We start from the raw sequence: 230,686 nt of genomic DNA, 5'->3' as shown, positions 1-230,686 counted from the left end.
TCATGGAAAAAACAATGCTCGATATAGCCACAATAAGAAAGGACTTCCCCATCCTCAACAGGAAGGTGAATGGAAATCCACTGGTCTATTTTGACAATGCAGCCACCTCCCAGACGCCCAAACAGGTGATCGACACCATCGTGGATTACTACAGCCGGTATAACGCGAACATCCACCGGGGGGTTCACGCCCTGGCCCAGGAGGCCACGGAAGCCTACGAAGGAGGCAGAAAGAAGATACAGCAGTTCTTCAACGCTGCCCACGCCCACGAGATCATCTTTACCTCCGGGACCACCCACAGCATCAATTTGGTAGCCAATGGTTTTACCGCCTTTGTCGGAAAAGGGGATGAGATCCTGGTTTCGGCCATGGAGCACCACTCCAACATCGTGCCCTGGCAGATGCTCTGTGAGCGCACCGGGGCCGTATTGAAGGTGATCCCCATGGATCAGGATGGCGTATTAGTCATGGAGGAGTATGAAAACCTGTTGTCTGACAAGACCAAACTGGTGGTCTGCAACCACGTCTCCAATGCCCTGGGCACCATCAACCCTATAGAAGAGATCATCCCCATGGCCCATGAGGTCGGAGCAGCGGTTCTGGTAGACGGGGCCCAGTCATCCCCCCACCTGAAGGTGGATGTACAAAGGCTGGATGTGGATTTCTACACGGCATCGGCTCACAAACTGTACGGTCCAACCGGGATAGGGATGTTGTACGGGAAACAAGAATGGCTGAAGAAATTGCCACCCTACCAGGGTGGGGGCGAGATGATCGCCGAGGTGACCTTTGCGAAGACCACCTATGCAGACCTGCCCTATAAATTTGAAGCGGGTACCCCCAACATTTGTGGAGGGATCGCTTTTGGGGCGGCCATAGACTACCTCAATTCCATAGGGCTGGAGGCCATTGACCGGTACGAGCATGAACTCCTGGCCTATGCTACCGAAAAACTGTCCCGAATAGAAGGGATGCAGTTCTATGGGAAAGCAAAACAGAAGACGGCCGTCATTTCCTTTAACATCCGGGGGGTACACCCCTATGACATGGGTACCCTGCTGGATAAAATGGGGATCGCCGTGCGTACCGGCCACCATTGTGCTCAGCCCGTGATGGATTTCTTCCAGATCCCGGGTACCATCAGGGCGAGCTTCAGTTTTTACAATACCAAAGAAGAAATAGACCGCTTTGCGGAAGCCCTGGAACGGGCCAGGCAAATGCTCGTCTGAGCACAGGTCTGATATTGGTCAACCAGATGCAGGACCGTGGATCGGGAACAGGCACTATTGACCGGAACGGTTGAAAGACAGGATTACTTATCGTATTTTTGCGACAAAAGAGAAAGCATGAGCATACCAGAGATACAAAAGGAGATCGTAGAAGAGTTTTCCATGTTCGACGACTGGATGCAGCGGTATGAGTATATGATCGAACTGGGGAAATCCCTGCCTCTGATCAAAGAAGAATACAAGACTGAGGACCATATTATCAAAGGCTGCCAGAGCAAGGTCTGGGTGCATGCCGAACTGGAAGGGGATGAGCTGGTATTTACCGCAGACAGCGATGCCATCATCACCAAGGGGATCATAGCCATATTGATACGGGCGTTCAGCCACCAGAAACCCAGGGATATCATTGAGGCCGACACGAAATTCATCGATGAGATCGGGTTAAAGGAACACCTTTCGCCCACCCGTGCCAACGGACTCGTAAGCATGATCAAGCAGTTAAAACTGTATGCCGTGGCCTACCAAACCCAATTAAATTGAACCAAAGATGAGCGATACCGCAATAGATACACAGGAACTGGGAGAGAAGATCGTAAGGGTGCTGAAGACCATTTACGATCCCGAGATCCCTGTGGATATTTACGAACTGGGTCTGATCTATGACGTCTTCGTGAACGAGGACCAGGAGGTCAAGATCCTGATGACCCTTACCTCCCCGAACTGCCCAGTGGCAGAGACCCTCCCCGTGGAGGTGGAAGAAAAGGTGAGGTCCCTGGACGTGGTCAGGGACGCGGAGGTGGAGATCACCTTTGATCCGCCCTGGAGTCAGGACCTGATGAGCGAAGAAGCCAAGCTGGAACTGGGCCTGCTGTAAGCATGGCCCCGGAATTTTCACCCTATGTCTGAAGAGATCGTAAACCGTGTGAGTTCGAGTGCCCTGGTCACTTTTAACCTGGAGGACTTCTATCCAAAAGGGAAACGCATGGGCCTCGATATCAGCCCCTGGCTGATGGAAGGGATCATCCTCAGGGAAAAGGAATTCAGGACCTATGTCGCGGAGCACGACTGGCAGCAGTACCAGGACGCTTTTGTGGCCCTTCACTGTTCTACAGAGGCCATTGTGCCCGGTTGGGCATTTATGCTGGTAACTACGTATCTGCAACCCTATGCGGCCCAGGTGGTGCAAGGCGATCTGGAACTTTTAGAGACCATTTTGTACCAGCAGGTGCTGGACAGGCTGGACGTGTCTGGCCTGAAGGACAAACCGGTGATCATCAAAGGCTGCTCAGACAAGCCGGTACCTCCCAACGCCTATATCTGGGCTACTCAGAAACTACAGGGGGTAGCCAAAAGCGTGATGTACGGGGAAGCCTGTTCCTCCGTCCCCCTTTATAAGAAGAAGAAATAAAAAATCCCGGCCAATTGGCCGGGATTTTTGCAGGTCTACATTCGAAATTTTCAAATGTTCACTCTCTGGTTCCTGGTGTCGATTTGGGGAAATGAACACTAAGAAATAGTTCAGGGTAGGATTTGGGGATAAACACTTACACTTAACTACACTGTAAAAGTAAATACAGAGATCCTTTATGCCAAATTCATGTTGTAAACTGCGGGGAATTTGTGGTGTGTCTTATGAAGGGTCAATATCTCCGATGAACAACACCCTGAAATCCGGAAATACCTAATAGGCATCCAGGTTTTCCGGGTACAAAAAGTTGTTGTAAGGGAAACGGGTGACATGGATCTCCCTGACGGCCCTGTAGACCCGTTGTTTGAATTCGTCCAGGTTCTCCTTGTTCAGGGCAGAGATAAAGAGGGCATTGCCTCCCATCCGTCTCATCCAGGTATTCTCCCATTCCTCCAGGGTCATGTGTTTCTCTGTCCGCTCGGTGGTAAGGTCATCCTCGGCGATCACTTCCGGCCGGTAGAGGTCGATCTTGTTAAAGACCATCATGGTCTCTTTATTGGCACAGCCGATCTCGCTCAGCACCTGGTTGACCGAATCGATATGGTCCTCAAAATTGGGGTGGGAGATATCCACCACGTGGAGTAGGAGGTCTGCTTCCCGCACCTCGTCCAGGGTGCCCTTAAAGCTTTCCACCAGCTGGGTGGGCAGCTTGCGGATAAACCCCACGGTATCGCTCAGCAAAAAGGGGAGGTTGCCAATCACCACCTTGCGTACGGTCGTGTCCAAGGTGGCAAAGAGCTTGTTCTCGGCAAAGACGTTGCTCTTGCTGATCACGTTCATGAGGGTCGACTTCCCCACGTTGGTATACCCCACTAAGGCCACCCGTACCAGGGAACCCCGGTTCCCCCGCTGGGTCTCCATTTGCCGGTCTATCTTGGTGAGTTTCTTTTTAAGAAGGGCGATACGGTCCCTCACGATCCGCCTGTCCGTTTCTATTTCCGTCTCCCCGGGGCCTCTCATCCCGATCCCCCCGCGCTGGCGTTCGAGGTGGGTCCACAGCCCGGTAAGGCGGGGCAGGAGGTATTCGTACTGGGCGAGTTCCACCTGGGTGCGGGCGTAGCTGGTCTGGGCCCGCTGGGCAAAGATGTCGAGGATAAGTCCGGTGCGGTCCAGGATCTTGCAGCGGAGCTGCTTTTCTATATTGCGCTGCTGTACGGGGGTAAGCTCGTCGTCAAAGATGACGGAGCCCACCTCGTGTTCCTTGACAAAAGCCTCCACCTCGTCCATCTTTCCGCTGCCGATAAAGGTCTTGGGGTTGGGGATATCCACCTTTTGAACAAAGCGTTTGATCACCTCTCCCCCGGCCGTGTAGGTGAGGAACTCCAGCTCGTCCAGGTATTCGGTAACGGTCTCCTCGTCCTGTTCTTTGTTGATGATCCCGATCAGGACCGCCTTTTCATGGTCTATGGTCTTCTTTTCCAGCATGGGGCAAAATTACGAAAACTAGAGATGGTAATTGCGAAGCATTTTTCACGGGACAAAGTAGTATTTTGGAATTATATTAGTAGGCCTATTTGAAATAACCAACCATCGATGATACCATTTTTCAGACAGATTCGTCAACAGTTACTCCAGGTAGCTATCGGGACTGAAAATAAAGTCACTAAATATCTGTTGTATGCATTGGGAGAAATATTCCTGGTGGTCATTGGGATCCTGATCGCCTTGGGGATCAATAACTGGAATGAAGAAAGAAAAAACAGTACATCAGAGAACCAATATTATTGTCTGGTATTGGATGATCTAAATCTGGACTATACCAAGATTAAGGAACTCATGGCAGCCTCAGACCAAAGGATCAAGGTATCAAAAGAAATATTGCTAGAACTGGATGCTGGAGAACAGGACAAGAGATATCTTCTGAATAAGTTTCTGGAGGCTTTCCGGGGGGAAGCATTCGTGCCGCGAAACGTTACCTATAAAGATCTGGTCTCTTCAGGTAACGTAAGGCTTTTAAAGGATGCCGAAATCAAAAATAGTCTGGTTCAGTTTTATAGTGAATTGGAAAACAAAGTTACCCACCTTCAGCAAAATGGACAGGAAGCCTCTAAGCAGGCTTTTGAACTGGTTAATTCGTCCATTGAATTTGGTTTGGCGGATTTTAATTATGTGAACACCTTACTAGGAGAAGAGATTGTTAAGACCTTGCCGGATACAGATTGGACGAATGATTCGAATAGTCCGTATTACAAAGACTTTCAACTCATGCTGGTTTTTAACGCCACTATGGTCGACAGAAACAAGCAAGTATTAGGGGAAATACTCAAATTAATGGAAGTACCCCATAATTTATTGTCTAAAAAATGCCAGGAAGAAATGAGATAACGAAGGCCTGGCCGTCACAAACAGACATAAGGAAGACTGTGAATTTGTTGTTAACTGCGGTATCCGCCTCTCGCGTTCAAGATTCTTCTTATTTTCTAACTTAGGAAAAACAGTATAGCACATGAAACATGTCATTTTTTTCCTCCTTTGCTCTGTTTGTATTCAACAAGCCGTCCTGGCCCAGGACACCCTGAAAATTGACCCCGGCTGGAGCATGTCTATAGCCGGAAAGGGCCCGTTCCGGTTGTGTTTCTGTTGCCTATGAAATTTAAAGTCCTTTTTTTTATCCTGCTTCTGCTCTCCTGCACCCCCGAGTTCGATCTGCTTATCCGGGATGTAAACGTCATTGACATGGAGTCGGGTGTGATTTTAAGAAGAGACGTGCTGATCAGGGATTCCCTTATTGTGGAGATCGCAGCCCCCCATTCGGCTTCCAGATCCGCTGCTAAAATCCTGGAGGGATCCGGCCATTATCTGATGCCTGGTTTGTGGGACATGCATGTGCATATACAGGATTCCACCTACCTGTCCATGTTCCTGGATTACGGTATCACCGGCGTCCGGGATATGGGCGGCTGCGTGCAACGACCGACCGATGGGTGCGAATCCCTTTGCCCCACACACCTCAATTGCTGGAAGAAAGCCATACAGGAAGGCACCCTGGAAGGACCTCAGCTAGTGATTGCCGGCAGGCAACTATCAAGAACTGGCTGGCCCACAGCCCATTCCGTGTCCACTGAGGAGGACGTCGGGAAAGCCTTTGCGCAAAACCTCAGGGATGAGGTCGATTTCATCAAGGTATATGAAGATATCCCCTGGGAATCCTATCAGGAAATAGCCCGCCTGGCCAAACAACACCACCTGGATTTTGCGGGTCATGTGTCCGAACCCTTTCTGCTGTCGGACATTCTTGACCTGGGGCAAAAGAGCATTGAGCATATGCGCGAACCGCTATTGTATAGTTTCACCGGGGATTCCCTGGAATTGGAGCAATTTATGGAGGCCGATGGATATACAGAGGAAGATCGGGAATTTGTACAGCCCTGGATAGCGGATGCGGAGGAGGTGGTACGGGCTTTTCAACTAAATAAGGCCTGGTTTACGCCCACCATGGCCGTGCAATATGCCCGTTTGAGGTACGAGGATAAACAATGGATCCATCACCCCCTGCGCAAGCGAATGCCCCCTTCCGTCAATGCAGGAATGCAGGCACATCTGAGGGCCAGGATGGCCTCCCCGGACCAAAAGGGAGATTCCCTGTGGTGGATGGCCCTGTCCAGGCTGGTAAAACGCTTCAGTACTGTGAACATAGGGATGTTGGCCGGTTCTGATGCCGCATGTGAAGGGGGCCTCCCCGGATACTCCCTGCATGAGGAACTCTTTCTGATGGTAGAAGGAGCCGGACTTACCCCCCTGGAAGCGCTTCGGACGGCCACAGTGAACCCCGCAGCTTATTTTGCGTTGGGAAGACAGGGACAGGTACGTGAGACGTATTATGCCAACCTGCTCCTTCTCTCACACAATCCCCTGGAAAATATCAGAAATACGCAAACCATCAAGGCGGTCATTAAAAACGGTCGGCTGGTACGTGAAAATTAATTCGTCAATAAAAACAATTATGTAACTTTCTGATCTATGAAAACGCAACTACTCGGCACCCTTTTCCTCCTGGCAACCCTTTCGATACATCAAACCACTTCAGCCCAGGACACCCTGGAAATCGACCCCGGCAGGAGCATGTCTATCGCCGGGAAGGGCCCGGGGCAGGACGGGGCTATCAACCCCTTTTTGGGCCAGGACTCTTTTGCCCTTGTTGAGAATATCGGGAACACTGCATTTTCTATCCGGATTCAAAAAGCAGGAGAAATCATAGAGTCTATCCCCATGGCAGCTGGAGAGATCAAAAAGGTGACCCTTCTGGCAGGATCAGAAATGTATTTTGATGCGGAGCCCGGGGGCAAAGCCATGGCCAGGGTGGAATTTGAGAAAAAACAGGAGTAAGGGATATTGAAAAAAGTCAACGCGATGAGAACCTTTTTTTTCCTACTTGTCTTGTCCTTTTTGTGCGCCTGTGAGCAGGAGCAACCCCAACCTTTTGATCTGGTCATCACCAACGTCAACCTCATTGACGGTACGGGCAGGCCCATGCAGCAAGATATATCTGTAGGTATCCGGGATGGCAGGATTGTCCAAATCGACTCCGTTCTGGAAGCAGAGGGGAAAGAGACCCTCAATGGTTCGGGTAAATATTTGATCCCGGGCCTGTTCGACTGCCATGTGCATACGAATGATTTCGATACAGATTTCCCGAGGTATATCCACTACGGGGTTACCTCCATCCTGATCACAGGTGGGAGTCTGTGCACGAATGAGTATTACGCCTCCATGCGGGAGCGCGGGCAGCAGGACAGTATTCCGGCCCCTGTGGTCTTTCATACGAGTCAGCATTTTACCATGGAGGGCAGGCATCCGGTGAAGACCTATGGAGGAAACTGGATCGATGGGCAATCCGTATTCTTGCTGAAGGACACCCTGCAGATCGAAAAACTGGTAAAACGAGTAAGCCAAAATCCCATTGTGGGAATAAAGGTCACCATTGAAGACGGTCCCCATCCCCCCTGGGTAGAGCGCATCCCGCAAGCCTTCCTGAATAAAATTCAGAAAGAGGCGACACGGCACGGAACCCGGGTCTTTGCCCACGTGGGAGACAACATAGAATTAGAGATGGCCCTGGATGCAGGGATACAGAATATGGTGCACTGGACGGGCATTGATCTCGATTTTGAGCGGGACTCCCTTCTTGTACAGAAAATACGGGAGGTAAGGCCTTCCTTTATTACTACCCTTATGATCGACAAGGGGTTTTTATACCCCCTGTTTCCAGAATGGGTGGAGGCTATTCGGCAGGAGGATGTATTCGGGGAAGAAGTCCTTGAGAAAGCGAATGATCCCGGCTATATCGCCCGATCTCAGGACAACATCGGTTTTTGGAAAGACTATTTCCAAAAAGAGGATGTAGCGTTACGGGATATTGCCTCCTTCCAGGTGGAAGACATTCAGCGACTGCAGGCGGAGGGGATCCGTTTTGCCCTGGGCACGGATACGGGCACCTTTGTGCTTCCGGGCTACAGTCTGCACGAAGAAATGCAGCTGTTTGAACTGGGAGGGATGGACCGGATGGAGATCCTCATAATGGGTACCCTGAATGCCGCCGTAATGATGCAGGCCCAGGATAGTCTGGGGTCTGTAGAGGTCGGGAAAATCGCAAATCTGGTGTTGCTTAACAGAAACCCCCTGGACGAAATTCGCAATACCATGGCCATTCATTCCGTAATAAAAAATGGTCGTATTCAAAAGAGAATCGCAAAAGACTAAAAAGGGCAGGACACCGTTTTGTTTCCTGATGTGTATGCGATTACCTATGATTCTATAAAGTCTGTACTATATTCCTGCAATGGAAGAACCATGATCGGCAATGTTTCACCAAACCGGTTAACCGGATCTGGCCTGATTTGATAAGCACCCCCACCAACTTCTATACCCTTTGAAACTCAAATACCGCATTTTCAGCTTATTTATTGACCGTAAAAAGAAAAGGGAGTGTCATCATGTGCTGATGCAGTTCAACTCCTATTATCAGGGTTTACATCTGAATAAGAAAGGAATTTTTGTCCTTAGGACCCTTTACTTTCAGAGGTTCACCCGCTTTAGCACGGAGGTTGGATATTCGGTTTCCCCGGAGATGAAGCACCTCATCTCCAGTGCCTTTGTACAGATCACCTTTGGGATCGGGCAGGACGACCTGGAGTATTTCAATAAGATACATATTACCCCCAAGGCGTATTCCTACAGAAATTCCACCCAATTGTTCCACGGAGATGTCAACCCTATGACGAAAACCGTGAACCTGACCTGGCCTGTGGTCAAAAAGGGCTTTGAGATCAACGATGACGGGATGAACCTGGCTATCCATGAATTTGCACATTGCATCATTCTGGAAAACGCCCGGAGGAATTATCTGGTGAGAAATTTGAATGAGGAAGAACTCAAGGGCTGGAAGTCTTATTCCCTAAAACTGCTCGAGAAGATCCGAAAGGGGGATAATGGATTATACCGGGACTACGCAGGCAGTAATCTGATGGAACTCTTTGCGACCTCCCTGGAGTACTTCTTTGAAAAACCTTCCGAGTTGTTCTCTTATGACCCTGAGCATTACAAAAGGCTTTGCCGCCTTCTCAAACAGGATCCCAGGAATTCCAAGGACCCAACCAACCTGACGATAAGAGAGTAAAGGCTGCGATTTTCCTGGTCAAAGCCTTATGTAGGCATCGGCTAATCGTTCATTATTTTTCCTACATTGGGGGTTATGAACTCTTCCGGGTCTGACATAAATATAAAACCGCTCTTAGATTATTTCGAAAAGTACCTTCCTTTAGAAGAGGAAGAAAAAGGGGTTTTGGAAGAGCTTTTCCATGAAAAACGCGTCCGCAGGAGGCAATACCTCTTGCAGGAAGGGGATGTGTGTACGCACAACACCTTTGTGGTGGAAGGCTGTTTCCGGATGTTTCTGGTGGATGAGAAAGGGAAGGAGCACAACCTGCAATTTGCGGTGGAGAATTGGTGGATAGGGGATATCGGCAGCTTCCATTCAGAAGAACCGAGCAGACTCTACATAGAGGCCTTGGAGCATTCGGTCGTAATTCAGATCAAAAAAGAGGACCAGCTCAGACTTTTTGTCGATTTCCCGAAATTCAACCGGATCTTCCGTGTTTTCACAGAAAACGCCCTGGTCAGTGCCCAGCGCAGGATCCTCCAGAACATCAGTTCCACGGCTGAAGAGCGCTACCTCGACTTCCTAAAGCGGCACCCCGACTTCTTTAACCGTATCTCCAATGTTCAGATCGCCTCCTACCTGGGGGTAACCCCGGAATTCCTGAGCACTATCCGGAAGCGGCTCGCAAAACCTTAATCTACCTTATCCCTTTTTCTTAATCTACCTTATAGGTACGCATGATCGGGTTTCAGGACCTTTGTATATATCAAAAGAGAAAAGTGATGAAACAACTAATCGCACCTGTGCTGATTCTGGGAATGATGGTTTTAAACGGTCAGGACCCGAGTCGGCAAACAGATCAAATCCACACAAAAAAAACAGAGATCATGCAAAAACAAGAAAAACTAAAGATCGAAGAACTATTAATGAATTACGAGAAGGCACTCAACACCTCAGATGCCAAACTGGCCCAATCCCTGTACACGAAGGATGGCATTTTTATGCCTACGGAAGCACCCTCGGGAATCGGCTCAGAAGGGATTTTGAGGTCTTATGAGTATGTGTTCTCCCAAATTCAATTGAGCATTGCATTTACGATTGAAGAAATCGTTGTGGAAGGCAACATGGCCTTCGCGGTGACCAGTTCAAAGGGGATGGTCAAAATTCACGCGAATGGGATGGAAGTCCCCGAAGCCAACCGGGAGCTTTTTGTCTTTGAAAAAGTGGAGGGCGACTGGAAAATTGCCCGCTATATGTTCAACAAGACGGAACCGGCAAAATAAAGGCGACAGAAATAAAATTTGCAGGAAGCGGGTTAAAAGGGAAGGACTTTTGATCCGCTTCTCTTTTTCTCAGGGAAGGGGGATGCTCTTTTTCTTTCTATATTTAGGTATTCAGCCTGTTGATCTTTTCCATGACAGAAAAACAAAAAATGCTGGCCGGGCAAATCTACGATTCCCGGGATCCTGAATTACTCCGGGCCTACCACCGGGCGCGCAAGCTGCTGCAGGCTTATAACACCCTGGATTCTGAGGCCCTGGATGAGCGGGACCGTATTCTGGGTAAACTCTTTGCTCACAAAGGTCAGGGGGTCTGGATAGAAGCCCCCTTTTTCTGCGATTACGGGGAGCATATTTCTATTGGAGACAACACCTTTGTAAATACCAATTGTATCTTCCTGGACAATAACAAGATAAGCATCGGAAAGAACGGACTGATCGCCCCCTATGTGCAGATCTACACGGCCACCCACCCCCTTAAAGCCTCCGAACGCATTATTGGCCAGGGAACCGACACCGGTTACCTGACCTCCTCCCGCCCGGTGACCCTAGGGGACAATGTCTGGATAGGGGGGAATTCGGTGATATTCCCCGGGGTGAGCATAGGGAATAACGTCACCATAGGAGCCGGGAGTGTGGTGACCAAAGATATCCCAAATAACGTCCTGGCCTATGGAAATCCGTGTAAGGTGGTCCGGGAACTTTAAAATTTTCCTTGCCCAAAGAACCCGACGGCACAATTCTTGAACGTGATTCACTATCCTGGAGAGAGGGGAAGGCATGACTTCAAACTTCATCGCTATACGGGATATTCGATTACTTTAGGGAAGATCTTATGGGACGATGTTTCTATATATTCATTCTAACGCTCCTCATAAGTAGTTGTGAGAAGGATTGGGAATTGGAGATTCCGGATTCATCGGATCCTGGAATTCACTTGTATACTCGTGACTTTGAAGAGCAGCGCTGGCGGGCAGATTTCGAGGTCGTGGATCTGGACCCTAAAAAGGATTATCCGGATTTCCTTGGGGAAATGTTTCGGCTTTCCTGTGAAAATAAAAGGGCGGGGATCCAGTTCAGTTTACGGGATACGATTTACAATCTCACTGGTTTTGCTGAATGTCCTAATGACGGAATCATCTCCTGTCGCTTCAACCGTAATATTTTCATCATCCGAAATGATTCTCTCAAGAATCTCGGTTTTAACGAGAATGGAAAAGTGCATTTCAGAGAATTAAATAAAGAAATTCAAAAGATCGCCTCCTCTCCTTACCGCTTTCTATATGATAGGGAAATTTTGGGACCTGCATTGATCCATTTTTACATCGAAGACCAATATCCCATCGAGCTTACCAAAGAAATACTCAGGGAGATCATCGTCCAATTTGAAGAAGTGAATTCAGAAATGGGGAGTGATTTTTTTAAGTACCATATTTTATTTGAGGGGTATAGCATGATGGACATTCCCCCACCCCCTCCCCCCATCGGAGGAGGACTGTAAGAGAAATTTAAAGCGACAAAATAATGCGCCTGCCAAGGCTGTACAATTAAATTTATGGAAAGAGTTGGGATCCTTTTTATCGTATTCCTTGTAAGCTTATTTCCCCTGAAATATGATCCGCCTTCCCTCTACGATTTGGCGTTTAAATCGGAGATCATCCTTCTGGGAGAAATCATTAGTGTGGATGAAGGGACCATTGAGGTCAGGGTCGTGAAAAGCATCAACTACAGCGCATCCGCCATAACCATACAAAAATTTGAAGATTGGATCTGTGGGAAACGATGGGGTCCTTATAAGAAAGGCCAGCAAGGGGTATTCTTTTTAAGACGGATGAATGATCGCATCTATCCCATGGGTGGGGGCAATGAAGGGGAAATGCCTGTTCACGAAGACAAAGTGTATATGCACGCTACTACCCTCTCAAAAACAGACCGGGTCAAACATTTTGAATCGTCCCGTCTGGAAGTCGATGACCAGGGGTACAATAACCCCTACAGGGGGTATGCAATGGATCTGGAAGAATTTTGGGAGGCCGCAGTATCTTTAAAAAAATGCTTTACCTGTAATTTTTCAATCATGGGAAAAATGACCGATATTCATTTGCTCTGTTCAGCTCAACAAGTGGAAGATCTGAAACAAAAGAATCCAGTCTTCAGATGGGCCGTAAAGGAATTACAGCCCTGAAAATTACTTCTAACACGGTTTAAAAAATGGTCACAACAGAAGAACTCTCTTCCGCCAACTACAAAGAGATCGCCGGATTGGCCATTATTCTATGGCCGGACAGCAGCCTGGAAGAGGAGGAAAAATTCTTCAGGAAATCTATACCAGACCACGCACAAAACGCTTTTCTTTTAAAGGTGGAGAACATACTAGCCGGCTTCGTTTCCCTCTCCCTCAGGACCGAATACGTGGAAGGGTCGTCTACCAAACCGGTATGTTATATCGAAGGGATCTTTGTGGCTTCGGCCTTCCGCAAAAAGGGATATGCCCAAATGCTGGTGAAAAGAGCTGAGGAATGGGGAAAACAGATGGGGTGTACCGAGATCGCCTCTGATACGGAGGTCGGAAATCTTGATAGTCTTGCCTTTCACAAACGGATGGGATTCCGGGAAGTGAACCGGGTGGTGTGTTTTGTCAGGGAAATTTCGTGAGTCCTGGAAGCATGCACCAGGTACAGGAGTATTCTTTGGTTACCAGATTCGCGGATTTTCCTAAATTAGGGTTGGTCACCGCTTCCCTGGAAATCTTTTTCCGTTTTTAGAAGCCTAAAAAACCGACTCATGATGCGATCACTGTTCAGTGTACTCTTACTATCCTTCATGCTGGGATGTGCGTCCGTTAAATTACCGACTGAAAGGTATGTACAGTACCAGTACAACAAATCCTATACCTATCAGGATGATGAGTTGAGGATCGAACTTGAAAACCCTTTACACTGTCCCCTCAGAATATGGGTTTCATCGGAAGACCAGGTCCTGCAGGCTCGCTTCAATGAGATAAATCCGGTTTTGTTAGATAGCAAGACCGATACAGTTCTTACTCTTTTCAACACAAATCCTCCTCAAGGCCAGATCAGCTTCAGTTCCCGATTGGGCAGTACATCCAAAGAGATCAAAAAGATCGCTCTGGACCTGCCTTTCAAGGAAGGGAAAAAGTACAGGGTCATACAGGGCAATAACACAAATTTCACCCACAAAGGCAGCTGGTCTGGATACGCCCTGGATTTAGGCCTGAAAGTAGGGGACACGGTTTGTGCGGCCACAGGGGGTTTTGTGGTTGGGGTCATCGATCAGTACAAATTCGGCGGGGAGGGAAAGGAGTGGGAACCCTTTGCCAACTTTGTGACCCTGTATGAGCCGGATTCCGGTTTGTTCACCCAATATGTACATTTAAAACAGGACGGAAGCCTGGTGAAAGTGGGCGATCAGGTAGAACGGGGACAGCCCATAGCTTTGTCCGGTATGACAGGACAGACCAACGTTGAGCACCTTCATTTTAACTGTCTGGTACCTGTAAATACTAATGAGGGTCTGAAATCCATTCCTTACGAGTTTGTGGGTGGTATTCAAAGCCCAGGTTTAAAGGCGGGAGATTTCGTGACGAAATAGCTGCCGGATACGTGGCTGTAAAACTCACCGGCATAACAACACCGATCCCTTCGTCTGCGGAAAACCACCGTTTCCTGCCAGTATAATTCTGTGAATTCCTTATCTTAATCCTCCACTAAAACCAACTCTATGAGACTCGTAATCACCTGCCTTTTCCTTATTTCCGGATTCCTTTCTTTCGGCCAGATCAACGCCAAACTGATGCGCTATGTGGATGTGTCTTCGACCCAGATCTGTTTTGTCTATGGGGGCGATATCTGGGTGGTCGATAAAAATGGGGGCATGGCTACCCAGCTCACCAATTCTCCGGGGGAAGAGTCCTATCCAAAATTCTCCCCGGACGGGAAGGAGATTGCCTTTACGGCCAGCTACAGGGGGAACCCGGACGTGTATGTGATGCCCACCACCGGGGGCGTGCCCCTCAGGCTCACCTACGGGTCTCATGACGATCGCATGGTGGAATGGCATCCTTCCGGGGAAAAGATCCTCTTCGCTTCCAGGCGGGAAACGGGGATCCCCTCAGGGCGGGTCAACCAGCTTTTCCTCATCCCGAAAACCGGAGGGATGCCCGAAAAACTACCTATTCCCTATGGGGAAATTGCTACCTATTCTCCGGATGGGAAGCAACTGGCATACATCACCAAGATCACGGAGACCTATCCTTTTAAAAGATACAGAGGCGGACTCACCTCGGATGTGATCCTGTTTGACCTCGAAACCAATACAGCAAAAAACATCACGGATAACGAAGCAAATGACGGAAAACCTGCCTGGGGAAAGGACAAGATCTATTTCCTCTCTGACCGGGCCGAGGATATGCGCCTGAACATATGGAACTATGATGTGCGATCAGGATCCCTGAACCGGGTAACCCAATTCAAGGACTTCGATATCACCTACCTTTCTGCGGGACCCAATGACCTGGTTTTTGAAGTTGGGGGGACCCTGTACCGGATGGACCTGGCTACCGAAACCCCTCAGGAAGTCGCAGTTTCCGTGGTAAGCGATCTCACCCTGGAAATGCCAAAGAGGGTGGAAGTAGACAAACAGATCCGGAATATGACCGCCTCCCCCGGGGCCAGCAGGATCGTCTTTGAAGCCCGGGGCGAATTGTTCAATGTGCCCGTAAAAGAAGGGTTTGTACAGAATATGACAGCTTCCTCCGGGGCCTTTGACCACAGCCCTGCCTGGTCTCCAAACGGGGATCATGTGGCGTACTGGAGCGATGCCTCCGGGGAGTATGAGATCTATGTGCAATCCATGCGTACAGAAGAGTCGGCCAGAAAACTCACCTCCAGGAATAAAGGATATGGGTATACCCTGCACTGGTCTCCAGACAGCAAGAAACTAGCCTTTATAGATGAGAAGAACGACATCAGCATCCTGGACGTGGCTTCCGGGACCGTTGAAGTGGCCGACAATTACGAATGGAATTACGGCCACGGATCGAGGTACGGATACCCCATGAGCTGGTCACCCGATTCAAAGATGCTCACCTATACCGTAGGAATGGGGAATGCCAATGAGGCGATCTTTATCTACGACCTTTCCAGCAAGCGGGCAAGGCAGGTCACCAGCGGGTTTTACGATGACAGCGACCCTGTTTTCAGCGCGGATGGGAAGTACCTTTTCTTTCTGACGGACAGGAACTTTGACGCCGTATACAGCGGACTGGGGGATGGCACCTGGATCTATCCCAATACCACCCAACTCGCTGCCATCAGCCTGAGTAAAGGGTCTCCTTTCCTGCTCAACGCCAAGAATGATGAGATGAAAGCCGAGGAAAAGGAAGAACCGGAACAGGACAAGAAAAAGGGAAAAAAGGAGGATGAGAAGAAAGCCTCCCCGGAGCCTGTTAAGGTGGATTGGAACGAAATGGAAAGCAGGCTGGTGATCCTCCCGCCCAAACCTGGCAACCTGGGAGACCTTATGGCGTTCGAAGGCAAGGTGGTCTACAGGAGGTTCCCCAATTCCGGTTCTGCCGGAGGGGATCCCGAACTTTTCTATTACGACCTGAAGGAACGGGAGGAAAAGTCCATTATGGCGAAGGTCAACGGGGTGGTCATGTCTGCGGATGGAAAATCCCTCCTGGTGAGGAGTGGCTCCCAATTCGGCGTTATCAAACCGGAGGCAGAACAGAAGATAAAGGATGCGATTCCCACCAAGGGCCTGGTCATGGAACTCAACCCCAGGGAGGAGTGGCGGCAGATCTTCCAGGACACCTGGAGGCGGCACAGGGATTTCTTTTACGATGAGGCCATGCAGCAGGTCGACTGGCAGGCGCTCAGGACGCGGTATGGCGACCTGATCGAGGATGCGAGGAGCCGATGGGACGTGACCTATCTCCAGTCTAACCTGGCCGCCGAGCTGAGTGCCGGACATACCTATACTTTCGGGGGGGACAACCAGGACGTGGAGAACGTCAGTACGGGCTACCTGGGGATCGACTGGGAGAAGGACGAAAAAGGGTACAGGATCAAAAGGATCGTGAAACCGGCGCCCTGGGACGCAGAGAACCGCTCTCCCTTTGACCGCCCCGGGGTGGATGTGTCTGAAGGGGATTATATACATTCCGTCAATGGGATGCCCCTGCCGATGAACAAGGAACCCTATGCGGCTTTTGAAGGCCTGGACGGGCAGACGGTTGCGCTGAAAGTGAGCAAGACAGGAAACCCCCAGGATGCGAAAACCGTGGTGGTAACCTGTCTGACCGGAGGGGAGGAAGGAAATATCCGTTACCTCGACTGGATCGAGCAAAACCGCCTGAGGGTGGAATCACTTTCCGATGGCAAACTGGGATATGTATACATGACCAATACAGGCGGAAGGGGTCAGTTAGACCTCGTCAAGATGTATTACGGGCAACTCGATAAGGAAGGGTTTATTATAGACGAGCGCTTCAACGGAGGTGGACAGCTTGCAGACCGTTTCCTGGAACTGATGACGCGGCCAACGATCTACAACCTCTACTGGCGCCATGGCAAAGCCCATCCCTTCCCTGTAAAGGCCAATACCGGGCCCATGGGGATGCTGATCAACGGCTGGGCAGGATCAGGCGGTGACGGGCTCCCCTGGGCGTTCAGGGAACTCAACGCAGGCCCCATTGTGGGAGAACGGACCATAGGCATCCTGGTGGGGCCGGCTACGGGCCACCAGTTAATAGATGGGGGCGGGATCACCGTTCCTGGTGCCCGTTTGTACTACAATGACGGAAGATGGTTTGATGAGGGGGTAGGGGTAAGGCCCGATATTAAGGTATGGGATGACCCCAACCTTCTGATGCAGGATCGTGATCCTCAAATGGAAAGGGTAGTGGGAGAGGTCATGAAATTGGTGCAGGTAAAACCGAAGAAAACCACTCCGGTCCCGGCCAAGGAGGATCGCACCGCCTCTGGGTTAAAAAATGATTAACCTGTTTCCAGGGGACGGGTATGCGGTGATTAATGTTGAATGCGGGCAGGATATTGTCTGATGCGTACTTTTCTCCCTATTAAACCGATGCTTAACCTATGATCAAATTCTTTCGGAAAATCAGGCAGCAATTGCTCGAGGAAAACAAATTCAGCAAGTACCTGATGTATGCCATCGGGGAGATTGTGCTGGTGGTGATCGGCATCCTGATTGCCCTCTCCATCAATACCTGGAATGAGGATCGAAAAACCGACATCAGGATCAGGGATTCCCTTGTGGCCTTGAGGAATGACCTGGTACAGGATACCCTCCAAATCTCGGAAAGGCTTCCCTATATCAGGGAACAATTCCTTTATAACGAATCATTGAGGTCGCGAGTAGCGGGGCCAGGGGCGACCGTGGATACCCTTTTACAAATTATGCGCTTTGAGTATAACCCCAACTGGATCGTCCAGCTCCGCTACAATACCAACGCCTATAACAGCCTGAACCAAACGGGATTGATAGAGAACTTACCGGATTCGCTCGGGCGGTCTATCAAGGAATTTTACAATGAAAAGGCAACACGGATGGACCGGGTGGAAAAGACCACTGGTGACTATCAGGGGAAGGTAACCACCTACGTGAATACCTACACCTTCGGTGCAACCGAGATCCACGACCAGGGCCCCCTTATCGATTCCCTGGTCTGGAATAAGGTCGATTACGCCCATCTGGCGGCCACCTTCCAGGGGATCAGTAATTTTAAGCGGATACTGTTTATGGAAACCAGGAAAGAACTCGAGCTCTCCCTGGAGGGATCCCGGGAAATCATTGTACAGCTCGACCGTTATTTGCGGTGACCCAACTTCGTTTTCGGGCCAGAGCCTCGTTCCTTTTAGTCCAATGTCAGGGGTACCCGGGGTTACCTGTACCAGACGGATTACACTTTTAATCCTTCTTTCTCCTTGAATATAGGTTTATTCCTGTTCATCAGCTGCACCCGGGTCACAGTGATTCATCGAGAGGACAGGTGAATGTCAGATTTTGAAAAATCAAAGAAGCCCGCAAATGTATCCAATTGATCAATGTTACCATTGGCAGTACCATTCCCATTGTTAATAGCATCTTTCACACGTCCTTTACCCAGGACGAAATCGTAAACCACCTTACTCGGAATATTAACTACGAGGTTGGCATCATCAGGAATATACTCATAAAAGGCCGCTATGCCATTTCGTACATGAAAGCCATATTTTTCGTTCCGGTCTGTAATATTAAATCCAATTTTGAAATCGGCGTCTATTGCTTTGGAGGCATCAATTTTAACTCGAAGGTTTTCCAGGATTGTTCCGATCCCGAATTGTTGAATGATAACAGGGTTTGCAAAATCAAAGGCGCCAGACTTGTCCAGCGTTCCATCGAGTTCTTTGGCTCCCGAAAGGGCGAAATTCCTGTAATAGATGTTAGCCTGATCATAACCCCAGGCCTGCATTGCTTTCGCTTTTAGATCTCGTGCCTCTTTATCGTCAGGGTTAGCCCTTACCAGGTGCGTAGTTACTTCCATAGCCCAACCATAGTCTGCTGCATCAATGGCCTGGTTGGCAATTTTAAGGACATTATCACGTCCTCCCATCGCCGAAACGTAGAGTTCTGCCTTTCGCTTAAAGGATGGGGTTGCCAGTTCGGTAGCATCACCGGAATACCATCCCAAATAACCATTGTAAACATTTCTGACTACGTGTTCCACAGTGCCATAGAATTCCTGTAACCATGGATCGTTTTTAAGATGCTCTGGAAGAGAAACTAATCCCACCAATTCTTCACGTGTAGCTCCTTGATTCATATGGTAGATAGATTGGTCGTGAGTGAATTGAATGGCATCTCTGTAGTTTTGAATGCGTTCCACGATAAACTCATTTCCAACCCATGATCGCATATGAGAATGACTGTAGCTGTCACTCTTTTTGGCGTATTCCAAGAGATTGTCGACTCCCTTATACCACTTCACTAAGTCTCTGTATTTAGTTCCTCTTAGGGTGTAAAGATTTGGATAGGATTCCCCCTGAATAGTTTCAGATCCGTGTACGTGCTTTAAGTCTGGAAAATAGACATCTATTTCATCCTCTGCATCTCCATAAGCCTCAAATAATATCATTTTAATTCCAGCAACTTCGGTTTCTAATTCACCTTTAACAATATCAGTAGGACGATAAAAAGAAATCTTTCCTCCAGCAAATGTTGGTCCTAATCCAGCGTGTACAAGTCCTTTTTCATTTTGACCCAAATAAGTTGCGCCTCCATAGGCTGTGCGTTGCGTTAGTATTGAACCTACGACACTGGCATCATTGGCCAGATATTCCATGAATTGATGGTGCGCAAATATTTTTACCTCGCCATTATCTACTTGTTCTTGCGAAATACCCATTCCCGCAGAACCAAAGGAGTGATCAGGGTGTCTATGCGTGTAAACGACAGCCCTAACAGGTAGTTGGATATTTGTTTCTTTCCTAAAATCACTTAGTATTCGCTCTGAAGCCTCGTCACTTTCTCCTGGGTCTACCACAATCAATCCATCATCTCCCACTACAATCAAGGTGGATGTCAATTGCCACCCGGCCATTAAAAAGGCCTTATCCTTTACTGGTTCGTAGATGGTTTTGGGCATTTGTTTCCCAAAAGAAGTCATTCTGTCGTTTATGAAATCACTGTCTTCAGTAATGGCATAGTTGTCAAACCGAGCACGAATGGGCGCCAGGTTTTTCAAAATTGCTTCATCTGCATACGGTTCCGTTTCTAAAGGGACATTGTGATCGATCACTTCCGGTTTGAGTAAAGCTTTATCAAAAGTGTTATTTTGAGCACAGCCAAGCATAGTTGCTATGGCGAATAGTAAGAGAAAATTTTTCATTTAGAACATTTTTAATCTTTAACATGCTCTTAAAAATAAGCATTACTGATGAATGAGTTTTCCTAGAGCATAAGAATTATAAAGAATACCATAACCACCACATTGATCAGATAACCATGTGTATTCAACCAATTATTGACATTTTCTAAGTACTTCGCCCTTTTTGACCTTCCTAAAGAGAAATATATCGTCAAAGGGAACAGTGATACTAATAGGACGGCCCCAAAAAAAGGCAAGGCATCCCAGAAGTTCCCTGATTCACCATTCAAAATATTTCCAACGGAGAATGCAACAATAACATCTGTGGGCATAAAGGCTATTAAAAAGAAGCCAATAAAAAAGATCTCGCTCAAAGAAGCTGATGATATTCCTTTCATCCATTTAGGTGGTTTTGTAATCTTATTGCGATTGATTACTGATCGAATAATCAGGATAATGAAAAATAGGATCAAAACATACTTCAAAAAGGGTCTTCCTCCCATTGAAACATTATGTAAATCAGTATTTTCTATTAGTTTATAATACAAAAAAGTGGTCAACATCAAGGTCGATACAATTGATAGAATATAAATTAAAGAAGATTTGATTGCGTCTTTTCTCATTATTAACAACATCCCTACTAGAATCTGAGGGCCTAACATCACCGTTAAGGCTAAAGGTAAAATGGCTGTTTCCGACATTTTGAACTTTCAGTTTTTAGCAACAATTATGCGTGGATTTTAACCTTATTTATTGTTTTAAAAGTAAATGAATGACTGACGGGATTCATTGTTCTAAACATAAACAATCTCTCCCTCTGATAACTGCTCCTCATTCCGTAGCCTTAGAAAGACCTGCGCCACAGTGATCACATCCCTTACGCAGTATTCGATGATTCGGTCGAGGTCCCCTTCTTCGTAATACACGGCCCGCACCATGCTGCCGTCAATATCTTCCTTGGGAGAGGGGATACCCAGCACATGGGCCAGGAGTTTTAATGAGGTGTAATTTTTGAAATCTCCAAATTTCCAGAGTTCCATGGTATCCAGGTGGGGCACTTCCCAGGGTTTTTTGCCGAAGAGGTTCAGTTTTTCCGGCAGGGGAATACCGTGGACGATCATCCTGCGGGCGATGTAAGGAAAATCAAATTCCTTTCCGTTATGGGCGCATAACAGGTATTTAGAATGGCCGTAATGGGTGTCGAGCAATTGGCGGAATTCCTTCAGGATCTTTTCCTCTTCCCCGTGGAATGTGGTTACGCGAAATTGTCTCTGACTGCCTTTTTGGTGGAAATAACCCACCGAAATGCAGATGATCTTCCCGAATTCGGCCCAGATCCCTGCATTTTCATAGTATTCTTCGGCTGTGACCCCTTCGGTTCTCCTGTATTGCGTTTTCTGTTCCCACAGATCTTGGCGGACCTCGTCTAACTCTCCGTAGGTCGGGGTTTCGGGAACGGTTTCTATGTCGAGGAAAAGGACGTTTTCCAGGTTTATTTTATTCAACATGGCTTTGATACTAAAGAGGGACCTTCTAAGGTCGCCCCGGGCTTCTCAAGATACTAAGAATTGGGCTTTCGGGAATACGGTATTCCCATACAAAGAGACGGTATTTCACCGAAAGTACCCTTCAGGAAGCCCCTAGTTTTTTAGAATGTGTATTTTTAGTAAAAAATTGCATGAGACCTTCTCATTTTCTCGGATTTTGCCTGATCCTGTTAGCCTTCAACTCTTGTTCTAAGGACAGTGCTCCGGGGATAGAGCAGGAAGAAGTGATCCTTCCCGATTTCAGGTTGATAGGCGAGGATGCTTCCAGCGTGTACCAGTATTCCTATGACGGCTCCTCTCAAACAGGGGTGGAGGCAAACCTTACCCAAAACCTGGGGGTAGATCCCTTGTATCTCACCCTGAGACAGGTGGGGGAAGTAGTTTCCTTTTACAGTTTTGCATCGAATCGTTTTTCCCTCATCCAGTTAAACAGCCTCACCGGACAATCTGCGGCCTTTCCGGATTTCTATACGGTGTCTGATGAAAGGGCTATCACCTGGGGTGCCAATTCTGAAGACCTTATCTTCCTGGGATATTACAGTCCAAAGGGCAGCCGGGATTTTGGCCTGCGAACCCTCGATCCTACGGATGGGAGTTTCACGGATCTGCCCATTGCCCTGAATATTCAGCAGGCCTATGCCCCCCTGTATCATCGCCAGAGACTTATGTTCACCTACAGGGATGGATCGGGAGCCTATAAGATTGGAATATTCAATACGGAAAGCAGGACCTTGATGGTGACCCTCGACTTCAACTCCGGGATCCCGAATATCCTGATCGATGACCTTGGGAATATCGGGATTATGATAGGTTTGGGAAATTCCCAGTTCGTCTACCAGGTACTGGATATAGAAACACTCGACCTCCTCTCAGAAACCCCATTTACCCTGGAAGTATTCCTGCCCCCGGGACCTTTACAGGGATCTGTTTTTGGGTCAACCTTATTTTACACCAATTTCCTGGCTCAACCCTCTGAAGTGCCATTCGGCCCGGCCTACTTTAATTTCGAAACAAACACCAATTTTATGATCGACATAATCGAGATCATAAGGCAGGTAGAAGATGAAACCGGAACGGAGGTGGAACCCACAGCGATCCGCTACTATGAGGAAACAGAAACATTCCTGGTAGGTTATGCCCATGCTGACCTGCGGGAAGAAGTAGAAGGAGGCGTCCTGGTGATCTCGAAAACGGGTCTGTTGCAGGAACGTATAGCCCTTCCATTTGTACCCACTTTCTTTATCAGGCCCTGAATAGCCCGAACCGACCCGGTAGTCGGTTTGCAGTATCCTCCGGGTGGAAGACTTTAGAAAAATATGGTCCAACGTCAGAAATACCTTGATGAACTATCATTTGCGCGAGATTTTGAACACTTATTATTTGATGTACAAACTGAGTAGTTTCTTTTTAGGAGAACAGGGATTGCTGCCTGGAAGGGCTTTCATGGTTCAAAAGCCATTTCTTTCGATGAATACCCCCGGCATAGCCCACCATTTCACCCTGACTTCCCACCACCCTGTGGCATGGAATAATGATCCATATCGGGTTCTTTCCGTTTGCTGCAGCCACCGCCCGAATGGCCTTAACGTCCCCTAGTTTTTTGGAAAGATCCAGATAGGAGATCCTCTTTCCGTAAGGAATATTCCTAAGCTCTTCCCAGACCTTCTTCTGAAATTCAGTTCCGGAGGGATTCAGTTTCAGGTCGAACCGTTTTCGGGTCCCTTCAAAATATTCCCTCAGTTGTATAACCGCCTCCTTTAGTTCGATGGGAATTTCCATTTCAGAATTATCTTCAGCGTCAAGAACCGAGATGGAAGATATGCCGTCCTTATCACCCTGGATTTGAGCGGTACCGAGGGGGGTTTTCATATAGGCTGTATACATAGGGCCAGATTATGGTTTTAAGTGATCATAGAAGAGTTGATGAAGGGATACCCGGATGTTTAATTTGTAAAGGTTCCTGTGAGTTCTGTCGGGATAGACCCTATTGGAAAGAAAAATAAATACCAGTTGGTATTTAGGATCGGCCCACACGAAAGTGCCCGTAAAACCACTATGTCCGAAGCTTTCAGGGCTAGAGGAAGGAGCGGGATAAGCTTCGGAGACGTCCCTGCTGGCATTGTCCAGGAGGGGTTTGTCAAAGCCCAGGCCCCGTCTGTTGTCATTCTCCGGATACTGAACACGGGTGAACTCTTTCAGGGTTTCTTCCTTCAGATACCTCCGGCCTTCCAGTACCCCATAGTTCTGGTACATTTGCATGAACCGGAAAAGGTCCCTGGTAGTTCCGAAAAGGCCTGCGTTCCCGGAAATCCCTCCAAAAAGTGATGCGTTTTCATCGTGTACCCATCCCTGTACCAGATCTTTTCTGAAAAGGGAGTCGTATTCGGTCGGGATGACGGCATTGGGGAAACCTTTCCGGGATGGGAGGTACCCCAGGGATGGGGTCTCCAACGGCAGGGTAAATTCCTTTGCCAGCAGATAGGGATAGGAATGCCCTGTAATATTTTCGATCAGGGCCGGAAATAGGAGAAAGGCCAGCCCTGAGTAATTATATTTCTTGTCCGCATCCACTTTGGAACGGGTGATCCGCCGGAACACCTTCTTTTCAAAGTTGTTTTTGACCCAAAGACCTTCATAGGCCTGTCTTCCGAACCTTCCATTGGGGCTCGTGCGCACAAACCTCCTTTTGGGTTTACCCTGCTTAACGACCTCCTTGAGAAATACGATATAAGGGATCAAACCCGCCTGGTGACTCAGTATTTCCCGTAGGGTCAGGTCTTTTTTTTCTTTATTACTGCGCCAGGGTTTCCAAAATTTGCTGAACGGCTCATCCAGGTCGAGTTGACCCTCTTCCACCAACTTCATCAATAGGGGTAAGGGCCCCAGGATCTTGGTCACCGAAGCCAGGTCGTACAGATCGGTTTTGCTAACGGGCTGCAGGCTGTCATAGGTGTGGAAACCATAGGTCTTGTGAAAGACTACCTCGCCTTTTGAGGCGACCAATAACTGGGCTCCCGGAAAAGCTTCATTTGAAATACCATTCGTTATAATTGAATCGATTTTGAATGAAAGCTTATCAAAATCTTGAATATCAGAAGGTTGACAATACAAAAAAGTAAATGTACCGAAAAGTATAAAAAAACAAATCGAAATGTGCCTGAAGCTCATGATGTCTTGATTACAATTCTGAAGACCGGGATAAGATCAGGATTTCACTCCTACGTCAAAAGTCTGACCGCCTCTTTGGCAAAGTAGGAGGCAATGATATTGGCTCCTGCTCTCTTTATGGAGATAAGCTGTTCCATCATCACCGTATCGTGGTCCAGCCAGCCTTTTTCTGCAGCGGCCTTCAGCATGGCGTATTCTCCTGAAACCTGGTAAACCGCAAGGGGGACCTCAACCACTTCTCTCAGGTCGCGGACGATGTCCAGATAACACAATCCCGGTTTAACCATGATGATATCTGCCCCTTCTTCGATGTCCATCTCCGCCTCCTTGATCGCTTCCAGCCGGTTTCCGGGGTCCATTTGGTAAGTCTGCTTGTCTGGCGGAGCCTCTTTGGAGGCTACAGGGGCCGATTCGAGGGCATCCCTGAACGGACCGTAAAATCCACTTGCATATTTTGCGGCATAACTCATGATCCCGGTGCTGGTAAGTTCTTCGTCTTCCAGGGCTTCCCTGATGATACGGATTCTTCCGTCCATCATGTCGCTGGGTGCCACAAAATCAGCCCCGGCCTGGGCATGGGTGATACTCATCTGGGCCAGTACCTCATTGGTGGCGTCGTTGAGGATCTGCCCCTTGGCCACAATACCGTCGTGTCCGAAGGTGGAATAAGGATCCAGGGCCACATCAGTCATGACCAGCATATCCGGGCAGGCTTCCTTTACGCTCTTGATAGCCCTTTGCATCAGGCCATGGGGGTTCAGAGCTTCAGCCCCCGTATTATCCTTGAGGTTATCCGGTATTTTAACAAACAACAACACGGCACAGAGTCCCATCTCCCATAATTCCTTTACCTCTTTCTGAAGCAGGTCCAGACTAAGCCTGTAGTAATTGGGCATGGATTTGATCTCTTCTTTTACATTGTGGCCTTCCACGACAAATAGAGGGACCAGAAAGTCGGCCGGTTGCAATACGGTCTCCCTGACCATCTTGCGGATGGAGGGATTTGTGCGTAAGATCCTGTTTCTTCTCAATGGATACATGGCGGTACTATTTCTTCTTAAAGGTAAGGGAATTGTACAAGATTTACAGGGTTATTTCCCCCTTCAGGTAGGGAACTGCACTCCCGGAGATCCACACTCGTTCCCCCCGAAGCCTGCATCGTAGGCTCCCGCCTCTTTTGGAGAGTTGTCTGGCTTTCAGATCTGCCTTGCCAAGGACCTTCGCCCAATAAGGTGTCAGACTCGTATGGGCAGAGCCAGTAACAGGGTCCTCCGGGACCCCGCATTTGGGTGCAAAGAAGCGGGAGACGAAATCCACCTCCTTCCCGGGAGCGGTCACGATGACCCCCCGCGCATCCACACGGTCGAGCAGGAAAAAGTTGGGTACTATTTCAATGATCTCCTGTTCGTTTTCGTAGATCAGCAAATAATCCGTTTTTCCCCTGAACACTTTGAGAGGTTCCTTTCCCAGGGCTTCCGAAATAGCACTGACCGGGCCTACTTCTTCCAGAGTATCCACGGGGAAATCGAGCGTCAGTTCTCCGGAATCTTCTTTTTTTACGCTGAGCGGACCACTCCTGTCCGAATGCAAGTGGATGATTTCCGCCTCGTGCCCGTATCGGTGGAAAAGGACCCAGGCGGCGGCCAGGGTGGCATGGCCACAGAGGTCGACCTCCACTTCCGGAGTGAACCACCTGATGTGGTAGTCCTCCTCTCTTTTTACGACAAAGGCGGTTTCTGCGAGGTTATTCTCCATGGCGATATCCTGCATGGTCTGCTCATTCAACCAGGAGTCGAGTACACAAACAGCTGCCGGATTCCCTTTAAAAAGGGAAGAAGCAAAAGCGTTGATCTGGAATAGTTGTAAAGTTTTCATAGACGTGATTTACGGGTTTTCCATCCAGTTCCTGGGGGACCTGAGCACCTGCAAAAGTCGGGCCTCCTCACTCCCCTCTTCCGGATGGTGGTCATACTTCCATTGTACCTTGGGGGGCAGGCTCATCAGGATACTCTCTATACGGCCGTTGGTCCTCAGGCCAAAAAGGGTGCCTTTATCATGGACCAGATTAAACTCCACATATCGGCCCCGCCTTATTTCCTGCCATTCGCGCTGCGCTTCAGAATAAGGCAGGTCTTTTCTTCTCTCTACCACCGGAATATAGGAGGGGAGAAAAGAATTTCCGATCCCTGTAACGAATTCATACCACTCTTCCAGGGATAGCTCTTCCCCGGGACGGCAGTAATCGAAAAAGAGACCTCCCACGCCTCTTGCCTCACCCCTGTGGGTGTTCCAGAAATAGGAATCACACTTTTCTTTGAAACGGGGATAGAAATCAGGGTTATGAGTATCACAAGCCTTTTTACAAACTGTATGAAAGTGGACGGCATCCTCATCGAACAGGTAGTAGGGGGTGAGGTCCTGACCACCCCCGAACCACTGGTCTACCGTGTTTCCATCCTTGTCATAGAGCTCAAAATACCTCCAGTTGGCATGCACTGTGGGGACCATGGGGTTCACGGGATGCAGGACCAGACTCAGGCCACAGGCAAAAAAATCGGATTCCCCCACCCCGAAATACGCTTGCATGCTTTTAGGGAGTGGGCCGTATACTTTGGAGATGTTGACACCGCCTTTCTCGAAGACGGCTCCGTCCTGTATGACCCGTGTCCTGCCTCCACCCCCTTCCGGGCGGTCCCAGAGATCTTCCTGAAAAACGGCCTTGCCGTCCAGGGTTTCCAGAGTAGAGCAGATCGTATTTTGAAGTGATTGGATATAGGAGTAGAATGTATCTTTCATGATGCCTTGTCTATGAGGTGAACGAATTGGGTGTGAGGTACCTTTTGTAATTCATCCTGGTTTTGAATGAGTTGAGAGTGTTTCGAAAGGTCCAGAAACAGGGAAATACCGAATTCCATTTCCCGCTGCTTCTCGTTCCGGAAATACTGTCTCCCCACTTCGTTGTTGTGCAGGTCCATCGCATTAGATAGCGCATTACCGGGTAGGATCTTTTCATGCATGTCTGTGATCTTTTGGGTCCATCGCAGAACCTTTTCCTCATTTTTGACCTTCTTGGAACTTTCGCAGGCAATAAGCCAATTCCACAAGGCGTGCCTGAAGGCATTGGCCGGGGTATTCCTGCGATGCGACAGGCCGAAATGCCTGTTGGCCTGTTCGACTGTGATCCGGGTTGCCTTGTAGGTGGGCCAGATAAGGCGGATATTTTGAAGGCAGAGGAACAGGAGTTCCAAAAGTTGACCCGGTCTGGCCCGTCTTATGACTCCCCAGATCTCTTTCACCCCTCCGAATAGGATTTCACCGCCTCTATGAATGCCTGAGCATTTTCCAGGGGGACCGTCGGTAAGATGCCATGGCCCAAATTCACAATGTACCTGTCCTTTCCAAAATCTCGGATCATCTGTGTGACCATCTTCCTGATCTCATCCGGTGGGGAGAACAGGCGGGAAGGATCAAAATTACCCTGAAGGGTGATCTTGCCCCCGCTGAGATAACGGGCATTCTGGGCGGAACACGTCCAGTCTACCCCCAGGGCGGCGGCCCCTGATCGGGACATGGTCTTCAGGGCGAACCAGCAACCTTTCCCAAAGACGATCACGTAGGTCTCATCCTTTAGGGCATCCACGATCTGCTGGATATACGGCCACGAAAATATTTCATAATCTTCGGGGGATAGCATCCCGCCCCAGGAATCGAAGACCTGAACGGCGTCTACCCCTGCTCTTACTTTTGCCTTCAGGTAGGCAATAGTGGTATCCGTTATTTTTTGCAGGAGGGCATGGGCCGTTTCCGGTTGTGTAAAGCAAAATTCCTTGGCCTTGTCAAAACTTTTGCTGCCTTGTCCCTGAACACAATAGCAAAGGATGGTCCAGGGCGAACCCGCAAAACCCAGGAGGGGTACTTCATCCGCCAGCTTTTCCTTCGTCATCCTGATCGCCTTCATCACGTAGCCCAGGCTATCCTCCACATCGGGAACCACCACCCGGTCCAGATCCTTCCGGGAACGTATGGGGTCTGGCAGGTAAGGCCCGAAATCGGGTTTCATCTGCACTTCGATCTCCATGGCCTGTGGGATGACAAGGATGTCACTGAACAGGATGGCCGCATCCATCCCATAGCGACGGATGGGTTGTACTGTTATCTCGGATGCCAGCTCTGGCGTCTGACAACGCGTAAAGAAATCGTACTTTTTTTTGAGCTCCATGAATTCCGGGAGGTACCTTCCGGCCTGCCGCATCATCCAGACGGGGGGCCTTTCCACGGTTTCACCCCTGAGGGCTTTTAAAAGGAGGTCGTTTTTAAGTGCCATAACTATGTGTTTGCAAGGGTTGGGTTAATCTCAATGAGCTTGTCAATAACGTGATCTGTAGTGGGCGTATCCGCCACAGCTACCCGCTGAAAATGCTTGCGGGCCTCTTCTGCGGTCGTTTCCCCTATGCAGATAGCGGTGGCATTCTGAGGGCCATTGGCCGCTATAAAACTCTGTACGCCACTCGGGCTAAAAAAGAGGATTCCATCGAATTTCTTCCCTAACTTTTTAGGGACACTGTGGGTCTGGTAGACCATTAGTTCCTTAAAAGGGATCCCGTTTTCCTCGAACTTCTCTTTCAATTCAGGCCTGTTCCGGTTCCCGGTAAAAATCAAAAAAGGTCCTTTTTCACCAGTATTTACCAGAAAATCACCTAAATCTGCTGAATTCTGACTCATTTTAGCAACAAAAAAGCCATTTTCAATCAAATAGGCTCTGGTTTTTTCACCCACGCAATAACAGGCAAGTTTCTTTTTCAGTCCGGTTTCTGTCTTCAGATTGTTGAGGAATCCCTTAACCCCGTTCTTGGAGGTAAAGATCAAATGGTCAAAGCCTTGAGGGAGGGTGACCTCAGTGAATTCAAAACGGATAGCATCGTAACATTCAACTTCAATACCTGCTTTGGCCAGACGGGTTTGCTGTGCTTTTTCAAGGCTACGTGTTGAAAGGACGGCATTCATTTTCCCAGTTGCTGCTTTATTTCTTTCATCAGTTCGTCCCCTCCCTGCTTCAGGATCTCTTCTGCCCAGCGTTTACCCAGGCCGGCAGTATCCTTAGCCTTTGCAACTTTTCTCAGGCGGAATACCCGTTGCCCATCAAGCGAAAGGAGGATCCCCTGGAAGTGGAGGGCCTCTCCTTCGATTTCTGCCAGGGCACCAATGGGGGCGGTACATCCCCCTTCGAGGGTCTTTAGAAATTCCCTTTCTATCCCTGTGCAGATCGCTGTTTCCAGATCATGTAACGCCTTAAGGGCATTGCGGCAATACGCGTTTTCTTCGAGGGAGACGACCATCATGGCTCCCTGGGCCGGGGCCGGGATCATCCAGTCGAGCGTGCTGTATTGCTCCGGGAGAAGGTCTATGCGCTCCAGGCCTGCAGCTGCGAAAATAGCCGCATCCCAGGGGTGGGTCCGGAATTTATGGAGGCGTGTATTGACATTACCCCTCAGATCTGTGATCTCATGCAGGGGGTAGCGGTGCAGCCACTGGGCCTGCCTTCTCAGGCTCCCCGTGGCCACAATGCCTTCATCATTGAGAAAATCCAGCCCTTTGTGCAAGAGAATGTCCCGGGAGTTCCCTCTTTTGAGCACGGCCGCCTGAACCACTCCTTTTGGCAGGCTGGTGGGTACATCTTTCATGGAGTGCACAGCAATATCTATCTCCTTTTTCAGGAGGGCCACATCCAGGGTCTTCGTAAAGATCCCGGTGATCCCCAGTTCGTATAAAGGCTGGTCCAGAAGGAGATCTCCAGATGCCTTCACAGGAAAAAGTTCGCAGGAAAATCCTTCAGACTCGAGTTGGTCTTTTACGGTATTTGCCTGCCAGAGGGCCAGTTCGCTGTCACGGGTTCCTATCCGGATGACCCTTTTCATGGTTTTTCCACTTCGAGTTGGAAGACCCTCTGAATCAGTTCCAGGCTGTCATCGGCGTCCACTTCCGAATCCTTGAGGTGGTTGGCGAACTGTTTAGTGATCTTTTGTATGATCCTTTCTGAGATGATATCCGCCTGCTCTGAGTTGAAGCCGGGTAGTTTTTTGGACTGAAAATCGATCTCCTGTTCTTTCATGGTCTTCAGTTTCTTCTTCAGGGCTTTTATTACCGGGGCAAATTTCCGGGTCTCCAGCCATTTGATAAAATCCACCTTCACTTCTTCTATGATCCCTTCTGCCTGGGGGATGTATTTTCTCCGCTTTTCCAGCGTCTTGTCCGTTCGTCTGGAAAGGTGGTCGAGGTGTATCAGGTTGACTTCCGGCAGTTCACTCACATCCTCATCCACGTTCTTGGGAATGGAGAGATCCAGGATCAGGAGGGGTTTGGTGAGATGAAGGAGGGAACGTGAGACCGTCGGTTTGTGAGCCCCGGTAGCCACAACGAGGATATCGGCCTGCCGTATCTCGGCTTGAAGGTCTGAGTAATCCCTGACCAGGAGATCAAATTTCCCCGCGACCTGTTCTGCCTTGTTCCTCGTACGGTTTATCAGGGTGATATGGGTGTTCCCGGTATGTTTGATGAGGTTCTCGCAGGTGTTCCTCCCGATCTTACCGGTCCCGAAAAGCAGGATGTTCTTTTCGGAGATGTCGGGGACGGTCTCCAGGATATATTGTACGGAGGCAAAGGCCACTGAGGTGGCTCCTGAGGAGATCTCAGTCTCGTTCTTGATCCTTTTACTGGCCTGCAGGATGGAATTGACAAGTCGCTCCAGAAAAGGATTTGACAAACCCTTTTCTTTGGACCTTGCGAATCCTTTTTTGATCTGGCTGATGATCTCGAAATCTCCCAGGATCTGGCTGTCCAGGCCGGTGCCGACCCGGAACAAATGGTCGATGGCCTCGTAATTCTTGTAGACATAACCTACTTCCTGGAACTCTTCCACACTGCCCAGGGAATGGTCACATAAAAGTTTGATCAGTTGAAAGGGATGTTGGGCAAACCCGTGGAGTTCGGTCCGGTTGCAGGTAGCGGTGATCAATAGCCCGTCTATCCCCAGTTCAGCGGCAGCCTTGAGGATTTTTTCCTCCCCGGTCTCGTCCAGACTGAATTTCCCTCTGAGATCCGCATCGGCCTTGAGGTAACTCAAGCCCACGGTGTAGAATGAACTGTGCCTGGAAATATGGTAATTCTTCATCATAACAATTCCGGCACAAAAATACACCCTGACACATATAGAAAATAACGCTACAGGTACTTTAAGTGTCGTTTCGGGTTTTTTTCTTATTTATGCCCCTCTAAATCCTATATTACCTTTATTTTTGCCCTGAAATCCGACTATCTTATTCTTTTTATTTAGAAAGAATCTAAATAAATACCTCAAACTACCGAACGCTATGGATCAGAAAAACATCGCTGAAGGTTCCATCCTGGAAACCTTCGTGGAACCCGGGATACGGATGCTGAAATTTCAGAATGAATCCTCTCAGAAACAAGTATTTACAAAGAAGATTGACCGCTCTTTCCTGCAACTCCATTTCTGTATTAAAGGGGGAGTAAAGTTCATTTTCAATCAGGGAAACTACGCCCTGGATGTGCCCGCGGAGCAATCCCTCCTGCTCTTCAACACCCAGATAGACCTGCCCCTGAACTGTGAACTGCACCCGGGCTCATGGATGCTTTCCCTGGTGATGAGCATACAGAAATTCCATTCCTTGTTCTCCCGTCAGGCCGAGCACATCCCTTTTTTAAGTGAAGAATTCGCTGACAAGAAATACTACACCCAGGAAGCCATCACCCCTGCCATTGCCGTCGTGTTGAGTCAACTTATGAACCAGAACCTCCATCCAAACATCACCGACCTGTACGTAAAAGGAAAGGTCTATGAACTGATTGCGCTCAGTTTCAACCGCGTCGACCCCGGGGTAGAGGAACAGTGTCCGTTTCTGGTGGATGAGGAAAATGTAAAGCGTATCCGCAAAGCCAAGGATATCATCCTGGAACGCATGGCAGAACCTCCTACCTTACAGGCCCTTTCAGAGGAGATCGGGTTGAGTCTGAAGAAACTCAAGGAAGGTTTTAAACAGATCTATGGCGACTCGGTCTACAGCTTCCTATTCGATTACAAGATGGAAACGGCGAGAAAAATGCTGGAATCCAATCAGTACAATGTCAACGAAGTAGGGCTGCGCGTGGGGTATAGCACCTCCAGTCATTTTATTGCCGCTTTTAAGAAAAAATACGGTACCACCCCGAAGAAATACCTGATGGCCCAGACTCAGTAACTGTCCCTGGTAAAAGATCCCGGAACGCGGCGCGCGATTTTTTAAATTGGGTTAAATGTTCGATCTTTAGGCACGACCTTTAATAAACAAACAAGTAATGAACCTCAACCAGGTAACGGTGCCTTCGCTGGACTTGGGCAAGTCCGTTGCATTTTACGAGAAACTCGGACTTAAACTCATCGTCAAGGCACTGCCTAATTACGCCCGCTTTGAATGCCCGGAAGGGGATGCCACATTTTCCATTCACCAGGTAGATGAACTGCCCGAAGGCAATGGTATCATGGTGTATTTCGAATGCCGGAATCTGGATGAATACGTAAAGGAACTCGTGGAGAAAGGGGTTCGTTTTGAGGAGATGCCCAATGACAAGAGGTGGATCTGGAGGGAGGCTCGTTTGAAAGATCCCGATCTGAACCAGCTCATCCTGTATTACGCGGGAAAGAACCGTAAAAATCCACCGTGGCGGATCGTTTAGGTCCGACCTTCTCAAAAAGTCAAAATACCGGGCGTGCCACAATGATCCCGGTGTTATTTCTGATCTTCTTGAGGTAATCCACCAAAGGCAGTTCCGAGATCTCCACCTTTCCTGTTGCGGAGGCGTGCAGGAGGTGGATCCTGTTGTCGGGCATTCTGATGGCAAAGCCGGTATGGGTAACGTCCAGACCTTCTATGGAAGTCGCCAAAGCAATGATATCTCCCGACTCCAGCATGTTCTCATTTTCTGCAAGCGTATCGAGCGGGAGCACACAAATAGGATTCTTGCTGATCTTTTTTTCTATTTGGATCATGTCCTCATAGGTATTTTCCTTGGAAAGAGCCGGATAGAGATCGCGATGGCGGGACATGAAATGCAGTTCTTTGGGAACCTCGATGCCCCCAAGCCGACTTGTGATATTCATTACAAGTTCCTTCTCCTCGTTGTCATCGAGCCATTCGGTAAAGTAATGCAACCGGGAGCTGTAACCCTGTAATATTCCCTCCCGGTATCTCACTTTTTCGAGGGCCCTGAGGAAGGCATCGAAGGTCAGGTCACCTTCTCTTCGGATCAGTCCGAAAGCCAGCACATTCTCGACAAAAGTGGTACAGTCGAGCCCCTGAAGATCAATCACCAGGGTTTCAGAAGGGTTCCCTTCCAGGGTCTTTGCCACATAGGGCGTTCCCAAAAAAGCCTTGCCGATAGTGATGAGTTGCTCACCTGCCGAAGATTCCCGTATCCCCCGGATCTCTTCAATCTTGGAGGCGACTGCCTCCCTGTTCTCAGGGGAGCAGCTATAATCCTGGGCTGAGCAGCACCAGGAAAAGATCAACGCAAAGCTCGAGAGAATAATAGACTTCATATTCACAGACAAATGTAATTTAAAAAGAACGGATTCAGAGAGGATGGATTTCAAAGATAGAAAGTCTTTGATCCTCGGACCCCAAAACCCGGAGTTCATTGTTTCCGGTTAAAGGTGCCGGGAGGCTTATTTCTCTTGTTTGGAAAATTCATCATTTATGAATACCCTGGTGTGGGGCAGGCAATTGGGGTAGTTCTCCTGTAAGAAGGCGATCAGTTTTTCACGTACGTGTACTCTCAGGTCCCAGGCGGTGGGGGAATCCTTTGCACTCATCAGCGCCCTGATCTCAACATGTGTTCCGGTGGCATTGGTCACCTGTATGTTCTGAGTCTGCCCATCCCACAGGTCGGTATTTTTCAGAATTCGCCCGAGTTCTTCCCTCAAGGGTTCAATTGGGAGGCGATAATCCGTATACAGGAAGACGGTCCCCAGGATGTCCGCCGTAGTTTTGGTCCAGTTCTGAAAGGGCTTTTCGATAAAATAGGTCGTCGGTAAGACCAGTCGCCTTTTGTCCCAGATCGCAACCACCACATACGTCAGGGTGATCTGTTCGATCCGGCCCCATTCCCCTTCCACGACCACAACGTCGTCAATTTTGATCGGCTGGGCAAGGGCGATCTGTATCCCCGCTAAAATAGCCCCTATCATCTTCTGGGCTGAAAAACCGATAATGATCCCGGCAACCCCCGCCGAGGCAAAAATGCTGATCCCTATTTCCCGGATCTCCTCGAAGCTCATCAACGCGATACCCAGGGCCATGATGGTAATAATGAAGATGAAGATTCGCTCCAGGATGGTGAACTGGGTGTACACTTTGCGGGCCTTGAGATTGTCAGTGGAACTCACGTCGTAATTCTGTATCACCAGTTGCTTGACGAGTTTGATCACCTTGATCAGAAGCCAGGTAAATGAAAAGATAAAGAGGAGGGTGCTCGATTTGCGGAAGATATAACCGTAGTCATCCAATCCCAGTAACTCCCGAAGAGAACCCATCCTCAGAAGAAAGGAAAAAAGGATAAAGATCAGGGGAAGGGAAACCTTCTTCATCGTGTCCGGGGGCAATAGGTTCTGAGGGTCTTTGCCCAGCCGCCTGAGCAGGATGACCGCGGCAAAATAGGTCAGCACCAGTAATAGTAACCCTCCAAAGACATAGAAAAGAGAAGTGTTCGAAGGGATTTTCATGATTTCATCTCTCATTGGGAAAATGGTTTTCGGTTGACAGGTTTGGAAATTACGGAACAATCACCTTAATACCATGGGGAATCAGCATTCTCTATTTTAAAATAAAGAAAGTAATGAAGGACTCTGCTGGCCAGTTGAGGTACAAGTAGTATTTTTGAGCGTGTAAAAAAAATTATGCTTTGAAAGGAGTTTTATTAGTGAATCTGGGTTCCCCGGACAGCCCTACCGCCAAGGACGTCAAACCCTATCTGGACGAGTTCCTCATGGATGAGCGCGTCATCGATGTGCCAAAGATCCTCCGCAATATTTTGGTTCGGGGGATTATCCTGCAAACCCGGCCCAAGAGATCGGCCAAGGCCTACAAGAAAATTTGGTGGGAGGAAGGTTCTCCCCTGATCGTGATCTCAGAACACTTTGCTGTAAAGGTGAGGGCTCAGACAGACCTCCCAATAGCCCTGGGGATGCGATATGGAAGCATGAGCATCAGAAAGGCATTTCAGGAACTGGCAGACCAAGGCGTGGATGAGGTATTACTTGTGCCTTTGTATCCGCATTACGCCATGTCTTCCTACGAGACCGTGGTCGTAAAGGCCCTGGAAGAGCAACAGAAGCACTTCCCTTCCATAAAGGTCACCACGCTCCCTGCATTCTACCACAACCCCGATTACATCCGGGTGCTGTCCAGGAGTATAGCAGAAGGTCTGGAGGATTTTGATTACGACCATGTGCTGTTTTCCTACCACGGCATCCCGGAACGCCATATCCGCAAATCAGACCCAACCCGCTTTCACTGCAAGATAGACGGGAGCTGCTGCAAGGTGAATTCTGTGGCCCATCATACCTGTTACAGGCACCAGTGCTACAAGACCACCGACCTCGTCGTGGAAGCCCTCGGTCTTCCCCAAGATAAGGTGAGCACTTCCTTCCAATCCCGTCTGGCCGGTGACCCATGGCTAAAGCCCTACACAGACTACGAGTTTGAAAGGCTGGCAAAAGAAGGGAAAAAAAGGCTGATTGTGGTCACTCCGGCCTTTGTAAGTGATTGTCTGGAAACACTGGAGGAGATCGCGATGGAAGGAAAAGAACAGTTCGAGGAAGCAGGCGGAGAGCATTACAAACATATCCCCTGTCTCAATGAAAGGGACGACTGGGTCGCCCTTATGGCTTCCTGGATACGCGACTGGCAAACTGAACACATCCTTCCCGTCTGATGGCCAGGGTCACCGCGGATGATCTGGGTACAGAACCCATCGGAAGGCTCCTGATAAGGCAGGCAGTGCCGGCTTCTATCGGGATCCTGGTCATGTCCCTGAACATCCTGGTCGACACCATTTTTGTAGGAAACTGGATCGGCTCCATCGCCATAGCCGCCATCAATGTGGTCTTACCGGTCTCTTTCTTTATCGCCGCCCTGGGTATGGCCATAGGGATAGGCGGGAGCAGCATCATTTCACGTGCGCTGGGGGCCAATCACACGGAGAAGGCCCTGAAAACCTTTGGAAACCAGATCACGCTTACCCTCCTGGTGACGATCACCATGGTGGGCTTTGGCCTGTATTTTGCCAATGATCTGATCCCGGCATTCGGGGGAAAAGGCGCTATTTTCGAACCAGCCAAGATCTACTACACCATCGTCCTCTACGGGGTTCCCTTTCTGGCCTTGTGTATGATGGGGAATACGGTTATTCGAGCCGAAGGCAAGCCGAAATTCGCGATGATCGCCATGATCATCCCTTCCGTGGGAAACCTCGTGATGGACTACGTGTTCATCTATATATTCGATTGGGGGATGGAAGGGGCAGCCTGGGCTACTACGGGGGGCTATCTTCTTTGTTTTGGATATATCCTGTATTTCTTTCTCTCCAAAAATTCCGAGCTGAAGATCGACGTGACTCATTTCGGACTCGACCTCCCAATCCTCAGCGAGATCGGTTCACTCGGCTTCGTTACCCTGTCAAGACAGGCCGTAACCAGTGTCACCTACCTGCTGATGAACAATATCCTTTTTGACCTCGGGGGTGAATCCATGGTGGCTGTCTACGCCATTATCGGCCGAATGCTCATGTTTGCCCTCTTCCCGGTCTTCGGGGTGACACAGGGATTCCTGCCCATTGCGGGGTATAACTACGGGGCGAGGAAGTATCCGCGGGTCAGGGAATCCATCAATACTGCCATTACCTACGCTTCAGTTGTGGCCACATTGGTTTTTATCGGCCTGATGGTCTTCCCGGCTGAGATCACAGGGATGTTCCTCAGCCACCGAGCGGATATGGGCGCTGAAGAGATTGCCGGTAATCTGTTTGTTTTGGAAAATACACCCCCGGCCATGCGATGGGTATTTGCGGCAACGCCTATCATTGCAATACAGCTCATAGGAGCTGCATATTTCCAGGCCGTCGGAAAGGCCATACCGGCCTTATTGCTCACCCTCACGAGGCAGGGATTCTTTTTTATTCCCCTTATCTTGATCCTTCCCAAATATTTTGGCGAATTGGGGGTATGGCTTTCCTTTCCCATCGCAGATGTCCTTTCTACCCTGGTGACGGGCTACTTTCTCAGGAGGGAAGTACAGACCTCCCTGCAAAGGAGTGTGGACTGACTGGCCTTTCCTGGTATAGGCAAAAATTCTGTATAGGGATCAAATAAAGTCCTACTTTTATACTACTAAAACTCAACAAACCATGAAAAAAGTTTTGATTCTTTTACTTTCCCTTAGCGTGTACGCAATGAACGTGAACGCCCAGGATATCACCTTTGGAATAAAGGCCGGGGCCAACTTCTCCAACCTGAAAACAACCTTCTTTGGTCAAGGGCTATCCCCTGACGGGGCTACCAGCCTGTATATCGGGGGTCTGGTCGATATCGGTATTTCGGAAAACGTACACATCCAACCCGAATTGCTCTACTCTATCGAAGGGGCTAAGAACTCGGAAATCAGCTTTGTAAACGTCCCCTTGATGTTCAAATATTACCTGATTGAAGGATTTAACATCCAGGCAGGTCCGCAGCTGGGTATCCTGGTAGATGCAGAAGGAGGTACAGTTGCGACAGATAGGCTTAAAGGCATCAACTTCGGCCTGAATTTCGGAGCGGCATTCGAGATCGTCGGAGGATTTTTTGCAGATGCCAGATACAACCTGGGAATCGCAAATATAGCCGACTATGACCCGGAATTTACTGATTCCAAACTGAGGACCAAAGGCTTCCAACTCGGTGTGGGTTACCGCTTCTGATCTCAGGCTAAAAATAAGAATCAAACGGGGGTTTAGGCTCCCGTTTTTTATTTCCGGACAGGGGGAAATAGAAGAGCTTAAAAACTGACAGGTTCCTGTTACTTTCCTACGAGAAGAAAGCGTTTTGGGTTTCCTTCTTTTTTGGTACATTTAGCGCTTACGAACCTGAACACTAATCAAAATGAAGTTGAATTTCCGTCTGCTTTTTCTTTTCCTTCCCCTATTCCTGATCTCAACCACGATTGAAGCCCAAAGGCGTTCAAAGGCACAGACCTCTGACCCTTATCCAGAGGCGTTGTATTCCAGCATGGAATACAGGCTCGTAGGCCCGTTCCGTGGCGGAAGATCTGCCGCTGTGACCGGTGTACCGGACCAACCCAACCTTTTTTACTTCGGCGCAACCGGAGGGGGTGTCTGGAAGACCATGGACGGAGGCAGAACCTGGGAGAACATCTCGGACGGGTACTTCGGAGGGAGTATAGGCGCAGTAGAAGTAGCCCAGAGCGACCCCAATGTTATCTATGTAGGAGGAGGTGAAAAGACCCTGAGGGGGAATGTCTCCTCAGGCTATGGTCTCTGGAAATCCGTGGATGCCGGGAAGACTTGGACAACCGCGGGACTCGAGAAGAGTCGGCATGTCCCAAGGATCCGTATCCATCCCGATAATCCGGATATCGTTTACGCTGCCGTTCTGGGGGATATCTATAAGCCCTCTCAGGACCGCGGGGTCTACAAAAGTACGGATGGAGGTACTACTTGGAGAAAGGTTCTCTTCGCCAACGATCAGGCGGGAGCCGTAGACCTTATTCTCGATCCCACCAACCCGCGTATCCTTTATGCTTCCACCTGGCGAGCTCAACGCACACCCTACAGTTTGAGCAGCGGGGGAGCCGGTTCTGCCCTGTGGAAGAGCACAGACAGCGGGGAGAATTGGACAGAGATCTCAAAGAATGATGGTTTCCCCACGGATACCCTGGGGATCATAGGCGTAGCGGTCTCCCCTGCAAATCCTGACAGGGTATGGGCTATCGTAGAGAACAAGGATAAAGGGGGTCTGTATCGCTCGGAAGACGGGGGAAAGAAATGGAGCCAGGTGAATTCCGAACGCAGTCTGAGGCAGAGAGCCTGGTACTACACCAGGGTATATGCCGATACGGAAGATGAGGATATGGTTTATGTGTTGAATGTTCGTTACCACCGCTCAACGGACGGGGGTAAGACGTTTGAAACGTTTAATGCCCCTCACGGGGATCACCACGATCTGTGGATCGCCCCGGAAAATCCTAAAAGGATGATCATTGGGGATGATGGGGGTGCGCAGATCTCCTATGATGGGGGATTAACATGGAGTACCTATTACAATCAACCCACGGCACAATTCTACAGGGTGACTACGGATAATGCTTTCCCTTACAGGATCTACGTCGCACAGCAGGACAATTCCACCATTCGCATCAGGCACCGAAGCGATGAAAGGACCATAGGAGAGGGGGATTGGGAATCTACCGCAGGGGGGGAGTCTGCCCATCTGGCGGTGGATCCTACGGACAATGACATCGTTTACGGAGGCAGTTACGGAGGATTCCTGACCCGGGTTAATCACAAGACAAATACGGTCAGAGGGATCAATGTTTGGCCGGACAACCCAATGGGATATGGGGCGGAAGGCATGAAATATAGATTTCAATGGAATTTCCCCATCATCTTTAGCAAGCACGATCCCAAAAAATTGTATACGTTTTCCAATCATGTGCACCTGAGTACGGATGAGGGTCAAAGCTGGAAACTGCTAAGCGGGGACCTCACGCGGAACGATCCGGACAAACTGGTCTCCAGCGGGGGGCCTATCACCCAGGACAACACCGGAGTGGAATACTATTGTACCATCTTCGCGGCGAATGAAAGTCCGCTTAAAGAAGGCCTCTTATGGGTGGGCAGCGATGACGGGCTGATCCATATTTCCAGAAATGGAGGTGCTACCTGGGAAAATGTGACTCCCTCTAATATGCCGGAATGGTCTATGGTGAACAGCATAGAACCTTCTGCCTTTGACGAGGGAACCTGCTATGTGGCGGCAACGCGTTACAAACTGGGAGATTTTCAGCCATATTTGTACAAGACCACGGATTACGGAAAAACCTGGCAGAAGATCACCTCCGGAATAGCACCTGAGCATTTCACCAGGGTGGTCAGGGAGGATCCAAAAAGAAAAGGGCTTCTTTATGCCGGGACGGAAACAGGGATGTACATATCCTTTAATGATGGCAGCAGCTGGAAACCTTTCCAGCAGAACCTGCCCATTGTCCCAATTACCGACCTGGCCGTAAAGGATAACAACCTGATCGTAGCCACCCAGGGCAGGAGTTTATGGATCCTGGATGATCTTACCGTTTTGCATCAATTAAGTGAGGGAGCTCCGGGTAAGGAGGCCATCCTCTTTAAACCCAAGGACGCCTATCGCACCAAAGGGGGAACTTCCCGAACGCCTTCCAAAACAGAAGGGCAGAACCATCCCAATGGGGTGATCACGCATTTCTATCTAAAGGAAGTGAATGAAAAAGATAGCATCGCCCTGACGTACACTACTCCAGCCGGAGATACCCTGGCCACTTATAGTACCTACGCCAAAGAAAACGACCAGAAACTCAAGGTAAAGTCGGGCGGGAACACACACGTCTGGGATACCCGTGGGAAGGGAGCACAGGAATTCAAAGGGATGATCCTCTGGTGGGCGAGCCTCGATGGCCCCAAGGCAGTACCAGGAGACTATCGCGTGCATATGACCGTCAACGGGAAAACACAATCACAGCCATTCACCATCTTACCGGATCCGCGGGCAGAAGCCACGGTTGCCCAAATGCAGCAGCAATACGACTTCATTTCGGACATCAATAAAACGGTAGACAAGGCTCATGGATCTATCAAGAAGATCCGGAACATCAAGGATCAACTCGATGCGTTTATGACCCAGTACAAAGGGGATACATCTACGAAAGAACTAGTAGAAAAGGCGAAAAAATTGAAGGCAGATCTGGAGTCTGTGGAGAAAGCTTTGTACCAGACACAGAACAGGAGCGGGCAGGATCCTTTGAATTTTCCCATCAAGTTGACCAATAAGCTCGCTCATCTGAACAGCCTGGTATCCATAGACGACTTCCATCCTACCACCCAGGATGTGATGGTCAAGAACGAACTTACCGCTGAGATTGAGAAACAACTGACCCAGTTCGATACACTGGTCAGTGAGGAGATCAAGGCATTTAACGAATCTTTCAATACCCTTAAACTGAATTACCTTTTTGTAGAAGAATAGAATGGTATCCTGACAGGCCTGTGGGAAAAGCATGGGCCTGTCGGGATATTTTAACCACTCACTCGAAAACACCCCATACCCTTATGAGATCTATACATCTATTTCTCTTCCTGTTTGCGGTCAGCACAGCCCTGGTAGGTCAAACAGCAGAATCCTATTTTCAGCCCTTGAAATACAGAAATATCGGCCCCTATCGAGGTGGGCGTTCCGTGACTGCAACCGGAGTTGTCGGAGACCCGCTTACCTATTACATGGGCACCACGGGAGGGGGCCTTTGGAAGACCACGGACGCTGGTGTAAGCTGGGAGAACATCTCTGACGGCTATTTTGAAATGGGATCGGTTGGTGCCGTGGCCGTGTCCCCTTCCAACCCGAATGTCGTGTATTGTGGCATGGGGGAACACGCCGTAAGGGGGGTAATGACCTCCTATGGAGATGGGGTATATAAGTCGACTGATGCAGGCCGCACCTGGAAGAAGATCGGGCTGGAGAAGACACAGCATATCGCACGTATTCTTATCCATCCAACAAACCCGGATATTGTATATGTGGCGGCACAGGGGGCCTTATACGGGCCCACAAAAGACAGAGGGATCTACAAGAGTACCGATGGGGGGATTACCTGGAAACAGGTCCTCTATGTCAATGACCTTACGGGGTGCAATGAACTCTCCATGGTCTGGTCTACCCCGGAGGTGATCTACGCCAGTATGTGGCACCACCAAAGGACGCCGGATAAGGTGATCAGTGGGGGTGAGGGCAGCGGCCTGTACAAATCTACGGACGGGGGTGAAACCTGGAAGAAGATCCATAACGGACTTCCCGAGGAAAAAGGAAAAATGGCGATCGCGGTGAGCCAGGCCAACCCACAGAAAGTGTATGCCCTGGTTGAAAGTGATTCGAATAAGGACCTGGGCGGACTTTTTGTCTCGGAAGATGCCGGGGCATCCTGGAAGATGGTAAGCGGGGACAACAGGCTGGTACAGCGGGCCTGGTATTATATCGAGGTGTTCCCGGACCCCAATAACGAGCATGTGGTCTATGTCATGAGCGCTCAGGCCTTGCGATCCATTGACGGGGGTAAGACCTGGGAAGAGATCGAAGGCAAACACGGGGATTACCACGATCTTTGGATCAATCCCTCGGACTCCAGGAATATGATCATCGCAGATGACGGGGGAGCAGCCATAAGCTTTGATTACGGGAAAAACTGGTCATCCCTTGACATCATGCCTACGGCACAATTCTACCGGGTGAACGCGGATCGTTTGTTCCCATACAACCTCTATGGAGGGCAGCAGGACAACACCTCTGTCAGGATCGCGCATCTATCCCTTTCCGGAGGGGGAATAGGGGAACGCGACTGGTCCTATTCGGCCGGAGGTGAAAGCGCTTTTCTCGCCTTCGACCCGGATGATCCGCGCTATGTGATGGGGGGAAGCTACCTGGGATATATAGACCTGCTGGATGTCAAGACCAAGGCTACGACAAAGATCGTAGCCGCGCCCATTCAGTACCTGGGCAGGGCTGCCCGCGACATGAAATACCTGTTTAACTGGAATGCACCCATCATACGTTCCCAGCACGAACCAAATACCTTCTTTCACTGTGCACAGCTCGTACTCCGCACCAGGGATATGGGGGTTACCTGGGAGGAAATTTCCCCTGACCTTACCCGGAACATGGACGAAAAACAAGGAAAAGGGGGTGGCCCTTACACCGTTGAGGCCGTTGGAGCGGAGAATTACGGGACCATTGCTTACATGACCGAATCACCCCATGAGTCGGGAGTGTACTGGACCGGGAGTGACGACGGACTCGTCTATCTCACCCGGGATGGTGGTGAGAACTGGCAAAACGTTACCCCTAAAGGTCTGAAGGAATGCCTTATCAATGCGATCGAAGTTTCCCCCCATGATGCGGGAACCGCCTATATCGCCACAACCCGCTACAAGTTCAATGACCATACCCCAGCTTTGTACAAAACCGAGGATTACGGAAAGACATGGACCAATATCAGTTCCGGGATACCCTATGGATCCTTTACCAGGGTCGTCAGGGAGGACACCTCCAGAAAGGGACTGCTGTACGCAGGAACCGAGAAGGGCATCTATATTTCCTGGAATGACGGTCAGGCCTGGCAGCCTTTCCAACTCAATCTGCCGAATGCGCCCATAACAGACCTTCTGGTCCATCAGGGGGATCTGCTGGTAGCCACTTCAGGCCGGTCTTTCTGGATACTGGACGACCTGGCTGCCCTGGCCCAGTACGAGCCGGGCAAACAGGGACTGAAGATCTATCGCCCCGAGGACACCTTGAACGCTTCCTGGGGTAGTCCCCTCAGTGGAGATGCAAAGGATTTCAAAGGAACCCATCCCACCCAGGGAGTGAATCCGGCGAACGGAATGGTGCTGTATTACGAATTGCCAGAAATGAATGAGAACACCCCGCTGACCATGGAGATCAGGAACGAAGCGGGCAAACTTATCCGGACTTTCACTTCCGTAAAAGACTCTACCTACCAGGAGCACAATGGAGGCGGGCCACCCCCGAAACCAGTCCTGTCAACAGACAAGGGGCTGAACAGATTTGTATGGGACCTGAATCATCCAATCATGGAAGGTATCCCCGGGGCGTACATGGAAGCAGGGTTTACCGGTCACAAGGCCTCTCCGGGCACTTATGAGATCCGCCTGAGCACGGGAGATCAAACCGCGATCACCAAAGGGAATATCCTCCCAACCCCCGGTTTCGGGGTGACTGAAGCGGAGTACGGCGAGTACGACGATTTTATGACGGCCATGGAGACGGAACTCAATGCCATGCACAAGACGGTAAACCGGCTTTTCAAGGTGCAAGCTCAATTAAGGTCACTCCTGGAAGGTCTTGAGGAAGGACCTCTGAAAGCTTCGGGTAGAAAATTGCTGGCGGAACTGGTGGCATGGGATGAGGACATGATCCAGAGAAAATCTCAGGCCTATGACGATGTGGAGAACTTTCCCAATAAATTCACGGCAGAGTACATCTACCTTATCAATTTAACTAACAGTGAGATCCCCAGGATCAACCAGGGATCCCGGGACCGGAAAAGAGAACTGGATGCCCAATGGGCGGGGTTGAGATCGCGTGCACAACGCATTATCGAGACTTCCATTCCGGCCTATAACAAGGAATTGTGGCAATCTGGTATTGGCGCCATCCAAGTGTATTGAGGAAGATGGAGTATTACAACTATATCAAATCCCTGCACCTGATCTTTGTGGTCACCTGGTTTGCCGGTTTGTTCTATATCCCCAGGTTGTTCGTCTATCACATAGAGGCCTCAGAAAAACCGGAACCAGACAGGACCATTCTCACGTATCAGCTGAAGCTGATGACCAAAAGGCTTTGGTACATTATCACCTGGCCTTCGGCCGTTCTGTGTACCCTTTTTGCCCTCTGGTTGCTGCTCCTTATGCCGTCCTGGCTCAGTCAGCCCTGGATGCACGTCAAATTGCTCTTTGTCGTCTTGCTGATCGCCTATCATCTCAAGACCCACCAGATGTACCTGCAATTACAAAGGGATGAGATCAGGTATTCCTCCCATTTTATGCGGATCTGGAATGAAGGAGCCACCATCGTCCTGTTCGCTGTGACCTTCCTCGTGGTCCTCAAGAGCGCGTTCGACTGGATCTTTGGCGTGGTCGGGATCCTCTTGCTCGCGGTTCTTTTGATGCTGGGCATCCGGCTCTACAAGAGGATCAGGGATAAAAACCCGGAAGCCTGAAGGATTACTGCCCAGCTTATCAATTGGGCGGGGGAACCCGCGGGAACAGCGTACTTTGGACCGATTATTGCTATCTTTAAGCTCAAATTAAGGCATCTTGTTCAAGAAGTTCTCCCTCAGGTCCAGGATTTTTGTTACCATGATATTGCTGGTGCTGATCGCCTCGGTACTCATCGCAGGAGTGACCATTTATCAGTATAGGGAACAGTCCAGGGACTACCATCAGGACAGGCTGGAACGAAAGGAGGAACAGGTCAAGCAAAGTATTGCATACGCCTTGCAGGAAACGACCTACCCGGTGGTCGCGGAGAATCTCGGGCTCATCTTCAAGGATGAGATCTACCGGATCGCAGATGTTCAGAACGTGAATTTCAACATCTACGACCTGGAAGGGCAGCTCGTCAAAAGTTCAAGGCCCAAATTCTACAATGACTCTATTTCGGAATGCCTGAGCGCCGAGGTCCTGAACGCCCTTAAGGAAAGCCCGAACAAACGACTGGTGGAAGACAACCTCGCAGCGGGAAACAAATTCCAGGCCTCGTACACCTACATCACGGACCCAAAGTTCAAACCCATTGGGATTCTGAACCTCCCCTACTATGAAGATAATTCATTCAACAGTATGGAGTTGAGGGAGTTCCTGTTCCGCCTGGGTGGGGTGTACTTCATTATGTTTATCGTGGCTATTTTCCTCGCTTATTTCATTTCCAAATACATCACCCGGTCCCTGGAGACCATATCCGAAAAGTTGCACCACACCAACATCGCAAAGCGCAATGAGAAGATCTTCGTCAAGAACCCAAGTGAGGAGATCGTCAAGTTGATCGACTCTTACAACAGCATGATCGATCAACTCGAACAAAGTGCGGTAAAGCTTGCCCGGAGCGAACGGGAGCAGGCTTGGAGGGAGATGGCGAAACAGGTAGCACACGAGATCAAGAACCCCCTTACCCCAATGCGACTTACGGTTCAGAGCTTTCAAAGAAAATTCGATCCTAAAGCTCCGGATGCCAGGACGAAGATCGAGGAGTTCTCCAATACCCTTATCCAGCAAATAGACACGATGAGCAGTATTGCCGCGGCCTTTTCGAATTTCGCCGAAATGCCCGCCCAGCAGAACGAAACCCTGAATGTGGTAAAGACCGTCAAACTGGCCCTGGATATCTTCAATGAGAATTACATTCATTTTATCTCCGAAGAAGAAGAAATAATTGCGAAATTAGACCGTACCCAGTTGATCCGGGTCGTCACCAATTTGGTGAAGAATGCGATCCAGGCTGTACCCGATGTGCCATCCCCACGGATCCTCGTATCGGTGGTCTCTGACGGGGATTATGTGAAGCTCTCCGTTGCAGACAACGGCGTAGGGATATCGGATGATGTGAAGGAAAAGGTCTTCGAGCCCAAGTTTACCACCAAGACCAGTGGGATGGGCCTGGGGCTCGGGATGGTCAAAAATATTGTGGAGACCTATAAAGGGACCATCACCCTCACCTCCCAGCCCGGTAAGGGGACGGTATTTACCGTACGTTTCCCAAAAGCAAATCAAAACTCATAAATATGGATTACAACAATATCCTCGTTGAACTTGAAGAGCACCTGGCCATTGTGACGATCAACAGGCCCAAAAAACTGAATGCGCTCAACACGGCCACTATCAAGGAATTGCACCTGGCCTTCAAAGCATTGCAGAAGAACAACAAGGTCAGGGTGATCATTCTTACGGGTGCGGGAGACAAGGCATTCGTTGCAGGAGCGGATATTTCCGAGTTTGCTCATTTTAACACCAAACAGGGAGGGCAATTGGCGGCCCAGGGACAGGAATTGCTTTTCGATTACATTGAAAATCTGGAAAAACCGGTTATCGCCGCCATCAACGGGTTTGCGTTGGGAGGTGGACTCGAACTTGCTATGTCCTGCCATTTCAGGATCGCCAGTCACAATGCAAGGATGGGTCTTCCCGAAGTATCCCTGGGGGTGATCCCAGGCTATGGAGGTACGCAAAGACTCCCCCAGTTGATAGGGAAAGGGCGAGCTATGGAAATGATCATGACCGGTGGGATGATCGATGTGGAAAGGGCGATTGAATACGGCCTGGTCAATCATATCGCCTCATCGGAAGAACTGCTCGATTTCTGTACGGACATTGCTAAAAAGATCGCAAAAAACTCTCCAATGGCGATCAGTCAGGCAATAAAAGCGATAAATGCGGGTTTTAAACATGATGTTCACGGATTTGAAGTAGAGATCAATGCCTTTGGGCAATGCTTTGGCACAGACGATTTCAAAGAAGGTACCACGGCATTCCTGGAGAAGAGAAAAGCTTCGTTTCAAGGGTCCTGACAACATCGGATGTAATTCTCTTATATGCGAAAAAAGATCCTGCTATTCGGGCTGATTTGTGTGGGATTTCTTGCTGGGGCACAGGAATATCCTATCGACTACACTTTTGGTGAGAAATATAATGACCGGTACAAATACTCCAACCTCCTGACCATCGAGGATGACGGCAAAGGAGGGAGCCTTATGGTAAGGGCCTATTACACCGGACTGATCCTGACGCCAAAGGGCTATCTCATCGAACATTACGACGAAAACCTGCAGCTGATCTCGGAGTATAACTACAAGCTCAAGGATGGGGAATTCGTGCACGGGTATTTTAGGAATGGACAACTTTACCTCCTTTTCCTGGATTACAATATGGAGGCAGAGGCCTATGAGTACTGGGTCCACAGGAGCCCGATAGAACCCTTTTCCTTTACAGCTGAAAAGCTTCTCTCTTTTTCCTCGGCCCCCGTTAACAACCCTCTCGACAAAAACTATTACAACAGAAATTTCAATTCAGGGTTCAGCACTACCGTGCTCTTTCCTGAGGACAGGAATTCATTCCTGATCAGTACTCATTTCAAGAAAGGAAAGGACAACAGGCATGAGATCTATCTCTATTCCTCCAGCCTGAAGCAGGTGATGTACCAGGATTTCTCGGCGGAGGTGGAGGAAAAGAACTACGCTTTTGAACGCGTGGAGGTCTCCAATGACCTTAGTCAGGTCTTTATCGTTGGAAAAGCCTATTTCAAAAAACGGCGATTCACCGCCCTGGAACGCAAATTCCAGTATGAACTCATTCGCCTAACTCCTTCCGGGATCAAGACCCTAACCTTCGATTCGGAAGGGAAGTACTCCGAATCGCTGACACCGCTGTATAATCGAGGGGATCTGATCTGTGTGGGGTTCTACGCAGATCGCAAGGACAACCGGTACAACGGTCTGTCGTATTTCAGGGTAGACCCATCGACGATGGAGATAAAGGTCAAGAAATACAATCCGTTTACTGAACAATTCATGTTCGACAAGTTCGGACAGGAATACGATAAGGAGGTTCAGAACCTCGTATTTAAAAATGCGACGGTCACCCCGGACAACCATATCCTGTTCAACGCTGAAGAATACTTTGTCACCCAAAGTATTCAGGCGAATTCGAGTGGGGGCAGGATCAGGGTGGAAAGGTTCCACCATAACGATATCGTCAGTGCTAAACTCGACCCAAACGGAAATACGGTCTGGGCACGGAACATCAATAAATCAGAGGTAACGCAGGGAGACGGGGATTACGCCTCCTACAGCGCCCTCACCCGAGATGGAAAGACCTATTTCTTCATCAGTACGGCCGCAGAGAATCCGCAGGTGCTGAACAATGAGCGCATCATTTTTAAACAGGGCCTGAGCCGGAACCGCAATGTTTTTGTCATCCAGTTGGACGGGCAGGGCCAGATGAGTTACGAGAAGATCATCGACTCAAAGGATGCCAGACTTCCTCTGATGGTCTCCAACCCCTTGATAGATAGCTCCGAGGGAAAGATCCTCTTCTACGCTAAACGCGGCACCAAAAAACAGCTGGTGAATGTCGCTATTAACTAGGTCATAAAGAAAATCATAAATTGGAAAATATCCATATATTTGGATATAATCCAATTTCATGAAAAAAGAATTTATCAGGGGACGAGGTGCTCAGCACAATTCATTCAACAAGTTCGAAAAATTCCACTCTGAATGGAGGGATGATTTCCTGGAATACTGCCTGGAACATGGTGAATTGGCAGATTCCAACAAAACTTCCTACATCCCGGTTCATCCGAAGACCATAGTAAATAAGGTGACGAGCCCCGATGTGGGCATGTCCTTTTCCATGAATCCCTACCAGGGGTGCGAACACGGGTGTATTTACTGCTACGCCCGGAATACTCATGAATTCTGGGGATACAGTGCGGGCCTCGATTTTGAAAGGAAAGTACTGATCAAGGAAAACGCCCCGGAACTCCTGGAGGAAAAGATCAGAAGCAGAACGTGGAAAGCCGAGACCATCGTGCTATCCGGGAATACAGACTGTTATCAGCCTGCGGAAAAACACTACAGGATTACCAGGGCTTGTCTGGAGGTCTTTCTGAAATACAGGCATCCGGTGGGGATCATCACCAAAAATGCGATGGTATTGAGAGATCTTGACCTGCTAAAAGAGTTGAATTCCTTTGGGTTGGTCGGAGTTCATATTTCGGTCACTTCTTTGAGGGAGGAGACCAGGCGTCTACTTGAGCCGAGGACGGCAACTATTGCAAGGAGGCTTCAGACTATCAAAGTGCTATCCGAGAACCGTATCCCGGTAAATGCCATGCTGGCTCCTCTTATTCCGGGGATCAACAGCCATGAGCTCATGTCATTGGCCAAAGCCGTTTCCGATCACGGGGCCCTTTCCTTTGCCTTTACCGTGGTTCGCCTGAACGGGGCCATCGGGCTATTGTTTACGGATTGGATCAGAAGGGCCATGCCAGACAGGGCCGATAAGGTATTAAGCCAGATTGAGAGTTGTCACGGTGGGCAGCTTTCAGACAGCAGATTCGGAATCAGGAATAAGGGAGAAGGCCCCTTGGCCAAAAACCTCCATATGGTGGCCCGAATAGCCAAACAGAAGTATTTTAAGGGAAGGAAATTCCCCGAGCTCAACAAAGAACTTCACAGAAGTTATAAGGACGGGCAGCTCAGACTATTTTAATTCCCAGCCTTTTCGGTAGGAACCTTTTACCCATTCGTTAGCCTTTTCGAAATTGGTGACCTTCATCGCTTCTCCATCCCACATGATCTTTCTCCTGCCGGGGTAGAAATACGGATCCCAGTCGCCCAGTTGTTTACCTTCTTTCAATTCCTTGTACTGATTTGCCTTAATGGCCAGGTTCCCCATGAGCACCGCTTCGGTAAGCGGGCCGGAGCGCGCAAAATCGGAAGAGGTGGCTTTCCCTTCCAGGCAACCTTCCACCCAGTTCCTCTGATGGCCTCCGGTACTGCCTTCTATCCTTGGCAATGTAGGAGTAGGGGGTGAAAAAAGACCCATCATTTCAGAGGGGAGCAATCGGGCATTCCTGGAATAGACATCACACACCAGGATGCCTTTAGAACCGTAGAAGACCGTACCTCCACCGGTGTCGCCTATGGTCTCCCCGTCCTTCAGTTCATCTGGGAGATCCGGCATGATGCCGCCATCGTACCAGTTCAATGCTATATCCCCGTGTTTCTCAGTATTGAATTTGAGGCGGACGATGGAGGATGCGGGGCAGGATGCGCTGTAATCTGCTTCCACAAAGTCACCGACCCAGTTCGTGGTGCAGCTGGCTTCTGCTTCCGTAGGATATCCCAGGTCCAGCACCCCGAAAGGCGTTTCCATGATATGGCAACCCATGTCTCCCAGGGCTCCGGTCCCAAAATCCCACCATCCCCTCCATTTAAAGGGCAGGTAGGCGTTGTTGTAGTCCCTCATTGCCGCCGGTCCCAGCCATAGGTCCCAGTCGAGCCCCTCGGGGATCTCATCCTTTCCCTTGGGAAGGGGAACACCCTGTGGCCACACCGGGCGATTGGTCCAGCAATCGACCCGTTCTACGGTACCGATCACGCCTGAATTAATCCATTCCTTGGCCAGTCGGCTGCCATCACTGGACGCCCCCTGGTTCCCCATCTGGGTAACGATCCCGTTCTCCTTGGCCACCTGGGTCATGAGTCGGGCCTCCGCAATATTGTGCGTAAGGGGTTTTTCCACATAGGCGTGTTTTTTGGCACGCATAAATGGCAGGGCGATAGTGGCGTGGGTATGATCAGGCGTGGCGACCATTACGGCATCCATGTCCTTTAACTGCTTGTCATATACCTTGCGATAATCCTTATATCGTTTAACGTCCGGGAAGAGCTCATAGGTCTGAGCGGCTCGCCTCTCGTCCACATCACAAAAGGATACGAACTTTACCTTTCCGGTCTCCTGCAGGGATTGGATCACCCCCAATCCTCTTCCCCCCACCCCGAAGGCGCCTATGTAGAGGGTGTCACTGGGAGGCACGTGCCCTTTTCCCAGTACGTAACTCGGAACGATTGAGAATACGGCCGTGGAGGCCGTTACATTTTTGATGAATTTTCGCCTTTGCATGGATGTGTTTTTTGAGTTTTTGAAGATAGAAAAACAACACCAATAATGGAAATTCCCTTAAAGCGATTTACGGGGGTTGAAATAGAAATTCAGGTGGGATTTATCTTTCCCCGTTCCATTCCGAATAGAACTGCTCCAGGTAATGTAGCAGGAATTCGTGTCGCTCTTCGGCTATCTTTTTTCCTGCAGGGGTGTTCATCCTGTCTTTCAGCAGAAGGAGTTTCTCGTAGAAGTGGTTGATGGTGGGTCCGTCTGACTTCTTATAGGTCTCCTTGTCCATTTTCAGGTTCGGGGAGATATCCGGATCGTATAGCTTCCGGTTCTTATGACCGCCGTAATGAAAGGCACGTGCTATCCCAATAGCGCCTATAGCATCCAGGCGATCTGCGTCCTGCACCACCTGCAGTTCGAGCGGGAGCTCCCCCTTTCTTTTTCTTCCTATGGAATTCTTAAAAGAGATCTCCTCAATGATAAAACACACCTCCGAGACGGTCTTTTTATCCACCCCTATGGAGGTCAGAAATTCCCTGGCCATCCTCGGTCCAATGTTTTCATCTCCTCCGTGGAATTTGGCATCGGCTATGTCGTGGAGAAGGGCCCCCAGGCTTACCACCAGGACATCCACTTCCTCGTCCCTGGCCAGGAGGAGCGCATTGTTAAATACGCGTTGGGTATGGAACCAGTCATGCCCCGCTTCTGCGTCGCCAAGCGTTTCCTTGACAAATTCAATGGTAGACTCTACGATTTCGGTCGTGTTCATAGGTGAGTGAGGATGTCTTGTTTGATCAGTTCTTCCGCCCTGGCGATGATCGCTTCCGGATCGCCCGTATTTGGTATGGGGGGGTGGACCTTGAAAATTAAATGAGAACCGATTCCGTAAGGGAATTTGCCATAACGCAGCATTTTCCATGAATTGTTTATACTGATGGGAACGATCAGGGCGGATGGGGCCTTTTTTATCAGGACCTTGAGACCGGTGGTCTGGAATTTCTTGGGTTGCCCCGTCCTGCTTCGGGTTCCTTCGGGGAAGATAACCGCACTCCTGTTGAATTCCTCTATGTATTCCCCCAGTTTTGCGATGGCTGCAAGGGCCTGTTTGCTGTCCTTCCTGTCTATGAGTACGGAACCCCCATGCCTCAGGTTAAAAGACACGCTGGGGATACCTTTTCCCAATTCGATCTTGCTGACAAATTTAGGGTGATGCTGTCTCATGTGCCAGATGATAGGGGGGATGTCATTCATACTCTGGTGGTTGGAGACGATGATCAGGGGCTTGTTTTCGGGGATCTTGTTTTTGTTGATAAAGGTATACCGCGTTCCCAAAATATAGGTGCACCATATGAGGACCAAATTGAGGATGCTCACACTTTTTTTGTGTGCGTTGTATCCAAACCCTTTCAGGCAGATCCATTGGATGGGATGGAAGACGAGCAGGATGATCCCGAAAATCAGGAAATAGAGTATGGTCAGGGGGTAGGCCAGGATCTTCCGCATACTGCAAAAATAAAAAACCGCACCTTTAAAAGTGCGGTTCAGATTATTTTACTGCCTTCTAATTAGCAAAATTCGTCATAGGCCTCGGTGAGGTTTTCTGCGATCATTTCTGCCGGTCTGCCTTCTATATGGTGTCTTTCGATCATGTGGACCAGTTCCCCATTCCTGAACAGCGCCATGCTGGGGGAGGAAGGAGGGAAGGGAACCATCAGGTTCCTCGCTGCATCCACCGCTTCCGTATCCACTCCGGCAAATACGGTGATGAGGTGGTCGGGCCTTTTCTGATTCCTGAGACTCATTTTAGCAGCCGGCCTGGCATTGGCGGCGGCACATCCGCAAACGGAGTTGACCACCACCAGGGTGGTGCCCTCCTGATTGATGGCCTGTTCAACGGCCTCTGCGGTGAATAATTCCTGGAAACCTGCGGATGCCAGGTCATCTCTCATGGGTTTTATCAATTCTGCGGGATACATAGTCTTGTTTTTTGTGGGGACAAAGATAATGAAACTGTATGATTTCAAAGCCAAAGCTTTCTTAAGACTGCCCCGGCTTTTGTCTTCTAAATCCTATCTTTGCCAAAATTTTTTTATGATTCGCTGGATTGCAGCCATCCTCGGGTACTTCTTGTTCCGCTTGCCGGGAGCCATCCTGGGCTTCTTTTTGGGAAGCCTGATGGACAGCATGGGTTCAGGTTTCGGTGCGCGGAGTGTTTTTCAGGACCTTTCCCGTCAGAAGGTGACCCCTGCCGATTTCGAACTCAACCTTCTTTCTCTGTGTTCCATTGTGATCAAGGCCGATGGACAGGTGAGTCAGCGCGAACTCGACTACGTGAGGCAGTATTTCCTCCAGACCTATGGGAAGGAAAAGGCGAATGCGATCTTCAGGACCTTTAACGAGGTTATCAAGAAGCGGGAAATCTCTGCCCAGCGGATCTGCGAATATCTCAACCAACGCACCCGATACGAGGTGAGACTGCAACTCCTGCACTTCCTGTTCGCCATCGCCCAGTCCGACGGGTCAATCAGTTCCAAGGAGATAGAGAAGATCAGGGAGATAGCGACGTATTTGCGCATAGGGAAGATAGACTACGAGAGTATTCAGGCTATGTTCGTGAAAGCGGCAGACAATGCCTACAAGATCCTAGAGATCGACAAGGGCGCTTCCGATGAGGAGGTGAAAAAAGCTTACAGGACCATGGCGAAAAAATATCATCCGGACAGGGTGAATACGGAGAATGAGGCCATCAAGAAAGGGGCGGAGGAGAAATTCAAGGAGGTGCAGAAGGCCTATGAACAAATACAGAGGGAAAGGGGAATATAAACCTGGAATTTATGTGGAGTTTTGGATTCTATATTGAATTGGGCCTGGGCCATGTGCTCGACCTCAGTGCGTATGACCATATCTTATTCCTGATGGCCCTGACCATCCCCTACACCTTCAGGCTGTGGAAACAGGTCCTCACCCTGGTGACCATCTTTACAGTAGCCCACTGCCTTTCCCTTGCCCTCTCTGTCTATGAGGTCGTGGAGGTAGACGTGGCCCTGATCGAATTCCTGATCCCTGTAACGATCTTATTGACCGCTCTTTTCAACCTCAGGGAAGGACTGAAGCAACACAGCGATCTCAGTTTTAAACTGCAGGCAGCTGCCACTGGTTTTTTCGGGCTGATCCACGGCTTTGGCTTTTCGAATTATTTCAAGATGTTAATGGCCGGGGAGGTCGAGAAGCTGAACCCACTTCTGGGATTCGCAACAGGGATTGAACTCTCCCAGGTCGTCGTCATAGTGGGAGTACTCCTCCTGGCGGCCCTCCTTGAAGGAGTGCTGAGGCTGCCCCGCAAGTATTTCATCATCGGGACCACGGCTGTAGTGATCCTCATCACCCTGCCCATGATCATAGGCACCTGGCCGGCCTGAGAATTAGCGCCTCAACGGTTTTAAATAAATATTAACCCTATTTGGTTGCCGGACTCTGGCAAAGCCGGTATCTTAGTGATAGTTTGCCATCTGAGAATAAAAGCATCCCAGTATATACGTGAGCAAAAAGAAGCAGCTAAAATACGACAAGGCCTATTTGAGGATGGCACACGAATGGGGAAAGCTTTCCTATTGCGTGAGGAAAAGGGTGGGTGCGATCATCGTCAAGGACCGCATGATCATCTCTGACGGATACAACGGAACGCCCACAGGGTTTGAGAATTTTTGTGAAGACGAGGAAGGGTATACCAAATGGTATGTGCTGCACGCAGAGGCTAATGCTATTTCCAAAGTTGCCTCCTCCACTCAGTCCTGCAAAGGGGCCACCCTGTACATCACCCTTTCTCCCTGCAGGGAATGCAGCAAGCTTATCCACCAGTCTGGCATAAAACGTGTGGTCTATCAGTTGGCGTACAAAGATAACTCCGGACTTGAATTTCTGGAGAGAGCGGGGGTAGAACTGGAACACCTGCCCCATATTACGGAAGACAATGCATAAGGATTCATGAAGAAGTATCATTATATATGGCCTGCAGTAATAGCCCTGGCTCTTGCCATTGGTATACTGATCGGAGGGAAGTTGAATTTCAACGATTCGCCCGAAAGGCTCTTTTCGACTAATTCCAAAAAAGATAAACTCAACCGGCTGATCGATTATATCGACTACGAATACGTGGACGAAATAAACACGGACAGCATCGTAGATGTGACCGTCAACAACATCCTGGATAAACTCGACCCTCATTCGGTCTATATCCCCAGAGAAGAACTGACGCAGGTATCAGAGAATATGAAAGGGGATTTCGTGGGAATTGGGATCAATTTCTACATGTACAGGGATACGATCACCGTGATAAGGACCGTAGAAAACGGCCCCAGTTTCCTGAAAGGCATTGAGCCCGGGGACCGGATCATGGAGGCAAACGGGGATACCCTTTTCGGGAAGAACCTGCCGAGCAGGAAGATCGTCAGTGCGCTCAAAGGGGAGAGCGGATCAACCGTGGATCTGAAAGTGTATCGCAAGAAGGAGAACCGTTTTTTCAACGTCACCCTAAAGAGGGACCGGGTGCCCATAAAAAGTGTGGATGCGTACTATATGCTCTCACCTGACATGGGCTATATAAAGATCAACAGATTTGCAGAGACCACCTTTAAGGAATTCAGGAATGCCCTGAGATCCCTTCAGCGTTCCGGAGCGAAAAAGTTAACGCTCGATCTCCGGGACAATCCAGGAGGATACCTCGGGATAGCAGAACAAATGGCGGATGAATTCCTGGAACAGGGGAAGCTTATACTCTTTACCAAGAACAAGAAAGGAAAGGTAGAAAAGATGTACGCTACGGATGCCGGCAGCTTTGAGGACAAGCCGGTCTATGTTCTTATCAATGAGAGATCGGCCTCTGCCAGTGAGATCATTGCCGGAGCACTGCAGGATAACGATGTGGGTACCATTGTAGGCAGGCGATCCTTTGGCAAAGGCCTGGTGCAGAGGGAGATGGCCCTGGGAGACGGATCTGCCGTGCGGCTTACGGTCTCCAGGTATTACACCCCAACGGGCAGGTCCATACAGAGGGATTATCACAACGGGAGTGAGGATTATTACGAGCGATTCGAGGACCGCTATGAGAACGGGGAACTCGTTTCTGCAGACAGCATCAAGGTGGCTGATTCCCTCAAGTTTACTACTCCGAAGGGGAAGGTGGTCTACGGTGGAGGGGGAATCATTCCGGACGTATTCGTACCCATTGGGAATATGGAGGAGGAGACCATTAAAAGTATGGAAAGCCTGGGCTTTATCTCCCGATTTATCTTCGAGCATCTGGAAGAGGACAGAGGTCGCTATACGTCCTACTCAGAGGATGATTTTGTCAGGAAATTCAGGGTGGATGACATCCTGTTCGAAAAGTTTGTGGACTTTGCCCTGGCCAGCAATATCACCATGGACTTCTACCAGTACGATGAGCGGATCAAATTGTATCTGAAGGCGGCCCTGGCAGAACAGCTTTTTTCGGAAAACCTCAGTGCCAAGATCAAAGGCGAGGTCGACCTCATGTTGCAAAAAGTGATGGAACTGGATGCTCCCACTTGGCAGCCCGAGAAACCTGCGGTAAAAGAGTAATTGAGATCTCAGTATTTCCCGAGAAGAACCCTGAAGGCTTCTGTTTCCTTTAACGCTTCAAACTCTGAAGTTCTTTTAAATAACGTCTTGTCGTTCCATCCAAGTTCCAGGACTTTCTCCAAGTGCTGAAGAGCTTTGTCCCTACTGTTCAATATAGCATATTTCCGGGCTAGCTGATAGTGTGTATAAGGGTTTTGAGGGGCCACATGCAGCAGAAGCTGTTCCAGATAGTCCAGTTCACCTGATTTCTTTTGCCGAAGATAGCTATCCATAGTTTCTACTGCGGATGCAAAAATTTGTCTTTGTAAGCGATAGGCCATCTGCTGGTATTCTTCCCTCTCGTGTTCCCCGTAGGTTTCTTTGAGGTCGGTCAGGGTTTTATCCCACCAGCGGAAATCGTCAGGGCTTTTGGCCATGGATACTTCAAGATTGAATCTATCCCTGATTCTCCTTTCTAGTGTATCTTCCAGAGAGGCGATCTTTTGTAAAAAGGTCTTTTCTTTTTTGAACCTGCGATCCCTTTGCAGCTTTCTAAGGCTCTTTTGCAGGCTGTCAGTGGAGATCATATCCGGATAATACCGAATCAGGCGATCGATCTCTTTGACTGCTTTTACCAGTTGTTCCTGCGACTCGAAATCCCGGGCCCTGCTGTACAGGTTTTCAAATTGCTTCTGTCTAAACAGTTCATCCTCAGCTTCGACGCCTTTCCTGTATAACTCCTCCTGCAACCAATCAAATGCCCTGAAGATTATTTCACTTGGGGGCCACCGGTGTTCCCCTTCAAAGACGAAGAGTTCATTGGAGATATCCATGGATTCCAGCCAGGAGACGGTTCTCTGCATCTCCCGGTAATTCATGTCCTTATTTCCGACGATCCCGGCATATGAAAAGCGCTCACCCTTTTTGGGAAAGTAAAGGGGGTGTTTGGCAAAGCCTGCCCCACAGGCGATTACGCCCTGAATAGCCCCGCTGAGCACCGCAATTGTCGCAGCGAGTCGTGATCCCCCGGAAAACCCTGCGGTATAGATCCTGTCCTTGTCGATGGAATAGGTGGCAAATACCGTTTTGAACAATCGATCGGCAATTTCCAGATTGGTGCCATAGGGGCCGTTTTTTGCGTTGTTGGAGCAAATAAGAAGAAAATTATGGGCTTCTGCCACCTCTACAAAGGCTGTAATTCCGGATTTTCCTCTCCCTCCGGGATCAAAAATAAAAAGTACGGGAGATTCTTTATTGGGCTCTAAACCGGAAGGAATGTAGGCGGAAAAAGTGTCATGGGTTGTGCCATCTACACCTATGGAATCCTTGAAGGTACCGACGAATTCCGGGAGGGGTTGACCCACCAAGGGACAAAACAACAACAGGCAGCTCGATAGCAGAAAGGGTTTCATTTCTTTAAAATAAGAAAATATGTCCACTTCTGCTGCCCGGAACAATAGACCTATTTGTCGTCTATCTTCTTTTGGATCTTTCGGGAAGTCAGGAGAATAAGCAGGAGCACGATGGCACAAAGTCCCGCTACAACCCCTATGACTGCTATTATACTTTGTTCTCCCAGAGGCTCATTGAAGTCGATGATCGTTACGTTGTAGGCGATCAGGGCCAGGGCCAGCAGGATCAGGACGATGGATATTTTCTTATTCATTGGATAGCGTTTTCGAATAACGGATAGGGGTTAAGGGAATAGCTGATTGATGTTTGTGGCAAAGAGCTTTACCGCGATGGCCAGCAGGATCACCCCGAAAACCTTTCGGATGACACCCAGTCCCCCCTTGCCGAGAACCCGTTCTATTTTGGCAGACGACTTCAGTACCAGGTAGACAAAGATGATATTGGCAATGATGGCCACAATGATATTTTCCACATAAAATTCGGCCCTCAGGGATAACAAAGCCGTCATGGTGCCGGCTCCTGCGATAAGCGGGAAGGCAATGGGCACCACGGAGGCAGAACTCGGCTCCTCGTCCCTGTAAAGGGTAATGCCGAGGATCATCTCGATCGCCAGGAAAAAGATGATAAAGGCACCAGCCACCGCAAAGGAATAGACGTCTATACGGATGAGATTCAGGATCTCCTCTCCCACGAAAAGGAATGCCACCATGATGCATGCCGCGATGATGGAAGCCTTTTCAGAATGGATATGACCCACCTTCTTCCTGAGGTCTATGATAATGGGGATACTCCCAACAATATCGATGACCGCGAAGAGAATAATAGTGGCAGTCGCTATCTCACGAAAATTCAGGTGCATACCAACAGTGTTAAAAGTGGTGCAAAAATAGGATTTATTTCGGCATTCGAAGGGGGGTCGTTATGAAATAATGTTCACGGATTTTCAGAGGTTTAAGATATCTTTGTGGCCAATTTGTCACGGTATGTTCCAGTTGGGAAAAACACTTGTATCAGAAGAGATTATCGAAAAGGACTTCGTGTGCAACCTCTCGGCCTGCAAGGGAGCCTGTTGTGTTGACGGCGATGCCGGCGCACCTCTTGAAGAGAGTGAAACCAGGATACTCAAAGAGATCTACGAGGATGTAAAACCCTTTTTGCGGCCGGAGGGAATCAGGGCCATAGACTCTCAGGGGACCTCCGTGATCGGGGAAGACGGGGAGTGGGAAACTCCCCTGATAGACCAGAAGGAATGCGCCTACACCGTATTTAACGCGAAGGGGGTCGCAAAATGCGGGATTGAAGAGGCTTATAACAAGGGGGCGATTTCCTGGAGAAAACCGGTTTCCTGCCACCTGTATCCGGTCCGTGTAACTGAATATACTTCTCTCACTGCCGTGAATTACCACAAATGGCAACTCTGTGATCCGGCCTGTGACCTGGGTGCCGAGTTGCAGGTCCCCGTCTATCGCTTCGTTCGGGATGCCCTGGTCCGTAAATTCGGAGAGGAATGGTACGCCGAACTGGAGGAGGTGGCACGCCAGCACATAACCTGATTAAACAGGTATTTCATAGATTATTTATACCGTTGATGGGATATTTTTCTAACTGGCTCTAACTTTAGGTAGCTTCACGTCCCTTAGAATGGAATCCGTCATATAAATTCAATTTTCGGATACCCGCAAAGAGATAACCTAACCAGTTTAACCATGAAAAAATGCATCCTTTTATTCCTATTGTTCGTGTTCGTTCTCGCGATCGCGTCAATAATCGAGAACAGGGAAAGAGAGGCTGTTAATTCGGATAAAAGTCAACCTGAGTTCGCTCTCCAACAAAAGACATCCGAATCGAATACCACCCCTTAAAAGTTTTTCTTCACCCTTTTTTATTCTACATCAAATCAGAGGTGTGATCTTGTCATGCCCGATTCCGATTTTCTTATCGCGATAAAAATTTTGGGATTGAATTTTTCTTTTGATCGGCTGTAGAAAGTAATCCTCTTCTTCATGGTACTGCCTTTTCATGACACTCCAAAGATTTGAAGTGGTATTTTTTTATACTTTTTTGACCATACCGAACAGTATCTCCATAAATACTTCTGAGTATGGAAAATTCCTGTTCAAGGAAGTGAAAAAAGATATCATTTTCCTCTACGCAGGCTAAGGGCCTTCTCTATAACCAACGAACCCAGATTTCAACATGCTGTGTTAAAAACTTTGAGGCCGTTCGCCTAAAACAGACTTTACAGTTTAATAACATTTTTCAATCTTTGTTAGTCCCAACTCGAAGTACTTTTTCACCCAAAATACTAACACTAAACACTAAAGAAAAATGTCAGAAGTCCGAGAACCTATCTTGCAAGAAAATGAAGACAGATTTGTAATATTCCCTATCAAACACCACGATCTGTGGGAATGGTACAAAAAGTGCGAGGCGTGTTTTTGGACGGCAGAGGAGATCGACCTCCATCAGGACCTGTCTGACTGGAACAACAAGCTCAATGCGGATGAAAAATACTTTATCAAGCACATCCTGGCCTTCTTTGCTGCCTCAGACGGCATCGTGAACGAGAACCTGGCTGAAAACTTCGTAAACGAGGTGCAATACACAGAAGCCAAGTTCTTCTACGGTTTCCAGATCATGATGGAAAACATCCATTCCGAGACCTATTCCCTTCTTATAGACACCTATGTTAAAGACGAAAAGGAGAAGAACATCCTCTTTAAGGCCATCGAAAACTTTCCTGCCATCAAGAAGAAGGCAGACTGGGCCCTGAAATGGATTGATTCGCCCAGTTTCGCTGAACGTCTGATCGCTTTCGCAGCGGTGGAAGGGATCTTCTTTTCGGGAGCCTTCTGCTCTATTTTCTGGCTGAAGAAAAGGGGTCTGATGCCTGGACTTACCTTCTCCAATGAACTGATCTCCAGGGATGAAGGCATGCACTGTGATTATGCCGTCCACCTTCACAACAAGCACCTGGTAAACAAGGTGCCCAAAGAACGTATTACCGAAATTATCGTAGATGCGCTTAATATAGAAAGGGAATTCATCACCGAATCCCTTCCCGTGAGCCTGATCGGGATGAACGCAAAACTGATGACCCAGTATCTGGAGTTCGTCACAGACCGCCTCTTGGTGGAACTCGGCTGCGAGAAGGTATACAATTCCACCAATCCTTTTGATTTCATGGATATGATCTCCCTTCAGGGCAAGACCAACTTCTTCGAGAAACGCGTATCCGAATATCAGAAGGCCGGTGTCCTGAATAAAGAAAAAGACACGGATGCTCAGAAGATCAGTTTCGACGCTGACTTCTAAGGAATCCCATAGCTAGAAAAGACCTGTTTTTTCAGGACTTTTTATGGCCAAATTTTTAAATGTTAAGTTTTTGTAAACTTGAACAAACCGTAGTATTCTAACCAAATAATCGCAGCAAAATGTACGTAGTAAAAAGAGATGGCAGGAAAGAACCCATGATGTTCGACAAGATCACCGCCAGGGTTCGAAAATTGTGTTATGGACTCAATGACCTGGTAGACCCCGTAAAGGTGGCCATGAGGGTCATAGAGGGGCTGTATGACGGTGTTACCACTTCGGAACTGGACAACCTTGCTGCAGAGATCGCGGCGACCATGACCACTGCCCATCCCGATTACGCCAAACTCGCTGCACGCATCTCCGTCTCCAACCTGCATAAGAACACAAAGAAGTCCTTTTCCGAAACCATGAAGGACCTCTATGAGTACGTGAATCCGAGGACCGGGAAAAAAGCCCCCCTCCTTTCAGATGAAGTACATCAGGTGGTCGCTGAGAATGCGGAAATGCTCGACTCCACCATCATCTACAACCGCGATTTTGGCTACGATTATTTCGGTTTTAAGACCCTGGAGCGATCCTACCTCCTGAAATTGAACGGTAAGATCGTCGAGCGACCCCAGCACATGTTGATGCGGGTGGCGGTGGGGATCCACCTCAACGACCTCGATTCGGTCATTGAGACCTACGAACTCATGTCGAAGAAATATTTTACGCACGCCACCCCCACCTTATTCAATTCCGGGACTCCCAAGCCCCAGATGTCTTCCTGTTTCCTCCTGGCCATGAAGGATGACAGTATCGATGGCATTTATGACACCCTGAAGAATACAGCGAAGATCTCGCAATCTGCCGGGGGTATTGGCCTGTCCATCCACAATATCAGGGCAACCGGATCCTATATTGCAGGGACAAACGGGACCTCCAACGGGATCGTTCCTATGCTTCGGGTTTTCAATGATACAGCCAGATATGTGGATCAGGGGGGAGGAAAACGAAAAGGAAGTTTTGCGATCTATGTGGAACCCTGGCATGCCGACATCTTTGAATTCCTAGAGTTGAAAAAGAACCATGGAAAAGAGGAGATGCGCGCACGCGACCTTTTCTATGCCATGTGGATTCCGGACCTGTTCATGAAGCGAGTGGAGACGGATGGGGAGTGGACCCTGATGTGCCCCAATGAATGTCCGGGACTTTTTACCAGCCATAGCGAGGAGTTTGAAAAACTCTATGTGAAGTACGAAAAGGAAGGAAAAGGCCGAAAGACCATCAGGGCGAGGGAACTCTGGGAGAAGATCCTCGAGTCACAGATAGAGACTGGTACTCCCTACATGCTTTACAAGGACGCCGCAAACCGCAAGAGCAACCAGAAGAACCTCGGGACCATAAGGTCTTCCAACCTCTGTACCGAGATCCTGGAATACACCGCTCCCGATGAGGTGGCCGTGTGCAACCTGGCATCTATTGCGCTGCCCATGTTCGTCAAGAACGGGACCTTTGATCACAAGGAACTCTTCCGCGTAACCAAGCGGGTCACCAAGAACCTGAACAGGGTTATAGACCGGAATTTCTATCCCATAGAGGAAGCCAGGAATTCCAACATGCGCCACCGCCCCATTGGTTTGGGGGTCCAGGGTCTGGCAGATACCTTTATCCTGCTCCGCATGCCCTTTACGAGCGATGAGGCCAAGACGCTCAATCAGGAGATCTTCGAGACCCTGTATTTCGCAGCCGTGACCGCTTCCATGGAAGAGGCCAAGGAGGAAGGAGCCTATTCCAGCTACAAAGGTTCACCGATCTCAGAAGGCAAGTTCCAGCACAACCTCTGGGGCATCAAGGATGAGGAGTTGTCTGGTCGCTGGGACTGGGCAAAACTTCGCAAAAGTGTGAAAAAACACGGGGTGAGGAATTCCCTGTTGGTCGCTCCTATGCCAACGGCCTCCACCTCTCAGATCCTCGGGAACAATGAATGTTTTGAGCCGTACACCTCCAATATTTACACCAGGAGGGTACTCTCAGGTGAATTTATCGTGGTGAACAAGCATCTGCTGGAAGACCTCGTCAATCTCGGGTTGTGGAATGAGAATCTCAAGCAGGAACTGATGAGGGCCAATGGTTCCGTTCAGCATATCGATGGGATCCCGCAGGATATCAAGGAACTCTACAAGACCGTATGGGAACTGAGCATGAAGGACATCATAGACATGTCGAGACAACGCGGCTATTTCATAGACCAGAGCCAGTCCCTGAACCTGTTCATGGAAAATGCGAATTATTCCAAACTTACTTCCATGCATTTTTACGCCTGGAAGAGCGGCCTGAAAACCGGAATGTATTATCTCAGGACCAAGGCAGCTGTAGACGCGATCAAGTTCACCCTGGACAACACCAAGAAAAAGGAGGTGCCGGTAAGTGTTGCAGCCGAAGCGGAGGTGATAGCTGCTACACCCCCAGATCCTAAGGCCGCTGAGGCCATTCAGGTTAAAGCCTCATCTGCGAATGACTCTGAGGTAGATGTGGAGCCCATGACCCCTGAAGAAATGAAAGCGTTGATCGCACAGGCAAAAGCCGGTCAGGCAGACGACGATTGCCTTATGTGCGGTTCATGATCTGAAGAGTCTCCGAATCCGCCCCGGACCCGTACCTATTGAGGCTTAGGTAGTAGATAGTGTTTATTAATTTATGCCCCGGCAGTACTTTTCCTCAGAAAAAGTTGCTTCCCGGGGTATATTTTTTCCCGAGTAGAGCTTATTTGTCGAACCTGGGCCTGATGGCAGTATGGCCTATAAATAAAAGTAGGAGATACACGTAAAGAAGTAAGAAGTAGTATTCCATGACAGTCTGCCTTTATATAATCTACGAACGAAAGATAGGTTTCGGATCGCAGGGCGACTGCAGTCGAACTTAAAAGTTGCGTTCAGCTGAATTAAATTTGAATGTTATTGAGTTTCAGGTTTTGGGATCAACCGTTTTATAGGCTTCTATCACGGCCCTTTCACCTGCAACCCCCGGTTTCGAGTTGCCGTGTTCCATCCCCAGGATCCCTTTGAATCCCTTACGGTGGATGAATTCCAGTACATTGGGGTAATTGATCTCTCCTGTAGTGGGTTCCTTCCTTCCGGGGTTGTCGCCGATCTGGAAATAGGCGATCTCATCCCAGCACGCATCGATATTCGGGATGAGATTCCCCTCTTGTATCTGCTGGTGGTAAATATCAAAGAGTATCTTGCAGGAGGGAGAATCAACTGCCTTGCATATCTCGTAGGCCTGGGGACTCTCTGTCAGGAAGAGTCCCGGATGGTTCCTGAAATTCAGGGGCTCGAGTACCATGGTAAGTTCGTGGGGTTCCAGGATTTCGGATGCCCGTTTAAGGGTCTCCACCACATGTGCCGTCTGATATCCCATATTTAGTGTGAGATCCTTATGTCCGGGGACAACGGTCATCCATCTCGCGCCGACTCTCTTCGCTACTTCTACCGAGTTACGGATCTGGGACAGGAATTCTTCCCTTTTATCCGGATCCCCGGATGCCAGATTTGGGCTGTTCCAATAGATCTTGTGAGCGACGAAAACACCCATTTGCAAGCCCCGTTCTATCATCACCCGAGCCATGGCGTTTTGTTCGGCCAAAGGACGGTCTGCCATTCCGTTGTCCTCAAAAGCCCGGAATCCTTCATCGGCCATAAAATGGAGCTGATCAAGGGGGTCTTCCCCAGCGCTTTCACGAAACATCCCGATATGGGGGGCATAGTTGAGTTGGAAGGTGTCAGAGAGATCACGACTGCGCCCAAAGACAGAGAACCCTGTCAGGGACAGGGTACCGGTGGCCATAGCCGTTCTTTGTATAAAGTGTCTTCGTTTCAAAGCGGATCCTGTTAAAGGGACCAGTCTTTTCCTCCTGTGAGTTCATTCACATCCCCACAAGGGATGTATTCACCGGGAATAGGCAGGTAGGCTAAGACGTTCTCTCCAACGTATTCGGAGGTCTTGTATCCCCAGATGGTCATATCCCTCAGGTTCTTCGCGAAGGAAAAACGCATCACCTCATCGGGGACAGCGTCATTTTCGCCTTTGGAAGCGGCTGAGGTATTCTTGATCATCAGTTCCATATTCTCGATCTCTTCTTCTTCCGTCACATTCAGCGCCGCCGCGAGAACGGGTTCAAGATCTTCCGCAGTAAGGTCATCGGCCTTTTCCTTTCCGGAGTCCTTAAGCGCCTTCTCTATAAATTTATTCAGGGACAATTGTGTCATATCCCTCTGTACATCCTCCATGATCTCATTGGTAAAGCGGTCGATAAAGACGTGGACGTTTACCTCCGAGGCGGATGGGGTATCCGTTTTGGGCAGAATGATATCCACCAGTTGGATCAGGACCTTACCTTCTTCCTTGGTAAAGAAATCCGGAGTCCAGTCTACCGTGTCTGCTTCCTTGCATCCCTGAACGAGGGATAAAAGGGTAGGGGTGGCGATGGTGTACCCAAGGGCCAACCCCATATTCTTCAATGCGATTCTTCTGTCCATTACAGTAATCCTTTTTTAAGTTGTTCGGCTGCGTGATTGGCAGCTCTTGCCGTGAAGGCCATATAGGTCAGTGAAGGGTTAACACAGGCCGCTGAGGTCATAAAGGCGCCGTCAGTGACATAGACATTGGGCACGGCGTGAACCTGGTTATAAGCATTCAGCACAGAGGTTTTGGGATCTCTTCCCATCCTCGCTGTTCCCATCTCGTGAATTCCGAGGCCCAGTGCTCCAGGCCTGTCAAAGGTTTGAACGTCCCTGAGACCTGCTTTGGTTAGCATTTCATATGCCTGCTCCTTCATGTCTTCCCTCATATTCCACTCGTTTTCACCGAATTCTGCATCGAAGGTGACCGTGGGCAGGCCCCATTGGTCCAGTTTGTCATAGTCGAGCGTCATGCGGTTCTCCTCATAGGGAAGTACCTCTCCGAAACCGCCTATTCCAAAGGTCCATCCCCCCGGTTTCAATATGGCTTCCTTCAGGCTTTTTCCATGGGATAATTCGGAGACTACTTCATCCCAGTTACCCCTGCTTCCGCTGCCCTGATATCCGTAACCCCTTTTGAAGGAAGTCATGTTCGAACTTCCCCCCAGATTCCGGAAACGGGGGATATAAACCCCATTGGGCTTCCTTCCCTTGTAAATCATATCGTCAAAACCGTCGTATTTCCCTGCTGCTCCTACCCCCAGATGGTGGTCCATGATATTCCTGCCCAGCTGGTCCGAATCATTGCCCATTCCGTTGGGGAACCGGTCAGAACGGGATTGCATCAGAATAGAGGCTGATGCGATCGCAGAAGCACAAAGGAAGACGACTTTTGCCTTGTATTCAAAGGTTTCCTTGGTCAGCCTGTCGATGACCTTTACCCCCGTGGCCCTTTTGGTATCCGGATCATACATGATCTCGTGAACGATGGAATCGGGTCTCAGGGTGAGATTGCCTGTAGCTTCAGCTGCCGGCAGGGTGGAGGAATTACTGCTGAAATAGGCGCCGAACGGGCACCCTCTTATACATCGGTTTCTGAACTGACACCTAATACGGCCATCCCCTCCGAATTGCTTATCACTGTTGATGTGGGCTACCCTTCCTGAGGTGATCACCCTTCCGTCAAAATGTTCTGCGACTTTCTCCCGGACGTGTTGTTCCACACAGTTCAGTTCCATCATGGGTTCAAAAACACTGTCCGGCAGTTGGGACAGACCCAGGGCTTCCCCGGAGATCCCGACGTAGGTCTCCACGTAGCTGTACCAGGGTTCAATGTCCTTGTAGCGCACGGGCCAGTCTACTCCTATCTTTTCATTTTTGTTGGCTTCAAAATCGAGATCGCTCCAACGATAGCTGTGCCTTCCCCAAAGTAAGGATCTCCCTCCTACGTGGTATCCCCTCATCCAGTCGAACCTCTTGGTCTCATTGTAAGGATGTTCAAGGTCATTGACAAACCAAAAATTATGGGGGGCCTTAACAGTATACCCGGTACGGGCCTGCTTGAATTGCTTGGCCGCTTCCTCGGGGGGTAACTCTCCATTGTTCGGAAAATCCCAGGTATCCATATTGGCAGTGGGATAATCCTCCCTGTGTCTCACCATCCTTCCGCGCTCCAGGACAAGGGTTTTCAATCCTTTCTCGCACAATTCCTTTGCAGCCCAGCCACCACTCATTCCAGATCCGACCACTATGGCGTCATAGGAGTCCTGCTCTTCGTTGTAATAAAATTTGCTCATTCGTTATCTCGAGTTTGAGAGCTAAATGTATTAATTATAAAATTAATTGTCTACATTTAAACGGCCTTATTCCTGAGGATATTCTGTTAATTAACAGGATTTAAAACGGATTTGACAACATTTCAGATATTTATTAAAACCGGAATATCATCAACCCATTGGCACTGTGATTCTGAAGGCTGGCGGTTGGTTTTATGAACGCTTTTTACAAAATCGCAATACGTACATCATGAAAAGAAGAAAATTTGTAAGGAACTCAGCGGTAGCAGGGATGGGTGTTTCCCTCCTTGGTATTTACGGATGTAAACAGGGAAAAAAGGAAGAAACTGAGGAAGGAGAAACTACCACAGAAATGGCGGAACCCTTTTTTAAACTCTCCCTGGCACAGTGGTCTGTTCACAGGATGATATGGAACGGATATCTTGACCCATATGATTTCGCTTCCAAGGCTTTTGAATGGGGCTTTTCCGGGCTCGAATATGTAAGTCAGCTTTACGACAAGGAATTGAAGGCAGCTGATTATAGCGCCGAGGCCATGGCGGCTTTCGTGGACAGGTCTAATCAGGAAGCTGAGAGATACGGCCTGGAAAACGTGCTTATCATGATAGACGGGCAGGGCGATCTGGCGACCTCCGACGCTGGGGAACGAAAAAAGGCCGTGGAGAACCACTACAAATGGGTCGACGCTGCAAAGGCCATGGGATGCCACGCCATACGGGTCAATCTCGCAGGGAGTACGGAACCTGACACCTGGGTCCCTAATTCGGTAGACGGACTCACCCAGTTGGCTACCTATGCAAAGGGTAAGGGGATCAACATCCTGGTGGAAAACCATGGGGGTTTATCCTCCAATGCAGCCATGCTGGCCAGGGTGATGTCTGAGGTGAATATGGATAATTGCGGGACTCTGCCCGATTTCGGGAACTTCTGTATAAGGCGAAATGATCCTGCCGACTATTCCAGCGGTTGTGCGGAGATGTACGACATCTATCAAGGAGTGAAGGAACTCATGCCCTATGCCAAGGCCGTCAGTGCGAAATCCCATAATTTTGACGCATCGGGGAATGAAACCGAGATCGACTACACCAAAATGCTGCAGATCGTCAAAGATGCCGGGTACAAAGGCTTTATTGGCGTAGAATACGAGGGGAACGAATTGGGCGAAAAGGAAGGGATCATGGCCACTAAGGCCTTGATGCTTAAATCAGCCTCAGAACTGACTTAACATAGACAAAGACCTATGGAAGGATTCTTCAACGAACTCTTTGATTACAACTTTTTCTGTAACAAGCAATTGATAGAAGCTTTTGACAAACTGGAGGGAATTCCTGAAAAAAGCGCATCCCTTTTCAATCATTTGCTCAATGCACATCATATCTGGAACGCCAGGATAACTGGTACAGAACCTTCCTTTCAGGTCTGGCAGGAACACCCTGTGGCCACTTGGAAGGACATCCACTACGAGAACCAGCGCAACACCTTTGAGATCATCACCAACACGGATGATTTCGAAGCCCGTATCGATTACCACAATTCAGAAGGGAGATTGTTCACCAATACGGTACAGGACATGCTGTTCCACATCGTCAACCACTCTACGCATCACCGGGCACAGATCCTGGTGGATTTCAGGGACCAGGGGATAGAGCCGGTTTCTCTCGATTATGTATTTTACAAACGATAACAACCTAAACAGAGCGATATGAACACCAAAATCAAAGTGCAACTGTCCTTTATGATGTTCCTCGAATTCTTTATCTGGGGGGGATGGTTTGTTACCCTGGGAACGTTCCTCGGGGATAATCTGAAAGCGACCGGAGGAGAGATTGCCATGGCTTTCTCCACCCAGTCGTGGGGCGCCATTATCGCCCCTTTTATCATCGGACTTATCGCCGACCGGTATTTTAATGCGGAACGTATCCTCGGGATCCTGCACCTACTGGGTGCTTTCCTCATGTTCCAGATGTACAGCGCGCCGGAATTTTCTGTTTTCTATCCATATGTACTCGGGTACATGATCATCTATATGCCCACCCTGGCCCTGGTGAATTCCATTTCTTTCAACCAAATGAAAGATCCTGCTAAGGAATTTTCCTTTGTTCGCGTCTTCGGGACGATCGGGTGGATCGCAGCCGGCCTGATCATCAGTTATGTCTTCCTCTGGGACTCCGCAGAAGCCAGGGCTGAAGGGATGCTGAAGAATACCTTCCTCATGGTGGCCATCGCCTCGGCTGTGCTCGGGCTCTTCAGCTTTACGCTGCCAAAGACCCCGCCCACCGCTATCAAGGAAGGAAATGTAAATCTTTCTACGATACTGGGTCTGGATGCCTTGAAACTGTTGAAGGACAGGAACTTCCTGATCTTCTTTATCTCCTCTGTTCTCATCTGTATCCCCCTGGCCTTCTACTACCAGAATGCGAACCCATTCCTGGCTGAGATAGGCATGGAGAACCCGACCGGGAAGATGACCATTGGGCAGGCCTCCGAGGTGCTGTTTATGCTGCTGCTTCCCTTCTTTTTTAAACGCTTCGGGTTTAAACTGACCATCATCGCGGGCATGCTGGCCTGGACCATACGCTATTTCCTGTTCGCCTATGGCAATGCCGGGGACCTGGCCTTTATGCTGATCATAGGGATCGCCCTTCACGGGATCTGCTACGACTTCTTCTTTGTATCCGGACAGATCTATACGGATTCCAAGGCGGGAGAGAAATTCAAGAGTGCTGCCCAGGGGCTGATCACCCTTGCCACTTACGGCCTTGGGATGCTCATAGGATTCTGGGTGGCCGGTAAGATCTCCGACCTGTACCTGGTATCCGAAAACGTACACGACTGGACGAATATCTGGACCTTCCCGGCCATCTTTGCCTTTGTGGTCATGGCCTTGTTCGCTATTTTCTTTAAAAACGAAATCATCGAATACAAAAAATAAAACACAACATGCCGAAGAAAATCAGACTTGGAATACTCGGAGGAGGGGGAGATTCCCTCATAGGGGTTTTGCACAGGGTAGCCTCTTTTATCAATGATAATTATACCATAACGGGAGCCGTGTTCAATGCCAATTACGAAGAGAACCTGGCGTTTGCCAGGGAGATCGATGTCCCTACGGATCGGATCTACAAGGACTTTGATACTTTGGTGGAGGAAGAGATGAAGCTACCTGAGGAAAAGAGAATCCAGGTCTGTGCCGTGCTGACGCCCAATTTCCTCCATTTCCCGATGGCTAAGAAACTGCTGGATAACGGTTTCCATGTGATCTGTGAAAAACCCATGACCACCACCTATGAGGAAGCCAAGATCCTACGGGATGCCCACAAGAAGGCAGGGACCGTCTTTGCGGTGACCCATACGTATACGGGTTATCCCATGGTAAGGCAGATGCGGGAAATGATTAAAGCCGGGGAACTGGGAAAGATACACAAGGTGGATGCGCGCTATTACCAGGGATGGATCAACACCATTATACACGATAAGGCCAAGCGGTCTACGGTATGGCGGCTCGATCCAAAAAAGGCGGGGATCAGTTCCTGTATGGGAGATATAGGCGTACACGCCTTCAATATGGTGGAATACACAACGGGACTGAAAGTCAAATCCCTCTTGTGCGATTTCAATTACCTGTATGCGGATAACCAGATGGATGTAGACGGGACCGCCCTTATCCGGATGGGAGATCACGTCAAAGGAGTGATCAGGGCGAGCCAGGTGGCTACCGGAGAGGAGAACGGCTTGGCCATCCGGATTTACGGAGAGAAGTTCGGCCTTCTTTGGGAACAGGAAAACCCCAACTACCTTTACAAGATCAGCGATACAGAGCCCATGGAGGTCTATAAGCCAGGACATACCTATAACAGCGCCCTTTCCCTTGACGGCACCAAGTTACCTCCGGGCCACCCGGAAGGGATCTTTGATTCCATGGCCAACATTTACCTGGGTGTGGCCAGGGCCATAAGGGGAGAAAAATACAATGACGGGGAATTCCCCACCATGAACGACGGGGTACGTGGCCTGAATTTTATTGAGGCCACCGTGGCCTCCCACAAAGGGGGGAATGTCTGGGTAGAGCTCGATTAGGTAAGGTCACTTTCGTTCAAAGACCTTTTCAAAGACCTCACAGACCACGATCATACTTTCACGGGGAACCCGACCAAAGGGTTCCAGTTCCCGGGTGTAATAATCCCAGTGAGTTTTTTTCCAGTACTCCAGAGACTTGTCGCCTTCGCCTTCCAGTTTGGCATAGGACTCCCTGATACTGAAAAACGGTTTTAATTCTACACCTACGGTCCGTACTATGCATTTTGCATTTCCATTCCAGTCTGTGATGATGGTAAAATCCCCGATCCTGGGAAGAGGTTCCTTTCTGTATTGAAGGCCGAGAAGGGAGTGGGAAGTGGCCCGTTTAACCCCTTTGAGGACGAGTTTCAAACAGGTATTTGCGTCCTTTTCATTGTCACAAAAATGGGTGACCCTGGGTTCTTTTGCAAAGGCGTATTCCAGGTGCTGGTCCAAAAAGTCGCCCCAAAGGTTTCTTGCTGATGCGTTTTTCATAGGGATCGTAGGTTAAGAGAATATTCCTTTATTGAATTGTTCTACTGCATGGCTGGCAGCCCGTGCCGTAAAAGCCATATAGGTAAGTGAGGGATTGACGCAGCTCGCAGAAGTCATAAACGCCCCGTCCGTGATATAGACATTGGGCACCGCATGCATCTGGTTGTTCTGATTCACTACTGAAGTACGCGGATCCCATCCCATCCTTGCGCCTCCCATTTCATGAATGCCAAGTCCGGGGCCTGTGTCATTTTCATAAGGCTGTATGTTTTTAAAACCGGCTGCTTCGTACATAAGAACAATTTGCCTGATGATATCTTCACGCATTTTGTATTCATTTTCCTTGAATTCAACGTCAAAATCGAGTTGAGGGAGACCCCATTGATCCTTTTCACTAAGGCTCAGGGTCACCCTGTTGTCGTGATAGGGGAGCATTTCCCCAAAGCCTGAAACGCCAATTTCCCATGGTCCGGGAGTCAATATCTTTTCCTTAAGCGCCTCCCCGTACTGCATTTCGGCTACAGATACTTTCCAGTTGACCCTGCTCGCCCCTCCCTGGTAACCAAATCCTCGGAGGTAATCTCTTTTCCTGGTTTTGTCGTCCAGATTTACAAACCTGGGGATGTAGAAACCATTAGGCCTTCGACCTTTGTAGAATTTATCGAGGTAACCCTCTACAGATGCCGTAGCCCCGAGCTGGTAATGATGATCCATGATATTTCTCCCAACTTGGTCGAACTCATTCCCAAGTCCTTCCGGGAATCTGGGAGTCCTGGATTGCAACAATATGCCCACACTGGCCATAGCCGATGCGCATAGAAAGACCACCTTGGCATAAAATTCCAATTTTTGGTGGGTTTCTGAATCTATGACTCTAACACCGGTGGCTTTTTTAGTCTGGTCGTCGTAGATCACCTCATACACTATGGAGTTAGGCCTGAGGGTCATATTCCCGGTCCTTTCAGCTGCCGGGAGGGTAGAGGTGATACTGCTGAAATAGCCTCCGAAGGGGCATCCTCTCCAGCACCGGTTGCGATACTGACAGGGATTTCTACCCTCTGGAACTGATGTATTATCCGTGATGTGGGCAACCCGACCTATAGTCAGTATTCTCTGGTCATCAAACTTTTCCGACATGGCGGTTTTAAGTGCGATCTCCGGGCATGTAAGTCCCATCGGAGGCTGAAACTGACCGTCCGGAAGATGCGCCAGGCCCAGCTTCTCTCCACTGACCCCAATATATTGCTCCACCTTGTCATACCAGGGTGCCAAATCTGCATAACGAACAGGCCAGTCTACTGCTATCCCTTCTTTGAGATTGGCCTCAAAATCCAGATCACTCCAGCGATAGCTTTGACGTCCCCAGGTAATGGAACGACCTCCTACATGATAGCCCCTGATCCAGTCAAACCTCTTGGTCTCCTGGTATGGGTGTTGGAGGTCATTGACATAAAAATGTTTGTTATCTTCTTTCGGTGCCCAGCCTAAGCGTAGTTGTTTGTGGTGGTTCTTTTTATCCTCCCTGGACAATTCGTTGTTGTTAGGAAGATCCCAGGGATCCATATTCACGGTGGGATAATCGCGGATATGCTCCACCATTCTCCCGCGATCCAACACCAGGGTTTTCAGGCCTCCTTCACAGAGCTCCTTGGCTGCCCACCCCCCTGTGATCCCAGTACCCACGACGATAGCATCAAATCTGTCTTGCACAATGTCCGGCATTTTTTCTCTTTAAGTCTGAGGTAATTCCTATATTTAGGTTTAATCCCTTTGGGAGGAGTCCAGATGGGTATTACCAAATAAATATAGGGCTAAAATCCGAAAGGGACATAATGGACTAATTCAGAAAACACCTAATATTCATTCCATGAAAACAATTAAAGGGCCAGCGGTATTCCTGGCCCAGTTCGTAGACAACAAGCCCCCGTTCAATACCCTTGACGGGATGTGTCAATGGGCTGCGGGCCTTGGGTACAAGGGGATTCAGATCCCTACCTGGGAACACTTTCTGATCGATCTGGACAAGGCTGCCGGCAGTCAGGATTATTGCGACGAACTCAAAGGAAAGATCAATTCCTACGGCCTGGAGATCACAGAACTCTCTACCCACCTGCAGGGACAACTGGTAGCAGTTCACCCGGCCTACGACCTGATGTTCGACAACTTTGCTCCGGAGGCCGTGAAGAATAACCCAAAAGCCCGGACCGAATGGGCAGTGGATGTGGTTAAAAAAGCAGCGACCGCCAGCCGGCGCTTAGGGCTCAAAGCCCATGCGACCTTTTCCGGGGCCCTCCTCTGGCATACCTGGCACCCCTGGCCCCAGAGACCCAAGGGACTGGTTGAAATGGGGTTCGAAGAGCTGGCAAAAAGATGGCTCCCTATCCTGGATCATTTTGATAAGGAAGGGGTAGATGTCTGCTATGAGATCCATCCGGGGGAAGACCTGCACGACGGGGATACCTTCGAAAGATTCCTGAAGGCCACCGGCAACCACAAAAGGGTAAACATCCTTTATGATCCCAGCCATTTTGTGCTGCAACAGCTAGACTATATTACCTATATAGACCACTATCACGAATTTATCAAGGCCTTCCACGTCAAGGATTCGGAATTCAACCCTACGGGCAAGAAAGGCGCTTTTGGGGGGTACAACGACTGGGGTGACCGTGCGGGCCGCTACCGGTCCCTGGGTGATGGGCAGATCGATTTCAAGACTATTTTTTCCAAACTCACCCAATACGGCTGTGACGTTTGGGCGGTCATGGAATGGGAATGTTGTATCAAAAGCCCCGAACAAGGTGCTAGAGAGGGCGCAAAATTTATTCAGGACCATATCATTGAAGCTACCGAGAAGACCTTTGACGATTTTGCCGGGGGGGACATAGATAAGGCCATGCTGCGCAAAATACTGGGATTATAAAAAGAGTGAAATGAAAACATTTCAGATCTTGCTGGTAAGCGCCAGCCTCATCCTTGCGCAATGCAGGGAAAAATCGGAAACAGAAATCAAGGCAACACAGGAGATGGCGGTGAGTGAGCATTCAGTTAATGACAAGGAAGGATGGGAAATCCTGTTCGACGGGACCTCTTTCGATCAATGGAAGGGATATCGACAGGAAGGAATGGCGGAGCACTGGAAAATAGAAGAAGGGGCCATGGTATTCTCTCCTCCGGCGGAGCGAAAGGGAGGGGAAAGCTTTAACATAGTAAGCAGGCAGGATTACGGCAATTTTATACTGTCACTGGAATGGAAAGTGGCCGAAGGAGCTAACAGCGGTATTTTCTGGGGGGTAAAGGAAGACCCTGCCTATGGCCAGCCCTATGAGACAGGGCCGGAGATACAGGTGCTCGACAATACCAGGCACCCTGATGCTAAAAATGGGATCACCCATCAGGCCGGGGCCCTCTATGACATGGTGGCTCCCTCGGAAGACGTCACCAGGCCTGCCGGGGAGTGGAATACCTGTGTGATCACGGTGAATTACGCCGAGCATACCGGCAAGGTGAATCTCAACGGGGTGGACGTCGTCACATTTCCCCTCGACAATCCCGAGTGGGATGCCATGGTATCCAATTCCAAATTTGCAGACTGGCCCGGGTTTGGCAAGCACCACATGGGAAAGATCGGGTTGCAGGACCACGGCGATGTGGTAGCTTTCAGGAATATCAGAATCAAAAGACTTTGAGATGAGAACAAAAATAGCGGCATGTATAACCCTTGCCTTCCTTTTCTCCTGTAAAGATGGGGGTGTAGTAGAACCCGCACAAACAGAAAGTGCAGAAAAAGGGATCGTATACGAGGAATACTCGGGAGAAGAACCTACGACCCCTGAGGAGACCGAGCTCTATAAACCCGTCCCGCCCAAAGTGAACCCTACAGGCAACAACGGCGTACCCAGTGATGCCATCGTCCTTTTTGACGGCACCTCCCTCGACCAGTGGATGATGGCGAGGGACAGCTCTGAAGTCGTCTGGCACCTGAACGAGGATGGGAGTATGACGGTAAAGGACAAGACCGGGGATATCATGACCAAAGCACAATTCGGGGATGTTCAATTGCACCTCGAATGGCGTTCCCCTGCCGAGATACAGGGAGCCGGTCAGAGTCGGGCGAACAGCGGTGTCTTCCTCCAGGGGTTGTACGAGATACAGGTTTTGGACAACAACGATAACGACACTTACGTGAACGGGCAGGTCGCCTCGATCTACAAACAACACATCCCCCTGGCCATGGCCTCTGTACCCAGTGGGGAATGGAATTCCTATGACATCATTTATCACGCCCCTGAGTTCAATGAGGCAGGGGTCAAGATCAGATCCGGGACCATGACGGTCCTCCACAACGGGATCCTTGTTCAGGATCATGCAGAGATCAAAGGGACCACCCCTTACATCGGCTGGCCCAAGAACCCCCCGCATGGCAAGGGCCCGATCCGTTTACAGGATCACGGCGACAACAGCAGGGTAAGTTTCCGCAACATATGGGTAAGGGAACTGTAGTGACGATCAAGAAAGGCCTTATGCGGGCAAGTGAAAATAAGTATCTTAGCCAAATCAAACGGAAGATATGATCCAGTCCATGACGGGATTCGGGAAGTACGTAGTACAGTTGCCCGCGAAAAAGGTCACAGTAGAGTTGAAATCCCTCAACAGCAAATCCCTGGATCTGAACGCCAGGATGCCACAGGGGTATCGCGAAAAGGAATTGGAGTTGCGCAAGATCATTGCCTCGGCCCTGCAGAGGGGCAAGATCGACTTCAGCCTTTATGTGGAGATCACCGGTGACGAGACCACCTCACAGATCAATGATGCGGTGGTCAGGCACTATATGAAACAACTGAGGTCCATTGCAGATGGGGACGATCTTCGCCTGATGGAAATGGCCCTCAAACTTCCGGACACCCTGAAGACCGACAAGGAAGAGGTAGATCCGGAGGAATACAACGCCATCCTGGAAGCCCTGAAACATGCACTGGATGCCATACAGGCCTTCAGGTCGGAAGAAGGGAGGATCCTGGAAAACGACTTTGCCACCCGGTTGGAGAACCTGCACCTGCTGTTGCAGCAGGTCAGTGAGCTCGACCAGGAACGATTGCAGGCGATTCGCGACCGGCTTGAAAAGGCCGTCGCCGATATCAAAATGGAAGTAGACGCCAATCGTTTTGAACAGGAACTGATCTATTACCTAGAAAAGCTGGATATCACCGAGGAGAAGGTACGGCTCGAAAACCATCTGAATTACTTCAAGGAGACCATGGCTTCTTCCGAATCCAACGGTAAAAAGTTGGGATTCATCAGCCAGGAAATAGGCAGGGAGATCAATACCATCGGTTCAAAGGCCAACTACGCACCCATGCAGCAAGTGGTAGTACAGATGAAGGATGAATTGGAAAAGATCAAGGAACAAATGCTCAATGTCTTATGAGTGAGGGAGGGAAACTCATCATATTCTCGGCACCTTCGGGTAGCGGCAAGACCACTATCGTCCGCTATCTGCTGGACCAGCCGGAACTCAACCTGGCCTTTTCCGTCTCGGCCACCTCGAGGCCCAGGAGAGGAAAGGAAAAGCACGGGGAACACTATTATTTCATGACCTTATCGGAGTTCAAGCGTCACATCAAGAACGAGGACTTCCTGGAATGGGAAGAGGTGTACAGGGATAATTTCTACGGTACTCTGAAAAGCGAGGTGGAACGGTTGTGGGCTGAAGGAAAGAACGTCATCTTCGACATCGATGTGGCAGGGGGTTTGCGCATAAAGAAAAAGTTTCCTGAACAGACCCTGGCCGTGTTCGTAAAACCACCCAGTGTTGATGAACTCAAGATCCGGCTTAAAAAACGCAGTACGGAGAGCGATGAAAAGATCAATATGCGGATCGCCAAGGCCTCTGTAGAACTTGCCACCGCACCTCAATTCGACAGGATCATCAAGAACTACGACCTGGAAAAGGCGTTGAAGGAAGCCCATAAAATGGTCGCGGATTTCCTGGGAGTGGTACCTTCCTTCGAGAAAGAGAATCCCGGGGAGGGAAACCCATGAAAAAGGTCGGACTTTTTTTCGGCACCTTCAACCCCATCCATATAGGGCATCTGGTGATCGCCAACCATATGGTTGAATTCTCGGACCTGGAGGAGGTCTGGTTTGTGATCACCCCCCAAAGTCCTTTTAAGGTCAAGCAGAGTATGCTCCCGGACCACCACAGGTATCAGATGGTGCAGGAGGCGGTGGGGGAGTATCCCAAATTAAAGGCGAGCACCATTGAATTCGACCTCCCTCAACCTAACTACACGGTCAATACCCTGGTGAACCTGAAAGAGAAGCACGGAGACCAGTATATCTTTTCCCTTCTGATGGGGGAAGATAACCTCAAGACGTTCCACAAGTGGAAGAATTATGAGGTGATCCTGGAGAACCATCACCTGTATGTCTACCCTCGTATCTCCGGGGGAGACGTCCCCGAAAGGTTTGTTGGGCATGACCACATCCACCGTATCGATGCCCCCGTGATGGAAATATCCTCCACGTTTATCAGGAATAACCACAAAAAAGGGAAGAATATCAGACCACTTCTACCCGAGTCCGTGTGGAAGTACATGGATGAGATGAATTTCTACCGTTAAGAATGGCTGGGGTACAAAAAGAAAGTGCTGCCTTTGCAGACAGCACTTCATTTTCCTTGTTTTAATGATCACTAAATAAAGCCGGGGCAAAAGCGGCGGTACTACAGGAAGGTTCCTATATTGTCTACTTTGACCCTCATTTTTTTGTCGCCATTCACAAGCAGAAGCTTATAGATTTTTTTAGCGCCATTGTCTTCGGTGTAGGTTACGCGGTAAACGTCTTTGGATACGGTCCAATTGGGGAACCTGTCCAATAATGCGGTCTTGACTTCGTCAGGCAGTGCAACGTCCTTGAATTTCTCAATAGTTCTGATGACCTTTCCGTCAGCGTCGTATTCGGCTACAATTTTACCATCGGGGATAAAGAAAGATACAGTGTAAAAATCAAAATCTTCCCGATAGAATTCAGCTTCAGTGACGTCGTAAGAGGCGACCATACGTTCCAGCATTCTTACGGGAACGGCAGCCTCCCTGGAATCAATTGCATTCAGGTATTTGAAGTTCATCGGCCTGATGACCACTTCAGAAAGCTCTTCAACCTTTACATCCTGGGTAAAGGCTGGGATGGCAAGTCCGAGAGCAAGTAAACCAAGAATAACTTTTTTCATGGCATTGAATTTAGTGTTACGTATGCCTTATTTAGTTTAACACTCAAGGACAGATAAGGTACGAACAAGGACTCCAATCTGCAATGATATTTATCATCTTTCCTATATATTATATAGGGCTTCCAAACGATCGGTAATTCAAGTTCAAAAAATAAGTTTAAATTGTTCTCGAGAATGAGTTGACCGATAAAAAAGCATGGAATTCGGATTAGTTAAGACATTACAGCTCCTGGGAGCGTTGGGCCTTTTTCTTTTCGGGATGAAGGTGATGAGTGATGCCTTGCTTTTGCTTGCGGGAAGCCAGATGCGCGGGATTTTGGCCACCATGACCTCCAACCGATTTCTCGGGATCTCCACCGGGTTCCTGATCACCTCGGTCATCCAATCTTCCTCCGCTACCACGCTTATGGTTGTCAGTTTTGCCAATGCCTCCCTTCTCACCTTGCCGGAGGCGATCAGCGTGATCATGGGTGCGAATATAGGAACGACCATCACGGCCTGGCTGATCACGATCCTGGGTTTTAAGGTAAGCATGAGCGAGGTCGCCCTTCCCCTGGTAGGGTTCGGCTTCTTTTTTACCTTTTCGAAGAAGGAGCGTTTGAAGAACTGGGGAAGTTTCATTGTGGGCTTCGCCCTCCTCTTTATCGGCCTTCAGTTCCTAAAGGAGGCAATGCCCAATATCAATGAGAATCCGGGTATTCTCGAATTTCTGCAGCATTACACTGAATCGGGTTTTGGTTCTGTACTCCTGTTCCTCCTGATCGGAACGGTACTGACCATCGTTATCCAGTCGTCGAGTGCGACCATGGCCCTCACCCTACTGATGACTGCTGAAGGCTGGATCCCTTTCGAACTGGCAGCGGCCATGGTGTTGGGGGAGAACATAGGGACCACGATCACCGCGAACCTCGCGGCCTTTGTATCGAACTTCCAGGCTAAAAGGGCGGCAAGGGCACACCTGATATTCAATCTGATCGGAGTGGGGTGGATGTTGCTGTTGTTTTATCCCTTCCTGCGCGGTATTGATCTTATCAGCGGGAAATTGGGCAATGAATCCCCCTATGTTTCTGCCGCAGCGATCCCTGTGGCCATATCCCTTTTTCACACCTTATTCAATGTGATCAACACCTTTGTCCTGGTCTGGTTTGTCAAGCCTATTACCCGATTTGTGGAATGGGCCGTACCGGTAAGGGGTATACCCGAAAAGGATATAGACGAACCCAAATTCCTAAACAAGGGTATGCTAAATTTTCCTGAAACAGCCATCGCTACTTTGGTCAGCGAGTCCAAGCACCTGTTCGAGAATGCCGTCTTTGAAATCGTCACCCATGCCTTCAATATCCACAGGGATGATTTGCGATCAGATGTAAAAGCCAGGAAGGTGATCAAGAAAACACAGGAAGACCTGGGGGTGAATGTTCGGGAGCTTTACCTCACTAAGGTAAAGACCATCTACGGGGCCATTTTGCAATTTGCCACGCAGGCACAGAGTTCACTCAAACTGACATCGAAACAGAACAATCGAATCATGGAGATCAAACTGGCCAACAGAAAGATGGTAGAGATCATCCGGTATACAAGAGAAGTTAACAGGAACATTCGAAAGTATTCCTCGGAAGATAACCCGTATATGAAAAAGGAATACGACTTCTACCGAAAACTCATGGTAACACATCTAAGAGGAATCTATCTCAGCATCCCGCCTGAGGATATTTCGGCCTATAAAAAGGATTTGAAGAGGCTCAGGATCAAGTCCCTTAAATCACTTAACAAGCAAAATAGTGTCATCGACAGTCTGATCCGGGAGGGCCTGATCACTCCGCTGATGGCCTCTTCTTTGGTCAATGATTTCGATCAGTTGCACGACCTACTTGAGAACATGGTAACCGTAACAGAATTGCTCTATTGCCGCTCTGATACCCTGTTGGTCCAGGAAGGGACCATGGAGGAGATCAATGCGGGATGAGGGATTTCAAGCCAGGGGAAAAGACCTTGTCTATTCCGTTGAAACACCAGCCGCCGGGACGTTTTTATCGTATTTTTGATAATAGAGTTCCAGCAATTCCATGGTTGCCTCCATGAGATCTTTTGTCTCGAGCAATAAGGAAAAATAGAGTGTTGTATTCTTCGGACTCGATTCTTCTGATCGGGTACGTGCGATCTGCTTCTCAATTTTATCCTTTACTAGGGAATAGAGTTCTTGTTTTTTGGTAAGGATCTTACCAATCTTTTCAAACGAACCATTATCGAAAGCGTCCTTCGTATCCATGAACAAGGTTTCCAACTCATGATTGATCTCTGTGAGTTCCTTAATCTGGTTGAATTTCAACTTTTTGTGATGGTTGTTCACGTGTTTGTGTGTGATCTTGGAGATGTACTCGAGAGACTGAGAAATATCTGTCAGATAGCTCAGGATGTTGATATAGAAATTGCTGGCCTCCACGTTTGATTCGTCCAGGTTCTTAATAAAGTAGAATAAATGGTCACGTAGCTCATCGATCTCCTTGGAGAGCTTTACCACACTGGTCTTGTTCTTTTTTAACCTGTCGAGATCCTGTCTGGCCAGGCCTTCAATGCAATTGCGGTAGAGTTTACCACTTCGTTTCATCGCGTTGGAGATGTTCTTGGAACTCTCGGAGATCACTCCTTGTATGGAACTGCTTTCAGCTTTGATCAGGCGGTCTTCGGCGAGCAGCGCTTTGGATCTCCGGTTGTAGGAGATGTAATTACGGGCCAGGAGGAGGATCGCGACGAAGAGAAGGATGCCTATGGCAGTGCCTTTGCCGAAACTGATGATCGCCAGGATAATTCCGGAAGCGATAAAGGCCACGATGGCTGTCAGGAACCAGCCTCCGATCACATTGAGTACTCCAGCTACCCTGTAGACAGCACTTTCACTTCCCCATGCACGGTCTGCCAGGGAAGTACCCATGGCCACCATAAAAGTGACATAGGTTGTTGAAAGAGGCAATTTAAAGGAGGTCGCGATGGAGATCAGGATACCGGCAACCATCAGGTTGACTGCGGCCCTTACCATGTCAAATGCCGGTAATTCATGGATCTTGCCTTTGGGCAGTTGAATTACGGGCTTTTTAAACCTCTTGTCTATCCTCTCGAGTACGGAGTTGGGAATGACCGTATTGGTGTATTGTGAAGCTAGCATGGTTACCCGAACAATGGACCGTGATAGATAGTTGGGTTCAAAACGTTCTTTGGCATCGTGTTGCCTTGCCAGGTTAATCTCAGTGTCTGTAACGTAGCGGGCCTTTTTAGACAGCCACAGGGTAGCTACCATCACCAGTCCCGAAATGAAAAGAAATAAGGTCGGTGTAGGCACTTTGGATGCCAGTACCTCCATGCTGAATTCTGTAGCAGGGACACCGGAGGCAACCCAGGCTTCGTAAGACTGGTAGGCGGCAATTGGGACTCCGATAAAGTTTACAAGGTCGTTTCCGGCAAAGGCGAGGGCCAGGGCAAAGGTTCCTACCCCAATGATCACTTTATAGATATTTACTTTAAAAGCTGAGGTCAGCAGAAAGGACAACAAAGACCAGAAGACCAGGCTTATCAGGATAATGGAGAATACATTGCTTTCCAGGTAGGTACCTATGGTTACCCCCCCGAGGATTTCGTAAGACTCTCCTGCGAATGGGGTGCCTTTGATACCTTTCATGAAGATAAAGTAGGTGATAGCGGATAAGGCGATCCCCCCGAACAAGGAGCCCACCCATATTGCTTTCCTCTCAAAGTCATATGACAACAGCAGACGGGAGATCCATTGTACAAACGCTCCGATGGAGAAAGCGATGACCACGGAAAGCAATATTCCGGTAATGATCTCCATGGCTTTGGAGGTGTTGATATAGTTGATGATGTCACCTGCTGTTCCCCCGTCAATTCCAATCTTGATTATAGACATAGCCACGGCAGCTCCCAACAATTCAAATACGATTGAAACCGTGGTAGAAGTGGGCATTCCAAGGGTGTTGAAAAAGTCGAGCAAGAGAATGTCCGTGATCATGACCGCCATGAAGATGAACATGATCTCGTTAAAATAGAACTCACCGGGGTTGAAGATCCCCTTCCGCGCCACTTCCATCATCCCGCTGGAGAAGATAGCCCCAAAGGCGATTCCCAGGCTGGCCACGATCATTATGGTCCTAAAGGATATTGCCTTTGAACCGATGGCAGAGTTGAGAAAATTAACGGTGTCGTTGCTTACTCCAACCACAAGATCTGCTACTGCGAGGGCCGCCAGGGCGATGATCATCAGGAAGTAAATATTTTCCATAAGTTCTTTAAAATAAGGGTGTAAATATCTAAAGTATTTTGAATTCCTGTGTTATTTAATAGTTATTTCTGGTGATCAGAAATGCATGTCTACCTGCAAACGAAACATCACCTCATTGTCGCCATTTTCAATAGAAAGATAACTTAAATCTGATTGAACTTTGAGTTTATGGCCGACAATATACTTGGAGACACCAAAGGTATACTGTGTTTCCGGACTCCTTCCGGTGATCGCCTCATCGAGCTCAATTTGGGTAAACCTCCCCGATAGTTCCCAATTATTGGGGAAAAGATATCCCCCCTGCAGGTTTATCCCATCCCCGATCCAGACCACATTACCAGTTTCAGAACCGTCTGAATTCTTTGCGATCGGATCGGCGGCGTCCCTCTTAGAATATTCTCCCATGAGAGAAAACCCCCGGTATTTGAACATGAGGTCGGCGAAAATGGTATTGGTTGTCGTCGCGTATAAGCCCGTATCGGTAATCATATAGGATCCGAGATTGCTTCGGGTACGGACTGCATCCACATTTGAGTCATAGGTAAAGGCCAGGAACAACTTCGGGGTTGGCTCCCTTACCAGATCGGCACCGCTGTAATCTCCATCACTCTTAAATTCTCCCAGGGGAAGCAATTCTACACGTCCGGTATACTGGAAGCCCCCTTCGTTTCCATCCGTAACATTCCTTCCTTCCCCTTGTGAGAAGGCAAGTTTTTCCCGTATGACAAAGGTATCTGACACGTTGAAATGGTGCCTGAGCTGAACGCCCATATCCCGGTCAATATTGAATCGACTGTTGACCAGGGAGCGGTCTACCTGCTGCAGATTTCCTGAGGATATCACACGTTCGATATTTCCCGGTAGCTTGGTCTGGCCGAACCACAACTCAAAATTCTCGTAGAAATTCCACATGATCACGGCGTCCATTATGTACCGTGGAGTATTACGTGTATATTCAGATCCCCCGGACATATCGCGGTTGGAAAGCCCGAGCTCTATCTTGTATCTCAATTTTGGGGAATACGCATAGCCGTCAAATTTCAAACGGGCCCTGCGTACCAGGAAATTCGTCTCGTTATTCGAGAAAAAACCATCGGAATCGTCCTGCCCCTCTGAAATCGCCAAAAGCTGCATCCGGGCCCCGATCTTCATGGTAAAGGAACTGTCTTTGCCCACGAGATTGAACAAACCCTTTCCGAAGGCCGGTGCATTGGGTTCCTGGGCAGTAAGTACAAAGGTAAATAGGAGGAATGCTCCTAAAAGGATCGAGCGAGTCTTCACGTCAGTATTAGTTTTTGTCTATTTGCAAAATACCCACATTTAGACCAGACCGGGGTTAAGGGAATATTAACAAATAAAAAAACTGCCTTGGCCAAAGGCAGTTATCAGCATTCACTATAAAAAGTCGACAAAAACTAATTTAACGGAATGACCAAAAAGTGTTTAAACACCGGTAAAATTCAGTATTTTTTTCGATACGAATGTAACCAAATGATTAAGTGTTACTTAGATATTGATTGAGGCAATGTTTTGACAATTATAAGATTGCATGTAATCTGGCGTTATCTATGTAAATAAATTGTAAAGAAAATATTGAATAATTGTTAGAATTATTTAATTTTATCATTGCAATACATTGATTTCGAACTTATGAAAAAATATATCCTGTCTATAGTGGTTGTAATGATGACCTTGTTGGTTTATGGCCAGAAAGAGAAAGAACTGACACTGAATGAGGAGACCGGTTTAATCGAAGCGGTATATTTCCATGACAATGGGATGGTCAGTCAAACAGGAACGTTTAACCTGGAAAGAAAACTGCACGGGGAATGGATCAGTTTCAATGAAGAAGGAGCAAAGATAAGTCAGGGTACGTACGAGAATGGTATGAGATCCGGAAAATGGTACTTCTGGCAAGGAGATACCGTCAAAGAAGTGGTCTACAATAACAATATTGTCGCCAGTGTAGACGGGAAAAAGACCTCCGAGGGTATCGTCAAGAACTGAGGGCCTATTGCACTTTAAGATAATAAAAATCCCGCCGTACAGGCGGGATTTTTATTTTTGATCGGAAATCCGATCTATCTTTTTCGATCGGCCCCTAGATCCGACTCTCGGTTCGTAGTACTTGCTGCAGGCTTTACTTTCAGGGACGAAAGATCTTCCATGCTTAGCATTTTGGCCGACATGTACTGTGTTATCTGAGTGTTTTCCCCGGCTTGGATCAATACCGGTATTTCCAGGGTATCATATCCCGCATAAGACACCTCCAGGATGTAGGTGCCCGGGGTGATGTTTTTCAATTCAAAATTACCCCTGAAATTGGTCTGCGTCTTGAAATTGGTATCCTTTAAACGCACCTGTGCATAGACCACGCCTTCATCAAATACCTCCTGATCCTTAATGGTGCCAGCCAGAATACCCGATTCCTGAGCGTAGAGACCGGAAGAAAGAAGCAGGGCAATAATCCAAATAATATTTTTCATACATCAGAATTCACTGCAAAGAACGTCCTGTTATGTAAAAAAAAGGTTAGGTGCAGATTATCATTGAGTAATGCACTGAAATAAAAAAACCCTGCCATGGGGCAGGGTCTTATTTATCCACTAAATCCTTTTAGTTGATTCCTACGGTCCAACCTGCACCCCAGGTGGCGATATCGGTTCCAGTACCGTTGCCGTCACCACTTATAAAGTCGGCCTCAGTAAAGGTATATCCTGTCCCGTTGTTCAGCTTGTTGGTCACGTTGTTGAAGGTTACGTCGATGACCTGCAAAAGGCCGTCGAGGACACCCTGGCCTGTGGGGTTGGATCCAGTGTCCCCATCAAGGTCGAAGGCCTCATCAAAATCGATCAAAACCACGTTCGTAAAAATACCCTGGGTGCCAGCTCTTAGCCTTACGGCTTCTCCGGCGTCATTGGCCCCTGCAATGGTTACGTTGGTCACGTTAGGCGCAGAGAAATACCCACCTTCATTGCTGAAATCCGTATTGTACCCGTCACACTCGAACGCCTTGTCATGGGATGCTCCGTGCTGTACATATACATCTGTCAGGTTCCCGGTGTAGCCTTCGGTCCAGTCTACAGAGTCGTCTTCTGAATTGACCACGACAAGATGGCTCACGTTAACGGTTCCTCCAAAAAATTCTACCCCGTCATCCGAACCTTCAAAGATCTGTACGTAATCGATCACTGTAGAATTTCCGACGGCATAGAGTGAAAGGCCATTGAGCTCGGCGTTTCCATCGATCGCCCCACCGGCATACTCAATGCGAACGTATTGAAGAGAACCTGAGTTATCGGCGGGAGTATTTCCACCATAGGAGAGTCCGCCCACCTCAGAGGTAGAGGTAGCCGTAGATCCGTCAGCGGTGGAGTTTATAGGAGCTCTTCCGCAGATTACGAGTCCGCCCCAGTCGCCTGATGAAGGGCTTCCGGCATTGGAAGTAAATACAATAGGATCAGATGAAGTGCCTACCGCGTTAATCTGGGCACCTTGTTGTATGGCGATATACGCATTCACCCCTACGGGCTGGGCTTTTACGGTCATACCGGCGGGAATGGTCAGGGTAGTCCCTGAGGCCATAAGGACAGGCCCGGTAACCACGTACTCGTTAGCAGGGTCCAGGGTAAGGTCTTCTGTATACACCCCACTGAGGTTTATGGCAGAAGTACCTCCCCCATTATTGTTAGAATTGCTGTAATCATTGATAATGATCGTAGCTGTATCATCGCTTTCGCATCCAATTAAAAGGGAAGCCACAATTCCAAGGAGTAAGAATCTGTTTTTCATAGATTGTATTTTAAATCAGAATTAGAATTTATATTTCAAAGTTAGGCCCGCATTAATTCCCCTTTTGAACTCCCGTAAGATGACGTCACCGTCCCTTACGAAGCCCTGGACCAGGGGGTTGTTTTCTTCCACACCGGTGTTTTCCCGCACCAGTGAGATATTGGGATTCAAGATGTTTTGTACGCTGAGATTCGCTTCAAAGTGCTCCCCGAAGGCATTGCGCCACACAAAGTTCATCGTGGGTACGGCCTTTTCCACCATGTTCCCGAGGTTTCCACTGCCGATCGCATAGATACGGTCCGAGAAGTAGGAAAATGCCAGGGAAGCCGTGGGTTTGTAATTCTCAAATTCGGGACTGTAATTAATGTCCGCATTTACGATAACCGGAGAGGCTCCTTCGAGTTCTTCAGAAGTACGGTTGGCGAAAGAGGTGCCAAAAGTAAACCCGTCGGAGGTCGATACCGTTTTCAGATCCTGTTCCGTATGTGTATAGGCTGCGTTGGCGCCGAAGGAGAGTATCCCGTTGTCATTTTCGTCTGTGAGGATGTTCTTCCTCACTTCTACTTCTACTCCGTAGACATTGGCCTGGTCTCCCGTACGAAAATATCGCTGGTTTCCGGTGGCATCCGTGGCCACTACCCGGTTCACAGGATCGTTGATGGTTTTGGCGAATGCCGCAACCGAGATGAGTTCTCCTCTGTTGGGGAACCATTCGTATTTAAGGTCGTAGTTATAGATCTCGGAAAAGATAGGTCCTGTTCCGTCTGGTTTTCCCAGCAGGTCCGGGTTACCCCCCACACGCTGTACCACTCCTTCATACACAAAGTTGGCTGATTCCTTGAATTCGGGGAAGGAGGCTGTTTTGCTGAAGGAAAAGCGCAGGTTGGCGTCCTCATTCAGGGCGTAACGCACGTTCAAACTGGGCAGGTAGATGTTTTCGTAAGCGTTCCTGAAGCCGGGATCTGTGGGGACCGGGTTGATCACGTCGTAAGCGATCCGTTGGCTATAAGATTCTACCCTGAAGCCCGGGATGAGTAACCATTTGTCACTCAGGTTCAATTCGGCCGTGGCATATACCCCGTGAATATCCAGGTTTCCGGTGTAGGTATTCTCATAAGCCTGAGGGCGGTTAACCAGGCCCATATCCTGGTTTCTGGGATTGCGCACGATGAACAGGTCCCAAAGTCCGCTACCTGCCGGGATATTGATATTGGAGACGTCGAAAAAGTCATTAAGATTGTTTACATCTGTTACCGGGTTGGCATCTTTATCGGCAATGAGATAACCATATCGCCAGTTGTTGAACCTTCTCTCCTTGCTTCTGCCGTTGTACCCGAAATTGAGGGTAACCTTGTCGTTGACCTTTTTAGACAGGTTGAGATAACTGCTCAGCTCGTCATCCTCAATGCTCTGGAAAAAGCGCTGGTTGTCGAAAGCGATGTTGTCATAGAAGATCGGGTTGGTATTTGGGTCGTTGTCCAGGGCGAACTGGTAGTCTTCCAGGGAGATCCGCTTTCTGTCCGGTTCGTCCGAAAAGACCTTGTTAAAGCCAACTCCCCAGTCTAAACCCCAGCTGTCATCAAAGGTGTGCTGTCCGTTCAACTGGTTCACGAAGATCATATCCTGGTTGAACTGTACGTTGAGCTGGAAGAACCCACCATCCCCATTGTTGCTGAACCCGTCCCTGTTGAATCCGTTCCCGCCTATACCGTAATACCCTACCGCATCCCGTGCACTGTTGATAAAAAGTGAGGTGTATTTCAGTTTGTGATCATTGTTGATCCTGTATGTGATGTTCCCCATGGCGGTGGTTGTAGTACTATAAGCGTACTCATTTACCAGGGGAAAACGAACCTTGATATCGTTTGTAAAATCCAGGGCCGGACCTTCCAGAAATTCATAACCGTTACTGAAACTGGCCATCCCAAAGAAGCTCAGCCTGGATTCATCGCTCAGGTTTACGGAATACCCTCCTTCGATGGATCCCGAAATATTTACGGGGTCCGGAGCCTGATCAGGGTCTACTCCGTGGGACAGTATGACTGCAAAAGGGTCATTGTCATAACGGTTGTAAAATCCGAAGAAACTGGTTCCCTCGCTCGTCACAAAATCGGTTCCTGCCGCATTGGAATTAAAGCCACTTCCCAGGGAGATATCCAGGTACCCATTCCCGGTGTATTCTTTGGAATCAATATTTACATTTCCTGCGGAAAAATCCCCGTAGAACAAAGGAGTATAGGCCTTGCTGACGGCGATGTTCTCAATGATACTCGATGAGAAGATATCCAGATTGATGTTCTTCTTATTGACATCATTGGAGGGCAGGGAAAGGCCATTCATGGTAGTATTCTGGTACCTGTCTCCCAGACCGCGTACATAGACATCGCTTGACCCCTGTTGCTTCGAGATCCCTGAGATCTGGGAAACGGCTGCTGCTGCATCGTCAATCCCTTTTCGGGTAAGGGCTTCGGCTCCAATGGATTCTTTGATCTGCACTGCTTTTTTCTGATCGAGTAACAGGGCTACTTCGGATTCCTTGGCTACGGTCGTGGTTATGACCACTTCGTCAAGGGATACGCTTCCAGCACCCAGTGCTGCGTTCACCTCAGTAACCTTGCCGGCCTCAACGACCACATTGGTGATCTCCAGGGTCTCGTACCCCAAGAACGTAAAGACGACAGTATAACTACCAGGGGCCACATTGGTAAGCTCGTAAAGGCCATCGAAGTCGGAGGTGGTACCTTTTGTCGTGCCTTTTATCAGGACGTTTGCAAACGCAAGCGGCTCGTTGTTCACCTCCTTATCGGTAAGTTTGCCTACGATGCTTCCGGTATTCTGTGCAAAGAGGGAACCAGTAAACAAAAGAAAAAGAAGATATATTGGTCTCATGAAGCATTTTTCAAATTCACGGGGCAAAGAACGGGAGTAAGCGTAAAGGTCATGTTAGACATAGGTTAATACTTCCTTGTTAAAAGGTTACCATTGTGTTATGAGATTAATTAAAGGTTAATTGGAAAGATTGCCCGTTCAAAACAGGAAAAAGTATTGTAGTATCTTGCGTGAAATTTTGAATATGGACTGGGAACAACTCCTCTCATTACGCCGGTTTGGCGACACGAACAAACGCCTGAGGAAAGAACAGGACGAAACCCGACTCGGGTTTGAAGTAGACTATGACCGGATCATCTTTTCTGCGGCATTCCGCAGCCTGCAGGACAAGACCCAGGTGATCCCCCTTTCCAAAACGGATTTTGTGCATACCCGTCTCACCCATAGCCTGGAGGTCTCTGTCGTGGGGCGCAGCCTTGGGCGAATCGCCGGGAAGGAAATACTGGCCAGGTATCCCCACCTGAAGGAGGTCCACGGGTATCAGTTCAACGACTTTGGAGCCATCGTAGCCGCGGCTGCCCTGGCCCATGACATTGGGAATCCTCCCTTCGGCCACAGCGGGGAGAAAGCGATCGGTGAATTCTTCCATTCCGGTCCCGGAACACAGTTTAAAGAACACCTCAATGAAAAGGAGTATCAGGATCTGGTGGATTTTGAAGGTAATGCCAATGGCTTTAAAATCCTCACGGAATCCAGGGAAGGGGTAGAGGGGGGTTTACGTTTGAGTTATGCCACCCTGGGTGCCTTTCTGAAATACCCCAAGCAATCCTTGCCCAAAAAACCAACCGCCCATATCGCCGACAAGAAATTTGCCTGTTTCCAGGCAAATATTCCTTTTTTTACGGAAGTGGCAGAAGAACTGGGGCTGACCGGCAGGGAGCATTCCGGAAGTTATGCCCGCCACCCGCTGACCTTCCTGGTAGAGGCGGCAGACGATATCTGTTATACCATTATCGATTTCGAGGACGGGATCAATCTGGGGCTGATCCCAGAGGATTACGCCCTAGAATACCTGATCAAACTGGTGAAGGACCGCATAGATACGCGGAAATACCACAGCCTGGCCCATAAGGAAGACCGGCTGAGTTACCTCAGGGCTCTGGCCATCAGCACGCTGATCGAAGATGCTACGCGGGTGTTTATGGAACACGAAAAGGACATCCTCAATGGGGACTTCAGTACGGCCCTGCTCGACAAGAGCCGTTACCAGGCACAGGTCCGTGATATCCTCGACATCAGTGCGGAAAGGGTATACAGATCCCAGGAAGTGATTGAAAAGGAGATCGCCGGGTACCGCATCATTTCAGATATCCTCGAAGGATATTCAGGGGCGTTGGTACGTTCCAAATGGGGTAAAGCGACCAATTACGACAAACTGGTCCTCACCACACTCCCTGAAATGTACAGGGAGGTATCGGGATCCCTATATACCATCCTTTTGCAATGCAGCTGTTTTGTAGCCAGTCTTTCCGACAGTCGTGCGGTGCACATCCACAACAAGATCAAGGGGAAACAGCTTTAGAAGCTATAGCTGAGGCCAATGGCGAGCAATTGCCTGAACTGTATCCTCGGGACACCCGGTGAAAGGATGGAGCCGTCGTCGGCTACGACCGGATTAAAGCGAATATCGTCATCGTAGATGATCTGGGTGCCGAAATTGGCTTTGAGGAATTCATTCACGGTAAAGACAAAATTGAGTTCCCAGTCGATGTCCACATTCCCAAAAGAACGGAGGTAATCCGTATACAAGCTCAGGCGGTGGTCCATGGTCACATTTTCCCATACCGGGGTCTTCCATTCGTTGGTGACCGATATACCGACCTCTATGAACTTGTTCTCCCCTTCCCTGATGATCGTTCCTGTAGAATCCCTTACCGCCTTTTCTACCCCGAAGGCCCCGTCATTGGCCAGGTTCTGGTCGAGGACAAAGGTGGCTTTCTGGGTAAGGGGAGACATGTACAGGTTAAAATTCTTTCCCTCCGGAATATACGAGATACCGGCACCCACAAATAGGTACCCCGGTGCCATGAAGCGGGAAATAGGCGCGGTCCTGTCCGGGTATTTATACCCGTTGGAGAATTGGGTGTTGAACTTTACCTTGGCCGAGTAGTACCAGCTCGTCAGGGTGTCCCTTCTGTATCCGAAACTCGACGAGAAACGGATAGCGTCTTCTGTTTTCCTCAGTTTTTGGCCTTCCTGTACGTTGACCCCGTATCTCAGCACCAGGTCGTTGTTCCATTGTACATATCGGAATTTGTAATTGCGGACGAATTTGGCATTGGCAAGGGCCGAGAAAGCATTGTCACCCCCTGCGTTCCAGTTTACGAAGGCCACCTCGCTGAGGTTGAGGCCGAGGTTGTTCTCCACCTCCCAGAAAGAAGGGATCTTAAAGCGGTTGAATCTCCTGGTCCTGGGTTTGGTCTTAAAAGAAATGACCGGATTGGTGAGGTTCACCCCGCGTGGAATGTATTGGATCTTTTCCTGTATGGACCGGATCACAATGGTGTCTACTACCGTAGTGTCTGGCTCCTGGGTGGCCGGGATCGTGTCCTGTCCAGTGGCCGTAAAAGGAAGCCAGAGAAGGAACGCGAAGAATGCGATTAACTTATCGAACCTCATGGAGTAACTGGATTAGACATCGGGTGATCGCTTCTTGATCGATTTGTGCCTCTTTCCGCAATTCTTCAACGGTGCCCTGTTCGATAAACCGGTCGGGGATCCCGAGGCAATGGATCCTGCCGGTAAATTTTTGGATGTTGGCAAATTCAAGGACGGCACTGCCGAATCCACCCGAGAGACAGCCATCCTCCAGGGTGACGATCTTTTCGTATCTGGAGAAGATATCCAGAAGACGGGCCTCGTCAAGGGGTTTGACAAATCGCATATCATAATGCCCGATCTCTTTTGGGTTTCCGAGAGAATTCAGGACCTCCGTGACCTCGTTACCAATATGCCCAATAGAAAGAACGGCAATGGACGATCCGGTAACCAGTTCCCTGGAACTGCCCAGGGGGATGGTCTCAAAAGAGGTACGCCAATCCTGATTAACTCCCTTGCCTCTGGGGTACCTGATCGCCAGGGGATTTTCAAGGCCCTGCTGGGCCGTATACATGATATTGCGCAATTCCCTTTCATCCATGGGGGCAAAAATGGTCATATTCGGGATACAGCGCAAATAGGCGAGGTCGTATATTCCGTGATGGGTGGCCCCGTCCTGGCCCACCAAACCGGCCCTGTCTATACAGAAGATCACGGGGAGTTTCTGGAGGGCCACATCGTGGATGACCTGGTCGTATGCCCTTTGGAGGAAGGTGGAATAGATCGCGCAAAATGGGATCAATCCTTCCGCAGCCATTCCCGCAGCCATGGTGACCGCGTGTTGTTCAGCGATTCCGACGTCAAAGGCGCGTTCGGGATAGGCCTCCATCATGAATTTCAGAGAACTTCCCGTGGGCATGGCAGGGGTAATGCCCACAATGAGTTCATTTTTTTCGGCCAGTTCAACCAGGGTTTTTCCAAAAACGTCCTGATACTTCAAGGGGAGTCCGGAAGAGGCAGAGGGGGTGAGTTCCCCGGTCTTTCGGTCGAACCGGCCCGGGGCGTGGTAGACGATCTGATTCTCCTCCGCCTGTTTCAGGCCTTTTCCTTTGGTGGTGATCAGGTGTAGCAAACGGGGTCCCTTGATCTCTTTCATTTTGCGAAGGGCATCCACCACAGCGGGGAGGTCATGGCCATCGATAGGTCCTGAATACTTGAAATTCAGGCATTCAAAGATATTCTCTTCCTTGGCCGTTCCTTTTTTAACATTGGTGAGGTATCTTTTCAAGGCTCCCACGCTGGGATCGATCCCTATGGCGTTGTCGTTCAGGATGATCAGGAGGTTCGCGTCCAGGACCCCTGAGTGGTTCAATCCCTCAAATGCCATTCCGCTGGCGATAGAAGCGTCCCCTATCACGGCAATGTGCTCCCTTTCGAGATCCCCTTTAAGCCTGGCAGCAAGGGCCATTCCCACTATGGCTGAAATAGAGGTGGAACTGTGGCCGGTCCCGAAAGCGTCGAATTCGCTCTCCTCCCTTTTCGGGAACCCGCTTAGACCCCCAAACTGACGGTTCGTATTGAAACGGGTCCTCCTGCCCGTAAGGATCTTATGGCCGTAGGCCTGGTGACCCACATCCCAGATGAGTTTGTCATGAGGCGTATTAAAGACGTAATGGAGGGCAATGGTAAGTTCCACCACACCCAGGCTGGCTCCCAGGTGTCCTTCTTTGGCCGACACTATATCGATAATGAACTCCCTGAGCTCCCCGGAAAGAGGGACCAGTTCCTCCTCGGGAAGTTTGCGGAGATCTTCAGGACTTTGTACGGAATCCAGGCGTTTCATACAGGGGACAAAGGTACATTAATTCGGATTTGGAGCGGGTTGAACAAAAGATGAAAATTGTATTTTTGAAACCATGGATCTCATTCTGGACGATGCGTATTTCATGAGAAAGGCCCTGCAGGAGGCCGAATTGGCCTTTGAAGAAGGGGAGGTGCCCATCGGGGCCGTCATTACAGTCCAGGGCAGGATCATCGCCAGGGCCCACAACCAGACCGAAAGGCTGAGGGATGTAACGGCCCATGCAGAGATGCTCGCCATCACGGCTGCCTCCAATTTCCTCGGAGGGAAATACCTGTACGACTGTACCCTTTACGTAACCCTTGAACCCTGTCCTATGTGTGCGGGGGCACTGTACTGGAGCCAGATCCCTAAAGTGGTCTACGCAGCCCCGGATCCCCAGCGCGGATTTAAGGTATCGGGGGGCGTGCTCCACCCCAAGACCGAGATCATCAGCGGGGTGATGGAGGAAGAAGCAGGGGAATTGCTGAAGCGGTTCTTCATTCAGAGGAGGAACCTCAACTAGGATCAAAAAAAAACACCCGTTGGATCACGGGTGTCTTGCCTTCAATCAAAATAAAATATATCAGCTTACCACCTGTACTTTGGCGGCAACCATTCCTTTTCTCCCTTCAGCTTCTTCGTATTCTACTTTGTCTCCCTCGTTCAATTCTACCCCATTGAGGGCAGTGGCATGAACAAAGATGTCCTTTCCGGTCTCGTCGTTAGTAATGAATCCGTAGCCTTTGGATTCATTAAAGAATTTTACAGTTCCAGTCATTCAATAAAAATTAATAAATAATATGTGTAGTACTAAAATATGGAATTTTAAGCAGATGAAGGAAAGGAATTTTTATTATTTGGTTGAGGGAGAGTCTTTTCTGGACTTTTTTTCCTCGATTTCCCTCATTTTCCGAATGTTGTCCTCGGTCAGCATATAGTCTTTTACGTTCTTCCCCTTGCTCTCCCTTAGCAGGAACAGGGGCATGGCCAGCAGGAAAAGACCGACGGTTCCGAAACCTATACACTTGTTGCCAAGGGAGGGCTGCTCCTCCAGGACGATAAAGCCGTAGACGATGGCCCCGAGGGAGGAAAGAACGATGGCAGTAATGAAGTATTTGCTTTTAAAGAACATCTTATTGCTTGGTGAAATTGATCAGTTTACGTCTGTAGGCAGTGAGCAGTTTGGATTTGGATACAAATCCGTAGTATTTACCATCCCGGATCACCGGCAGGTTCCAGGCACTGCTGTCCTGGAATTTCTGCATCACCGTTTGCATGGAGTCCGTCTCGTAAAAGATGAGCTCCGGAGCGTTGTGCATCAGGGTTTCTACCAGGATCTTGTCGTAGAGGGTGGTATCGAACATAAAATCCCGCACATCATCCAGGAGCACGATCCCCATTAGTACGTCTTCCTTGTTGACCACCGGAAAAATATTCCGGGTCGATTTTGCCACGGACTGATGCAGCATCTCTCCCAGGGTCATCTCCAAATTCACGGTCTTAAAATCTTTTTCGACCACATCTTCGAGTTGCATAAGGGTAAGGACAGTCTGATCCTTATCGTGTGTGATCAAAGCACCTGTCTTGGCGAGTTCCCGCGTGTAGATCGTGTGATCCATGGCGTTTTTGGTGATCAAAAAGGAGATGGCCGATGTGATCATCAGGGGGACAAAGAGCTCGTAACCCCCTGTGATCTCGGCGATCAGGAAAATGGCCGTCAGAGGGGCATGCAATACCCCTGCAATGAGTCCGGCCATCCCGATCAGGGTGAAGTTGCTCTCATTGACCTCGAAGCCCATCCCCAGGTTGTTGATCACTTTGGCTACGACATTCCCAAGGGTACTGCCCATTACCATGGTAGGGATAAAGATTCCCCCGGCACCCCCTGCGGCAAAGGTGGTGGTCATGGCCACGGCCTTAAAGATGGTGATCCCGAAAAGGAGGGCGATGACCACCCAGATATTGGAGGTGTATTCGTCGAAAGGGGTCTTGCCCAGGGCCTGAAGGGAATTGCCATCCAGCAGATGGTTGATATACCCAAACCCTTCCCCGTAAAGCGGAGGGATGAAGTACAGCATAATCCCAATGGCGACGCCCCCTACCAGGAGTTTGTACTTAGGGCTCCTGAACCTTTTGAAAAAATGAAGGATGCCAAAATACATCTTGGTGAAATAGATGGACGCAAACGCGGTTCCCACGCCCAAAAGGATGTAGAAGGCGGTGTCTCTGATCTGGAATTTATCCGTGATATTAAAATTGAACAGGGTTTCATCTCCCAGAAAAAAGTAAGAAGTGAGAACTCCTGAGATGGATGCAAAGAGGAGGGGGAGGAGGGAGATCATGGTCAGATCCAGGCTGAACACCTCCACGGCAAAGATGATGGCTGCGATAGGAGATTGAAAGACGGAAGCGATGGCCCCGGCAGAGGCGCAGGCGATAAGCAGGGAACGGGTCTTGGCGTTGATGTGCAGGAATCGGGATAGATTGGAGCTCAGAGCTGCTCCGGACGCCACTGCAGGTCCCAGAAGTCCCACGGAACCCCCGAATCCTACCGTGAGCGGTGCAGTGATCAGAGGGGTGTATATTTTTTTTACACTGATGATGCCTTTTTTCTTGGACATGGCCAGGAGGATGGAAGAGATGGCGTGCTCCAGTTTCTCCTTGTGGACGTATTTCACATAGAGATAGACCAGGGTGAGTCCTAAGATGGGACTGATAAAATAGAGTTGGGTACTGAAGAAATGGATTCCCCTGTCTACCAGGGCTTCAATAAAGTAAGTGGTATTCTTAAGGGTGACCGCTGCCAGGCCCGCGAGAAACCCTACCACTACACTCATGAGATGGATGAACGTCTTGTTGGAGATATGCTTATACCGCCATCTGAAAAATCGTGAAAACAGAATTTTGATCTGTCTCTGCATAGCGATTCTTAACGTTAACGAACAAATTGTTCGCGCATTCGATCGACGGACCTCTGGGGCCCGCGCATCTATTCCTGCCTGAGACGCAGGCTCAGTTCTTCCAATTGGGCTTCATCTATAGGAGCTGGGGCATCTATCATCACGTCCCGACCACTGTTGTTCTTCGGAAAGGCGATAAAATCCCTGATGGTCTCCTGCCCCCCGAGAATGGCCACCAGCCTGTCCAGGCCAAAGGCGATCCCACCGTGTGGAGGAGCACCGTACTGGAATGCATCCATGAGGAAACCGAACTGGGCTTTGGCCTCTTCCTCTGTAAACCCCAGGTGCCTGAACATGATGCCCTGTACCTTTTTATCGTGAATACGGATAGAACCGCCTCCAATTTCGTTCCCGTTCAGCACCAGGTCATACGCATTGGCCCTCACCGCATCCGGATCGGTATCCAACAATTCGAGTTGCCCGGGTTTAGGGGAGGTGAAGGGATGGTGCATGGCGTGATAGGTGCCTGTTTCCTCATCTTTTTCGAGTAAGGGGAAATCAACTACCCAGAGGGGGGCAAATACTTCTGGGTTCCTCAGTCCCAAACGCTCTGCCATTTCCATTCTCAGGGCGCTCAACTGGGTGCGCGTCTCCTGGATTGCACCCGAGAGGATACAGACCAGGTCGCCCGCTTTGGCCCCTGTAGCCTCTGCCCATTTCTTCAGGTCTTCCTGATCGTAGAACTTGTCTACGGACGACTTATAACTACCGTCTTCCAGGCAGCGCATATAAACCATGCCTTTGGCCCCGATCTGCGGTCTTTTCAGCCAATCGATGATCCCGTCTATCTCCTTCCGGGTAAAGGCAGCTCCTCCGGGAACGGCGATCCCTGCGACGAGTTCCGCAGAGTTAAATACCTGGAAGTCCTTGTGTTGGGCAATATCATTCAGCTCCGCGAAGCGCATATCAAAACGGATATCGGGTTTATCATTCCCGTAGGTCCGCATGGCTTCGTCATAGGTCATTCGGGGGAATTTGTCTACCTCCACATTGCGGATGGCTTTAAGCAGGTGGCGTGTGAGCCCTTCGAAAGCGTTGAGTACATCCTCCTGTTCCACAAAGGCCATCTCACAATCTATTTGAGTAAATTCAGGCTGCCTGTCGGCCCTGAGGTCTTCATCCCTAAAACATTTCACGATCTGAAAATACTTATCGAGTCCCCCTACCATCAGGAGCTGTTTAAAGGTTTGGGGAGACTGGGGAAGGGCGTAGAACTGTCCCGGGTTCATTCTGCTGGGCACCACGAAATCACGCGCACCTTCCGGGGTGGATTTTATCAGATAAGGGGTCTCCACTTCGATAAATCCATGGGCAGACAGGTAGTTCCTCACTTCCATGGCCACCTTACTCCTGAAAATAAGGTTTTCCTTTACTGGATTCCTCCTTATATCGAGGTAGCGGTACTTCATCCTGAGATCTGTACCCCCATCCGTCTCGTCCTCAATGGTAAAAGGCGGGAGTAAGGCCGAGTTCAGCACCTTGAGGCCGTTTACCAGTATTTCGATCTCCCCGGTCTGCAGCTGGGGATTTTTAGAAGTTCTTTCAATTACCGAACCACGAATCTGGATCACGTATTCCCTGCCCAGTTTCCTGGCTTCTGTCAGTAAAACGGCTGGTGTTCGTTCTTCGTCAAAGACCAGCTGGGTGATCCCGTACCGGTCCCTGAGATCCACCCATACCACAAAGCCTTTGTCCCGTACTTTTTGAACCCATCCGCTAAGGACTATCTCCGTCCCGATGTGCTTTGCACGCAATTCACCACAAGTGTGACTTCTATACATTGGAAATCCTATTTTTAGATGCGGCAAATGTAAGAAGTAATGCGCTCAACCCACAATTTAATGCCCTATTTTAGGCATTTAAGGACGGATTGTTACCGAAAGAAAATCGGAAATAAATTATAAGGTTGAAAAATGTTCACTACCTTGTAAGGTCGATAATCTAACTCAAAACTAAATCAACATGAAACAAAAACTACTTGGAAAGACATTCCTCTGGTTGTTCTTTGCCTTGCCCCTTCTGGGTTTTTCGCAGGGAACGGTTAGCGGGAATATTACGGATTCCAGTTACGGAGGCCCCCTGGCGGGGGTGAACGTCGTTGTGAAAGGGACCTCTAGAGGCGCTGTTTCCGACTTCGACGGAAATTATTCGATCAATGTGAACAGTTTTCCAGCCACCCTGGTCTTCACATCCCTTGGGTATGAGACCAAGGAACTGACGGTTGAAGGACCCACCACGCTGAACGTAAGTATGGCAGAATCAGCCACCGGACTGGACGAGGTCATCGTCACTGGTCTTGGAACATCCATCAAACGAAGTAACCTTGCCAATGCGGTGGCGACGGTTTCCAACCAGGAACTGGTGGGGACCACTGCCCAATCGACCCTGGACGGAGCCCTCTATGGGAAGCTGACAGGGGTGAACATCACCTCTTCTTCCGGCGCACCCGGAGGAGGTTTTGCCTTGAGACTCAGGGGTATCTCCTCTATTAACGGTAACAACCAGCCACTTTATATCGTTGACGGGGTGTATGTGAACAACGCAGAGATCCCATCCGGACTGCGTTTCGCCTCAGGGGCCAACAGGGGGAATGAGGAAAACTCGGCCAACAGGATCGCAGACCTCGACCCTAACGACATTCAGAACATCGAGGTCCTCAAAGGAGCTTCGGCAGCAGCCATCTATGGAACACGCGCTAATGCGGGGGTTGTGATCATTACCACCAAACGCGGTAGCCAGGGTAAGACTGAGGTCAAGTTCAGCCAGGATACAGGGTTCAATACCATCATTAAAAGGCTGGGCCTGAGGCCCTGGACCGCCCAAAGTGTGGAAGACACTTTTGGGGCCGCCGAGGTGACCCTCTACAACCAGGCCATTGCCAATGGCGGGCTCTTTGATTACGAAGACATCATTTACGGGGAAACCGGTCTCATCACCGATACCCGTATCAGTGCTAGCGGAGGTGATGAAAAGACCAAGTTCTATGTGGGGGCTTCCTACAGGAATGAGGAAGGGATCATTAAAAATACCGGGTTCGACCGATTCTCTCTCAGGGCGAATGTGGATCACAAAATATCCAATACCTTCAATTTCTCTGCTTCATCCAACTACGTAAGGAGCAGCTCCAGCAGGAGTTTTACGGGGAATGAGAACGAAGGGGGATTGAGTTACGGATATACCCTGGCTTTTACCAGGCCGTGGATCGACCTTTTCCCGGATGAGACAGGAACTTATCCCGATAACCCTAACTATTCCGGGAACCCGATATTTGTAAGGGACCTCGCCAAGAACGAAGACAAGAACAACCGTTTTATCCAGGGGATCAAGCTGGAGGCCAATGTGCTGAATACAGGGGATGATGCCGTAAAACTCATCTTTAATGGAGGGGCCGACTTCCTCGCGAATGAGACCTTTGTCTATGTACCGGAGACCCACCAGGCACAACGCGGCAATCAGAATGGCTTTATCGGAGTAGGTAAGAACAATTTCACAAACTTCAACTACCAGGGTATCGCCGTTTGGAATCACAATGCGATGGGGGGAGATCTTGCACTGACTTCCCAGGGGGGTATTTCTTACCTGGAGCAACAGGCCGATCTGATCTTTAACCAGTCGACCCAATTAATCCCGGACCAGACCAACCTGAGTCAGGGTTCAGCCCAGGCGATCACCCAGAACACCTCAGTAGTTAAGGAATTCGGGTATTTTGCCCAGGTTGAAGGGAATTACCAGGATCAATTGATCGCTACTGTGGGATATCGCTTTGACAAGTCGACCCTCAACGGGAACCCGAATAAATACTACGGTTTCCCAAAGGCATCCCTTGCTGTGAACCTCCACAACTTTGATTTTTGGAGTGATGGTGCACTGCAGAGGTTGAAGCTGAGGGCAGCGTATGGGGAAACAGGTTCTTCCGCAGCCTTCGGTTCTGCCTTTACCGGCCTGAACCAGGTTTCCATAGGAGGAGTCGGAGGATCATCGATCTCTGCTCTGAAAGGGGACCCGAACGTTGAGCCTGAGACCAGTTCAGAATTTGAGATTGGATTTGATGCCGGCCTTTTCAACAAAGTGAATCTGGAAGTCTCCTATTACAACCGAAACGTAAGTGACCTGCTCTTGAGCAGGGTACTGCCAACTTCCACCGGATTCGGATCAGAGACCACCAACCTTGCTGACCTCAAGAACTACGGGGTTGAGGTAGGGATCACAGTCAATCCGGTACAGGAAGAGAACTTCTTCTGGACCTCAAACATCAACTGGTGGTTTAACCGGTCTGAGATCACGAGGCTCGATGTTCCTCCATTCCCACAACCGGGAGCTGGTTTCGGGCTTGGACTTGGGACATTCTATATAGAGGAAGGAAAACCAGTGACTCAGCTGGCGGGGAACGTGAACGGCGTGCCTACCCAGATCGGGAATGTGGAACCCGATTTCCAGATGGGCTTCTTCAACAACTTTACGATTGCCAAGCAATTTGATGTATCATTCCTGTTACAATGGAAAAAAGGCGGGGACAATATCAACCTCTCCAAACTGCTGACTGATTTAGGGGGAACCACACCCGATCTGGACACTCCTGAAGCCCAAGAAAGAACGAGCCTTGGCTTTGTAGCGGAGAGGTTTGTAGAACCGGCAGGATACCTCAGATTAAGGGAGGCAGCTGTATACTACAGATTGCCATCCAGCGCACTCGCGTTCTTCGGGGATACCGTTACTGGTGTAAAATTAGGAGTTTCCGGAAGGAACATCTTTACCATCACGGACTACAGCAGTTACGATCCGGAAACCTCCACAAACGGAGGGGCCGGCTTGTCTTCTGGGATAGAGGTAACACCCTTCCCCAGCACCAAGCAGTTCTACTTTCACTTAAATGTTAATTTCTAAAAAAATAGCGATGAAAATCATACAGAAATATTATTCAATTGGAGGTTTGGCGCTCTTGGTATTCTTTGGTGCCTTTATCTCCGCCTGTTCCTTTGATGAACAGGTTGATCCGAACAGGCCCAGTCTGGCGGGGGTTCTCACCGATGCTTCACAGAACCAGCTAAACAATCTGGTGGTAGGAGTAGAATCGGCCATGAGGAATTCACTTCCCATACAGACCACGGCCTCAGGAACCATGGCCAGGGAATTGTATCTCTTTGACGCAGATCCCCGCAATACGGGAGACCTGTTGGGAGGCAATGGCAGCAATCTGGATAACAACTCTTTTTACTCCACTGCACCCTGGGGAGGCAGGTACGTATCCATTAAGAATGCGAATATTCTTTTGCAATCCCTGGATAATACCACCTCGGTGACGGATACGCAGAAGGCCGGGTACAGAGGATTTGCCAAAACTGTTATCGCCTATGAGCTGATCGAGGTGTTAAAGATGTATAACAGGGCCCGTATAGACGTGGCTGACCCGGACAATCTGGGTCCAATCCTGGAGTTTGATGCGGCACTTACGGCTGTAAGAGCCTTGTTAGACGAGGCTTTATCTGACCTCAACGGTGCAGGTTCGGAATTCGCATTCCCCCTGGCCGGTTTTGACGGCTTCGACACCCCCAGTACCTTTGCCCAGTTCAACAGGGCTACTGCAGCGGTGGCAGCGGTATACGCAGGGGATGGAGGGGCCGCCCTCACCGCTCTCTCCAATTCGTATTTCGACCTCAATGGAGATCTCAATATTGGACCTAAGCACATTTTCAGCCTGGACAGCGGAGACCAGACCAATGGTCTTTTCAAGATCCCTGACAATAACGGGGACCAGATCATCGTGCATGATTCCTTTATTGCGGATGCTGAGGCCGGGGACACACGAGTGAGCAGCAAGACGCTGATCCGCGCCAATCCAACTACGCAGGATGACCTGTCAGGCGCCTATCAAACCGCTCTGTACGCTTCAAATATCTCACCCATCGATATGTGCCGAAATGAGGAATTGATCCTGGTATACGCAGAGGCCAATATCCTGACGAATGACCTTTCAGAAGCAGAAAATGCCTTGAATGTGATCAGGAACTCAGCTGGTCTTGCAGACTTGCCATTGCCTATTGTTCCCTATACGGCCGAGGAACTAACCACGGAACTTTTGAACCAAAGAAGGTATTCCCTCTGGTGTGAGAACCACAGGATGTTCGACCTGAGGCGATATAACCTGTCTAATACCCTGCCGATCGACAGGGCTGGAGATCAGATCTTTAATATCATGCCGACGCCATTGTCGGAAAATGAATAGAAAACAAGAAAGATAAAGGCCGCCCATTGAGGCGGCCTTTTTTATTGGGATCAGGCGGCAATCTCAACCTCCTTTTGTTCAAGGGCTTCGGCCTTGCCCGGGCGGAAGAAGAGTTTGATGCGATAGGTTATGTTGAACAATACGGGGACGATGATCAGGGTCAGGAAGGTAGCTATGATCAAACCAAAGATCACCGTCCATGCCAGGGGTCCCCAGAAGATCACGTTATCCCCGCCAACATAGATCTTGGGATCACCCGTTGAGAAGAGGGAGAAGAAGTCGATATTCAGACCCACCGCAAGGGGTATGAGTCCGAGCACAGTGGTTACCGCGGTCAGGATCACCGGCCGGAGCCTCGCCTTTCCTCCTTTTACAATAGCCACGGTGACGTCCTCAAGGGGCAACAGGTCGTAATCATCCAGTCCCAGCGCCAATTTTCGGCGATCGATCAGGATCTGGGTGTAATCGAGGAGGACTACTCCATTGTTTACCACGATCCCTGCCAGGGCGATGATTCCCATCATGGTCATCATGATCACAAAGGGCCAACCGGTAACCATCAGGCCGCCGAATACTCCTATAAAACTCAGGAAAATGGCGGTCATGATGATTGCAGGTTTGGAGATCCCCCCGAACTGGAAGATCAGGATAAGCATAATTAACCCCAGTCCGGAGAAAAAGGCCCCGACCAGAAATTGCATTTGCTTGTTCTGCTCTTCGATCTGCCCGGTAAAGTCGAGTCTCACATCTTCAGGTAGGTCCTGGAAGTTCTCCATTTCTTTCTGGATATCAGCTACGACCGCTCCGGCATCAGTAAAACCTGGTTTTAGCCCTGAATACACCGTGACCACACGTTTGTTGTCCCTGTGCTTGATCGCACTAAAGGAAGAGGTGTTTTTCTGCGACGCTACGGCGGATACGGGTATCTCTTTGATCCGACCCGTGGCCTGGTCCCTGAAAATGATGTTCTGGTTGAACAGGGCACTCTTGTCATATCTCATATCTTCCTTGAAGCGTACATTGATATCGTAGTCCTCTCCGTTAAACTTGTAGATCCCCGCTTTTTCCCCAAAGAGGGAACGCCTCAGTTGCTGGCCTACCTGTCCTACGCTTACGCCCAATTCTCCCGCTTTTTCCCGGTCGACCTCCACATTCATGGAAGGCTTGCCTTTGTTGACATCGATCTTGAGTTCCTCGATCCCTGCGATGTTTTTGCGGTTGATGAAGTTGCGGATATTCTCAGCGGTATTGATCAATACGTCGTAATCCTTGCCTTCCAGCTCGATATTAATAGGATAGCCGGAGGGAGGACCCACGGCGTCCTTTTCTACGGAGATGGATACACCCGGATAAATACCCGTAAGGTCGTCCTGTATCTCTTTCCTCAGTTGTTCTGTATCCAGGCCGTTGCGGTATTTAAATTCCCGCATAGAAAGGGTGATCTTTCCTCTGTGGGGCATTTCTGCTGAAGAACCCCCGTCTGTATAAGGGTTTCCGGCACCCTCTCCCACCTGGGAAACCCCGGAAGAAAGGAGGAAATTATAATCGGCCTGTTTGTATTTGGGTTGGTTGGCCACGGCATATACCCGGTCCTCGATCGCTTTGGTGAGCTCATCAGTCTTCTCTATGGCCGTACCCTGCGGGTATTCGATATACACGTTGATCTCGTTAGGGGTGTTGTCCGGAAAGAATTCCACTTTTGTCCTGCCACTTCCCAGGGACAATCCAAAGAGCATGATGGTTACCACCAGGAGCAATCCTGTAATGCCGGCGAACCAATAGACATTGTTTCCCCTGAGCGAATATTTGATCTGTCGCTCGTAGAAATTTTCAAATTTTACGAGTGTGGTGCTCTGGAACTTCCTTGCCCATTTTTTAATGGCGTATTTGTACGCCCAGAACAGGAAGACATTCAGGATCATCAGGCTACCGAGTCCGCGCAGGCTACCCCCGAAAATAAGGATCAGCACACCAAGACCTCCCAGGATAATCGAGAGCCTGAAAAGTTGTTTGCGGGTCAGTTCCTTGTCGCCAACTTCCATATAGCGGGAAACCAGCATGGAGTTCATAAAGATGGCCACAAAGAGGGAGGAGCCCAACACCACGGAAAGCGTGATGGGAAAATAGATCATGAATTGCCCGAAGATCCCCGGCCAGAGGCCCAGGGGAACGAAAGCGGCCACCGTGGTCAGGGTGGAAACGATGATCGGAAAGGCGATCTCCCCTATCCCTTTTTTGGCGGCAGCGATCCGCGACATCCCTTCCTGTTCCATGAGGCGGTACACGTTCTCCACCACGACAACCCCGTTGTCTACCAGCATCCCCAGACCCATGATCAGGCCGAAAAGGATCATTGTATTCAGGGTATAGCCGAGTGCCGAGAGGATCATAAAGGACATGAACATAGACATGGGGATGGCAAAACCGACAAAGAGAGCATTCCTGAATCCGAGGAAGAACATAAGTACGGTCACCACCAGGATGATCCCGAAGATGATATTATTGACCAGGTCATCTACCTGTCCCAGAGTCCTGCTGGACGAATCGTTGGCGATGGTCAGGGTGAGGTCCTTGGGATAGTAATTTTCTTCGGCATCCGCGACAATCTTTTTGATCTCATTGATGGCTTCTATGGTGTTTCTCCCGGACCGTTTCTTCACGTCGAGCATAACCACATTGTCGCCAAATTCACGGGCGTAGGTGGTCTTGTCCTTTTCATCGAAGGTAACGGTGGCTATGTCTTTCAGGTATACGGCTCCGTTCTCCGATTTAACCACGAAATCGTTTAATTCCTGAGGATCCTGGATCTCCCCTAGGATACGGATGGTCCTTCTTTGATTGATGGTCTTGAGGTTTCCGGCAGACATGGTCATATTGCCGTTGGAGATGGCCTGAAGCACGTCCTGGAAACTGACCTTGGCCGCCATCATCCTGTACACGTCCACAGCCACTTCCACTTCCTTCTCCTGGGCACCACGGATATCCACTTCTTTCACCTGTGGCAGGTCCTCTATCCTGTCTTCCAGGTATTCTGCGTATTCCTTGAGTTTTTCGACCGGATAATCACCGGTGAAGTTGATGTTGATAATGGGGATCTGTTCTGCCAGGTTAAGGTCGAACACGTTGGGCTCTACCTTGGCACCGTTAAAAAGGGGCCAGTCCTCACTGGCCTTTTCCGCATCCACCTCGTCCTTTACCTTCTGCTTGGCTTCCTCTACGGTGATATCCTCGTCGAACTCGGCCGTGATAATACTGTAGTCTTCCTGGGAGGTCGAGGTGAGCTCCACCAGGTTGCTGACGTTTTTGATACGGTCCTCAAGGGGGTCGGTGATCAACCGCTCTACATCCTCGGCGGTGTTACCGGGGTAGGGCGTACTGATATAAACCTTGGTCTCCACGACCTCAGGAAAGTCTTCCCGGGGAAGTGCCATATAGGCCCCGTACCCCATAAAGAGGAAGATAGCGATCATCACATAGACCACAGAGGGGTTGTCTATGGCCCAGGATGAGGGCCTGAATTCCTTATCGGCGTTCTTTTTCTGTTTGCTCATGTCTGGGATCACTTAATGATTTGGACGTCCTGGTTGTCTTTCACGCTTCTCGCCCCTTCCTGAATGATGAGTTCCCCGGGCTGTAGGCCGTTCAGGATCTCCACAAACCTTCCCTGGGTCATTCCTGTGACCACCACCCTTTTGCGGGCCGTACCTTTCATGTCGTCTGTGGGGTTCTCTGCAATGAAGACGTATTGCTCCCCCTCCGCATTTTCGGAGATCACACTCTGGGGCACGAGCAGGGCTTCAGGGTTGGTGTAATCGTTGATCAATACCCGAGCGCTGAGATTGGGTTTGATCGTACCGCTCTCATTGGGTACCGGGATCTCCACAGTGAAGGAGCGGTTGTTGGGATTAATGTGGTTGCCAGCCTGCCTGACCCTGGTCTGAACTGAGTCGCCCAAAACGGGGAAATACACTTTGGCATTGGTACCTTCGTCTATACTGCCCACATAGGTCTCCGGAACATCCACGGTAAGGTACATATTGCTGAGGTTGACGATCCTGAATACTTCCGATCCCGGACCTGGGGCAACCACTGTTCCCTGGTCTTTGATAACGTCGTCAATGATCCCGCTAAAGGGAGCCCGTATGGCTGACTTCGCCAGCTGACGCTCCACTTGTTGTACACTATTCCTGCTTGCCTCGTAGGAGGTCTTGGCCTGGAGGTACTGGATCTCAGAGCCTATGTTCTGTTCCCAAAGTCTCTTTTGTCTTTCGTATGTGGTCTCTGCCAGGGCAGCCTGGGCCTTGAGTTGCTCGAGCTGGTTGGCCATACCCCCGTGGTCTATACTAGCCAGCAATTGACCCTTAACCACTTTGTCGCCTTCCGTTACGTAGACCCTCTCCAGGGTACCGGCCATTTCGGGGTAGATCAGAACATTCTGTTTAGTGGCGACATCACCCTGCAATTCAAGGAAGTGTTCAAAATTCCCGGAGTTGACCTCGAAGGTATTCACTAGGGGTAATTTGGTGTCTGCATCGAGGATGGCTATGACGGAGTCCAGAGCTTTGACCTGGTCGCTGATGGACTTCATTTCTTCAGATAAGCTTGATTTTTTTGACCTGATGGCTTCCAGATCGCCATTGGCGATAAGGGTTTCCAGGGATTCGTTCTGGTCTCCCCCGCAGGAGATCAGCAAGACAAAGAGGGTCAGGATTGGGATACTAGTTTTCATTTTGGTATGTGGATTTGTATGAGGTTTATCAATTGTTTACAATTACTTCCAATTCGGTCTTGGTGTTGATAACGTCTACCATGGATTGAAGGTATTCCTGCTGGGCATTGTACAACTGTGTTTGTGCCTGCCTGAGTTCGAAGCTGGAAGCTATGCCTTCTTTGTATTTGATCTGATTTTTTCTCTCGATCCTCTCCGCGAGATTCAAATTTTCCTGGGTGGTAGCGTATTGTTCTATGGCCAGTTGGTAATCGCTTTTTGCCTTTTCGAGTTGCAAACGGATCTGTTCCTGGGTTTCTGTGAGTTGTGTCTTTGCTTTTTCCAAGGCTATTTTGGCCCTTTGGGTGCTAGCACTTCGCCTGAGCGAACTGAAAATGGGAATGCTGAGGTCGAATCCGAGGATGGATTGATCGAACCACTGCTGGTCACTGTCAAAGAAGGTAAAAGATTCGCTGAAGGCTGTGCTCCCGTAGTTAAGGAAGGCGTTCAGGGTGGGCAGGGCCCGACTCTTGGCCAGTTTGAGCTCGAAATACCTCTGTTCATTCAGGTTGTTCACCAGTTTAAAGTCCACGTTGTTCTCCATGATGAAAGGGGCGTCCAACACGGTGGGATCGACGTATTCTCGGGCGAGATCGTCCAAATTCTCCTTTAGACTGGTCTGGGCATCGAGCGGAAGTCCCATCACCAGGTTGAGCATCTGGAGGGTGATGGTCTCAAGTCGCCTCGCATTGTTCAACTGGCTTTCCACGGTAGAGAAAGTGATCTGCAATTGCTCTACACTTTCCTCTTCTGCGAGTCCGTTCTCGAATAACTTGCGGGTCTCGTATAGATTGCTGCTGAGGGCCTCGAGGTTTCTGTTGAGTATTTCTACGGATTCCCGAGCCAGGAGGACATTGCCATAAGCTTCTACCACGGCCTTTCTGACCTCCTGCCTTGTCTTTTCCTTGTTGTTCTGGCTGTAGCTCAAAAAAGCTTTGGTAGCCTGTACCCCTACAATATAAGACCCGTCAAAGATCTGCTGCCTGAGGGTGGCTGTAGCCGTGGCCTGTTGGGGAAGTCCAAAGACAATAGGCACGAAGTCCCCTGCTTGTCCGCCAAAGAATTCAGCCGGTACCAGAGATACGGGTTGCTTCAAAAAGTTCTGGTAACTGACATCCCCGGTGATCTGGGGCAAGCCCGAAGCGATGGTCTCCCATTTTTGCTTTTGGGCGTCGATGATGTCCCTTTCGGCGTTGACTGCCTTATAGTTGTTCTCCAGGGCAAAAGCTATGGCCTCTTCCAGGGTAAAGGAGGTGGGATTATCCTGAGCAAAACATACCATGGAAAGGAAGAGCAGAGCGATAGTAAAACTATAAAGTTTCATTTACTGGTTATTTGAGTGGATAATTTCATTGAGTATTTTACGACCCTCCGGGGTGACGATCCCCCTGAGGTGATATTCGAGATAGTCGTCCATAAGCTGTGTCTTCGGAAATTCGTCCTCTGGAAAAAGGGTGTGGTCTTTGATGCTGGTTACGCCGGTAAAATAGATCCTCGCAATAAAGTTCACATTCAGGTTAGGACGGTAGATCCCCAGGTCGATCCCTCTTCGGATATTATCGACCACACAGGTCTGCATGAGGTCAAATTGTCTCATTCGCATGGCGTTGTGTATGCGCGGATAATATTTCTGAAGTTGGAACTGGGGAGAAGCTTTTTCGTCCTTGAGGTGCTTCATGGCAAATTTTTTGATCTCGTAGAGTTCCTCTATCGGATTCTTCTGCAGGCTGCAAATGGCGTTGATGCCTTCGGAGATCGTTTCAAAAAGACAGGAAGTAGAGGCCTCGACCAATTTGGTCTTATTGTCAAAATGGGAGTAAATGGTCTTTTTGGATATGCCCATCTCATTGGCCAGGTCGTCCATGGTCACGCTTTTAAAGCCCAGGGAAAGGAACATGTCAGTGGCCTTATCCAGAATTTTTTCTCTCATAGGGGGCCAAAAATATAAAGGAAACTTTAAAAACAAAAAAAGTTTCCAAAGTTTTACGTTTCTTTAACATAGCCTTCTTATCTGGAATTTTCACTGTTTTTGAAGTGTTCGAAAAGGCTTTGTGATGATTTCCCCTATTTTTGAAAAAAAAAATTGCCCATGCAGCTTGTCGCGTTTTACAGAGATCGATTTGAAGAGCATCTCCTTTCGGGAATAAAACCCAGGGAGCCCAGGTCTTTGTATGATCCTGTTTTTTATATACTGAAACTGGGGGGAAAGCGACTGAGGCCGGCCCTTACCCTGTTCTCCTCCGAACTTTTTGGGGGAAGCTACCAGAATGCCCTGGGTGCTGCTCTGGCCATTGAGTATTTCCACAATTTCTCCCTGATCCATGACGACATCATGGATGAAGCTCCTCTCAGACGTGGGAAACCTACGGTACACAAGAGATGGGACCTCAATACAGGGATCCTCTCAGGAGACGTCATGCTAATTGAGGCATATAGATTCCTGGAAGAGTATCCCCCTGAAATTTTCAAAAGACTGACGACAGTGTTCAGCAAAACGGCCGTGGAAGTTTGTGAAGGTCAGCAATACGATATGGATTTTGAGACACGGGATGACGTTACCGTACCGGAGTACCTCAGGATGATCGAATACAAAACAGCGGTGCTGGTAGGAGCGTCCGTTAGGATGGGTGCGATCACGGCAGGAGCCTCAGAGGAAGATCAACAAAATATATACGACTTTGGCCTTAACTTAGGAATCGCCTTCCAGCTTCAGGATGACTATCTGGATGCCTTTGGGGACCCCAAGTCATTCGGAAAACAGGTAGGGGGAGACATCATCGAGAACAAAAAGACCTACCTCTATCTCAAAGCTCTGGAAATGGGTGATGAAGCTCTGGACAGGGAATTAAAGGACCTCTTCTCCATCCAGCCAAGGCAGGCCGATAAAAAGATCCGTCGTGTAAAGGAGATCTACTCCCAGACCGGGGCCACTGAGGATACTAAAAAAGCTATTGCCAGTTTCACCGACAGAGCGTTCTCCTGCCTTGAAAAGATAGACCTGCCTGTGGAAAAGAAGGAGATCCTCATGGAATTTGGGAAAGACCTGATGGGGAGAAAGGTATAGAGGAGATCGTCTACCAGCGTTTTTTCTTACCCGTAACCGCCCAGAACAAGTGGCGAATTAAGGATTTGATAAAAGGAATAGGATTTGGGGCCATCATAATGTAGACGTCCTCATACCAGCTCGTCTCCTCATCCAGGAACTTCAGGATAAGCTGGGGCTTCCGCTTTTTGAAAAGGGATTCGAAAATAGGCTTCCCCAATTCATTGTTTCTGTACAGGATGTTTAGCAACAGCAGGTCATAATACCAGAACCTGCTCTTCTTTTGAAAGGCAGACAGGGGTTTGTTACTCTTTAGATACCGAAGCAGCGCATCCGTTTTTTTGGCCGTATTCATAAAGGTATACCCTGTGCTGGGTTTACTCCAACCCCCGGCGGTACCGATGTGAAAAATGTGGGGGGTATTGTGCTGGGCAAAGTCGTAACAGGTCATGGGAATGCTGCCCTTTTCCCTATCTGTGATTTCATAATCAGGACATTTAAACTCGCGGACCATATATTCCCTGATGGCTTCTTCGTATTCTTCATCCCTGAGGAGTTTGGGCGAGAACAGGGTATATTCCACTAATGCCTCATATTCGCTGAAAGGAAGCACATACATAAACCGGGTATTCCCTTTCTGGGGGATGGAAAAATCCATAAAAGTGGCCCTTCCTGCATGGAATACGGGATCTTTGGTCCGTATGAACCAGCCGATAAAATGTTGTTTAAGAATGGGGTAAGCCGGGTCTTTTCCGATCTTCTGGTAGGTGAACAAACTATTGAAGACCTGCTGGGCCCTGTATACATTTTTGGTGGTGCGAACAAGGGCGGGGCCATCTGAGTCCTCGGAAATTTCGGTTACGGATTCCTGTAGGAAGGTTATGTGGGAATAGGTTTGTATCCTTGAGAGGTAATCGGAATAAAAATCGATTCCCCTCACCATCTTGTAGGAATATGGGGCTATGTCATATGTTTTTTTGAGATTCTCTCCTGAGAGATAGATCTGGTCCCATCTTTTGTGAAGAATCTCGTCAAAAGGTCCGTTATCTTTCTCCCAGTAACACCAGGTACGATCGTTAGTCCTTTTGGTTTCCCTGTCCAGCAACAGGATCTTCCTGTGCCGGAAAGCCGGGTCCTTTCCCATTCCATCGGCCAGCATGAGTCCTGCTGCACCGGCACCAATGATGATGAAGTCGTATTCTGTCATGGACCACTCAAGAAGCGCTAAGGTACGAATTATGGGTGTATCCTTCTACAGCCGATACCGTAGCCCTAAAAAGGCCCGTATTCCCTGATTGGGTCCGTACACGTAGGTAGGATCGAAGGTGAGGGCGTAGGGATTGTCAGGGGTGGCCACCACCTGCCCGTCAGGGTTATAGGCCACATTTCTGTCAAAGGGATCATCAGCTCTGGCGATAATAAAGGGCGCGCTTCTGTTGGGTGTCCAGTTAAGGAGGTTCTTCACCCCTCCGTAGATCTCAAAATTATCCAAACCAGAATAGGTGAGCTGTATATTTTGAATGCTCCAGGTAGGGGAGTATTCACTGCGGGGATCGAGCTCGCCCAACAAGGGGAGCCGCATAGGGCCATAGATGTTGCCTGTGTAGTCCAGCAGGAGGCGAAGGGGCCTGATCTCGTAGGTAATGCCCCATGTACCTGTGAATTGTTCCGTCAGGATCTGTCTGGTCTTTATGCCGTTCTCTGTACTTGAAACATCCATAAGCGTAGCACCCACCAGAACTTTGAGTCCGCTTGGCAATGCGAGGTCCATATTCGCACTGATCCCTTTGGAGATAGAATTGCCATCGAGATTGTCGTATATGATCTGATCCGTATTGGTCTCGTAATCGGGGATGATACGGTTCGTAAAGTAGGTGTAGAAGAGGGAAGCGTCCAGGTTCAGGTAAATGCCGCCCGAGCTGTAAATCTTTTTGGAGTAATTGATGTTGATGTTATAGGAGCGTTCGGGATCGAGTTCCTCCCTGATTACGACTTCCCTTGCGCCGGTCAGGGCTGCGTGTTCTTCCGTGAAGAGGTTAACTACCCGGAAACCAGTTCCCGCATTGAGGCGGAACAGGTCGGAATCAGAAACCTTCCATTTATAGGCGAACCTGGGGGTGAAGATGACTCCGTGCCTTTGGTCGAGATCGAGACGGGAACCCAGTAAAAGGGAGTGTTTTTCCCCAAGACCGATCTCGTCCTGGGCGAAAAGGCTGGGGATCCAAACCTCATCCGGATTGTTCCCGAACTGGTTAGAGGTTGCGGGGGTATTGTCATCGTAATAGTTGTACCGAACCGCTGCACCCAACAGCAGGTCGTGGGCATTCCATTCGGGCCCCCAGGTAAGTTGCCCAAATCCTATGCGCTGGTCGGCCAGATAGGTGGTGTTCCCATACACGGAATTCTGGTCGTGGCTGGTGTAGGAAAATGAAAGCATAAAGGGGGTATCGACCGGCAACTGGTATCTCCCGAGCAATTCCCACCGACTCGTATAAATGCTCTCTCCATAGATCTGGTCCCCTCCTCTGAATTCGGGTGTCCATTGCATTTCTCCTCCCCAGCGGTCCTCGTACAGATACCGGCCTGCCAGAGAGAATATACGTTGTTTAGGCCTCAGGAAATTCCATTTCTGGAATACGGAAATGCGGTTCTGAAGAGTGACGTCCGTGAAGTTGTCATTATTGTTGTCTATAGGGATGTCGTAGTTGAAGTAATTCAATCCCAGGAGCAGGGAGGTCTTATCGCCCAGGGCAAATTTCGAACCCAAATCGAGGTTGTATTCACCCCAGCCGGTCATGTATCCGTCTGCTTCGAGTTCCGGAGCTTCCGGGGGGTGTTTGGTGATAATATTGATCAGTCCTCCAACGGCTTCACTTCCATAGAGGGAGGAGGCCGGACCTTTGACGATCTCTACCTGAGAGATCAGTGAATTCGGGATGCCTGAAAGACCGTAAACGGTACCCAACCCGCTGATGATAGGCATGCCGTCAATCAGGACGAGGGTATAAGGGCCTTCCAGACCGTTGATATGTATATCTCCGGTATTACATACATTGCAGTTTACCTGGGGCCTGACGCCATTCACATTAGCCAGTGCCTCGAAGACATTAGGGCTGGGGTTTTTTTGAAGGAAAGCGGGGGAGTAGACTTCTACGGGGACCGGACTGGCCAGGCGCCTTACTGGTTTCAGAGTACCGCTCACCACGATATCATCGAGGGATTCGACCGATGGGGAAAGGGAGATATCCAGGACCCTGTGTTCATTTTCGGACAGCGTTATCTTTATGGCAAAAGGTTCAAACCCTATGGCGGAGGCAAGGATTTCATAGGTGCCCTTTTCCAGCGGTTCGAGACGGTATTGACCTTCTGCATCACTGGAAGTGCCGATCCGGGAACCCCTGATCCTGATATTGACGTCAGGAATGGGTTCGGAAACAGAGGTAACCCTGCCGGAGATACTGGCCATTTGGGATTGTCCCTGTAATGGAGCACCCAGGAACAATCCCAAAAACATAATCAATATCCATTTGATCGGGGCATCCATCATCAGCATCATAAAATTTAGACAAATCTAAAAATATGTTTTTACAAATAAAAATGTATTTTTGTTCTATTGAAAAGTATATGACGCAGTCAGAAGAGAATTACCTGAAGGCCATCTACCATCTGGGCCGACAGAATCCCGGGGTGATCTCCACCAACGCCATCGCGGAGGAAATGCAAACCAAGCCTTCCTCTGTGACGGATATGGTAAAACGCCTTGCAGAAAAAGGGTACTTGAATTACAGGAAGTACCAGGGGGTGAACCTCAGTGAAAAGGGAAGGCATAAGGCGCTTATGATCATCAGGAAACACCGGTTATGGGAGACCTTTCTGGTAGAAAAAATGAACTTTACCTGGGACGAGGTTCACGAGATAGCCGAACAACTCGAGCATATTCAAAGTGAAAAACTGATCGATGAACTCGACCGCTTCCTTTCCTATCCCAAGGTAGATCCGCATGGTGATCCCATCCCCGACAGGAACGGGGACGTGGAATCCCGAAATTCGAAACTTCTCAGCAATTTGGATATCAATGCCTCCGGGATTTGTATCGGAGTGCGGGATTCATCCAGTTCCTTCCTGCGGTATCTCGACAAGAACGAGATCGCCTTAGGGGATCGTATATACGTCATGGAGAAGGAGGATTTCGACGATTCCATAAGTGTTCGGATCGGCAACCGAAATCTTCAGTTATCTCATGCTATCGCTTCAAATCTCATTGTGACACAGGAACTGGAATAATGGAACAGGTAATCTCGTATTTTGAATCGATCAACCCTATATTGGGGGCTTTGTACGCTACGTTGTTCACCTGGGGCCTCACTGCGGCCGGCGCTTCCCTCGTGTTCTTCTTCAAGACCATGAACCGGGCCGTATTGGACGGGATGCTCGGATTTACCGGAGGGGTCATGGTAGCGGCAAGTTTCTGGAGCCTGCTCGCCCCCGGTATCGAAATGAGCCCCGGAACCGGATTTGTCAAGGTTATTCCGGCAGCCGTAGGATTTTTGCTGGGGGCTGCATTCATTTTTGGGCTCGACAAGGTTTTGCCCCATGTACACATCAACTTCAAACAATCCGAAGGGATCAAAACCCCCTGGCACAGGACCACCTTATTAACCCTCGCCATAACCCTTCACAATATTCCGGAAGGTCTTGCCGTAGGGGTCATGTTCGGAGGGGTCGCCGCCGGGTTCGAAGGGGTCAACATCGGTTTGGCGGTTGCCCTGGCCCTGGGAATTGGTTTGCAGAATTTCCCGGAAGGCTTCGCTGTGGCGATGCCGCTCCGCAGGCAAGGCCTTAGTCGGACTAAAAGTTTTCTTTATGGGCAGGCTTCTGCTGCCGTAGAGCCCATCGCTGCCGTTCTCGGGGCCTGGGCCGTACTCACTTTTCAGCCTATTTTGCCTTATGCCCTTTCCTTTGCAGCCGGTGCGATGATCTTCGTGGTGGTGGAAGAGGTAATTCCCGAGACCCAGCAGGACAAATATACCGATGTGGCCACCATGGGGTTCATAGGTGGGTTCATCATCATGATGGCCCTGGATGTAGGCCTGGGCTAGTACCCTGCTACAGATCACCGGACAGAAGTGAAAAGGCCCCTTCGGTCAAATAGGTTTCGCCTATTTCGGCAGGATCCTCAAACTCCAGGGCGGCATACCCCTGATATCTCTGTCCGACCTTTACCTGAACTTTCTCGAATATATATCCCCCGGCATTCTTTTCCTTTAATCTCAGTGCGTAAACCGTATCCTCTATCTCAACGAGGGCCGACTCAGGCAAGGAGGGATGTGTGTCCTGGGAAGTTATGATCTCTGCTTCCACGAACATCCCTGTCAGGAATCTGTGGTGGTCCTCTTCCTTTAGATGTGCGTGCACTTTTACGGTTCGATTCTCGTCTATGTGAGCACCGATGAGGTAAACCCGGGCCTCAAAGACTTCAGGGGAAGCTTCCGGGATGACGAACTGGATATGCTGCTCCTTGCTGAGTTTCATAATGTCTTTCTCAAACACTTTCAGTTCAAGGTGGATGTGGTCATTATCCGTGATCTCCAGGATCTCATCAGAAGGAGAGACGTACATCCCCTTGGAGACATTCATCGAAGTGATACTGCCTGAAATAGGGGAATAGAGGGTCGCTGTAGAGCTAATAAATCCCCCTTCCACACTGGGAATAGAAAAATTCAGCATCTTCAGTTTTTCCCTGAGGGCGTTGTACTGCGCCAATTTCCCCTTGTAATCGCTTTCCGCTTTCAGGAAATTCTTCTGGGAGGATATATTTTCAGCTACCAGCTGTTTTTGCCTCTCATAATCGGCCTGCATGAATCTCAGCTGTTGTCCGACTTCCAGGAAATCCTGCTGGAGAGTGATGAATTCCGGATTTTCGAGGACGACCAACGATTGTCCTTTCCTCACCTGATCGCCTACAAGCAAAGGGGTCTCCCTGATGTAGCCTCCCATGAAGGCACTGACCACGGCCCGGTTTTGAGGGGGTACGTCAATCATTCCCGTAGCTTGCACGGATCTTGGGAACGACCGTTCTTCCGGTGAAGAGAGTTGCATTTTGGCATTTTCAAACTGTTCTTCTGAAATAGTGATCGTCCTTCCAGGGGATTTTCCAGCCTCCCCGGCTTCCTGATCCTTTTGCTTACAGCCGGTCAGGATCGCTGTCAGAAGGGCGATATGGAGGCTTATTGTTCTCAGGGACATAGTCGTATTCGTTAAAGGGTTAGATAATTGATATTGATGATCGTCTGGTTGTAATCGTTGAGACTGTCGAGATAATTCAGCAGTATTCCATAGGCATTTTCGAGGCTTTGTATGTACTGAAAAAAGTCGATTTCCCCGTTTTTGAAGCTACTGATCGCGGTTCTCAGGATCTCATTGGCCAGATCTTTGCCTTCCTTCTCGTAATAAGACAGAGCCTTACGGTTTTGGAGAAGGGTCGCTTTCAGGGATTCCAGCCTGGTGCGAAGGAGGATTTCGTATTCCGCGGATTCCGAATCGAAGGCCTGCTTTTCGAGGGAGGAGGCCTTTATTCTGGAGGCCTGTCCCGAGAAGAAAACAGGTATTTTAAGTCCGAGCAGATAACCGTTCAGGTTTCCGTCCAGGGTTTCATTGGAGCCCTGGAAGTACTCCAGTGCAATATCGGGCAACAGCCTTTGCTTTTCCAACTGGTTCTCCGCCTTCAGCATTAAGGCCTTATCCCTGTAAAGGGTCATTTCCGGCAGGTCTTGCAGGCTGGGTTCCACCAATTCTACTTTCCTGTAGGGTTCCCGTAAGATCTCAATGGTATCCCCGGCTTGCAAGATTTGTAGTAGCGCTTTTAATGCCAGTTCGACTTCCTCTGCCGCCTTGTCTTTTTGAATGGCCACTTGCCGCTGCTTGGAGGAGGCGGTTATTTTTTCCAGGTAATTAGTTTCCCCCAGTTCAAATCGCCGTCCGGCCGCGTAGTCAAAATTCCTGTAGATACTGTCAAGCCTTGTGTAGATCAGTTCTTTTTCAAGGCGTACCTGATATTCATAATAAGCACTGGCAAGGTCCCTTATGAGATTTTTTTTCCGGACCTCATGGGCGTCTTTTTCCATGGCAGCCACTGTTTTTTGGACCTTACGCCTGGCCCCATAGACCGAAGGGAAAAGGAAATCCTGCCTGATCCCAAACACGTCCACGGGAAATCCGTTGACGGCTAAATTGTTCTCGTTATAGGTGTAATAGATCTCGGTTTTGTCAAATTCAAAGGCCGTTCCTTTGAGGACCTCGGATCGTTCATAGCGAAGCCAGGAAGCATTGAGCCCTGCGTTATTCTCCAGGGCGATTGGGATCAGCCCGTCCAGATCCCTCGGGGCCGATTGTCCTTGAACGGAGATGGAGAAAAGTATGATCAGCACACCAAGGGATTTTTTAAAGCGCCCCCTTCTTTTCAACTTGCCCGAGCTGACCTTTTCGAACATGCAGTAGAGTACGGGGAGTACAACCAGGGTGAGAAGAGTGGCCGATACGAGTCCGCCTATGACCACCGTTGCCAGTGGCCGCTGTACCTCCGCCCCGGCGTTGGTGGAGATCGCCATGGGAAGAAACCCAAGAGCGGCGGCTGATGCGGTAAGCAATACGGGCCGGAGCCTGTCCTTTGTCCCCTGTTTTATCAGAGTTTCCATATCCGTTAATCCTTTGGTTTTCAATTCTTTAAAATGTTCAATGAGGACGATCCCGTTGAGAACCGCTATACCGAAAAGGGCGATAAAGCCGATCCCAGCGGAAATACTAAAAGGCATATCCCTTATCCAAAGCAGGAAGACCCCTCCTATAGCAGCCAATGGGATGGCGGAGTAGATCAGGATTGCCTCTCTCAGGGAGTTGAAAGTGAAGTAGAGTAGGACAAAGATGAGCAGCAGGGCGATAGGTACCGCTATTTTCAAACGCGCCTTTGCACTTTGCAGATTCTCGAATTGCCCTCCGTAGCTTAAAGTATATCCTACAGGGAGCGAAATGTCTCTTTCGATCAGCATCCGGACGTCATCCACCACAGATTGCAGATCCCTGTTGCGGACGTTGATCCCTACCACTATCCTCCTCCTGCTGTTATCCCTGGAGATCTTGGCCGCTTCCTTCTGGTACGTGATATCAGCTACTTGGGAGAGAGGGATTTTTCCGCCTGATGGGACATCGATGTACAAGTTTTTGAGGTCCTCTATCCCTCGTCTCTGAGACTCTTTAAGACGCACGACCAGGTCAAACTTTTTCTCCCCCTCAAAAACACTACCTACGGTGCTCCCAGAAAAACCTGCAGAAACCATTTTGTTTAAGTCCTCGATATTTAGTCCGAAACGGGCGATCCTGGAACGGTCGTAGGACACGTTCATCTGGGGAAGTCCCGCGATCTTCTCCACGGTAATATCTGCAGCCCCCTCCACATCTTTGATCAGTTCCCTGATCTCCTCTCCTTTCTTCAGGAGGATGTCGAGGTCCTCTCCGAAGACCTTTATGGCAATATCGGCGCGAACTCCGGTGATCAATTCGTTGAATCTCATTTCAATGGGCTGGGTGAACTCTATTTCGATGCCCGGGATGACCAGCAAAGCCTCCTTAAACTTCTCGGCAAGTTCGTCCTTAGACCTTGCAGACGTCCAGGTGTTTTTGGGATGAAGGATGATGATCACATCGCTTTCTTCCATAGACATGGGGTCTGTGGGCACTTCGGCAGCCCCGATCCGCGTGACCACCTGTTTGACTTCCGGAAATTCCTTCAGGAGGATCTTTTCTATCTGTGTGGTGGTCTCTATCGTCTCACTCAGGGAGGTTCCGGTCTTCAGGATCGGTTGGATGACAAAATCCCCTTCATCGAGGGTAGGAACGAACTCCCCACCCATGGTGGAGAATATAATAATCGCGAATACCAATAGACTGCCGGCCGCACCCAGGACCAGTTTTTTCCTCTGTAAAGCCCAGTGCAAGGTAGGCTCATACCAGGACATCAGTTTTTTCATTAGTCGGCCTGCAAAATCCCTACCTTCCGCCCTGGCCGGTTTCAACAGGAGGGAGGAAATCACGGGGACATAGGTCAGACAGAGGATGATGGCTCCTATCAGGGCAAAACTGAAGGTAAGCGCCATAGGCCGGAACATCTTGCCTTCCACTCCGCTCAGGGAAAGAATAGGGATAAAGACGATCAGGATGATCAGTTGCCCGAAAATAGCGGAGTTCATCATCTTGGCTCCTGCTTCTGCTGCGACCTCATCTTTGAACTCGCTTCGTTCCTCATTTTTGAGGTTGAGAAGCTCCGACCTCTTTTTGGTGATCTGGTACGCCGTGTACTCCACAATGATGACTGCCCCGTCGATGATGATTCCAAAATCGATGGCCCCGAGGCTCATCAGGTTGGCGTCTATCCCGAAGATATACATCATGGAAAGGGCGAAAAGAAGGCTCAGAGGAATGACAGAGGCTACTACCAGGCCGGATCTGAAATTGCCCAGAAGCAGGACGACGACGAACACCACGATGAGACAACCGAAAATCAGGTTCTCTATGACCGTACTGGTGGTCCTGCCTATGAGTTCACTCCTGTCCAGGAAGGGATTGATATAGATCCCCTCCGGCAGGGAAGGGGAGATCTCAGTCACCCTGGTCTTCACGGCTTCGATCACCTTTTTGGAATTGGCATCCTTAAGCATCATCACCTGCCCGAGTACCTTTTCCCCTTCCCCGTTTCCGGTTATTGCGCCAAATCGCACAGCGCTGCCAAAGCCCACCTCGGCAATGTCTTTGATCAAAATGGGGGTCCCATCCTTGTTGTCCACGACAATGGAACGGATATCTTCCAGAGAACCGACCAGGCCTTCCCCTCTGATAAAATACGCCTGGTTTTCCTTTTCAATATAGCCCCCTCCGGTAACACTGTTGTTCTTTTCCAGCGCTGAGAAAACATCCCCTGCCGAAATTTCCATCGCATTGAGCTTGCGGGTGTCAATGGCAATTTCGTATTGCTTCAGTTTGCCCCCCCAGGTGTTGACTTCCACTACGCCGGGTATACCCGAAAGCTGTCTTTTGACGATCCAATCCTGAATGGTGCGAAGGTCTGCAGAGGTATACTTCCCTTTGTATGCCGGTTCCATTTCGAGGGTGTACTGGTAGATCTCGCCAAGCCCGGTGGTTATAGGTCCCATTTCCGGGTTTCCGAATCCTTCCGGGATCTTTTCGGAGGCCGATTTGATCTTCTCCGCAATCAGTTGTCTGGGCAGGTAGGTCCCCATGTCATCTTCAAAAACGATGGTCACCACGGACAGACCGAATTTGGATACAGATCTGATCTCTTTAACGCCCGGCAGGTTCACCATTTCCAGTTCAACCGGATAGGTGATGAATTTTTCCATTTCACGGGTAGACAGGCTTGTGGAAGTAGTGATCACCTGCACCTGGTTGTTCGTCACATCGGGTACCGCCCCAACGGGGATCTGTATCAGGGAGAACAGCCCGTAACCTATATTGAGAAGTACCAGAAGGAATACCAGGAATTTGTTCCTGATACTGAAATTAATAATGGATGATAGCATGATGTGCTGAATTATTGCAAATGCGTCAATCCCCCTTAGGAGGGAAAAAAAGATGAAGGTTCTTGAAAAACAGGGCAGGCCGGAAGGTCCTCACCCGACAAGTCTTGTGATCAGGCCTTTTTGGGCGGCTGAAAGATACCGGATCTGAATCCTGAGTAATCGGTTTGAAGATAATAGAATGCCTCTCCCTTTTCGGGCTCTGTGTCGACCTTTTGCTTATCCTGGGCAGAGGAAAACAGTACGTAGGCATTTGCTGCGTGATGTGTACAACACTGCTGTTGAAAAGGCAACTTTTCGTGATCGCCTTGTTCTTCCTGATGGTTCTTCTCGTGTTCGGCCTTCAGTTCACCGTAATGCTTGGAAATAAAAACAAAAAGGTTGTCCCCGTATTGTTCCTTGTGGAAAGAGGCGTGCTCCAGGAACTCATCTAAGCGTGATAGCTCTCCAAGGCTGATATTCAAACTTTGGAACAGGATGAGAATTGCGGATAGGGTCGAAAGCAGTTTCATACCAATCACTCTTAATTCAAATATACCAATTTTTACACACAATAAGATCCGCTACTCCGCCTTTGCGCCTCTGTGATTTTTCTCCCGTTCATTATACGGGATGGTATCGATGATATATTGCAAAGCAGCGATCCGTGCCTCCGTCTTCCGGTCGGCCTCTATGATGATCCAGGGCGATTTCTTGAGGTTGGTATGCTCGAACATACGCACTTTGAATTCCGTATACAGGTCCCAGAGTTCCTGGGCTTTGCGATCCACATCTGTCATTTTCCACCTCTTGAGCGGATTGGACTGAATGTCGTTAAAACGGAGTGCCTGTTGCTCCTTGGTGATGGAAAAATAGAACTTGATCAGGAAGATCCCGGAATCCATGATCATGTTCTCGAAGCTATTCACCTGCTCCATAAAACTGCGGTATTGGGATTTTGTACAGAATCCATTGACGGGTTCCACCACAGCTCGGTTGTACCAGCTGCGGTCAAAGAAGACCATTTCGCCTGGTTTGGGAAGCTGATTCACATACCGCTGGAAGTACCATTGGCCCTGTTCTTCCACGCTGGGCTTCGGCAGGGCGACGATCCTGAAGTGGCGGGGATTGATATGTTCGGTGATCCTGCGAATGGCCCCGCCTTTTCCGGCTGCATCCCGCCCTTCAAAGAGGACTACCACTTTTTTGTTCTTTTCTATGACCCAATGCTGTAGCCGGATCATCTCAGCCTGCAATTTATGGAAGATGAACTCATCCTTCACCTGCCTTAGCGCTTTAGGCACATTGGTCTTTTTATCTGCAAGCAGGAACTGTATCCCCAGGGGAGTATTGAGCAATTCGAGGTCTTCTGCGCTCAGGTCCAACTCATTGTTATGTTTTTTCTTCATGGCCTAAGTATCTATTTGCTCGATCTGCCTGTAGTACCTGAGTACTATGTTGGGATCGGGAAGGATGGTGGTCTTGCTTTTGAGCGCTTTGGTATAATCGAATTGGGACAACACATACCGCATACTCTCGAGTCGGGCCGTTTTTTTGCTGTTCGCCTTAACGATGATCCAGGGACTAAAAGTGGAATGGGTCTTGGAGAACATATGCTCTTTGTAATAGGTGTATTTATCCCAAAGCGCCTGTCCTTTCTGGTCCACAGGGCTGAATTTCCATTTTTTGAGAGGGTTGAGCAGGCGGGAATCTATCCGTCTCTTCTGTTCGCTCTTGGAGATAGAGAACCAGAACTTGATGATCTTTACCCCATCTTCGTACAACATATGTTCAAAACCGGGTACCTGTACCATGAACTGATTGTATTCCTGTTGATTGCAGAAGCCCATGACAGGTTCAACCACGGCCCGGTTATACCAGCTCCTGTCAAACAAAACGATCTCTCCAGGGTTGGGGAGCTCTTTGATGTACCGCCTGAAATACCACTGACCCCGCTCTACTTCCGTGGGCCTCGATAAGGCCACCACACGAGTGGTCCTCGGGTTGAGATGCTGTTTAAAGCGCTTGATGGTCCCCCCTTTGCCGGCAGCGTCCCGCCCTTCAAAAATGATGGCCACCCTCATTTTGTGCTTCCTCACCCATCGCTGGAAGTTGACCATCTCGATCTGCAACAGGCGGAGCTCTTCCTCATAGCGCAGATTCCTCAGGGCCTTGGCGACGGAAATATCTTTTTGGTGGGCGATTTCGATGAGGTCTTTTCTCCTCTTGGCACTAGAAAGGTCTTCCAGGGTAAACATGAAACGGTATGTGTATTTAAAGTTTGTCTTCCAGGGAAAGACCCGAAAAACTGTCTTCCCCCAACGCTTAAAGATACTGTTTTTGATGCTTCCTGAAGGAATGGAATGCGGTCAAATTATTTATGGTGGGGAGGTATCCCTTCCGGTACCCTCTTGTTTTAATGGCGCCTATTGACTATGTTTAGACCCCTTAAACAGGGATTTAAAGCATGCTCAAAAATAAACGAGCCTGACGGGCGTATGATGGCTGTAAAAAAAAGGCACTGGTTCTGGAATCTGGTCATTGGCCTGACCATACTGGTATGCCTCTCGGCCTATGTCCTCCATGCCAGGAATTGGATAAAGCAGGAGGAAGAAGGTTTCCTGCTCTTTTCAGGGTTTTACTTTTCCAGGATCCACTATGACGAAATAGAGACAATTTCTATGGTGCCCAGGATTCCAGAAATGGAACGGAAATCGGGTTTCTCCGTATGGGGCATCGAGAAAGGGGTGTTCCGTGACACCCTGGAAGGAGTCGAGGGGATCAGGGTCTATGTCGATGAGCTCAAATACCCTAAGATTTTGCTACAGATGCGGGGCTCAGCACCCATCTATTTCAACTTCAGGGATTCCCTTGAAACCCATTCCTTCTACGATTCCCTTTTAGAAAAGCTGGAAGGATCCACCCCTGAATAGGACCAGCTTTTGACCTAATATTTACTGGGGGTTAAGTTTTAGCATTTTTCAGGCAAATAAATTCGGTCCTATAGGATACTTATGCATAGTACATCTCCGTTTAGGTCCCAGTAAATCCTGATGAAATGACCAAATACCTCCTCATTCTTTATTCCTCTTCCCTCTTACAGGGTTATCCCAGAACGAACTCATCGTGGAGGTACAGGGTGTACAGTCGTCTATTGGGAACATCAATGTAGCCGTGTACAACAAGGCGGAGGGTTTTCTTAAATTCGAAGGAGTTTACAAATAGGACAGACCAGGGCAGTCGCCAGAAACACCCTTATCAGGATCCAAGATCTGCCAAGTGGTGAGTATGCGCTGGCCGTTTTCCACGATGAGTATGGGAACAACAGCCTGGACACCAACTGACTGGGAATCCCGAAGGAACCCTTCGGATTCTCCAACGCAAAGATGAAAACCTTCGGGCCTCCCAGTTTTCGGGAGTGTTCCTTTTCCCTTTCTTCTGACCAGGCAGTAAAGGTCAGCCTGTAATCCTAATCCTTACTCTCCAAATAACCGGGTGGTCTCATCCAGCGTACAGGCGCCTCTGGCTCAGGTTTCAGGAAGAACTCCTGTGTCTCTAATAGCCTCATAGCTTCCTGCACACTTCTTTCCAGTTGGGGGTCCCCTCCGTCAAGCACTTTTTTAGGATCCTGTATCACCTCAATATCCGGTGCAACCCCTTCACCCTCTACGGCCCATTTTCCATTAACATCGAAGAAACCTCCCCGAGGGGCCACCATGCGGCCACCATCTATGAACCGGGGTGTGTCCCAGGTGCCTACCAGTCCACCCCATGTGCGCGTACCTACAAGCGGACCCAGATTTTTGGCCTTGAACATATAGGGGAGCAGATCCCCTCCCGAACCTGCCCTTTCGTTGATGATCATCACCTTAGGGCCCCATATTCCGGCCATAGGGGTGGTCCAGGGACGATTGTCGTTCGCCTTGCTATTGAAGTATCCCAGGAGGGTGCGGTCCATGATGTCGATCATATAGTCTGCGGCCGATCCACCCCCATTATTCCGCTCGTCAATGATCACCCCTTTCTTGTCCTGTTGTGAAAAGTAATACCGGTTGAAATACTCAAAGCCCCTGCCACCTGTATTTGGGACATATACGTAGGCCAATTTGCCTCCTGAAAGGGCATCTACTTTCCGACGGTTGCCTTCGATCCAGTCCATAGTCCTGAGCATATACTCATTGCGCACAGGTCTGATCAGAATCTCTCTGGCCCCACCGGCGTCGGGAGTCGATGAAATGGTCAGTTGTATTTCCCGCTCTGCGGTCTGTTCGAGCAAGCTGTACGGATTGATCGCCGAGGTCAGTTTCTTCCCATTAATCGCCAGGATGTAGTCTCCTGTCTTCACATCGATGCCGGGGAGGTGAAGGGGGGCGTCGAGGTCCGGATTCCATTGTTCTCCTGTATAAATCTTGGATATTTTGTACAGGCCATCAGACACCTCCAGTTCGCAACCCAGCAGGCCCACGGGAACATTTTCAATATCGGGGAAGTCGCCCCCGGACACATAGGAGTGCCCGATCGCCACTTCTCCACTCATGATATCCACTACATAGTTCAGGTCCGTCCGGTGACGCACATGGTCTATCCAGGGGGAATACCATTGGTAGATAAGGTCCCAAGGGGCCCCGTGAACATTGTCCACATAGAGAAAATCCCTCATAAACCTCCAGCCTTCTTTGAAGATCTGTTTATACTCCGCCTGTGGGTCCACCTTCAGCTTGATATTTGTATCCAGTTTTCCTTCACTGTTTTTAAAGCTGCCTTTGGTCTCTGAAATGAACCAGGCCCCATTTTGTCTCAGCAAGACGTTCTTCCGGTCTGAGGAAGGGATGAATTCTGAAATATTGGTGGCGAATTCCTCTGCCTTCTCTTTTTTGACGTCGTAGGAATGAATCTTGAGATTTCGTTCGTTCGGGACATTTTCGGCTATGAACAACTGGTGTTTTGGCCCTTTGGCAAGGGACACATAATTTCGTTCTGCCAGTTCCAGGGGGATGATACGGGAATAAATACCCTGGGGATCTATTTTGACAACGACCTTCTTATCGGCTTCTTCATCCTCTCCCTTTTTCTTGCTTTTCTTCTCTGCAGGATCCGGAGTGTCAGCCTTTTTCTCCTCATCTGATTCTGGAAGGTTGGGAGCTTTTCCGGAGGCCGAAAGGACCAGAGCGTAGAGCCTACGCGTTACCTGGGGGTCATAGGAACTCATGTCGAGCCAGCCCGATTGCAGGCCGTAATTGGTGCTGGCCAGGAAGTATAGGTATTCTCCCCCTTCATCCCAGACAGGACTGATGGCATCTGCCATCCCATCGGTGAGTTGCCATTCTTTTTTGGATTGAACATCGTAGGCAAATACCGCTTTGAAATGACTGTTGAGTTGCTTGGAATAGGCGATCCACCGGCTGTCCGGTGACCAGACAGGGTTCATGGTCCTGTCGGGATGGGCATATCGGTCCGTCGCGGCCTTATAAACACTTCCATTGCCGAGTTCTATGATCCAGATGTTGTAATCCGTATCGGAATAGGCGATATAGTTTCCGTCCGGAGACCAGTCTGGCTGGAAATAAAAAGTGGGGTTCGGAAGAGGGTAACTCCTGGATTGTTGTCCTTCCTGGTCAGTGACCACCAGTTGATATTCCCCGCTTGCGTCCGAAAACCAGGCGATCTTGTCTCCCTGGGGGGACCATACCGGGTAGCGGTCTGCGACCCCCGGGGAATTGGAGAGGTTTCGATACGTCCCTTTCTCTTTAGGAATGCTGAAGACCTCCCCCCTGTATTCGAAAAGGGCCCTTTTTCCACTGGGCGATATGCCCGCATTCCCGAGATCATTGCCATTGGCCTCTTCCCACCGGGGCCTTGCGAAATTCATATCCCCTCTGACCTCCACAACGAGCTGGCTTGTGGCATTGGTTTCCGGGTTCAGGATATGGAGATAGCCGCCTTGTTCATACACGATGCTTCCCGGGCCTGAATCCAGGCTTTTTACATCAAACTTTTTGTGGAAGGTATGTTGTTGTTCCTGTCCCGTTGCGGGATCAAAGGACCAGATATTGCTGGCCAGATCGCGCTCGGAGAGATAGAAGACCTTGCCGTTGTACCAGACCGGGTCGAGGTGCCTTTCCGCGGTAGGCTGGGGGGTTCTTTGCAAAGAACCCGTGGCCAGATCGACGATCCAGATAGGCATGGCCTGTCCACCGCGATAGTTCCTCCATTCGGGATCCCATGAAGTGATCGGGGTATAGGCTACATATTTCCCGTCCTGAGAGATCTCCCCATAGGCCGCACGGGGAACAGCGATTGCCTGGGGCAATCCACCTTCAGGTGAAACGGTATAAAGTTTATTGGTCTGCGTGGGGCGCGCTTCCCTGCCTGAACGGAACAGTACTTTTCCATCGGGGGTCCAGCCCTGTACCACATCGTCACCGGGATGCCAGGTAAGTCTTTTGGGTTCCCCACCTCCCACCGGGATGATATAGACATCACTGTTGCCGTCATATTCTGCGGTAAAGGCGATCCAGGACCCGTCATCCGAGAAATGGGGAGAGAATTCGTAACCCTCATTGCTGGTCAGACGCTGCGCCTGTCCACCTGAGACCGGTACGATCCAGAGGTCATTGGCGTAGACAAAGACGATTTTCTCGTCGGAAATGGTGGGCTGCCTGAGGAGCTGAGTCCCCTGTCCTGTAGCCAAACCGGTTACAAGGAGGAGCACCAGAATATAGAATGTTTTCATTTTTGGAAGTTTATCTGAGGAAAGTAGATAAAAAAACCGAATGAATCAATCCATGGCATCCTATAACCATAGGGTGCAAAAATGAATCGGGGAAGTAGAATGGGAAATACCGAAGTCTATTCAGTAGTGATCTTAATGACTCCCTGCGCACCCCGGGACCCGTATTCTGAGGCATCGGAACCGGTCAGAACGATTATTTCCTTCACCATGGTATTATCAATCATTCGATCTATATCCCGGAATGAATTCCCTACAATGTAGCCATTGAGGACATATAAAGGCTCCGGGCTGCCTCCCCCGAAATCTGAGATATCGGTAGGACTGTTTATAAGAGAATTGCTGGTCTTATTGATAATGGGCACTCCATTTCGGACGATCACTCCTGGCTTCTGCCTGATCCTGTCAAGGAGGGAGATCGTCACCCGGTTCTTCAGCTGTAGCGTCTGATCAAGGCTAGTATCTGTAGCGGAGGCATTGTTCTTAGCGGGGCCACACGAAATAACGAGCAGCAATAGACCCATAAAACAGAAAATTCTCATAAGGCTTTGAATTGTGAAGCGGAAAGATACGATTTTCAACTTTTTAAAAAGGCCAAAAAAGGCTTTATGAGTACCTTTGGATAAATATGTTGTTATGATCTTATTGGTTCAGGTGGTCGGGGCCCTATACGGATTCCTGGCGGTTCTTTTCGGGGCATTCGGGGCACACGCCCTGAAGAAATCATTTGACGAGGAACAACTCAAAAGCTTTGAGACAGGGGTGAAATACCAGATGTACCACGGCCTGTTGCTGATCGTTCTCGGGTTTAACCTGGGATTTAACACCCCCCTTGAATCGTATCTGGCTTATTGCTTTATCTTCGGGACCCTCCTTTTTTCCTTTAGCATATACGGCCTTTGTATCACCGGGGCCAAAGGGAGGAAATGGAAGTTCCTGGGTCCGGTCACCCCTTTGGGCGGGTTGCTTCTGCTGTCGGGGTGGGCCTTGCTTTTCTATTCGTTTATTGAGGAGATCGTCTGAGGTCAATGGCATCCACAATCGTCCTTACCGCAATCTGCCGATGAGTTCTTCTTACCGATCCTCAGCTTTTTCGGAAGGACAAAGCGGTTGATCAAATATCCGAGTGCCACGGCTAGGGTGAGATATACCAGGATGGATTGCAGACTCATCATGCTATTTCAGGATTTGATAAGCCACCAAAGCTATAATATACGCAAAAGTACTCATGATCGACAATTGAGCCAAAGGCCATTTCCAGCTGTTGGTCTCCCGCTTTACCACGGCCAGTGTACTCATGCATTGCATGGCGAAGGCATAGAACAGGAGAAGGGATATACCTGAAGCGAGGTTGAAAAGAGGTTTATCTGTTCCAGGATTCACTTCGGCAGCCATTCGGTTCTTGATGGTCTCTTCTTCGTCATTGCCCACGCTGTAGATGGTCGCCAGAGTTCCCACAAAGACCTCCCTGGCTGCGAAGGAGGTCAGGACCGCGATCCCGATCTTCCAGTCGTACCCCAAAGGCTTCACCAGAGGCTCTATGGCTTTCCCGATGTTGCCGATGTAGGAATTCTCCAATTTAAAACTGGCTATCTCCTGCCTTACCGCTCTTTTTTCGAGGGAATCTTTTTTTAGGGCCAGGGAATCGAGCAATTGAGACCTGTCCATTGCCTGACGGTCTTCAAGGGTTTCCCGGTAGGCCTCCATCTTTTTTGAAATATCTTCCTGGTTGTAGACGGTAAACCCTTTTTCGGAAATGCGTTGTTTTACCAGGTCTTCAGCCTTAGTGAACCGGTCGGAGTACCCGTTCGAGCCCAGGAACCACAAGACGATAGAAATGGCCAGGATGATCTTCCCGGCCCCGTAGACAAAACTCTTTGTCTTTTCGATCACCGTGTAGGCCACATTTTTTAGCAGGGGAAGTTTGTAATTCGGCATTTCGATCACAAAAAAACTACGGCTCTTTATATCCAGGATCTTGTGGAGGATCATGGCCGAGAATAATGCGGCCATAAACCCGATGAGATACAGGAGCATCAGGGTAAGCGCCTGATAGCTAAGGCCGATGAACCTGCCTTCCGGGATGACCAGGGCAATGATGATCAGGTATACGGGAAGCCTGGCGGAACAGGTCGTGAACGGGGTCACCAGGATGGTGATCAGCCGCTCCTTCCAGTTCTCTATGTTCCTGGTGGCCATCACCGCCGGGATGGCACAGGCCGTTCCGGAGATCAGGGGAACCACGCTTTTTCCGCTAAGGCCGAAGGGCCGCATCACCCTGTCCATCAGAAATACCACCCTGCTCATATAACCGGATTCTTCCAACAGGGAAATAAAGAGAAAGAGAAAGGCGATCTGGGGAATAAAAATGACAATGCCCCCTATACCGGCCAGGATGCCTTCCGCGATCAGGTTAGTAAAAACGCCGGGAGGCAGGCTGTCCTTTACCCATTCACTCGCGGCTGCGAACTGTTCGTCTATAAAGTCCATCGGATAGCTGCTCCAATCGTAAATGGCCTGGAAAATGGTCAGCAAAATGATAAAGAAGATAAGGTATCCGAATACCTTGTGGGTGAGAATCTTGTCCAGGGTTGCCCTAAATCCCCTCGCTACCTTGAGGTCTACTTTATAGGCTTCCTTCAGGATCCCGTTAATGAACTGGTACCTGAGGATGGTCTCTTTTTGCTGGAGGCGTTTGAGTTCGGATTTAGACTTGGTACTGAAAGAACTCGTATCCGGGATGGTCTTTTTTTCAATGGGCATAAAGTTCACGTCCTGGGTGATGACCAGCCAGAGTTTGTAGAGGTCCTCATTGGGAAAGGTCTTTTTCAACCTTTCAAAATAATCGGGGGCGATCACGGTAGTGTCTACATTGGGTTTGGTGGAAAGGTTCTTGTAGTCCGCAATCAGTTCTTTGATCTTCTCGATCCCGGTATTCTTTCTCATACTTACCAGAGCGATCTTCGTATCGAGTTTCTTCTCCAGCAATGCGACATCCAGGGTAATTCCCTTTCGCCTCATCCGGTCGGCCATGTTGATCACCAGGATAGCGGGGATCCTCAGGTCCTTGATCTGGGTGAAGAGCAGGAGGTTGCGTTTGAGGTTCTCCACGTCGCTGATCACGACGACAACGTCCGGGAAATCCTTGTCGTTCCGATTTAGGAGGAGTTCCACGACCACACTTTCATCCAGGGAGGTAGTGTTGAGGCTGTAGGTGCCGGGAAGGTCCAGGATATGAGCTTTTACACCCCTTGGCAGTTTGCAGACACCTTCTTTTTTCTCGACCGTGATCCCGGGATAATTCCCGACCTTTTGCTTCAGACCGGTGAGTTGATTGAAGACGGAGGTTTTCCCGGTATTGGGGTTTCCGATGAGTGCGACATTGATGTTCTTGCTCATGAGGGGCTATGCGTCTTCGAGAATATCTACAAGAATCAAACGGGCGGTAGACCTCCTGATAGCGATATGAGAACCATTTACGTTTACATAGATGGGGTCCCTGAGAGGTGCAATCTGTATCATTTCGATTTCATTGCCCGGTAAGCACCCCAATTCGAGCAGTTTGATGGGCAGGATATCATCAGCACATTCCTTGATGATCCCTCTTTGTCCCATTTTAAGGTCGACTACGGTTGTGCTCAATTCTTATTTAGATTGATTTTAAGTAAGCACAAAAGTAAGTGAAAAAAATAGAATAACAGAAGTAATCCCGGTTTTAGTAGTTCTGGCCGAACGGGGCCTCTTTAAATTGAGGGGACTCAGGGTCTTTGGTAGGAGGCTTTCAGGATATCCAGGTCTTTCAGGAGGTTTTCCATGTCCTTCGGATCCGTGCCATCATAGGTGCCCCGTATCCTTTTTTCCTTGTCTACCAGAATGAAATTCTCCGTGTGGATCATGTCATAGGGCCCACCGTCCCCATCTGTCTTGACGGCCAGATAGGATTTTCTGGCGAGCTCGTAGATCTGTTTTTTGTCTCCCGTCACCAGGTTCCATTTCTTGTCCACTACCCCCTTTTCCAAAGCGTACTTTTTCAGCTGGGCCACGGAATCGATCTCCGGGGTCACCGAGTGACTAAGCAGCATGACCTCTTCGTCATCAAGGATCTTTTCCTGTATGGTGACCATATTTTCTGTCATGATCGGGCAGATAGAGGGACAGGTGGTAAAGAAGAAATCGGCTATATAGATCTTGTCCCTGTAATCCTCCTGGGTGACCGTATCTCCATTCTGGTTCATCAGGGAAAAGTCGGCAATAGTGTGGTATTTACGCACATAGCGGACCGAATCATCCACGAGTTCCGGATTGAAATCAGCCGGTTGGTAGACCGGGAGGGATCTTTTGGGCTGAAGGGCGTTGTAAAAAAGGAGGACGATCACCGCCGAAAGACCCAGCATCACCAGGCCCAGGAATCTGAATTTTCTGAAGAAATGGCGCATCCTTCTTTTTTTACAAAGGTACTGCAGGAGAACAAGCCAATCAAAACTTCGGGGAGACCTGGGCTGCTAAAACTTTCATAAAAAAACGGACCCCGCTGGGAGTTTCTTTTTATAAGACTATGGGAAAACGTACTTTTGTGGGTCTAATACGATTTTAATGAATCCCATCGTCATACAGACCATACAATTCTTTATGAGCCTTTCCCTGCTCATCATCCTGCACGAGCTTGGCCATTTCATCCCTGCCAAGATCTTCAAGACCCGGGTTGAGAAGTTCTATCTCTTTTTCGACATTAAATTCTCCCTCTTTAAAAAGAAGATCGGGGAGACGGTCTACGGAATAGGGTGGCTGCCTCTTGGTGGTTATGTAAAGATCTCCGGGATGATCGATGAGAGCATGGACAAGGAACAAATGCAACAGCCTCCGAAACCCTGGGAATTCAGAAGCAAGCCCTCCTGGCAGCGACTGATCATCATGCTTGGCGGTGTCACGGTCAATTTTATCCTCGCCGTGGTCATCTACATAGGGATGGCATATGCCTATGGGGAACAATTCATACCCATGGATAGCCTGAAGGGTGGTGTATGGGTCAAAGAGGAGAACATTGGAAATAAGCTTGGGATACAGACAGGAGATAAAATCCTCGCGGTAGATGGAAATACGGTAGAGACTTTTGACGGACTTTTCCTGGAGATAGTCAATGGAAATTCCATCACCATTGAACGCGATGGGGAGGTCATAGAAAAGGAGATCCCCATCGATTTCATTGCCACCTTACTGGAGGATGAAGAGAAGGTCCGTTTTCTGAGCCCGAGAATACCGTTTGTGATCGGTGCAATTTCAGAGAATTCCGCGAACAAGGATTCCGGTTTACAGGTAAAGGACAAGGTAATTGAAATAGGGGAAGATCCAATCTTCTATTGGGATGAGGCAAAAAGTATCCTCGGGAAATATGCTGGGCAGGAAACGGTATTGACCGTTGAAAGAGAAGGAAGGAAACAAGAGATACCAGTGATCATTAGTGATTCAGCAACTATAGGGGTTGCCTCCGGAATCCAAACCTTTAACGATTTAGACGAGGAAGGTTATATCAGGTTAGAGACAAAAAAATACTCCCTGGCCCAATCTATCCCGGCGGGGATAGACAAAGGGGTGACCACGCTTACCGGGTATGTAAAGCAACTTAAAAAGATATTTAATCCCGAGACCGGTGCTTATAAGGGGGTAGGCGGATTTGCCGCTATAGGCAGCATGTTCCCCGACTCCTGGAACTGGGCCGCATTCTGGAATACCACGGCCCTGATCTCCATCATCTTGGCCTTCATGAATATTTTGCCTATCCCGGCCCTTGATGGGGGGCACGTGATGTTCCTGCTCTACGAGATGGTCTCAGGCAGGAAACCCAGTGATAAGTTCATGGAGTACGCACAGATGACCGGCTTTTTCCTGTTGATCGCCCTCTTGTTGTTCGCCAATGGAAATGACATTTACAAGGCCATTGTGAAATAGAAAATATTGATCCGTTCTATTGGGGGATTTGAAAGAATGCGCTATATTTGCCCCCTCTAAAACAGGAATTATTCCTCCTTAGCTCAGTTGGTTAGAGCATCTGACTGTTAATCAGAGGGTCGCTGGTTCGAGCCCAGCAGGGGGAGCCAGGAAGTAGAGCGGAGCTCACTTCCTGGCGGTAAAGTGAACGAAGTTCTACTTTTCCGCCAAAAGAGTTAAGCCATCTGATATTAGATGGCTTTTTTTTATAGATGCTGGGTGAGAAAATTAACCACACCTTTAACCTTTAGCTCAGCAGGGGGAACCAAGTAGTAGAGCGGAGCTCACTTCCTGGCTGTGAAGTGAGCTTGCTCTACTTCACAGCCATCTAAAATTAAACCCATGAATTTTCATGGGTTTTTCTTTTTCTGCATAATTCATTCAGATACTGGTCGTATTTTTCGACATGGTACTGCCTTATTGCGTCTATGTGCTGTACAGTAAGAAGGATGGATTATTGTATCACGGATTCACGACCAACCTGGAAAAAAGGGTGATAGATCACAATTTGGGAAGAACAATTAGCACTTCAAAACGTAGACCCTTACAGCTAATTTATTGTGAATTCTTTCTGTACAAATCAGATGCGGTGAGGCGAGAAAAATATTTTAAAACTTCCCAAGGAAAAAGAATGCTCAAATTGATTATGAGAAGAACTCTTTCAAAACTGGGTTACAAACATGTTATAATTGGAAATTGAAGGTTTAAAGTCAAAGCCATCCACATCAGTGGGTGGCTTTTTTAGTAAGGAAAATGGGGTACTCAATCTTTATGCGGAACGCGACTCCCTCCAAGTGGACTATATTTTCTCCTATGTTTATGTAACTATTTCGGTGTTCATGTGGCAGATTTTGTTCTAAATTAGGGCCAAATCACCGTACACATGAAAACTTTGATAACCGTCTTGTTCACTATTATCCCTGTGGTTTTCTGGGCTCAAAGCGCAGATTACGTCGTGACCTCCTATTTGGAAGAGGGAATGAAGGCACCCAATACCCATTATATAGGGGAAGCCTGGTTAAACTCTTTGTTGAGGGCCGATGACGATTTTGCGTACAACATTACTAAAGCTACATTCAAGGCTAATTCAACCCTCGACTGGCATAAACACGCTTCTCCGCAGATACTGATTTACGTGGAAGGTGAAGGATATTATCAGGAAAGGGGAAAAGAACCCATTATACTCAAAAAAGGGGATGTGATCAGATGCGAAAAAGACACTGAGCACTGGCATTCATCAACAAAACAAAGCGATGTGACCTATCTGGCGCTCTATGGCGGAAACGAACCCACTACCTGGACCGGGGTGCTGACTCAGGAAGAGTACGATAAGGTTGCAGAAAAGTTAAGGGATTAAAGAGGGAAATATCCCATTACGACTTTTGCTGGGATTTTGTAATTTACATGGACCAAAAACCAGCAAAATGAAAAACAACCATGCTAAAGTCAGGGCACACGATGCCATCGTAGGGGTATTGTATCTAATCAGTGCGGGGTTGACACTCTACACCCAAAACCTCAATTTTCTTTGGATCGCAGTGGCCGTTGGAGGATTACAGATCCTCAGTCCCCTTACGAAATTTTGTCCGGTCTATTTTGTCCTGAATAAGATGATGCCGGATACAGAGCCTCTTCAGGACGGGAAATAATTTTCGGACGTACTCTTTTTGTACGTCATCGGAATACATCGCATTCATAGTTGTTCAGGAAACGGACTAATGAACCTCGTGTCGTCTGAAAGAATTAAGATGTGGATGGCAAACTGATGTTTCAGGAGAACTGAAAAGATGAATAACTTCGATCGAAAAGCCCACTGGGAGCGGGTCTATCAGACTAAAGAACTCAAGGATGCAGGCTGGTATCAGCCCGTTCCTAAAACCTCCCTGGATTTCATAGAAGCCATAAAGCTTCCCCTTGACTCCAGGATCATAGACATTGGGGGAGGGGACAGTTTGCTGGTCGACCACTTGCTTAAATTGGGTTACCGGGACGTCACCATCCTCGATATCTCGGAAACTGCCATTGAAAGGGCTAAAGCACGCCTCGGAGACCTGTCAGGTATGGTAAAATGGGTGGTCTCTGACGTCTCCAACTTCAGGCCATCGGGCGTATTCGACTTTTGGCATGACCGGGCGACCTTCCATTTCTTGACGGATAAAAGTGAGATCTCGAATTATGTGGAGACCGCACGGCAATCTATCCGGCCTGAAGGCATCCTGTTTATAGGCACCTTCTCAGATCGAGGTCCAAAAAGCTGCAGTGGAATCGAGATCAGACAGTATTCGGCTCTTAGCATGTCAGAACTTTTCAAGAAGTATTTCAAAAATATCCAGTGCTTTACGGTAGACCATAAGACGCCCTCCGGTAATTTGCAGAATTATGTATTCTGTGGATTTAAGAGATTGAAAGAAAATCCCTAAGATTTACAAAAGAAGATGGGATGGATGCTCCTGCTTCCATTGTACTTTAAATGATATATATCATTTTTTAAACCTCCTGAAATTGAGGAAATTTACAGGCCAGGCAAAAGAACAGAATTTGTAAATTTATTTCCTCAATGTGAATTATGAGATCAAAAAACCTAACCGTACTTTTTTTATTTCTCCTCATTTTATCCTGTGATACTGCCAATAAGAGTAAGTCAATCACTGGTCTGCCTGATCCTGTGGGGGAAAACAATGTGGCATACTACTGGGGAAAAGTGGCCCTGGAGGCCACAGCCAGGGACACCGAACGCTTTTTGCCACGTCCAACGATCACCTCCCGATACCTGGGCCTGATCTTTACGGCGGTCTTTGATGCCTGGGCCACCTATGATGAGAAGGCAAAACCGGTTTATCTGGAAAACATACCAAAACGGGAGGGTTCCTTAAGGGACAAGGAGATCGCGATCTCCTATGCGGCCTATTACGCCATGAAGGAATATTATTTCAGTGACTCCCTCTACTTTAAGGAACGAATGAAAGATCTTGGGTTGGATCCGGAAGTAAAGGACCTGGATCAGGGTTCACCCGCCGGTGTTGGGTACCTCGCCGCCAAGGCGGTCATTGAGAGTCGCAAAGGGGATGGCGCCAACCAGTACGGAGAGGAAGCGGAAGGCAACCCACCCTATTTCGACTATACCGGATACCAGCCGGTAAATTCCGTGGACGACAACAGTGATATCAACCGCTGGCAGCCCAAGTATTTTATCAGCCTGGAAGGAGAACGCTACGCCCCCGGATGTCTGACTCCTTACTGGCAGGAGGTCGAACCCATGACCTTGGAATCGGCAGATCAGTTCAGGTCTCCACCCCCTCCTTTATATGGCTCCGAGCAACTACAGAAGGAGGTGGAGGAAGTGGTCGCCATGCAGGCCAACCTCACGGTTGAACAGAAAGCCCTTGTAGAATTTATGAGGGACGGACCCAAATCGGTACAGCAGGCCGGGCACTGGCTGGTCTTCGCCCAGGAAATTTCCAAGATGGATGAGCACGACCTGGACGAGGACGTGAAGATGTACTTCCTCAATCAAATAACCGCCATGGATGCCTTCATCGCTTCCTGGGATTCCAAGATGCATTACGATTACGCAAGGCCCTATGCGCTTGTTCATGAGTATTTCAAGGGGAAAACCATAGATGGATGGGCCGGATACGAGCAGGGGTGGACCCAGATGAAAGGAGAACAGTGGAGGCCGTATTCACCTGATTCTTTCCTTTGTCCTCCATTTCCGAGCTACGTTTCCGGGCACAGCACGGTAAGTGGGGCTTGTGCAGAGGCTTTGAGGCTTTACAGAGGATCGGACACTTTTGAAGTCAGGGTACCCTTTGTCGCCGGATCCTATACGGAACCTGAGTCAGAATGGAAGGAGGTAGAACTGTATTTTCCCACCCTGACGGAGACTGCGAATATGGCAGGGATTTCCAGGGTCCTGGGCGGATATCACATCCAGGCTGATAATTTGGAAGGCCTGGCCCTGGGACGGAACGTGGCCCACCAGGCTTTTGAGTTCTACAAGGAACACATAGGGGAGTAGGCCTAATGGAGGTGTGAGGTGATTTTTATTGCTTTTTATCAATTCTGTAAAGAAGTTGGGAATTATTCTTTAACTTGTTATCTTTCAAAAGAAATTAAACCAATTAAACATGAAAACGATTACCAGCGAAATAAACCAGTACTGGGTCCATTTCCAGTCCGGAGGAAGTGATAAAAGCAAAGTTTATCCCCGGGCCCTGGTCAAGTGCTATCACGATGATGATTTTGTCGTTCAGGTCAATTTCTACCCGGATGGGAAGGTTCCGGAAAACCACTACGATAAAAGGAACAAATTAGTGTACCTGAGGTATCCACTCTCCATGTATCCGAATGTGATCGATCTGTTGAGATACGAGAAACCCATTTACTTCAGCTACAATATAGAATTGAAACTCGGCTATGTCCGCACCGGAAAAGAGCCTATAGGCGAAGGTGGGGCAGACGCGGATTTTTAGTAGAAGATATAAGTTTTCAAAATAATTATAAGAGTCGTAGGCGTACGGCTCTTTTTTTATTTCTGGCGAAGTCTTGGAGGTAGCGTCTGAGTAACTTATTCTATGATCCCCGTCTTTTTGGCCCGCTCTTCCCAGTTGCGGCGTGCCAGAAGCTGCAGGTCCTCCACATTGTCACTTTCGTCCATGATCTCAAGTCCCAGCAGGGTCTCTATGACGTCCTCCATGGTCACCAACCCGCTTACCGAACCGTATTCGTCCACGACCAGGGCTATGTGTTCCCGTTTCCGGATAAAGTTCTCGAACAATTGAGGAATGGGGGTGTCCCTTTTGGTAATGAGGATGTCCCTTCTGATATCCCCCAGCGTCAGTTTCCCATTGTCATTGATGATCTCTTCCATGACATTGTCCTTGAGGACAAAACCCGTTATGATATCTACTGATTCCCCATATATCGGGATCCTCGAGAACCTGAGATGTGGGTTGTTCTCGAAAAATTCTTCTATCGTCTGCTCCTCCGGAGCGATCTTCATTACCGCCCTCGGGGTCATGATGTCCTTGGCCAGGATCTCGTCGAACTGCAGCAGGTTCTTGATCACCTTGGATTCCGATCTCTCGAAAACCCCTTCCTCTTCGGCCATATCTGCCATGACCGTGAAGTCCTCCCTGCTGAGGATGCTTCCTTTATGATCTTTACCAATGAGTCTTGTAAATAGCTGAAGGGTCCACATTAGTCCGGTTACCTGCAGGGTCCACACCATAGCCCTGAGGATCTGGGTGGAAATGCCTGCCAAAGCTTTCCAGTAATTCGCCCCGATGGTCTTGGGAATGATCTCCGAGGCGACCAGGATCAGGATGGTCATGACCGTAGAGACGATCCCGACCATGAGGTCTTCGGTAAATGCGAATCCCATTACAGTGTGACTACGCTCCCCATAGAGGTCGGCGTATGCCACCTTTGCCTGTACACCTACCAGGATGGCCCCTACGGTGTGGGCCACGGTATTGAGGGTGAGTATGGCGATCAGGGGTTTGTCTATATCTTCCTTGAGTTCTTCCAGGGCGATGGCATAACTCCTCTTGGCCTTCTTTTTAAGGTTGATGAAGGTAGGGGTCACACTCAGCAGCACTGCTTCCAGGATGGAACACATGAAGGAGAAGAAGATGGCCAGGAAAGCGTAGAAAAGTAGTAAGCCCATGAAGCGTAATTCTCAGGCGAAGATACGATAAATTCAAAAAGCTTTGCCCGTAGAAGTGAGCTATAGGTCAAGGGAACTTACCGATACTTTAAGGATATTGGACGCGAACTGTCCATTTTTTACCTCTCGACCAAATACCGGATTTACCCTATCTGAGGGAAGGCGCGATTCATTTACCCAAAAAACAGCTGGGTTCATCCAAATTTGGAATGAACGAAAAGATCGGGTTTTATTTTGGACGCTTCAAATACACTAGTATGAATCTTAAACTTAACCCCATAGAGGTGGCGAGGTTCCTGATCTGTGTGGGGATCGCCTGGATCGCGTGGATGACGCAATATCACACGGGAGTTATTTTTTAACGCAGTATAAAAAAAGCGCTGCCATCCGGCAGCGCTTTGTATTTCATAACCCGGGAATTCAATCAATACCCTGCCCCAGGATATAGGGGGCTCCCATAGCCTTTAATTCACTTTCCAGCTGCGGAATAACGGTATTCCCTATATTACCGATCTCCGTGTAAAGGGAGGCCATCATGGTCTTTGCGATCCCGAGACTTTGCTTGTGGAGGGGCGTTGGGCCATAGGTCGTTGAAAGTCCGCGTCTGGCCACACTCAGATGATCCCCCGCGGTGGGAGGATTTCTTTCTCCTATCTCGTCTTTCGATTTGTTTCCTTCCAGCTTCTCTTCAAATGCGAATAGTTTTTGTTGCAGGTCGTGGAGTTTGGAAGCCATGGTACCTGGCGCTGCGGGGGTCCGGTTAAGGGCCACTTGCATCGCCTTTACCTTGTCCATACTCCTCTCCAAAACATCCGAAACCATATTCTCTTGGGTTGAGACCTCATTATAAGCGGAGATGTATGCATTGTAATCCTCATAGGAAACCCCTTTAAGGGTACTTTCGAACAAGGGTTCTACTTTAAAGGTGATGGGCCCATCGAGTTGGGTGACCACCCCATCCACCTCCTTGGAGAGGGTGGCTGTATAAGTGCCTGGCATAGCCAAGGGTCCAGAATTCCACCAGGAATTCCCGCCTCCGGATTCCTGTCCCGGCCTGATGGCCCTGCTGCTCGGGTGTCTCAGGTCCCAGGCAACCCTGTTCAGGCCTTTTTTAGAAGTGCCTTCCACATTGCGGATCACGTTGTTCCTTTCATCCCGGATGGTGATCCAGATTTTGGGATCTGCCTCCCGCCTCTCTTCTTCCAGGGCATCCCAGCCTGGGAAGGGAATAGAGGCATTCCTTTTTTCGAGTTCCTTTTCACGGTCCTTTCGCTCCTTGGTCATAGAGGTGAAACCTTCTGCCAGGGAATAGGTGAACCAGGCTCCAAAATCGGGGTTTTCGGCAAAGTAATAATCAGCGCCGGTATTTCCGACCACATCTTTGGGGACATACCAGGGGGCAGTCCTCGTGGAATACAGGGATCCTTCTTTTTTCAGGGTTGCATCGGTCATCTCTCTGAGGGCACTGTAGTCGTCCAGCACAAAAAATCCACGGCCAAAAGAGGCTCCTACCAGGTCATTCATTCCTTTATGGATAGTGAGGTCCCTGAAGGAGATCGTAGGCGCTCCAGGCACTTTATGCCAGTTCACTCCTCCATTCATGGAAGTGTAGAGCCCTTTTTCAGTACCCAGGAATAGCAGGTCTTTTTTGACGTGATCCTGTACCAATCTCCATATCAGGGTATTGTCTGGCAGATCCCCTTTGATGGACCTCCAGGTAGCTCCCTTGTCTGTACTTTTATAGAGGTAAGTTGAAAAGTCGCCTTCTTTGTGATTGTCCAGTGCAACATACACCGTATTCTCGTCAAATAGGTCTGCTTTGATGTCATTGACAAAGGAACTGGAAGGCAGACCGAAGCTGGTGACAGGGATACGGTTCCAACTGCCTCCACCATCGGAAGTCACCTGAATAAAACCATCATCCGTTCCGGCATAGATTACGCCTTCACGGACAGGGGATTCCGAGAGAGAGGTGATCGTATTGTAATTAGACATGGCCCCTACGTCCCAGGCATTGTCCCAGCTCTGCTGTTTACCCATGATGGGGAGGGTGATCCGCTCCTCGTTTCGGGTGAGGTCTCCGGAGATGGGGGTCCAGCTGTCTCCCCTGTCCTCTGATTTCCATACCCGGTAGGAAGCGAAATAAAGGCGTGAAGGTTTGTGCGGACTCACCAGAATGGGGGCATCCCAATTAAAGCGCTCATGAGGTTCGCCAGCTCTTGGCTGTGGCTGAATAAAAACCCGGTCCCCTGTGATCAGGTCCACACGGTGCAGCCCCCCCTGCTGGGTCTCTGCATAGATGATGTGATTGTGCACGGGGTCGGTGGCCGACTGGTGACCGTCTGCCCCGAGGGTCTTGTACCAGTGGGCATTGCGGATTCCCTGTCTTTCATCCGTACGGGATGGCCCTCCTGCAGAACCATTATCCTGGGTTCCCCCGAAGATATGGTAGAAAGGTTTCTGGTTATTGACCGCCACCTTATAGAATTGGGTAAGAGGCAGGTTTTTGATATAGCGCCAGGTCTTTGCCAGGTCGAAACTTTCGTAGATCCCAGCATCCGTACCTACGAGCAGGTAATCCGGATCATCCGGTCTGAAGGCGATCGCATGGTTATCCGAGTGTTTTTCATCTTCTTGTAACTCGGCAAAGGTCTTACCCCCGTCATCGGAAGTAAGGATGCGTACGTTCATAAGGTAGAGCCGGTCGAAAGCGTGTGGACTTGCGTACAGTTCCTGATAGTAATGCGGACCGGTACCTCCGGAGACGGTATTCGACATCTTTTTCCAGGAAGCGCCCCTGTCCTCAGAGCGGTAGACAGCCCCTTTTGTGCGATCAAGTTCGATGGCTGCATAGACCACATCGGGATGCTGAGGAGAAATGGCGATCCCGATCTTTCCCATATTGGAATTGGGAAGGCCCGAACTCAATTTTTCCCACGTTTCACCCCCGTCCTCAGAACGGTGCAGGCCAGAATCGGGCCCACCGCCCATAAGGGCTGCCACGGTTCGGTGCCGCTGCCAGGTTGCAGCGTAGATCCGGTCTGGATCCCTGGGGTCTAGCATGATATCGGTGACCCCGGTCCATTCATTACCACCCAGGACTTTTTTCCAGGTAGAGCCTCCGTCAACGGATTTGTACAATCCCCGTTCACCCCCCTTGCTCCATAACGGCCCCTGGGCTGCCACCCAGATCACGTCCGGATTTTCCGGGTGAACGATGATCTCGGAAATATGCTCTGAAGATTTAAGGCCCATGTTTTTCCAGCTGCTGCCACCATCTTCACTTTTATATACTCCATCTCCCCAGGCCACATGACGCCCACCGACGTTTTCCCCGGTTCCCACCCAGATGGTGGAAGGGTTGTTAGCGTCTATGGTCAGGCAGCCGATGGAATAAGTAGATTCCTTGTCAAAAATCGGGGTCCATGTAGTACCAGCGTTTTCGGTTTTCCAGACCCCTCCGGAACCGACGGCCACATACCAGATATTGGGATCGTCTGGGTGAATGGCGATGTCTGCGATCCTTCCGGACAGAAAGGCCGGCCCAACGTTTCTGAGCTTAAGCCCATCAAGGGAGAGTTTGTTTTCCCTGGTTTCAGAGGGAGTTGTTCCTCCTCTGTTTCTTTGTGAAAAGGCGAAGGAAGCGATCAAGACGAAAATCAGTGAGAAGAGGATTCTTTTTTTCATGGATAGTGTATTTGAGTTGTAATTTCAGGAAGGTCAAAATACGATAAAATTGGGAATAATGTGACAGATACTAACGAGAAAGATGGCGGTAAATGAGGCTCGATTCACTGCTTTATATCGATAATAAACAATGATGTTCACCAGAATAGATATATTTAAGACGCGAGAAAGAAGTATATGAAGATCAGGAAAATATTTAGGACCGGTTGCCTGTTGTGTATACTGATCACGGGGATCTCACCTCTCAGGGCCCAAACGGAATTAAAATTCAATGCGGCCTCAGCCCTCCTCCTGATGCCCAATGTGGGAATAGAGGTTCCGATCTCGCAGCGCTTTAGTTTTCAAATGGACCTGTCCGGTTCCTTCTGGGATTCTTTTGACGGTAAACCTCTGCAATTCACACAGGCTTTCGGGGAGGTACGATATTATGGTAAGGACGGGATAAAGGGCTTTTTCTTTGGAGGAAATGTCGGTTTTGGAATGTTTACCCTGACCAAGTATGGATACGATGAAGATGTATACCAATCGGGGCGAAATTACTATATAGGGGCCAGTATTGGATACAAAAAAAGACTTTCGGACCGATGGGCCCTTGAACTTTTTTTGGGAGGGGGGACTTCACAGGCCACCTACCGCGCTTACAGTCAGGAAACCCGCATGCGGATAGACATCCCTTTGGACGAGGAAAGGAATTACAACAAGAGTGGGGAGTGGATCCCTTATCGGGGCGGACTCATGATCGTTTACAGGCTTCTTTAAAATAGATGCTTTTTCATTCAAAAAGTATTCATAAATTTGCATCCCCATTATGGCCTCATAGCCTGCCTGCCGTCAGGCAGGTTCAACGGATAGCCCCGATAGCTATCGGGGGAAGTTTCCAAAGATTTTCAGAAGCGACTTCAACCCAATCATAGATGCATTTTGTATATATTATCCATTCTACTATTGATGGATCATATTATATTGGTGAGTCCTCCAATGTAAGTCAGAGGCTTCTTTTGCATAATTCGAAGGAATTGAATATTGGCAAGAGCAGATTGAAAATGCCATGGGAATTATTTTTTGTTTTGGAAACAGAAAATAGAACGGTCGCACTTAAAATTGAAATGCATATTAAACGGATGAAGAGCAGGAAGTATATTCAGGATTTAAAAAAATATCCTGAAATTGGACAAAAACTTCTTAAAAAGTATTCATAAATTTGCATCCCCATAATGGCCTCATAGTTCAACGGATAGCCCCGATAGCTATCGGGGGAAGTTTCCAAAGATTTTCAGAAGCGACTTCAACTCAATCATAGATGCATTTTGTATATATTATCCATTCTACTATTGATGGATCATATTATATTGGTGAGTCCTCCAATGTAAGTCAGAGGCTTCTTTTGCATAATTCGAAGGAATTGAATATTGGCAAGAGCAGATTGAAAATGCCATGGGAATTATTTTTTGTTTTGGAAACAGAAAATAGAACGGTCGCACTTAAAATTGAAAAGCATATTAAACGGATGAAGAGTAGGAAGTATATTCAGGATTTAAAAAAATATCCTGAAATTGGACAAAAACTTCTTAAAAAGTATTCATAAATTTGCATCCCCATTACGGCCTCATAGTTCAACGGATAGAATAGAAGTTTCCTAAACTTTAGATCCAGGTTCGATTCCTGGTGAGGCTACAGATAAGCACAAAAGGCCTTTGCGATGAGCAAAGGCCTTTATTTTTGAAACCGCCCACGGAAAACTGGTTTTCCAGTGGTGCGGGACAAAAATAAACCCCAACTGCGGAAGCAGTTGGTCTTTTGTATTTTCAGAATGAGACTTTCTCAGGAACAGCGCCCCTGAAGCAGAGCGTAGCTCGCTACAGGGGCTAGCTAATCTTGGTGAGGTAGGAGTGGGCTAAAAATAAACCCAACTGCGGAAGCAGTTGGTCTTTTGTATTTTCACCACGAGGTTCGTTCAGGAACAGCGCCCCCCAGAAGCAGAGCGGAGCACGCTTCTGGGGAAGCTAATCCTGGATTTTTCAGAGGCCCAGCCAAAAATAAACCCAACTGCGGAAGCAGTTGGTCTTTTGTATTTTCACCACGAGGTTCGTTCAGGAACAGCGCCCCTGAAGCAGAGCGGAGCACGCTTCTGGGGAAGCTAATCCTGGATTTCTCTGAGCGCCCAGCCAAAAATAAACCCAACTGCGCAGTAGTTGGTCTTTTGTATTTTCAGAATGAGGCTAATCCTGGTGAATGCGGAGAGGTCTCTTTTTTACTCCCCGTATAATTCCTAAATCTTACTTATATTAGACAATGTGGCAATGACTAACCAATCAACGCTATAACCACCATTAATGAAACCAACCTCCCGAGGAAAGATTGCCACTGAGGCCCGCACTGTATACAACAAAGTGATCGAGGTCTTTTTCGATTTCGCGTCCATCGAAGAACTCGATGAGATCATACATCCTGATTTCCTGGGGTACGGTACCGCCGCACATGAATTTTTTAAAGACGGGGAGGCCGTAAAGGGGATGGCGAAACTACAGGCTGAACAATTAAAGGGAACAAAATTCAAGCTGACACGAAAACCTGTTATTGAAAAATTATTGTCAGATGGATCTGCATTCCTGATCCTGGAGGATTTTGAACTCTATATTGAGGACAATGATCACAACCTGCCGCTCAGACTTTCTACCATTCTTGAAAAAGTATCAGACAGGTGGGTGATTACCCATTTTCACGGTTCCACACCCGATTCGGATATAGCCGAAGAGGAAGCCTTTCCCATGGAGGGCCTGCGGAAGAAAAATGAAGAACTGGAAGCGAAGATCCGTGAAAGAACCAGGGAATTGGAAATTGAAGCCGCATTGGAACGGGTCAGGGTTGCATCCATGTCTATGCAACATACTCATGAAGTCTCCGAAGTGGTCAAGGTGTTATTCGACCAGTTGAAAGTTTTAAATCTCGACTTCATTCAAACCTGGATCTCTATTTTTTACCTAGACCAGGAGTACCTCGATGTCTGGTTCAGTCGGTTCGAAGGACTCAACGATGAACCCATCTGTATTTCATTCCCCGCATCTTTGTTTGAGGAGACCTCCTTGAAATCCTGGAGGGCGGGATCGGATGTTAATTACGTCTCATTTGAATCCCGAGATGAAATTGAGGAATTCATGAAGGTGTGTAGTGAAGCCGCAAAGACCGATTATTTTCTGAGGATCATGGATTCACTACAAACGGATACCCTGGAATTCATTGAGGCCAATAACAAGTATGGCACCTTGTGTAAATCGGGGAAGTCAAAGCCAACGGAGGAGGAGGAAATGATCCTTAAGCGCTTCGCTAAGGTATTTGAACAGACCTATACCCGGTTCCTGGACTTAAAAAAAGCAGAAGCCCAGGCCCGGGAGGCTCAAATAAACCTGGCAGTAGAACGTGTGAGGGCCAAGGCATTGGCCATGCACAGGTCGGAGGAGATCATGGAAGTAGTGGCAACACTAAAAAATGAAGTGATGTCCTTAGAAATTCCGGATGTAATAGCAGCAACCATTTTTCTTGAGGCGGAAGAAAATAAGGTCCGGATGTGGGATTTATCCTCGCTTGAGAAAGACAATAATGACTATGAAGTTCCATTTGACATCACGTTTAAACTTAAAAAAAGAGATCCTCATTTATATGTAAAACGCGTATGGGAAAATCAAGAGGATTATTTTTTCGAAGAACAGGATCATAAAGATTTTACAAGAATAATTGCCTGGCTTCGTGAACAGGATAAGGGTGAAATCGCAGATGAGGTTAAGGCATTTATTGAAGAAACTCAATTAAGCAGGTTACATCATGCGGTAAAAAGACTGAATAATGGAAAATTAGCAATCGATCTATTGAATGCGCCTCCGGAGGAAATGAAAACCATACTCACCAAAATGGGTGCCGCATTCGATCTTGCATACCGACGCTTTGAGGATTTAAAAAAAGCAGAAGCCCAGGCGCGGGAATCACAGATTCAGCTCTCCCTCGAAAGGATCCGTGCCAGGACCATGGCCATGCAAACAACGGATGAGTTAACGGATGTACTTTCACTGCTTTTCAAGCAATTTGATATCCTGGGAATTGATCCGGCTTTTGCTCATTTAACCCTCTTCAATGAGGCGGATGACACTTTCTCGTTCAGGATCACAGGTACTTCAGGGCAGCGCCTTATTGCAGAACAAATCATTGATATGGCCAGCTACCCCGCATGGTATGATTCGTATGAAAAATGGAAAAAAGGGGATCCGGGGATCGTAGACTGCATAGACTATCCACCGGAGGTAGTGCCGGCGGTCTTTGAGATCATGAAACCGATCTTCAGTAAACTGCCCCCTGATTCGAAAATAAAGGCAGAAAACTTTCCCCAGGGCATCTATACCACCCAGGGGCATTGCCAGTTTGGTTATATCGGTTTCAACCATTCCAGAAGGGCCACCGAGGAAGAGAAAGAGATCGTAAGGAAATTCGCTATAGAGTTTGGCAGGCTGTACCAGCGGTTCCTCGATTTGAAACAGGCAGAGAGCCAGGCCCGGGAGGCCCAGATCGAAGCGTCACTGGAACGAGTGCGTTCGGCTTCCATGGCCATTCACAAAAGTGAGGAATTGCATAAGGTGGTATTAACCGTATTACAGGAAATTAACAGCCTAGGGTTGAATATCGATGCTGCCCACTTATTCCGGTTTGAGGAAGGGGATGATAAAGGTTTGAATATGTGGATCGCAGGGGATGGGGGTATGTATCCCTATGAAATTTACTTTCCATATATCAAACACGAAATATTTGACGGTATTTATGAGGCCCGAAAGAAAAACAAAAACTTTTTTGCCATCCCCAGGATGAGTAAAAAAGAAAAGGATCGTGTCTACCGCCATCTCCTTAAGAATACAAAAATTGAAATTCCTGAAGGCAGGCAAAATTATGCACTTAAAGCCAAATCTGCCGTCTATTCCGTAGCATTGGCAAAACATTCAGGAATAGCCCTCTTGCAATTTTCCGAAGATAATACAGGATTCAGTGCTGATGAAAATGAGATCCTGAGACGATTTTCTAACGTCTTTGAACAAGCTTATATCCGCTTTCTGGGGTTGGCAAAAGCAGAAAAGCAGGCGAGGGAGGCAATGATAGAAGCTTCGCTGGAGCGGATTCGTTCCCGGTCCATGGCCATGCATGCTTCGGATGAGCTCAATGATGTGCTGAGTGTGATGTTTGGGCAAATAGAATTGTTAGGTATAGATGCGAAATCTGCACATCTTACCCTAATGGATATAGACAACAACAAATTCAGTTTTAGAATTACCGGGAAGAGCGGAGCCGCCAATATTGGTGAACAGATCATTGACCTCGATGCCATGCCCACATGGAAGGAAACCGTGGAGAATTGGAAGAAAGCTAAACCTCACAGTCATCAATGCCTCGTTTATCCCCCGGAAATTTTACCCGATCTATGGAATTTGATCGATGAATCACTAAAGAAACTTCCTGTAAAGGAGCGGATTAGGATTAAGGATTTTCCAAACGGGGTTTTCGATTGTGAAGGGCACACCAAATTTGGCTATATCGGGTTTAACAATTCTAGACCGCCCACTGAGGAGGAGATCAGTATCGTCATCAGGTTTGCCAGGGAGTTTGAAAGAGTATACCAACGATTTTTGGATATTGAAAAAGCAGAGAACCAGGCCCGGGAAGCCCAGATTGAAGCGGCTCTGGAAAGGGTGAGGTCCCAGTCCCTGGCTATGCACAACACCAGCGAAATGCAGCTGGTAGCCAATGCGGTTTTTGAGCAGCTCCAGGCCCTGGGCATGGAAATGGATGTCGTTGGCATGAGCGGGGTCATTGAGGCCAAACAGGACTACGATGTCTGGATAGGGGGTGCACCCCTGGGATCGGCTTTGCGAATTCCCTATAACGAGGATACACAGGTACAGCGCGATTACAATAAGATGCTTAAAGACCGGCCGGAACTCTTCGCCAGAACCTATTCGGGTCAGGTCAAAAAGGAATACATCGACCGATTGCTTACCCACGGGGAATTTCCGAAAGCGCTTAAAAAAAAGATGGAAACATCCGACGCTTTCACCACCCTGATCGCCCCTAAAAAGAATTCCGGCATTCAGGTGGTGCGCTATTCGGATCAACCTTATACTGATCAAGATGCTGAGATCCTGAAACGATTCGCCGGTGTTTTTGAGCAAGCTTACATCCGATTTATGGATCTGGAAAGGGCAGAGGCCCAGGCACGTGAAGCCCAGATTGAGGCTTCACTTGAAAGGATACGGGCCAAGGCGATGGCCATGCATGCATCGAGTGAACTAAATGAAGTGTTATCGGTATTATTCGAGCAATTCAACACACTGGGAATCAATCCTGTATGGGCACATCTTAGCCTGATCAATCTGGAGGAGAACACCTTTACTTATAGAATGTCCAGGGCTGACAAGAACAACAGACTTTCGGGCCAGGTGGTGGACCTCGATGCGAGACCAGAATGGCAGGATGCGGTTAAAGCCTTCAAGACTTCCAAGCCAAATTCCGTTTCCTGTCTCGAATTTCCCAAAGAAGTTCTACCCCAGATCTGGGAGCTCTTCGAAGAATCATTCTCATCCATTTCCGAGGAATACCCGGTAAGGATGGAAGATTTTCCAAATGGTATTTTCAACACCCAGGGATATTGCAAGTTTGGATATATCGGATTTAATCACAATCGACCACCCACGGAGGAAGAAAAAGAGATCGTGGTTAGAATCGCCAATGAATTCGGACGGGTTTACCAGCGTTTCCTCGACCTGCAAAAAGCCGAAGCCCAGGCACGGGAGGCCCAGATCGAAGCTTCCCTGGAACGGGTGAGGGCCCGGGCGATGGCCATGCATCACTCGGAAGAACTACAGGATATGCTTTCGGTACTCTTCCAGCAGTATGATGTGCTGGGGATCAAACCCGTGAATGTTTTTCTTACCCTTTTCGACCTGCCTAACAACCGGTTTGTCTATCGCACATCTGGTAAGGGAGGGGCCAGGGCCATCGGGCAACAAACGGTAGACTTTTCAGCTACTGATATCTGGATGGACGTGGTACACCGCTTTAAGGAGCAGCGATCCGAAGATATCGAACTCATCCATTACCCGGTGGAATCCCTGCCTGATATTTTTGAGATCTTAAAGGAAGCTATCACCTCGGTACCGGAGGAGCATCAGATCAAACCGGAAGATTTTCCGGACGGGATCTACACCACCCATGGCACGAATGAATACGGGTTTCTGGGGGTTAACCATACCCGACCCTGTACGGAGAAGGAGAATGAGATCATCGTGAGGTTCTCCCGGGAATTCGGCAGGATCTACCGTCGATTCCTCGACCTGCAGAAAGCCGAAGCCCAGGCTCGGGAAGCCCAGATAGAAGCAGCCCTGGAACGCGTTCGTGCAAGGACCATGGCCATGCACAATACGGAAGATATTGCCGCTACCGTTACCACCTTTTTTAATGAGCTTATGGGTCTGCATCCGGATAGCTCCATTCGTTGCGGCATAGGTATCCTGAGTCAGTCAGAGCACATGGAATTGTGGACCGCCTCGGTAAAGGATGACTCAGAAACGGTCCTGCACTCAGGCACTCTCGATATGTCGCTGCATCCTCTTTTGGAAGGAGTTAAAAAGACCTGGGAAAGAAAGGCAAAGACTTTTTCCTATGAGCTTATTGGCACCGAGGTAAAAAAGTACTTCAATATCTTAAATAGAGCTCCGGATTACCCGGTTCATTTTGACTTGGATGCCCTTCCTAAGTCAGTATACCACAATAGTTTTGTATTTAAGGACGGAACTCTTTTCGTATTTACTGAGGCTCCATTAAAAGATGAAATCCGCTCTGTAGTTGTCCGGTTTGCCGCTGTCTTTGGCCAGACCTATACCCGCTATCTCGACCTGCAGAAAGCCGAAGCCCAGGCCCGGGAATCACAAATACAACTCGCACTTGAGCGGGTTAGAGCCAGATCTTTAGCCATGCAATCCAGCGATGAATTGCATGAAGTTCTGGGGGTCTTATTCAGACAATTTGACGATCTGGGGATTCAGCCGGTCAATGTATTCTTAAGTTTATTCGATCGAGAGAAAAGAACGCTTACCTACAGGGCATCCGGGAAATCGGGAAAGCGAATACCCGGGAAACAGGTGGTGGAAGTGGATAGCATGGAAGCACTCCGGGCGCTTTATGACAAATGGCTCACCGACAATTCCGATGCCGTTGAAATGATCTTTTATCCCAGAGAAGTGCTGCCTCAACTTTTTGGTATTTTCTCCGAAACCTTCTCGTCCATGCCCAAAGCTGATCGCATGGGCCCCGAAGACTTTCCCGAAGGGGGGTATTCCATAGCCGGATATACCCCTTTTGGCTATTTAGGCTATGACCATCAACGCAAGGCGACAGAGGAAGAACAACAGATACTTTCCAGATTCTGCACGGAGTTCACCAGGGTCTATCAACGCTTCTTGGATCTCCAGAAAGTGGAGGCCCAGGCGCGGGAAGCGCGCATTGAAGCAGCCCTCGAAAAAGTGAGATCCCAGTCTCTGGCCATGCATACCACAGGTGAAATGCAGGAGGTGGCCAATGCGATCTACGAACAACTGCATGCGCTGGGGCTGGATATGGAAGCCGTGGGGATGAGCGGGGCGATTGAAGCCAGGGAGGATTACGACGTCTGGGTGGGGGGTGTCCCTTTTGGAAAGGCCTTAAGGATCCCATACAACGAACAGACCAAAATTCAGCGGGATTACAACAAGGCGATCAAGGATAGGCCCGAGCTGTTTGCCAGGACGTATACAGGCAAGGTAAAAGAGGAATATATCAATCATTTGCTAACCCATGGCAGTTTTCCGGCTGCCCTTAAAAAGAAGATGAAAACCTCAAAGGCCTTTTCCACTTCCATCGCCTTTGCCAGGAATTCCAGCATTCAAATCCTTCGCTACACGAACCAGCCGTATTCTGAGGAGGACAATGAGATCCTGAAGCGATTTTCCCGGGTCTTTGAACAGGCGTACATCCGATTCAGGGATCTGGAGAGAGCCGAAGCCCAGGCCCGGGAAGCCCAGATCGAGGCCTCCCTGGAACGCGTTCGTGCCAGGGCCATGGGAATGCAAAAATCAGAAGAATTATCGGATGTACTGGCGGTCCTGTTCCAGCAGTTTGACGTCCTGGGTATCCGTCCCATCAATGTCTGGCTAAGTCTGTACAATGCAGAGGATCGTACCTTCACCTACCGGGCGACGGGTACGAGCGGTAAAAGGATTCACAAGCACCAGGTTATCGATCTGGACGCCATGGATATCTGGAAGGAAAGTGTGGAACAATGGGAGAAGGGGACCGCAGAGGCGGTCATTGTTACCCATTACCCCCCTGAGATACTACCACAGCTTATGGAGGTATTTGCCGAAACCTTTTCGGCCATGCCGGAGGAAGAAAGGATCAAGGCGGAAGACTTACCTCAGGGCGGTTACAACGTACAGGGTTATTGTAAGTTTGGCTTTATCGGGTTTAATCACATAAGGGTACCTACAGAGGAAGAAAAGGAGATCCTCAAAAAATTCGCTACCGAATTCGAAAGACTCTACCAGCGCTTTATCGATATTGAAAAAGCGGAAGTTCAGGCCCGGGAGGCCCAAATAGAGTCGGCTCTGGAAAGAGTGCGCAGCCGGTCCCTGGCCATGCAAAAGCCGGATGAACTGCAGGAAGTGGTGGCAGTAGTCGCGGAAGAATTAAAGAAACTAGGCGTAGTTCTGGATGTGGGAGGTGTAGTACTCTGTACCTATTTTGACGATTCAAAAGACGTTATCCACTGGACCGCTTCGGAAGATCCAAAACATCCTTCGGTTCCCTTCTTTCTTCCCTATTTTGAGGACACCCTTTTTGATGAAGCCTGGGAATCTAAACTCCGGGGGGATACGTATTTCGCTAAAGACTTTTCTTTTGAGGTTAAAAATGCGTGGTTTAAAAAAGCATTCGAAATTTCGGACTACCGAAACTTGCCCGATGAATACAAAAAACAATTACTCGATAGTAAAAGTCATGGATTAGCTTTTGCCTGGGCCAAAAATTCAGCGATCATGGTTCCTTCTTTGGAAGGAAACCTGCCTTCTGAAGCTGAAAAAGAAATTCTTTTACGCTTTGCGCGGGTCTTTGAACAGGCGTACATCCGCTTTATGGACCTGCAAAAATCGGAGGAACAGGCCCGGGAAGCCAAAATAGAAATGGCCCTGGAGAAGGTTCGCGCCCGTACCATGGCCATGCACAAAAGTGAGGAACTGGGGGAAGTGGCGGCTGTTCTTTTTGAACAGATCAGTGCCCTTACCTATGCTCCGGAGCGGTTCAATATAGCCATTGGCAATAGGGAAGAAGCGTTCTTTGATATCTGGGTGACAGATCAAAAGGGCCATGAGGTGAGCAAGCGATTTATGTTTCAGGTAGACAAGTCGCCTGTGGTCAAAGAAGTATTCAATGCATGGGGGAAAGAACGCTTCATTGTGCAGGACCTCCACGGCAAAAAACTGCAGGAATGGGTGCGTTATATGGAAGAGGAAATTGGACTCCCGTTCGACAAAGCCCGCTTAAGCGAGCACCGGTATATCAACTCTGTTTTTTTCTCCCACGGCTGTATAGGGATCACCACCAATGAACCTCCGGAAACGGAGACATTAGAGCTAATTGAACGTTTTGCCAAGGTTTTTCAGCAGACCTATGTGCGATTTCTCGACCTGCAAAAGGCTGAGGCTCAGGCCCGGGAAGCTCAGATCGAGGTTGCGCTGGAAAGGGTGCGTTCCCGTGCGATGGCTATGCACCAATCTGATGAACTCACGGAGGAGCTCGGGGTCCTTTTCGACCAGTTCGACTTTCTTGGAATCAATCCCGTCCTTACGCATCTCACCCTGATGGATGAGGAAAACGAGACCTTTACACTAAGGATCTCAAGGGGCGGAAATGAAAGGACCATAGCCGAACAACGCATTGATATCAATGCCGTGGAAAGCTGGAAACAATCCTTTGAGAATTGGAAAAGAAGCGATCTTCATGCAGTGGACTGTATTGACTATTCCCCTGAGATCCTGCCTTATGTCTGGGAGCTGATGGATGAGGTGATGTCTGCACTTCCTGAGGATCAGAAAATTAGGCCCTCGGACTTTCCCGATGGGTTGTATACCACCCAAGGGCACTGCAAGTACGGGTATATAGGGATCAATCAGACCCGAAAGGCCACGCAAGAAGAAAAGGAGATCGTGATCCGTTTTGCCAAAGAGTTCGGGCGATTGTATCAACGCTTCCTCGATCTTCAACAGGCCGAGGAGAGAGCCCGTGAAGCACTGAAACAAGCTTCTTTAGACCGCGTGCGCGGGCAGATCGCGAGCATGCGTTCCACGGAAGACCTTGAACGAATCACCCCCCTGATCTGGAACGAACTCACGGCACTGGGTGTCCCGTTCATTCGCTGTGGGGTCTTTATTGTGGACGAATCAAGCAGAACGGTTCAGGCCTTTTTGTCTGCTCCGGACGGGAGGTCGCTCGGCGCTATGAAGATCCCGTTTGATGCGGACAAGGATACTGCTGCAACCGTCGCCCACTGGAAAAAGGGAGAAGTATATCGCACCCATTGGGACAAGGGACAATTTCTCGCGTTTATGGCTACCATGATGGACCTCGGACAGGTCCGTGATAATAGAGAGTACCAGGGTGCCGAACAGCCGCCGGATTCCCTCTTCCTGCATTTTCTACCCTTTACACAGGGGATGCTTTATGTGGGCAATACGGTATCCCTGGATCAGGAGCAAATGGAAGCTGTAGGTTCCCTGGCCGATGCCTTTGCCATCGCCTACGCCAGATATGAGGATTTTGCAAAGCTCGAAAAGACCAAAAAACAGGTCGAAAAGACATTGAATGAACTCAGGGCTACCCAGAACCAGCTGGTGCAATCCGAAAAAATGGCTTCCTTAGGAGAACTCACTGCAGGCATCGCCCACGAGATCCAGAACCCGCTGAACTTCGTCAATAATTTTTCGGAAGTGAGCGTAGAACTCATGGAGGAGATGGAAGAAGAAATGAACAAGGGTGACCTGGAAGAAGTGAAGGCCATCATGGAGGATATCAAGCAGAACCTGGATAAGATCCACCATCACGGAAAACGGGCCGATGGGATCGTCAAAGGGATGCTCCAGCACAGCCGAGCCAGCAGCGGGGAAAAAGAACTCACGGACCTCAACATCTTGGCAGATGAATACCTCAGACTGGCTTACCACGGCCTCAGGGCCAAAGACAAGAGCTTTAATGCCACTTTGGAGACACAATTTGACGAATCCCTCGGTAAGATAAGAGTAGTGCCCCAGGAGATTGGTCGGGTGATCCTCAACCTGATCACCAATGCGTTTCACGTAGTGAAGGAAAAGAAAGAAAAGGCCGGTGAGGGATTTATGCCCACGGTAACTGTGACCACCCGTAAAAATGTGAAAGGGGTTGAGATAGCTGTCAAGGATAATGGCAACGGCATCCCGGAAGCCATACGGGATAAGATCTTCCAGCCCTTCTTTACCACTAAACCCACCGGGCAGGGGACGGGCCTGGGCCTGAGCATGAGCTACGACATCGTGACCAAAGGGCATGGAGGCTCTTTGGAGGTCGACACCACACAGGGGGTTGGGACGGTATTTACCATCTGTCTGCCTACAGAGACCAAGAACGATAAGCCATGACAGGACGAAAAGATATTTGGACTTCAAGTGTCATCTTCCTGATTTTGTTCTGGGGGAGTGCAATACTTTCTATGAAAGCGCAGTCAGAAAAGTTGCATTTTGAACAGATCTCAAAGGTGGACGACATTTCACTGGGGAAGATCAATGCAATCATACAAGACAGCTATGGTTTTATCTGGTTTTCCGATCAGACCAACCGCTGTATTCTTCGCTATGACGGAAGTCAGATGAAACGATTTGCGTTTGATCCGGAAAAAGAAAATGCTTTGGGTGGATTTTATCCCGAATGTTTTGCGGCCGATTCTGACGGGGCATTATGGATAGGATATAGCGACAAGGGAGTAGATCATTTCGATCCTGATACGGAAAGTTTTACTCATTATACACATGATCCCGATGACCCGGAGAGCCTTAGTGATGGTGGTGTAAGTGCCATACTTGTAGCTCATGATGGAATGGTTTGGATAGGGACAGATAAGGGTCTGGATAAATTAGATCCTTCTACAGGGAAGTTCACCCATTTTCGTAATGATGAAAGGGATGACTCCAGCCTCAGTCATAATGTCGTGAGGGCTATTTATGAAGATTCGGAGAACACACTATGGATAGGCACGGGTTTCCCCTGGAATAATGCGGGTGAAGGAGGATTAAACCGCTATAACCCTGCTACCAATGCATTTACCCGCTATATGTCCAATTCAGAGGACCCCAATAGCCTAAAGGCAAATCAGGTTCGGGCTATCTGTGAAGACAGTCGGGGTAATTTCTGGATTGGCACAAATAAAAATGGGCTTCATAAAATGGACCGGAAGACCGGGAAAATTACCCGCTATGAATTCAATCCTGAATTCCCAGCCTTCAGCATTCCCGAATCAACCATTAATATGCAACATATCACTTTTATTCACGAAGATTTAGAAGGATATCTTTGGATTGGCACCTATTCAGATGGGATTTATCGATGGAATCCTCTTTTAAATATCATGACGCATTATGGCACCCAGGGGTTACAATCTGGAAATTATAAGGAAAATTCTTCCTGGTGGTGCCATGTGTCTGATGGGGGCCTTATCTGGATTTCTACCCAGGAAAATAAACTCTTTCGGATAGATCCTTATATTCCTCAAATCTCAAATATTCAACATGGGGTACAAATTAGAAGCCTGGTTGTAAAGGATACTTCCGAGTTATGGATGGGAACATATAACAAGGGACTTTTTAGAAAGAATCAAATAACAGAAAGGATTGAAAAATTTACAAGCAATAACAAGGATCCCAGAAGCCTGAGTAATGACCATATTACAAACCTATTTGTAGACAGGAAAAGTAATCTTTGGGTTGGTACTTACAATGGGCTTAATCTTTTTAATGAGCCATCTAACTCTTTTACCAGGTTTATGCCAGATACGAATGATTCCGGCAGTTTAGTAAATGCCTTTATTTCCGATATCTATGAAGACAGTCGTTCTAATTTATGGATCGGGACCGTAAATGGAGTACATAAATTGGATCGGAAAAAAGGAACCTTTAAAAAATATACAAATCAACATATGAATTACTCCGACACTGCAGGCTGGGGAGTGAAAATTGTTGAAGATTTATCAGGGAAAGTATGGGTTGGTTCCGTTGAAGGTGGGGTTTATAATGTGAATGAACAAACTGATCAATTAGATCTTGTTTTCACGGGTCCTGCCATTAGGGATCTGTACGTGGACAAAAAAGGCATCCTATGGGCAGGTGCAAATACCGGCCTATGGAGTAGTGATAAGGGCTGGACAAAGATGTCTCCTTTTAAGATTGATGAAACCGGCATATTTTTAGGAGAATGGACATACACCTTATCCGGCGATACTGCGGATAATCTGTGGATCGGTACGGATGTAGCTATTGTGAAGCTAGGAACAGACCGAAAAAACAAAGAAATCTTCGGTATAAGAAATGGTGTTGTAGCAAACGGATTTCCTGATCTGAGTTATTCCTACAAAGACAAGGAGGGCCGGATGTATTTTGCCAGTAGTCCTAATGGGTACTATACATTTCAACCAGACGAATTTAAAAAATCTCCTGGTAAGATGGCTCTCTATGCCATGGACCTGAAAGTGAACAATGAGCCTGTTTATGCAAGGGAAAATGGTATTCTTGAAACCTCCCTTTATAGGGCAGGAAAAATTCGTCTTAATTACAATGAAAATAATTTCAGTCTAAGCTTTGCCGCGGTAGATCTAAGGGCGGAATTAAAGAAACGGATATTCTATATGCTTCAGGGATATGATTCGGAATGGCAGGAAAGCCTTTCAGGACAAAAAGTAACTTACAACAAGGTACCCCCTGGGAACTATTCTCTTACATATAGATCAGCCATTGGAAATACTGGTGATTGGGAGGAAAAAAGTCTTGGTATCTCTATAACACCCCCTTGGTGGAAGACCAACTGGGCTTATGCTTTTTATACGTTACTGTTGGCCCTAGGCATCTTTTTCTTTGATAAATACCAGAAGGGAAGGATCCTCGCAAAAGAAAAGGCATTGGCAAGAGAAAAGGAGTTGAAGCACGCCAGGGAAATCGAAAAGGCCTATACAAAATTAAAGGCCACCCAGGCCCAGCTGATCCAATCCGAAAAAATGGCTTCCTTAGGGGAACTTACTGCAGGCATCGCCCACGAGATCCAGAACCCGCTAAACTTCGTCAACAATTTCTCTGAAGTGAGCAAGGAACTCATAGCGGAGATGCTGGAGGAAATTCAAAAAGGGGATATGGAAGAGGCCCAGACCCTGGCAGAGGATATCGTCCAGAACCTTGAAAAGATCCATCACCACGGCCAACGGGCGGATGGGATCGTCAAAGGGATGCTGCAGCACAGCCGGAGCGGAAGCGGGGAAAAGGAACCTACGGACCTCAACACCCTCGCGGACGAATACCTTCGCCTAGCGTACCACGGCCTTCGTGCGAAAGACAAGAGCTTTAATGCCACCCTTGAGACATATTTCGATCCGGATGTCGGAAAAGTGAATGTAATGGCGCAGGACATGGGGCGGGTGATCCTCAACCTGATCACCAATGCTTTTTATGCGGTAAAGGAAAAAAAGGAAAAGGAAAGGGAAGGGTATACGCCCACAGTGACCGTAACCACCCGCAAAAAAGAAAATGGTGTGGAGGTTTCGGTAAAAGATAACGGGGAAGGCATCCCGGAGGCCATCCGTGAAAAGATCTTCCAGCCGTTCTTTACGACCAAACCCACTGGGCAGGGCACCGGCCTGGGCCTGAGCATGAGCTATGACATCGTGACCAAAGGTCATGGCGGAGAACTTAAATTGAAAACCAAACTCGGAGAAGGAACGACCTTCACGGTTCAAATCCCCTCAAGCTGAACAAGATGAGACCTTCCGCAAAAACCGAAAAAGAAATTCTGCACGTATACGAGACGTGGCTTCGCAGCTACCTGACGGGCGATGTGGGTACCTATGACAGTTATCTCGATGAGGAATATCATTTTATTGGTTCCACGAACAATGAAGAATTCCTTCATAAAAAAGAAACCACCCAACTCTTTAAAAAGACTGCAGATCAATTAGCCAATAAGACCGATCTGAGGAATGAAATCCGGATCCTGGAAGAATTCGAAGGTATGGTCTTTATTACCCACTTCTTTGATGCCTGGTTCCTCAATGGAGAAGAATGGTCTTATTATGGCAGGTTCAGATTCAGTTCCATCGCACGCAGGAATAAAGAGGGGTGGCGCTTTATATACCAACATTTCTCCATGCCTGATTCCAGGGCCGAGGAAGGGGAGACCATAGGCTTTGACCAGATCAGTGCCGAAAACCTTCAACTCAGGGAAGCCATCAAAAGGCGTACGATAGAACTTGAGAACCGCAACAGGGACCTCGAGATCGAGCGTTCCCTGGAACGTGTACGAACAGTCTCCATGTCTATGCGGCATTCGTCCGAACTGGCAAAAATTGGGGAGGTGATCTTTGAGGAACTGAAAAGTCTGGGCTTCAGTGAGCTCCGTAATTCAGAGATCGTCTTTAACCAGGAACATAAAGATGAATTGATCAGCTACTATTATTCCGACTACGGGGTGAGCGGCGTGATCAATATAGAGGTGAAGGGAAATCCGGTACTTGAGAAGTGGGTAGCAGTCATGAAAAAGGCTGACGATGCCTTTGCTGAGGTGTTCATATCTGAAAAGGAAATGGAGGAATGGCGAACCTACAGGGATTCCCTCGGATACCTACCCGATCCTAAGCTCATGGCGGCCAACAATCTGTTCTATTACTCCTATTCCATTGACCTTGGGGCCTTGAGTATATCTTCCTTCAGTGCCCTGTCTCCCGAAGAGTTGAAGATCCTGCAACGCTTCCGCAATGTCTTTAACCTCAGTTACCAGCGGTATGTCGATATAGAAAAGGCTGAGGCGCAGGCAAGGGAATCCCAGATAGAGTTAGGGCTGGAGCGAGTAAGAGCAAGGGCCATGGCGATGCAAAACTCGGAGGAACTAAAGGAGTTAATTGGAACTGTATTTGGTGAGTTGATAAAACTGGACCTGAAGTTGACCCGATGTGCCATTTGGGTATTTAATAAAGGGGAACTGTCTGCCAGATTATGGCTTGCAAATTCAGAGGACCCCCTGAAACCCGGCAGTTATTTCTTGCCGTATCACCAGCACGAGGCATACCTCGCCATAGTGGATGCCTGGAAGCAAAAAAAGCTAAAGTGGGTTTATAATTTAGAAGGAAGTAACAAAAAAACCTGGGATGAGTATCTCTTCCTCAATACAGAGTTCGCACGTTTACCGGATCATGTAAAGGCAGGAATGAGTGAGCCAGAACAGATCCACCTCTCTTTTACCTTTGGCAATTTTGGCGGCATACATGTTTCAGGACTAGAACCTTTATCTGAAGATCATTTCGATATTCTACACCGATTTGGGAAGGTTTTTGATTTGACATACACCCGGTTTAATGATCTGAAGCAGGCAGAGGCTCAGGCCAGAGAGGCTCAGATAGAGCTTGCTCTGGAACGGATCCGGGCCCAGGCCCTGGCCATGCGCGAATCTTCAGACCTGCTCGATATCGTCGTGACCATGCGAATGGAATTTATCAAATTGGGGCATGAGGCTCACTATTTCTGGCATATGCGCTGGTTGCCCGAGAAGTACGAGAAAGCGATGACCTCCGGAGATGGCACCCGGATCGGGATGGTCATGGAACTCCCGCGTCATATGCATGGGGATATCCCACTTTTGGCTACATGGGAAAAAAGCCGTGAACCCACAGTGATCTATGCGATGGAGGTTCAAGCTGCTGTGGATTACGTAAATAAAATGATCAGTCTGGGAGATTTCAAGCAGGTAGATCCCAATGCACCCAGTCCGGATGACATTCGCCAAATAGGCGGACTTACCTTTGTCATGGCCAGGACTACCCATGGGGAAATAGGTTATAGCTTGCCTGGTAAGTTTGAGGACATACCTGAATCAGATCTGGAGATCCTCATCCGTTTTGCAGGTGCCTTTGACCTGGCCCACAGGCGTTTTGAAGACCTCCAAAAGGCAGAATCACAAGCAAGAGAAGCGCAGATTGAAAACGCACTGGAAAAGGTGCGTTCAAGGACAATGGCCATGCAGAGAAGCGAGGAATTGCCCGAAGCGGCCAACAATCTGTTCCTGCAGGTACAGGGTTTGGGCATCCCAGCATGGAGCGCGGGTTACTGTATCTGGGAAAAGGAGGATAAAAAAGCCGCCCTTTGCTGTATGAGCAGCGAAGGGGAAATTCAGAAGTCGTTTATTCTGCCTTCCATAGGGGAGGGATATGACTTCTATCACCCGGCTCAAAAAGGGGATTCCTTCTATGTGCACGAACTGGGCGGAGAGGCCCTTGTGGAACATTACGAATTTATGCGTACCCTGCCCACGGTGGGTCAGATACTTGACGACTTGACCGCGGCAGGCCTTTCCCTGCCCACTTTTCAGATCTTTCATATAGTTTATTTCCCACATGGCTACCTCATGTTCATAACCTATGAGGAGGTGCCCCAAGCCCACGAGATCTTCAGACGATTTGGGAAGGTATTTGAACAGACCTATACCCGCTTCCTCGACCTGCAGCAGGCAGAGGCAAGGGCCAGGGAATCACAGATAGAGACCGCCCTGGAAAGGGTTCGATCAAGGACCATGGGCATGCAAAGATCTGATGAGTTAGGCCAGGTAGCCACCGTGCTCTTCAGGGAATTGAACAGGCTTGTTGACAACCTTTGGACTTGTGGTTTTGTATTGTGTGAAGAAGGACGGGACGAGGACGAGTGGTGGCTGAGCGCAGAGAATGGATTTATCCCCGCCTTCTACCTTCCTAACGTAGGGGACGTTACCCATAACAATATCTATAACGCCTGGAGGAACGGAGCGGATTACCATACCGAACAATTGGAGGGAGATGCCCTGCAGGAACACTATGACTGGTTGATGAAAATCCCGGTGGCCAAACAGATCTTTGACGATATGAAGGCCGCGGGGATTGAGATCCCCACCTGGCAAAAACTCCACTGCGCCTTTTTTAAGACCGGTTACCTGGTGATCATCACCCAGGTGCCTTGCGCTGAGGAAGAGATCTTCAAACGGTTTGCCCAGGCCTTTGACCTGACCTATACCCGCTTCCTCGACTTGCAGTTGAAGGAGACCCAGGCTCGAAAACTGGCTGAGGACAAAGAGCAGCTGGAGAGAACGCTCAGTGACCTCAAGGCCACCCAGGCCCAGCTGATCCAATCCGAAAAAATGGCTTCCTTAGGGGAACTCACTGCAGGCATCGCCCACGAGATCCAGAACCCGCTAAACTTTGTCAACAATTTCTCGGAAGTGAGCAAGGAACTCATCGAGGAGATGCTGGAAGAAATACAAAAGGGAGACATGGAAGAGGCCAGGGCCCTGGCAGAGGATGTCGTCCAGAACCTGGAAAAGATCCATCACCACGGACAGCGCGCTGACGGTATCGTCAAAGGGATGCTGCAGCACAGCAGAAGCGGGAGTGGGGAAAAGGAACCCACAGACCTCAACGCCCTGGCTGATGAATACCTCCGCCTGGCTTACCATGGATTGCGGGCAAAGGACAAAAGCTTTAATGCTTCCCTGGAGACCCACTTCGACCCGGATGTAGGAAAAGTCAGTGTAGTTGCCCAGGACATGGGCAGGGTGATCCTCAACCTGATCACCAATGCCTTTTATGCGGTAAAGGAAAAAAAGGAAAAGGAAAGAGAAGGGTATACGCCCACAGTGACCGTAACCACCCGCAAAAAAGGAGATGGTGTGGAGGTTTCCGTTGGGGATAACGGGGATGGAATCCCGAAGGCCATACGGGAAAAGATCTTCCAGCCGTTCTTTACGACCAAACCCACCGGGCAGGGTACCGGTCTGGGCCTGAGTATGAGCTATGACATCGTGACCAAATTGCATCTTGGAGAGCTATTGGTGACTTCAGAGGAAAGGAAAGGGACTACCTTTACAGTGATACTTCCTGCAGGAATTAAAGCATAGACTAATTAGAGAAAATGAATAACCATATAAACCAAGAGACCGATGAAAATATTAGTGGTGGACGATGAAAGAGATGTACAATTGCTCTTTCAGCAGCGTTTCAGAAAGGAGATACGGAATAGCGAACTCCATTTTGTCTTTGCCTTTTCTGGGGAAGAAGCGCTGACATATCTCGATGAACACAATCATGAGGCGGTGCTGATCCTTTCTGACATCAACATGCCGGGGATGAGCGGACTGGAACTGCTGGAACAGATCAAGAAAAATTACTTAAAACCGCCCCCTGTGGTCATGATGATCACCGCATACGGGGACAGGGATAACTATGACACAGCCATGAAACTCGGGGCGGATGATTTTCTCACAAAACCTGTGGAATTTGGTATCTTAAAGGAGAAATTAAAAGCCTTACTCTAATGGCAAAGATTCTGGTAGTAGATGATGAGACCGATCTGGAGGTCCTCATCAAACAGAAATTCAGGAAACAGATCCGGCAGAACGAATACGAGTTCAAGTTCGCCATCAATGGAGTGGACGCATTGGAAAAATTGAAAGAGGATTCCGGGATTGAACTGGTATTGAGCGATATCAATATGCCGGAAATGGATGGTCTCACCCTCTTGTCCAAGCTACAGGAATTGAATCCACTCCTGAAATCAGTTATTGTTTCGGCTTATGGGGATATGGAGAACATTCGCACCGCGATGAACCGCGGGGCCTTCGATTTTATCACCAAGCCCATCAACTTTGAGGACCTCAGCATCACCATGGAGAAGACCCTCAGACACGTCCGGGAATTGCAGCAGACCCTGAAGGCTATTAGGGAAAACAACATTCTGAAAATGTATGTGGATGAGAGTGTGCTGAATTTTATGGGCAGCAAGGAATACGAGACCACGGTCATGAGTAACGAAAACATCCAGGCTACGGTCATGTTTATCGATGTGTGCGGGTTTACCTCCCTAAGCGAGACCAGCAGTCCGGATGCCGTGGTCAACATGCTGAATTCCTATTTCGATGCCATGGTAAAGGAGATCATCGCTCAGGAAGGGTATGTAGACAAGTTTATGGGAGACGCGGTTATGGCCGTGTTCAGAGGGGAATACCACCTGGATCGAGCGCTCGACGCCGCCCTTGCGGTACGACAAAGGATCGGAAAACTTCCTGTGATCAAGGAGATGGGCGGGTACAGACCCAGTGTCTCCATCGGGATCAACAGTGGGGAAATGGTCTCGGGGAATATCGGTTCCTCCAGCCTTAAAAGGCTTGATTTTACCGTGATCGGCGATACGGTAAACATCGCCGCTCGGTTGGAATTTGCCGCGAAGGAGAATCAGATCCTGATCACGGAGAATGGCTATGAGCAGGTGAAGGAAGCATTTCAATGCAGGAAGGTCGGAGATATCCAGCTCAAGAACAAAAAGGAGATGATCACCGTCTATGAAGTGATCGAATAGGAACAAATACTCTCCTTGAACACGGATCTGATCTGAATTATCCCGAAGTTATATACCCACCAATTCCATTGATCGTCCGAATATGCCAGATCTAATAGAATAAAGGGCTCTCCCCAGCGTTCATATCTTACCAAAGGACTTTATCTCTTCTGATTTGACAAGAGTGATTAATCCTTTGTTGCAGAAATGGATCTAACCTAAAAATAACCTGGTGAGACATAGCATTCTATACGCTTTACTTTGTACCCTGATGGTGCTCTCCTGCAATCCAACGGAAGATCCTGATCCCATTTCTGATAATATCATTCGTTTTGGTATCCCACAACGCGTAATCGTTCAGGGTTATGATGGGCAGATCATGGAGCCTTTCCTGAGTCGAGATGGCGAGATCCTCTTTTTTAATAACCTCAACAACCCTTCGGTGAACACCAACCTACACTGGAGTACCCGCCTAAGCGAAACCCTATTTGAATACCGGGGTGAATTGAGTGGAGTGGCCACAGAAAGTCTTGAAGGAGTCCCGTCCATGGACCAGGAGAATAACCTGTATTATGTCTACACCGGCGATTATTTTCAGACACTTCAATCGGTGTACAAAGGTAGGTATAACGATGGGGGAGTTTCAGATATTTCAGTGGTGGAAAATCTTTCTCTGAATGAACCAGGCTGGTTGAATTTCGATGTGGAAGTCAGCAAGGACGGTCAGACACTCTACTTCGTGGATGGGCTCTATGATGAGAATGGTGGACCACGCCAAGCCAATATATCTATTGCGCGAAAGACCGGAGAGGTATTTCAGCGTGATCCTAACAGTGCATCCCTTCTTGCTGAGGTCAATACGGTGGACTTGGAGTACGCTGCGGCTATTTCAAGCGATGAGCTTAAAATGTGCTTTACGAGGATTATCGGTCCTATTTCCGTGGATTCAGAGGCCCGTATATACATTGCTACCAGGACTTCTGTTGACCTCCCTTTTTCGAATTCCCAGCTCATCACTGAGATCACAGGATTCGTGGAAGGTCCGACTTTTGCCACGGACGATAACGGGATCTACTATCACAAAAAGGAGAACGGAGATTTTGTCCTGTATTTTGTAGCAAAGATACCTTGATCCTCACGAGAGGATTCAAATCCTCTATTCTCTTAATCAGAATTCATTCTTTTTAGGGGGAAGGATTTAGCTCAAATTCTTCTATAAGCGGAAGATCCTTGGAGGATGTCCCTATTTGTATTAAATAGGTGCCTTCTTCCAGCTTCCAACCAGACCTTTTTTCATCCCAATAGCACAAATCTGTGAGGGGTACTCTTAAGGATATTTCCGTTATTTCTCCGGGAGTAAGCATTTTGGTCTTGGTAAAGGCCTTGAGCTCTTTTAAGGGACGATCGACCTCCGATCCGGGCTTGCCAAGGTAGAGCTGGACCACTTCCTTGCCGGAAAATTCCCCCGTATTCTTTACTCTGAGATCTACTTGCAGGATCTGGTCCTCCATATGGTAGGCCAGTGAATCGAGCCCGAAAGAGGTATAGGAAAGGCCGTACCCGAACGGATAGGAAACATCCAGACCCTTTTTGTCGAAATGGCGGTAGCCTATATAAATCCCTTCCTCATAGAGCGTAAAGTCCTCGTTTCTGACTTTCTCTTCCCCTTCTTTCTTTCCGGAGGAGAAGATCATATCCGTAAGGCTCATGGGTTTACCGTCTAATGGGAAGTTCGCATGGGAGGCGTGATCACTTACCCGGATCGGGAAGGTCATGGGAAGTTTCCCGCTAGGGTTCACTTTGCCACTCAGAATATCTGCCACGGAATTTCCCCCTTCCTGCCCCCCCTGCCAGGCGAGAAGGATGGCATCAGGCAGAGCCTTCCAGCTGGCGGTTTCTATGACCCCGCCAATATTCAGCACTGCGATGACGGGTTTTCCGGCTTGGTGGAAAACCTTGGTAGCCAGTTCGAGCATTTCCCGTTCTTCCCGACTCAGCAGAAAATCATCTTTTTCCACCCGGTCTCCTCCCTCCCCGCTGTTACGGCCGATGGTAACCACGGCAGCGTCACTCTCTGCTGCGATCCTTTCCATTTGCTCTTCGGTATAGGTGAGTTCCGGCGGATCATAGGGTTCGAACATGGCGTTGATCCCTTCCGGTTTTACGAATTCTTTAGGATGGTTTTTTTTGTGCGATTCGAAAGCTTCCTTTGCGATGGGCGTGATCCTGAAGGAGGAATTGCTGAACCCTTCTTCCCGGTTCGAGCCGGTATTCCGAAGCCCTTCTTCCAGGGACACCGTATAAGCCTCATTAACATCCCCTGAACCTGTTCCCCCCGCAATAAAGTCGTAGGAGGTCACTCCCAGCAGGGCGATATTGCTCATGCTTCTCAGGGGTAGAACACCGTTGTTCTTGAGGAGGACCATGCCTTCGGCTGCGGAGTTTCTCGCGATCTCCGCATGTGCGGTGAGGTCGGGATCATTCGTATAGGAGGAGCCTTTCAATTTTCCGGATTTAAAGATCAATTCCAGGATCCGCCTGACGGAAGTATCTATGTATTCCTCTGTCAATGTGCCGTTTTCCTGTCCTTCCAGGAGGGCATTCCATTGCTTTTTTGTGCCCGGTTCAAGCAGGTCGTTCCCCGCTTTGATCATGGCCACGGCGTCACTCCCCCCAAACCAGTCGGACATGACCAGGCCCTGAAACCCCCAGTCATCCCTCAGTACATCGGTCAGTAATTCGCGACTCTCCGCAACATAGGTGCCGTTAACCTTGTTGTAGGAAGACATGATGGTCCATGGCTGTGATTCTTTTACGATGATCTCAAAACCCTTGAGGTAGATCTCCCTGAGGGCCCTTTCAGAAATGACAGCGTCGTTGAAATTGCGGTTGGTCTCCTGGTTGTTGGCCACATAATGCTTTACGGAAGTACCCACCCCGTTCGACTCAATGCCGTTCACCATGGCAGCTCCGATGTATCCAGTAAGAACCGGGTCTTCGGAATAGTATTCGAAGTTCCGGCCGCAAAAAGGATGGCGGTGGATGTTGGCTCCGGGACCCAGGATGACGTCGATGCCGTATTCTTTTGCCTCTGTTCCCATGGTATTGCCAACTTCCCTGACCAGCTCCGTATTCCAGGTAGAGGCCAAAAGTGTGCCTATGGGGAAAGCTGTACAGTAGTAGGTGCGATCCTCTCCCTCCCGGGTGGGTTCGATCCGAAGTCCGGCGGGCCCGTCGGAGAGGTAAATCGTTGGGATCCCCAACCTGGGCGTGGGTACGATCGTGCCTACTGCTCCCGGGATACCTTTACCCGGTTCTACCCGACCCACGGCAGATGAGATACCTGAGCCTTTCAGCAGGTGTATCTTCTCCTCCAGGGTCATTTGAGCAAGCAGATCGGAGATGCGTTCCTCTGTGGACCTCCTCTCGTCCTCATAGACATCCAGCTCCCCGTTGCCGTTGAGGTCCCTGAAGGTATAGCCATTCAGGGTGATCTCTTCGATTTGGGTCTCTTCTTCGTAATCGTCCTCGAAGTTCAGAAAGGTCGATCTGAGATATAACCATCCGCCTATTCCTGCCAGGAGAAGCACAGCCAGGACAACGCCCAGGATTTTCAACGAGAGTTTTAGTCCTTTTTTCATGTCTTATGCTATAAGAATTAATACAAATGTAAGTGTTGCATCGAATTGATGTACGATCTTTAACGGACCTGATCCAACTCATATAAAAAGCCTAGGGTGAAGAATGGAAATCGAATTAAAAAAATCTCTTTACCTTCGTAAGAAAGCTTGCACAATATGCAGAAAACCGAGGTAAAAAACGTTTTTGTACAGGGGGCCATTAGCCCGGAATTTATAGCAAATTCTATCGCCAAACACCAGTCGAAGACCGGTATTGGGGCCCACGATATTTTCCTCGGACAGGTGAGGGCGGATGTGATAGGCGGAAAGGAAGTGCGGGGTATTGACTATTCTGCTTATGAATCCATGGCCAATCAGAAATTCCACGAGATCCGGGAAGCGACCTTCGGGAAATACGACTTGAGCTGCATGCATATCTACCACAGCCTTGGCAGGGTGGAAGCGGGGGAGATCTGCCTCTTTGTCTTTGTCTCCTCTTCCCATCGAAAGGTGGTTTTCCAGGCCCTGGAATTTGTGGTTGAGCAAATCAAAGCCGAGGTGCCCGTCTTTGGAAAAGAGGTCTTTGAAGACGAATCCTATCAATGGAAGGTCAACACCTGAGGTATGGTTGATATCACACACAAGCAGAATACGCTCAGAACTGCTGTCGCACAGGCGATCGTGGAGGTCAGTTCTCCGGACACCATCATGGCAATACTCGAAAAGAAAGTGCCCAAGGGCGATGTGTATGAGATGAGTCGGGCCGCCGGCCTCCTGGGAGTCAAAAAGACGGCCGACCTTTTACCAGATTGCCATCCGCTTCCAATAGAATATACCGATATCCAATACGAGATAAATGGACTTCAGATCCGCATCCTGATCACCGTAAAGACGAATTATAAAACCGGGGTGGAGGTAGAGGCCATGCACGGGGCCAGCATAGTGGCCCTGAACATGTACGACATGCTCAAACCCATAGACAAAGGGGTGGAGATCAGGAACATCAAGCTCCTGAAAAAGACGGGAGGCAAATCAGATATAGACCATAGCCAAACCGGCTAATCCCGCAGTGACCAGATCTCATACATGGGCTCCCCCCTGCTGTTCTTCCCTGTATGGTGCCAGTCGGCCCCCTTCCTCTCGTAGTTGAACTCCAGTTCAGCGCCTACCCTGCTATTATCCCTGGAGAAATACCGGATGATCTCGGTATAAACTCCATCCTTAGCCGTATAATCACCCCCTCCGGTGCCTGAGAACGCCATAGTTTCCGTATGGTAGGCAATCCATTGGAAATGCCCGTCCATCAGGAACTTCAGGGTCTTGCGCGGGTTTGTGTCCCCTCTTCGTTCCTGCCCGGTATCCGGACCTCTTGTGGCGAAGAGCCAGGTGCCATCCAGGTCCTGTTCCACCCCGGGGGCCTTTTCAAGGGAAATCGGTCTTCCCTCGTTAAGAACCAGTTTGCTCCCATCCATTTGGTAGGCCAGGACCATGGTCTTAGTCGAATCCTGTTCATAGGCAGAATTGAATTCCAGGGTAACCCGGAGCGAATCCTCAGACGAGGTATAAAATCCCCCTCTGGCACGGATAAAGTCGGGTGCCTTTGAAAATTCGGAATACACCAGGTACTCACCGTTCAATTTAACCTCATGCACATGTCCCGGATTATCGGGGTCGCTTCCGGTATAAACCCCCGGAGCGGGTTGTGCCAGCACGGAAGAAGAAATGAGGCATAGGACGAATCCCACATTCACAAGAGAAAAGACACGCTTCATAGGATCTGTTTTAACGCTTCAAGATACGAATACTTCCCCAATGAAACATTGGAATCCTAACAGGTATTCCCTATTTTATGCCCCCATATATTATATCTATGGTACATTTCAGATTTTTGTCTTAAAACCTGCGAATTTTATTTTTTTTTGATTTCATTTACACCCAGTACATGATATATCTCTGGAGCCCCGCAAAGGAAGTATACAGACAAAACAGCGCTTATAAGAACTCTATAAATCCACATATTCATTAATGAACATCAAGTACATTGATCTCATCGATCAAACCTATTATTTTCCTCAGGAGGAATTCACCCTGGATGAGGACAACCTTCTGTTTCACGGAATTCCCCTGATGCCTCTGGTTGAAAAGTACGGGAGCCCCCTTAAATTCACGTATCTCCCCAAGATCTCGAGGAATATTCACAGGGCCAAGGAATGGTTTGCCAAGGCCATTGAACGGCATAACTACAAAGGCAAGTACATCTACTGCTACTGTACAAAGAGCTCTCATTTTGAATATGTACTTCGGGAAGCCCTCAAGAACGATATCCACATCGAGACCTCCTCGGCCTTTGACATCAACATCGTAAACCAATTGAAGAAGGAGGGGATGATCAGGGACAACACCTACGTGATCTGCAACGGGTTCAAACGCGACCTGTACATACAGAATATAGCCGACCTGATCAACCAGGGACACCAGAATTGTATCCCGGTCATCGACAACTACGAGGAGATAGACCTGCTTAGCGAAGCCATTGAAAAGCCGTTTAACATAGGTATTCGGATCGCTTCGGAGGAAGAGCCAAAATTCGAATTCTACACCTCCCGTTTGGGTATAGGATACCGGAACATCGTCCCTTTCTACGAGAACCAGATCAGGGACAATGAAAAGGTGGAGCTGAAAATGCTGCACTTCTTCATCAATACCGGGATCAGGGACAATGCCTATTACTGGAACGAGTTGCTGAAATGTATGAAGGTGTACACCCGGTTGAAAAAGATATGCCCTTCCCTGGACAGCCTGAACATAGGCGGAGGATTTCCCACGAAGAATTCCCTGGCCTTTGAATACGACTACGAGTACATGGTGGATGAGATCGTGAACCAGATCAATACCGCCTGCAAGGAGGCTGACGTCCCCGTGCCCAACATTTTTACGGAATTCGGCAGTTTCACCGTGGGGGAAAGCGGAGGGGCCATCTATGAGGTGCTCTATCAAAAACAGCAGAACGACCGGGAGAAATGGAACATGATCGACTCCAGTTTTATCACTACCCTTCCCGATTCCTGGGCGATCAACAAGCGCTTTATCATGCTGCCCATCAACCGGTGGAACGATCAGTACGAAAGGGTACTGCTCGGGGGGCTCACCTGCGACAGCGATGATTACTACAACAGTATACAGGATATGAACGCCATCTACCTCCCCAAATACAGGAGGGATCAACCGCTGTATATCGGGTTTTTCAACACGGGCGCCTACCAGGAATCCATAGGTGGTTTTGGAGGCCTGCAGCATTGCCTGATCCCCACTCCCAAACACGTCCTCATAGACCGGGATGAAAATGGGGAACTGACCACCAAACTCTTTAGTGAACAACAGGAAGCATCTGAAATGCTCAAAATTTTAGGATATGAAGACATCTAGGAATTACGCTGGGATTCCGGACGAGTACGCACAGCTTGAGAAGTCGAAAGTAGTACTGATCCCGGTGCCCTATGACGGCACCAGTACATGGGGAAAGGGAGCGGATAAAGGACCGGAAGCCCTTCTGGAGGCCTCTGAAAACATGGAGCTTTACGATATTGAGACCGGTACCGAGGTCTATCAGCAGGGGGTCTTTGTGACCGAACCCGTATCCGAACTCTCCTCTCCGGAGGCCATGGTGAACAGTGTCCACAGGATCACAAAGGAGTACATCAAACGGAACAAATTCGTTACCCTCATAGGGGGAGAACATTCCATCTCCATCGGATCTATACGAGCCTTTAATGAGTGCTTCGAGAACCTGACCGTCCTACATATAGACGCCCATGCAGACCTGAGGGAATCCTACGGAGGCACGCCCTACAACCATGCCTGTGCCGTGTACGAGGCGAGTCAGCAGACCAACCTGGTACAGGTGGGAATCAGGAGTATGGATGCCATAGAAATGACGGTCATGGACACAGAGAAGACCTTTTTTGCCCATGAGATGGTCGATGACGAGTACTGGACGGACAAGGTGGTGGAATTGCTCACAGACAATGTGTTCATTACCTTTGACCTCGATGCTCTGGACCCCTCCATCATGCCTTCCACGGGAACGCCGGAGCCGGGCGGACTCCTCTGGTACGAGACCCTCGATTTTCTGAGACAGGTTTTTGAAGAGAAGAATGTGGTGGGATTTGACATCGTTGAGCTGTGCCCAGACGAAAGGGAACGCTCTTCAGACTTCCTCGCGGCAAAGCTGTATTACAAAATGCTGAGCTACAAATTCAGGGATGAGGCCGTGGAGGATGATTACGACAATACCTATGACAACAGCAAGGGCGGGAACAACAATTCCCCCCACAAATTTGACGAAGACGATGAGTAAAGGACCCATTTCAAATTTTATCTCCAAGTATTACCTCCATTTCAATGCGGCAGCCCTGGTGGATGCGGCCAAGGGATACGAGCAGCAACTGCAGGACGGGGCGAAAATGCTCGTTTCTCTGGCAGGGGCCATGAGCACGGCAGAGTTGGGAAAGATCTTTGCCGAGATGATCCGGCAGGACAAGGTTCACATCATTTCCTGCACAGGGGCCAACCTGGAGGAGGACCTTATGAACCTGGTTGCCCACTCCCATTACAAACGGGTACCAAACTACCGGGACCTCACTCCCCAGGAGGAGTGGGACCTGCTCGAAAAAGGCCTCAACCGGGTCACCGATACCTGTATCCCGGAGGAAGAGGCATTCCGCCGGCTCCAAAAGCACATTCACCAATTGTGGAAAGATGCGGAAAAGGCCGGCAAGCGCTATTTCCCACATGAATTCATGTACCAGATGCTGCTCTCAGGGGTGCTGGAGGAGTACTACGAGATCGACCTGAAGGACTCCTGGATGTACGCAGCTGCGGAAAAGAATCTCCCTATCGTCTGCCCGGGCTGGGAAGACAGTACCATGGGAAATATTTTCGCCTCCTATGTCCTTAAAGGGGAACTCAAGGCATCCACCGTAAAGTCGGGAATCGAGTATATGACCTTTCTGGCCGACTGGTATACGGCGAATTCCGGCAAGGGAATAGGGTTCTTCCAGATTGGGGGTGGCATAGCCGGGGATTTCCCCATCTGTGTCGTGCCTATGCTCTATCAGGATATGGAGCGTACGGATACACCCTTCTGGAGTTACTTCTGCCAGATCAGTGACAGTACCACCAGCTACGGCAGTTATTCAGGGGCCGTTCCCAACGAAAAGATCACCTGGGGTAAGCTGGGGATAGACACCCCAAAATTTATCATTGAGAGTGATGCAACTATTGTTGCACCACTTATTTTTGCTTATCTTTTAGACATGTAATTATGGATAATTTAAAGAGAGTCATAGTCGATTTCAAGAAGCTGACCCCCGAGGTCCTCAAACTCCTTGTGGAGAAATACCCCGATGGGTATGACGATGCACATATCATCACCTTTAAGAATGCCAATGGGGAAAGGATAGAAGCGGTTGAGGTAACCACGGATGACACCAAGTATCTGGTCAAGATCAGCGCCAAGCTCGAGGTCACCATGGCGAATTACGACGAGGACGATTACGAGGATTTTGATGACGATGATCCGGATGCTATACCGGATGTGGAGATCGAGGATGACGAGGACGATCAGGAAGATTAATTTACCATTATCCAACAGCCCATTCCTATGAAACACAGTGCTTTTCACCTTGCCCTGCCCTGTTACAGCGTGACCAAAACCAAAGCCTTCTATGTAGACGTCCTTGGCGCTAAACTGGGAAGGCACTCCACCCAATGGGCAGACATCGACCTTTACGGAAATCAGATCACTTTTACGAAATCAGGGGAATTCAACTTTGTATACAAGTCCTACAAGTTCGAGGACCAGGTACTTCCTTCCTTTCATTTCGGGGTGATCCTGGACGAGAAGTCCTGGAAGTCGGCCCAGCAGAGACTTTCGGTAAATGTGGAAGGGATGACCGAGGGGATCACCTTCCTTAAAAACAAGGCCGGGGAGCACACTTCTTTCTTTGTGGAGGACCCCAATGGGTACGTGGTGGAATTCAAGTGTTTCAAAGAGGCTAAACAAGTATTTGTTTCCCAGAATTCATGAGCCAAATTTATACCCCTTTTTACATCCATCCAGGCAATTCGCTAATGTCCATTCCATGTTAAAGGTCGTCGGCAGTGAGGAATGGTGTGTCTTTAAGGACCTGGGTATCCCTGCGATCAAGGCGAGGGTAGATTCCGGGGCCAAGACTTCCTCTATTCAGGCCAGCAATATTTCGGTATTCCGCAAAAGGAACCAGGACTGGGTAAAATTCGAGGTGAACCCTGTACAGGACAATCGCAGCATCACCCTGGAATGCGAAGGAAGGCTCATCGACAGGCGGATAATCAAAAGCTCCAGCGGTATATCTGAGGAGCGCTTCGTGATCAAAACCCCGGTTACCCTGGGAGATGACACCTTCGATATTGAGCTCACCCTGGCCAACAGGGATACCATGGAATTCAGGATGCTGCTCGGGCGGGAAGCGATCAACGGGCGGTACCTGGTCAATCCGGCCAAATCCTGCCTGTTGCAGACCTTTTCGGACGAGAGTATCTCGATCTCCTACGCCCCTTATATCAAAGAGAAGTCAGGGCTGAAGATCGCCCTCCTGGCGAGCAATCCCGAGTTGTACAGCAACAAGCGACTGATGGAAGCCGCAGAGGCGAGGGGGCATGAGATGGTATTCCTCAACGTGGAACTCGCCTATATGAAACTGGATGCACATTCCCCCGAGATCCGTTACAGGGGAGGGAATATCCTGAAAGAATTTGACGCCGTGATCCCGAGGATAAAACCTGCGGTCACCTTTTACGGCTGCGCCCTGATCCGGCAATTCGACTTCCTGGGGGTCTATTGCCAGAATTCTGCAGAGGCCATCAGCCAGTCGAGGGACAAACTGTTTGCTTCACAACTCTTTGCCAAGCACGACCTACACATCCCGATCACCGGATTTGCAAAATCTCCCATGGACACCAAGGACCTGATCAAGATGGTAAACGGGGCTCCCCTGATCATCAAGCTCCTGGAAAGCACGCAGGGGAAAGGGGTGGTACTCGCCGAGACCAACAAGGCTGCAGAGAGCGTGATCAACGCCTTCAAAAGTGTTCAGACCAACATCCTGGTACAGGAATTCATCAAGGAAGCCCATGGGCAGGACATCCGCTGTTTTGTCGTGAATGGCAAGGTGGTGGCTTCCATGCAGAGGCAGGCGGAAAAGGGAGAATTCAGGGCGAACCTTCACCAGGGGGGCAGGGCCTCGAGGATTAAGATCACGGCCGAAGAACGCAAACTGGCTATCAAGGCAGCCAAGATCTTCAACCTGAGCGTGGCCGGAGTGGATATCATCAGGTCAAACAAAGGCCCGCTCCTGTTGGAAGTGAATTCCTCTCCCGGTCTCGAGGGCATAGAGAACGCTACCGGCAAGGATATCGCCAACACCATGATCGTGGCGATCGAGAAGAAACTCAAATTCCACAACTGATCCTATTTTGCCTTCCTGGCCCTGAGCTGACGGATCATTTCCTCTGTAGTGCGCTCCAGGTCGAATTCGGGTTTCCAGCCCCAGTCTGACCTTGCTACTATATCGTCTATGCTACCCGGCCAGGTATCTGCTATCCCCTGCCTGAAGTCAGGCGCATAATCGATCTGGAATTCGGGAATAATGGCTTGTATGCTTTTGGCGATCTCCCTGGGAGTGAAACTCATTGCACCCAGGTTATATGAGGAACGAATACTCAGTTTGTCGCCGTCACTTTCCATGAGTTCGATGGAGGCCCTGATGGCGTCGTCCATAAACATCATGGGCAGTAGGGTATCTTCTTTCAGGAAACAGGTATAATGCCCCTCTTCTAAGGCTTTGATGTAGATCTCAACGGCGTAATCGGTGGTGCCTCCTCCGGGTTGGGTTTTCCAGCTGATCAGTCCGGGATAGCGCACACTCCGCACATCCACCCCGTATTTTGCATGGTAATAGGCACACCACCGTTCTCCGGTCTGTTTGCTGATCCCATACACCGTGCTGGGCTCCATCAGGGTGTGCTGGGGCGTATTTTCCTTGGGAGTGTTCTTCCCAAAGACCGCTATGCTCGATGGCCAGAAGATCTTGTCTATCTTCTTTTCCTTACCCAGGTTGAGCACGTTAAACAGGGAATTCATATTGAGGTTCCAGGCCCGTTCCGGGAATTTCTCTGCTGTGGCACTGAGCATGGCAGCCATAAGGTAGACCTCTTCCACCTCATAGTGCATGACGATATCTTCCACGGCATTGTAACTGGTGGCATCCAGGATCTCGAAAGGGCCGGATTCCATCAGGCTGTCTGCCCCTTCCCTAATATCGCTGGCGATCACACAGTCGTTTCCGTATTTCTCCCGAAGTTCCAGGGTGAGTTCTGTCCCTATCTGTCCGCAAGCCCCTAAAATAAGTATGGATTTCTGCAAGAACTGTTGAATTATTGAAGTTCGTTCCAAAGATAGCTTTTATTAAAATTTGTACATTCGTTCCATGAGAAAATTAATGCCCTTCCTCCTGTTCTTGCTGTTGCTTCAGGCCTGCAGGGAAGCTGCGCCGGAGGCAACAATCTCTGGAGAAGCAGTATCCTTCTTTTCGATGGATTCACTCCCGAGGCGGATCCCATTAAACCCCAGGGCCACGGAGATCGCGAAAGACTGGTCGGCCTTCAATGACCTGGAAAACGGATTCAATGCCCTGTCTACCGTTGAGAATCACGAGGATCTGGTCCTTGTCCTGGAAGACCTGGTCGAAAGGCAGAAAAGGCTGGAAGAGGGGGATTATCCCGAGAAGTTCAACATCCCCCAGGTGAAAAGCCGGCAAAAGGTGGTAAAGACTTTTATCTTCAAGACCCGGGCCGCAGCAGAATACAGGATAGACGCCACCCCTTCGGCAAAAGAAATGATGAAGGCTTACAACGCCCTCAGGTCACAGCTCAATGTGATCGTCAATAATACCTTAGACACTTTATTGATCACTGATGAATAGGATATTCTACACGGCTTTACTCCTCCTGATGGGGTTTAGGCTAAACGCTCAGGACACTGATATCGAAAAGATCCATACTGTGTTGGACCAATGGCACCTCGCAGCAACCCAGGCCGATTTCCAGGCCTATTTTGGCCTGCTGTCTGAGGAGGCTGTCTTCATAGGGACCGATGCTTCCGAAGTATGGAACAAGAAGGAATTCATGGATTTCTCCAGGCCGTATTTTGAACAGGGGAAGGCGTGGGATTTCAAGGCTGTGGACCGGAATATCTATCTGGATCCTTCGGGTGAAATTGCCTGGTTTGACGAGTTACTCGATACCTGGATGCAGCTCTGCAGGGGTTCGGGCGTGGTCCGGAAGGTGGATGGAGAATGGAAGATCGCCCATTATGTGCTGTCCCTGACCATTCCGAATGAAGAGATCGACCCGGTGATCGCATTGAAAAAGGAAAAAGACAGTACTTTTATTCAGACTCTCAGGAAACAATAAAGGGATACTAGCCGAAGTATTTGCAAATATAGGTTCACCTTAAATATAAAAATATGAAGAGATTCTTCTCTATCACCCTGGTTTTCATCCTCTTGCTGACTGCCTGCAGGGAGGAAGTAAAATCGGTTTCCGTAACTGATTTCTATGCCACCGATCTTTTTAAAGATGTTCAGCTGGCCGCCATCTACAAGGACTCGAAAACCTTCGTGGACCTGGTACCAGACAGACCTTATGGCGAACTGGTTGAGCTCTACCGGCAGGAAAAGAGCAAGCCTGGATTTGAGCTGGGTGAATTTGTGAAAGCGCATTTTAGTGATCCCTTTGTTTCCGCTCAGGCCATTGTGACCGATACTACCAAGAATATGTATGAACATATCAGCAGTATGTGGGGAAAACTCACCAGGGGACCGGATGTGGGCCATGCCTATTCTTCAAGGATCCCACTACCCCATAAGTACGTGGTACCCGGAGGTCGTTTCAGGGAGATCTATTACTGGGACAGCTACTTTACCATAGAAGGGCTGATGGTTGATGAACAGGAAGATCTCGCCAGGAGCATGGTCGATAATTTCAGCTTTTTGATAGATTCCATCGGTTTCATACCCAATGGAACACGGGCGTATTACCTCACCCGCTCCCAGCCTCCTTTTTTCGCCCTGATGGTGGATGCGATAAGCAGGGAGGATAAAGAGCTCTTTTCCGATTACTTCCCGTCTATCCTGAAAGAGTACAATTTCTGGATGGAGGGAAAAAAAGAGATCAAAGGCCCCAATTCTGCCAGCAAATATGCGGTCAGGCTAGATCAGGAGAGTTTTCTCAACAGGTATTGGGACAGTGGTATTGCCCCCAGGCCGGAGGCTTATAAGGAAGATCACCATCTGGCAGCGGGCCTGAGCACTGAGGCAGATAAGAGATCCCTCTACACCCACCTGAGGTCAGGTGCTGCCTCGGGATGGGATTTCAGCAGCAGGTGGTATCTCACCGAAGGTAATTTCGGCTCCACGAAGACGGCGGATATCCTGCCGGTAGACCTTAACTGCCTTATGTATTTTATGGAAAAAAGCATTGCCAGGGGCTACGCCCTCGCCGGTGACAGTGAAAATGAAACCCTTTTCCTGAACAGGGCAGAGGAGCGAAAATCAGCCATTCAGACCCTCTTCTGGAATCCCGGAGAGAACTATTTCTTTGATTACAACTACGTCCAAAAGTCTTTTGGAAGAACCCCGACCCTGGCAGGGGCTTTCCCTCTTTTCTTTGAGCTGGCTACCCCGGAACAGGCCGAGAGTGTCAAAGACAGGCTGATGTCTGATTTCCTGAAGGATGGCGGACTCGTTACCACCCTCGAACATTCAGGTCAGCAGTGGGATGCACCCAATGGCTGGGCGCCATTGCAATACATCGCGGTGGAAGGACTGCTGAATTACGGGTATGTCGATGAGGCGAGGACGATTATGGAGCGCTGGCTGGCCCTCAATGAACGCGTGTACAAAGATACCGGCAAGATGATGGAGAAATACAATGTGGAGGATATCAGTCTCCTGTCTGGGGGAGGAGAGTACGAGACCCAGGATGGTTTTGGATGGACGAACGGGGTGGCCCTGGTCTTCAGGTCATTGCTGGACGCCATGGATCCCGGGGAATAAATAGGAACTCATACGTCAGATCCCTGTGGAAACCGTGGGGCTATTCTTTCTTTTCACCGCTTCCCTTTCGGGATTCCAGGGCTTGTTTGCTGAGGCTGGCCAGGTTAAAATTAGGCTCTAATGCAAGGGCTTGGTCTATGGTGGCAATGGCGGTCTCTATATTGCCGTGGTCCATGTTGTATTGTACCAATCCCTTCAAGTGGAGCAGGGCAGCACGGAGGGAAACCTCATAGGGTTGTTGTCTTTCATAGAAGGCGTAGGTCATTCCGTCCTGTACCTCACTAAGTCCGGATTCGATATCTGCCATGGCCCCCTGGTTGTCCCCGGTCTGTATTTTGAGATCCGCCAGCTCATAAGCCAGATAGGCGTTGGGGGACCGTTTATTCAGGATCTCGAACTGTTCGAGGGCTCGTTTGGGCTGGTTGATAGCCTTCAGGCTGATAGCCTTTACCTGTACGGCCAGGTCTGAGTCTGCTTCGTTCTTTTCAATACCGATGGTATTGAGTGCCTGTATGTGCTGGTTGTTGTTCGCATAGACAAAGGCCAGTGTATCCCTTCGCTGCTTGGAGGGCGCGATCACATTGAGGTGGGTGAGGGCACTGATCACCCCGTTAACGTCCCCCTGGGATTTCATCGCCTTGTAATAGGCTTCGTAATGGGCCTTCAGATCAGAAGAGTTCTGACCAAAACCCAGGAACACGGACATCAGTAAAAAGACGGTCAACCTCGCTTTCATAACTAAAGAATTTAGTGCGGCAAAATTACTATTATTTTTTCGCTTCGTATACGAAATCCCTATAAATCATTGAATTGAACAGGCTTGAAAATTTAATTCACCATCCCCGGGGATACCTATTCAATAGGATGGTCTATATGGGTCTTGAATGCAAATCCCAGGGATTCCAGGGTTCTTGATTTGATGTATTTACCTGATTTTCCTGCGTACTCCTTTTTGTAGACGGGGGCGGCAAGCCCTCTGAGATGCGCCTCACGGGTGTAATAGTCCCTTTTTTTAGGATGTTCCGGATACACCCCGTTGATGATCTTTCCCCACCATTCCTTTTCGATCACGGCGCAGAGCAGGGAAAGGCAGTCATCCAGGTGGATGAGGTTCACAAAATCATCCCCGTTAGTCAGGTTCTGCTGCCCGGCCAGGTAGGTTACCGGATGGCGGTCCGGACCTATCAAACCTCCAAATCGAACCACTGTGCAGCTCATGGTAGGGTCCTTTGAAAAAAGGGCCTCTGCCTCCACCAGGGCTTTGGCCGACTCGGATACGGGTCGAGGTTCGGTCTTTTCGGTGACCTCCCCCTGAAGGTTTCCATATACGGAAGTACTGCTCACAAAAAGAATCTTTTGGATATGAGTGATCCTGCATGCCTCGTAAAGTTGTTCCATTTTGCCGGTGTAATCCCCTTTCTCCTTTTTTCGTTCCGGGGGAATATCGATGATCAGGATCTCCACTTCATTCAGGAATTCGATCAGGTGGCCTTTTACCCCGTCCCTGAAGAGTTCTACGTAGAATGCTTCGATACCTTCATCTCTCAGTACCTGAAGGTTCGCTTTAGTGGTGGTAGTACCGGAGACCGGGAAACCGAGGGAGATCAGCTGTCTGCCCAGGGGGAAACCCAGCCACCCGCAACCCAATATCCCGATACGAGGTTTCAATGCCTTATGGATTTAATGGTTATCACCGCATCATTCAACACAAAAGGCATGGGGATGTTCTCTTCCGGACGTGGGGGGATTTCAAATTCCGGATTTTCCAGGAGGTCATTCGAGGCTTCATAAAGGGTCAGGTTCAGCTCCTTTCCCCTGGGGATACTCACTTGGAGGAAGGTAGAGTCGTTGTTGCTGATATAATGGGTAAACAGCCTGTTACTCCTTCGATCCTTGAGGTAATAAGGTGAGAGTTCGATCCCGTTGATAGATGCGTTTAGAATGGGAGTATCTCCGGTAAATACCTCCAGGCGGTTTACATTGCGCTGCGGAAAGATCCCGACTTCCAGGAAACGGGTATCACCCAGCGTGGTATCCTTCTCGATGGTCACCACGGGTCCGGGTATCTCTTTTTCATCAGTTAAAGCCCAGAACGTATAACGGGAATTGTATTTGCTCCCTGGAATATTGTTCTCTGTTGAGCCCTGTTCCCGGATATCGCTTCCCATTACCCCTCGGGTCCAGGCAGAAAGGTCCTTTTCATAAGTAGCCCATTGAGCCTGTTTATCGTCCGTGTTGAGGACATAGACCAGGCTGGTAGGTTTCGCCCTGTCTGGCGTAAATCCGGAATTCAGGTGGGCGACCAGGATCGCAATCATGAATCCGGAAAAGGCCAGAATGCCCAGGGTCTTTTTCCACTTGTATTGGGCTGCCAGAGGTAACAACAAGGCGAAAATCAGGGGGGTGATCAGGGTGGTCGTAATGCCCATTTTCATGCCCAGGGCTACAGGGAACATGGAAGTATACGGGGCCAGGATAAAAATAGCCGGCAGCGCCAGGAACAACAACAATAGGGGATTGGGTTCTTTTTGGTATTGCAACAGCAGGAAGGAGGCGAGAAAGGCATATAGTGGAATGACAAAAAAACTGGCCCCGGGAAGGTATTGTGCCACGCCCCAGCAGATAGCCAGCCAGACGATCGCAGGGCCAACCAGCAGATCCGGCAGGGAGACTGATTTAAAACCCTGGTAGACCCAAAAACAGACGGCCAGGGAAAGCAATACCATTGCCAGGATATAGGTATGTCCGTTATAGGGAAACCCCTGGAGGATGTCTTTGTATCCCGGATAGGCGGCAGTAATGACCGTCCAGGCAAAATAACCGATTATTCCATTGATCATCAAGGTTACAAGCAAAGGGAGGAATCCCATTAGAGCCCCCTTTACCGTCAGTCTCTGATTTTTAAAACCCGCTATCAGGAGGATTATCAGGGCGGCCAGGGCAATATACCACATGGCCCAGATCCAGTCGAAGGGATAGGAGACCATCTTAAAGACAGGAATATTGAAATAGACGTGATCGTTAAGGCTTTTCATTTGCCCCAGGTCTGCTTCGCTGAAATGATGCAGCAAGGGCATAAGGTAACTGCCCTGGTGGGTTAGGGAATTGCGGTCTAAACGTTCATAGGAATCCCTGACGGTGTGATAGTCAAAATGGTCATCGATAAAGGCGAAGTTAAAACCTTCAATATCCCGGTCTTCCCGGAATACAGTGAGGTCCGTATCATTGGGAAGGAGCTTGTAGATGCTGTATGCGAGGGAGTTAGACACGGGATAGTCCGGATCGGCTGCGATGAATGCCTCTATGAGTTTTTCATTACCCCGGTTGGTCTCCATGAACATATAACTGGGTCCTCCGCTTCCCCTGGCCTCAAAATTCAGGATAAGTCCCACCTCGGATGTCCAGGGATGTCTGTTGGCGAAGAGGTCGGCTCCGTTCAGGCCCAGTTCTTCTGCGTCAGATATCAGAATGATGATGTCATTCTTCGGATTTTTATTTTTCTCCAGAAACGCACGCAAACCTTCAAGGATGGTGGCCACACCACTCCCTGCGTCGCTGGCCCCCAGGGATGAATGCGGATTGCTGTCGTAGTGAGAAAGGAGGAGCAAAGCTTTGCCACTCCCGCTGCCTCTGATCCTGCTCACGATATTCGTCGCCTTGCTGTAGTTACCCCAGTCGCCCGCCGTATATCCTTCCTGAAGGCTTACCTCCAGGCCTAATTCTTCCAGTTCCCGTACAATGTAGTCCCTGACTTCCTGGTGGGCCGGAAAACCCACCGCATGGGGTTTTTGGGAAATTTTCACCACGTGCTCAAGGGCGAGGTCCGTTGAAAACCCATAGGATCCTTCCAGACCCTTATCAGTAGGGGAGGGCATCAGGGAATGAAAGCTCCAGTAAATGGCAAGTAAGAGCAGGGGTATGGTGATCCAGAGCCTGGTGTTTTTCATCATCATTTATTCTTGCTTAAAAGTAAAAAAAACTCCCGGCCTGCTGCCGTTTGTCGACTAATTTTAAAAGATACACCCAAATTTGCTATATTTAAGGCTAACCATTTTAAAAACGAACAGGTATGGGTATTAAAAGTTTTATGGGCCGAAGAGCCAAGGATGTGTCCAAAAAAGAGTATAATGCCCCTATTTTGGTGGAGGACTATATGTCCAAAAAGCTGATCACCTTCCAACCGGACCAATCGGTCCTCGAGGTGATGGAATCCTTTGCAAAGAACCGCATTTCAGGGGGTCCGGTGCTTGACGACAACGGTTTTCTGGTGGGGATCATTTCGGAGGCCGACTGTATGAAGGAGATCTCTGAAAGCCGGTATTTCAACCAGCCTATATTGGACAAGAGTGTGGAGCGCTTTATGACCAAGGAAGTAGAGACCATCCCCCACGATATGAGCATCTTTGACGCCGCAGGAGTGTTCCACAAGAACAAAAGGCGTAGGTTACCCGTGATGAAGGACGGGCTTCTGGTTGGCCAAATCAGTCGAAAGGACATCGTGATAGCAGCGTTGAAACTCAGTAGTCACAATTACCAGTAATCCTTTTTTAAGAGCCAAGTTTTCAATAGCCTCTGAAGCTTTTCAGGGGCTATTCTCGTTTTACGATTATGTAGCAATCATTCCCGAGGGGAAGGTAACCGAGATCATACACAAAGAAATAGGTGTGGCCTTTTTTGGTTGTGTACAGATTGGTGATGTGTTCAAAATGAAACCCCATATCGAGTAATCGGCTCTTGGAGGTCTTCGCCTTCCCTCCGTCCAGGACAAAACTTTCAAGGATGCGGTAATTCTTTCGAAGCCTGTTGTTGATATTCCGGACGAGGTTCCTGCTGTCCTTGTTGAGTTTGTTGTTATAGGCATTGCGGCAGTAATCCGCACAAAATTTTTTATCCGTCCTACCCCTGATGGTTTCCCCGCATTCCAAACACCTCCGTTCCATCTGATCCTTCTGCAAACGAAGGAGTAAAGATCCCTGATCTTACCGAAGCTAACAAGCAGGGAAAGAAGGTTTTAACAGTTGCCCACCCGAACGAACCACAGCTCACTCCTCCACGATCAGCGCAGGCAATCCCAATTCACGATATTTGCGATTGAAGTCAGACATTTCCCTGTTCACAATGGCTTTCCATTCCATTTCGAATCCACTCCATTTTTTCATGAGATCCTCCATCCGCTGTTTTGCTCCCTGTGTAACTTTGGGTTCTGCCGCATCCACATAGTCTTTCAGGTTCATCAGTTCGGCGTTCAGCTGGTTGTGGAAATTGATCACGTCCTGGAAGGTCTTTTGTTTGGGCTGGATCAGGTTCTCTTCCCATGTTTCAATGCGGGTGACCAAACTGTCTCCCATGGAAAGGAGTTCCTGCGCCTTTCCGTTCTCCTTTAGCAGTTCTTTGTATGCCTTGACCTGCTTTTTGACCGATCGCATTTCACTGACCGCCCTGTGGATGTCGGATATGGTGGATTCGATGTCCGTCAGCATTTTTTGCTGTTCGGCATATTCGGCATCTGTGGCCTCCACATGTGGATTCTTCAGGACGGTTACTTCGGTCTCAGATATTTTATCGCCGAGTGAAAGCCGGAGTGTATAGACACCCGGATCTACTCTTGATCCGTCATAATTCCCATAGACGAACACTTGGTCCACAGCGGGAATAGGGTTCCGTCGGAAATCCCAGGTAAAGCGGTTATACCCTTTTTTCGCTGGGAGCACTTCGGGTTTGGAAGGTCCGCCCGGCCATGACTTAAATTCCTTGTCTGCCTTGCTGGAATAACTCCGGAGAACCTCCCCATTTTGTATGATCTCCAGGGTAAGTGCGATGCTGTCGGATTTCTCATTCAGATAGTAATCCACAGTCACTCCTTGTTTCGGGTTCTGGCCCAGCCCCGGAATGGGCCTGTCCGTGCTTCCCCCAAAAATCATGTAGGTGTCTTTGGGTTTGATGATCTTCAGGAACTGCCCGCTGAGGGGGGCAGCCTGGATCGCACCCAGATCGTCCAGGATCCAGAAGGAACGTCCTGCTGTGGCCGCCACCAGGTCGTTATCCTGAATGACCAGATCGTTAATAGGAACTACGGGCAGGTTGAGTTGGAAAGGCTGCCAGTTCTGTCCGTCGTTAAAGGAGAGGTAAAGTCCGGTCTCGGTGCCTGCATAGAGCAAGCCACGTCTTTTGGGATCTTCCCTCACCACTCTCACAAAGGTATGGGGTCCGGAGATACCTTCCGTGATCTTAGTCCAGGTCTGGCCATAGTCTGAGGTCTTGAAAACATAAGGTCTGAGGTCCATGAATTTGTACCGCATGGCCACTGCATAGGCGGTCGCCGGATCATGGGGGGAAACCTCAATACTGTTGATGATGCTCTCTCCCAGCTCCTTGGGTGTGGCATCTTTCCAGGTCTTTCCACCGTCACGGGTAATGTGAATTAACCCATCGTCGGACCCGGCCCAAAGCACCCCTTTTTCATGGGGCGATTCAACCAGTGACATCAGGGTGTTGTAGTTCTCGCCTCCGGCAGCCTCATTGGTGTATGGCCCCCCGCCAGGGCCCTGTTTTTTCTTGTCATTGCGTGTGAGATCGGGACTCACTACCGTCCAGCTTTGTCCCTCGTCGGTCGATTTAAAGACCACGTTCCCCGCGTGGTAGATGGTACTGCGGTCGTGGGGGGAAGTGATAATAGGAGCGTTCCAGTTATATCGGTATTTAAAATCAGCCGGCACATTTCCCAGGGCCAGTTCGGGATATTCCTTAATGGCCTTCCCTTCCCTCGAAGCTTTCACCCATTTTTCAATGATCCCCTGATAACACCCGCCATAGACGATTTCCGGATTGTCGGGATCAAAGGCGAGAAAGGCACTTTCACATCCTGCGACAGAATACCAGTCCTTCCAGTCGATCCCCTGACCGTTGGTCCTGCTGGCAATAGAGATGGCAGAATTATCTTGTTGACCCCCGTAGACGCGATAAGGCACCTGGTTGTCTGTGATCACTCGGTAGAACTGTGCCGTGGGCTGTATGGCCTGGGAACTCCAGCTTTTTCCCCCATTATTTGAAATATTTGCACCTCCGTCATTGGAGTTGATCATCTTCTGGTTGTCATAAGGGTGAATCCACAAATGGTGGTTGTCTCCGTGCGGGGTTGGGAGGGGGGAGAAGTTCTTTCCTCCGTCAATGGATTTTGTCACCGGGGCATTCAGGACATAGACCGTGTTCTCATCCTGGGGGTCTGCCAGGATCTCCATGTAATACCAAGACCTGGCAATATTGATGCGGTCTTTGCTTACCTGTGTCCATTTTTTCCCCGCATCGTCAGAACGGTATACGCCTCCTTTTTCCCCATCGGCCTCAATAACCGCAAATACGCGTTCAGGATTGGCCCTGGATACAGAGACCCCGGCCTTTCCAAATTCTTTCGGAAGACCTTCCTTCAGTTTGTCCCAGGTGGTTCCTCCATCTGTGGACTTGAACAACCCTGACATGGGTCCGCCTGATTCCATGGTCCAGGGGAAGCGCCTGTGCTGCCACATGGCTGCGTAGAGGATGAGCGGGTTCTTCATATCCATAGACAGGGAAGAGGCACCTGTGGTATCATCGAGATAGAGGACCTTTTCCCAGGTGTTACCTCCATCGGTAGACCGGTAGATCCCGCGGTCTTCTGAGGGGCCGTATTGGGCACCCTGGGCGGCTACGAAGATGATGTCCGGATTTGTGGGGTGAATGATTACATCTGAAATATGTCTGGTGAATTCCAGGCCGATGTGCTTCCAGGTCTTCCCGGCATCAGTAGATCTGTATACCCCGTCTCCCATGGAGGTCATGACACCCCTCGCGGCATGTTCTCCCATACCCACAACCACCAGGTTGGGATTGCTCTCAGACACGGCGATGGCGCCGACGGTCCCGGTCCTGAACTGGCCATCTGAGATATTCGTCCAGCTGATCCCGTCATCCGTGGTCTTCCAGACGCCTCCGCCTGTAATTCCCATATAATAGGTCATGGGTTCTTTGACCACCCCTGAGGAAGCTACGCTCCGCCCGCCCCGGAAAGGGCCGATATTGCGCCACTTTAGTCCGTGAAAGAGGGAATCTTCCACAGGGGGGGTAGGAGGAGGGGTTTTACGTGATCTTCTTTGTGCTTCAGCAGATGCCGGGAGGATCAGGATCAGGATCAAAATGATTTGAAGGAATTTCATAGGTATTGGTTATGGGTGATGAATTAAATATGGATTATTCTTCTATAGATGCAAAGGTCATCTGGCGGAATTTCCAACCGGTATCGTCTTTTGGGAGACCCTGGGTCTGTTTCATCAGGACGCCGATCACTTTTTCTTCGGGATCCGCAAAGTACTGGGTGTTGAAATAACCACCCCAGTCGAACGTACCTGCAGTGCCAGTCCCTCCCAGGGCCTCTCCTTTGGGAGTGACGACACCGAAGGCCAGGCCGTAGTAATATCCGCTGTCGCCCAGGGGTATGCCCATTTGATCCCCCATGATGCTCCTGATGGTGGTGGGACTCAGGATCCGCACCCCGTTATACCTGCCGCCGTTCAGATACATCTGCAGGAATATGGCGTAGTCCCTGGCCGTGCTACAGAGCCCGGCACCTCCTGAGAAAAACCGTTTTGCCCCTTTGATCGGATAGTCTGTGTCGTAAAAGGTAACAGGGTATTTTTCCCATCCATTTTCAACAGGTCGCTGCACGGTAACCAGCCTTTCGGCCTTGTCGATATCGAGATAGAATCCGGTATCATCCATGCCGAGAGGCTCAAAAAGGCGGGTCTGCAGGAATTCGTCAAAGGGCATTCCGGAAACGATCTCAATAAAATACCCTAGAACATCCAGTCCTTCACTATAGGTGAAAGACGCCCCTGGGTCATGGTGGAGCGGTAGAGCCGCCAATTTCTTGATATTGTCCCCAATGGGGATATCCTCTGTGGTATAGAGGTCTACGATCCCTGCTTTTGCATAGATCTTTCGTATGCGTTCATCTCCGTCTATGACCCCATAGCCGATCCCGGAGGTATGGGTGAGCAGATGCCTGATACTGATCTCCTTTTCTGCCGGCCGGGAGGTATAGGTGCTGTCTGCCTCGTTGAAGGACTCCAGGACCTGTGGGTTCTTGAACTCGGGGATATAATCGGAGATGGGATCATCCAGTCGGAATCTTCCTTCCTCCCATAGGATCATAACGGCCGTAGAAGTGATCGCTTTTGATTGGGATGCGATACGGAAGATGGCATCCCTGGTCATCTCTCTTTGGGAGGCGTAATCGGCGTAACCAAAAGGTTCATGTAACACGATGCCACCTTTTCTTACGATCAGAGCAACCGCCCCCGGGATCTCCCCTTTGTCTACCGATGCCTGGAGCATGGCTTCTATCTTGTCCAGACGCTCCCGGGACATTCCCACGGAGGAAGGCGACTTCTTGGAAAGGGCCTCTCCGGATGGTCCCTGGGGTGGTGAATTGCGGCAGCCTGAGGAGAAGGCCAGGAAGAGTATCAGAAAGGCTTTGACGGGTTTCATATCAGATTTGTTGCAGTTTAGTCGACTCCGCCTTCCCTGTTGGGGGACCTCGGAGTGGGCCACTCTCTTTTCTCCCCTGTTCTGGGGTCTGTAGAAAGAACCGCCTTTTCCCTGGAGGTCTTTTCGGGGTCTTCACTGGCCATATAGGCCAGGATGGCAGTGAGGATCACGTTGTTTCTCACATCGTCGAAGACGATCTTATCATAGGTATCCAGGTTTGTGTGCCAGGTGTAATTCCAATAGCTCCAGCTGAGTGAACTCAAGGAAAAGGCCGGTGCCCCTGCTGCTACGAAGGAAGCGTAATCCGAACCTCCCCTTCCGGGACTACCGGGAAAGGTGGTCTCTATATGGCGGGTGATACTCTCGGGTACGGCTTCCATCCACCTTCCCAGGTATTCGTAGGCGTGGAGGAATCCCTGACCTGAGAGGTTTACCACCCGGCCCGTACCGTTGTCCTGGTTGAAAAGGGCTTGAAGACCTTCCACCACTTCGGGACGGTCTTCCACGAAAGCACTTGAGCCGTTCAGGCCCTGTTCTTCGCTGCCCCACAATCCCACGATTATGGTGCGTTTAGGGTTGGGATACAATTTTTTCAGGATCCTAGCGGTCTCCATCATGGTGATGGTTCCTGTACCATTATCCGTAGCGCCAGTCCCCCCGTCCCAGGAATCAAAATGGGCAGAGAGTACGATATACTCATCCGGAAACTCAGTTCCGGGGATGGTGGCTATAGTATTGAAGGTAGGCACCCTTCCCAGTTCTTTGGATTCGGCAACGATCCTGATCAGGGGGTCACTTCCATTCTCCACAAGTCGATAAAGCATGCCGTAATCTTCCAGGGAGAGGTCAACCACAGGTATTTTTTTAGTATTTGCACTGAAGATCTTGTTCGCCCCGAAAGCGGATGACCAGCGGGATTGGACGATCCCTGAAGCGCCGGCTTTCTCCAGAGCCTCGTTAATGGTCCTGCTGTTGTACCCGGTATTCCTGATCTTCTGGTTCCAGGCATCTTCCATGGCATCCCGATCGGCTTTCATCTTCTCAAAGGATTCAGGTGTGGCAAATTCTTCCCAGTTGTAATCAGGGCGTCCTGTGGGTTGGGGCATGGAAACGAGCACAAACTTTCCTTTAACGGACGACACCCACTTCGCGAAGGCAAGGGAGTCTGTCAGAGTTGGTATGGTGATGAGATGGGCAGTAATCCCTTTGGAGGATGTCCCGGGGCTCCAGGCGAGTTGACGCCCGCTTAATGAAACTACCCTTGGGGACAGCATATCTATGTGAGTGATCCCTCTTTCCCATCCTCTCCAGGTTCCCCAGGCCTCGTTTTTGGCAGAAATCCCCCATTCGGCAAAAGTGGAGACCGCCCAGTCGTGAGCGTTCTTCATCTGAGGGGTCCCGACCAATCTGGGTCCGACCACATCCATGAGTTCATGGGCGAGTTTTGGAAGGTGTGAATTTTCTGTGGCTTCCTTCTCGAAGGCAGCGGCCATTTCGGCAGGGGTTTGTGCCTGTATGAACAGGATACCGGAGATGAGAAACAAAAGGAAATAGATCTTTTTCATAGGAGAAATGAGGTTTAATTAGAATCCCCAATATAAAAATAATAATCATGTGTGCCTTCAGTTCGACCGGCGTATTACCCGATCGAGGAAGGAAACCGTTTACAATCACTTACAAACGAAAATAAATAATTAACAACCAGCTCATTATCTGAGAAGGACATAGGTTTGCAGGGTCGGGATAAGAACCGAACGCATTAACTGTTTAACCGTAAAATGAAGTAATGATGAATGCAATCCGAAACAAAGTGCAGTTGATTGGAAACCTCGGGCAGGATCCTGAGGTAGTAAACCTCGACAGCGGGAACAAAGTAGCCAAGTTCTCGATCGCCACCAATGAGACCTATAAAAACTCGAAGGTGGAAAAGATCACTGAGACACAGTGGCATAATGTAGTGGTCTGGGGAAAACTGGCCGATGTGGTGGAGAAATTCCTGTTGAAAGGCAGTGAGGTAGCCGTTGAAGGTAAACTGATCCACAGGACGTATGAGACCAAGGAAGGAGAGAAGCGGTACGTCTCTGAGATCAAGTGCAACGAACTGCTGATGCTCGGGAAACAGTGATCTGTCACATGGTCGATAAAGGGGGTATTTTGCCCCCTTTTCTTTTTAAGTTCATGGAATATGACTAATTTTTATATCCTCTTTTCGGGGAATTTTTTTCATTGACGACCACGAGGTTTGGCTTATGAAAACCATTAAATTCATCGCGATTTTCTCTCTCACCCTTTTTTCCTTTTGGGGATATACCCAATGGGAAGATAATGGGATGGATCTCGGTGGATTCTATGAACAAATGGCCCTGAGTGATGCTCATATGGAGGAAACAATGAGGTTCACTTCCCAGGAGGATGAGGCCGACTACTGGAAGGATCAACTCAATTTTGAAAAAAAGTTGAAGGAAAAGGAGTATTCAGCTTATAAGATCTATATTTTCTACAAGAGAAGGGCCTACCAGTCACATCAAGCTGAATGCGATATCACCGTAAATCACGGAAAGGGATACAATCGTCAGGCCCTCTTTTACTCTGCCCAGGGAATTCCCGGAGAAAACGGCCCGGGTGATGTCTCTGTGGATCCAAAACCAAATTCCTTAGCGTCGAAGCAGAATTAACTCTGTTTACAGGTCAGGCAACTTTTTGAAGAAGGTCAAAACAGGGACAGCGTTTACAACGCTTGGTTTCACACTTTTTGAATTTCTTGCAACACTTCGATTTGCAATTTTCATAGGAAAGAGCGCGCAATGTGGCCTTTTGGGCCTTGACTTCCCGTTTTAATCTCTTTTTTATTTCCTTTTTCTTCTTGCCCATTCGGCCAAAGTGAATGAGTCAAAAATAATTATTTTTATTTAGAATCAATAAAAATAACCTGTTAAATTATTGGGTGGTATCTGAAGCTGCACTATCTGCGGTGATCTGCTGTACGTCCCGGTCAAAGAGGTAGAGTCCGCCCTTGTCATTACCAATAAGGTTGATCTTGTCCAGGATATTTCTGGCCAGGGCCTCTTCCTCGATTTGTTCTGCTACATACCACTGCAGAAAATTGTGGGTAGCATAGTCCCTCTCGTCCAGGGATACCTGAACGAGTTCATTGATGCTTTTGGATACAAAAATCTCGTGTTCGTAGAGTTCCTGGAACATTTTCTGAAAGCTGCCAAAATCCTTTTTAGGGGCTTTTAGATCCGTGATATGAGCATGACCTCCCCTTTCATTCACGTATTTGATCAGCTTGAGCATGTGCATCCTTTCTTCATCTGAATGGCGATACATAAAGAGGGAAATTCCTTCCAGACCTTTTACTTCGGCCCATGAGGCCATTGCCAGGTAAACCTGAGACGATTCGGCCTCAACGCGGATCTGTTCGTTGAGTGCCTTTTCCATTTTATTACTGAGCATAGATCGTATTTTCCATAAAAATAAAGAATCTCTGCCAATGCATTCATGATAAACATCAGTTGAATGAAAAGAATAGCCCGATCCCGAGATTTAGAAATAAAGTTCCCGGGCGAGGCGAAAGGTATTGGCATGGGCTTCCACAATAATCCTGATCTCTTTTGAATATCCTCCTCCCATGCTGCACTGCACGGGTATTCCCAGATCCCTGCAGGTACGCAGTACATAGGCATCCCTCTCTTTGCACCCCTGGGGGGTTAATGCCAGGGTGCCCAGTTTATCGGTAGACAGGACGTCCACACCACAGAGGTAAAAGATAAAGTCGGGTTGTACCTCCTCCATCAACCCGGGAAAAATCTCCTTGAGAATCCCCAGATACTCCTCGTCAGAAGTGCCTTTTTTTAAGGCTATGTCCAGGTCTGAATCCTCCTTTTTAAAGGGATAATTAGAATTGCCATGCATGGAAAAAGTAAATACCGACGGATCATTCTGGAAGATCTGGGCAGTGCCGTTGCCCTGGTGAACGTCGAGGTCTGCGATCAGGATCTTTTTCGCCTTCCCTTCCCTTTGCAGATACCTAGCCCCGATAGCCTGGTCGTTGAGCAGGCAAAAGGCCTCTCCACGATCGGTATAGGCGTGGTGGGTCCCTCCGGCTATATTCATGGCAATGCCGAATTCAAGGGCAAAGTCGCACCCCTTGATAGTCCCATCGGCAATGATGCGTTCGCGTTCCACGAGTTGCCCGCTCAGAGGGAAACCGATCTTGCGGACCGCTTTCTGAGGGATCCTCAAATTGACCAGGTCATGATAGTAATCGGCATCGTGGACAGAGAGGATGTACTGGTCATCAGGGATATCGGGTTCAAAGAAATTTTCCGGAGTGCAGGTGCCCTCGTATATCAGTTGCTGTGGGAGAAGTTCATATTTGACCATAGGGAACCTGTGGCCTTCAGGAAGGGGATGTTTGTAAATGGGATGGTATGCGATCTTCAGCAAGGGCTACTGTACCTTAATTTCAACTACATCCGAAACAAATTCGCTGTCATTTACAATCCCTTCAACATAGAATTTCACCTTTGGCAACCCATAATTCAGAAAACTAAACTGTCCCTTCCCTTTTGTGTCAAGGACCACATTAGGATGCCAGTCTATTGCCCCAAAGTTGTTAAAAAATTCTCCGAAATAATCATTGTACATGGGGTTATAAAAGCGTTTGTCAGAAGAAAAGGTCATGGGAATGTCGTAATTGACCAGGCTTTCACCACTTACCCTTGCTCTCCTGATCTTAGAAGGATCTGTGAAAATCTTGATGACACCACCCCCATCCGCTCTCAAACCTTCTCCGATACCCGAACGGTTGATCTCTATGTAATCTATTATCTCCATTGAAAAACGATACAATACGCTGAAATCTGTTAGAAGAACTCCGTCCAAAAAAATGGTCGGGGTAGCCTTGGGTATACCATTGCTAAAACTACCAGGATTTCTAGCAAGTATGGTAAATCGTCCGTTAGTTTCGTCAACGATGTATCCTCTTCCACTGAGGTAGGTACTCAACCACCAGTAGCGGCGATAGTCATTCTCTTCAAAAAAATCCACCCTGCCTACTGTTTTGTTTCTAATTTTCTCTATTCGATTCTTTTTGCTCTGTTCCAGAAGCAGGACCTCGTCCAGCTTTTGCACCTCATAAAAACCTTCGAAGGGCCTGACTTCCTCTGCACCTTTCAGGATTTGGGTCTCTCGATATCCCAACGGGGTCACCTCATTCAATCCCAGGGGAGGTATGGAGGACGGTTTGAATTGCACAAAGACCTTGGGCTGGAACCACATCCCATTCTTGTCGATGGCAGCCAGGACGAGTTTTTCGCCATCTACCGGAAAGAAGTCGTCCCTCGAAAAGAATTTTTGTTCCTCTCCCACGGTTACGAACTCTGAGTCGTTATATCTTGTGGGAGACACAAAGAAATCGTCCGTCGTTTTTTGATTAAATGTGACTTTGTAATACAGTCCTTTTTCGAAGTCGAACAGATATTTGGGCGGCTTGTTACGGATGGTATTCCACTGATAGCTGCTCCAGCCCTGGGTGATGAGCAGATTATCCAGCTCGTATTCCTTCCTGGGAGTAGGCTCCTTGAAGTAATAAGCTGCATTTTCCACCGGACCACGCAGGTAAGGAGAAAGGAGCGTGTAAGACGGCAGATTGTGATGCGCCTTACTGGCCGATGTATTTGCGGGCAGGACAGACACACTCACGCTATTCCAGTACTTGGGGTCCAACGCGTCCACTGAAAAGGAAACACGTATGGAGTCGGCTGCGAATTCCAGTTCGGGAGGGGTAATTTTGTGGATTGAAATACCCTGGTGATTGAAATAAAGCCTTTCGAGAATGGGCGTGCCGGAACTGTCAAAAAGGGTAAACACATTGATGCCAGGATACAAATCCGCCTTGGGAAAAACCTTTACTACCCTCGACTCTTCCCTGAATGAGATGTCTATCGCCTTAATACTATCTCCGTTGTGGATACTCAGCATAAACTCCTGGTTTTTTTGCCAGTTGTTTCTGAATTTAGCATTGAGGATGATCCCGAGTTGGTCCCTAAGATCCTTCAGCGTACAGGTTACCCCTTGTCGTTCGATATACCCAACGGGGACCCGGAAATCCTTGTTCGCGACCCTGAACTCGGCAAAGTAGTCCGTGCCGGGTTCGGGTATCAGAGAGAATCTCCCGATCCCGAAGGCATTGAGCTTAAAATTAGTGACTACATCGCCTTCAGTATTGACGACCTCTCCTTCCAAAAAAGGATATCCAAGTCCCTTTTCATCTTTGATGACCACGCCAAAATTAGCATTGATACCCACCAGTGCATGGCCACTTTCGGGAAGGACCTGGGCGTCTACAACCAGTTCTTTCTCTACAGGAGTGATCTCTTCGGTCTTGTCAGGATCGATCACGGTAAGGACCTGCTCAAAGTAATTCGGCTCCGAAAAGTTACGCATCCAGTTCGTATACGACTTAAAGTAGTACTGTCCTGAAGTAAACGTACTATCCAGATTGATCAGACCACTCCCTACACCGTTTTCTATCCTGATCAGCTGCTCTTTTACCGTCTGATTAAGGCTGTCCTGCACCACACAATACAGATTCTTTGTTTCCAGGGAGCGTTTTTTAGTGTCCTTATCCACTACATAGGCTTTATATCCAATTGCTTCCCCTTTGATAAATACGGATTTGTTGAGGTGCACGAATACTACCTCCCTCGGAAGTTCGGAATAAGCCTCAAAGGCCGGGATCACATCATCAAAGGACCCGGGGTTCTGGGCCCGGGAAAACAAAAGAGTGAAAAGAGCAAGGATACAGTAAAGAAATTTCATTCATTGTGGATTGCAGTTCCCTATAAAGAAAGGGGAATCCTACATAAAATAAAAGACCTGAAGGTGTTAAAGAACTATTAAATAAGTTCAGGAGATTAAGGCCCCATTAGGAACCTCAGATTGCTCAGGACTCAGAAAGGTCAGTTTACCTTCTGCATCCTCTGCCATGAGGATCATACCCTGACTTTCGACTCCTCGAAGAGGCCTAGGAGCCAGGTTTACCAGTACTGTTACTTTTTTCCCGATGATCTCTTCGGGGGAAAAGTGTTCAGCGATCCCTGAAACGATAGTCCTTTTGTCCAATCCCGTATCGACCTTCAGGATCATGAGTTTTTTGGTTTTCGCCATTTTTTCGGCCTCCAGGATGGTGCCTACCCTCATGTCCATTTTTGAAAAATCTTCGTAAGCGATCGTATCTTTTTGTGGCATAACGCTCTTGTTTTTTGAACTGTTTGATTCCCTGGTAGCTTGCAGTTTGTCCAATTGTGCTTTGATCTCCTCATCCTCGATTTTCCTGAACAAGAGTTCGGCCTCTCCCAGTTTATGCGCTTCGGGTAAGAGTACTTCACTGGCCGAGATACGATCCCAGTCCAGAGCATGACTCAGAGTGCCCAGGTTGAGCATCTTCTTCAATTTACCTGAAGAGAAAGGCAGGAAAGGTTCGCTAAGCACCGCCAGGGCCGCAGCGATCTGAAGGGCTGTATGCATGACAGTCCCAACCCTTTCCCTGTCTGTTTTGATCACTTTCCAGGGCTCCTGTTCTGCCAGGTACTTATTACCCAGGCGGGCGAGGTTCATGAGTTCCTGTCCGGCTTCCCTGAAGCGGTAGCGCTCGATGGATTGGGCTATAGTCCCGGGGAATTGACGAAGGGCCTCGAGGGTCTCCCTGTCCTCTTCCTTCAGAGTACCTGATGCAGGAACCACTCCGTCGAAGTACTTTTCAGTAAGCACGACCACCCGGTTGACAAAGTTCCCGAAGATGGCGACCAGCTCATTGTTGTTCCGTGCCTGGAAATCGGCCCAGGTGAAATCATTGTCCTTGGTCTCCGGGGCGTTGGCCGTAAGGGTATACCGCAGTACGTCCTGGGACCCGGGAAAATCTTCCAGGTACTCGTGCAGCCATACGGCCCAGTTCTTGGAAGTGGATAGCTTTTGTCCCTCCAGGTTGAGGAACTCATTGGCAGGGACGTTCTCCGGCAGGATAAAATCCCCATGGGCCTTGAGCATGCTCGGGAAGATGATACAGTGGAACACGATATTGTCCTTCCCGATAAAATGCACGAGTTTGGTATCCTTGTCCTGCCAGTAAGGTTTCCAGTCCTTTCCTTCCCGTTCTGCCCATTCCTTTGTGGAAGAGATGTATCCTATGGGCGCATCGAACCATACGTAGAGTACCTTCCCTTCGCCTCCTTTTACCGGAACAGGGATACCCCAGTCCAGGTCGCGGGTGACCGCTCTGGGTTTCAGACCGTCGTCAATCCAGGACTTGCACTGCCCGTATACATTGGGTTTCCAGTCATTCTTGTGATCTGAGAGGATCCATTTTTTGAGAAAATCCTCATACCGCTCCAGGGGCAGGAACCAGTGTTTGGTCTCCTTTAAACTGGGTTTGGCGCCGGAAAGGGTTGACTTTGGGTTGATCAGGTCGGTGGCATTGAGGGAAGACCCGCAATTTTCACACTGGTCGCCATAGGCCTCCTCATGGCCGCATTTAGGGCAGGTCCCGGTAACAAACCGGTCTGCGAGGAACTGCTGCTCCTGTTCGTCGTAAAGCTGAGCTGTGGTCTCCTCTATAAAATCTCCCTGTTCGTACATCCTGACAAAAAAATCACTGGCAGTTTTATGGTGGATGGAAGCCGAAGTACGGGAGTAATTGTCGAAAGTGATCCCAAAATCCTCGAAGGACCTTTTGATGATCCCGTGGTATTTATCGATAAGCTCTTTAGGAGAGATGCCTTCATTTTTTGCCTTCATCGGGATGGCGAACCCGTGTTCATCGCTTCCGCAGACGAAAACGACCTCCCTTCCTGTGAGCCTGAGAAAGCGGGCATAGATGTCTGCAGGCACGTAAACCCCCGCCAAATGGCCTATATGGATGGGACCATTGGTATAGGGCAGGGCCGCTGTGATTGTATATCGGGAAAATTCTTTCTGGTCTGTGGCCATCAAGTTCGAGGATTAAGGCACAAAAATAACCATTTTTTTATGCCCGCTTCCCGTCCGGAGAAAAAAGAAAGCCCTTGTATTCAGTGGTCCTATTTGTGTTTATGAACCTAAAATACAAGGGCTGCTATAGCGATGTAGGGATAGCTTATGCCACCATAACGGACTTTGACATTTTGCGGTCCTGTACCTGGATGCGATAAATGTATTTTCCGGTAGACAGGTGCATGGGCATTCTTTCTCTGATGTTGATCTCCACCGAGCCCTCGAACATCATCTCGTTGTAGATAGTACCCACATTCTGTCCCAGGATGTTGTAGAGCTGTATATCCACATGGGCGCTAAAAGGCATTTCCAGGTAGATATGCGGACTCTGATCTGTGGGGTAGAAGGGCTTATGTACAATGGCGTTCAACAGTTCTTCGCTCGGGTCCTCTGAATTCGGATCCATGGGCGTGGGCGGGGTAAAGGGTTCGTCACTGTAGGCGATGTCCGGGAATTCTACCCCACTGCAATTGAACCCGAGGTTAACCGGATTGTATGGGTGGTCCAGCAGGTGCTGTTCCACCAGTGGGATAGGCACACACATCCATTCTGCCAGGACCGTGGCGTACAGGTCCCTGAAATCCATGGTGTATTCCAGGTTCCCCCTGCCGTTAGGGTTTTCCAGGGAGGGGTGATCCCCTACAAAAGCGCTTCCATTCAGCCCCGATCCAAAGAAAAGGGTAGGAGCTGCCTTCCCGTGGTCAGTACCGTTAGAACCGTTTTCAAAGATCCTTCGTCCGAATTCCGAGAAGGTCATACTCAGCACCTTTTCATCCTGTTGGGTAAAGGTCAGGTCTTCGTAGAAATTGTTCACGGCTATAGAGAGGTTAGACATCAGTCGCTCGTGAGCCAGTGGCTGATTCCCGTGGGTGTCGAAACCTCCCATGGAGATCATGTACACCTTGGTACCGAGATTTCCTTTGATAAGGCGGGCCAATAAGGCCAGTTGCCTTGCGAACCCATTGTCCTGGTACTCAACCTGGTTTTGCCCCCTCATATAGGCCTCGTGGATCAAACCGGCGTATTCATAGGTTGTATTCGCAACTCCCCTGAGGAAGCGAAGCTGGTCACCGTACATACACTGGTTGAACAAGGCGGGATCCAGGCTGTACTGTACCCCGGTTTCCGCGATCTCCTCCAACTGATCGATGTTGGAGGTCACAAAGGCGTAGTTGGTCTCTTCGCCCTGGAAGACGAGGTTCCCGAATTGCCCGATCTGTATCGCAGCCGGTGAGGCTGGGGGGTTGATCAGGTAATCAGGGTAGATATTTTCAAAATAGCGACCCATCCATCCGGTATTAAGGCCGGAGAATCCGGTGGTGGTCAGGTCCGTATTGGCGTAAATGTCTGATCCTGTAAAGTGAGAAAGGCTCTGGTTCTCATACCCTACACCGTGTACTGCCTTGAACTGTCCTTCTCCCCACATGGATTCGAGGGCACTCATGTAGGAAGGGATACCAAAGTCGTCTGTGAGTTTAAGCACCTTGCTTTCCGGAATGTAGATATTGGGTCGGGCATTCGCATACACATCGTACTGTTGTATGGGTATCACCGTACTCAGACCGTCATTCCCTCCGGAGAGGCGGATGAGAATCAGGATATTGTCCGAATCGGCATTGGCTATGGCCGCTGTAAGGGGGGAGGGAGCAGAAGCGGTGAGCATATGGCTGCCCAGCATCATGGAACCCGAACCCGCTATTCCCAGGGCCTGCAGGAAGGACCGCCGACTCCAGAATTTGTGTTCCTCGTCGTGGCCATGGTTGTTCTTTATATTGATAGGGATATGATTATTACACATAACAGTAGGTTTATTTAAGTTGAAACTCGGGTTGTCTGGACAAATGCATCAGGAGTAAAAAGACCTGCTGGGGAACTTCAGGGCTTACGGAGAGCATCCAAAGGCCGAGGCCTCCTGGGATGTAGTCCGGGCCGTAATATTCTTCCGGAACATCATCGATCTTGAAGACATCCAGGGCATTTTGAAAATCCTGTTCGGTAAGCAAGCCAAGGGGGGTGAACTTGTTTACCAGTGCCCTCACCACGGTTTCGGGATTGCTGGTGTTGCTGTCAGCGGGCCCTACGGCATTCATGGCCAGGGTCCTGAACTGTTCCTGGTTGCCCTGGAAGAACAACTCGAGGAAGACCTCCAAGGTTAACCACCTGCCGATGATAAAGTTGGTATTGATCCACGTACGGTCTCTCTGCCAACCCGCAACATCCACGGGATCGAACAATTCCTGCCCGAGCATTCTGGTAGTATCTACTACATTGAGTATAGTATTGTCATTATATGCAAAGCTGGTTTCATTGATAAGGTTCAAATAGAGGTCGAACGGACTCTTAATGATGACCCCTATAGCCTCATCGTCAAAAAAGTGCTGGCTCCTGAAGAGTTGAGAAAGTACAGGGGCTATTTCGAAATTGTTGGCCACCATCGTCGCCGCCATCCCGCTGATAATGGTCTGCGCGTTGCCCGCATCATCGTCAGAATCGGGGTGAACGAAGTATTCATAGAGTTTGCCACAGATAAAGGTCGCAATCTCAGTGGGGCGTTGCTGAAAGAGGATGTCCATTACGTCATCGTAATTCCAGTTACCCGTCTGCCCCAGGATGGTCTTGGTTCCTGCATCGAAACTCGTGGGATCGAAAAGAGGTTGGGAGCATCCGACGTCTCCTCTTTCGGTGTAGCCGGACAAGGCCCTTGCAGTTTCAATGATATCCTGTTCTGTATATCCATTTCCTTCCCCAAGGGTGAAGAGCTCATATAATTCCCTTGCGTAGTTCTCATTGGGGTTGTTCCCGTTGTTATAGGCTCCATCGAGATAATAGAGCATGGCACTGGTGAGACCGATCTCGCTGACAAAGGTCTTAAAGTTCCCAATGGCATTTCGCTGCAGGCAATTGATATAATAATATAGGAATCCCGGACAGTTATAAACGTCCAGTTCTGTCACAAAGTGGTTGCTCCAGAAAAAGCTCAGCCGGTCGCGGAGGTTGTTGGTTAGCAATCCATTGGTATAGGCCACTGCCCATTCCTCGGTCTGGGCCCTTCTCAATTGACGGGCCAGATCATCGTCATCCGGGTAGTTGCTATTGTTCCAGTCTGCCCATGCCGGAGCGGCCAGGGGAGGCATGTTGATGGCCTCGTTGATAAGGGAGTCCACCAGGGTTCCCGCATTCTGGCCCACAGCCTGATCCACAGTCTGAACCGATGCACTAAATCCCAATCTTCTGTACAGGTGCGCCGCCCTGGTTTTATCCAGGGGAGTGGTGTAAGGCGCTAATGTAGAGGTGTTACAATTAACGAAAAATTCCATAGTTGTTTTTTAGGCTTTAAGAACGTTCATGTGTGTAGGGGCAAATTCTTAACGCTTAATACAATTCCTTAGTATGGAAAACACCAGAAATTCGATATCCGGATACCTAAAGTACAATCTCAGGCTCGAAATAACGGCCTTCTGCAGCCATTTTTCGATGAAATGCGCTATTTTGTTAATTTTCAAGGGAGTATGAGGCTGCAAAATGTATTGGGCAGGAAAGGGGAGGACCTTGCGGCGGGATGGCTTACCGAGAGGGGATATATCATCCTCAGGAGAAATTATCGTTTCGGAAAGGCTGAGATAGACCTCCTCGCCCAAAAAGGGGACATTCTTGCCGTGGTGGAAGTGAAGATGAGGCGTGCAGGGCATTTACAACCCCTGGACCTCTCGATCGGGCAGAAAAAGAGAAACCTTCTCATACAGGCAGCAGACCATTACGTACTTGAGAATTTACTGGATGTGGACGTGAGGTTCGACATCATCTATATCCTCCATTTTCAGGACCGATATACCCTGGAACACCTGCAGGCCGCTTTTTCTCCTTATTAGAAATCGTTTTATTTATAACATATTGTTATATTTGAAAGAAAAGAGATGAAGACCATTTCCTCTGTGGTTGAGCAATACATCCGGAAGAAACCCTTTCTTCAAAGTGCCCTGTCACAAGGGATCATCAACCTTACCTCCCTGTCGCGAATCATCAAGTCCGAAATTGAGGAAGAGTTGGGGAAGGACGTGCGCAATGGGGCTATCGTGATGGCGTTAAAACGACTCTCGGACGACCTCGAATTCAGGGCTACCCACCGCATCCTTAAAGTTCTGAAGAATATTGGGGAGATCACCGTTCGGTCTTCTCTTACCGACTTCACCTACCTCGTTTCGGAGACCATACTGGACAACCAGACCCAGCTCCTGAAGGAGGTCAGTAAAAACAAGGAAGTGTTTTACACCTCATCACGGGGGGTAAACGAACTCAACATCGTGGTGAGTAACAGCCTTGATGGGGTAGTGGAAACCCTTTTCAAAGGGGAGAAATGTACCCAAAAAGCCACGGATCTTTCTTCTATTACCGTCAAGTTGCCTGCTGAGAATGTTTCCGTTCCGGGGATCTATTACTTTATCTTCCAGCGACTGGCATGGGAAGGGATCGTCCTCTTTGAGGTGATCTCCACCACCAACGAATTTACCATCATCGTGAATGACGAACAGGTGGATATCGCCTTCAAGACCATCAAGGACCTGAAGAACCTTTAAGCGTGAGATGTGGTTCATCAGTTGACCTCCTGGGAGGCCTCCAAAGATTCTCCTACCAGGGAACTTAGTGCTTCCAGTGCCTCGGCCGTCGAGTGGATCTTGTCAAAGGTCAGGAGCAGTCTCAACCCGTTACGAGTTTGTTTTTCCTTGACTCGACACAGACCTGGATGTTTTTGTACGTATTGGAGCAGGTCCGTAAATACCCTGCTCTGATAGAAAGTAGATTGCTGGTCCCCAACGAAATACCCCAGGAACTTGCCTTTCTTCATCACTACTTTTTCCAGCCCTATCTTACTGGCCAGCCACTTAATGCGCACCGAGTTTAACAAATCGGACACGGGTTCCGGCAGGGGTCCGAACCGGTCCCGGAGCTGCCGTTGATATTCCTGCAGTTCATTTTCGTTCTTCAGCTCGTTTAGGTCGGTATACAGGGTCAGTCTTTCGGTGACGTTGTTCACGTAATCGTCAGGGAAGAGCAGTTCGAAATCCGAATCGATCTGCGTTTCTTTCGCATAAGACCGCTCTACCCCCTCTTCTTCATAAAGGTCCCTGAATTCATTCTCCTTGAGCTCCTCTACGGCTTCAGCCAGGATCTTCTGATAGGTCTCAAAACCGATCTCGTTGATGAAACCGCTTTGCTCCCCACCCAACAGGTCGCCCGCCCCTCGAATCTCGAGGTCCTTCATCGCTATGTTGAAACCGCTACCCAGTTCCGTGAATTCTTCCAGTGCCTGAATGCGCTTGCGGGCTTCGGGCGTCATGGCGTCGTATGTAGGGGTGATGAAATAACAAAAGGCCTTTTTATTGCTTCGTCCTACCCGACCTCTCATCTGGTGAAGATCACTCAACCCGAAATTATGGGCGTTGTTTATAAAAATGGTATTGGCATTGGTGACATCCAGGCCGCTTTCCACAATGGTGGTAGAGACCAGAACGTCAAATTCCCCGTTCATAAAACTGAGCATCAGGTTCTCGAGTTTTTTGCCTTCCATCTGCCCGTGTCCTACCCGTATCCTGGCATCCGGCACCAGCCTCTGCAGCATACCGGCTACTTCTTTGATATTTTGGATCCGGTTGTGTATAAAGAACACCTGGCCGCCCCTCTGGAGTTCATAGGAAATGGCATCCCTGATAGATGCCTCGTTCAATCGGATCACATGGCTTTCGATGGGATATCTGTTCGGGGGAGGGGTGGTGATCACCGACAGGTCGCGGGCGGCCATCAGGCTGAACTGTAATGTCCTGGGAATGGGGGTGGCCGTAAGAGTGAGTACATCCACGTTTTCCTTGATGGCCTTAAGTTTATCCTTGACAGCCACGCCGAATTTTTGTTCCTCATCCACGATGAGAAGCCCCAGGTCCTTAAATACCACGTTCTTGTTGACCAGCTGGTGCGTCCCGATAAGGATGTCGACCTTCCCTTCGGCCAGGGCTGTAAGGGTCTCTTTCTTTTCCCTGGAGGTGCGGAAGCGGTTAAGGTAATCCACCCTGACCGGCATATCGCTGAGTCGTTCTGTAAAGGTCCGGAAATGCTGAAAAGCCAGGATGGTGGTAGGCACCAGTACGGCTACCTGTTTCCCGTTGTCCACGGCCTTAAACGCCGCCCGAATGGCGACCTCTGTTTTGCCAAACCCCACATCCCCGCAAATGAGTCGGTCCATAGGCCGCTCCCGTTCCATGTCCTTTTTGATGTCCTGGGTGGCGGTCACCTGGTCCGGGGTATCCTCATAGAGGAAGGAGGCCTCCAGCTCGTGTTGCAGGTAACTGTCAGGTCCGTAGGCATAACCCTTGTCGAGCCTCCTTTTCGCATACACGCTGATGAGGTCGAACGCGATCTTCTTTACCCTCGACTTGGTCTTTTGTTTGAGTTTTTTCCAGGCGGCCGACCCCAGTTTGTAGATCTTCGGGACCGTTCCATCCTTTCCGTTGTATTTTGAGATCTTGTGCAGGGAGTGGATACTGACATAGAGGATATCCCTTTCTCCGTACATCAGTTTGATGGCTTCCTGGGTCTTCCCTTCTACGTCAATTTTCTTTAGTCCCCCGAACTTTCCAATCCCGTGATCGATATGGGTGACATAATCCCCTACAGTCAGCTTATTGAGTTCCTTGAGGCTGATGGCCTGTTTTTTGGCGTATCCGTTCTTGATCTGGAATTTGTGGTAGCGCTCAAAGATCTGGTGGTCCGTGTAACAGGCAACCTTCAGGTCTTCATCTATAAACCCATCATGGATGGGGATGACCAGGGTTTGATAGTGTACGGTCTTCCCGATCTGGTCAAAGATGTCGTGAAACCTCTGTGCCTGCTGTTCGGAGGAACAAAAGATGTAGTTGCGGTACCCGAGACGCTCGTTCTCGTTCAGGTTCTCCAGCAGGAGGTCGAATTTCTTGTTGAAGACCGGTTGAGGCCTTGTATTAAAAAGGATCTCTTCAGCATTGTCAGTATCGGACACCCCCTTGAAAGTGACCAACGGGAACTGCCCGAGTTCCGCTTCAAGTGTGTCGGCGCTGATAAATAATTCCTCCGGATGCTGATGCTTTATCTCCTCAGAAAGTTGTGCAAAGGCCTCTTTAGCCTTTTCAAAAAAGGAGGTGATCCGCTCGTGCAGCACTTCCATATCACTTACGAAGACCGTTGTATTCCGGTTGATATATTTTAGAAAGCTTTCCCTGGATTCCCTGGTGAACTTGTTCTCCACGTTGGGAATTATGGCAATCTTTTTCACCGGCTCAACCGAGAGCTGGGTCTCTACATCAAAGGTGCGGATGCTGTCTATTTCATTCCCGAAGAACTCGATGCGGTAGGGTTGATCGTGGGAAAAGGAGAAGACGTCCAGGATACCTCCCCGAACGGCAAACTCCCCGGGTTCGGTGACGAAATCCACCCGGTGGAACTGGTATTCAAAAAGGACCTCATTGAGAAAATCCAGGGAAAGGGAATCGCCCACCCTGATTTTTTGTGTATTGCGATCGAGCTCCTGGCGAGTGACCACCTTCTCAAAGAGGGCATCCGGATAGGTAACGATGATGGCCGGTTTCTTTCTCGAATTGATGCGGTTGAGTACTTCCGCCCTCAGCAGGACGTTGGCGTTGTCGGTCTCCTCGATCTGGTATGGCCTCCGGTAGCTTCCTGGGTAAAAGAGTACTTCTTCATCTCCTATGAGCTGTTCGAGATCATTCAGGCAGTAGGCAGCTTCCTCCTTGTCACGGAGGACCCAGAGAAAGGGATGGTCTGATGTCCTGAAGGCCTCGGCTACCACAAAGGATTTAGCGGATCCTACAAGGCCGTTGAGGAGGGTGGTTTGTTCGGATTGGGCAATAGCTTTCCCCAGTTTCCCTAGTTGGGGAGACTGTGCGTAGATAGGAGGGATGGTGTGTTTCGCCACCTGCAATTTTTGTGCAAAGATAAGCCCCAGGGTCGGCCCCTGCAAAGGAGGTCTATATTTTTATCACTGCAGCATCTGCTATGGCGTAGACTTCGTCCTCCTCACTTTTTTCCAGGACATGAGAACCTGTAAAAGCGCCGAAGGCAGGCAGGATGAGCTGGTGCTTGTTCTTGAAGAAACACGGCAACCTGAGGGACTGACGTCCATGGCCCCTTAGCCTTACAGCGGGGTGTATATGCCCTGAGAGATTAAAGTAGCCTGCCCGTTCTTCCGGAAAATGGGTCAGTAAAAAGGGCCCCCACACTAGTTCGGGGACCTGGGTGATGCCCAGGGCTTCGTACTTCAGGGGGGATATGATGTCGTGATTCCCGGAAATCAGGAGAAATTCCGCCTCTGTCTTTTTTACCCATTCCTCGAAACGATGCCATTCGCTGTTCATGCTGGAGTGAAAGAGATCACCCAGGAAACAGATCTTTCTGGGCCTGAAATAGTGGAGGTTTTGTTCCAGCACTTCGAAATTCTGTTCAATGGCCTTCTGGGGTACGGCAGCACCGTACTTTCTGAAGTGGGTGACCTTCCCCAGGTGGAGGTCGCTGATGAGCAGGGTGGCCTCTTCGCGCCAGTAGATCACTCCCGAGGGATGCAATTCTAAATGCTGGTCAGCTATGATGAGGGTCTGGGTCGTCATGTCCTCAAAGGTAAGAAGAAAGCTCTTCTGGGAAAGCCTATTTCATCAGGAGGGCGGTCATTTTTTTAATCCGGTCTGCCAGCTTTTCGCTCGACATCTTTTCCCTCAACCGGTCTGTGATGATAGGGAAGGAAAAAGGGGTGGGCTTACTGCAGGGTTTCCAGACGATCTCCTGCCTGCCTATGCGTTCCAGGGCGAGGCGGAGCCTTCCTTCTTCCAGCTGGTGCTCAAAGGTTTCCCGATAGGCCTGTAAGTACAACAGGTTGTCCGGTTCGTAGTCCTTAAAAACCTCGAACAGGAGTTGGGAACTGCTTTGCAGATGCTTCATCTTTACGCCCTTCTCCGGATAGCCGGTGAAGACCATACCGCTGATTACGGCGATGTCTCTGAATTTTCGTCTGGCCATTTCGGTGGAATTCAGGCTTTTTTGCAGGTCGTCCAGTAAATATGCCGTGCTGAAAAGATCATTGTCGATGATGGCCTGTATATCGATCTCCTGGTCCGAGAGCAATTCGAAGCCATAGTCGTTGAAGGCCAGGGAAAAGGTGATGGGCGAAAGAAGGCTCACCCGATACCCCAAAAGACTACCCATGGCTTCGTGAACGAACCTGCCTTCAAAGGGATAGAAAATATGGTGGTATCCATCCCTGGTCTTAAAGGTCTCTATAAGGAAGGTCCCTGGGCCCGGAACGAGGCTTTCCTGCTCCTGCCGGCGGAAGATTGGGGCCAGGCAGCGGATCGCTTCGGATTGTTCAGCAGGGGGGAGGTTTGCTGAATAAAGCTCTTCCCTAAGCAATTGGGACATTTGTGCCGACAGGGTTAGCCTGCCTCCCATCCAACTGGGTACCTTGTTCGTTTTTTTATTGGAATTCCTCACAAGGGCCTGCATATCCTTGATCCGGATGAATTCCAGATTCCTGCCCGCAAAAGTGAATACATCCCCAGGGGTGAGTTTGGAGATAAAGTACTCTTCTATGGAACCTATGTACCCGCCTTTCTGATATCGGACCGTAAGGTGGGCGTCGCCCACGATCGTACCGATCTGGAATCTGTGTCTCATGGCTATCCCCCTGTTGTTCACCACCAGCCTGCCATCGGGATCTGCCTCCACCTTCTTGTATTCGTCGTACCTCTGCAGGCTCTGGCTACCCATGACCAGGAAATTCAGCAACCAGCGCCATTCGTCCTCCGTGATCCCCTGGTAACAGAAAGTGCTTTTTACCTCCCGGTAGATCTCCGAAGGGAAGAACCCTTCTGACACGGCCAGGGTGGTTAGATATTGCACCAAAACATCATAACTACTCAGATAGGGGATACGGTCTTCCACTGCGTTTTTGGCCACAGCCTGCTCCAGGGCAGAGGCCTCCACCAGTTCTATGGCATGTGTAGGCAGGAAGTAGATCACGCTTTCTTTCCCCGGCCGATGCCCACTGCGGCCTGCACGCTGCATGAATCGGGCCACTCCTTTTGGCCCTCCGATCTGTATGACGGTTTCCACGGGGGCAAAGTCGACCCCCAGGTCCAGGCTGGAGGTGCAGACCACGGCCTTGAGTTCTTCGTTCCGGATGGCTTCCTCTACCCAGATCCGGGTGTCCTTGTTGATGCTGCCATGGTGCATGGCCATTTCCCCGGCGAGTTCAGGATAACGTTCCAGGATCTTCTGGTACCAGATCTCGCACTGGCTGCGGGTATTGGTGAAGATCAGGGTGGTCTTGCTTTCCCTTATGATGGGGATCACACTGTCCAGGAGCCTGAGCCCCAAATGCCCCCTCCAGGGAAAGGTCTCGATCTCTTCGGGAATGATGCTGACCACCCGTATTTTCTTATCGAGGCTCGCCCGGATAAGGACGGAATTGTTATAGGCGTTGCTTTCCGGACCCAAAAGGACCTGCCTTGCCTGTTCCAGGTTCCCTATGGTGGCTGAGATTCCCCAAATACGCAATTTAGGGGAGAGGGTCTTTAATCTGGACAGGGCGAGTTCCATCTGAACCCCTCTTTTCGTCCCCAGCAGTTCGTGCCATTCATCCACGACTATTGCACGGCAGTCCCAAAAGGTCTTGTGGTATCCCTTTGAGGCGAGCAGGAGTTGCAAGCTCTCGGGGGTGGTGATCAGCAGGTCGGGCATAGATTTGCGCTGGGCACTGCGCTCCCTGGTTGAAGTGTCCCCTGTCCTTATGCCTACCGAAAGGGGCAGGCCAAGATCATTTATGATGCGTTCTGCTGACTGCCTGATCTCCTGGGAAAGTGCGCGCAAGGGCGTGATCCAAACGGCTTTCAGGCCTTTGGGATGCTTTTTGAGGTAATCCGGGTTTTCCCGAATGTAATCCAGGACAATGGGGAACCACAGCGCATAGGTCTTTCCGCTCCCGGTAGGGGCGTTCAGCAATCCATTCTTTCCTTCGAGGTAGGCTTTCCAGGTCTCTTTCTGGAAAGGGAATGGGGTCCACCCCTGTTCGCGGAACCAGGACTCGGCTATTGAGAATGAAGGGATCTTTTTCATATCGGGATCTCAGGGAATGAGTTTTTTGAGATCGTCCAGGGTATTGGCCTCTTCAATGCTTTTGTCAGTCCGCCATCGGAGGATACGGGGGAACCGGGTAGCGACACCACTTTTGTGCCTTCCAGAAGGGGCCAGACCCTCAAAGGCGATCTCGAACACATGGTAGGGGGTTACGCTTCTCACCGGCCCGAACCGCTCCAGGGTATTCTTCTTGATCCAGGCATCCACTTTTCTGAATTCGGCATCGGTAAGTCCGGAGTAGGCCTTGGCGAAGGTTACCAGTTCGCGCTCCCCGTCCTCGGTCGTATTCCAGAGGCCAAAGGTGTAGTCGGTAAACAGATTGCTCCTTCTGCCATGTCCCCTCATGGCATAGGTCAGGACGGCATCAATGGTAAGCGGGTCCACTTTCCACTTCCACCAGTCCCCCTTCTTACGGCCTACCCTATAGGGCGAGTCCTTGCGCTTCAGCATGAGCCCTTCGCTTTTTTTCTCCCTGGCCCTGTCCCTTTCAGCGGCAAAATCGGACCAATGTTCAAAGCCCATGGTCCCGGAGAGATAGAGAGGTATGGATGAATCGGGAACCAGGGGTTCTGCTAATACTTCCAGTTTTTTGCGCCTCTCTTCGAAAGGCTGTTCCCTCAAGTCGACTCCCTCCCATTCCAAGAGGTCATAGGCCATCAGGATAACAGGTATTTTTTTGAGAAGGGCCTTGGAAACTGTTTTACGTCCGATGCGTTTTTGCAGATCGTTAAACGTTCCGATGCTGTTTTTGGGATAAGGGAGGATCTCCCCGTCGATCACGGTCCCGTTTGGGATGTGTTCCAGCAGAAGGGAGAACTCCGGGTATTTGTCCGTAACGAGTTCTTCCCCTCTGCTCCATACGAAGACCTCATCATTCCTGAAGATCACCTGTGACCTTATCCCATCCCATTTGTGTTCTGCCAGCCATTCGGATGGGTCACCCAGGTTTTCCGGTTCATCTTCAAGGGCATATGCGAGATAAAACGGATAGGGCTTTGACAGCAGGTCCGTTTTGTTTTTTTCGAGGACCAGTTCCTGGAAGCTGATGGTGTTGGGATCCCAGTCGCCCATGAGCTTATAGGCGAGGATATCCTCATCGATACCGGTTGCCAGTGACAGGGAACGGGTCATGAGTTTCTGGCTGATCCCTATCCTGAAACCGCCCGTAATGAGTTTGGTGAACACGAAACGCTCGTAAAAAGAGAATCCAAGCCAATGCTCAACCACATAGTTCTTTTTCTCTTCTTCTGATCTCTTTTTTAAGGGGATGAGTTCATCCAATACCTGAGCGAGTGGCTTGTCAATTTCCTTCTTGCCGGAAACCACCAGGGCAATGGTCTCAGCGAGGTCGCCCACGATGTGGTAACTTTCCTCAAATAACCAGTGCGGGACCCCGGCCACTTCGGACGCCCACTGCCTTAGCAGGGTTGTGTTCACAGGCCTGGAAGGTCGCCTGTGCGATAGGATGGCGATGGTCCATACCTTGTCCCGATCGGAGGCCAGGTTAAAATAGGAGGCGAGGGCCTTTACCTTAACGGAGGTCTTGTTGGTACTGTCGAGTTTCCGGATGAGTTGGGCAAAGTCCTTCATAAGCAATCACGTGATCTCGGCTCCCTCCGTGGAGTTCATTTCAGCCAGTTCCCCTTCGTACTGGGTCTCCTCGGTTCGTGCGTCCAGCCCTTTTTCCCTGAGGAATCGGGAGAAGATATCCGAATAGCCATGGGTACAAATAACGCGGGTAGCTCCGGTGGCCTCTATGCTTTCCAGAAGCCCAGCCCAGTCACAGTGGTCGCTTAGTACAAACCCCCTGTCTACGGCCCTCCTCCTCCTGGCTCCCCGAAAGGCCATCCACCCGCTGGCGGTCGCGGTTTCATAGGGGACCATTTTGCGCAGCCAAGGGCTGCCATGGGCACTGGGAGGCGCTAAAACCAGGTGTCCTCTGAGTTCATCCCTTTGGGTTTCTTTAGTGATACGGCTGGTTTCGGGTAAGGGGAGGAAGGTCCGGATCACCTCGTTCATATTTTCGATCGCGGCATGGGTGTAGACCTTACCAATGGAAGTGTCCAGGTGCTTCAGCAGGCGTTGTGCCTTGCCAAGGCTATATCCGAAAAGAATGGAAGTCTTTCCTTCCGATCTGTTCTCGGCCCACCATTCGTTGATATCCCTAAAGACTTCCTCCTGTGGTCTCCATTTGAAGGCTGGCAATCCGAAGGTGCATTCGGTGATAAAGGCGTGGCAGCGAACCGGTTCATAAGGGGTGGAAAGTCCGTCATCCCCGGTCTTGTAATCCCCGGAAAAGACCCAGACCTCCCCTTTGTATTCCACGCGGATCTGGGAGGATCCGGGAATATGCCCGGCCGGATGGAGGCTGAAACGGACCCCGTTCACCGTAAAGGATTCCCCCCAGGAAACCCCCGTACTGTGAATGTTTCCGAGTCGGTGTTCAATGATGGGGACATTACGTTCATGAGTGATATACCGTCCGTGGCCCCATCGGCTGTGATCGGCATGTCCGTGGGATATGATGGCCTTATCTACTGGCTTCCAGGGATCGAGGTAGACCCCGGCTTGCTCACAGTAGATGCCTTTATCGGTGAAGGCCAAGAGCGGGTTTTCCATAGCAGGGGCAAGTTACAAAATAATCCTTGCCACTCCTTGGAAGGTATTCGGGAATAGAAGGGTTTTCCCGGACCAAATGAGAAGCGGGATATGATAGGAATGACCTGATGAATGGGATGATAAGGGATAAATTTCATCCGTGAAATTTGAATATTTACCCTCCAAAAGGAGTATCTTTGAGGCCTAGAATTATATGTCTTATGCCGATTAAAGATTTATACGACCACAGCGAAAGGCGCAACAATCTGGCGCATTTTGCGGCCATCGCCTCACTGGCTGCAGTGGATGGTGAAATTAACCCCAGGGAGCAAAAGGTGATTGACAAATTTGCTGTGAAACTCGATATCACAGGAGAGGAGATCAAGGAGGTCATGAAAAAGGGAAATAAATATCCGATTGAAGCTCCTTATGAATCTGAAAAAAGACTGGAAAGGCTTTTCGATCTCTTTAAGATCATTTTTGCAGACGCTCAAATAGACGAGGACGAGGTGAGGTTGATCAAAAAATACGCCTTAGCTCTGGGGTATTCTTCGTCCAAAGCTGACGAGGTCATCCGCAAATCCATCATCCTTTTTAGGGGTAAATTCGACTTTGAGGATTACAAATACATGATGGAGCGCGAAAGGGACTAAGGTTTCCTGACCCTCCTCACTTTTGTGCAGCCATAAATTCTTCGGCCTTTTCCACCATCTTCCTGCTACCGCAAAAGAAAGGGATCCGCTGGTGTAGCTCCGTGGGTTGAATTTCCATGATGCGCCTGAAACCGTCGCTGGCCTTCCCTCTGGCCTGCTCTGCCAGGAATGCCATGGGATTGCACTCGTACAAAAGCCTGAGCTTACCCTCTGAAGCCGTACTGCTCTTTGGATAGATATAGATCCCGCCCTTTATCATATTGCGGTGGAAATCCGAGACCAGTGACCCGATATAACGGGAGGTATAGGGACGGTCATCCTCCTCTCTCTGGCAGTATTTGATATAGTCCTTGACTCCCTGGGGAAAATGGATATAGTTCCCTTCGTTGACGGAATAGATCTTCCCGGTTTCCGGAAATTCCATTCGTGGATGGGAGAGGTAGAAGGTGCCAATGGCCGGATTCAGGGTAAACCCGTTGACGCCGTCTCCGGTGGTGTAGACCAGCATGGTGGAGGTCCCATAGATGATATAGCCCGCGGCTACCTGGTTGATCCCCGGCTGAAGGAAGTCTTCCAGGGTCACCGGACTCCCGATGGGGGTAACCCTGCGGTAGATCGAGAAGATCGTACCCACGGAGACATTCACGTCAATATTAGAGGAACCGTCCAGCGGATCGATCAGGACCACATACTTGTTCTGATGTTTTTCGTCGTGGCTGTTTACGCTGATAAAGTGGTCTTCCTCTTCCGAGGCTATCCCGCAAACGATCTCCCTGTTCTTGAGAGTTTGAATAAAACGGTCGTTGGCCAGCACGTCCAGTTTTTGCTGGTCCTCCCCCTGTATATTCGTATCCCCGGCTGCCCCCAGGATGTCGATGAGCCCCGCTTTGTTCACCTCGTGATTGACCACCTTGGCCGCCAGGCGAATGGCGTTTATGAGCTTGGAGAGCTCGCCGGAAGAGTATTGGAAGGAAGATTGGTTTTCAATGATGAACTCTCCAAGGGTGGTGTTCTTTTTGTCCATTCTGGGGCTGTGTTATTTGCGCACAAATATCGGACATTTTGTGAAACTAAAACGATTTCGTAAGGCAATCGTTTTTTAAAATTATAACTTAGTGTTTTATTTGTAACAATTATGAAGATAGTCATCCGGGAGGCGAGGGCAACGGACATGCCTGCTGTCCTCGACCTGATCAGGGAACTTGCTCATTTCGAAAGAGAGCCCCATGCTGTGGACGTCACTTTACAGGACCTGGTGGAGGACGGCTTTGGCAGCTCCCCTAGTTTTCAGTGTTTCGTCGGGGAGGTAGACGGTGCGATCCGCGGGATGGCCCTGGTCTATCCCAGATATTCAACCTGGAAGGGCAAGGTATTGCATCTGGAAGACCTCATCGTCACTGCGGAGATGAGAGGGAAAGGTCTGGGCAATGCGCTCCTGGATCGTGTCGTGAAATACGGGTATGACCAAGGGGTAAAACGGATCAGTTGGGAGGTACTGGACTGGAATGAGTCGGCCATTGCCTTTTACGAACGCAAGGGTGCCAGGGTGATGCGCGACTGGGATGTGGTGCAGCTGGATGAGGCTGGAATCAAAAAATACTTAAACAAGTCATGAGGATATTCAAATTTGGAGGGGCCTCGGTAAAGGATGCCGAAGGGGTCAGAAATCTGGTGAAGGTACTGGGGGAAACGGGCACGGAAGATACCTTTCTCGTCATCTCGGCCATGGGGAAGACTACGAATGCCATGGAAGGGGTGGTCGACGCCTATTTTAAGGATAAATCGGCCCTGCCTGGGGCCATTCAGGAGGTAAGTGACTATCACCGGCAGATCCTGGACGGACTTTTTAAATCCGAAAAGCACCCGGTCTACCGGGATGTAAAATCCCTGTTCGAAGAGATCAAGGGTTTCCTGGCCTGGAATAAATCCCCAAAGTACAACTTCGTATACGACCAGGTGGTCTGTTATGGGGAGCTGATCTCCACTACCATTGTGAGTGCGTATCTCAATGAGGTGGGGGTCAGGAATACCTGGCTGGATATCAGGGATTACATCAAGACGGACAACAAGTATCGGGATGTGGGGATCGACTGGAAGAAGACACAGGAAAAGGTCTCAAAAGGCCTGGATAGAGGAAAACTCTATGTTAGCCAGGGCTTTATCGGAAGCGACGAAAACAACTTCACGACCACTCTCGGAAGGGAGGGGTCTGACTATACCGCCGCCATCCTTGCCTATTGCCTGGACGCCCATTCTGTAACCATCTGGAAGGACGTGCCGGGGGTCCTTAATGCAGACCCGAGGTATTTCGACAAATCACAGCTGCTCAACAAGATATCCTACAGGGAAGCCATCGAACTCGCTTTCTACGGGGCCTCCGTGATCCATCCAAAGACCCTGCAACCTTTGCAGAGGAAGGAGATCCCCCTTCATGTGAAATCGTTTTTGAACCCAAAGGATCCGGGCACCACGGTGGGGAAAGGAGAAGGGATAGATCCCAGGGTACCCTGCTTTATCGTCAAGAAGAACCAGGTCCTGATGAAACTTTCCTCCCTCGACTTTTCCTTTATTGTAGAGGACAACATCAGCGATCTGTTCAAACTCCTGCACGATTACCGGATGAAGGTCGACATGATTCAGAATTCAGCCATCAGTTTTTCGGTCTGTGTCGACAATAAATTCGGCCGACTCGAAGAACTCCTGAACCATCTCAAGGGAAAATTCAAAGTGGTTTGCCACGAAGGCGTATCCCTTTACACTATCAGGCATTTTGATGCACAATCCATTGAGTCCCTGCAGAACGGGAAAGAGGTTTTGCTCGAACAAAGGGGGAAAGAGACCGTACAACTGGTAGTAAAACAATAAGGCTATAGGCTGGATTTGCACCTTTCCCTACCTTGGGAGAAAGGCTATTTTCCTATCTTTACCCCTTAAATCACAGTATTGCATATGGGTTTAGTGACCGCCAAAGAAGTAGCGAAGGCCATCAATCTCGAGCGTTATGGTTTTTTCGGGACTTTTATGGGCTGGATGTTGATGAAGATTACAAAGCTTTCTTCCATGAATGCTTTTTACGACAAGCACAAGCATCTGGACGCGGTCTCCTTTATAGATGCCATCCTCGAACACTACGAGATCAAATTCGAGATCCCGGAAGAGGACATCAAACGCCTGCCCAAAGAAGGCGCCTTTATTACCATCAGCAACCATCCTCTGGGGGGTGTGGACGGGATCCTTCTCCTCAAACTGCTGCTGCAGCACCGAGAGGATTTTAAGATCATCGCCAACTTTCTCCTGCACAGGGTGGAGCCCCTGGCCCCTTTCATCCTTCCGGTGAACCCTTTCGAGACCCGTAAGGATGCCAAAAGCAGTATAGCCGGTTTTAAAAGCGCCCTGCAGCACATGCGGGAAGGCCATCCCCTGGGTATCTTTCCGGCGGGGGAGGTATCTACCTATAAGGACGGAAAGCTCATTGTGGACAGACCCTGGGAAGAAGCGGCCCTGAAGCTCATCCGAAAAGCAGAAGTCCCGGTGGTGCCCATCTACTTCCACGCCAGGAACAGCCCATTGTTCTACCGCCTCTCCCGTATCAACGATATTTTCAGGACGGCCAAACTACCCTCGGAACTGACCACTCAGAGGAACAGGGCCATCAAGGTGAGGATCGGACAGCCGATCTCAGTAACCTCCCAGAAAGAACACGAATCCCTGGAAGAATTCACAGACCTCCTCAGGAGGAAGACCTACATTCTGGCCAACGCCTACGAAAAGGAACGCCTGATAGACCAGATTCCCGGGAGTTTAAAGATCCCCAAGCCCCCAAGGAAAATTGCCAGCGCGGTTCGGACCGAGGTCATACAGGGGGAGATCGAAAAGCTGAGGGAAAAGGACTGCAGGTTGTTGCAAAGCAAGAACTACGAGGTATTCCTGGCCCAGAAAAAGGATATGCCCTTTATCCTGAACGAGATCGGAAGGCAACGGGAACTCACTTTCAGGGCGATAGGGGAGGGAACCAATAAATCCATTGACCTCGACCGCTTTGATGATTATTACCACCATCTCTTCCTCTGGGACGATGAGGATAAATGCATAGTGGGAGCTTATAGGATGGGGCTTGGTTCCCATATTTTCCCGGAGTTCGGTATAGATGGATTCTATCTGCAGGACCTGTTCGGCTTCGAACCGGAGCTCTACAGAATGATGTCCCAGTCCATTGAGATGGGCAGGGCCTATATCGTCAAGGAATACCAGCAAAAACCCATGCCCCTCTTCCTTTTATGGAAGGGGATCGTTCATACGACCCTGCGTTATCCCGAACACAAATACCTCATAGGGGGGGTCAGCATCAGCAACCAGTTCTCGAACTTCTCCAAATCGCTGATGATAGAGTTTATGAAATCGAATTACTGGGACCCTTATGTGGCACAGTATATCCACCCCAAAAAGGAATTCAAGGTAAAACTCAAGGATGCAGACAAGGAATTTGTCTTTGACGAGACCGAGGCCGACCTCAACAAGTTCGACCGACTCATAGAGGAAGTGGAGCCGGGGAGCTTACGCCTGCCAGTACTCATCAAGAAATACATCAAGCAGAACGCCAAGGTGGTCGCCTTCAATGTGGACCCTCTTTTCAACAATGCTGTGGACGGGCTGATGTACATACGCATAGCCGACCTTCCCGAGAGCACTGTAAAACCGGTTATGGAAGAATTCCAGGCCGAACTGGAGCGCAAACTGGCAGAAAATAACGGGGGCGCTTAGGAGAATTCACTTTTTACAAACTCCCTGCAGTACTCCCGGATCTCATTCCTGGCCTTCAGAAAAGCCGTGTGCCGTTCCTCCTCACTTCCCCTGACCTTGGAGGGATCGAAAAAGTTGTGGTGCAGGCGTCTGGCATTTGGAGCCGGGATAAAGGGACAGTTCTCCTGGGCATGGTCACAGACGGTCAGGATATAATCCCATGGAACCCCTGTGTATTCATCGACGTGGTTGGAGGTATGGGTGGAGATATCGATGCCGTCTTCCTGCATGATAGCCACCGCACCCGGGTTGAGACCATGGGTCTCTATACCTGCACTATAGACCACTGCCCGGTCTCCCAGGAAGGCCTTCAGATACCCGTGAGCCATTTGGCTGCGGCAGGAATTCCCTGTACAAAGGACGAGGATGTTTTTTTGTGACATAGTTTCGTATGAAGTTTTATTCTACTCCCACTTTCGGACTTCTGCGTTCAAAGATAAGGTTGTCTTTCCAAACCCCGTCCAGTCTACCGATGCGTTCCCTGTGCCCTATCTTTCTAAATCCGCATTCGAGATGGATACGCACGCTGCTTTCATTCTCGGGGAATATGCCCGACTGAAGGGTCCAAAAACCTTCTCGTTCACTCTCTGCGATCAGGGATTCCAATAACCTTTTTCCAATTCCCTTGCCTCTGTGATCCTTCCCTACATACACACTCACCTCGGCGACCCCTCCATAAACACATCGGCCTGAAACCGGCGACAGCGCAGCCCATCCACAAACAGTCTTTCCCTCAGAGGCAATGAGCCTGCAGGAGGGGATATGGGCCTTATCCCACAGATCGTAAGGGGGAACGTTCTTTTCAAAAGTGGCAAATCCCGTGGCTATGCCTTCGGCGTAGATCCTGGCGACCTCGGGCCAGTCTGTTGGGGTCATAGTTCTGATTTCCATGACAGGGAGTATTAACAGCAGCCGGATGCAGGGTCGCAACATCCGGAACCAGCAGGTTCTTCTACTTTAGTCACCCCACATGTTTCTTCCGCCTTACATAGGGTAGGAGCACTTTGGAGGGTGAAGGTAAGTTCTCTGCCATCAGTTTTAGCGCCCTTTACGTAGAGCTGGGCGGTATGGAAGGAGGAATTGCCGTACTCGAACCTGAGGACAGCCTCCGTATCCATGGGTTTTAAGGCATGTACCCTGTCCAGGATAGCCCTGGCCTTATAGGTGGAAAGGTACGTTCGCTTATCCGCTTCACCCGGGTTCTCCCAGAGTTGTATGACGGTCTCCCGCCACGAGTCCGATCTCCCCCCGCAGTCCACGGATTCAACGCTGATGTTTTTTACCTCCGTGATGTGGTAATTGGCTCCAATTCGCTGTCCGCTGCCGTATTCAAAGACCAGGGCTTTGGAGGAGTGTTCTCTGAGAAGTTCAAGGAATTCAGAAGTTTTCATTTTTCAGGTTTTAGCAACAGTGGGTACCTGTTTCATTAAAAAAAGTGTTCAGATAGGACTGGATCTCTTTCCATCGGTCCTGAGCAATGCAATAGCATACTTTGTTCCCCTCGATCTCCCCTTCTATAAGGCCGATACGTTTCAGTTCCTTCAGGTGCTGAGAGATCGTAGGCTGTGCCAGCCCAACCTCCTCCACGATATCGCTGCAGATACAGGCATTTTGTTTACTGATATATTCGAGGATCGCAATCCGTGCGGGATGACCCAGTACCTTAAAGATCCCGGCCAGTTTGTTCTGCCTGCTGTCGAAAATATCTGTTTTGGTAAGACCCATGTTATATTTGTATATCGCAATATTACGATAAACATTGATAATAAAAAAGTCGGACTGAAAAAATCCGACTTTAATTTCTTTAGAACCAGGGTTTTTTTCCGACCTGGTAGGTGTTGTAGAACTCTTCGTCCGATTTGGTCAGGTAGATGATCCCTTCTATCAACCCTATGAGCCCGGGTAACCAGAAAAACAGGAACCCAACGCCAATACAGGTGGTGGCATAACCCAGGAGCGTGACACCCAGGAGGATGACCCCTTCCTTGTTGTACCCGAGGATGAATTTATGGATTCCCAGGGTACCGAAGAGGATGGCCAGGATCCCGGCCAGGATCTTTTTGTTATCACCTCCCGCGGTCTTGAGGCCCTCCCGGAATTCCTCCGCAGTCTTTTTTGCCTCTTCCTTGAACTCCCCCGCAGTTTCCTTGGCTTCTTCTGCCGCTTTTTTAGCAGATTCCTTGGCTTCGTCAAAGGCTTCCCTGGCCTTGTCGCCCAGATCTTTCTTATCGTCAGACATAGTGTTTGTTGTTATGGTTAGAATGAGAATAAATGTAGTTTATTTTTTGTTTTCAAAGAAATGCAGAATCCACTGGTTCCCACAATTCAATCTTGTTCCCTTCCGGGTCCAGGATCCAGCCAAACTTCCCGTAGTCGTATTCCTCCATCTTCCCGACAACGGTCACTCCTTCCTCCTTCAGGGCGGCCAGCAGTTCCTCCAGGTTCTCAACCCGGAAGTTCATCATAAATTGCTTTTCACTGGGGTCGAAGTACTTCGTGTCCTCCTTAAAAGGGCTCCATTGTGTAGAACAGTCGTTCCCATCCTTGTCTTTCCACCAGAAAGTACAGCCGTACTGGTCTGTGTTCAACCCAAGGTGCTCCTTGTACCAGTCCCTGATCTTTCCAGGATCTTTGGTCTTGAAGAAAAAACCACCCAAACCTGTCACTCTGTTTTTCATGTCTTTTTTATATTTTTTTCATAGAGGTCGATCCATTCCCGGACAGACATTTTAGTGCACAATTCCCCTATGAGATCCAGGGGGATATCGTCCATCTTTTTGAATCGGACACAGCTTTTCCCCATATCCAGTTTACGGGTGGCGTATTTCGGATATTCTGCAGTGAACCAATCCAACAGATCTTTCTGCGCGTACAGACCCATGTGGTATAAGGCCACGAAATTCTTCTGGGAAGCGATATTCATAAAAGGCAGAGGTAATTCCGGGGAACAGTGGTACCCGTCCGGGTACAGACTATGGGGGACCACGTACCCTATCATGCCGTAACTCATGGTCTCTTCAAACCCTTTGGGCAGATGGGAAAGGATCGTTTTTCTCAGGGAATCCAAAGGTCCTTTCCGTTCTTCCGGGAGGAGGGAAACATATTCATCCGGGGTTTTGGCGTCATAGGTCATGGTCGTATGTTGGTGTTCGTGTGAGATTTTGAAATTCCGCCTTTTAAGATACAAAAAATCTCGCCTTGATCTTGTCAACCAGTGTCTGGGCGAGTTTTACCTTGCTCTCCTGCGTCCAACCTGCGATATGCGGACTCAGAAGGACGCGATCCGAATTCACCAGGTACTTGAAATCCTCTGGCATGGCTCCCTTTTCAAAGAGGTCCTCAAAAGAGGTCTTCTCGTATTCCAGGACGTCGAGTCCGGCGCCGAGTACCTTACCCGTCTTTAGGGCCTCCACCAGATCTGCCGTTTTTACGCACTTACCCCTGGCCGTATTCAGGAACCAGAATGGCTTGGCGAAGTTCTTGATAAAGGAGGTGTTCACCATGCCCAGGGTCAGGGATGTCTGAGGGACATGGAGGCTTACCACATCGGCTTTTTCCTGCAATTCCTCAATACCCACCTGCCTGGCAAATGCATTGCCTACGCCCTCGAGGATGTCATGGCAAAGGATCTCCACATCAAAACCGGAGAGTTTCTTTGCAAATGCCTGGCCAGTATTTCCGTAGCCAATGAGCCCGACGGTCTTACCATCCAGTTCCCAGCCCCTGTTGCCTTCCCGGTCCCAGATCCCCTGGCGTACCTCCCGGTCTGCCTTGTTGAGGTTGTTCATCAGGGACAGCAGCATTCCCAAGGCCTGCTCTCCCACGGCATTCCGGTTCCCTTCCGGCGCTGCCGCCAGAAAGATCCCCTTTTCCCGGGCGTAATCCACATCGATGTTCTCAAGCCCGGCCCCGACCCTCCCGATAAATTTCAATCGGGTCGCTTTCTCCAGGAAAGTCTTGTCTATTTTGAATCGGCTGCGGATGATCACCCCTTCAAATTCGTGGATGATCTTTTCAACCTCATTTTTGGGGGCGCTGTATTCCTCCGTATTTTGGCAACCCAGGGCGGCAAGTTGCCGTATCAGAAGCGGATGGTTCGTATCCAGATGCAGTACTTTCACGGGCTCAGATCTTTGGATATTCTGTTTGGGTCCTGGCGTCCAGTACGTTTCCGGTATGGGCGGTGGATTGCTTTTCGAAGAGCATAACAAGGACCTCCTCCCCATCCTTCGTAGCCGGGCAGTGTTCTATCCCCCTGGGTACGACGATGATCTCCCCTTCCCTGACGACCTCGGTTCTGTCCCTGAACTGCATATAAAGTGTACCTTGTAGCACCTGGAACAATTCGTCTTCCTCCTCGTGCGCATGCCAGACGAACTCTCCTTTTAACCTGGCCAGTAAGACATGCATGTCATCCACCCGGGCAATCTGGTGTGGATGCCAAGTTTCGCTTATCAAGGAATATTTTTCCATTAAATTAATCGCAATCATGGGTAATTACTTGATTGATTTTTCATCCTTTAAAGGGGGTTGACCCAGGACAGAAAGATGGAAGATGTCATTCCTCCCATAATGACCGTTCACATCAAAATCCAGCTTGCTGGCGGTGACCTCATCCAGGTCGAGGGTAGCCGTAAGGATGCCTGCTTCTCCCCATAAGGGTCCGGCCAGGATTTCCCCTCTCGGAGAAACGATCACGCTGCCCCCGGGACAGTTCACAGCAGATGTGTCTTCGAGCAAATCCTTGTACTGCGCAGGCAGCATGGCCTCCGAATAGTATTCATTGCATCCCAGGACAAAGCAGCGGCCCTCCAGGGCAATATGCCTCATGGTAGGTATCCAGGACTCTCTCGCATCTGCAGTAGGGGCGATATAGATCTCAACTCCCTGCCGGTACATGGCCATCCTCGCCAGAGGCATATAATTTTCCCAGCATATGAGTCCGCCTATTTTCCCGACCGCGGTTTTAAAGGTCACCAGGTCTTCTCCCGCTGCCTCGTCCCAGATGATCCTTTCCGAGCCCGTGGGCTTTATTTTCCGATGCACCCCCAGCAAGCCTTTTAGGGGTGAAATGTAAAGCATGGAACAGTAAAGGCTGCCGTTGAGGTCTTTCTTCTCGGTTACGCCCATCACCAGGTAGGCCTTGTGTTTTTTGGATAGTTCTTCGAGTTTGCGGACTTCCTTGGATCGGAGTTCAACGCTGTTCTTGTGGTATGCGCCATAGAGCCTTCGGCCTTCTTCGGTGCGGTTACCCACTGTGGCGCCAAAGGAGAATCCACGCGGATATCCCGGGATAAAGGATTCCGGGAACACGAGAAGATCGCATTCCAGGCTTGCGTACCGGTCTAGAAGTTCTTCTATTTTGGCTATTGTCTTGTCCCTGTCGAAAAAGACGGGACTGTCCTGGACAACTCCAACTTTTATAGGCATAGATCTGGCGAATTTTTCAGGATTAAGGTATGATATTTCGATCACATTCAGATGCCCAGCAGCAGCTTGGCAATGGTAAAGTAGATCAGGATCCCGAAAATATCATTGCTGGTTGTGATAAAAGGACCCGTGGCAATAGCGGGATCGATACCTCTTTTGTGTAGAAATAGGGGTGTGAATGTCCCTATGATTCCAGCCACTACGATGACCGTGATCAGGGAGATGGATATAGCCAGGGCGGTGACAAAGGTCCCCTTCCAAAACCAGGTAAAGAAAAGTAGTACAACGGCCAGTACAAAACCGTTGAGCAGTGCCAGGAACATCTCCTTGATGAGCCTGTTTCCAATACTTCCTTTGAGGTCGTCGTTCGCCAGTCCCTGCACGATGATGGCGCTGGATTGCACGCCCACATTTCCCGCCATAGCGGCTATGAGAGGGGTAAAGAAAAAGAGGATGGCATGCTTGCTGATCATTTCCTCAAATCCCCCCATGATGGCGGCAGCCCCGAGTCCGCCCAAAAGCCCCAGGAACAACCAGGGCAGCCTGGCCCGGGTAAGGATCCAAATACTGTCATCGGCCTCCACGTCCTGGGAAATACCGGCTGCAAGCTGGTAATCCTTCTCCGCTTCTTCCCGGATCACGTCCACAATGTCGTCAATCGTGATCCTACCAACCAGCCTTCCGATCTCATCGACCACCGGGATGGCCTCCAGGTCGTATTTAGACATGATCTTGGCTACCTCCTCGGGTTTTTCGTTCACGTTTACGAAATCTACCTGGGGGATGTACACGTCCTTGATTGGGTTGGTCGTGGAGGTCGTCAGCAGGTCTTTCAGGGAGAGGCGGCCTTTTAATTTATCCTCGTCATCGACTACGTAGATGGAGTGGACACGGGTCACATTCTCTGCCTGAGCCCTCATTTCCTTGACACACCTGAGGACGGTCCAGTTCTCATTCACTTTCACCAGCTCCTTGGCCATCAGACCCCCTGCGGAGTTCTCGTCGTAACGCAGCAGGTCAACAATATGCCGGGCGTGCTCCCTGTCTTCGATCTCGGAGATGACCTCCTGAACGATCTCCTTGGGGAGTTCTGCGATGATGTCTGCGGCATCATCCGTGTCGAGTTCCGCCAGTTCTTCGGCAATTTCCTTGGAGGAAAGGTTGTTCAGGATGGCTTCCCTTACATCCTCGTCGAGTTCCGTGAGGACATCGGAAGTTTTATCACTGTCCAGGAGCTTGATGAGATAGGTGGCCTGTTCCTCGTTGAGTTCATTGGCGATCTCAGCCACATCGGCAAAATGCACCTCCTTCATGAGATCCCGCAGGTCATCGTCCTTTCGGGCATCAATGAGCTCCGCGATCTCTTGCAGTAATTCCTCTGTGAGCTTAAAGGGTGTCATCAGCTATCTTCCTTGTCAGCGAAATAAATTCCGCAATACCCAGTTGTTCCGGGCGTCGGTCAAAGATAGCATCTTCTTTGAGATTATCGGAGAGGTTCATGGTTTTTAAACTGTTCCTCAGGGTCTTGCGCCTCTGGTTAAAAGCGGTCTTGACCACCCTGAAAAACAGGGCCTCGTCACAGCCGATCTCCTGCTGTTCTTTTCGCCTTAGCCTCAGTACGCCCGACTGCACCTTGGGTGGGGGATCAAAGACTTCGGGATGTACCGTAAAGAGGTATTCCGCGTGGTAAAATGCCTGCACCAGGACGGAGAGGATGCCATAGGTCTTGCTTCCTTCCTGCTCGCATATCCTTTTGGCGACCTCCTTTTGGAACATGCCTGAGAATTCCGGGATTTGTTTCCTGTGCTCCAGCAACTTAAAAACGATCTGGGTGGAGATGTTGTAGGGGAAATTGCCGATGATGGCGAAGGGTCTGTTCCCGAAGTATTCACTCAGGTCTGACTGGAGGAAATCAGCCTCCACCACCCTGAATGAACCTTCTCTCTTTGCCAGTTTAGGGTGCTCCAGAGGAAAGCTGTGGTTGAGGTAAACGATAGAATCCGAATCGAGGTCCATAGCAATCAGGTCCACATCCCTCAAAAGCAGATATTTGGTCAGTACCCCGGTACCCGGCCCGATTTCCAGGACATCCCTGTACCCTTCCAAAGAGAGGGTGGTGGCGATCCTTTTTGCGATCTCTTCGCTTTTCAGGAAATGCTGCCCCAGGTGTTTCTTGGCCCTCACCGGCCCTTTGTCCTGGTCATGCGCCCGACTCTTCCTCTTCGATCCGCCTGAAAAATTCCGGTTTCGTTTACTCATGAAAACTGTGATTAAAACCCGGTTTTCCCGAGGTAGACCCAGGCTTTGATCCCTGATTCAAGGGTTACATGCTTCCTCTCATAGGCCTCTCCTTCATAGGCGTCTACCAGCGTCAGCTCTTCTTCACTGATGACATAGACGAAACCATGTACGCTGTCATCTGTGTTTTCTGAACTTCGGATCGTGGGGTAGAGTCCACCCACCATTTCCTCCGAAAGGGTATGTGACCTCAGGCTGTCCTTGATCCCTCTCAGGGTGCGGGAGAAGATCATTTTCTGAACATCTGATTCCTGCAGGGTACCATAGGAAAAAAGATAGGCCGTGGCACTTTTCATAGGGGCTTTCTCAATGGTCAGGACCTCCAGTTCTGTCCTGAATGCGATAACGGAATCCCCGAATAGTTTCTCGGTCTCCTTTCTAAGTCTCGGGGCATCTTCCCTGTAGTAGCGTTCAAGGGTGTCGCGGTCCCTGGTCTTATACTGCACCGAATAGGAGGTGCCCCCGGTATCCTCCTCTGAGAGGATCCTGGTCATGGTAGCTTCCAGAAATTTACCGGTGGCCAGCACTTCGGGGATATGGGTGGATTTCATCCAGTCGAGCCAATGGGCAAGGATAGAATTTTCCACGTGCAGGGTCACATTGTATATCAGCATAAAGGCCTTTTTAATTGATCACATCCCCTCTGAGGATCCTGAAATACTTCCTGGCCTGGGGGAAAAAATAACTGTCCTGGTATTTGTACAGGATCTGCTCGTAATGGTATTTGGCCTTTTCAGGCTGATCCAGCACCGTTCTGAATAATTCGGCCATGGCGAAATGGGCATCATCTGCAAGGATGTCGTCCGCGTAGAATTCTATGATCTTCGTGTAATTAAAGAGGGCTGCATCGTAGTCCCCTGCTTCGGCCAGCAATTGTGCCTGCTTCAATAAGGCTTCGTCCTCAATGCTCTCACCTTTGTGCTGAAGCAGGATCTCGTCCAGGACCGCAATGGCTTCTCGCTTTTTGTTTTGATAGGCGAGCAGGTCTGCCCGGGCATATTTCTTCAGGGCAGTTTGGGTAGAATCTTCCAGGGAGTTGTCAGAGATCAGCAAACTAAGCTGCATGGCATCGTTGGCCGTGAGCTGTGAGGTGGAGCCTCTCAGCACCTTCAACTGGGTCAGTGCCCACTGGAAATCCCCTTTGTAGAAACTGGTCTGGGCCACCTTGAACCTGGCTTCCTGCCCGAGGATATCGTTCTTAAGGCTTTTCTGGATCTGGGAAAAATAGATAAGGGCCTCGTTAAAGCGCTGATCAAAGACCAGGATATCCCCCAGGGCCATTTTGATGTAGGCTTCTGCGTATTTCGGCAAAGGGAGTTCCAGGGATCTTTTCAGGATGGGGATGGCCTTGGCTGATTCACCCAGCTTAAAGGTCAGGAAATTCGCATAGGCGACCTGTAGTTGCAAGGTATTGGCTTGATACCCATAGGTGGTGACGAGTTCCTGGAACTGCTTTTCTATACCGGGAAAGTCCTTTGGAGAGGCTGTGAGGAGCTCGATGTCTATGAGGTTGAGCTGGGCATTCAGCTTTGTGACGGGATCGTTGCTGTTCTTTTCTATATAGCTGAATATTTCGGATGCAACGGAGGAAGATCCCTCATTAAGGGCATTGTTGCCGAGGGAGATCACCCTTTCCATGGAGGCTTCACCGGTCCTCTTGTATATGGCCTTTTCCTGCAGGAAGGCCGAGTTGAACTGCCTTTGCTGTACAAACAACCAGCTCAGCATCTCATTCCACAAAATGGCGGGTTCCTTTTGTGCTTTTTCCAGTACTACCTTCTTCAGCAATTGGTTGTTCTCTGCGGTGGGGTCTTCACTGATAAAATCACCGATCTTGCCAAGGACATTGCCAATACTGGCCCTGCCATTGCCCAGAAGTTCCAAATAGGCCTGAAACATTTTTTCAATATTTCCCTGTTCCCCATAGATCAGGGCGATCTGAAAGTGATAGTCCAGATCAGGATTGAGTTCCATAGCCCTTTCATAGGCTTTCAGGGCATAATCCAAAAGGGCATAACGCTGAAAACCCACGCCTATTCCGTAGCCGTAGTTGGGGTTCTTCTCAATGGCCTCCAGGGCCTTCTCGTAGTTCGATAGCGCCTGATCGACCTTGTTCTGCAGCCGGTAATTATATCCGAGGTCTATGTAAATGGTGGGGTAGGCACTGCCCGTGGCGATCCTGCCCTGCAAAAATGCCTCAGCCTTGGCGTATTCCTCCAGTTGCTGGTAACAATTCACCAGGTTCTCTGCAAAGTCCATCCTCCTCGGATTCTGTGCTACGAGGCGTTCATAAAAGGCCATGGCTTTCTCGTATTCCCCGTTGTTCAGGTATTGTTTGGCAAGGAAATCATCCTGACCCCACAAAGGGAAGGAAAGAACAAGGCATAACCATAAAACAAAGGTCTTCTTCATGGATCTAACTCAAAGGTAATCCAATCAGGGAAGAAATACTATTTAGGAAATCTTAATCTATGATGTCAAAACCCGTGTAGGGTATGAGGACCTCCGGAACTTTGATGCCCTTTTCCGTCTGGTAGTTCTCCAGGATCCCTGCCAGTACCCTTGGGAGAGCCAGGGAGCTGCCGTTGAGGGTATGGGCCAACTGGGTCTTTCCGTTTTCATCCCTGTACCTGAGTTTCAGGCGGTTGGCCTGATAGGTCTCAAAATTGGATACTGAGCTGATCTCCAG

At 49.2% G+C, this 230,686-nt stretch carries 191 protein-coding genes, 2 tRNA genes and 1 pseudogene (1 of these 194 cut by a window edge); 98 read left to right on the top strand and 96 right to left on the bottom strand.

Annotated features, from left to right (window positions below):
* Positions 1–2 precede the first annotated feature (2 nt).
* From GWK09_RS04860 to GWK09_RS04845, 4 genes are all read left to right on the top strand, one after another.
* Positions 3–1,229 carry an aminotransferase class V-fold PLP-dependent enzyme gene (locus tag GWK09_RS04860; RefSeq protein WP_239530663.1) on the top strand — a complete coding sequence of 409 codons (1,227 nt, stop codon included), beginning with the start codon at positions 3–5 and terminating at the stop codon, positions 1,227–1,229.
* A 117-nt stretch (positions 1,230–1,346) separates the two neighbouring features.
* Entirely contained in the window at positions 1,347–1,769 is a 423-nt protein-coding gene (locus GWK09_RS04855; RefSeq protein ID WP_163691868.1) for a SufE family protein, read from the top strand.
* A 7-nt stretch (positions 1,770–1,776) separates the two neighbouring features.
* The gene (locus tag GWK09_RS04850; RefSeq protein ID WP_163691867.1) at positions 1,777–2,103 is read left to right on the top strand and encodes a DUF59 domain-containing protein; all 327 of its coding nucleotides are present in this window, start codon (positions 1,777–1,779) and stop codon (positions 2,101–2,103) included.
* Positions 2,104–2,127: 24 nt separating this feature from the next.
* Positions 2,128–2,637, top strand: coding sequence for a DUF2480 family protein (locus GWK09_RS04845; protein ID WP_163691866.1), 510 nt, complete (start codon positions 2,128–2,130; stop codon positions 2,635–2,637).
* 273 nt (positions 2,638–2,910) lie between these two features.
* Here GWK09_RS04845 and hflX read toward each other — a convergent pair whose 3' ends face one another.
* The gene (hflX, locus tag GWK09_RS04840; RefSeq protein ID WP_163691865.1) at positions 2,911–4,122 is read right to left on the bottom strand and encodes a GTPase HflX; all 1,212 of its coding nucleotides are present in this window, start codon (positions 4,120–4,122) and stop codon (positions 2,911–2,913) included.
* A gap of 108 nt (positions 4,123–4,230) precedes the next feature.
* On the opposite strand from hflX, the gene GWK09_RS04835 reads away from it, so the two are divergent.
* The 14 genes from GWK09_RS04835 (at position 4,231) to GWK09_RS04770 (ending at position 18,440) form a co-directional block, all read left to right on the top strand.
* Positions 4,231–5,022, top strand: a complete 792-nt coding sequence (locus GWK09_RS04835; protein WP_163691864.1) for a DUF6090 family protein — start codon at positions 4,231–4,233, stop codon at positions 5,020–5,022.
* Between the two features lie 261 nt (positions 5,023–5,283).
* A complete protein-coding gene (locus GWK09_RS04830; RefSeq protein ID WP_163691863.1) occupies positions 5,284–6,621 on the top strand; it encodes an amidohydrolase family protein in 1,338 nt (445 codons plus the stop codon).
* Positions 6,622–6,657: 36 nt separating this feature from the next.
* The gene (locus GWK09_RS04825) at positions 6,658–7,023 is read left to right on the top strand and encodes a hypothetical protein (protein ID WP_239530661.1); all 366 of its coding nucleotides are present in this window, start codon (positions 6,658–6,660) and stop codon (positions 7,021–7,023) included.
* A 24-nt stretch (positions 7,024–7,047) separates the two neighbouring features.
* Positions 7,048–8,397: an amidohydrolase family protein gene (locus GWK09_RS04820; protein WP_163691862.1), complete on the top strand. Its 1,350-nt coding sequence runs from the start codon at positions 7,048–7,050 to the stop codon at positions 8,395–8,397.
* Between the two features lie 169 nt (positions 8,398–8,566).
* Positions 8,567–9,313 (top strand): zinc-dependent peptidase, encoded by a 747-nt coding sequence (locus tag GWK09_RS04815; RefSeq protein WP_163691861.1) that lies wholly within the window; start codon positions 8,567–8,569, stop codon positions 9,311–9,313.
* Between the two features lie 165 nt (positions 9,314–9,478).
* Positions 9,479–9,991, top strand: a complete 513-nt coding sequence (locus GWK09_RS04810) for a Crp/Fnr family transcriptional regulator (protein WP_239530659.1) — start codon at positions 9,479–9,481, stop codon at positions 9,989–9,991.
* 191 nt (positions 9,992–10,182) lie between these two features.
* Complete coding sequence (locus GWK09_RS04805; protein ID WP_163691859.1) at positions 10,183–10,578, top strand: YybH family protein; 396 nt, start codon at positions 10,183–10,185, stop codon at positions 10,576–10,578.
* A 131-nt stretch (positions 10,579–10,709) separates the two neighbouring features.
* Positions 10,710–11,282, top strand: coding sequence for a sugar O-acetyltransferase (locus tag GWK09_RS04800; protein WP_163691858.1), 573 nt, complete (start codon positions 10,710–10,712; stop codon positions 11,280–11,282).
* Positions 11,283–11,512: 230 nt separating this feature from the next.
* On the top strand, positions 11,513–12,076 hold the full coding sequence (locus tag GWK09_RS04795; protein WP_163691857.1) for a hypothetical protein: 564 nt from the start codon (positions 11,513–11,515) through the stop codon (positions 12,074–12,076).
* A 54-nt stretch (positions 12,077–12,130) separates the two neighbouring features.
* A complete protein-coding gene (locus GWK09_RS04790; protein ID WP_163691856.1) occupies positions 12,131–12,760 on the top strand; it encodes a hypothetical protein in 630 nt (209 codons plus the stop codon).
* 26 nt (positions 12,761–12,786) lie between these two features.
* Positions 12,787–13,230: an aminoglycoside 6'-N-acetyltransferase gene (aac(6'), locus tag GWK09_RS04785; RefSeq protein ID WP_163691855.1), complete on the top strand. Its 444-nt coding sequence runs from the start codon at positions 12,787–12,789 to the stop codon at positions 13,228–13,230.
* A 129-nt stretch (positions 13,231–13,359) separates the two neighbouring features.
* The gene (locus tag GWK09_RS04780; RefSeq protein WP_163691854.1) at positions 13,360–14,187 is read left to right on the top strand and encodes a M23 family metallopeptidase; all 828 of its coding nucleotides are present in this window, start codon (positions 13,360–13,362) and stop codon (positions 14,185–14,187) included.
* Positions 14,188–14,316: 129 nt separating this feature from the next.
* Positions 14,317–17,598 (top strand): S41 family peptidase, encoded by a 3,282-nt coding sequence (locus GWK09_RS04775; protein ID WP_163691853.1) that lies wholly within the window; start codon positions 14,317–14,319, stop codon positions 17,596–17,598.
* Positions 17,599–17,696: 98 nt separating this feature from the next.
* On the top strand, positions 17,697–18,440 hold the full coding sequence (locus GWK09_RS04770) for a DUF6090 family protein (RefSeq protein WP_163690980.1): 744 nt from the start codon (positions 17,697–17,699) through the stop codon (positions 18,438–18,440).
* A gap of 155 nt (positions 18,441–18,595) precedes the next feature.
* Here the strand turns inward: GWK09_RS04770 and GWK09_RS04765 are convergent, their stop codons facing one another.
* The 3 genes from GWK09_RS04765 to GWK09_RS04755 all read right to left on the bottom strand — a co-directional run bounded on the left by GWK09_RS04765 (position 18,596) and on the right by GWK09_RS04755 (position 21,975).
* Complete coding sequence (locus tag GWK09_RS04765) at positions 18,596–20,488, bottom strand: alkyl sulfatase dimerization domain-containing protein (RefSeq protein ID WP_163691852.1); 1,893 nt, start codon at positions 20,486–20,488, stop codon at positions 18,596–18,598.
* Positions 20,489–20,550: 62 nt separating this feature from the next.
* On the bottom strand, positions 20,551–21,168 hold the full coding sequence (locus GWK09_RS04760) for a GAP family protein (RefSeq protein WP_163691851.1): 618 nt from the start codon (positions 21,166–21,168) through the stop codon (positions 20,551–20,553).
* A 93-nt stretch (positions 21,169–21,261) separates the two neighbouring features.
* A complete protein-coding gene (locus GWK09_RS04755) occupies positions 21,262–21,975 on the bottom strand; it encodes a 3'-5' exonuclease (protein ID WP_163691850.1) in 714 nt (237 codons plus the stop codon).
* Positions 21,976–22,145: 170 nt separating this feature from the next.
* On the opposite strand from GWK09_RS04755, the gene GWK09_RS04750 reads away from it, so the two are divergent.
* On the top strand, positions 22,146–23,267 hold the full coding sequence (locus tag GWK09_RS04750; protein WP_163691849.1) for a hypothetical protein: 1,122 nt from the start codon (positions 22,146–22,148) through the stop codon (positions 23,265–23,267).
* A 154-nt stretch (positions 23,268–23,421) separates the two neighbouring features.
* Here GWK09_RS04750 and GWK09_RS04745 read toward each other — a convergent pair whose 3' ends face one another.
* Genes GWK09_RS04745 through hemA form a run of 10 tightly spaced genes read right to left on the bottom strand, consistent with a single transcriptional unit; the run spans position 23,422 to position 32,350 of the window.
* Positions 23,422–23,898, bottom strand: coding sequence for a methylated-DNA--[protein]-cysteine S-methyltransferase (locus GWK09_RS04745; protein ID WP_163691848.1), 477 nt, complete (start codon positions 23,896–23,898; stop codon positions 23,422–23,424).
* 9 nt (positions 23,899–23,907) lie between these two features.
* On the bottom strand, positions 23,908–25,182 hold the full coding sequence (locus GWK09_RS04740; RefSeq protein ID WP_163691847.1) for a serine hydrolase domain-containing protein: 1,275 nt from the start codon (positions 25,180–25,182) through the stop codon (positions 23,908–23,910).
* A 50-nt stretch (positions 25,183–25,232) separates the two neighbouring features.
* Positions 25,233–26,222 (bottom strand): porphobilinogen synthase, encoded by a 990-nt coding sequence (gene hemB, locus GWK09_RS04735; protein ID WP_163691846.1) that lies wholly within the window; start codon positions 26,220–26,222, stop codon positions 25,233–25,235.
* 43 nt (positions 26,223–26,265) lie between these two features.
* Entirely contained in the window at positions 26,266–27,057 is a 792-nt protein-coding gene (locus GWK09_RS04730) for a PhzF family phenazine biosynthesis protein (RefSeq protein ID WP_163691845.1), read from the bottom strand.
* Between the two features lie 9 nt (positions 27,058–27,066).
* On the bottom strand, positions 27,067–27,978 hold the full coding sequence (gene hemF / locus GWK09_RS04725; protein ID WP_163691844.1) for an oxygen-dependent coproporphyrinogen oxidase: 912 nt from the start codon (positions 27,976–27,978) through the stop codon (positions 27,067–27,069).
* Positions 27,975–28,478 (bottom strand): DUF6973 domain-containing protein, encoded by a 504-nt coding sequence (locus tag GWK09_RS04720; RefSeq protein WP_163691843.1) that lies wholly within the window; start codon positions 28,476–28,478, stop codon positions 27,975–27,977. The genes hemF and GWK09_RS04720 overlap by 4 nt, the downstream gene beginning before the upstream one ends.
* Positions 28,475–29,506 carry a uroporphyrinogen decarboxylase gene (gene hemE / locus GWK09_RS04715; protein ID WP_163691842.1) on the bottom strand — a complete coding sequence of 344 codons (1,032 nt, stop codon included), beginning with the start codon at positions 29,504–29,506 and terminating at the stop codon, positions 28,475–28,477. The genes GWK09_RS04720 and hemE overlap by 4 nt, the downstream gene beginning before the upstream one ends.
* Before the next feature lie 2 nt (positions 29,507–29,508).
* Complete coding sequence (locus GWK09_RS04710; protein ID WP_163691841.1) at positions 29,509–30,186, bottom strand: uroporphyrinogen-III synthase; 678 nt, start codon at positions 30,184–30,186, stop codon at positions 29,509–29,511.
* Positions 30,183–31,097 carry a hydroxymethylbilane synthase gene (gene hemC, locus GWK09_RS04705; protein WP_163691840.1) on the bottom strand — a complete coding sequence of 305 codons (915 nt, stop codon included), beginning with the start codon at positions 31,095–31,097 and terminating at the stop codon, positions 30,183–30,185. Before hemC ends, GWK09_RS04710 begins: the two co-directional genes overlap by 4 nt.
* Positions 31,094–32,350 (bottom strand): glutamyl-tRNA reductase, encoded by a 1,257-nt coding sequence (hemA, locus tag GWK09_RS04700; protein ID WP_163691839.1) that lies wholly within the window; start codon positions 32,348–32,350, stop codon positions 31,094–31,096. Before hemA ends, hemC begins: the two co-directional genes overlap by 4 nt.
* Before the next feature lie 199 nt (positions 32,351–32,549).
* On the opposite strand from hemA, the gene GWK09_RS04695 reads away from it, so the two are divergent.
* Both GWK09_RS04695 and GWK09_RS04690 read left to right on the top strand, forming a co-directional pair.
* Complete coding sequence (locus tag GWK09_RS04695; RefSeq protein WP_163691838.1) at positions 32,550–33,437, top strand: AraC family transcriptional regulator; 888 nt, start codon at positions 32,550–32,552, stop codon at positions 33,435–33,437.
* 97 nt (positions 33,438–33,534) lie between these two features.
* On the top strand, positions 33,535–33,912 hold the full coding sequence (locus GWK09_RS04690) for a VOC family protein (protein ID WP_163691837.1): 378 nt from the start codon (positions 33,535–33,537) through the stop codon (positions 33,910–33,912).
* A gap of 19 nt (positions 33,913–33,931) precedes the next feature.
* Here the strand turns inward: GWK09_RS04690 and GWK09_RS04685 are convergent, their stop codons facing one another.
* Positions 33,932–34,774: an N-acetylmuramoyl-L-alanine amidase-like domain-containing protein gene (locus GWK09_RS04685; protein WP_163691836.1), complete on the bottom strand. Its 843-nt coding sequence runs from the start codon at positions 34,772–34,774 to the stop codon at positions 33,932–33,934.
* Positions 34,775–34,900: 126 nt separating this feature from the next.
* A complete protein-coding gene (locus GWK09_RS04680; RefSeq protein WP_163691835.1) occupies positions 34,901–35,971 on the bottom strand; it encodes a mechanosensitive ion channel family protein in 1,071 nt (356 codons plus the stop codon).
* A gap of 164 nt (positions 35,972–36,135) precedes the next feature.
* On the opposite strand from GWK09_RS04680, the gene hemH reads away from it, so the two are divergent.
* The 10 genes from hemH to GWK09_RS04630 all read left to right on the top strand — a co-directional run bounded on the left by hemH (position 36,136) and on the right by GWK09_RS04630 (position 51,315).
* A complete protein-coding gene (gene hemH / locus GWK09_RS04675) occupies positions 36,136–37,167 on the top strand; it encodes a ferrochelatase (RefSeq protein ID WP_163691834.1) in 1,032 nt (343 codons plus the stop codon).
* Positions 37,167–38,555: an MATE family efflux transporter gene (locus tag GWK09_RS04670; RefSeq protein ID WP_163691833.1), complete on the top strand. Its 1,389-nt coding sequence runs from the start codon at positions 37,167–37,169 to the stop codon at positions 38,553–38,555. Before hemH ends, GWK09_RS04670 begins: the two co-directional genes overlap by 1 nt.
* 82 nt (positions 38,556–38,637) lie before the next feature.
* Positions 38,638–39,189, top strand: a complete 552-nt coding sequence (locus GWK09_RS04665) for a porin family protein (protein WP_163691832.1) — start codon at positions 38,638–38,640, stop codon at positions 39,187–39,189.
* 181 nt (positions 39,190–39,370) lie between these two features.
* On the top strand, positions 39,371–42,502 hold the full coding sequence (locus tag GWK09_RS04660) for a WD40/YVTN/BNR-like repeat-containing protein (RefSeq protein ID WP_163691831.1): 3,132 nt from the start codon (positions 39,371–39,373) through the stop codon (positions 42,500–42,502).
* An 83-nt stretch (positions 42,503–42,585) separates the two neighbouring features.
* Positions 42,586–45,714, top strand: coding sequence for a WD40/YVTN/BNR-like repeat-containing protein (locus GWK09_RS04655; protein WP_163691830.1), 3,129 nt, complete (start codon positions 42,586–42,588; stop codon positions 45,712–45,714).
* A gap of 5 nt (positions 45,715–45,719) precedes the next feature.
* Entirely contained in the window at positions 45,720–46,268 is a 549-nt protein-coding gene (locus GWK09_RS04650) for a CopD family protein (RefSeq protein ID WP_163692503.1), read from the top strand.
* Positions 46,269–46,407: 139 nt separating this feature from the next.
* Positions 46,408–47,826 (top strand): sensor histidine kinase, encoded by a 1,419-nt coding sequence (locus GWK09_RS04645; protein ID WP_163692502.1) that lies wholly within the window; start codon positions 46,408–46,410, stop codon positions 47,824–47,826.
* 2 nt (positions 47,827–47,828) lie between these two features.
* Complete coding sequence (locus GWK09_RS04640) at positions 47,829–48,611, top strand: enoyl-CoA hydratase/isomerase family protein (protein ID WP_163691829.1); 783 nt, start codon at positions 47,829–47,831, stop codon at positions 48,609–48,611.
* 24 nt (positions 48,612–48,635) lie between these two features.
* Positions 48,636–50,186 carry a hypothetical protein gene (locus GWK09_RS04635; RefSeq protein ID WP_163691828.1) on the top strand — a complete coding sequence of 517 codons (1,551 nt, stop codon included), beginning with the start codon at positions 48,636–48,638 and terminating at the stop codon, positions 50,184–50,186.
* 58 nt (positions 50,187–50,244) lie between these two features.
* Complete coding sequence (locus tag GWK09_RS04630; RefSeq protein WP_163691827.1) at positions 50,245–51,315, top strand: PA0069 family radical SAM protein; 1,071 nt, start codon at positions 50,245–50,247, stop codon at positions 51,313–51,315.
* Here GWK09_RS04630 and GWK09_RS04625 read toward each other — a convergent pair.
* From GWK09_RS04625 to GWK09_RS04610, 4 genes are all read right to left on the bottom strand, one after another.
* Complete coding sequence (locus GWK09_RS04625; protein WP_163691826.1) at positions 51,307–52,731, bottom strand: Gfo/Idh/MocA family protein; 1,425 nt, start codon at positions 52,729–52,731, stop codon at positions 51,307–51,309. The genes GWK09_RS04630 and GWK09_RS04625 overlap by 9 nt on opposite strands.
* Before the next feature lie 100 nt (positions 52,732–52,831).
* Positions 52,832–53,491: an HD domain-containing protein gene (locus tag GWK09_RS04620; RefSeq protein WP_163691825.1), complete on the bottom strand. Its 660-nt coding sequence runs from the start codon at positions 53,489–53,491 to the stop codon at positions 52,832–52,834.
* Positions 53,488–54,225: a lysophospholipid acyltransferase family protein gene (locus GWK09_RS04615; RefSeq protein WP_163691824.1), complete on the bottom strand. Its 738-nt coding sequence runs from the start codon at positions 54,223–54,225 to the stop codon at positions 53,488–53,490. Before GWK09_RS04615 ends, GWK09_RS04620 begins: the two co-directional genes overlap by 4 nt.
* A gap of 62 nt (positions 54,226–54,287) precedes the next feature.
* A complete protein-coding gene (locus GWK09_RS04610; RefSeq protein WP_163691823.1) occupies positions 54,288–54,698 on the bottom strand; it encodes a BrxA/BrxB family bacilliredoxin in 411 nt (136 codons plus the stop codon).
* Between the two features lie 115 nt (positions 54,699–54,813).
* Between GWK09_RS04610 and GWK09_RS04605 the strand changes: the two genes are divergently transcribed.
* The 4 genes from GWK09_RS04605 (at position 54,814) to GWK09_RS04590 (ending at position 58,320) form a co-directional block, all read left to right on the top strand.
* Positions 54,814–55,545, top strand: a complete 732-nt coding sequence (locus tag GWK09_RS04605) for a TerB family tellurite resistance protein (RefSeq protein WP_163691822.1) — start codon at positions 54,814–54,816, stop codon at positions 55,543–55,545.
* Positions 55,546–55,556: 11 nt separating this feature from the next.
* Positions 55,557–56,141, top strand: a complete 585-nt coding sequence (locus GWK09_RS04600) for a HupE/UreJ family protein (RefSeq protein WP_163691821.1) — start codon at positions 55,557–55,559, stop codon at positions 56,139–56,141.
* Positions 56,142–56,259: 118 nt separating this feature from the next.
* Positions 56,260–56,700 (top strand): deoxycytidylate deaminase, encoded by a 441-nt coding sequence (locus GWK09_RS04595; RefSeq protein WP_163691820.1) that lies wholly within the window; start codon positions 56,260–56,262, stop codon positions 56,698–56,700.
* A gap of 6 nt (positions 56,701–56,706) precedes the next feature.
* Positions 56,707–58,320 carry a S41 family peptidase gene (locus GWK09_RS04590; RefSeq protein WP_163691819.1) on the top strand — a complete coding sequence of 538 codons (1,614 nt, stop codon included), beginning with the start codon at positions 56,707–56,709 and terminating at the stop codon, positions 58,318–58,320.
* Between the two features lie 8 nt (positions 58,321–58,328).
* Here the strand turns inward: GWK09_RS04590 and GWK09_RS04585 are convergent, their stop codons facing one another.
* Genes GWK09_RS04585 through GWK09_RS04575 form a run of 3 tightly spaced genes read right to left on the bottom strand, consistent with a single transcriptional unit; the run spans position 58,329 to position 60,571 of the window.
* Entirely contained in the window at positions 58,329–59,711 is a 1,383-nt protein-coding gene (locus tag GWK09_RS04585) for a TPR end-of-group domain-containing protein (protein WP_163691818.1), read from the bottom strand.
* 50 nt (positions 59,712–59,761) lie between these two features.
* Complete coding sequence (locus GWK09_RS04580) at positions 59,762–59,965, bottom strand: hypothetical protein (RefSeq protein WP_163691817.1); 204 nt, start codon at positions 59,963–59,965, stop codon at positions 59,762–59,764.
* 30 nt (positions 59,966–59,995) lie between these two features.
* On the bottom strand, positions 59,996–60,571 hold the full coding sequence (locus GWK09_RS04575; protein ID WP_163691816.1) for a MarC family protein: 576 nt from the start codon (positions 60,569–60,571) through the stop codon (positions 59,996–59,998).
* A 124-nt stretch (positions 60,572–60,695) separates the two neighbouring features.
* On the opposite strand from GWK09_RS04575, the gene GWK09_RS04570 reads away from it, so the two are divergent.
* The 3 genes from GWK09_RS04570 to GWK09_RS04560 all read left to right on the top strand — a co-directional run bounded on the left by GWK09_RS04570 (position 60,696) and on the right by GWK09_RS04560 (position 65,633).
* Entirely contained in the window at positions 60,696–61,265 is a 570-nt protein-coding gene (locus GWK09_RS04570; protein ID WP_163691815.1) for a DUF3109 family protein, read from the top strand.
* 775 nt (positions 61,266–62,040) lie between these two features.
* Complete coding sequence (locus GWK09_RS04565) at positions 62,041–63,027, top strand: ribonucleotide-diphosphate reductase subunit beta (RefSeq protein WP_163691814.1); 987 nt, start codon at positions 62,041–62,043, stop codon at positions 63,025–63,027.
* 119 nt (positions 63,028–63,146) lie between these two features.
* Complete coding sequence (locus tag GWK09_RS04560; protein ID WP_163691813.1) at positions 63,147–65,633, top strand: ribonucleoside-diphosphate reductase subunit alpha; 2,487 nt, start codon at positions 63,147–63,149, stop codon at positions 65,631–65,633.
* Between the two features lie 340 nt (positions 65,634–65,973).
* On the opposite strand, the gene GWK09_RS04555 is transcribed toward GWK09_RS04560, so the two are convergent.
* The 3 genes from GWK09_RS04555 to GWK09_RS04545 are packed head-to-tail and all read right to left on the bottom strand — an operon-like array spanning position 65,974 to position 69,265.
* The gene (locus GWK09_RS04555) at positions 65,974–66,888 is read right to left on the bottom strand and encodes a hydroxypyruvate isomerase family protein (protein WP_163691812.1); all 915 of its coding nucleotides are present in this window, start codon (positions 66,886–66,888) and stop codon (positions 65,974–65,976) included.
* Between the two features lie 11 nt (positions 66,889–66,899).
* Complete coding sequence (locus GWK09_RS04550; protein ID WP_163691811.1) at positions 66,900–67,547, bottom strand: gluconate 2-dehydrogenase subunit 3 family protein; 648 nt, start codon at positions 67,545–67,547, stop codon at positions 66,900–66,902.
* Positions 67,547–69,265, bottom strand: a complete 1,719-nt coding sequence (locus GWK09_RS04545; RefSeq protein ID WP_163691810.1) for a GMC oxidoreductase — start codon at positions 69,263–69,265, stop codon at positions 67,547–67,549. Before GWK09_RS04545 ends, GWK09_RS04550 begins: the two co-directional genes overlap by 1 nt.
* Positions 69,266–69,494: 229 nt before the next feature.
* Here GWK09_RS04545 and GWK09_RS04540 point away from each other — a divergent pair, with 229 nt between their 5' ends.
* The 4 genes from GWK09_RS04540 to GWK09_RS04525 are packed head-to-tail and all read left to right on the top strand — an operon-like array spanning position 69,495 to position 73,342.
* Positions 69,495–70,490, top strand: coding sequence for a sugar phosphate isomerase/epimerase family protein (locus GWK09_RS04540; protein ID WP_163691809.1), 996 nt, complete (start codon positions 69,495–69,497; stop codon positions 70,488–70,490).
* Positions 70,491–70,505: 15 nt separating this feature from the next.
* Positions 70,506–70,949: a DinB family protein gene (locus GWK09_RS04535; protein ID WP_163691808.1), complete on the top strand. Its 444-nt coding sequence runs from the start codon at positions 70,506–70,508 to the stop codon at positions 70,947–70,949.
* A gap of 18 nt (positions 70,950–70,967) precedes the next feature.
* Positions 70,968–72,197, top strand: coding sequence for a nucleoside permease (locus tag GWK09_RS04530; protein ID WP_163691807.1), 1,230 nt, complete (start codon positions 70,968–70,970; stop codon positions 72,195–72,197).
* Positions 72,198–72,205: 8 nt separating this feature from the next.
* A complete protein-coding gene (locus GWK09_RS04525) occupies positions 72,206–73,342 on the top strand; it encodes a Gfo/Idh/MocA family protein (RefSeq protein WP_163691806.1) in 1,137 nt (378 codons plus the stop codon).
* A 6-nt stretch (positions 73,343–73,348) separates the two neighbouring features.
* On the opposite strand, the gene GWK09_RS04520 is transcribed toward GWK09_RS04525, so the two are convergent.
* Together GWK09_RS04520 and GWK09_RS04515 are read right to left on the bottom strand one after the other, a co-directional pair.
* Entirely contained in the window at positions 73,349–73,816 is a 468-nt protein-coding gene (locus GWK09_RS04520) for an ASCH domain-containing protein (RefSeq protein WP_163691805.1), read from the bottom strand.
* A 12-nt stretch (positions 73,817–73,828) separates the two neighbouring features.
* Positions 73,829–75,538 (bottom strand): GMC oxidoreductase, encoded by a 1,710-nt coding sequence (locus tag GWK09_RS04515; protein ID WP_163691804.1) that lies wholly within the window; start codon positions 75,536–75,538, stop codon positions 73,829–73,831.
* Between the two features lie 145 nt (positions 75,539–75,683).
* On the opposite strand from GWK09_RS04515, the gene GWK09_RS04510 reads away from it, so the two are divergent.
* From GWK09_RS04510 to nadD, 6 genes are all read left to right on the top strand, one after another.
* The gene (locus GWK09_RS04510; protein WP_163691803.1) at positions 75,684–76,736 is read left to right on the top strand and encodes a sugar phosphate isomerase/epimerase family protein; all 1,053 of its coding nucleotides are present in this window, start codon (positions 75,684–75,686) and stop codon (positions 76,734–76,736) included.
* A gap of 10 nt (positions 76,737–76,746) precedes the next feature.
* The gene (locus GWK09_RS04505) at positions 76,747–77,502 is read left to right on the top strand and encodes a 3-keto-disaccharide hydrolase (protein WP_163691802.1); all 756 of its coding nucleotides are present in this window, start codon (positions 76,747–76,749) and stop codon (positions 77,500–77,502) included.
* A gap of 1 nt (position 77,503) precedes the next feature.
* Complete coding sequence (locus GWK09_RS04500) at positions 77,504–78,316, top strand: 3-keto-disaccharide hydrolase (protein ID WP_163691801.1); 813 nt, start codon at positions 77,504–77,506, stop codon at positions 78,314–78,316.
* A gap of 67 nt (positions 78,317–78,383) precedes the next feature.
* Entirely contained in the window at positions 78,384–79,241 is an 858-nt protein-coding gene (locus GWK09_RS04495; RefSeq protein ID WP_163691800.1) for a YicC/YloC family endoribonuclease, read from the top strand.
* Positions 79,238–79,855, top strand: a complete 618-nt coding sequence (gmk, locus tag GWK09_RS04490; RefSeq protein WP_163691799.1) for a guanylate kinase — start codon at positions 79,238–79,240, stop codon at positions 79,853–79,855. Before GWK09_RS04495 ends, gmk begins: the two co-directional genes overlap by 4 nt.
* Positions 79,852–80,436, top strand: a complete 585-nt coding sequence (gene nadD / locus GWK09_RS04485) for a nicotinate (nicotinamide) nucleotide adenylyltransferase (protein ID WP_163691798.1) — start codon at positions 79,852–79,854, stop codon at positions 80,434–80,436. Before gmk ends, nadD begins: the two co-directional genes overlap by 4 nt.
* Positions 80,437–80,537: 101 nt before the next feature.
* Here nadD and GWK09_RS04480 read toward each other — a convergent pair whose 3' ends face one another.
* Positions 80,538–81,044, bottom strand: a complete 507-nt coding sequence (locus GWK09_RS04480; protein ID WP_163691797.1) for a nicotinate-nucleotide adenylyltransferase — start codon at positions 81,042–81,044, stop codon at positions 80,538–80,540.
* Between the two features lie 196 nt (positions 81,045–81,240).
* On the opposite strand from GWK09_RS04480, the gene GWK09_RS04475 reads away from it, so the two are divergent.
* Entirely contained in the window at positions 81,241–83,010 is a 1,770-nt protein-coding gene (locus GWK09_RS04475; RefSeq protein ID WP_163691796.1) for a Na/Pi cotransporter family protein, read from the top strand.
* A 30-nt stretch (positions 83,011–83,040) separates the two neighbouring features.
* Here GWK09_RS04475 and GWK09_RS04470 read toward each other — a convergent pair whose 3' ends face one another.
* Together GWK09_RS04470 and GWK09_RS04465 are read right to left on the bottom strand one after the other, a co-directional pair.
* A complete protein-coding gene (locus tag GWK09_RS04470; RefSeq protein WP_163691795.1) occupies positions 83,041–85,335 on the bottom strand; it encodes an inorganic phosphate transporter in 2,295 nt (764 codons plus the stop codon).
* Positions 85,336–85,410: 75 nt separating this feature from the next.
* Positions 85,411–86,616, bottom strand: a complete 1,206-nt coding sequence (locus tag GWK09_RS04465) for a porin (RefSeq protein ID WP_283401220.1) — start codon at positions 86,614–86,616, stop codon at positions 85,411–85,413.
* Positions 86,617–86,985: 369 nt separating this feature from the next.
* Between GWK09_RS04465 and GWK09_RS04460 the strand changes: the two genes are divergently transcribed.
* Positions 86,986–87,342, top strand: a complete 357-nt coding sequence (locus GWK09_RS04460; RefSeq protein ID WP_163691794.1) for a toxin-antitoxin system YwqK family antitoxin — start codon at positions 86,986–86,988, stop codon at positions 87,340–87,342.
* A gap of 74 nt (positions 87,343–87,416) precedes the next feature.
* Here GWK09_RS04460 and GWK09_RS04455 read toward each other — a convergent pair whose 3' ends face one another.
* From GWK09_RS04455 to GWK09_RS04445, 3 genes are all read right to left on the bottom strand, one after another.
* Positions 87,417–87,821 carry a carboxypeptidase-like regulatory domain-containing protein gene (locus GWK09_RS04455; protein ID WP_163691793.1) on the bottom strand — a complete coding sequence of 135 codons (405 nt, stop codon included), beginning with the start codon at positions 87,819–87,821 and terminating at the stop codon, positions 87,417–87,419.
* Positions 87,822–87,951: 130 nt separating this feature from the next.
* Positions 87,952–89,127, bottom strand: coding sequence for a multidrug transporter (locus GWK09_RS04450; protein WP_163691792.1), 1,176 nt, complete (start codon positions 89,125–89,127; stop codon positions 87,952–87,954).
* A gap of 21 nt (positions 89,128–89,148) precedes the next feature.
* Positions 89,149–92,016, bottom strand: a complete 2,868-nt coding sequence (locus GWK09_RS04445) for a TonB-dependent receptor (protein WP_163691791.1) — start codon at positions 92,014–92,016, stop codon at positions 89,149–89,151.
* 184 nt (positions 92,017–92,200) lie between these two features.
* Here GWK09_RS04445 and dgt point away from each other — a divergent pair, with 184 nt between their 5' ends.
* A complete protein-coding gene (gene dgt, locus GWK09_RS04440; protein ID WP_163691790.1) occupies positions 92,201–93,538 on the top strand; it encodes a dGTP triphosphohydrolase in 1,338 nt (445 codons plus the stop codon).
* Here the strand turns inward: dgt and GWK09_RS04435 are convergent.
* Both GWK09_RS04435 and dxs read right to left on the bottom strand, forming a co-directional pair.
* Complete coding sequence (locus GWK09_RS04435; protein WP_163691789.1) at positions 93,535–94,635, bottom strand: DUF3078 domain-containing protein; 1,101 nt, start codon at positions 94,633–94,635, stop codon at positions 93,535–93,537. The genes dgt and GWK09_RS04435 overlap by 4 nt on opposite strands.
* Positions 94,622–96,397: a 1-deoxy-D-xylulose-5-phosphate synthase gene (dxs, locus tag GWK09_RS04430; protein ID WP_163691788.1), complete on the bottom strand. Its 1,776-nt coding sequence runs from the start codon at positions 96,395–96,397 to the stop codon at positions 94,622–94,624. The genes GWK09_RS04435 and dxs overlap by 14 nt, the downstream gene beginning before the upstream one ends.
* A 73-nt stretch (positions 96,398–96,470) precedes the next feature.
* On the opposite strand from dxs, the gene GWK09_RS04425 reads away from it, so the two are divergent.
* Positions 96,471–96,920, top strand: coding sequence for a nucleoside deaminase (locus GWK09_RS04425; RefSeq protein WP_163691787.1), 450 nt, complete (start codon positions 96,471–96,473; stop codon positions 96,918–96,920).
* A 60-nt stretch (positions 96,921–96,980) separates the two neighbouring features.
* Here the strand turns inward: GWK09_RS04425 and GWK09_RS04420 are convergent, their stop codons facing one another.
* From GWK09_RS04420 to aspS, 4 genes are all read right to left on the bottom strand, one after another.
* The gene (locus GWK09_RS04420; RefSeq protein WP_163691786.1) at positions 96,981–97,175 is read right to left on the bottom strand and encodes a cold-shock protein; all 195 of its coding nucleotides are present in this window, start codon (positions 97,173–97,175) and stop codon (positions 96,981–96,983) included.
* 75 nt (positions 97,176–97,250) lie between these two features.
* On the bottom strand, positions 97,251–97,529 hold the full coding sequence (locus GWK09_RS04415; RefSeq protein ID WP_163691785.1) for a hypothetical protein: 279 nt from the start codon (positions 97,527–97,529) through the stop codon (positions 97,251–97,253).
* Between the two features lies 1 nt (position 97,530).
* Positions 97,531–99,318, bottom strand: coding sequence for a chloride channel protein (locus tag GWK09_RS04410; RefSeq protein ID WP_163691784.1), 1,788 nt, complete (start codon positions 99,316–99,318; stop codon positions 97,531–97,533).
* 68 nt (positions 99,319–99,386) lie between these two features.
* Entirely contained in the window at positions 99,387–101,138 is a 1,752-nt protein-coding gene (gene aspS, locus GWK09_RS04405) for an aspartate--tRNA ligase (protein ID WP_163691783.1), read from the bottom strand.
* A 181-nt stretch (positions 101,139–101,319) separates the two neighbouring features.
* On the opposite strand from aspS, the gene GWK09_RS04400 reads away from it, so the two are divergent.
* Positions 101,320–104,241, top strand: coding sequence for a SusC/RagA family TonB-linked outer membrane protein (locus GWK09_RS04400; RefSeq protein ID WP_163691782.1), 2,922 nt, complete (start codon positions 101,320–101,322; stop codon positions 104,239–104,241).
* A 10-nt stretch (positions 104,242–104,251) separates the two neighbouring features.
* The gene (locus tag GWK09_RS04395; protein ID WP_163691781.1) at positions 104,252–105,580 is read left to right on the top strand and encodes a RagB/SusD family nutrient uptake outer membrane protein; all 1,329 of its coding nucleotides are present in this window, start codon (positions 104,252–104,254) and stop codon (positions 105,578–105,580) included.
* Between the two features lie 50 nt (positions 105,581–105,630).
* Here the strand turns inward: GWK09_RS04395 and GWK09_RS04390 are convergent, their stop codons facing one another.
* From GWK09_RS04390 to GWK09_RS04375, 4 genes are read right to left on the bottom strand one after another with little or no spacing between them, the layout of a single operon-like run.
* The gene (locus tag GWK09_RS04390; protein WP_163691780.1) at positions 105,631–109,131 is read right to left on the bottom strand and encodes an efflux RND transporter permease subunit; all 3,501 of its coding nucleotides are present in this window, start codon (positions 109,129–109,131) and stop codon (positions 105,631–105,633) included.
* Between the two features lie 8 nt (positions 109,132–109,139).
* Positions 109,140–110,309, bottom strand: coding sequence for an efflux RND transporter periplasmic adaptor subunit (locus GWK09_RS04385; RefSeq protein ID WP_163691779.1), 1,170 nt, complete (start codon positions 110,307–110,309; stop codon positions 109,140–109,142).
* 28 nt (positions 110,310–110,337) lie between these two features.
* Positions 110,338–111,672 (bottom strand): TolC family protein, encoded by a 1,335-nt coding sequence (locus GWK09_RS04380; protein WP_163691778.1) that lies wholly within the window; start codon positions 111,670–111,672, stop codon positions 110,338–110,340.
* The gene (locus tag GWK09_RS04375) at positions 111,673–112,278 is read right to left on the bottom strand and encodes a TetR/AcrR family transcriptional regulator (RefSeq protein WP_163691777.1); all 606 of its coding nucleotides are present in this window, start codon (positions 112,276–112,278) and stop codon (positions 111,673–111,675) included. It lies immediately after the preceding gene.
* Between the two features lie 159 nt (positions 112,279–112,437).
* Here GWK09_RS04375 and GWK09_RS04370 point away from each other — a divergent pair, with 159 nt between their 5' ends.
* Positions 112,438–113,412 (top strand): polyprenyl synthetase family protein, encoded by a 975-nt coding sequence (locus GWK09_RS04370; RefSeq protein ID WP_163691776.1) that lies wholly within the window; start codon positions 112,438–112,440, stop codon positions 113,410–113,412.
* A gap of 10 nt (positions 113,413–113,422) precedes the next feature.
* Here the strand turns inward: GWK09_RS04370 and GWK09_RS04365 are convergent, their stop codons facing one another.
* Both GWK09_RS04365 and GWK09_RS04360 read right to left on the bottom strand, forming a co-directional pair.
* The gene (locus tag GWK09_RS04365; RefSeq protein WP_163691775.1) at positions 113,423–114,598 is read right to left on the bottom strand and encodes a lycopene cyclase family protein; all 1,176 of its coding nucleotides are present in this window, start codon (positions 114,596–114,598) and stop codon (positions 113,423–113,425) included.
* A gap of 45 nt (positions 114,599–114,643) precedes the next feature.
* A complete protein-coding gene (locus tag GWK09_RS04360) occupies positions 114,644–116,947 on the bottom strand; it encodes a TonB-dependent receptor (RefSeq protein ID WP_394367568.1) in 2,304 nt (767 codons plus the stop codon).
* Positions 116,948–117,015: 68 nt separating this feature from the next.
* Between GWK09_RS04360 and GWK09_RS04355 the strand changes: the two genes are divergently transcribed.
* Together GWK09_RS04355 and GWK09_RS04350 are read left to right on the top strand one after the other, a co-directional pair.
* Entirely contained in the window at positions 117,016–117,675 is a 660-nt protein-coding gene (locus tag GWK09_RS04355; RefSeq protein WP_163691774.1) for a metal-dependent transcriptional regulator, read from the top strand.
* Positions 117,675–118,490, top strand: a complete 816-nt coding sequence (locus GWK09_RS04350; protein WP_163691773.1) for a ZIP family metal transporter — start codon at positions 117,675–117,677, stop codon at positions 118,488–118,490. The genes GWK09_RS04355 and GWK09_RS04350 overlap by 1 nt, the downstream gene beginning before the upstream one ends.
* A gap of 7 nt (positions 118,491–118,497) precedes the next feature.
* Here the strand turns inward: GWK09_RS04350 and GWK09_RS04345 are convergent, their stop codons facing one another.
* The 5 genes from GWK09_RS04345 to ppk2 (GWK09_RS04325) all read right to left on the bottom strand — a co-directional run bounded on the left by GWK09_RS04345 (position 118,498) and on the right by ppk2 (GWK09_RS04325) (position 126,214).
* Positions 118,498–119,637, bottom strand: a complete 1,140-nt coding sequence (locus GWK09_RS04345; RefSeq protein ID WP_239530648.1) for an efflux RND transporter periplasmic adaptor subunit — start codon at positions 119,635–119,637, stop codon at positions 118,498–118,500.
* Positions 119,638–119,648: 11 nt separating this feature from the next.
* Positions 119,649–123,980: a CusA/CzcA family heavy metal efflux RND transporter gene (locus tag GWK09_RS04340; protein ID WP_163691772.1), complete on the bottom strand. Its 4,332-nt coding sequence runs from the start codon at positions 123,978–123,980 to the stop codon at positions 119,649–119,651.
* Between the two features lie 110 nt (positions 123,981–124,090).
* Positions 124,091–124,489, bottom strand: coding sequence for a hypothetical protein (locus GWK09_RS04335; protein ID WP_163691771.1), 399 nt, complete (start codon positions 124,487–124,489; stop codon positions 124,091–124,093).
* A gap of 51 nt (positions 124,490–124,540) precedes the next feature.
* Positions 124,541–125,365 (bottom strand): polyphosphate kinase 2, encoded by an 825-nt coding sequence (gene ppk2 / locus GWK09_RS04330; RefSeq protein WP_163691770.1) that lies wholly within the window; start codon positions 125,363–125,365, stop codon positions 124,541–124,543.
* Positions 125,366–125,368: 3 nt separating this feature from the next.
* The gene (gene ppk2 / locus GWK09_RS04325) at positions 125,369–126,214 is read right to left on the bottom strand and encodes a polyphosphate kinase 2 (RefSeq protein WP_163691769.1); all 846 of its coding nucleotides are present in this window, start codon (positions 126,212–126,214) and stop codon (positions 125,369–125,371) included.
* 240 nt (positions 126,215–126,454) lie between these two features.
* Between ppk2 (GWK09_RS04325) and GWK09_RS04320 the strand changes: the two genes are divergently transcribed.
* Entirely contained in the window at positions 126,455–126,889 is a 435-nt protein-coding gene (locus tag GWK09_RS04320; protein WP_163691768.1) for a hypothetical protein, read from the top strand.
* 270 nt (positions 126,890–127,159) lie between these two features.
* A pseudogene (locus GWK09_RS15020) lies at positions 127,160–127,423 on the top strand (DUF2141 domain-containing protein).
* Between the two features lie 2 nt (positions 127,424–127,425).
* Here the strand turns inward: GWK09_RS15020 and GWK09_RS04310 are convergent.
* Both GWK09_RS04310 and GWK09_RS04305 read right to left on the bottom strand, forming a co-directional pair.
* Positions 127,426–130,689 (bottom strand): S41 family peptidase, encoded by a 3,264-nt coding sequence (locus tag GWK09_RS04310; RefSeq protein ID WP_163691767.1) that lies wholly within the window; start codon positions 130,687–130,689, stop codon positions 127,426–127,428.
* A 116-nt stretch (positions 130,690–130,805) separates the two neighbouring features.
* Entirely contained in the window at positions 130,806–131,228 is a 423-nt protein-coding gene (locus GWK09_RS04305; protein ID WP_163691766.1) for a TonB-dependent receptor plug domain-containing protein, read from the bottom strand.
* A gap of 94 nt (positions 131,229–131,322) precedes the next feature.
* Between GWK09_RS04305 and GWK09_RS04300 the strand changes: the two genes are divergently transcribed.
* On the top strand, positions 131,323–131,709 hold the full coding sequence (locus GWK09_RS04300; RefSeq protein ID WP_163691765.1) for a DUF423 domain-containing protein: 387 nt from the start codon (positions 131,323–131,325) through the stop codon (positions 131,707–131,709).
* A gap of 2 nt (positions 131,710–131,711) precedes the next feature.
* Here GWK09_RS04300 and GWK09_RS04295 read toward each other — a convergent pair whose 3' ends face one another.
* From GWK09_RS04295 to GWK09_RS04280, 4 genes are all read right to left on the bottom strand, one after another.
* Entirely contained in the window at positions 131,712–131,861 is a 150-nt protein-coding gene (locus GWK09_RS04295) for a hypothetical protein (RefSeq protein ID WP_163690979.1), read from the bottom strand.
* A gap of 1 nt (position 131,862) precedes the next feature.
* On the bottom strand, positions 131,863–134,085 hold the full coding sequence (gene feoB / locus GWK09_RS04290) for a ferrous iron transport protein B (RefSeq protein WP_163691764.1): 2,223 nt from the start codon (positions 134,083–134,085) through the stop codon (positions 131,863–131,865).
* Between the two features lie 6 nt (positions 134,086–134,091).
* Complete coding sequence (locus tag GWK09_RS04285; RefSeq protein ID WP_163691763.1) at positions 134,092–134,328, bottom strand: FeoA family protein; 237 nt, start codon at positions 134,326–134,328, stop codon at positions 134,092–134,094.
* Between the two features lie 116 nt (positions 134,329–134,444).
* Complete coding sequence (locus GWK09_RS04280) at positions 134,445–135,122, bottom strand: SCO family protein (protein WP_163691762.1); 678 nt, start codon at positions 135,120–135,122, stop codon at positions 134,445–134,447.
* A 157-nt stretch (positions 135,123–135,279) separates the two neighbouring features.
* Here GWK09_RS04280 and rseP point away from each other — a divergent pair, with 157 nt between their 5' ends.
* The 8 genes from rseP to GWK09_RS04240 all read left to right on the top strand — a co-directional run bounded on the left by rseP (position 135,280) and on the right by GWK09_RS04240 (position 141,143).
* Complete coding sequence (rseP, locus tag GWK09_RS04275; protein WP_163691761.1) at positions 135,280–136,632, top strand: RIP metalloprotease RseP; 1,353 nt, start codon at positions 135,280–135,282, stop codon at positions 136,630–136,632.
* A 72-nt stretch (positions 136,633–136,704) separates the two neighbouring features.
* A tRNA-Asn gene (locus GWK09_RS04270) sits at positions 136,705–136,781 on the top strand.
* Positions 136,782–137,077: 296 nt separating this feature from the next.
* On the top strand, positions 137,078–137,371 hold the full coding sequence (locus GWK09_RS04265) for a GIY-YIG nuclease family protein (protein WP_163691760.1): 294 nt from the start codon (positions 137,078–137,080) through the stop codon (positions 137,369–137,371).
* A gap of 183 nt (positions 137,372–137,554) precedes the next feature.
* A complete protein-coding gene (locus tag GWK09_RS04260) occupies positions 137,555–138,028 on the top strand; it encodes a cupin domain-containing protein (RefSeq protein WP_163691759.1) in 474 nt (157 codons plus the stop codon).
* Between the two features lie 67 nt (positions 138,029–138,095).
* Positions 138,096–138,320, top strand: coding sequence for a YgaP family membrane protein (locus GWK09_RS04255; protein ID WP_163691758.1), 225 nt, complete (start codon positions 138,096–138,098; stop codon positions 138,318–138,320).
* Positions 138,321–138,458: 138 nt separating this feature from the next.
* Positions 138,459–139,091, top strand: coding sequence for a class I SAM-dependent methyltransferase (locus tag GWK09_RS04250; protein ID WP_163691757.1), 633 nt, complete (start codon positions 138,459–138,461; stop codon positions 139,089–139,091).
* Between the two features lie 260 nt (positions 139,092–139,351).
* On the top strand, positions 139,352–140,689 hold the full coding sequence (locus GWK09_RS04245) for a vanadium-dependent haloperoxidase (protein WP_283401221.1): 1,338 nt from the start codon (positions 139,352–139,354) through the stop codon (positions 140,687–140,689).
* 109 nt (positions 140,690–140,798) lie between these two features.
* Positions 140,799–141,143: a hypothetical protein gene (locus GWK09_RS04240; protein WP_163691755.1), complete on the top strand. Its 345-nt coding sequence runs from the start codon at positions 140,799–140,801 to the stop codon at positions 141,141–141,143.
* A 95-nt stretch (positions 141,144–141,238) separates the two neighbouring features.
* Here the strand turns inward: GWK09_RS04240 and GWK09_RS04235 are convergent, their stop codons facing one another.
* Both GWK09_RS04235 and GWK09_RS04230 read right to left on the bottom strand, forming a co-directional pair.
* A complete protein-coding gene (locus tag GWK09_RS04235; protein WP_163691754.1) occupies positions 141,239–142,339 on the bottom strand; it encodes a CNNM domain-containing protein in 1,101 nt (366 codons plus the stop codon).
* A gap of 420 nt (positions 142,340–142,759) precedes the next feature.
* A complete protein-coding gene (locus tag GWK09_RS04230; RefSeq protein ID WP_163691753.1) occupies positions 142,760–146,026 on the bottom strand; it encodes a WD40/YVTN/BNR-like repeat-containing protein in 3,267 nt (1,088 codons plus the stop codon).
* 177 nt (positions 146,027–146,203) lie between these two features.
* On the opposite strand from GWK09_RS04230, the gene GWK09_RS04225 reads away from it, so the two are divergent.
* From GWK09_RS04225 to GWK09_RS04180, 10 genes are all read left to right on the top strand, one after another.
* A complete protein-coding gene (locus GWK09_RS04225; protein ID WP_163691752.1) occupies positions 146,204–146,785 on the top strand; it encodes a DUF3575 domain-containing protein in 582 nt (193 codons plus the stop codon).
* Positions 146,786–146,940: 155 nt separating this feature from the next.
* Entirely contained in the window at positions 146,941–147,225 is a 285-nt protein-coding gene (locus GWK09_RS04220; protein ID WP_163691751.1) for a GIY-YIG nuclease family protein, read from the top strand.
* A 101-nt stretch (positions 147,226–147,326) separates the two neighbouring features.
* Positions 147,327–147,611 carry a GIY-YIG nuclease family protein gene (locus GWK09_RS04215; RefSeq protein ID WP_163691750.1) on the top strand — a complete coding sequence of 95 codons (285 nt, stop codon included), beginning with the start codon at positions 147,327–147,329 and terminating at the stop codon, positions 147,609–147,611.
* Between the two features lie 17 nt (positions 147,612–147,628).
* A tRNA-Arg gene (locus tag GWK09_RS04210) sits at positions 147,629–147,700 on the top strand.
* Positions 147,701–148,359: 659 nt separating this feature from the next.
* On the top strand, positions 148,360–158,757 hold the full coding sequence (locus tag GWK09_RS04205) for an ATP-binding protein (protein ID WP_163691749.1): 10,398 nt from the start codon (positions 148,360–148,362) through the stop codon (positions 158,755–158,757).
* Between the two features lie 71 nt (positions 158,758–158,828).
* Positions 158,829–162,125: a sensor histidine kinase gene (locus GWK09_RS04200; RefSeq protein WP_163691748.1), complete on the top strand. Its 3,297-nt coding sequence runs from the start codon at positions 158,829–158,831 to the stop codon at positions 162,123–162,125.
* A 5-nt stretch (positions 162,126–162,130) separates the two neighbouring features.
* Entirely contained in the window at positions 162,131–166,285 is a 4,155-nt protein-coding gene (locus tag GWK09_RS04195; protein WP_163691747.1) for an ATP-binding protein, read from the top strand.
* Between the two features lie 42 nt (positions 166,286–166,327).
* On the top strand, positions 166,328–166,702 hold the full coding sequence (locus GWK09_RS04190; RefSeq protein ID WP_163691746.1) for a response regulator: 375 nt from the start codon (positions 166,328–166,330) through the stop codon (positions 166,700–166,702).
* The gene (locus tag GWK09_RS04185; RefSeq protein WP_163691745.1) at positions 166,702–167,742 is read left to right on the top strand and encodes an adenylate/guanylate cyclase domain-containing protein; all 1,041 of its coding nucleotides are present in this window, start codon (positions 166,702–166,704) and stop codon (positions 167,740–167,742) included. Before GWK09_RS04190 ends, GWK09_RS04185 begins: the two co-directional genes overlap by 1 nt.
* Before the next feature lie 211 nt (positions 167,743–167,953).
* A complete protein-coding gene (locus GWK09_RS04180; RefSeq protein ID WP_163691744.1) occupies positions 167,954–168,853 on the top strand; it encodes a TolB-like translocation protein in 900 nt (299 codons plus the stop codon).
* Positions 168,854–168,905: 52 nt separating this feature from the next.
* On the opposite strand, the gene GWK09_RS04175 is transcribed toward GWK09_RS04180, so the two are convergent.
* Positions 168,906–171,362 (bottom strand): glycoside hydrolase family 3 C-terminal domain-containing protein, encoded by a 2,457-nt coding sequence (locus GWK09_RS04175; RefSeq protein WP_163691743.1) that lies wholly within the window; start codon positions 171,360–171,362, stop codon positions 168,906–168,908.
* A 156-nt stretch (positions 171,363–171,518) separates the two neighbouring features.
* Here GWK09_RS04175 and GWK09_RS04170 point away from each other — a divergent pair, with 156 nt between their 5' ends.
* Complete coding sequence (locus tag GWK09_RS04170) at positions 171,519–171,962, top strand: molybdenum cofactor biosynthesis protein MoaE (protein ID WP_163691742.1); 444 nt, start codon at positions 171,519–171,521, stop codon at positions 171,960–171,962.
* 3 nt (positions 171,963–171,965) lie between these two features.
* Complete coding sequence (gene moaC, locus GWK09_RS04165) at positions 171,966–172,403, top strand: cyclic pyranopterin monophosphate synthase MoaC (RefSeq protein WP_163691741.1); 438 nt, start codon at positions 171,966–171,968, stop codon at positions 172,401–172,403.
* Here the strand turns inward: moaC and GWK09_RS04160 are convergent.
* Positions 172,400–173,113, bottom strand: a complete 714-nt coding sequence (locus GWK09_RS04160; protein ID WP_163691740.1) for a hypothetical protein — start codon at positions 173,111–173,113, stop codon at positions 172,400–172,402. The genes moaC and GWK09_RS04160 overlap by 4 nt on opposite strands.
* A 253-nt stretch (positions 173,114–173,366) precedes the next feature.
* Here GWK09_RS04160 and GWK09_RS04155 point away from each other — a divergent pair, with 253 nt between their 5' ends.
* The 6 genes from GWK09_RS04155 to rimK are packed head-to-tail and all read left to right on the top strand — an operon-like array spanning position 173,367 to position 178,849.
* A complete protein-coding gene (locus GWK09_RS04155) occupies positions 173,367–174,767 on the top strand; it encodes an arginine decarboxylase (RefSeq protein ID WP_163691739.1) in 1,401 nt (466 codons plus the stop codon).
* Entirely contained in the window at positions 174,754–175,698 is a 945-nt protein-coding gene (gene speB / locus GWK09_RS04150) for an agmatinase (RefSeq protein ID WP_163691738.1), read from the top strand. The genes GWK09_RS04155 and speB overlap by 14 nt, the downstream gene beginning before the upstream one ends.
* Complete coding sequence (locus GWK09_RS04145) at positions 175,691–176,662, top strand: deoxyhypusine synthase family protein (protein WP_163691737.1); 972 nt, start codon at positions 175,691–175,693, stop codon at positions 176,660–176,662. Before speB ends, GWK09_RS04145 begins: the two co-directional genes overlap by 8 nt.
* A 2-nt stretch (positions 176,663–176,664) precedes the next feature.
* Entirely contained in the window at positions 176,665–176,976 is a 312-nt protein-coding gene (locus tag GWK09_RS04140; protein WP_163691736.1) for a hypothetical protein, read from the top strand.
* A gap of 27 nt (positions 176,977–177,003) precedes the next feature.
* A complete protein-coding gene (locus tag GWK09_RS04135) occupies positions 177,004–177,429 on the top strand; it encodes a VOC family protein (RefSeq protein ID WP_163691735.1) in 426 nt (141 codons plus the stop codon).
* A gap of 55 nt (positions 177,430–177,484) precedes the next feature.
* Entirely contained in the window at positions 177,485–178,849 is a 1,365-nt protein-coding gene (gene rimK, locus GWK09_RS04130; RefSeq protein WP_163691734.1) for a 30S ribosomal protein S6--L-glutamate ligase, read from the top strand.
* Positions 178,850–178,851: 2 nt separating this feature from the next.
* Here rimK and GWK09_RS04125 read toward each other — a convergent pair whose 3' ends face one another.
* Complete coding sequence (locus tag GWK09_RS04125) at positions 178,852–179,805, bottom strand: NAD-dependent epimerase/dehydratase family protein (protein ID WP_163691733.1); 954 nt, start codon at positions 179,803–179,805, stop codon at positions 178,852–178,854.
* Positions 179,806–179,869: 64 nt separating this feature from the next.
* Here GWK09_RS04125 and GWK09_RS04120 point away from each other — a divergent pair, with 64 nt between their 5' ends.
* The 3 genes from GWK09_RS04120 to GWK09_RS04110 are packed head-to-tail and all read left to right on the top strand — an operon-like array spanning position 179,870 to position 182,497.
* Positions 179,870–180,364, top strand: a complete 495-nt coding sequence (locus tag GWK09_RS04120) for a hypothetical protein (RefSeq protein ID WP_163691732.1) — start codon at positions 179,870–179,872, stop codon at positions 180,362–180,364.
* The gene (locus GWK09_RS04115; RefSeq protein ID WP_163691731.1) at positions 180,357–180,854 is read left to right on the top strand and encodes a nuclear transport factor 2 family protein; all 498 of its coding nucleotides are present in this window, start codon (positions 180,357–180,359) and stop codon (positions 180,852–180,854) included. Before GWK09_RS04120 ends, GWK09_RS04115 begins: the two co-directional genes overlap by 8 nt.
* A 53-nt stretch (positions 180,855–180,907) precedes the next feature.
* Positions 180,908–182,497, top strand: coding sequence for a trehalase family glycosidase (locus GWK09_RS04110; protein WP_163691730.1), 1,590 nt, complete (start codon positions 180,908–180,910; stop codon positions 182,495–182,497).
* A gap of 40 nt (positions 182,498–182,537) precedes the next feature.
* Here GWK09_RS04110 and GWK09_RS04105 read toward each other — a convergent pair whose 3' ends face one another.
* From GWK09_RS04105 to GWK09_RS04095, 3 genes are all read right to left on the bottom strand, one after another.
* The gene (locus GWK09_RS04105) at positions 182,538–183,233 is read right to left on the bottom strand and encodes a hypothetical protein (protein ID WP_163691729.1); all 696 of its coding nucleotides are present in this window, start codon (positions 183,231–183,233) and stop codon (positions 182,538–182,540) included.
* Positions 183,234–183,349: 116 nt separating this feature from the next.
* Positions 183,350–184,165, bottom strand: a complete 816-nt coding sequence (locus GWK09_RS04100; protein ID WP_163691728.1) for an SDR family oxidoreductase — start codon at positions 184,163–184,165, stop codon at positions 183,350–183,352.
* A complete protein-coding gene (locus GWK09_RS04095; RefSeq protein ID WP_163691727.1) occupies positions 184,162–186,444 on the bottom strand; it encodes a M28 family peptidase in 2,283 nt (760 codons plus the stop codon). Before GWK09_RS04095 ends, GWK09_RS04100 begins: the two co-directional genes overlap by 4 nt.
* A 122-nt stretch (positions 186,445–186,566) precedes the next feature.
* On the opposite strand from GWK09_RS04095, the gene GWK09_RS04090 reads away from it, so the two are divergent.
* Positions 186,567–187,037: a CBS domain-containing protein gene (locus tag GWK09_RS04090; RefSeq protein ID WP_163691726.1), complete on the top strand. Its 471-nt coding sequence runs from the start codon at positions 186,567–186,569 to the stop codon at positions 187,035–187,037.
* Positions 187,038–187,086: 49 nt separating this feature from the next.
* Here GWK09_RS04090 and GWK09_RS04085 read toward each other — a convergent pair whose 3' ends face one another.
* The 4 genes from GWK09_RS04085 to GWK09_RS04070 form a co-directional block, all read right to left on the bottom strand.
* The gene (locus GWK09_RS04085; RefSeq protein ID WP_163691725.1) at positions 187,087–187,437 is read right to left on the bottom strand and encodes a hypothetical protein; all 351 of its coding nucleotides are present in this window, start codon (positions 187,435–187,437) and stop codon (positions 187,087–187,089) included.
* A gap of 102 nt (positions 187,438–187,539) precedes the next feature.
* The gene (locus GWK09_RS04080) at positions 187,540–190,686 is read right to left on the bottom strand and encodes a VPS10 domain-containing protein (protein ID WP_163691724.1); all 3,147 of its coding nucleotides are present in this window, start codon (positions 190,684–190,686) and stop codon (positions 187,540–187,542) included.
* Between the two features lie 34 nt (positions 190,687–190,720).
* Positions 190,721–192,016, bottom strand: coding sequence for a serine hydrolase domain-containing protein (locus GWK09_RS04075; RefSeq protein ID WP_163691723.1), 1,296 nt, complete (start codon positions 192,014–192,016; stop codon positions 190,721–190,723).
* Between the two features lie 17 nt (positions 192,017–192,033).
* On the bottom strand, positions 192,034–193,581 hold the full coding sequence (locus tag GWK09_RS04070) for a M20/M25/M40 family metallo-hydrolase (protein ID WP_163691722.1): 1,548 nt from the start codon (positions 193,579–193,581) through the stop codon (positions 192,034–192,036).
* A 224-nt stretch (positions 193,582–193,805) separates the two neighbouring features.
* Here GWK09_RS04070 and GWK09_RS04065 point away from each other — a divergent pair, with 224 nt between their 5' ends.
* Positions 193,806–194,141 (top strand): single-stranded DNA-binding protein, encoded by a 336-nt coding sequence (locus GWK09_RS04065; protein WP_163691721.1) that lies wholly within the window; start codon positions 193,806–193,808, stop codon positions 194,139–194,141.
* Positions 194,142–194,265: 124 nt separating this feature from the next.
* Complete coding sequence (locus GWK09_RS04060) at positions 194,266–194,691, top strand: hypothetical protein (RefSeq protein ID WP_163691720.1); 426 nt, start codon at positions 194,266–194,268, stop codon at positions 194,689–194,691.
* 262 nt (positions 194,692–194,953) lie between these two features.
* Here the strand turns inward: GWK09_RS04060 and GWK09_RS04055 are convergent, their stop codons facing one another.
* From GWK09_RS04055 to GWK09_RS04030, 6 genes are all read right to left on the bottom strand, one after another.
* A complete protein-coding gene (locus tag GWK09_RS04055; protein ID WP_163691719.1) occupies positions 194,954–195,472 on the bottom strand; it encodes a ferritin in 519 nt (172 codons plus the stop codon).
* A 90-nt stretch (positions 195,473–195,562) separates the two neighbouring features.
* The gene (locus tag GWK09_RS04050) at positions 195,563–196,465 is read right to left on the bottom strand and encodes a histone deacetylase family protein (RefSeq protein ID WP_163691718.1); all 903 of its coding nucleotides are present in this window, start codon (positions 196,463–196,465) and stop codon (positions 195,563–195,565) included.
* Positions 196,466–196,468: 3 nt separating this feature from the next.
* Complete coding sequence (locus GWK09_RS04045) at positions 196,469–198,841, bottom strand: hypothetical protein (protein WP_163691717.1); 2,373 nt, start codon at positions 198,839–198,841, stop codon at positions 196,469–196,471.
* 87 nt (positions 198,842–198,928) lie between these two features.
* Positions 198,929–201,007: a methionine--tRNA ligase gene (gene metG, locus GWK09_RS04040; RefSeq protein ID WP_163691716.1), complete on the bottom strand. Its 2,079-nt coding sequence runs from the start codon at positions 201,005–201,007 to the stop codon at positions 198,929–198,931.
* Between the two features lie 145 nt (positions 201,008–201,152).
* Entirely contained in the window at positions 201,153–202,847 is a 1,695-nt protein-coding gene (locus tag GWK09_RS04035; protein ID WP_163691715.1) for a DUF1501 domain-containing protein, read from the bottom strand.
* A 10-nt stretch (positions 202,848–202,857) separates the two neighbouring features.
* Complete coding sequence (locus GWK09_RS04030; RefSeq protein ID WP_163691714.1) at positions 202,858–204,366, bottom strand: DUF1800 domain-containing protein; 1,509 nt, start codon at positions 204,364–204,366, stop codon at positions 202,858–202,860.
* Positions 204,367–204,558: 192 nt separating this feature from the next.
* Here GWK09_RS04030 and GWK09_RS04025 point away from each other — a divergent pair, with 192 nt between their 5' ends.
* Together GWK09_RS04025 and GWK09_RS04020 are read left to right on the top strand one after the other, a co-directional pair.
* Positions 204,559–204,918: a YraN family protein gene (locus tag GWK09_RS04025; protein WP_163691713.1), complete on the top strand. Its 360-nt coding sequence runs from the start codon at positions 204,559–204,561 to the stop codon at positions 204,916–204,918.
* Positions 204,919–204,963: 45 nt separating this feature from the next.
* The gene (locus GWK09_RS04020; RefSeq protein ID WP_163691712.1) at positions 204,964–205,623 is read left to right on the top strand and encodes an aspartate kinase; all 660 of its coding nucleotides are present in this window, start codon (positions 204,964–204,966) and stop codon (positions 205,621–205,623) included.
* 17 nt (positions 205,624–205,640) lie between these two features.
* Here GWK09_RS04020 and mfd read toward each other — a convergent pair whose 3' ends face one another.
* The 5 genes from mfd to GWK09_RS03995 are packed head-to-tail and all read right to left on the bottom strand — an operon-like array spanning position 205,641 to position 214,837.
* Positions 205,641–209,009, bottom strand: a complete 3,369-nt coding sequence (gene mfd / locus GWK09_RS04015; RefSeq protein WP_163691711.1) for a transcription-repair coupling factor — start codon at positions 209,007–209,009, stop codon at positions 205,641–205,643.
* Between the two features lie 52 nt (positions 209,010–209,061).
* Complete coding sequence (pdeM, locus tag GWK09_RS04010; RefSeq protein WP_163691710.1) at positions 209,062–209,697, bottom strand: ligase-associated DNA damage response endonuclease PdeM; 636 nt, start codon at positions 209,695–209,697, stop codon at positions 209,062–209,064.
* Between the two features lie 37 nt (positions 209,698–209,734).
* A complete protein-coding gene (locus tag GWK09_RS04005) occupies positions 209,735–212,197 on the bottom strand; it encodes a ligase-associated DNA damage response DEXH box helicase (RefSeq protein ID WP_163691709.1) in 2,463 nt (820 codons plus the stop codon).
* A gap of 9 nt (positions 212,198–212,206) precedes the next feature.
* Positions 212,207–213,808, bottom strand: a complete 1,602-nt coding sequence (locus tag GWK09_RS04000) for an ATP-dependent DNA ligase (protein ID WP_163691708.1) — start codon at positions 213,806–213,808, stop codon at positions 212,207–212,209.
* Between the two features lie 6 nt (positions 213,809–213,814).
* Positions 213,815–214,837 (bottom strand): ligase-associated DNA damage response exonuclease, encoded by a 1,023-nt coding sequence (locus tag GWK09_RS03995; protein ID WP_163691707.1) that lies wholly within the window; start codon positions 214,835–214,837, stop codon positions 213,815–213,817.
* A 200-nt stretch (positions 214,838–215,037) separates the two neighbouring features.
* On the opposite strand from GWK09_RS03995, the gene GWK09_RS03990 reads away from it, so the two are divergent.
* Positions 215,038–215,469: a tellurite resistance TerB family protein gene (locus GWK09_RS03990; RefSeq protein ID WP_163691706.1), complete on the top strand. Its 432-nt coding sequence runs from the start codon at positions 215,038–215,040 to the stop codon at positions 215,467–215,469.
* A gap of 16 nt (positions 215,470–215,485) precedes the next feature.
* Here GWK09_RS03990 and fbp read toward each other — a convergent pair whose 3' ends face one another.
* Complete coding sequence (gene fbp / locus GWK09_RS03985) at positions 215,486–216,493, bottom strand: class 1 fructose-bisphosphatase (RefSeq protein WP_163691705.1); 1,008 nt, start codon at positions 216,491–216,493, stop codon at positions 215,486–215,488.
* A gap of 111 nt (positions 216,494–216,604) precedes the next feature.
* On the opposite strand from fbp, the gene GWK09_RS03980 reads away from it, so the two are divergent.
* The 3 genes from GWK09_RS03980 (at position 216,605) to GWK09_RS03970 (ending at position 220,230) form a co-directional block, all read left to right on the top strand.
* Positions 216,605–217,084, top strand: coding sequence for a GNAT family N-acetyltransferase (locus GWK09_RS03980; protein WP_163691704.1), 480 nt, complete (start codon positions 216,605–216,607; stop codon positions 217,082–217,084).
* On the top strand, positions 217,081–218,334 hold the full coding sequence (locus GWK09_RS03975) for an aspartate kinase (RefSeq protein ID WP_163691703.1): 1,254 nt from the start codon (positions 217,081–217,083) through the stop codon (positions 218,332–218,334). The genes GWK09_RS03980 and GWK09_RS03975 overlap by 4 nt, the downstream gene beginning before the upstream one ends.
* 84 nt (positions 218,335–218,418) lie before the next feature.
* Positions 218,419–220,230 (top strand): GNAT family N-acyltransferase, encoded by a 1,812-nt coding sequence (locus GWK09_RS03970; RefSeq protein ID WP_163691702.1) that lies wholly within the window; start codon positions 218,419–218,421, stop codon positions 220,228–220,230.
* On the opposite strand, the gene GWK09_RS03965 is transcribed toward GWK09_RS03970, so the two are convergent.
* The 15 genes from GWK09_RS03965 to serS form a co-directional block, all read right to left on the bottom strand.
* Complete coding sequence (locus GWK09_RS03965; RefSeq protein ID WP_163691701.1) at positions 220,227–220,652, bottom strand: arsenate reductase ArsC; 426 nt, start codon at positions 220,650–220,652, stop codon at positions 220,227–220,229. The two genes, GWK09_RS03970 and GWK09_RS03965, sit on opposite strands and share 4 nt — an antisense overlap.
* A gap of 16 nt (positions 220,653–220,668) precedes the next feature.
* Positions 220,669–221,160, bottom strand: a complete 492-nt coding sequence (locus tag GWK09_RS03960; RefSeq protein WP_163691700.1) for a GNAT family N-acetyltransferase — start codon at positions 221,158–221,160, stop codon at positions 220,669–220,671.
* 11 nt (positions 221,161–221,171) lie between these two features.
* A complete protein-coding gene (locus tag GWK09_RS03955; protein WP_163691699.1) occupies positions 221,172–221,660 on the bottom strand; it encodes a DUF6428 family protein in 489 nt (162 codons plus the stop codon).
* A 10-nt stretch (positions 221,661–221,670) separates the two neighbouring features.
* Positions 221,671–221,994, bottom strand: coding sequence for an ArsR/SmtB family transcription factor (locus GWK09_RS03950; protein ID WP_163691698.1), 324 nt, complete (start codon positions 221,992–221,994; stop codon positions 221,671–221,673).
* Positions 221,995–222,073: 79 nt separating this feature from the next.
* Positions 222,074–222,508 carry a TM2 domain-containing protein gene (locus GWK09_RS03945; protein WP_163691697.1) on the bottom strand — a complete coding sequence of 145 codons (435 nt, stop codon included), beginning with the start codon at positions 222,506–222,508 and terminating at the stop codon, positions 222,074–222,076.
* A 52-nt stretch (positions 222,509–222,560) separates the two neighbouring features.
* Positions 222,561–222,947 carry a VOC family protein gene (locus GWK09_RS03940; protein ID WP_163691696.1) on the bottom strand — a complete coding sequence of 129 codons (387 nt, stop codon included), beginning with the start codon at positions 222,945–222,947 and terminating at the stop codon, positions 222,561–222,563.
* Positions 222,944–223,402 (bottom strand): DUF1801 domain-containing protein, encoded by a 459-nt coding sequence (locus tag GWK09_RS03935; RefSeq protein WP_163691695.1) that lies wholly within the window; start codon positions 223,400–223,402, stop codon positions 222,944–222,946. Before GWK09_RS03935 ends, GWK09_RS03940 begins: the two co-directional genes overlap by 4 nt.
* 43 nt (positions 223,403–223,445) lie before the next feature.
* Complete coding sequence (locus GWK09_RS03930) at positions 223,446–224,390, bottom strand: 2-hydroxyacid dehydrogenase (RefSeq protein ID WP_283401222.1); 945 nt, start codon at positions 224,388–224,390, stop codon at positions 223,446–223,448.
* Positions 224,391–224,394: 4 nt separating this feature from the next.
* On the bottom strand, positions 224,395–224,760 hold the full coding sequence (locus GWK09_RS03925) for a cupin domain-containing protein (RefSeq protein WP_163691693.1): 366 nt from the start codon (positions 224,758–224,760) through the stop codon (positions 224,395–224,397).
* Between the two features lie 6 nt (positions 224,761–224,766).
* On the bottom strand, positions 224,767–225,699 hold the full coding sequence (locus tag GWK09_RS03920; protein ID WP_163691692.1) for a carbon-nitrogen hydrolase family protein: 933 nt from the start codon (positions 225,697–225,699) through the stop codon (positions 224,767–224,769).
* Positions 225,700–225,746: 47 nt separating this feature from the next.
* On the bottom strand, positions 225,747–227,099 hold the full coding sequence (gene mgtE / locus GWK09_RS03915; RefSeq protein WP_163691691.1) for a magnesium transporter: 1,353 nt from the start codon (positions 227,097–227,099) through the stop codon (positions 225,747–225,749).
* Complete coding sequence (rsmA, locus tag GWK09_RS03910; RefSeq protein WP_163691690.1) at positions 227,086–227,958, bottom strand: 16S rRNA (adenine(1518)-N(6)/adenine(1519)-N(6))-dimethyltransferase RsmA; 873 nt, start codon at positions 227,956–227,958, stop codon at positions 227,086–227,088. Before rsmA ends, mgtE begins: the two co-directional genes overlap by 14 nt.
* Positions 227,959–227,969: 11 nt before the next feature.
* A complete protein-coding gene (locus GWK09_RS15100; protein ID WP_163691689.1) occupies positions 227,970–228,611 on the bottom strand; it encodes a DUF4286 family protein in 642 nt (213 codons plus the stop codon).
* Positions 228,612–228,621: 10 nt separating this feature from the next.
* A complete protein-coding gene (locus tag GWK09_RS03900; RefSeq protein WP_163691688.1) occupies positions 228,622–230,409 on the bottom strand; it encodes a tetratricopeptide repeat protein in 1,788 nt (595 codons plus the stop codon).
* Positions 230,410–230,461: 52 nt separating this feature from the next.
* Positions 230,462–230,686, bottom strand: partial view of a serine--tRNA ligase gene (gene serS, locus GWK09_RS03895; protein ID WP_163691687.1) — the end only. 1,047 nt of this gene lie beyond the right edge of the window; the window shows 225 of its 1,272 coding nt (coding positions 1,048–1,272); its start codon lies off the right edge, out of view; it ends in the stop codon at positions 230,462–230,464.

It is taken from the genome of Muriicola jejuensis, assembly GCF_010671595.1.
Lineage (GTDB): Bacteria > Bacteroidota > Bacteroidia > Flavobacteriales > Flavobacteriaceae > Muriicola > Muriicola jejuensis.
Note: the sequence above shows the minus strand (reverse complement) of the source record. Positions and strands in the feature narration are given on the sequence as shown.

What these genes read in the sequence shown, in the direction of transcription:
- GWK09_RS04860 (WP_239530663.1), top strand. Translation starts at nt 3, where the DNA reads ATGGAAAAAACAATGCTCGATATAGCCACAATAAGAAAGGACTTCCCC.
- GWK09_RS04855 (WP_163691868.1), top strand. Translation starts at nt 1,347, where the DNA reads ATGAGCATACCAGAGATACAAAAGGAGATCGTAGAAGAGTTTTCCATG.
- GWK09_RS04850 (WP_163691867.1), top strand. Translation starts at nt 1,777, where the DNA reads ATGAGCGATACCGCAATAGATACACAGGAACTGGGAGAGAAGATCGTA.
- GWK09_RS04845 (WP_163691866.1), top strand. Translation starts at nt 2,128, where the DNA reads ATGTCTGAAGAGATCGTAAACCGTGTGAGTTCGAGTGCCCTGGTCACT.
- hflX (WP_163691865.1), bottom strand. Translation starts at nt 4,122, where the DNA reads ATGCTGGAAAAGAAGACCATAGACCATGAAAAGGCGGTCCTGATCGGG.
- GWK09_RS04835 (WP_163691864.1), top strand. Translation starts at nt 4,231, where the DNA reads ATGATACCATTTTTCAGACAGATTCGTCAACAGTTACTCCAGGTAGCT.
- GWK09_RS04830 (WP_163691863.1), top strand. Translation starts at nt 5,284, where the DNA reads ATGAAATTTAAAGTCCTTTTTTTTATCCTGCTTCTGCTCTCCTGCACC.
- GWK09_RS04825 (WP_239530661.1), top strand. Translation starts at nt 6,658, where the DNA reads ATGAAAACGCAACTACTCGGCACCCTTTTCCTCCTGGCAACCCTTTCG.
- GWK09_RS04820 (WP_163691862.1), top strand. Translation starts at nt 7,048, where the DNA reads ATGAGAACCTTTTTTTTCCTACTTGTCTTGTCCTTTTTGTGCGCCTGT.
- GWK09_RS04805 (WP_163691859.1), top strand. Translation starts at nt 10,183, where the DNA reads ATGCAAAAACAAGAAAAACTAAAGATCGAAGAACTATTAATGAATTAC.
- GWK09_RS04800 (WP_163691858.1), top strand. Translation starts at nt 10,710, where the DNA reads ATGACAGAAAAACAAAAAATGCTGGCCGGGCAAATCTACGATTCCCGG.
- GWK09_RS04790 (WP_163691856.1), top strand. Translation starts at nt 12,131, where the DNA reads ATGGAAAGAGTTGGGATCCTTTTTATCGTATTCCTTGTAAGCTTATTT.
- GWK09_RS04780 (WP_163691854.1), top strand. Translation starts at nt 13,360, where the DNA reads ATGATGCGATCACTGTTCAGTGTACTCTTACTATCCTTCATGCTGGGA.
- GWK09_RS04775 (WP_163691853.1), top strand. Translation starts at nt 14,317, where the DNA reads ATGAGACTCGTAATCACCTGCCTTTTCCTTATTTCCGGATTCCTTTCT.
- GWK09_RS04770 (WP_163690980.1), top strand. Translation starts at nt 17,697, where the DNA reads ATGATCAAATTCTTTCGGAAAATCAGGCAGCAATTGCTCGAGGAAAAC.
- GWK09_RS04765 (WP_163691852.1), bottom strand. Translation starts at nt 20,488, where the DNA reads ATGAAAAATTTTCTCTTACTATTCGCCATAGCAACTATGCTTGGCTGT.
- GWK09_RS04760 (WP_163691851.1), bottom strand. Translation starts at nt 21,168, where the DNA reads ATGTCGGAAACAGCCATTTTACCTTTAGCCTTAACGGTGATGTTAGGC.
- GWK09_RS04755 (WP_163691850.1), bottom strand. Translation starts at nt 21,975, where the DNA reads ATGTTGAATAAAATAAACCTGGAAAACGTCCTTTTCCTCGACATAGAA.
- GWK09_RS04750 (WP_163691849.1), top strand. Translation starts at nt 22,146, where the DNA reads ATGAGACCTTCTCATTTTCTCGGATTTTGCCTGATCCTGTTAGCCTTC.
- GWK09_RS04745 (WP_163691848.1), bottom strand. Translation starts at nt 23,898, where the DNA reads ATGTATACAGCCTATATGAAAACCCCCCTCGGTACCGCTCAAATCCAG.
- GWK09_RS04740 (WP_163691847.1), bottom strand. Translation starts at nt 25,182, where the DNA reads ATGAGCTTCAGGCACATTTCGATTTGTTTTTTTATACTTTTCGGTACA.
- hemB (WP_163691846.1), bottom strand. Translation starts at nt 26,222, where the DNA reads ATGTATCCATTGAGAAGAAACAGGATCTTACGCACAAATCCCTCCATC.
- GWK09_RS04730 (WP_163691845.1), bottom strand. Translation starts at nt 27,057, where the DNA reads ATGAAAACTTTACAACTATTCCAGATCAACGCTTTTGCTTCTTCCCTT.
- hemF (WP_163691844.1), bottom strand. Translation starts at nt 27,978, where the DNA reads ATGAAAGATACATTCTACTCCTATATCCAATCACTTCAAAATACGATC.
- hemE (WP_163691842.1), bottom strand. Translation starts at nt 29,506, where the DNA reads ATGGCACTTAAAAACGACCTCCTTTTAAAAGCCCTCAGGGGTGAAACC.
- GWK09_RS04710 (WP_163691841.1), bottom strand. Translation starts at nt 30,186, where the DNA reads ATGAATGCCGTCCTTTCAACACGTAGCCTTGAAAAAGCACAGCAAACC.
- hemC (WP_163691840.1), bottom strand. Translation starts at nt 31,097, where the DNA reads ATGAAAAGGGTCATCCGGATAGGAACCCGTGACAGCGAACTGGCCCTC.
- hemA (WP_163691839.1), bottom strand. Translation starts at nt 32,350, where the DNA reads ATGAAGAATTACCATATTTCCAGGCACAGTTCATTCTACACCGTGGGC.
- GWK09_RS04695 (WP_163691838.1), top strand. Translation starts at nt 32,550, where the DNA reads ATGGATCAGAAAAACATCGCTGAAGGTTCCATCCTGGAAACCTTCGTG.
- GWK09_RS04690 (WP_163691837.1), top strand. Translation starts at nt 33,535, where the DNA reads ATGAACCTCAACCAGGTAACGGTGCCTTCGCTGGACTTGGGCAAGTCC.
- GWK09_RS04685 (WP_163691836.1), bottom strand. Translation starts at nt 34,774, where the DNA reads ATGAAGTCTATTATTCTCTCGAGCTTTGCGTTGATCTTTTCCTGGTGC.
- GWK09_RS04680 (WP_163691835.1), bottom strand. Translation starts at nt 35,971, where the DNA reads ATGAGAGATGAAATCATGAAAATCCCTTCGAACACTTCTCTTTTCTAT.
- GWK09_RS04670 (WP_163691833.1), top strand. Translation starts at nt 37,167, where the DNA reads ATGGCCAGGGTCACCGCGGATGATCTGGGTACAGAACCCATCGGAAGG.
- GWK09_RS04665 (WP_163691832.1), top strand. Translation starts at nt 38,638, where the DNA reads ATGAAAAAAGTTTTGATTCTTTTACTTTCCCTTAGCGTGTACGCAATG.
- GWK09_RS04660 (WP_163691831.1), top strand. Translation starts at nt 39,371, where the DNA reads ATGAAGTTGAATTTCCGTCTGCTTTTTCTTTTCCTTCCCCTATTCCTG.
- GWK09_RS04655 (WP_163691830.1), top strand. Translation starts at nt 42,586, where the DNA reads ATGAGATCTATACATCTATTTCTCTTCCTGTTTGCGGTCAGCACAGCC.
- GWK09_RS04650 (WP_163692503.1), top strand. Translation starts at nt 45,720, where the DNA reads ATGGAGTATTACAACTATATCAAATCCCTGCACCTGATCTTTGTGGTC.
- GWK09_RS04645 (WP_163692502.1), top strand. Translation starts at nt 46,408, where the DNA reads ATGATATTGCTGGTGCTGATCGCCTCGGTACTCATCGCAGGAGTGACC.
- GWK09_RS04640 (WP_163691829.1), top strand. Translation starts at nt 47,829, where the DNA reads ATGGATTACAACAATATCCTCGTTGAACTTGAAGAGCACCTGGCCATT.
- GWK09_RS04635 (WP_163691828.1), top strand. Translation starts at nt 48,636, where the DNA reads ATGCGAAAAAAGATCCTGCTATTCGGGCTGATTTGTGTGGGATTTCTT.
- GWK09_RS04630 (WP_163691827.1), top strand. Translation starts at nt 50,245, where the DNA reads ATGAAAAAAGAATTTATCAGGGGACGAGGTGCTCAGCACAATTCATTC.
- GWK09_RS04625 (WP_163691826.1), bottom strand. Translation starts at nt 52,731, where the DNA reads ATGCAAAGGCGAAAATTCATCAAAAATGTAACGGCCTCCACGGCCGTA.
- GWK09_RS04620 (WP_163691825.1), bottom strand. Translation starts at nt 53,491, where the DNA reads ATGAACACGACCGAAATCGTAGAGTCTACCATTGAATTTGTCAAGGAA.
- GWK09_RS04615 (WP_163691824.1), bottom strand. Translation starts at nt 54,225, where the DNA reads ATGCGGAAGATCCTGGCCTACCCCCTGACCATACTCTATTTCCTGATT.
- GWK09_RS04610 (WP_163691823.1), bottom strand. Translation starts at nt 54,698, where the DNA reads ATGTATCCCGCAGAATTGATAAAACCCATGAGAGATGACCTGGCATCC.
- GWK09_RS04605 (WP_163691822.1), top strand. Translation starts at nt 54,814, where the DNA reads ATGATTCGCTGGATTGCAGCCATCCTCGGGTACTTCTTGTTCCGCTTG.
- GWK09_RS04600 (WP_163691821.1), top strand. Translation starts at nt 55,557, where the DNA reads ATGTGGAGTTTTGGATTCTATATTGAATTGGGCCTGGGCCATGTGCTC.
- GWK09_RS04590 (WP_163691819.1), top strand. Translation starts at nt 56,707, where the DNA reads ATGAAGAAGTATCATTATATATGGCCTGCAGTAATAGCCCTGGCTCTT.
- GWK09_RS04585 (WP_163691818.1), bottom strand. Translation starts at nt 59,711, where the DNA reads ATGAAACCCTTTCTGCTATCGAGCTGCCTGTTGTTGTTTTGTCCCTTG.
- GWK09_RS04580 (WP_163691817.1), bottom strand. Translation starts at nt 59,965, where the DNA reads ATGAATAAGAAAATATCCATCGTCCTGATCCTGCTGGCCCTGGCCCTG.
- GWK09_RS04575 (WP_163691816.1), bottom strand. Translation starts at nt 60,571, where the DNA reads ATGCACCTGAATTTTCGTGAGATAGCGACTGCCACTATTATTCTCTTC.
- GWK09_RS04570 (WP_163691815.1), top strand. Translation starts at nt 60,696, where the DNA reads ATGTTCCAGTTGGGAAAAACACTTGTATCAGAAGAGATTATCGAAAAG.
- GWK09_RS04565 (WP_163691814.1), top strand. Translation starts at nt 62,041, where the DNA reads ATGTCAGAAGTCCGAGAACCTATCTTGCAAGAAAATGAAGACAGATTT.
- GWK09_RS04560 (WP_163691813.1), top strand. Translation starts at nt 63,147, where the DNA reads ATGTACGTAGTAAAAAGAGATGGCAGGAAAGAACCCATGATGTTCGAC.
- GWK09_RS04550 (WP_163691811.1), bottom strand. Translation starts at nt 67,547, where the DNA reads ATGGACAGAAGAATCGCATTGAAGAATATGGGGTTGGCCCTTGGGTAC.
- GWK09_RS04545 (WP_163691810.1), bottom strand. Translation starts at nt 69,265, where the DNA reads ATGAGCAAATTTTATTACAACGAAGAGCAGGACTCCTATGACGCCATA.
- GWK09_RS04540 (WP_163691809.1), top strand. Translation starts at nt 69,495, where the DNA reads ATGAAAAGAAGAAAATTTGTAAGGAACTCAGCGGTAGCAGGGATGGGT.
- GWK09_RS04535 (WP_163691808.1), top strand. Translation starts at nt 70,506, where the DNA reads ATGGAAGGATTCTTCAACGAACTCTTTGATTACAACTTTTTCTGTAAC.
- GWK09_RS04530 (WP_163691807.1), top strand. Translation starts at nt 70,968, where the DNA reads ATGAACACCAAAATCAAAGTGCAACTGTCCTTTATGATGTTCCTCGAA.
- GWK09_RS04525 (WP_163691806.1), top strand. Translation starts at nt 72,206, where the DNA reads ATGCCGAAGAAAATCAGACTTGGAATACTCGGAGGAGGGGGAGATTCC.
- GWK09_RS04520 (WP_163691805.1), bottom strand. Translation starts at nt 73,816, where the DNA reads ATGAAAAACGCATCAGCAAGAAACCTTTGGGGCGACTTTTTGGACCAG.
- GWK09_RS04515 (WP_163691804.1), bottom strand. Translation starts at nt 75,538, where the DNA reads ATGCCGGACATTGTGCAAGACAGATTTGATGCTATCGTCGTGGGTACT.
- GWK09_RS04510 (WP_163691803.1), top strand. Translation starts at nt 75,684, where the DNA reads ATGAAAACAATTAAAGGGCCAGCGGTATTCCTGGCCCAGTTCGTAGAC.
- GWK09_RS04505 (WP_163691802.1), top strand. Translation starts at nt 76,747, where the DNA reads ATGAAAACATTTCAGATCTTGCTGGTAAGCGCCAGCCTCATCCTTGCG.
- GWK09_RS04500 (WP_163691801.1), top strand. Translation starts at nt 77,504, where the DNA reads ATGAGAACAAAAATAGCGGCATGTATAACCCTTGCCTTCCTTTTCTCC.
- GWK09_RS04495 (WP_163691800.1), top strand. Translation starts at nt 78,384, where the DNA reads ATGATCCAGTCCATGACGGGATTCGGGAAGTACGTAGTACAGTTGCCC.
- gmk (WP_163691799.1), top strand. Translation starts at nt 79,238, where the DNA reads ATGAGTGAGGGAGGGAAACTCATCATATTCTCGGCACCTTCGGGTAGC.
- nadD (WP_163691798.1), top strand. Translation starts at nt 79,852, where the DNA reads ATGAAAAAGGTCGGACTTTTTTTCGGCACCTTCAACCCCATCCATATA.
- GWK09_RS04480 (WP_163691797.1), bottom strand. Translation starts at nt 81,044, where the DNA reads ATGAAAAAAGTTATTCTTGGTTTACTTGCTCTCGGACTTGCCATCCCA.
- GWK09_RS04475 (WP_163691796.1), top strand. Translation starts at nt 81,241, where the DNA reads ATGGAATTCGGATTAGTTAAGACATTACAGCTCCTGGGAGCGTTGGGC.
- GWK09_RS04470 (WP_163691795.1), bottom strand. Translation starts at nt 85,335, where the DNA reads ATGGAAAATATTTACTTCCTGATGATCATCGCCCTGGCGGCCCTCGCA.
- GWK09_RS04460 (WP_163691794.1), top strand. Translation starts at nt 86,986, where the DNA reads ATGAAAAAATATATCCTGTCTATAGTGGTTGTAATGATGACCTTGTTG.
- GWK09_RS04455 (WP_163691793.1), bottom strand. Translation starts at nt 87,821, where the DNA reads ATGAAAAATATTATTTGGATTATTGCCCTGCTTCTTTCTTCCGGTCTC.
- GWK09_RS04450 (WP_163691792.1), bottom strand. Translation starts at nt 89,127, where the DNA reads ATGAAAAACAGATTCTTACTCCTTGGAATTGTGGCTTCCCTTTTAATT.
- GWK09_RS04445 (WP_163691791.1), bottom strand. Translation starts at nt 92,016, where the DNA reads ATGAGACCAATATATCTTCTTTTTCTTTTGTTTACTGGTTCCCTCTTT.
- dgt (WP_163691790.1), top strand. Translation starts at nt 92,201, where the DNA reads ATGGACTGGGAACAACTCCTCTCATTACGCCGGTTTGGCGACACGAAC.
- GWK09_RS04435 (WP_163691789.1), bottom strand. Translation starts at nt 94,635, where the DNA reads ATGAGGTTCGATAAGTTAATCGCATTCTTCGCGTTCCTTCTCTGGCTT.
- dxs (WP_163691788.1), bottom strand. Translation starts at nt 96,397, where the DNA reads ATGAAACGCCTGGATTCCGTACAAAGTCCTGAAGATCTCCGCAAACTT.
- GWK09_RS04425 (WP_163691787.1), top strand. Translation starts at nt 96,471, where the DNA reads ATGGATCTCATTCTGGACGATGCGTATTTCATGAGAAAGGCCCTGCAG.
- GWK09_RS04420 (WP_163691786.1), bottom strand. Translation starts at nt 97,175, where the DNA reads ATGACTGGAACTGTAAAATTCTTTAATGAATCCAAAGGCTACGGATTC.
- GWK09_RS04415 (WP_163691785.1), bottom strand. Translation starts at nt 97,529, where the DNA reads ATGTTCTTTAAAAGCAAATACTTCATTACTGCCATCGTTCTTTCCTCC.
- GWK09_RS04410 (WP_163691784.1), bottom strand. Translation starts at nt 99,318, where the DNA reads ATGCAGAGACAGATCAAAATTCTGTTTTCACGATTTTTCAGATGGCGG.
- aspS (WP_163691783.1), bottom strand. Translation starts at nt 101,138, where the DNA reads ATGTATAGAAGTCACACTTGTGGTGAATTGCGTGCAAAGCACATCGGG.
- GWK09_RS04400 (WP_163691782.1), top strand. Translation starts at nt 101,320, where the DNA reads ATGAAACAAAAACTACTTGGAAAGACATTCCTCTGGTTGTTCTTTGCC.
- GWK09_RS04395 (WP_163691781.1), top strand. Translation starts at nt 104,252, where the DNA reads ATGAAAATCATACAGAAATATTATTCAATTGGAGGTTTGGCGCTCTTG.
- GWK09_RS04390 (WP_163691780.1), bottom strand. Translation starts at nt 109,131, where the DNA reads ATGAGCAAACAGAAAAAGAACGCCGATAAGGAATTCAGGCCCTCATCC.
- GWK09_RS04385 (WP_163691779.1), bottom strand. Translation starts at nt 110,309, where the DNA reads ATGAAAACTAGTATCCCAATCCTGACCCTCTTTGTCTTGCTGATCTCC.
- GWK09_RS04380 (WP_163691778.1), bottom strand. Translation starts at nt 111,672, where the DNA reads ATGAAACTTTATAGTTTTACTATCGCTCTGCTCTTCCTTTCCATGGTA.
- GWK09_RS04375 (WP_163691777.1), bottom strand. Translation starts at nt 112,278, where the DNA reads ATGAGAGAAAAAATTCTGGATAAGGCCACTGACATGTTCCTTTCCCTG.
- GWK09_RS04370 (WP_163691776.1), top strand. Translation starts at nt 112,438, where the DNA reads ATGCAGCTTGTCGCGTTTTACAGAGATCGATTTGAAGAGCATCTCCTT.
- GWK09_RS04365 (WP_163691775.1), bottom strand. Translation starts at nt 114,598, where the DNA reads ATGACAGAATACGACTTCATCATCATTGGTGCCGGTGCAGCAGGACTC.
- GWK09_RS04360 (WP_394367568.1), bottom strand. Translation starts at nt 116,947, where the DNA reads ATGATGCTGATGATGGATGCCCCGATCAAATGGATATTGATTATGTTT.
- GWK09_RS04355 (WP_163691774.1), top strand. Translation starts at nt 117,016, where the DNA reads ATGACGCAGTCAGAAGAGAATTACCTGAAGGCCATCTACCATCTGGGC.
- GWK09_RS04350 (WP_163691773.1), top strand. Translation starts at nt 117,675, where the DNA reads ATGGAACAGGTAATCTCGTATTTTGAATCGATCAACCCTATATTGGGG.
- GWK09_RS04345 (WP_239530648.1), bottom strand. Translation starts at nt 119,637, where the DNA reads ATGTCCCTGAGAACAATAAGCCTCCATATCGCCCTTCTGACAGCGATC.
- GWK09_RS04340 (WP_163691772.1), bottom strand. Translation starts at nt 123,980, where the DNA reads ATGCTATCATCCATTATTAATTTCAGTATCAGGAACAAATTCCTGGTA.
- GWK09_RS04335 (WP_163691771.1), bottom strand. Translation starts at nt 124,489, where the DNA reads ATGAAACTGCTTTCGACCCTATCCGCAATTCTCATCCTGTTCCAAAGT.
- ppk2 (WP_163691770.1), bottom strand. Translation starts at nt 125,365, where the DNA reads ATGAAGAAAAAACATAACAATGAGTTGGACCTGAGCGCAGAAGACCTC.
- ppk2 (WP_163691769.1), bottom strand. Translation starts at nt 126,214, where the DNA reads ATGTTTACCCTGGAAGACCTTTCTAGTGCCAAGAGGAGAAAAGACCTC.
- GWK09_RS04320 (WP_163691768.1), top strand. Translation starts at nt 126,455, where the DNA reads ATGATGGCTGTAAAAAAAAGGCACTGGTTCTGGAATCTGGTCATTGGC.
- GWK09_RS04310 (WP_163691767.1), bottom strand. Translation starts at nt 130,689, where the DNA reads ATGAAAACATTCTATATTCTGGTGCTCCTCCTTGTAACCGGTTTGGCT.
- GWK09_RS04305 (WP_163691766.1), bottom strand. Translation starts at nt 131,228, where the DNA reads ATGAGAATTTTCTGTTTTATGGGTCTATTGCTGCTCGTTATTTCGTGT.
- GWK09_RS04300 (WP_163691765.1), top strand. Translation starts at nt 131,323, where the DNA reads ATGATCTTATTGGTTCAGGTGGTCGGGGCCCTATACGGATTCCTGGCG.
- GWK09_RS04295 (WP_163690979.1), bottom strand. Translation starts at nt 131,861, where the DNA reads ATGATGAGTCTGCAATCCATCCTGGTATATCTCACCCTAGCCGTGGCA.
- feoB (WP_163691764.1), bottom strand. Translation starts at nt 134,085, where the DNA reads ATGAGCAAGAACATCAATGTCGCACTCATCGGAAACCCCAATACCGGG.
- GWK09_RS04280 (WP_163691762.1), bottom strand. Translation starts at nt 135,122, where the DNA reads ATGCGCCATTTCTTCAGAAAATTCAGATTCCTGGGCCTGGTGATGCTG.
- rseP (WP_163691761.1), top strand. Translation starts at nt 135,280, where the DNA reads ATGAATCCCATCGTCATACAGACCATACAATTCTTTATGAGCCTTTCC.
- GWK09_RS04265 (WP_163691760.1), top strand. Translation starts at nt 137,078, where the DNA reads ATGGTACTGCCTTATTGCGTCTATGTGCTGTACAGTAAGAAGGATGGA.
- GWK09_RS04260 (WP_163691759.1), top strand. Translation starts at nt 137,555, where the DNA reads ATGAAAACTTTGATAACCGTCTTGTTCACTATTATCCCTGTGGTTTTC.
- GWK09_RS04255 (WP_163691758.1), top strand. Translation starts at nt 138,096, where the DNA reads ATGAAAAACAACCATGCTAAAGTCAGGGCACACGATGCCATCGTAGGG.
- GWK09_RS04250 (WP_163691757.1), top strand. Translation starts at nt 138,459, where the DNA reads ATGAATAACTTCGATCGAAAAGCCCACTGGGAGCGGGTCTATCAGACT.
- GWK09_RS04240 (WP_163691755.1), top strand. Translation starts at nt 140,799, where the DNA reads ATGAAAACGATTACCAGCGAAATAAACCAGTACTGGGTCCATTTCCAG.
- GWK09_RS04235 (WP_163691754.1), bottom strand. Translation starts at nt 142,339, where the DNA reads ATGGGCTTACTACTTTTCTACGCTTTCCTGGCCATCTTCTTCTCCTTC.
- GWK09_RS04230 (WP_163691753.1), bottom strand. Translation starts at nt 146,026, where the DNA reads ATGAAAAAAAGAATCCTCTTCTCACTGATTTTCGTCTTGATCGCTTCC.
- GWK09_RS04225 (WP_163691752.1), top strand. Translation starts at nt 146,204, where the DNA reads ATGAAGATCAGGAAAATATTTAGGACCGGTTGCCTGTTGTGTATACTG.
- GWK09_RS04220 (WP_163691751.1), top strand. Translation starts at nt 146,941, where the DNA reads ATGCATTTTGTATATATTATCCATTCTACTATTGATGGATCATATTAT.
- GWK09_RS04215 (WP_163691750.1), top strand. Translation starts at nt 147,327, where the DNA reads ATGCATTTTGTATATATTATCCATTCTACTATTGATGGATCATATTAT.
- GWK09_RS04205 (WP_163691749.1), top strand. Translation starts at nt 148,360, where the DNA reads ATGAAACCAACCTCCCGAGGAAAGATTGCCACTGAGGCCCGCACTGTA.
- GWK09_RS04200 (WP_163691748.1), top strand. Translation starts at nt 158,829, where the DNA reads ATGAAAGCGCAGTCAGAAAAGTTGCATTTTGAACAGATCTCAAAGGTG.
- GWK09_RS04195 (WP_163691747.1), top strand. Translation starts at nt 162,131, where the DNA reads ATGAGACCTTCCGCAAAAACCGAAAAAGAAATTCTGCACGTATACGAG.
- GWK09_RS04190 (WP_163691746.1), top strand. Translation starts at nt 166,328, where the DNA reads ATGAAAATATTAGTGGTGGACGATGAAAGAGATGTACAATTGCTCTTT.
- GWK09_RS04185 (WP_163691745.1), top strand. Translation starts at nt 166,702, where the DNA reads ATGGCAAAGATTCTGGTAGTAGATGATGAGACCGATCTGGAGGTCCTC.
- GWK09_RS04175 (WP_163691743.1), bottom strand. Translation starts at nt 171,362, where the DNA reads ATGAAAAAAGGACTAAAACTCTCGTTGAAAATCCTGGGCGTTGTCCTG.
- GWK09_RS04170 (WP_163691742.1), top strand. Translation starts at nt 171,519, where the DNA reads ATGCAGAAAACCGAGGTAAAAAACGTTTTTGTACAGGGGGCCATTAGC.
- moaC (WP_163691741.1), top strand. Translation starts at nt 171,966, where the DNA reads ATGGTTGATATCACACACAAGCAGAATACGCTCAGAACTGCTGTCGCA.
- GWK09_RS04160 (WP_163691740.1), bottom strand. Translation starts at nt 173,113, where the DNA reads ATGAAGCGTGTCTTTTCTCTTGTGAATGTGGGATTCGTCCTATGCCTC.
- GWK09_RS04155 (WP_163691739.1), top strand. Translation starts at nt 173,367, where the DNA reads ATGAACATCAAGTACATTGATCTCATCGATCAAACCTATTATTTTCCT.
- speB (WP_163691738.1), top strand. Translation starts at nt 174,754, where the DNA reads ATGAAGACATCTAGGAATTACGCTGGGATTCCGGACGAGTACGCACAG.
- GWK09_RS04145 (WP_163691737.1), top strand. Translation starts at nt 175,691, where the DNA reads ATGAGTAAAGGACCCATTTCAAATTTTATCTCCAAGTATTACCTCCAT.
- GWK09_RS04140 (WP_163691736.1), top strand. Translation starts at nt 176,665, where the DNA reads ATGGATAATTTAAAGAGAGTCATAGTCGATTTCAAGAAGCTGACCCCC.
- GWK09_RS04135 (WP_163691735.1), top strand. Translation starts at nt 177,004, where the DNA reads ATGAAACACAGTGCTTTTCACCTTGCCCTGCCCTGTTACAGCGTGACC.
- rimK (WP_163691734.1), top strand. Translation starts at nt 177,485, where the DNA reads ATGTTAAAGGTCGTCGGCAGTGAGGAATGGTGTGTCTTTAAGGACCTG.
- GWK09_RS04120 (WP_163691732.1), top strand. Translation starts at nt 179,870, where the DNA reads ATGAGAAAATTAATGCCCTTCCTCCTGTTCTTGCTGTTGCTTCAGGCC.
- GWK09_RS04115 (WP_163691731.1), top strand. Translation starts at nt 180,357, where the DNA reads ATGAATAGGATATTCTACACGGCTTTACTCCTCCTGATGGGGTTTAGG.
- GWK09_RS04110 (WP_163691730.1), top strand. Translation starts at nt 180,908, where the DNA reads ATGAAGAGATTCTTCTCTATCACCCTGGTTTTCATCCTCTTGCTGACT.
- GWK09_RS04105 (WP_163691729.1), bottom strand. Translation starts at nt 183,233, where the DNA reads ATGAAAGCGAGGTTGACCGTCTTTTTACTGATGTCCGTGTTCCTGGGT.
- GWK09_RS04095 (WP_163691727.1), bottom strand. Translation starts at nt 186,444, where the DNA reads ATGAAAAACACCAGGCTCTGGATCACCATACCCCTGCTCTTACTTGCC.
- GWK09_RS04090 (WP_163691726.1), top strand. Translation starts at nt 186,567, where the DNA reads ATGGGTATTAAAAGTTTTATGGGCCGAAGAGCCAAGGATGTGTCCAAA.
- GWK09_RS04085 (WP_163691725.1), bottom strand. Translation starts at nt 187,437, where the DNA reads ATGGAACGGAGGTGTTTGGAATGCGGGGAAACCATCAGGGGTAGGACG.
- GWK09_RS04080 (WP_163691724.1), bottom strand. Translation starts at nt 190,686, where the DNA reads ATGAAATTCCTTCAAATCATTTTGATCCTGATCCTGATCCTCCCGGCA.
- GWK09_RS04075 (WP_163691723.1), bottom strand. Translation starts at nt 192,016, where the DNA reads ATGAAACCCGTCAAAGCCTTTCTGATACTCTTCCTGGCCTTCTCCTCA.
- GWK09_RS04070 (WP_163691722.1), bottom strand. Translation starts at nt 193,581, where the DNA reads ATGAAAAAGATCTATTTCCTTTTGTTTCTCATCTCCGGTATCCTGTTC.
- GWK09_RS04065 (WP_163691721.1), top strand. Translation starts at nt 193,806, where the DNA reads ATGAATGCAATCCGAAACAAAGTGCAGTTGATTGGAAACCTCGGGCAG.
- GWK09_RS04060 (WP_163691720.1), top strand. Translation starts at nt 194,266, where the DNA reads ATGAAAACCATTAAATTCATCGCGATTTTCTCTCTCACCCTTTTTTCC.
- GWK09_RS04055 (WP_163691719.1), bottom strand. Translation starts at nt 195,472, where the DNA reads ATGCTCAGTAATAAAATGGAAAAGGCACTCAACGAACAGATCCGCGTT.
- GWK09_RS04045 (WP_163691717.1), bottom strand. Translation starts at nt 198,841, where the DNA reads ATGAAATTTCTTTACTGTATCCTTGCTCTTTTCACTCTTTTGTTTTCC.
- metG (WP_163691716.1), bottom strand. Translation starts at nt 201,007, where the DNA reads ATGGCCACAGACCAGAAAGAATTTTCCCGATATACAATCACAGCGGCC.
- GWK09_RS04035 (WP_163691715.1), bottom strand. Translation starts at nt 202,847, where the DNA reads ATGTGTAATAATCATATCCCTATCAATATAAAGAACAACCATGGCCAC.
- GWK09_RS04030 (WP_163691714.1), bottom strand. Translation starts at nt 204,366, where the DNA reads ATGGAATTTTTCGTTAATTGTAACACCTCTACATTAGCGCCTTACACC.
- GWK09_RS04025 (WP_163691713.1), top strand. Translation starts at nt 204,559, where the DNA reads ATGAGGCTGCAAAATGTATTGGGCAGGAAAGGGGAGGACCTTGCGGCG.
- GWK09_RS04020 (WP_163691712.1), top strand. Translation starts at nt 204,964, where the DNA reads ATGAAGACCATTTCCTCTGTGGTTGAGCAATACATCCGGAAGAAACCC.
- pdeM (WP_163691710.1), bottom strand. Translation starts at nt 209,697, where the DNA reads ATGACGACCCAGACCCTCATCATAGCTGACCAGCATTTAGAATTGCAT.
- GWK09_RS04005 (WP_163691709.1), bottom strand. Translation starts at nt 212,197, where the DNA reads ATGAAAAAGATCCCTTCATTCTCAATAGCCGAGTCCTGGTTCCGCGAA.
- GWK09_RS04000 (WP_163691708.1), bottom strand. Translation starts at nt 213,808, where the DNA reads ATGAAGGACTTTGCCCAACTCATCCGGAAACTCGACAGTACCAACAAG.
- GWK09_RS03995 (WP_163691707.1), bottom strand. Translation starts at nt 214,837, where the DNA reads ATGGAAAACCCGCTCTTGGCCTTCACCGATAAAGGCATCTACTGTGAG.
- GWK09_RS03990 (WP_163691706.1), top strand. Translation starts at nt 215,038, where the DNA reads ATGCCGATTAAAGATTTATACGACCACAGCGAAAGGCGCAACAATCTG.
- fbp (WP_163691705.1), bottom strand. Translation starts at nt 216,493, where the DNA reads ATGGACAAAAAGAACACCACCCTTGGAGAGTTCATCATTGAAAACCAA.
- GWK09_RS03980 (WP_163691704.1), top strand. Translation starts at nt 216,605, where the DNA reads ATGAAGATAGTCATCCGGGAGGCGAGGGCAACGGACATGCCTGCTGTC.
- GWK09_RS03975 (WP_163691703.1), top strand. Translation starts at nt 217,081, where the DNA reads ATGAGGATATTCAAATTTGGAGGGGCCTCGGTAAAGGATGCCGAAGGG.
- GWK09_RS03970 (WP_163691702.1), top strand. Translation starts at nt 218,419, where the DNA reads ATGGGTTTAGTGACCGCCAAAGAAGTAGCGAAGGCCATCAATCTCGAG.
- GWK09_RS03965 (WP_163691701.1), bottom strand. Translation starts at nt 220,652, where the DNA reads ATGTCACAAAAAAACATCCTCGTCCTTTGTACAGGGAATTCCTGCCGC.
- GWK09_RS03960 (WP_163691700.1), bottom strand. Translation starts at nt 221,160, where the DNA reads ATGGAAATCAGAACTATGACCCCAACAGACTGGCCCGAGGTCGCCAGG.
- GWK09_RS03955 (WP_163691699.1), bottom strand. Translation starts at nt 221,660, where the DNA reads ATGAAAACTTCTGAATTCCTTGAACTTCTCAGAGAACACTCCTCCAAA.
- GWK09_RS03950 (WP_163691698.1), bottom strand. Translation starts at nt 221,994, where the DNA reads ATGGGTCTTACCAAAACAGATATTTTCGACAGCAGGCAGAACAAACTG.
- GWK09_RS03945 (WP_163691697.1), bottom strand. Translation starts at nt 222,508, where the DNA reads ATGTCTGACGATAAGAAAGATCTGGGCGACAAGGCCAGGGAAGCCTTT.
- GWK09_RS03940 (WP_163691696.1), bottom strand. Translation starts at nt 222,947, where the DNA reads ATGAAAAACAGAGTGACAGGTTTGGGTGGTTTTTTCTTCAAGACCAAA.
- GWK09_RS03935 (WP_163691695.1), bottom strand. Translation starts at nt 223,402, where the DNA reads ATGACCTATGACGCCAAAACCCCGGATGAATATGTTTCCCTCCTCCCG.
- GWK09_RS03925 (WP_163691693.1), bottom strand. Translation starts at nt 224,760, where the DNA reads ATGATTGCGATTAATTTAATGGAAAAATATTCCTTGATAAGCGAAACT.
- GWK09_RS03920 (WP_163691692.1), bottom strand. Translation starts at nt 225,699, where the DNA reads ATGCCTATAAAAGTTGGAGTTGTCCAGGACAGTCCCGTCTTTTTCGAC.
- mgtE (WP_163691691.1), bottom strand. Translation starts at nt 227,099, where the DNA reads ATGACACCCTTTAAGCTCACAGAGGAATTACTGCAAGAGATCGCGGAG.
- rsmA (WP_163691690.1), bottom strand. Translation starts at nt 227,958, where the DNA reads ATGAGTAAACGAAACCGGAATTTTTCAGGCGGATCGAAGAGGAAGAGT.
- GWK09_RS15100 (WP_163691689.1), bottom strand. Translation starts at nt 228,611, where the DNA reads ATGCTGATATACAATGTGACCCTGCACGTGGAAAATTCTATCCTTGCC.
- GWK09_RS03900 (WP_163691688.1), bottom strand. Translation starts at nt 230,409, where the DNA reads ATGAAGAAGACCTTTGTTTTATGGTTATGCCTTGTTCTTTCCTTCCCT.